Genomic DNA, 225288 nt, shown 5'->3' on the forward strand with positions numbered 1-225288 from the left:
GCGATATGGTGCGCGTACAGGATCAGCGTCGTGATCGTGCCGGGCCCGACCAGAATGGGAAAGGCCAGCGGGTAGAAGGCCACCGTCGCAGGTTCGGGGTAGGCTTGTTTTTCCCCTTTGGTTCCGTGGTGCGAGGTGCTTTCGTTGCCGTTCAGCATGTTCAGGCCGATCATCAGAACGACCAGCCCACCGGCGACGCGCAGATCATCGACACTGATCCCGAACAGGCCGAGCGTCTGGTTGCCAATGGCTGCAAACGCTCCGCCCAGGATCAGGCAGTACGTAGCGGTTTTCGCGGCGACCTTGCGCTGATCGGCGGGGGTCAGGCCGTCAGTAACGCTCAGGAAGACCGGCAGGTTGGTGATTGGGTTCATGATAGCAAAAAGCGCGCCGAAGAACCCAACGGCAAGGGTCATGTCCATTCGAAAAGCCTCGCTCCGACCTGTATCAGTTTGGAAACTGGCCTATTTTTTACCAATTTGAAAGAGGCCGCGTGATTGGGATGTTCAGAAGATGACCGGAAAACTGCTTGCAATCATCCTTCTTGTTTCCGCGGTGTTGGCCGGGGTGGGCATGTATTACCTGCAGGTCTACGGGTTCTACTATAACGTCGAGGCTAAACCGGGGAAGGACGTCGCTTTGCTGGTCGAAGGTGCAGATGAGTCCCAACCGATCCCATATTCGGCGTTTCAGGCGATCGATGCGAATAGCTCTCCGATCCGCTACCGGGCGTGTTTTGAGACTGAGATGACGACCGAAGAACTGGCAGTTTTTCAGCCGGCCGAAAACCCCGAACCTCTGACCGCGCCAGGTTGGTTTGAGTGTTACGACGCGGTTGCCATTGCCGAGGCCCTGAAGTCCGGGCAAGCACAGGCCTACGTAGGCGCCAAGAACATCCACTATGGCGTGGACCGCATCGTGGCCGTGACGTCAGATGGCAAAGGCTATGTCTGGCACGCACTGAACAATTGCGGTGAAAAGGCCTATGACGGCACCGTGGTGGGTGAGGAATGCCCGCCGCGACCCGAAAGCTGAGGGTGCCATGACCGAGGCCGTGCATGAGGTTTCAAATCTACTGACTGCCACGCTGGGCATTGCGGTCTATCTGATCGGGGCCGAGATCAACGCGCGGGTGGCTGTGCTGCGACAGTTCAATATTCCTGAACCGGTGACGGGTGGCCTGCTGGCCTCATTCCTGTTGCTGTTTTTGTATTTGGTTACGGGCCTTGAGTTGAGTTTCGATCTGGCCGCCCGGGATTTCCTGCTGATTGTGTTCTTTGCCGGGATCGGCCTGAATGCCCGCCTGTCGGACTTGATTTCCGGCGGCAAGCCTCTGTTGTTGCTTGTTATTCTGACGATAGTGACAATTGTTGCACAAAACCTCGTCGGTGCGGTTGGGGCCGTGGCCTTTGGCTATCCCGCGCAGGCCGGGGTTCTGTTTGGGTCAGCCTCTCTGATCGGCGGTCATGGTACGGCAATTGCCTGGGCACCCGAAGTTGGTGCGGCGACCGGCCTGACAGGCGCAACTGAATTGGGCGTTGCGGTGGCGACGTTGGGCCTTGTGCTGGCCGCTCTGGTTGGCGGGCCGATTGCACGCCTTTTGATCGAAGGCAAAAACCTGTCCCCAGAGCGTCCAGACGAAGAGCACACGGTCGGCTTGCCGGACCATCCCAACGAGGATGAGGCCAAGATCGACCACCTGACCATCATGCGGGTTTTGCTGCATTTGAATGTGGCGATCATTCTTGGTCTGTCTCTGAATGAAGTGATCCTTGCAACCGGGTTGAAACTACCCCTGTTCGTGCCCTGTCTAATTATGGGGATCGTCGTTGCTAACCTGCGCGCGGCCTTGGCACCAAAAGCACCGCCGGTGTCGCGTACACCCTCGCTCGCGCTGATTTCGGAGTTTTCATTAGGTGCGTTTCTGGCCATGTCGCTGATGAGCCTGCAGCTTTGGACCATCGCCGAGTTGGGTCTGGCCATCGTTGTCATCATGGGGGCACAGACCCTGTTTGCCGTGGCTTTCGTGATCTGGGTGCTGTTCCCGGTCATGGGCGGCAACTATCGCGCCGCCGTGTTGTCTGCCGGATTTGGCGGTTTCGCTTTGGGCGCGACCCCAACTGCTATCGCCAATATGACCGCAGTTACCAAGCGATATGGCCCGTCGCCTATTGCCTTTATCGTGCTGCCCCTTGTATCCGCCTTCTTTGTGGATATCGCCAATGCCATCGTCATTCAGACGATCGTCAATTTCTAAGGACCGAAAATGCCCGACCTGCTGATCGAACTGTTTTCCGAGGAAATCCCCGCCCGCATGCAGACCCGCGCGGGTGAGGACCTAAAAAAGCGGATCACTGACGGTTTGGTCGAGGCCGGTCTGACCTATGCCGGGGCCGCTGCCCTAACCACGCCGCGCCGCCTGACGCTGGCGATCGAAGGTTTGCTGGCCGAAAGTCCAACAATCCGTGAAGAACGCAAGGGCCCCAAGGTCGGCGCACCGGACAAAGCCATCGAAGGGTTCCTACGTGGCGCTGGTCTGACCCGCGACCAACTGGAAGAACGCGAGACACCCAAAGGTGCGGTCTATTTTGCAACCATCGAAAAAGCGGGTCGCCCGGCGTCCGAGATCGTGGCCGAAGTACTTGAGGCCACCATTCGCAACTTTCCCTGGCCCAAGTCGATGCGCTGGGGCAGCGGTTCATTGCGCTGGGTGCGCCCGCTGCATTCGATCCTTTGCATCCTGTCCGATGAGACGGGCGCGCAGGTTGTTCCGCTTGAGGTCGAAGGGGTCAAAGCGGGTGACACCACCGCAGGTCACCGTTTCATGGCGCCAAATAGATTTGCGGTCACGTCGTTCGATGACTACGCCGCCAAACTGAAGCGCGCGTTTGTCGTGCTGAACCCTGCTGACCGGGCTGAACATATCTGGAACGACGCCCAGAACATGGCCTTTGCCGCCGGTCTGGAAATGGTCGACGACAAGGGCCTGCTGGCCGAGGTCGCCGGGCTGGTCGAATGGCCCGTGGTGCTGATGGGGCAGATCGATGAGGAGTTCCTCGACCTGCCGTCCGAGGTGCTGCAGACCTCGATGAAAGAGCATCAGAAGTTCTTTTCGGTCCACAATCCGAAAACGGGCCGGATCGAACGCTTCATCACCGTTGCCAACCGCGAAACCGCAGACAATGGCGTGACTATTCTGGCGGGCAACCAAAAGGTGCTGTCGGCCCGTCTGGCTGATGCGAAATTCTTTTGGGAGAACGACCTGCGCGTTGCGAAATCGGACATCGCCCAATGGACCCGCGCGCTTGAGAATGTGACCTTCCACAATAAGCTGGGCACACAGGCGGAACGGATTAACCGCATCGCTGCACTTGCGCGCGAACTGGCCAAGGTGACCGGTGCGGATGCCGATCTGGCCGAAAAAGCCGCGCGTCTGGCCAAGGCCGATCTGAACTCGGAAATGGTCTATGAATTCCCGGAACTTCAGGGGCTTATGGGGCGCTATTATATCGAAGCTGCCGGCGAAGACGCCGCCGTGGCTGCAGTGGCGCAGGAACATTACTCGCCGCTGGGTCCGTCGGATGACGTGCCGACCGCACCGCTGTCGGCGACCGTGGCGCTGGCCGACAAGCTGGACACGCTGACCGGATTCTGGGCGATTGATGAGAAGCCGACCGGGTCGAAAGACCCGTTTGCTTTGCGTCGGGCGGCGTTGGGGGTTGCCCGGCTGGTTCTGGAGAATGATCTGCGCCTGTCTCTGGCCGAGTTCTTTGAAGCAGCATTGAAGGTTCTTTTGAAACTGCCTGATTGGCAAGCGGCCCTGTTGGGGGCCAAGGCTGAGCAAGTACAGGCAAGCGAAGAGGATAAAGACGTCGCAGCCAAACGCGTGCATGAACTGGCGCATCAGGTTGAGGCGGCGAATGCCATCGTATCGGCTGTGCCTACGGATCTGCTCTCCTTCTTCCACGACCGCCTCAAAACCTTCCTCCGCGAGGAAGGCATCCGTCACGACATCATCGACGCCTGTATCACGATGGAGGGGAATGACGACCTCAACCTGTTGGTCAAACGCGCTCGGGCTCTGAACGAAGTCATCGCGACCGAGGATGGCGAAAACCTCGTGCAGGGGTTCAAGCGCGCCAACAACATCTTGACGCAGGCCGAGGAAAAGGACGGGGTCGAATACTCCTATGGCGCAGACGCGAAGTTTGCCGAGACCGACAGCGAAAAGGCGCTGTTTGCCGCGTTGGATCAAGCGCAGGGTGAGATCGAAGCGGCGCTGAAGGCCGAGGACTTCCCCAAAGCGATGACCACGATGTCGGGTTTGCGCAGTCCGGTCGATGCGTTCTTTGACGAGGTTCAGGTGAACACGGACAACGATATCGTTCGCCGCAACCGCTTGAACCTGCTGAGCCAAATCCGTCAGGTCTGCTCGGCCGTAGCTGACCTCAGCAAGATCGAAGGTTAATCCAGATCGCCCTTGCGCCATTGGTGCAAGGGCTTATGCTGCAGTGAAACCAAAAGGTGCTGCAGTGCAGAATAACCCGCATACTACTCTGATCACGACCGAAGCCCCCGTCGCTGCCAACACCCACGGTGGGCGGGCCAAATGTCTGCAACGTCTGGTCCGTCTTGACCTGCCTGTGCCACGAACGGTGGCGTTGTCCTTTGACGCGGTGCATCAGATCGCGGAAGGGCAGGTGCCTGATATTGACGCCATATTGGAACAGTTCGATCAGTCGGCCTTGCTGTGCGTGCGGCCCAGTTCCGAAGACCCCGATTGGGGTGGTCCAGGTGCGATACTGAATATCGGTATGAACGATGCGCGCTATGTCGACTTGTCGGATTCGATGGGGGCCGAGGCCGCTGCCGCGCTGTACCTGCGCTTTGTCCAAAGCTACGCAATCCATGTGGCCCGTCTAGACGCGGATGTCTTCGATGACATCAGCGCGGATGGCAGCGAAGGGTTGAGCCAGTCCCTACGTGCCTATGAGGATGAGACGGACGAGGTATTCCCACAAAAACGGGGCGAGCAGCTGATTGCTGTCCTGCGGTCAATGGCACGGGCGTGGGATGGAACCTCGGCCCGGTTGCTGCGTCAGGCCAAGGGGGCGCCTGCGGATGCGGGTTTGGGGTTGGTCATTCAGGAAATGATCCCCGGTGTGGGGCAGGGCGAATGCGGCTCGGGCGTGTTACAACTGATTGATCCTACGACGGGAATGCCGCAAATCACCGGCCGTTACCTGAGCCAGAGCCAGGGTCGTGATGCGTTGGGAGAGGGCGTCGCGGCACTGTATCTGGAAAAGGATCCACGCGGGAAATCACTGGAAGAGGTGGCGCCAAAGGCTTTTGCTGACCTTAAGGCTCATGCGGCGTTGATGCGCGCCAAGCTGCGCGAGGAAATGCAGGTCGAGTTTGTGATTGAGAATGGCCATGTGCATATTCTGGATGGGGTGCGCGTGCAACGCAGCGCACGGGCCGCAATGCGGATCGCGGTCCGTCTGGCCGAAGATGGCATCATACCGCCACAAGAGGCGGTGATGCGGGTCGATCCGCATTCCCTGAACGAGATGCTGCACCGGCAGGTCCACCCTGAAGCGGAGAGGGACATGCTGACCACCGGCATTGCCGCCAGCCCGGGTGCAGCGACCGGCAAGATCGTGTTCACCGCTGCCGAAGCACAAGCCAGCGCCGCACGGGGCGAGCCCTGTATTCTGATACGACGCGAAACCTCGCCCGAGGATGTGCGCGGGATGCACGCGGCGGTTGCCGTTTTGACCGAAAAGGGCGGTATGACCAGCCACGCAGCTGTGATCGGGCGCGGTCTGGGCCTGCCCTGCATCGTTGGCGCCTCCGAGATGCGGTTTCAGACCAAGAAAAGGCTGCTGACCGCGCCGGATGGGCGGACCTTTAAGACAGGTGATGTTCTGACGATCGACGGATCTTCGGGGCAGGTCCTGGCCGGACAGCCTGCGATGCTCGAGGCTGCGTTGGATGATTGTTTTCAAACGCTTATGAGCTGGGCTGATGACGAGCGCGACATTGCCATTCGTGCCAATGCCGACACGCCAGCTGATGCACAGACAGCGCGGAACTTTCTGGCGCAGGGGATTGGCCTGTGTCGGACCGAGCACATGTTCTTTGATCCCGGCCGCCTGATCGTGATGCGCGAGATGATCTTTGCGCAGACCCCATCAGGGCGCGCAGCGGTTCTTGAGCGTCTGCTGCCCATGCAGCGCGACGATTTTGTGCAGCTGTTCCGGATCATGGAAGGCCAGCCCGTCTGTATCCGCCTGTTCGATCCACCATTGCACGAATTCCTGCCGACCACACGCAGCGGACAACGCGAATTGGCCGAGGCGTTGGACTTGCCGGTGTCGGATGTCGAGCGCCGTGTCGCAGCGATGAGTGAATATAATCCCATGCTGGGACTGCGCGGTGTGCGTCTGGGTGTGACCGTGCCCGAGATTTACGACATGCAGGCCCGCGCCATCTTCGAGGCGACGCTTGAGGCCAGCAAGGACGGCGCGCCTGTTGTACCCGAGGTGATGATCCCGCTGGTTTCGGCTAAACGCGAGGTTGAACTGGTTAAATCCCGCATTGACACGGTCGCGGCGTCGGTTGCAAGCGAACGCGGTGAGGAATTTGAATACCGTCTGGGCGTGATGGTCGAAACACCTCGGGCCTGTTTGAGGGCGGATGATATCGCGCCTCAGACGGCCTTCCTGAGTTTCGGAACCAACGATCTGACGCAGATGACTTATGGCCTGTCGCGCGACGACGCAGGTCGGTTCATGTCGGATTATGTACGTCAGGGCGTTTTCGTCGAGGACCCGTTCCATGTGCTCGATCCTGAGGGCGTCGGAGAGTTGCTGAAACTTGGCGCGGAACGTGGACGTCAGGCCCAGCCGGATGTTACCCTTTCGGTATGCGGTGAGCATGGTGGTAACCCCGAATCAATCGCCATCTGCCGCGATCTGGGGTTTGACTATGTGTCATGCTCTCCGTTCCGGGTGCCTGTCGCTCGGCTGGCTTCCGCTCAGCTGGCTATTTCGTCCAGACTTGGGGGTTGACACAGGGTGTTTGCCCTAGGATTAGTGGTTTTTAGGCAACCTTGTGGCAGAATTAATTTTCGCCACGGGCGATTTTCCACTTGCGTTTTCTTCTGATCTGGACGTCTGCGTCGGACTGCGCTAAATGCCTCGTCGCGCCCGCCGGGGGAGGGTACGGCGCGATATGTGCCTGTGCGAGGTTATCTGATGCTACGATACATACTGGCTGCTGCCACGTTGGCGGCAACCATGCTGCCTAGTGTGTCTTTCGCTGATAAGAAAGCCACCGATACTGCCGAACGCGAACTTGTCACCCGGACCGAAGTGCCCGGACAGAATTTTCGCGACTATCTGACTCTGTTCAAGCCCCGAAAAGAGCTTGAGCCCCAAAAAATGTCGTACTCGAAGGATTGGCTGGATCAACAGCCCAAGGCCACCGGGGACGAAAATTTCAATTGTCTGGCCGAGGCGCTGTACTTTGAAGCACGTGGTGAAAGCGTGCGCGGGCAGTTTGCCGTGGCCGAGGTTATCCTAAATCGCGTGGACAGTGGCCGGTTCCCGGACTCGCTGTGCGGCGTAATCAAGCAGGGAACCGGTAAGAAATACCAGTGCCAGTTCACTTACACCTGTGATGGCCAAAAGGAAGTGATCCGCGAAAAGAAGGCGTATGAGCGCGTATCGAAAGTTGCGCGTGCGGCCATCGACGGTGTCACCAAAGAACTGACCGAAGGTGCTACGCACTACCACACCACGGCGGTCCGTCCGTCCTGGTCGCGTGTGTATAAGGAAACCGCACGGATCGGCGTGCATATTTTCTACCGGCACAACTATCGAACAGCGAGCAACTGATTGACGCACCCGCGCTGGAACCTTGCTGGCGCGGGGCGTTAAATAACATATGTTGCGGGCCAGGAGGCCCGCAATGACGTTTACACGCAGACAGTTTCTGCAATCAGCAGCCGCACTGACGGTATTGCCGCACCAGGTCCGCGCGTCCGGTTCTGATCTGATCGCGCAAACTGCGATGCAGCAGATCGCCCCGGACGGCTTCCCTCAAACTCCTGTTTGGTCCTATGGCGGCGGTGTGCCCGGCGGCGAAATCCGATTGCATCAGGGTGCGCGGGTTCAGCGCACGTTGGTGAACGAGTTGCCTCAGCCAACAACAGTGCATTGGCATGGCATCCGGATCGACAATGCGATGGACGGTGTGCCGGGTCTGACTCAGGAGGTGGTCGCGCCGGGCGAGAGGTTCGATTATGATTTTGTTGTCCCGGACGCGGGAACCTATTGGTATCACGCGCATAATCGCTCGGTCGAGCAGGTGGCACGCGGCTTATACGGCCCACTGATCGTTGAAGAGGCCTCAGGGCCAGATGTCGATCAGGACCTGACACTGATGTTGGACGATTGGCGGCTGGACCCGGACACCGGACATATCGTTGAGGATTTCGACAACAGTCATGATCAAAGCCATGCCGGACGGTTGGGGAATCTGATCTCGGTCAACGGCCAGTTTGATCCTGTTTTTCCCGTGCGTCGCCACGACCGTTTACGCCTGCGGCTGATCAATGCCTCCAATGCGCGAATCTACGATCTGGCCTTGGACGGGGTGGCAGGATGGATCGTTGCTCTGGACGGAATGCCGCTTGAAATCCCGCTAGAGGTTGAGGACGGCTTTCCGTTGGCCCCGGCTCAACGCGCGGACTTGATTGTGGACGTAACAGCAGAACCTGACACCGTCGCCGGGGTGATCAGTCGCGAGCGGGACGGGGGTTTTGGTCTGGTGCGGTTCCCGGTTTCCGGTACTTCGGCAACGACTGCCCGCTCAGGCGTTGCGCTTTTGCCACCGAATCCATTGCCTCAAGTGGTGCTGAATGACGCGCCGCTGCATCGGATGACATTACAAGGCGGCGCGATGCGGTGGCTGGAATCCGCACAGCTTGGCGGCGCGCAGCTTTCTGGCCGCGAATTGGCGCAACTGGGCCGGTTCTGGGCCTTGAACGGCTATGCTGAACGCCCGCAGGACCCATTTCTGGACGCGCAGCGGGGTACTGTTCACCGGATCGAGTTCGTCAACGAGACCTCTTTTCCGCATGCTATGCACCTGCATGGGCACCATTTTCGGCTGATCCTGCCCGACGGCAACCTTGGCCCATGGCGCGATACAGTGTTGGTAGAGCGCGGCCAAACCCGCGAAATCGCCCTTGTGGCCGACAACCCGGGCGACTGGTTGCTACACTGTCATATGTTGGGGCACGCTGCATCCGGGATGATGAGCTGGTTTCGCGTAACCTGACGCCGCAATCAACGACTAGAATGGCGTTTGTTGCGATGCTATATGCGCGCGCATCCTATAAATTTGGTAGATTAGTCCACCAAGCCCGAAAAGGTCCGCCGTATGAGCTCTGAAATCCGCCTTGCCTTTGCGCACCCGTCCGAACGGTCCGAAGCGACCGCGACGCGCGGCCCGCTGGATCGCATTTCGCTCAGGGACCATATCGTCGAAGTAGAGATCGGTGCCTTTCAGGCTGAGCGCGGAACCACGCAACGCATCTGCTTCAACATCGTGGTCGAGGTGCGCCCGCTGACCGATCCAATTGACGATGACGTTGATCGCATCCTGTCTTACGACCGCGTGACCGAGGCGATTGCCCACGAACTGGCCGCTGAGCGATTGAACTTGCTTGAGACGTTGGCTGACCGCGTGGCGGAACGTATTTTGCTTGAGCCTCAAGCTGTAAGAGCTTTTGTTCGCATCGAGAAACTTGATCGTGGGCCGGGCGCTTTGGGGGTTGAGATTGTGCGCGGTAGAGACACGCTCCACCACGATATGGTCGAGGAAGAACGCCCCCATCCGCGGCTGGTTTTCCTATCGAACGAGGCCATCGCGTCCCCCAACCTGACAGGCTGGATTGACCAGTTGGAGAACCGCCAGCGCCCGCTGATCCTGTGCGTTGGCGCGTCGGATCTGACGGTGCCGCAGACGGGTCACGCGATGACGCAGCGCCGGATTGACCTGCTGGCGATCGAACAAAACGCCTGGGTTCTGGCAGCGCGGGATCACCGGTGTGTGGTCGTTTCGACGCGGACAGAATTGGATTGGGCGATGAAGAACAGGCAGATTTGTGTCTGGGCCCCGTCCAAGATTTTGTTGGATGCGGTGGATGGCCCGTCAGCGGCACCTTCGGACTCAGTCGCCCTGGCGGCCTGGTTCGCGGCAACTTTTGAGGCCAGCGAGATGATGGTGATCGGCGGTGCCTTGCCGAACGCACCAAAGACGCCACTGCGCGCCATTCCAGTGGATCAGGCGCAACTGTGACCGCGTATTTCCGACCGTTGGTGCAGCACAGTTCTGCACGTCCGGACGGGGCAGTGCCCCTTGCCGGGCAGAAATTGTGGTTTACTCACGCAGAGCAACTGTCTCGCACGGATGCACCATCGATAGTCACTGTGAAGGATATTCCAGCCAAAGTGCTGAAGCGGTTGACTTGCCCACGCCCAGAGATTGCCGGTGTTGCGATGGATCGTCCGCAGATCATGGGCATCCTCAACGCCACGCCCGATAGTTTCTCGGACGGCGGGGTGCACAACTCGGTTGAGGCTGCGGTATCTGCCGCACAGCAGATGGTGGCCCACGGTGCCAGTATTCTGGATATCGGTGGTGAATCGACCCGACCCGGTGCGACCTATGTGCCCGAGGACGAGGAAATCGCCCGAACACAACCGCTGATCGAGGCCATTCGTGCCCAGACCAATGCCCTGATCTCCATCGACACCCGCAAGGCCAGCGTTGCACGGGCTGCGTGGAAAACAGGGGCAGGGCTGATCAATGACGTTTCCGGCTTTACTTTTGACCCGCAACTCGCTCCGTTCTGCGCTGAGGTCGACGCACCTGTCTGCGTGATGCATATGCAAGGCGATCCAGCTGAGATGCAGAACGACCCGCAATATGATGACGTCCTGCTGGACGTCTATGATTTTCTTGAGGGTCAGGTTGAAAAGCTGGAACAGATGGGGCTGAGCCGTGACCATATCGTGGTCGATCCCGGCATCGGTTTCGGCAAGACTCAGGCGCACAATCTGACCTTGCTGCAGAATCTCAGCCTTTTCCATGGCTTGGGATGTCCGGTTCTGTTGGGAGTCTCTCGCAAAGGTTTCATCGGGGAGATCGGGCAGGAGCCGCGCAAAGATGCCCGCGCGCCGGGATCAATCGCCGCCGCCCTGGCCGGATTGTCGCAAGGCGTGCAGATCGTGCGGGTTCATGACGTGACCGAAACCGCTCAGGCCTTGCGTCTGTGGGCTGCCGTCCGGTAATCCGGACACAGACAGGACATTAACGGAGTACCATCATGCGCAAGCTGTTCGGAACAGATGGGGTGCGAGGCACCGCCAATACTCATCCGATTACGGCCGAAATGGCCCTGCGCATTGGGGCTGCCGTTGGGCGCTATTTCCGGCGTGATCAATCGGGTGCGCACCGGGTGGTGATCGGCAAGGATACGCGCCTGTCCGGGTATATGCTGGAAAATGCGCTGACCGCCGGGCTGACCTCGACGGGTATGAACGTGCTGTTGTTGGGCCCGGTGCCGACACCGGCAGTTGGGTTGATGACCCGGTCCATGCGGGCAGATTTGGGCGTAATGATCTCGGCCAGCCACAATCCGGCTGACGATAACGGCATCAAGTTCTTCGGCCCAGACGGATATAAGTTGTCTGATCAGGCTGAGCTGGAGATTGAGCGTCTGATCGAAGAGGGCGTCAAACCGGCGCAAGCACAGAATATTGGTCGCGCACGCCGGGTGGACGATGCGCGGTTCCGATATGGTGAACGGGTTAAATCCTCACTGTCTCGCGATCTGCGTCTGGACGGGCTGAAAGTGGTGGTCGATTGCGCCAATGGCGCGGCCCACCGCACCGCACCCGAAGTCCTGTGGGAATTGGGCGCGGACGTCATTCCAGTAGGAATTGCGCCGAACGGCAAGAATATTAACCTGCATTGTGGCTCGACCAAACCTCAGCTCGCGGCTGAAACGGTTGTCGCGCACGGCGCGGATGTGGGTATTTGTCTGGACGGCGACGCCGACCGCGTGGTGATGGTGGATGAAAACGGTCAGGTGGCTGACGGGGATCAGCTGATGGCGCTGCTGGCGACCAGCTGGGCCAAGGCGGATCGTCTTGAAGGCGGCGCGCTGGTTGCAACGGTCATGTCGAACCTCGGGCTGGAACGGCACCTGGCCGCGCAAGGGTTGCGGCTGGAACGGACCGCCGTTGGTGACCGATATGTCGCCGAACGGATGCGCGAAGGTGGGTTCAACTTGGGTGGCGAACAGTCGGGGCACATTGTCATGAGCGATTTTGCCACCACCGGAGACGGCCTGATGGCCGGTCTGCATTTCCTGGCCGAGATGGTGCATTCGGGCCGCAAGGCCTCTGAGCTTTCGGTGCAATTCGAAACCGTTCCGCAATTACTTAAAAATGTGCGGTATGGCGAAGGACAAACACCCTTGGAGTCCAGCAACGTTAAAGCGGCCATCGCCGATGCCGAGGCGCGTCTGAACGGGCAGGGCCGTCTACTGATCCGCAAGTCGGGGACGGAACCCCTGATCCGGGTCATGGCGGAATGTGAGGATGATATCCTGCTGACGCAGGTCGTCGACGGTATCGTAGCCGAGGTCGAGGCGGTTGCCGGTTAACGCCCGATCAGCATCTTGCGCAGGCTGAACCACTGACTGATGGCCAGCCCTGTCAGAATCATGGCCAGCGCGATGTAAAAGCGTAGCGGCAAGGCCTCGGACAAAATCCATGCGCCGAATATCATCGACCAGATCGGCACCTGATAGTTGACCAGCGTCAGAAAGACGGACCCGGCGCTGCGAATGATCGATACGCGCAAAAGTGTGGCAAAGGCGGTCGGCAAAAGACCCAGCGCGACAATGGCCAGGCCGGGGCGTGTGCCTTCCCAGCGTGGCAGGCCCTCGGTCACCAGCATGATCGGCAACAAAAGGACGGCGCCAACCACCAGAGATAAGGCGGCCAGCACCACTGGATCAATCGGCGGACAGCGACGTGTGAAGATCGACGCGCAGGAATAACACAAAGCCGCGCCGATGCAGGCCAATTGTGCCAGAGGCTCGTTACCTTGTCCGATCTGCGCCAACCCCGGTCCGATCAACACCAAAGCGCCGCAAAACCCCAGTGAAACACCGAAGAACCTGCGGGCATTTAACGGTTCGTCTGAAAAGAAATGCGCCAGCGGCAGAACCATCAGCGGGATCGCTGCCATCGACAGTCCTGCAAATGCCGAAGCCACATACTGCTGTCCCCAACTGAGCAGCATGAAGGGCAGAGCGGTGGACAGAAGGCCGATGATGACAATGAACCCCCACAGGTTCAGATCGCTCGTCGGCAGCTTGCGCCCGGTCAGTGCCATCATCCCCAACAAAGTCAGGGCGCCCAAAGTCGTGCGTGCGGTGGCAACGGTAACCGGCCCATATCCCTCAAGCGCCATGGCAACGACCATGAACGTGCCGCCCCAGATGAGGCCCAGAGCGATCACACCGCTCCAATCGCGAGATGTGGGTTGATCAACCATGTTACGCCTCGGGTTCGGAAGAGGTTGTGACAAAAAAGGGCGGCCGCTTGGCCGCCCCTTCGCTAAGAGCAGTCAGGATCAGTTCTTTTCCTGATCGACCAGCTTGCCTGCGGAAATCCACGGCATCATGTCGCGCAGTTTCTTACCGACCTGCTCGATCTGATGCTCATCGTTGTGACGGCGGGCCGCTTTGATGGTCGGTTGGCCAACGGCGTTTTCCAGCATGAAGTCACGCACGAATTTGCCAGTTTGGATGTCCGACAAGGTCTCTTTCATCGCCTTCTTGGTCTGCTCATAGGGCAGGATCCGCGGGCCGGTGACGTACTGGCCGTATTCGGCCGTGTTCGAGATCGAGTAATCCATGTTGGCGATGCCGCCTTCATAGATCAGGTCAACGATCAGCTTGGTCTCGTGCAGACACTCAAAATAGGCCATTTCAGGCGCATAGCCTGCTTCGACCAGGGTCTCAAAACCGCAGCGGATCAGCTCAACGATACCGCCGCACAGAACGGCCTGTTCGCCGAACAGGTCGGTTTCACATTCTTCGCGGAAGTTGGTCTCGATGATGCCCGAACGGCCGCCACCAATGGCTGAGCAATAGGACAGGCCGATTTCCAGCGCTTTGCCGGTTGCGTCGTTGTCAACGGCGACTAGGCAGGGCACGCCGCCGCCTTTGACATATTCACCGCGCACGGTGTGACCGGGGCCTTTGGGTGCCATCATGATGACATCGACGCCTTCTTTCGGCTCGATCAGGCCAAAGTGGACGTTCAGGCCATGCGCAAATGCAATGGCCGAGCCCGGCTTGATGTTTTCATGCACGTATTTCTTGTAGGTCTCTGCCTGCAGTTCATCGGGCATGGTGAACATGATGACGTCGCACCAGGCTGCGGCTTCGGCGATGCCCATGACGGTCAGACCTTCGGCTTCGGCTTTCTTGGCGGATGCCGAGCCTTCGCGCAGAGCGACAACCAGGTTCTTGGCGCCCGAATCCCGCAGGTTCAGTGCATGGGCGTGGCCTTGCGAGCCATAGCCCAGGATCGCCACTTTTTTGTCTTTGATCAGGTTGATGTCGCAATCGCGATCGTAATAGACGCGCATGTTTTCGGTCCTTTCAGTTACGGTTGCCGTGGTTTTAGTGGGGTGCAAAGCTATTGGCGAGCGCTTTACAATCGATTATTGAAGAAATGCGCGAAAAGTTATTCGCATTTTATGACATTACCGGAATAATCATGCTTGATGATATGGATCGGCGCATTCTGCGCCACTTGCAGGCCGAACCGACACTGTCCATGGCCGAACTGGCCGAGCGGTGCGGGATCAGTCAGGGCGTGTGCTGGCGTCGGGTTGAAAAGATGCAGGCCTCAGGAGTAATTCTGGGGCAAGAGGTTGTCATCGACTGGGCGGCGATGGGATATGCGGTCGAGGTCTCTCTACGCGTGACGCTGGACAAGACGCAGCCGCGCGCATTTGACGAATTCACCGCAACCGCGCGAAGTGTTTCGGAGGTTATTGAAATTCAGACATTTCTTGGTCGTGTGGACGTGAGGCTGTCGGTGATTGCACGTGACATGACACACTATCAACAGCTCTACCGCGATCGCATCCTGACCTTGCCGCATATCGCCGATATCGAGGCGCTAATGCATATCGCGCGGGTCAAGCGGAACGAAGTATTGCCGGTATGATTGAACTTGATGACACCGACCGAACTATTCTGCGTGCGCTGGTACAAGATGCCACGCAAAGTGCTGGGGCATTGGGGCGCAAGCTGGGGCTGTCCCAGCCAGCAACCTGGCGGCGCATTCGCAGGCTGGAAACCGCAGGGGTCATCAAGGGCCGCCGCCTGCGTCTGAATGCCGAGGCGCTGGGCTTTGGCGTAACCGTGTTTCTGGGTGTAAAGCTGGCGCGTAAAGGACAAGTCAGCCTTGAAGATTTTGAACGCGCCGTCAGCGCTATCCCGGAGGTGCAGACGGTCGAGCATGTTTTGGGTCTATACGATTATCGCCTACGGGTTGTTGCACGCGATTTGTCCGATTTCGAACGGGTTTTACGACGCCGGATCATGACCTTACCCGGCGCAGGTGAGGTCGAGGCAAACGTTTTGCTGAGCGAAGAACGTTTGCCCGGCCCTATCGGCTGATCCGGATTAGTATCTGGTGCGGATGCAATAGCCGGGGTGATGCGTCATCCGGGCAAAAGCCATTGGAACCCCATCTTTCCAAGTGGTGCGTTCCAACTGAATCATCGACGTACCAGCGGTTGTACCCATAAATTCCGCCAGCCGTCCGTCAGCGGAAATCGCGCAGAATGCAACCTCGGCCTCGGTAAAGGGGGCGACGTTCAGCAGCCACTCATGCGGCCCCTTGGTGTTCAGGTCGGCATGTTCGACATCGGGCACCGAGTCAATATTGATCCAGCGTTCTTCTAGCTGAAAGGGGCGGTTGTCGGCATAGTGCATGCAGATCACATGCAGTACCCGTGCATCTGATGAAACGCTGAGTTGCGACGCAAGCCATCCGGGGCTGGACACAACATTGCGTTCGACAAGCGCATAACGATAGGTTGAATTTTGATTCTCAACTGATTGTCGGGCCAGAGAAAACTCTAGCTTGGCATGCTTGCTGGGTTCCTTTTTGACCCGCGTGCCACTTTTGCGTTTACGTTCGACGAACCCTTGCTCGGCGAGTTCTCGCAAGGCGCGATTGACTGTTGCCCGCGCGCAATTAAATTCTTCGGCCAGCTGCGTTTCCGTCGGCAACAATGATCCCTGAGGCCAAATCCGGCTTTCAATGCGCCGTTTAACTTCGTCACGTACAACCTGAAAACTGATCCGCTTTTGAGCAGTCACGAGAAGCAATACCTTTCTTCTACAAAGTGAATGTATCTGTTCAGAAACACCTCTGGGTGTAAAGGGGTGGTGACACTATTTGGCGTCAACTAGTTGTTCAATTAGAGGTTTTCATGGTTAATTTTTTGTTAGGATTTTGACTTCCGTTGCGTCAATTATCGGCAAGGGACTGGGGCTTTACCATTCTCGAAAAAGGATTCAGTAATCCTGAAGAACAGTTTGAAAGGACAAATCATGGCCGCGCTCTTGGAAAATATCGACCCGAACGGGCTCGAAGAATTCTCGGTTGTTTTTACCGATCGGTCGTTGAACCACATGTCAGCCCGGTTTCAGACCGTTATGCGTGATATTTCGGCCATGTTGCGCGATGTTTATAACGCCGATGGGGTGGCTGTTATCCCAGGTGGCGGCACCTATGGGATGGAAGCTGTGGCGCGTCAATTCGCGCGCAATGCCAATGTTCTGGTCGTTCGCAACGGGTGGTTTTCCTATCGCTGGAGCCAGATTATCGAGTCCGCATCCCTGACCGCGTCAGCAACCGTGCTCAAGGCGCGGCAGACCGGAAACTCTAGCCCATCCCCGTTTGAACCAGCCCCGATTGAAGAGGTGGTGTCAACAATTCGTGAGCAACGCCCGGATGTGGTGTTTGCTCCGCATGTGGAAACGGCTGCAGGCCTTATTCTGCCAGATGATTATGTGACCGCGATGGCTGAGGCCGCGCACGAGGTTGGCGCGCTGATGGTGCTGGATTGCATTGCTTCGGGCTGCGCCTGGATTGATATGAAGGCAACTGGTGTGGACGTCCTGATTTCGGCCCCGCAAAAAGGGTGGAGTGCAACACCCAGTGCCGGTCTGGTCATGTTATCCGAGCGCGCCGAAGCCCGACTGGAAGAGACGACATCCGACAGTTTCGCGGTGGACCTGAAGAAATGGCGGCAAATCATGCAGGCTTATGAGAACGGTGGGCACGCCTATCACGCAACTATGCCGACCGATGCGCTGCTGGCGTTCCGCGACACTATGATCGAAACGCGTGATTATGGTTTTGAAAAACTGCGTGACGCTCAATGGGCCCTGGGTGACGGAGTGCGGGCGATGCTGAAAGAAAAAGGTCTGGTCTCGGTTGCCGCGGACGGTTTCGGCGCGCCGGGGGTTGTTGTCACCTATACCTCGGACCCTGAGGTTCAGAACGGCAAAAAATTCGCCGCTCTGGGTATGCAGATCGCGGCGGGAGTTCCGCTGCAATGCGATGAGCCCGAAGGATTCAGCACCTTCCGGTTGGGCCTGTTCGGGCTGGACAAGCTGTATGACGTAGACGGCACGATCGGGCGACTCAAGCGCGTGCTGGATCAGGTTCTTTGATCTGAGTGTGACCAGAGGGCCTCAGTGCACGCCGAGGCCCATTTGCATCAACGTTTTACGCACGGACGGCAGGGAATAGAGCGCATTCAGCCCCATCGCCCGGGCGTCCCGCAACGGGCGCGCTTCGATCATCGAGGCGCGGTTTAGCAGGTCGATCCCTTTGACCCTCATCTCAATCTCGGTGTGGCGGGCCTTGTGATAGGCGTCCAGCATCTGCGCATCGCCTAGACCTTCGGGTCGGGCTTGCGCCAGATCCAACAGGGTGCGCAGGTCGCCCAGCGACATGTTCAATCCCTGCGCACCGATGGGTGGCACCACATGCGCAGCCTCGGCCATCAGTGCAACCCTCTCACCCGACAGCCGTTCCGCGGACTGGCTGATGATCGGCCAGATTGTCCGGCGTGAGGCCAGTTTCAACGGCCCGAACAACCCGCAAGAGCGTTCGGTCATCAGCGTTTCGAACGCCTCGGGCTCGGTATTTAGCAGTTCAACCGCACGTGGCCCGCGCTCCATCCACACAATTGCTGATGACGGCTGACCCTGCCAGTCGGGCAGGGGGACCAGTGTGAACGGCCCGCCGGACCGGTGAAGCTCGGTCGAGACATTGTCGTGTGGGATCGGATGCGTGACGGCAAAGGCCAGCGCCTTTTGACCGTACCGCGTGGTGTGGACGTTGATCCCGGCGGCCTCGCGCATCGGGGAGTTGCGCCCGTCGGCGGCGACCACCAGTTTGCTGCGAATGCGGCTGCCATCACTCAACCCTACGCGGGCCTCGGCGGTGCGAGTGAACAGGCTGACAGTGCCGGTGCCGGGACGAAAATCGACATTGGGCAACTCGGCCAGACGCGCGACCATTTCACGCCGCAACAGCCAATTGGGCAAGTTCCACCCAAAGGGTTGATCCGAGATATCGGCGGCGTTGAAATCGCGTACCACGCGCGGTTCGGGAACATCGCCGCCTGCATCCACGATTCGCATGATCTGTAAGGGCGCTGCGTATTCGTCCAGCCGCTGCCACAACCCGCATTGCGCCAACAGCCCATGTGCCGGTTGCAGAAAGGCCGTGGTCCGCAGATCGGACCCGTCCACATCCCGTTCGGTTATCGGCGGGGTGGGATCGACGCAGACCACGTCGAACCCGGCAGTTCCAAAGACCGCTGCCGCGGTCAGCCCGGCGATTCCTCCGCCGGAAATCAGAATGTCACAGCTGTCAGTCATGGCCTTGGTCCCTTAGTCCTGGGCAGAACCTAGTTCGGTTCCAAGGCCAGTGCCAAGTGACATCCTGTCCCGTGTGTCAGCCGCGCGAGATCAGGATCAGAAGGATGAACATCATCGGCACCATCATGACGGCCGGGATGTAAAGTCCTGGCAGGCCAAACAGCAAAGCCGAACAGCCCCACATGCTGAAAATGGCGCCGGCCGTGTAATACCAATCCTCGGCCGTTCCGTTGGCGGCATCGCGGGCCAGCCAACCGAAAACAGGGATTGCAAACAACAGGCGCTGCCAGATGGGCAGGCGCCGAGGCATCTCGATCGCGCTCATGAGGGTCTCCGATTCTGTTCGTCGCTGAAGCGCATATAGGGTCGATTATGCACCTGCAGAATGTGCAGATCGTCGCAGTGTGACAGCCTAACGCAGGCGGGCCAGAAAGGCGGTCAAATCGTCTGTGTGATGGTGGATATGGTCAGCCTCGTGCGGCTCGTGTGCGACGTGGACAGTGCGCATTCCCATTGCATGCGGGGCGGCCAAATTACGCGGGTCATCTTCGAACATTGCGGCCTGTGCGGCGTCGATTCCGTCTTGCGCAAAGATCGCCTCAAACGCGGCTTGTTCGGGTTTGGGGCGATAACCGGCGTGCTCGACGCCGTAGATCGCATCGAACAAACCGTTGAGGCCACGCGCCTCAAGCACCCGTTCCGCATAGGGTGCGCTGCCGTTAGTATAGACGATCCGGCGGCCGGGCAGAGATCGGATGTGATCGGCCAGTTCGGCATCGGGGTCCATGTGGCTCATGTCGACTTGGTGGACGGCGTGCAGATAGGGATCAGGGTCCAGATCATGCTCGGCCATCAGCCCTGCCAGCGTTGTGCCGTATTGTCGCCAGTAATGAGAGCGCAGATGATCTGCCTCGGCCCGGGTGACGCCGATGACGCGCTCCACGTAATCCGTCATCAGCACCTCGATCTGATCGAACAGGCGCATATGCGGCGGGTAGAGAGTGTTGTCGAGGTCGAACACCCATTGGGTGACGTGAGCAAAAGCAGGTTTGACCATGAGTTTTGTTTAGGCTGCAGGGGCACGGTTTTCAATGCTACACTTGATCCGCAGGGCAAGTGACGGATAGACATGTCCGAACGAGGAGACAAACCACCCAATGCCCCAATCCAGACAGCCGTCCAAAGACGCCTACAGCCTTATTCTCGAAGCGATCGACGTAGGCGTTTACAAGCCCGGCGACCGTCTGGTCGAAAGTGAGCTTGCCGAACGGTTCGGCGTGTCGCGCACACCTATTCGCGAAGCACTGCAGCGGCTTGAGACGCAATCGCTGCTGGAACGGGACGGCCGGTCGCTGATCGTGGCTTCGCTGAACCATAACCAGATGGCCGAGCTGTATGTCGTGCGGCGCGAGTTGGAGGGGCTGGCCGCCAAGCTGGCCGCCAAGCACGCCACCGAGGAAGAGATCAAGGTACTGCAGGAAATGGTGGCTGATGACGATGCGTTGGTCCACGACCCTCAGGCCTTGTCGCGGGCGAACCGCCGCTTTCATGAACAAATACATCTGGCCTCGCACAATCGATATCTGGTGCAGCAGCTGGATCTTGTGCATCGCACGATGGCGCTGATGGCAACCACATCTCTGGCCGTGCAGGGGCGTGGTGAGATTGCGCAGAGTGAGCATAAAGGGATTGTCGAGGCAATCGCCGCACGCGATGAAGAGGGCGCAGCACGCGCGCTTAAGGACCACATTTCGGTGGCCTTCATGACGCGGCTGAAACAGGATGCGGTGCAACGCGAGAACTGACTACGCTGGGGGCAATCCCTCTTCGCTGGCTTGCCCGTGTTGTGTCTTGTCCCAGAAGAACGGGTTCAGAACCAATTCCCACAGGGCCTTATACGCTGCCAGAATGCCCATAGGGAAATACAGCGGCATTGTCAGAACCCAGGGCAGTAAAAAGCGTCTTTCCCGCGCGGAAACAGCAAGGGCACTGATTGCAGCATTAGTGATCTCGGCACATAGAAAAAGGCCGATCAGCACCAGCAACACGGTATCAGAGAGAATAGGGTCCAACGGGCTGGTCAGGCCGAAACTAGTCAACCAGAACATCCACAAAACCGGTGCCAGCAAGAATTGCCCGATGGTCCCCAGAAAAAACGCCTGAAAACCAAGAAACCTAAAGGCGCCCAAATCCCGTAACAGCCGTAGTGGGGCTCGCATGTGGACAAGGTATGTGACCATGAACCCCTTAAGCCAGCGCGACCTTTGCCGCACCCAGGGCCAAGCGCGAAAGTTGGCCTCTTCAAAGGTGGTGGTGTCCACCATCTCGGTGCGATAGCCCGCTCGCGAAAGACGCACACCAAGATCGGCATCTTCGGTAACGTTGTGAGCGTCCCATCCACCCAACTCCAACAGTTTGTCGCGGCGGAAAAAGAACGTGGTGCCTCCCAAGGGCACGACAAGCCCAAGCCGGGCAATACCCTGTAGGATGACTCGAAACCAGCTATTATATTCGATGGTAAAACACCGCGACCGCCAGTTGGTGCGGGGATTGTAGTAATCCAGCACACCCTGCAGGCACACAACATCCTCGTCCGCCTGTGCGAAATGCCGGACGACGCGTTCAATCTGATCCGGTTGAGGCGCGTCTTCGGCATCCCAGACGCCCAGAATATCGCCGCGGCAGAAATCCAATGCATAGTTCATCGCGCGCGGTTTGGTGGTCAGGCCGTTCAATTCGGGGACCTCAACGGTTCTGATCCAACTGGGCAGATCGACTTGCGCAAGGGTGGCGCGTGTGACCTCGTCAGTTTCTTCAAGCACCAGAATGACGTCCAGCAATGCCTTGGGATAGGTCAATCGCCGCAACCGACAGATCAGCGCGTCGGCAATCTCGCGTTCCCTATAAAGCGGCACCATGATCGACACGAAAGGCGACGCGTGTGGCGGATCAGGAGGTCTAAAATCAGGGCGGTGCTTTAAGGATTGCCAGACGAAGGCCAGCAAGCCAGCCAAACGCAGACACATGAACAGGATCAGGCTGATTACGGCGGCGGCGACCAGAACGGCCAATCCGATTGTGGGAAAAGCAGCAAACAGACCTGCGAGACCTATCAAAGCGAGGGCAGGTCCGGTACGAGAGCGCGGGATCCACGATCGGCAACTTTGCTCCAGATCCACACGCGCTTCGGCCGCCTTGGCGAGGGGTGAAGCGAAAATGCGTGCGATGGTGGCGTCGATTTGATCCGCGGCAGCGAGCACGGGCATGACTGTGTAGCCGGTCCCCTCCAGGCTTTTGCGCACGGCAGGGAACAGATCGGGTCGCGCGGTTGCAACCAACAGGATGGGCCCCAGGCGCTGCCAGGGGATGACATTATGGGCTAGCCAGAAATCGACCGGTTGGATCTGGCAAATTTTCGGGGACAGGGGTGATGTGTTGAGATCGGCAATTTGAAGACCAGTCTGTTCGGATAGCGCACCAAGAATATCCTGGCGATTGACCCAGCCCTCAGCCACCAAAATTTCACCCAGCGGTGCCCGCTGCCAAGATTGCAGAAACAGCGCCTCGTCCAGTTGCGATCGGGTGATCAAGCCTTGGTCAACAAGGCACGCCCCCAATGGCTTTCGTGCCTGCGCAGGGATCGGCGCGGCGCGCGCGAAGTGCTGCAGGTTTAACTGGACCATAAAAAACCCTGACGCGGTTACCAAGCGTCAGGGTTGGGGTATTTAGGTTAACAACGGGTTAACCATGATCGAACAGGTGATTATGCCTGTGCTTTCTGGGCTGCCATTGCTTCGGCAAAGCGTTCAAACAGGTAGAAACTGTCCTGCGGGCCGGGTGACGCTTCGGGGTGGTGTTGCACCGAATAGACCGGGCGGTCAGCCATACGGATGCCGCAGTTCGACCCGTCAAACAGTGAACGGTGGGTTTCCACCACGCCGTCAGGCAGCGTTTGCGCATCTACCGCAAAGCCGTGGTTCATCGACGTGATCTCGACCTTTCCTGTCTCCATGTCCTTGACCGGATGATTAGCGCCATGGTGGCCGTGGTTCATCTTGACAGTCTGACCGCCAAGCGCCAGTGCCAGCATCTGGTGGCCAAGGCAGATGCCAAAGACGGGCAGTTCGGTAGTGTCCAGAACCTCTTTGATCATAGGTACGGCGTATTCGCCGGTCGCCGCCGGGTCGCCGGGGCCGTTGGACAGGAACACCCCGTCGGGATTGTGGGCCAGTACCTCGGCCGCAGTCGCTGTGGCGGGCAGCACGGTTACATCGCAGCCGGCCGAGGCCAGGCAGCGCAGAATGTTGCGCTTGGCACCATAGTCTATGGCGACAACCTTGTGCGCAGGTGCTTCCTGACGGGGATAACCATCAGGCCAGGCCCAACGCATCTCATCCCAGCGATAGCTTTGGGCGCAGGTGACCTCTTTTGCCAGATCCATGCCTTCAAGCCCAGCAAAGCCTCGCGCGGCGGCAATCAGCGCCTCAATGTCGAAATTGCCCTCGGGGTCGTGGGCCAGGGCGACATGCGGCGCGCCTTGCTGGCGAATGGCGCGAGTCAGGCGGCGGGTGTCGACGCCACCGATAGCGATGCGCCCACGGCGCGCCAACCAGGTCTTCAACTCGTCGGTCGAGCGCCAGTTGGACGCGTCGGTCGGGTCCCATTTGACCACCATCCCTGCTGCAACCGGATAACCGGTTTCGTCATCCTCGGGGTTCACGCCAACATTGCCGATATGGGGGAAGGTGAAGGTCACGATCTGCCCTGCATAAGAGGGGTCGGTCATGATCTCCTGATATCCGGTCATGGCAGTGTTAAAGCACAGTTCAGCCACGGTTTGGCCGGTGGCACCGAAGCCCATCCCGTAGAACAATGTTCCGTCGGCCAAAGCCAGACATGCGGTGGGCTTGGACGGGACGTTCTGGGCCATTGGGCGACTCTCTTGCTGGGTAAATCGGCGCATACCTAAGGGGGTTGTGGCGCTGGGTCAAGTCTGTTCAAAATTTACGCTATTGTGGAAAATCAAGTAGTTAGCAATATTCACCCCCTGTTGTATCACGCTTTTTGTTTCGATATGGTCGGGGTTCCTTTTCCATGGGGATGGACAGAACATATGGATATGCGATCACGGGTGAACTCAGCCCTGAAGCAAGCAATGAAAGACAAAGACGCCGAGCGTCTGTCGACACTGCGGTTAATCAATGCCGCAATCAAGGACCGTGATATTGCTTCGCGGGCGTCTGACAACGAAGAGGTCAAGGGCTGCGGCGACGCCGAGGTGCTTGAGATTCTTGGCAAAATGACCAAACAGCGCAAGGAAAGCGCGCGCGCCTATGAAGAGGGTGGGCGGCTGGACTTGGCCGAGCGCGAGCTGCGCGAGGTCGAAGTAATCGAGGAATTCCTGCCCAAACAATTGGACGATGACGAAGTTTCCAAGGCCATCCAAACGGCAATCACCTCGACAGGTGCGGGGTCGATCCGCGACATGGGCAAGGTGATGGGGGAACTCAAGACACGGTACACTGGCCAGATGGATTTTGGGAAAGTCGGCCCGATGGTCAAGGATCAGCTTTGCGCGTCGACAGGCGGCGGTTGCTGATACCTCTTACTTTCTGAAACAGCATCTACTGCGCGACCGGTTCGCGCAGTTTTTGTATCAGGTCATCATACAGCGCTATGCGCTCGTCCTCGGACAGAAATGCGCCAATTTCTACTTCGCGCCCGTCACCCGTCAGTGTCACGTAATTGGGGACAGGCCCACCGCGTTTGTGCATCTCGGGGCGGGCCCAATAGCGGTTGCAGGTCCATTCCTGCTGGCCATTGCGCGGGTCATGGTGGACCAGATGCGCCCGAGTGCCGGTCAGAGTCAGAATCTCGAACACGCTGCGCGCGCGATAATTGGTCTGGATCGCCAGCCACAGGCCCAGAACGGTCAGCAGCAAGAAAGGCAATAGCCCCCAGAGGATGACCGAGCCAAGAACCGCCAACAGTGGGATCAGTCCAAACAGGAACACGGACAGGATCATGATCATCGCGCCACGTGGCGGCAATGAATTATGCGGCCAAAGGCGCAATTCCTGCTCGGTTTCAGATGTCTTTTTCCATCGGTAGGGCATGGCTTAAATTTAGCGCAATGCAGGGGTGAGTCGAAGGGAAATGATCACGCCACGTGGCCGACGCGCACCCAGGACAGTGCATCGTCCAACCGATCATCTCCCCAGAATACCTCGCCACGGACGACCAGGCTGGGGGCACCGAAAACACCTAGTTTCGCGGCCTGTTCGGTTTCCGCCTCAAGCGCGGCGACGGTATCGGGGCTACGGGCACGGGCCAACACCATACGTGGATCCTGCTGGCATCTGTGCAATGCTTCTGAGATCGCGGTTTCGCTGCCGGCTTCGATATTGTCTTCGAACCAGATGCGATACAGAGCCAGGGTGAAATTCTTGCCCCAACCGTCGCCCATGCCCAGCAAGGCAACCTGATTGGCAAGTGCCAAGTCCGTGATCGGGTAGGGCGCGGGCAGCTTGGCATGGATGTGATACTTAGCGGCCCGACGTTCGATATCGCGCCACATATAGGCAGACTTCACCGGTTTGCCGGCAAATGGAATATTCTTCTGATTTGCCATGACCGTGCGCACGTTGAATGGCCGCCAAGTTACAGCCACATCATGTTCGTCACACCAATCATCCAGCCGCATAATCGTCAGGAAGCTGTAGGTGCTGCCAATGGAATACCAAAAATCAATTTCGGGCATGTAATCACTCCGATCTCAGAGTTTCTTCGCCTATCATACCCTAAAATGGTCGGATTTTCGAATTTTGCCTGAAACGCCCGGTTCGCCAGCGTAACTGCATGCAGTTCAAAACAGAGCTTTTTCGACCGGTTGCGCAGGCTGGGGCGCGACACCGCAGCCCGTCATTTGACGTATATCTATCTCAATTGTTCGACACAGCGCGGAAATTGGCACGTCGGTGACATCCCCTTCGAAGGGATCTTCCATCGAGGCGCTGACGCGCTCGGTCACAAAGAAGATCCAGCAGACTAATGCGCCGACAGGAGCAAAGGTCATCCAGCCGAACAGGACCGTTCTCATCATCGACGCATCGGTGCCGACCATGATGGAACGTTCGTCGTTGAAGGCCAGAGGCAACAGGAAAATGAATATCCAACTGAATAGGCGGCCCACTTCGGCGACCTGACGCGGGAACGGAGTGTTCTTGATCCGCTCACACTGGCCCTGCGCCGTCGTAAACCGGGATAGGCGATCCATCAGCGCCACGTGCCAGAAGGGGTCAATTTTTCCCTGTTGCGCCATGTCGGACAGCCGCCGTGCCTGCAGGTTGAGAAGACAGGCTGCTCGATTGGCCTTACCGTCCAGCAGCGGTAAATCCGTCTTCAATTGGCTATTCTGCCAGCTTTCGGGTTTTTGGTGCAGGTCTTCACGGCCAGATATGGGCTTGTGACTAAACATCCAGGGCCTGCGCTTGCGGCCGGTAGTGGCGGGCTGACGCAGCTGAAACGCGAGCGTATTCAGCCAGGCGACGTGCCGATCGATCAATTCATCGCGCAGGTCTGCATCTATAACAGAGCCATTTGGCTGAACGAGGGTGCTGATTGTATTGCCCCAGTCCCGGCTAGTATTGGCGATATCACCCCAAACCATACGCGCTTCGGTCCAGCGACCATAGGTCGAGGTGTTCTTGAACCCCAGGAAAAACGCCACGGCCAAACCCAGCATCGCCACCGGTGGGCTGGGGTTTGAGATCAGATCAATCGGCGTCAGTTCATCCACGACCTGAACAAGAAAAATCCAAGCCAGAACTATACCGATAAAGCCGACCGATCCCTTAAGCAATTTTCTGATCGAAATGCCGTCGTGAAGTATCATGGTTCGCGTGTCTTCCGTCGGGGTGCCCTGAATTCCTGTTTTTGAATACTATTCGCATGATACAGGACGTGTCTACGCATGCGCGGGCGGGGCAGTGCCTTGGAATAAAAAAGCCCCGCACTAGGCGGGGCTTTCCTGGATTAATCCGGAGACGGGATCAGTGCGCGTGGCCTTTGTCCCAATCTTCCTGCTTCGGCAGCTGCTCGAACGTGTGCTCAGGCGGCGGAGTGGGCAGGGTCCATTCCAGCGTATCCGCGTATTCGTTCCACGGGTTCGGACGCGTCTCTTTCGCACCACGCAGCAGAGCGTAGATCACGATGCCAAAGAACAGCAGGAACGAGGCGAACGAGACGAACGCACCAATCGACGACACGAGGTTCCATTGGGCGAATGCCTCTGGATAGTCGATATAGCGGCGCGGCATGCCCTGACGGCCCAGGAAGTGCTGCGGGAAGAAGGTCAGGTTGGCGCCAATGAAGAACAGCCAGAAGTGAACCTTGCCCCAGAACTCTGAATACTGACGGCCAGTCATCTTGGAGAAGTAGAAGTAGATACCGGCAAAGATCGCAAAGACTGCACCCAGCGACATCACGTAGTGGAAGTGCGCAACCACATAGTAAGTGTCGTGATAAGCGCGGTCGATACCAGCCTGCGACAGCACAACGCCGGTCACACCACCAACGGTGAACAGGAACAGGAAGCCGAAGGCAAACAGCATCGGTGTCTTGAACTCGATCGAACCGCCCCACATGGTCGCGATCCACGAGAAGACTTTAACGCCCGTCGGAACCGCGATGACCATCGTGGCCAGCATGAAGTAGGCCTGCTGACGCAGCGACATGCCAACGGTGTACATGTGGTGGGCCCAGACGACAAAGCCAAGAACACCAATCGCAATGATCGCCCAGACCATTGGCAGGTAACCGAAGATCGGCTTGCGCGAGAAGGTCGCGATCACGTGACTGATGATGCCGAAACCAGGCAGGATCACGATGTACACTTCGGGGTGGCCGAAGAACCACAAGATGTGCTGATACAGGATCGGATCGCCGCCACCGGCCGGATCAAAGAAGGTGAAGCCAAAGTTGCGATCCATCAGCAGCATGGTGATTGCACCCGCCAGAACCGGCAGCGCCAGAAGAATCAGCCATGCAGTGACAAAGATCGACCAGCTGAACAGCGGTACCTTGAACAGGGTCATGCCTGGGGCACGCATGTTCAGGAAGGTGGTAATCATGTTGATCGCACCGAGGATCGAGGAGGCGCCCGATACATGCACGGCGAAGATCGCAAGGTCCATGGACATGCCGCCCTCGGTCGTCGATAGCGGCGGATACAGAACCCAACCAACGCCCGAGCCAAGCTGATCGTTACCACCCGGGGACAGCAGCGACGCCACACCCAGCGCGGTACCAGCAACGTAGAGCCAGAACGACAGGTTGTTCATCCGCGGGAACGCCATATCCGGTGCGCCGATCTGCAACGGCATGAAATAGTTGCCAAATCCGCCGAAAAGGGCCGGGATGACAACGAAGAACATCATCAGAACACCGTGATAGGTGATCATCACGTTCCACAGGTGTCCGTTCGGGGTGCACGGGTCGGCCATGAAGCCTTCCAGGCACATGAACTGAACACCGGGGTGCATCAGCTCGAGCCGCATGTAGACGGTCATCAGAACCGAGATCAGACCGGCAAGTGCCGAGACGATCAGGTAAAGAATCCCGATGTCCTTGTGGTTGGTCGACATGAACCAGCGGGTAAAGAAGCCGCGATTGTCTTCATGCTCGTGACCATGAATGGCTGCGTCTGCCATTTAGGTGCCTCCTGTTGCAACTGCACCGCGCAGCCAGACCTCTCCGGCGCACGGGATTCCCGCTGGTTTTAGAGGGCGAAGGGGGCACCTTCAATGGCCGAGTTTGATCTGGATCAAGAATAATTGTCGCGGGCAGGAGGGAAACCCGCGAATTCCCGGTCTCGGACGGCCACTATCTGGGGATCGCTTTCAGGATTTCAAGGTGCCATCCTGGCCCATCCGCGCAGAATGGCAGAGTTCCGCCTTGACCCCAGGTTTTGAGGGCCGCAGAACTACGATCATCACCCGAAACCGGAGACATGATATGGCCGCCTACGATCCCGACAACATCTTTGCCAAGATCCTGCGCGGAGAAATTCCCGCGACCCGCGTGTACGAGGACGATGAAACGCTGGCCTTCATGGATATTATGCCGCGATCGGACGGGCATTTGTTGGTGATCCCCAAAACGCCATGCCGAAACCTGCTGGACGCATCACCTGCGCAATTGGCCGCCGTGACCGCAACCGTGCAGAAGTTGGCGATCGCTGTGGCCAAGGCGTTTGACGCGGACGGAGTTACCGTTCAGCAATTCAACGAGGCTGCGGGCGGGCAAGAGGTGTTCCACCTGCATTTCCATATCCTGCCGCGGCAGGAAGATGTTGCCATGCGACCACCGGGCAAGATGGGTGACTTTGATCTGATCGCTCAGCACGCGGAAAAGATCAAAGCTGCGCTGGCCTGATCTGACGTTACCACCATTCGGCCACAGACATGCGCCGTGGTCGCCAAACGCGTAGAGCACAGCGCTTCATGAAATTGACGCTATGTATTGGACGTGTGGGGGAACCAGAAAACTGGCCGTGAAAAACACACCGCGACGCGGTTCGGAATTGGGCATGTCACGTTGGAACCGAAATCTGCAGGAACAGCACGTACAGCTTTGCACCATGTGGGGTAAGACAGTTTACTGAAGACCTGAAAACGAATTGCCGTTCCGATTTGGGGTCGGAACGGCAGACTCGTAACCAAACACTTTTCCGACACCCGGGGTTTCCGGGATTACCGGTTTAACACACCACTCACTCTAGAACGGTAAAGATAGATTACCCGTTAACGGGCATTTTGTATCGACCTGACCTTAGTTTTCGCCAATTTAACCCAAAATTAACGGGCTACATGGTGGATTGCATCCGGCTTCGGAAACAAAGTGATTTTCAGGCGGGAATTGTTAATCAATTTTCCCGTGTATGGCGATTCGATTCAGGTCTGTGCGTCGGTCATCCGGAAACAACCGGCGAAGGTTTTTTGCAAGGCGGCGTCCACATCTGCCATTGTCACAGGCAAACCAAGATCAACCAGAGACGTCACGCCATAGTCACTGATCCCGCAGGGAACAATGCCGGAAAAATGCTCAAGATCAGGTTCTACATTGATTGAGATGCCGTGAAAGCTGATCCATTTGCGCAGGCGTAGTCCGATGGCCGCGATTTTGTCTTCGGTGGGCTGACCGGTCACCGTTAGTGGTTTGTCATCCCGTTGTACCCAAACGCCGACACGGCCCTGACGGATTTCGCCCTTTACGTTGAACTCGGCCAGAGCGGCGATCACCCAGTTCTCGAGCTTCTTGACAAATTCCCGCACATCCTTGCCGCGTTTGTTCAAGTCAAGCATGACATAGGCCACACGCTGGCCGGGCCCGTGATAGGTGTACTCGCCGCCACGTTTGGCCTCGTATACAGGGAACCTGTCAGGATCTGTCAGATCCTCGGACCGGGCCGAGGTTCCGGCCGTATAAAGCGGCGGGTGTTCCAAAAGCCAGACGCATTCGTCCGCTTCGCCTGCGGCAATTGCTGCGACGCGCGCCTCCATAAAGGCGACGGCTTCGGTGTAATCGGTCAACCCGTCGGTGATCTTCCATTCCATGGGGGTTCCATATCGCGCAGGCGTGGCAAGGGGAAGGGGTCAGGCGGCCTCGGCTAGGCACCGTTGCAGAATTTGGGCGTAGGTAACTGTGCCTTGCGCCCCGGTCACCAGGTATTTGCCGCTGAACACCATCGAGGGAACGCCGGAAATGCCCCGGCTTGTCCAGAATTTCTGTTTCTTGCGCACTGCCGCAACGTGTTCGCTGGATTCGAGTGCAGACTGTGCGGCATCTACAGGCAGACTAGCCTCAGCAACAGCTTCAAGAAGGACATCAGCCTGTGATACGTCCTTTTGATCGGTAAAATACGCCTTGAACAACGCCAGTTTCAACGGATGCTGACGGCCCTGCGTTTCCGCCCAATCCAGTAATTGGTGTGCCGCAAAAGTGTTAACCATTCTACTGTCATCGTCGAAGTTGAACGTGAAGCCCAGTTCAGCCCCCAATTTCGTCAGACGATCTCGTGATTGCTGATTTTGTTCAAGGGTCGAGCCATATTTCTCGATGATATGCTCGCGCAGGTTCTGACCTTCGGGCGGCATGGTGGGGTTCAGTTCAAATGGATGCCATCTGAGACGCGCCAGAACGTTTTCCTGTTTCAAAGCCTGATCAAGCTGCTGAAATCCAACAATGCACCAGGGGCAGACGATGTCAGAAACAATGTCTATTTGAAGGGTGGGGCCGGAATCCGTGGGCGTCATGTTCAGGCTCCTGAACGGGGATGAGGGATACTGGGACGATATAGATATGGATGCAGCCGGGGAAATCAAACCAGCGTGTTTTTGCCTCTTCACATCTCGATCATCTGGGTCTATACGCCGCTCTACCAAGTCACAAACAGTGCGGTCGTGGCGGAATTGGTAGACGCGCAGCGTTGAGGTCGCTGTGGGGTAACTCCCGTGGAAGTTCGAGTCTTCTCGACCGCACCATTCTAATCTAAGCATTCGTGTTTCGGCCTGATCAGCGGGGTGGGGCTGCACCAGTTTGTGTCGGATTGGGAATATCTCCGATTCCTGTCTCGCCCACGCCCGCTGGGTTGTGTATGACGAAGGTCAACGCAAGTCGGGAAGTGTTTATGTCTCAGGCCATTACCGTATTCACCACGATGAAGAACGAAGGCCCCTATATGCTGGAATGGGTCGCGTTCCACAAAACGCTGGGGGTCGATCACTTTGTGATCTTTACCAACGATTGCGACGATGGCACCGATGATATCGCCCGCAGACTGCAGGAAATGGGATTGGCCACCCATGCCCCGAACGAGGTGAAAGAGGGCGGCAACCCCCAGCACCAGATGCTGCGTCGGGCGCGGCGTCAGCCCAAGGTCAAGGAAGCGGACTGGCTGTTATGTCTGGATGTCGATGAGTTCTGGAATATTCGCCATGGCGACAACAGTTTTGACGCTTTGATCGCTGAGGTTGAAGGCCGGGCAGGGCAGCCGGTGGACGCGATCTCATTCGCGTGGAAGCTGTTTGGAAGTTCGGGAAATGTCAGCTTTGAAGACAGACCGGTTACAGAAGTTTTTGCCATGGGGGATCAGGAGTTTCCTTATCATTCGGGCCGCGCTTATGGCCTTAAGACATTGTTTCGCAATAACGGGAAATTCACCCGGTTCGGCCCGCATCGTCCCAAGGGGATCGAAGAAGGCAAAGAGAGCGAGATCGCCTGGTCCGATGCGGGGGGCAAGTTGTTTCCGGCCGAAAAGGTGGGATGGCGGGCCTGGCGCGGGTTCGATCATTCGCTTGGACGGCTGCATCATTACTCGGTTCGATCGCTGGACGGTTTTCTGATTAAACGCGACCGGGGACGGACCAACCATATCAAAGTGGATCAGGGGCAATCCTACTGGCAGGACATGAACGCCAATAAAGAGGCCGATCAATCCATTCAGCCCATTGCCCGGCGCGCGGCGCCGTTGTTGGCGGAACTCAAGGCGGACGAAACGTTGGGTGCGTTACACGCGCAGGCCTGTGATTGGCACAAAGCCAAGATTGCCGAGATAAAAATGCGGCCTGACTGGGTGGATTTTCGGGTTTGGCTGACAGATAATCTTATCTGAAGATCATGGCAGACGACCTTTCAAAAGAGCAGTTGAAACCCGATCACCCCGACCGCAAGACGGGGTATGAACGTATTCTGACCGATCCGGCACCGCCGTGGTTCGTTGAACTTTATCCGGGCGGTGACGGGACCGGGTATTTGCAAAAGCTGGAACGCCATTCGGTTCTGTTTCATCAGCGCTCCGCCTCACAACTCGTTGTCAGCTTTGACAATATCGCCAACGCGAATGACCTGTCATTTGCGCGCGAGCCCTGGGGATGGAAATTTTTCCGGGATGAGGGCTTGTCGCATATGGGGATATTCGCGCGCACCAAGGCCTGGTATCGCGATCCAGAGATCATCACGTATTTCCAGAACCGTGCGGCCGAAGGGTTTTTCGCCCAATTCGATCAGGTCGTCTTTGCCGGGGCCTCGATGGGTGGCTTCGGGGCGCTGACATTTTCCGAGCTGGTCCCCGGTGCCAATGTGATTGCGTTCAATCCGCAAACCACACTGGATGAACGTCTGGTGCCCTGGGAAACGCGATATCGGTTCGGACGGGTGCAGGATTGGGACCTGCCATTGGGCGACGCCGCGCAAACAGTTAAGAAGGCAGGCAGGGCTTATGTCTTCTATGATCCCTTCTTCGACCTTGACCGGCAGCAGGTTTCGCGGTTGCAGGGTGAAAACGTTGTGTTGCTCAAAACATGGTTTTCAAATCACTTCGCAGCCCCAATGCTACGCAAACTGAATATCCTTAAGCCAGTCATGCAAGGCGCGATGAATGGATCGCTTGAACCGGTCGATTTCTATCAGATGATGCGTGAACGTCGGCGCTTGCCTATGGTCATGCGCGCAATTGAAGCTCAGGCAGGCGAGCGTCACCCTGAACTGGTGCGTCAGGCGCGCCAAAAGTTCCGCAAATTGCGCCGGGCTGCGTTGACCGAAGCTGAGAAGCCCCAATGACATCCGCGAAAGGAGTGTTCATCGGGCAACGCAAGGACCGTATGGGTGCGCGCCTGTTGATGATGCTGACCTGCATTCGACTGGCCGAGGATTTTGACACGACCTTTAAGGTCAACTGGTTTCCGCAAGGGGCAGATGCGCCGGAACTGGATCAGCCGGGGGAATTGTTCACTCGGGACTGGATGGATGCACATTTCCTCAGGGCCAAGGCGTTTGAAAAACTGACCGAAAAGGCCCTGCCGATCTGGACCTTTCAAGGAGACAAATCACCGGACCGACTGATTGCACATCTTGATTCCGGCAAGTCCATACTGGTTGAGGAAGGTTTCGAGGTGCTGGCCTTTCCCTGGGAAGATATTGAAACCATCAGCCCGCGGTATCGGGATTTCATCCATAGGATAGGATTTACGGACGAAATCCGCGCCATCATGGACCGGGCGGATGAAAAGCTGTCGGGGCAGGGCGTATCGGCCTATCACATCCGGCGGGGCGATATTTTGAACGGGTTACCATGGAAACACACGACCTGGCCCGCCAAGATCGAACCCGAAGAGCTGTATGAGGCCCATCTTGAGAAAACCGCCGGTCAAACGGCTATCATGTTTTCCGATCAGCCCGAACTGATCACCCGGTTTCAAAAACGGTTTCCAAAATTGCTTCAGATGTCTGACATCGCGGATGTGTCGGGCATGACCCGCGCGCAGCGTGATTTTTTGGAGCTATACACGATGTCGCGCGCTGAACAGGTGATTGCGCCTGTAATCTCGGCCTTTTCGATGGCGGCCGCCCGGGTTTCCGGTCAAGAGCGATTGCTTTTTCGCCACATGCTGGACGATGAAGAGCGCGCACGCGCGAATGAGCTGACGATCAGCAGGTTGCGAAACGGTTCAGCCGAGTTCCTGAGTGTTTCTGAGGCTGCACATATTTACTCCAAAGTGTTGTTTCACCTTTACGCTTTGAACTCGGGAGATCGCGCACAAGAGGCCTTTGAGCTGGGCGCGGGCCTGTTGGACGCCGGGGCTGACAACGCGTTTATGCCGCGCCTACAAGCACTGAATCTGCTCTATCTCGGCCGTTGGGCCGAAGCTTTGGAATTGGTCGAATTGGCTTTGGAAGATCCCAATGTGTGGCCTGAGGATTATGCGGCACTGTGTGCATTACGCTGCGCGTTGCTAGGACAATCCAACAAACGTTGGCGTGCGGCGCAGTCATTTTCTCAAGCAATTTGGGCTAAGCCGCTTCGGCCCGACGTAGTTGTTTTGTGTTCGCGTGCACTGTACCGGGATCAACTGGCCTTGCGTGCTCTGCCCCCTACGGATTGGGCGTTGCAAAAATCCATTCGCCGTCCCTGGTATAGTTTTAATTCCTACATAGCTCAGCGAAGAGTTATCACGCGCATTCCCTGCAACTTTGACATGTTGTTGTTGGACTGGTGGGACCTGGCCCTGGATCAAAAGGCGCGTCGCTTGATCAACAATCCCGCACGTCTGGAAACGCTGATCTGGGGGTTGAACAGACAGACAAATATTGACGAAAACGATCCTAGCGTGGTGGGTTTTTCAGCGTTACTTCAATTGCATATGGGGCAGATACCCCGTTCCAAAGCCATCGAGATAACCCGCACGGTTTCAAGGCAGAGACCGGAAAATCCACTATATCACAAGAGATTAGCTGATCTGTACGAAGCCGAGGGGGATCAGTCGCAGGCACGTCTGACCATGGCCGAGGCGCTGGCTTGTGATCCGGACAATGCGTTTTTGGTGTTCGCGATGGGGCGTTTTCTGGAAAGAATAGGTGCGCAAGAGCAAGGTGAAACTCAAATCCTACGCGCAGCCGACTTGGATAGCACCACCGCTTCCATCCAAGGGATGGCTGGTCAAATTTATCTGCGGCGCGGAGACAAAGGCAAGGCGCGAAATTACCTCCAAAAGGCTCATGAGCTTTATCCGGCGTACAAACGGTTCGGAAACCAATTGAAACGCGCAGGTGGATAAATGACCCGATTTCACTTGGTTACGCGTGTAATAGAACGTAATTTGCAAACACCATCCGCGATAATATCGGGGCAACAATAAACGAATAGGCAGTTTTTTTATGGCGGAACAAGATCCCCAGTTTTTAAGCGTAACCCCCATGAAGAACGAGGGCCCCTTCGTACTGGAATGGGTGGCCCATAATCGGGCAATCGGGATTGACCAGATGGTGGTGATGACCAATGACTGCTCAGATGGCACGGATGAATTGTTAAAGCGGTTGGACGAAAGGGGCATTCTGATCCATGTCAACAACAACTCGCGCCAACAGACCAGCCCGCAAAAACGCGCCTATAAGAAATTCCTGAAGATGGAGGTGGCGCGGCCCCAGGACTGGGTGATCGTGATTGACGCCGATGAACACGTCAACGTCAAAGCCGGGGACAACACGCTGCGCGCGTTAACGGATGCTGTTCCGGACGCCAAGATGATCTCGATGACCTGGAGACTGTTCGGAAATGCAGGTGTCGTCCGATATGAGGATCGTTTCCTCTCGGATCAGTTTCGTCGGGCAGCGCAGAAGCAAAAACATCGCCCGCCGCAGGCCTGGGGGTTCAAGACGATGTTCCAGCGTGGGCTTTGGGACAGGTTGGGCGTACACCGACCGCATCGCCCTACGGTCGAAGCCATGGAAGACTGCCACTGGTATAACGGTTCAGGGCAGTTGATGCCGGAGCGTTACTTTACCGGTAGTTGGCGATCAGCACGGGATTCTGTCGGCTATGATCTGGTGCAGATCAACCATTATGCGCTGAAATCCTGCGAAAGCTATCTGGTCAAAAAAATGCGCGGACGGGCCCACCATTTGGGTGAAAGCCTTGGCATGGACTATTGGAACATGATGAACCAAAACGCCGAGGAAGACGGTTCGATCGACGTCGTTTTAGAACGTAAACGCGAACATTACTACGAGATGCTGTCAGACCCGGAAACAGCGCGGTTGCATCACATGTCCTGTGATCTGCATAGACAGAAGATCTCGGAGCTTCGGGCGGTGCCTGAGATGCAGGACCTTATGCAACAGATGACGGCGGAATTCGCGGCTAGCCACGGGGAATGAGCGGATTTATTTCTGAAACAGGAGGTCTCTGATGCTTTGGCTGCATATGGGTATGCCCAAGACTGGCACGACTGCGTTGCAGGGATATGTGCGTCAGAATAAAGCCCCTTTGGCTGACGCCGGTTTGCATTACATCGAGGCTGGCCGCCGTCGGTTGGAAGGTGGAGGTCGTCCGGCGATCAGCCACAACATCATTGCATTTCATATTAATCAGACAAACAAATCGATGGATCCATTCCGCGCATTGATGGCAGCCGAGTATGACGTGCATAGCGATAAGACCTGTCTGGTATCCTCGGAAATGTTTTATTCCTGCGATTTGGACAGGTTAGCGCAGGTATTTGCGGAAATTCCATCTCGCGCGTTGCGGATTACTTATTATTGCCGCCGGTATTCGGACTTCTTCGAGGCAGATTACAAACAGCGCGCCAAGAATGGGCGCTTGGATGCCAGCGCGTCTGAATATGTCCGGGACCGTCTGGCAAAGATCAAAGCCGACCCCGGAGTTCTTACCTTTTCGGCGAAGCTTGCTCAAATCCGGCAGGCGTTTCCTGGCGTTCTCGTTATGCCGATGTTGTATGACCGCGCGCAGATGGTTCAGGGGCATATCGTAGATGATTTCATGTCGCGTATCGGTTTACCTCTGCCAGAAGTCGAGGCGGGTGACCGACCCTCGAACCAGTCTCAGTCGCGCGCAGCCAGCGAAGCGTTTGGCATCGTGTCCCGGTCCATGGGGCGCAAGGAAAGCCGTCAGCTACGCAGACGGGTGGTCGACGACCCGGTCATGGTTCGGCGATATGACGTGCTGGAACCGGATGAGCGCGCTTGGTTGGATGAATACCTGACAAAGGAAGACATCGCTTTCAAGCAAGAGTTCTTTCCAGACCGACCGAATCTATTCGAACCGGTTGCACTCAGCGAAGAAGACCAGAGATTCCGGCGTGACACACCCAAAGAATACGACGCTCTGCGCCGCGCGTCCGAAATCGTCTTTCGCATGGCGCTAGAGGATTAAGCTTTATGGCTCGACGATGATTTCCTGGCGCTGACGACCTGTTGTCTTGTCAAAGATCAGAATGCGGTTGTCATCAGTCACGACCGCATACCAGTTGCTGCCGATGGTTACGGCTTGCGCTTTTGCACCATCAGGCAGTTGGACCTGATCAGGCAGGGTGGGGGTTCTGTCCGATAGCCGGATGACAATCAGCGCGAATGTCACTAGAACCCCGCCAATCATCACCGCGGTCAGCAGCATGACCATTCTCCGCAGCAGACGAAGCTGTGGCGTTTCCTGCGGTTCTTGGGGTTCGGAAGGGACAGTCATGGGCACCCGCCAGATAGAATTTCAGATCGCGGCCGATCCGCCGCCACGCCTTGATAAGGCGCTTTCGCGGGATGTGCCAGCCGAGGAAAACCTGTCGCGAACGCGGCTGGCCCGGTTGATCGACGCGGGTGCGGTTCTGATCAACGGTTCTGCGGCGCGTGACCCCAAGGCCAAGGTGGCCGAAGGGGCACTGGTGGCCATCACAGTGGCCGAAGCCGAAGACAGCCATATCGGCCCCGAAGATATCCCGTTAGATATTGTCTACGAAGACGCTGACTTGATCGTCATCAATAAACCGGCGGGTATGGTGGTGCACCCAGCGCCGGGGTCTCCGAACGGGACACTGGTTAATGCTCTGCTGCATCATTGCGGCGATGATCTGTCGGGGGTCGGCGGGGTTAAGCGCCCCGGCATCGTGCACCGTATCGACAAGGAAACCAGCGGCCTGCTGGTGGTGGCGAAATCGGATGCAGCGCATCACGGTCTGGCCGCGCAGTTCGAGGCGCACACGGTCGAGCGTTACTACCGTGCGATTTGCTACGGCGTGCCGGATGCGAATGATCCCCGATTGCGCGGCGTAAAAGGTGTGAGTTTTGAGCCTGGAAACATCATGCGCTTGACCACGCAACTGGCGCGGCACAAGACCGACCGGCAAAGGCAGGCGGTGCTGTTTCACGGGGGGCGTCATGCGGTGACACGGGCTCGTTTGGTTGAGGTTTTTGGGTCACCGGCAGGGCTGGCGCTGATCGAATGCTGGCTGGAAACCGGGCGCACGCACCAAATTCGCGTGCATATGGCCCATGCGGGGCACGGATTGGTAGGCGATCCGGTCTATGGCGGCAAGCGTAAACTGGCCGCCAAGGCGTTCAGTACGGCCGCGGCAGAGGCTGTCCATGCCTTTCCGCGGCAGGCGCTTCACGCCGCTGTTTTGGGTTTTGAACACCCCGTAACTGGAGAAAACTTGCGTTTTGAGGCCGAACTGCCGGAAGATATGCACAAACTCATTGATCAGCTGCACGCGCCGTTGTCATAATGCGCAAAGTTACGTGATTAAGACTTTCTTTGGTTTCCTTTATCTATCGTTAATCCCAAACTGTTAACGGTACCTCTTGAACGGATTGGGATGGCCTCCCATATCCATGTTAACGAATTAAACATTTGTCGGAGGGACATGAATCATGGCAAATTACGCAAATCTCCCCGCGCCGACTCCGGAAGGTGGCTTGAACCGCTATATGCAGGAAATTCGCAAGTTTCCGCTGCTGGAACCAGAAGAAGAGTACATGCTGGCCAAGCGCTGGGTCGAAGAGCAAGATACTGAAGCCGCACATAAAATGGTCACATCGCATCTGCGATTGGCGGCCAAGATCGCCATGGGTTATCGCGGCTATGGTTTGCCGCAGGCCGAGGTGATCTCCGAGGCCAATGTCGGGCTGATGCAGGCGGTCAAAAAGTTCGACCCGGAAAAAGGTTTCCGGTTGGCGACCTATGCAATGTGGTGGATCCGTGCGTCGATCCAGGAGTACGTCCTGCGGTCGTGGTCCATGGTCAAATTGGGCACGACGTCAGCGCAGAAAAAGCTGTTTTTCAACCTGCGTAAAGCCAAGGCCCGTATCGGCGCGCTGGAAGAGGGTGACCTGCGCCCGGAAAACGTCAAACAGATTGCCAATGATCTGGGCGTGACCGAAGAGGAAGTCATCAGCATGAACCGCCGTATGTCCGGTGGCGATGCCTCGTTGAACGCGACCGTCGGGTCCGAAGGCGAAGGCACCATGCAGTGGCAGGATTGGCTTGAGGATGAGGATGCCGACCAGGCCGGCGATTACGAAGCCCGCGACGAGCTGGACGCAAGGCGTGAACTTCTGGCGTCTGCTCTGGAAGTCCTGAATGACCGGGAAAAGGACATCCTGACACAACGCCGATTGATGGATCAGCCTGTCACGCTGGAAGAGCTGAGTACGCAGTACAATGTCAGCCGTGAGCGCATTCGCCAGATCGAGGTCCGCGCGTTTGAGAAGCTGCAGAAGAAAATGCGCGAATTGGCACGTGAAAAAGGAATGCTGGGCACCGTCTGAGGTGGATCCAGGTAAACGTAAAAGCCCGTCATTCTTGGCGGGCTTTTTATTTGGGCGACGTCCTGAAAAGGTGTTTCTACAGGTGCGTCCCCCGTGTTCAATATGGGTATCGGACCAGAAAATTGTTGACCCGATGATATGCTAGCAGAAGGGTCGGCTTCAATTTGAATTGCTTCAACGTGTCATTCTTGCGACTGTTGCTGATCACGTTCGGGACAGGCGATGGCAGATCGGTCACGCTTTTCCACTACAGCGACAGGAAGCGTGACTTTAGGAAAGTGGTTGAGCGTATCGCAGCAGCTATTGAGCTTAGTGCGTCGCACGAGTTTCTAGATGACGTTGTCAAAGCCGCGTCGATTTCGTCGATGCGTTCCAAAGTCAACCAATTTGCGCCTTGGCAAATGTGAAGCATTTTATCTCAGTCGAAAATTTCTACGGCCTAGGAGAAGAGCAGGGTCATCGTCAGCTCAGATAAGTGCCTGACTTAATGCCGGAGGGTTGCTAGAAGGTCGGGAAATGGAGGCGTTAGCGGTAACGTTGAGATTCGCCCCTGATCAACTAAGTCGGAGGAAAAGATGCACAAACCAGTTCAATGGGGCGTTCTGGGCGCTGCCAAATTCGCGCGGCATTTCATGGCTCCGGCGATCCATGCCGCAAACGGAGCGCAGCTGGCCGGGTTGGCTACATCAGACACTGCCAAGGCCGACCCGTTCCGGGCCTTTTGCCCCGATCTGACGGTTTACGAAAGCTATGACGCGTTGCTGGCAGACCCTCAGATCGAAGCCGTCTATATCCCGTTGCCCAATCACCTGCACGTGGAATGGAGCCTTAAGGCGATGGATGCGGGCAAGCATGTGCTGTGCGAAAAGCCGATGGCCATGACCGCTGCCGAATTCGACTCTTTGATCCGAAAACGGGATGAGACGGGGTTGCTTGCGGCCGAAGCTTACATGATCGTCCACCATCCGCAGTGGCAATTGGTGCGAAAACTGATTGCCGATGGGGCGATCGGCAAACTGGTGCATGTGACTGGCGCATTCAGTTTCGACAATCGCGCCGATACCGAAAACATCCGCAACCGTGCCGAGACAGGCGGCGGTGGGTTGCGCGACATCGGTGTCTATGTGATCGGCGGCGCACGGTATGCGACGGGACAGGAACCGGTTCGGGTAGAGTCGACCATTAAGTGGCAGGGCGGGATCGACACCTTCACGGAAATTCGCGCGCAATTCCCGGATTTCACCTATTCCAGCTATGTCTCGATCCGCATGCATCCGCATCAAGAGATGGTGTTTCACGGCGAGGGTGGCGTCATCCGTATGACGGCTCCGTTCAATGCACGTGTTTTTGGTGAAGCGCGCGTGGAATTGCATCGTCCAGGGCTTGAAGTTCAGGTCACCCGCTTTCCCGGGGATGACCATTACAAGCTGCAGGTCGAGTCATTCTGCCGATCCGTGCGCGAAGGAGCAGAATATTCATGCCCGCTGGAATTCTCGCGCGGCACGCAGGAGATGATTGACCGCGTGTTGGAGAGGGCAGTTTCCCTCTGACTTGCCATGTCGCGCCCGGCTCGGCTAATCTGGCGTGCACGTGATCAGGAGGACGCCATGGCAGGCGGTTGGGCGCGTGACGGCGCGGTGAGTGAACAAATTGAAGCATCCATTTCGGATGAGCTTGCTCGGATGCAGGCGCAAAAGCAACCGGTGGGCGAAAGCCTGACCCACTGCGCCGAATGTGAGGAGCCGATCCCCGAAAAACGGCGTCTGGCTCGGCCCGGCGTCAAACTCTGTCTTGATTGCCAGCAGGAACGGGATGGAGCCTTTAAGGCGCGTGGGGGGGTTAACCGACGCGGGTCCAAAGACAGTCAGCTGAAATAAGAGGGATCTCAGGGATGCCCGACACCAAGCTATTCCAAAACGGTTTGGTGCTTGGGTTTTTGGCGGCGTTCCTGTGGGGCACACACAGCGTCATCGTCCGTTATCTGACCAGCGATCTAGGTGGGCTGCAGATTGCGGTAACGCGGTTGTTCATCGCCGCATTGGCTATCTATTGCATGCTGCGCGTGATGCGGGTTTCCGTGTCGATCAGGCTGAGCGATTGGAATTTTCGGCTGGCGGTTCTGTCGACAGTCGTCAACTACATCCTGTTCCACATCGGGCTGGAACATACCGGTGCGGCCAATGCGATGGTGCTGGAAAATACAGCGCCGTTCTTTGTTTTGATGTTCTTGTATTTCTTTGCCGACACACCCGTCACACGAACCGACGTTCTTGCCACGGCATTGGCAATTCTGGGCGTTTTCCTAACGGTTTATCAGGATTTCCAAGGCGGAGGAGAGCCCTTGTTCGGTGATCTTCTGGAAATTGGCGCGGGTCTCAGTTGGGCGGTGTTCCTGATCTCAAGTAGCCGTGCGATGCGCAATTCAGAATCGACTGCTGAGCGTCTGAATTTCCTGTTCGGGATATTCATGTGTGCAGGCATCATGTTGTTACCGCTTGCCGCATTTTCGCTGCAGGTGCCAACGGCCAACGACGTGGTCTTTCTGATCCTGCTGGGGGTACTTCCGACTGCACTGGCCTATTACCTGTGGTACGAGGCCGCCGCGCGAGTATCGACGCTGACGGCGACCTTAATGTTCGCCGCCTCGGTCGTGTTCACGTTCATCAACTCGGCCCTGTTTCTGGGGGCCGCAATAACGCCGATTGCAGCCCTTGGCGGTGTGTTGATCGTGGCCGCCGTGTTCCTGACGACCAAAAGCCAGAAGTGATCAGCCTTCCATCGCTTCCAGTTCGTCGATGAAGCCCGAGATCATCGACAGGCCTTTATCCCAGAATTTCGGATCGCTGGCGTCCAGCCCGAACGGGGCCAGCAGTTCCTTGTGGTGTTTGGATCCACCGGCGCGCAGCATTTCGAAATACTTGTCCTCGAACCCTTCCGAGCCGCTTTCGTAAACCGAATAGAGCGCGTTCACCAAACCATCCCCGAACGCATAGGCGTAGACGTAGAAAGGAGAGTGGACGAAGTGCGGGATATAGGCCCAGAAGGTCTCATAGCCCTCCATGAATTCAAATGCGGAGCCAAGACTTTCGGCCTGAACACTCATCCACAGGGCGTTGATGTCATCCGGGGTCAGTTCACCTTCACGCCGCGCCGCGTGCAATTTGCATTCGAAGTCGTAGAACGCGATCTGGCGTACGACCGTGTTGATCATGTCCTCGACTTTGCCGGCCAACAGCACCTTGCGTTGCTCCGGGGTTTCGGCCTGATCTAACATCTTGCGGAAGGTCAGCATCTCGCCGAAAACGCTGGCGGTTTCGGCCAAGGTCAACGGGGTGGATGACAGCATCTCGCCTTGATCGGCGGCCAGAACCTGATGGACGCCGTGGCCCAGTTCATGTGCAAGGGTCATCACGTCGCGCGGTTTGCCCAGATAGTTGAGCATCACGTAGGGGTGCACTTCGGTGACGGTCGGGTGGGCAAACGCACCTGGCGCTTTGCCCGGTTTCACCGCAGCGTCAATCCAGCCTTTCGAAAAGAAGGGCGCGGCGATCTCGCCCATGCGCGGATCAAACGCGTTATAGGCATCCATCACTGTTTTCTCGGCCTCGTCCCAGCCGACGATGCGGGTGTCTTCCATCGGAAGGGGCGCGTTGCGGTCCCAGACCTGCATTACATCCAGACCCAGCCATTTTCGCTTCAGTTCATAGTAACGATGGCTGAGCTTGGGGTAGGCGGCCACGACGGCTTCGCGCAGTGCCTCAACCACTTCGGGTTCCACGTCGTTCGATAGGTGGCGGCCGGTCTGAGCCGTTGGCATATTTCGCCAGCGGTCGACAATTTCTTTTTCTTTGGCCTGCGTGTTGTGCACGCGAGCGAAGGTTTTGACGTTGTCCTGAAACACAGCCGCCAGTTCGCGTGCCGCAGCTTTACGTTTGGTGCGGTCTTGCTCGGTCAGCAGGTTCAGGGTGCCTTCGATGTTCAGTTTTTCGCCATCTACGGTGAAGGTCAGCCCGGCAATGGTTTCGTCGAACAGTCGTTCCCACGCGTCACCGACAACACCCAGATCATGCAGGAATTTTTCTAGTTCATCGGACAGCTGATAGGGCTTCATCGCGCGAATGCGGCGGAATACGGGCTCGTACCGGGCCAGATCGGCATTTGCGTCGAAATGCGCTTTCATTACGTCATCGTCGATGCGGTTGATTTCCAGCGTGAAGAACACCAGCGGAGTGGTGTAGATGGTGATCTTCTCCTGCATATCCGACAGGAATTTGGCGCGCTCGGCATCCGTGGTCAGCTGGTAATAGCGCAGACCGGCAAACGACATGATGCGGCCCGCGATAGAGTTGATCTTTTCATTGCGCTGCACGCAGTTCAGCAGGCTATCGGCATCCAGATCAGCCAGCTTGCCTTCGTAGTCGGCGGCAAAGGCCGCGCATTCGCCCTCAAGCCATTCAAGATCGCGATCCAGTTCCGGCGCTTCTTCCGAACTATACAAGTCGGTCAGATCCCATTCCGGCAGGTTGCCAAGATTGCCGGCACCACCGGCTGCGTTTGCGTCAAGGACGGGAAAGGGAAGGTCGCGCATGGATCACCTCGGAATATCTGCTTTGGCAAACATCTAGGCGCGGGCGGCCTGGATCACAAGCCGCCTTTGCGTGAGGTTTTCTTTAGCTTGAAAGAGCAGCCGAGGCTGATGCGTCCGATCGGGCGGCCAGAAAATGTACCGCCAACTGATCGAACACAGGGCCGCGTACATTCGGTGCCTCCATCAGTACCTCATGTTCGCCGTCGGGGATTTCGACCAATGTGCCGCTGGGCCAGTCTGCCATTCGCTCCCGGATCGCCTTGCGGTCAACGATTTGCTCGTGACTGCCCAGGAAGGTCAATGCTGGCAAGGTTGGCGCGGTCTGTTCCATCAACCAGGCGCATTCGTCCAGCGCCTCGCGCAGCCAAATGGTTGAAGGCGCGCCAAGGGCCAGTTCGGGATGCACTGCCAGTTGGTCCTTCATCATCTGGTACATCGCCGGATCACGGGTAAGCACGTTGCCGTCAAAGGGTTGTGAGGTGACATAACTTTCCAACGAAGTGGTCGGAGGCGTCTTTTCCCCCAGCCCGATCCTTGGCCCCCAATAGGCCGTCAACCGGCTAAGCGGTTTCATGATTGGCGTGAAAAAAATTCCCCACATCGGGCCGGTAAAGGCACAAGCCGCGAAATCGTCACGCTCCAACACTGCACGCAGACCGATTGCTCCGCCCATCGAGTGACCGATCACGTACCAGGGTTTGGGCAGATCAAGCTTGGCAGCAAGCGCAAGCGTGGCATGCACGTCCTGTTGATAGTCACTGAACTGGTCAACATGACCGACGCGCGGGTCGTCCAGCAGACGATCCGCCAGTCCCTGACCGCGCCAGTCGGCAGCCAGAAATGCAAAGCCACGGCTGGCGAATTCAGCCGCCGTATCGCCGTATTTTTCGATGTATTCGGTTCGGCCGGGGAACATCATCACCGTGCCGTTTGTTTCGCCTTCGGTGCGCCAGTGACCCACACGGATTCGCGTGTTGTCTGTGGTCCTTACCCAATGGGCCGCACCTCCGGCCGGGCCGCCGGCCACGTCTTCAAAGAAAGGGGCCGGCGAGAACTCCATCAGGCCAGCACCGAAGCGAGTTTCATGGCAATACCCATGTCTCCGTCCACGCTCAGCTTGCCCGACATGAACGCACCGGTAGGGTTCAGGTCGCCGCTGAGGATTTGCTCGAACGTATCGGCATCTGCTGACAGGGTGACATCTGCGTCGTCATCGCTGACGCGAGCACCGTCCGCATCCAGCACGATAGCACCCAGATCAGCGATGGCGAACTTGGCCGATGCATCGAAATCGCCGCCGGATAGTTTTTCGTTCAGCGCGGCCGCGGCTTTTTCAAGAATGTCGCTCATGGTGTTCCTCTTATTGTTTCTGCGCCGTGAATGGACATCCCCGGTCGCAACGCTACACTGAACATTGTTATGGGCATTGCAATCATCAATCTCAAACGTACCGTTGCGGCAATTTTTGTCACGGTCATGTTTTCCGCCAGTTCAATGGCGCAAGAAGCGGATTCGCGGGACGAAGTCGTCTTGTTGGCTCAATTGGCGCAATCCACGCCGGAACAAGCGATTGGCATCGACCGGCAGCTCAAGGCGCTGTGGTCGCAATCGGGGTCGGCTTCGGCGGATTTGCTGCTGGAACGCGGGCGTGAGGCGCTAGATGACGGTGACACGCTGACGGCGATTGAGCACCTGACAGCTCTGACCGATCACGCACCCGATTTTGCAGAAGGCTGGAACATGCGCGCCTCAGCGTTTTTTGGCATGGATCGCTTTGGCATGGCCGCAGCCGATCTGGAACACGCGCTGACGCTGAACCCGAATAATTATGAGGCTATTTTCGGGCTGGGCCTGATTTTCGAGATCATCGAACAGCCCGGCAAGGCACTCGATGCCTATGAGCGCGCGCTGGCTATACATCCTCATCATGAAGAAGTAACCAATGCGGTGAATCGACTGAAGCCTCAGGTCGAGGGCTCGACCCTCTAAAGAGCCGGGGCAGGGGGCAAAGGTGAGCGGGTCATCCCGAATCGTGGCTGTACTTGGCCCGACCAACACAGGTAAAACCCATTACGCGATCGAGCGGATGCTGGGGTATCGGACTGGTGTGATCGGTCTGCCACTGCGTCTGCTAGCGCGTGAGGTTTATGACAAGATCGTCGCCATTCGCGGCCCTTCAGTCGTGGCTTTGGTCACGGGCGAGGAACGGATCGTGCCGCCCCGCGCCCAATATTGGGTATGCACGGTCGAGGCGATGCCCGAGGGTATGGGCGCGGATTTCGTGGCGATCGACGAAATCCAGCTATGTGCCGATCCCGAGCGCGGCCATGTCTTCACCGACCGCCTGCTGCGCGCACGTGGTACGAATGAGACGCTGTTTCTGGGCTCGGACACCATGCGCGGTTCCATCGCGGCTTTGGTCCCCGAGGCGCAGTTTGTCCGGCGTGAGCGGATGTCTCAGCTGGTTTATGCAGGTTCGAAAAAGATCAGCCGCATGCCGTCACGCAGCGCGATTGTCGGGTTCTCGGTTGATAACGTCTATGCGATTGCCGAGCTTTTGCGCCGTCAAAAAGGCGGGGCGGCTGTGGTCATGGGTGCGCTTAGCCCGCGCACGCGCAATGCGCAGGTCGATCTGTATCAGAATGGCGAGGTCGACTATCTGGTCGCCACGGATGCCATCGGGATGGGGCTGAACCTGGATGTGAACCACGTTGCGTTCTCTTCTTTAAGCAAATTTGACGGTCGCCGGATGCGGCCCTTGGCCCCGAACGAGCTGGCCCAGATTGCAGGCCGGGCCGGGCGGGGGATGTCGGATGGCACCTTTGGCGTGACGGGCGAGGCCCCGCCACTGGACGAAGGTGTGGCGCAGGCCATCATGGACAGCCGCTTTACGCCGATGAAAAAGCTGAACTGGCGGAATGCCACCCTCAGGTTCGGCTCAATCGACGCACTGATCGACTCGCTTGAGGTCAGCCCAAACGACGAATATCTGATCAAGGCACGGCCCGCAGATGACCTGAATGTGCTGAAATCGCTCTCGCAAGTGACCGAGGTCGCAGCCCGCGCCAGTGACGGCCAATCGATCCGCCTGTTGTGGGATGTCTGCCGAATCCCCGATTTTCGCGGTATCAGCCACGCTGAACACGCCAGCCTGCTCGAAGTGATCTATGGCCACTTGCATGAGCGTGGTTCGATCCCAGATGATTTCATGGCGCGGCAAATCCGCCGGATCGACAGAACCGACGGAGATATCGATGCTTTGTCTAAAAGGTTGGCATATATTCGCACCTGGACATATGTTGCGCAGCGAAACGGATGGGTGCGTGACGAATCACGTTGGCGTGACGAAACGCGCACTGTAGAAGACAGGCTGTCAGACGCATTGCATGATCGTTTGACTCAGAGATTTGTGGACCGGCGCACATCTGTGTTGCTGCGCCGGCTCAAACAGAAGGAGGCCCTTTTGGCCGAAGTAAATGACAAGGGTGAAGTGACCGTCGAAGGCGAATTCGTCGGTCGTCTGGAAGGGTTCCGGTTCACGCCGGACAAAAGCGCGCAAGGAACCGAGGCGAAAGCTTTGAAAACGGCCTCCCTGCAAGCACTCGCGCCGCAATTCCATCTGCGCGCCGATCGCTTCTACAATGCGCCCGATACCGAAATTGATTTCACCGATCAGGGTGGCCTGATGTGGGGCGAATATGCTGTCGGCAAACTGGTTGCCGGGGCTGAACCGCTCAAGCCGACGGTCGAAGTGTTTGTGGATGAGGCCGCAGGGCCAGAGGTTGAGCAGAAAGTGCAGCGCCGTCTGCAGCATTTCATCGACCGCAAGGTTGCAGCGCTGTTTGAACCGCTTCTGAACCTGTCGCGGGACGAGGAGCTGTCGGGTCTGGCCAAAGGCTTCGCCTTCCGCATGGTCGAAGCACTGGGCGTGCTGCCGCGTGCCGGTGTCGCCCAAGAGGTCAAGGATCTGGATCAGGATGCCCGAGGCGCGCTGCGCAAGCACGGCATCCGGTTCGGCCAGTTCACCATCTTCATGCCGCTGTTGTTGAAGCCTGCACCGACTCGTCTGCGTCTGGTTCTGTGGGCTCTGGCTAATGGGCTGCAGGATTTCCCCGAAGCGCCGCCTCCGGGTCTGGTCACCGTGCCGGTCGCCAAGGATGCGCCCGAAGGATACGACACCATGTGCGGCTACCGCGATGCGGGCGAACGCTCCATCCGGATCGACATGCTGGAGCGTCTGGCCGATATGCTACGCGCCGAAGACAGCTGTGGCGGGTTTGAAGCTAAGCCCGATATGCTGTCGATCACCGGTATGACGCTGGAACAGTTCGCGGACCTGATGCAAGGGTTGGGTTATAAGGCCGAGCGCGGCGAACGTGAAAAGGTGAAAGCGGCACCTGCCGAAGCACCTGAAACCAACGCGGTGGAGCAACCGCTTGCCGAAGAAACCTCGGCATCGGAAGCTGCAACCGAAGAGGTCGTCACACCCGCCGAGGCGGTAGCCGAGGCCACTGAAAGCACCGAGGCGCCGGCAGCGGATGAGCCCGAGGTTGAAGTGTTCTACATCTTTACCTGGGGACGTCAGCGTCAGACCAACCGTGCTCCGCGCCGTGAACAGCGGCAAGGACAAGCCAAAGGCAAGCCGCGCGGCAAACCGCAAGATGGTCGTGGCAAGCCTCAGGGCAAAAAGGGTGGCAAACCGCAAGGGGCCAAATCTTTCTCCTCACGACCGCCCAAGAAAGAAAAGGCGATCGACCCCGATAACCCGTTTGCAGCCGCGCTGATGGGTTTGAAAGACGGTAACTAAACGCCGATGGCCGAGGCCAAGCTGCGGATCGACAAATGGTTGTGGCAGGCGCGGTTCTTCAAGACCCGCAGCCTGGCCGCCAAACAGGTCAGCAGCGGCCATGTTCGGCTGAACGGAAACCGGGTTCTGAAGCCAGCGCAGGCCGTTGGGCTCGGTGATGTTCTGACCTTTCCGCAGGGGCGGGTTGTCCGGGTTGTCCGGGTTGAAAAACTAGGTGAACGCCGCGGTCCGGCACCCGAAGCGCAAACGTTGTACCTCGATATGACGGAAAAGAAGGACGCGCCACCCAGAAACCCCGGATTCGAGGGAAAAGGTCGTCCGACCAAGAAAGATCGGCGCGCGCTTGATCTTTCTCGTACTAAAGAGGGCTGATCCGCCCTTGAAGACGGTATAATAGTGGATTAGCTAAACGCCCAAACCGCAAATGGGATTCCCACAATGACCTATGTTGTCACCGAAAACTGCATCGCCTGCAAATACACCGATTGCGTCGAAGTATGCCCGGTGGACTGTTTCTATGAAGGCGAGAATACATTGGTCATTCACCCCGACGAATGCATCGATTGCGGTGTGTGTGAACCTGAATGCCCAGCTGACGCCATCCGCCCCGATACTGAGCCAGGGATGGATCAGTGGGTCGAATTCAACCGTAAATTCTCGGAACAATGGCCGGTGATCGTGACCAAGAAAGATCCGCTGCCCGAGGCCGAAGAACGCGACGGTGAAGAGGGCAAGATGGAGAAGTATTTCTCGGAAGCGCCCGGCGAAGGTGGCTAAGCGATTCGCTCTCTGAACTTGTCGGTTCAGGTGTAAAAGCAGGTTGCAACGCATTGGAACTTATACGGATTCACGGCCGTTTTGGGGCGTGACCTTTCAGGCGTCGTAATTTTGTGATATAATCGGAAGCTGAATGATGAATGAGATGGGGATGTACTCCGTAAGTATGATTGCTTTGGAGTTCTAATTTTTTGCCAAACAAGTCGCCTGACGGGGCCAGGAAAGGCTCCGGCAAGGTTGTTTTGTTGTCCGTATCTCGCTCTGTAACCAAGGATGAACCTGTATGTCTAAGTCGAAAAAGCTTGAGTTCCGCCCGAATGACTATGTCGTCTACCCTGCGCATGGCGTGGGTCAGATCATCTCGATCGAAGAACAAGAAGTCGCGGGATATTCGCTTGAGCTGTTCGTCATCTCCTTTGAAAAAGACAAGATGACCTTGCGGGTGCCGACCAACAAAGTCACTGAGTCCGGATTGCGTTCGCTCAGCTCGCCCGATGTCATCAGTCAGGCAATGAAAACGCTGAAGGGCAAGGCCAAGGTGAAACGTGCCATGTGGTCCCGCCGGGCGCAGGAATATGAGCAAAAGATCAATTCAGGCGATCTGATTTCGATTGCCGAGGTGGTTCGCGATCTGCACCGCACCGACGATCAGCGTGAGCAGAGCTATTCCGAACGTCAGCTGTATGAAGCCGCGCTCGAGCGTCTGACCCGTGAAGTGGCTGCCGTGTCCGGTGCGGGCGAGGTTTCAGCCGCAAAGCAGGTCGATGAGGTTCTGACTTCGCGCGCTGCTGCTGCTGCCTGATCGCGGGCATTCCTGAATTTGGGGCCGCTCCTGAAAGGGGGCGGCCTTTTTCGTGTCTGGTCTTGGTGAATTCGGCATTTGCCGCTAATTTTCCAATAGTCAGAGGCGGATACATGACCAGGATAAAGCAAACCGTTAAGTTTTTGTACATTGCACATGACCCGGTGTCGGTCTGGTTCCGCTATTGTTTGATCCTGTTTGACGCCGTGTCGATCGTGTTTTTCGTGTCTACGGCGAATGTGCCTCATGGGCCGGGGATCACACTAGCCAGCCTGTGTGTCGGGTTTCTGATTCTGCTGGATTTCCTTGCCCGTCTGTGGATTGCGAAAGACCGCTGGAAGCTGCTGCGCAAGATTTACACCTTGGCCGATATCGTAGTGATCGCCTCGCTACTGCTGGAGCCGTTCTTGCCGGGAAACCTGGCCTTCGTGCGAATTCTACGCGCCCTGCGCCTGATCCATTCCTACCACCTGCTGCGGGATTTGCGGCGTGACAGTCAGTTTTTCCGAACGCATGAGGACGCGGTCATCGCGGCGATCAATCTGCTGGTGTTTGTGTTCGCGACCTCGACGGCGGTTCTGGTGTTCTTTATCCCCGACAGCAGCCCGCACGCCTATATCGACGCGCTTTATTTCACCATGGCGACGCTGACTACGACCGGGTTTGGCGACATCACCCTGGCGACGCCGGCGGGCAAGTTGTTCTCAGTATTCATAATGATTGTGGGCGTAGCGCTGTTCGTGCGTCTGGCACAGGCGATCTTCATGCCGCAGAAAGTGCGCCACAAATGCCCCAGCTGCGGTCTTTACCGGCATGATCCGGATGCCGTGCATTGTAAGCACTGCGGTGAAACCCTGAGGATCGAAACCGGCGGCACGGCTTAGAGGGCGGCGGCCGCAGCGGTTAGGAATGCCAGCTCAGCCAGTTGCTGAGAAGCCCCCAGAATATCGCCGGACTGACCGCCGATTTTGGCTTTTGCGATTCCGGCAAGCACAATGACGGCCAGCGCGGCCACGAGAAGGGGCAGGGCGACCGCGGTTCCCATCAAAAGCACCGCGCACAGCACAGCCAATCCAAAACCCGCCAAAACCGTTGCAACCCGCGGCGCTCCGACCGAGTGGCTCAGCCCGTTTTTGCGCGCATGGGGCAGGGCGTTCATCAGAACCGGCATGACCGCGCGGGACAGGATGCAGGCGACGAGGATTACACCATAGGCCCCGGCCATCAGTAAGGTTGCGATCAAAGCGACGCGCATCAACTGCGCGAAGATCAGCGCCAGCACACCATAGGTGCCGATATGGCTATCCTTCATGATTTCCAAGCGGCGTTCCTGGGTGAAACCACCCCAAAGCCCGTCCACGGTATCGGCCAGACCGTCTTCGTGCATCGCGCCGGTAGTCACGATCAGAACCGCAACCAGAATGACGGCGCTGACCGCTGCGGGCAGGTTCACGGCCATTGCAGCCCAGCCCGCCACACAGGCCAGCAGCCCGATGATTAGACCAGCGACGGGAAATGCCCAAGCGGCATCGGCCTGCCGGGCAAAAGTTTTTTCCGGCAGGCGCGGCAGCGGCAGGCGGGTCAGCAGGACCAACGCCAGTGGTATATCCCACACGGAAAACAGCTTGGTGTCGTTTTTGTGCACTCCCGCGCCTTTCGGGGTCTTGTTGGATTGGACGCTTCGGTTAAACACACAGGACCACTCTGATGCAACGAGGCTTTGGATGCTGCCCGAACTTAATGACCTGAAAACTCTCCGCGATGCCCTGAGCCGGGCACCGGGTCCGGACAATGCCGCACTGCAGGGCGCGGCTGATCGCAACGGACAGCTGACCAAACCGCCCGGAGCACTGGGGCGGCTTGAAGATCTTGTAATCTGGTATGCCGCGTGGCGTGGGGATTCTCGCCCGCAAATCTCGGCACCGCAGGTTATTGTGTTTGCTGGCAATCATGGGGTTACTGCGCAGGGTGTGTCTGCCTTTCCGCCCGATGTGACCGTGCAGATGGTCATGAACTTTGAACATGGTGGTGCGGCGATCAACCAATTGGCCAAGGCCGCCGGGGCCACGATGGATGTGCATGCTCTGGAACTGGACCGGCCAACGGCGGATTTCACTGCAGGCCCGGCGATGACCGAGGATGAACTGTTGCAGGCCTTGCGTACCGGCTGGGAGGCCGTCGACCCCAAGGCCGACCTGTTGGTGGTTGGAGAAATGGGCATTGGAAACACCACCCCGGCGGCTGCAATCGCTTGCGCCTTGTTCGGTGGGAAAGCCGCGGATTGGACCGGGCGCGGCACCGGTGTAGATGACGCAGGGCTTGCGAATAAAACCCGTGTGGTGGCCGAAGGTGTGGCTTTGCATGGCGACTCGGGCGACGGGCTGGAAATCCTAGGCCGTTTGGGCGGGCGTGAAATCGCAGCTATGGCGGGCGCCATCGCAGCGGCCCGTGTTCTGCGCATCCCTGTCATTCTGGATGGCTTCATCTGCGCGGCTGCGGCGGCCTGCTTGGCCGATGTGTCCGCTGGGGCCCTTGATCACACCGTAGCAGGTCATCAAAGTGCTGAAAGTGCGCACGGGGCCGTATTGGACAAACTGGGCAAACAACCACTACTGAACCTTGGGCTGCGCCTGGGCGAGGGATCGGGCGGTGCGCTGGCGATCAATATCCTCAAAAGCGCGGTTGCTTGTCATTCAGGCATGGCAACCTTTGCCGAGGCCGGAGTGTCCGGCGGCTGACTCTGACGGCCTGATCCGACTGCCTGGATCAGGCCGATTTCTGAGCGTGTTTTTCAGCCAGTTCCAGCAGTTCAGTTTCCAGGTCTTTCTCGAATTGCTGCGCACGCTCGATGTATTTCTTGTTTTCCGCCGTTGGCATACCGGGAATCCAAAGCTCGGCCAGATCCCGGATCGAGGCGCGGTCGTGGTGGTAAAAGGTCTGTTCGGCCTGCGCAGCCTCATATTCGCTGAGCCCGATATTCTCGAGCACATAGCGTCCAGCACGCAGTGAACTGTCAAACATCTCGCGCACGATGTCATTCGCGCCTGCCTGATACAGCTCGTATACGTGGGTGCGATCATGGGCTCGGGCAATGATGTGCAAATCCGGGCGCTGACGCCGTGCAAAACTGACCAGACGGGTCACAGTCTTGCGGTCATCCATTGCCGCAACAAGAACAGCGGCTTTCTCAAGCCCTGCGGCGCGCAGCAACTCGGGGCGTGTCGGATCACCCAAGAACCCTTTGACCCCAAAGCGGCGCATCAACTGGATGGTCTCGATATCATGATCCAGAACGATGGTCTTGAACCCGCTGGCTCGCACCAGCCGGTTCACGATCTGCCCAAAACGTCCAATACCGGCGATGATCACTGGGCCTTTCTCGTCGATCTCGTCGGGTTCGACCTGCGGGGCGTTATCCCTGATCCGACGGGACATAAGGTCGTAGATGATGAACAACAGCGGGGTGATCAGCATGGTCAGGGCGATGATCATTAACAGTTTCTGCGACAAGTCAGGTGGGATGACGTTCTGCTGCGTGGAAAAGGCCAGCAGGACAAATCCGAACTCACCCGCCTGCGCCAGACCCAGCGTGAACAGCCAGTGATCACGCCCGCGCAGCTTGAAGGCGCGCCCGACCAAATACAGGATAGCCCCCTTTGTCAGAATGACCAGCAGCGCCAGTCCGATCAGTTCAAGCGGGTCGTTGAAGAAATAGGCGACGTCAATTCCGGCACCAACGGTGATGAAGAAGAGACCCAGGAACAGACCCTTGAAGGGCTCAAGGTCGCTTTCCATCTCATGCCGGAATTCCGAACTGGCCAGAACAACACCCGCTAGAAACGCACCCAAGGCGGGGGACAGGCCAACAAGAGTCATCAGGAAGGAGATTCCCACGACGATCATCAACGCCAGCGCGGTATACATCTCGCGCAGGCGGGTAGCGTGTATGAACCGGAATAGGGGACGCGTCAGGTACACGCCCGCAAGGATCACAAAGGCGATGGCGCCAAGGGTGACCAATGTGACCGCCCAACCGGGCAGGCCCTCGACCAAAGACAGGCTGTGATGGGCGCTATCGTGAAGTTCCGTTACTCCGCGGTCAATTGACCCGTCGCTTTCAAGATGGGGCATGGCAGGCAACGCCAGCAGCGGCAATAAGGCCAGAATGGGGATCACCGCGATGTCCTGCGTCAGCAGCACGGAAAACGTGGCACGGCCTCCGTTTGTCTGCATCAGCCCTTTTTCCGATAGCGTTTGCAGCACAATCGCGGTCGAGGACAGAGACAAAGTCAGACCAACTGCCAGCGCTACCGACCACGGGTGGTTTGCATACATGGCCACAACGGCGATGGCGGCAGTCGACAAACCAACCTGCAGGCCACCCAACCCCAAAAGCCTGTCCCGCATATCCCACAATGCGCGGGGTTCAAGCTCAAGCCCGATCAGGAACAGCATCATGACCACGCCGAACTCGGCTACATGCTGCAGGCTTTCAGCTTCAGCGCCGACCAGTCCGAATACAGGTCCAATGACGATGCCGGCTGCCAGATATCCCAGCACGGACCCCAGTCCCAGACGGGCCGATAACGGCACGGCGATCACGGCGGCTGCCAGATAGATCGAAGCCTGGTAGAGGAAGTCGTCCATGTTTGTCCTTTCGGTCTGGTCAGGTGGGTAAAGGGGCGTCGCGTTTAAGCTGGTCCATCACGATCTGGCTTTGGACCCGCGCCACGGCAGGATGCGGCAGTATGACCTGGTGAAGCAAGCGGTTGAGCGCGGCCAGATCGTCGCAATAGACATGCAACAGGTAATCTGCCTCGCCGGTCATCGTCCAGGCGCTGGTGATCTCAGGTCGTGTGTCTACCATGCGGGCAAAGCTTTGGGATTGTTCGGGGCCGTGGGTACCCAGATGCACCTGAACGAAACCCTGAACATGCAGGCCAAGTTTTAACGGATCCAACCGCGCGGCATACCCAGTGATATACCCTTCGGCTTCCAGACGTTGCCGCCGCCGCCCGGCTTGACTGGGCGACAGGTTCAGCATTTCGCCCAGTTGATGTGCGGTCAGATGGGCATCCACCTGCAAGGCGGATAACAGGCGCATGTCGGTGGAATCCAGCATATGCGGATTTTCTCCATAAATTGATGCAACCATGCGGGTTTTGCGCGTTCTAACCCAGTTTACACGAAAACTATGCGCAGAAACAGCGCCAGTTAAGGAGTATTTTGGAATCAGCAAAGAAATTCCTGTTTTAAGGAGACGCGCCATGGGTCCTTTCCCCCACAACGCCCCGAAATCTGAAATCAGTAAAGAAAACCCGGTCGGTACGGACGGGTTTGAATTTGTAGAGTTTGCCCATCCGAACCCGCAGGAATTGCGCGAACTGTTCGCCAGGATGGGTTACGAAATGGTCGGTTGCCACAAGGACAAGCCCACGGTCGAGCTGTGGCAGCAGGGCGACGTGACTTACATCCTCAATGCTGATCCTGAAAGTTTCGCCGCCCGGTTTGCTGACGAACATGGCCCCTGTGCCTCGGCAATGGGCTGGCGTGTTGCAGATGCGCAGAAAGCCTATGAGCACGCAGTGGCCAAAGGGGCAGAGCCTTATGACGCAGCGGACAAGGTGATGGATGTTCCTGCGATTAAGGGGATCGGTGGTTCGTTGATCTATTTCATCGATCAGTACCACGACACCTCGCCCTATAATCAAGAATTCACCTGGACCACCCAGTCCAAGCCGCGCGGTGACGGGTTCTATTACCTCGATCATCTGACCCACAATGTCTATCGCGGGAATATGGATAAGTGGTTCAGATTTTATGAAAGCCTGTTCAACTTTCGCGAAATCCGGTTTTTCGACATTCAGGGCAAGCACACCGGTCTTTTCAGTCGCGCTCTGACTTCGCCTTGCGGACGAATCCGCATTCCGATCAACGAAGATCGTGGCGAAACCGGGCAGATCGTATCCTACCTAAACAAATATAAAGGTGAGGGGATACAGCATATCGCGGTGGGCAGCGAAGATATCTATGCCTCAACCGATGCGATTGCCAAGAAGGGTTTGAAATTCATGCCCGGCCCGAACAAGGCCTATTATGAGATGTCCAGGGACCGGGTTGTCGACCATGACGAGCCGCTGGATCGCATGATGAAGCACGGTATCCTGATCGACGGAGAAGGCGTTCTGGATGGTGGCGAGACCCGAATCCTGCTGCAAATTTTCTCGAAAACCGTGATTGGCCCGATCTTTTTTGAGTTTATTCAGCGTAAGGGCGACGATGGGTTCGGCGAGGGGAACTTTCAGGCTTTGTTCGAATCCATCGAGCGCGAGCAGATCGAAAGTGGTGAAATTTCAGCTGTTTGAACCTATAGGTTAAAGCATATTGCGGGCGTTCGCGCCCGCATTAGCTGCGCGGCATCTTCAGGGTCAGGTTCCGACCTTTTTTCTGATAGCGCAGTTCACTGTCGCCAATTGCAACGACCTTTCCACCGTCCACCCTGTCGCCAACTTTCAGTTTTTTGTAGCGACCGCTGGGCAAACGCACCAGTGCACGACGATTGGCGGGTGTACCGTAAACCCCGATCAGATTCAGTTTGCGCAAGTTCAGCGCGTTGTCGATCGTCGCCTGCCGCGCGACAGAAGCCGCAGACGGAATTTTGGGCGCAACGGTTCTGGGCTGGAAAGACCCGGCCTCGGCTTGACTAATTGCAGCGGTCGAACCCAGATTGGCGGTTTGCGTCCCGGTAGACGGTGCAAGACCCGCCGGGCGGGTTTTCGGGCGCGGCACGCGCACCACCGCCAGCGCGGTGGGGGTATAGTCAATCTGCGGCTGTTGTTGCAGTGAGGCAGGACGCAGTTTGGGACGCCGTCCGGCCAGTTCCTCTAGCGTACGACCCCCCAATTGTTGACGTTCGAACTGCTCGATCAAATTGTCAGGGCGGGGCTTGGGGCGCAGCCCGGCCAGCCTGTCGGGGGTTTCCTCTAAGGTCGGTTCCTCTTCGAACCGGACGGGAGGTTCGGGCGGCGTTTTCGATGGCCGTCCGAGATAGACGACTACTCCGTCGGGGTTCAATGTTCCTTCGACGCTGGGTGTAACCAGGCCGCGATCATCCAGTTCGAACTGGGTGTCGACAACGCTTGGCAGAGCGATCGGTTCGATGGGCGTGTCGGTGGCAAAGCTCTGCACTTGGGGGAGGGCAACCGCGTCGGTGGAAAGCTTGGAATTGTCCACAGATGCCAGGTACAGTTCTTCCAGCGGGGGCAAAGCCTGCGGTACCAGCGGATCGGGTGCGACGACCTCTATGCCGGGTTGGATGGAGAGGCCTTCAGGTTCCGGGTCGCGGGCAACTTCGCCCACGACCGTTGGCACCACATTCAACGCTTCGAGAATTGCGGTGTCTGTGGGCGAAAGCTCAGATTCGATATCGTCGGTTTGGGTTGCCGGTTCCTGTTCGGGAACGGTGATGTCCGGATCAAGCTCTACCGTTTCAGGCTCAGTCGGTGATTCCGGTGTGTCGCTGGCCTGAAGCGTGGGCGTAGGCGTGGTGTTCGCGATCTGGGCCGTGTCTGGATCAGGTTTCTGCGCGTCGTCCGATCCGGTCAGCGCCCATACACCCAAAACTGTCACTATCCCCAGTGCGGCCACCGCCGGAATAGCGTATCGTTTTTCAATTAGGTCACTAGGTATTCTACTGGGTGCTGAGGCCGTCGGTGCGGATCGGAACACGTCCGGGGCCGCGTCCTCAGCGATAGGGTGAACATTTGGTATTGCCGTGTCTGATTGATTCTGGCCTTTGGCCCTAGACGCAGGAGACACAGCTTCTGACGGCTCAAACAATGGCTCGGTGGGGAAAGTGCTTGGATCGGTATCCGTGGTGAACTGAACCGGTATGAACCCGTGTTCGGTTGCAAAGTTGCGCGCTTCATCCAGTGTCTGCCGCGTCACAGCGGCTACATAAGTGGTGGAACCGACCGTTGCGGTGTCAAAGACCAAATCTTCGACGGCATAGGGTGTATCCTCGGCCAGCCTTTGCTTGGCGTTGTCTTCACGAGTTTGGTCATCCGATTTTACAGACAGAAACCGTATCTGCTCGGTCGGGATTACAACCTTGCAATTCAGGTTGTTTTCCAGCGCAAATGCTTTTTCCTGAAGGTCGCGAAGCTGTGCATTCAGATCCGACGCGTCGAGCGCAACCTCACCAATGCAGAACCAATCGTCATCGGATCGGTGGTGCACAGATATTCCGGTTGCAGAAAAAGACAGCGCAAAGGCGGGTTTCATATTCCCGAGGAACCATAATTGTCAGCATCAATGCAAACGGGTTTCCGTCCGCAGGCTGACATTAAAGCAGGATCTCGCCGAGGGAAAGAAAAAGCCAGTACTTCCCCTTGTCTGACAAACCCCGTCGACCCCATCTTGGTAGAGAAGAAATTGGAGGGAAGACCTTGAAGAAAATCGCTTTTCTGGCCGCGATGCTGGCCGTAGCGGCCGCAGGAATGGCCCATGCGGAAGAACGTCGCATCACCGTGGATGCAACCGGCACCGTGCAGGCTGCCCCGGATATGGCAACCATCGCTTTGGGTGTCACTAACGAAGACCCGCAGGCGTCAAATGCGATGCAGGCTACGTCTGATGCGGTGGCACAGATTCTGAAACGGCTTGAAGACATGGGAGTCGAATCCCGTGACGTTCAGACCCGTGATCTGTCGCTGTCGCCGGTCTGGTCCGGACGGAACAATCAAAGTGGTGAGCGGCCCGAAATTTCCGGCTTTGTCGCTTCGAACAATGTTCAGGTCCGTGTCCGCGATCTGACCCAGTTGGGCACGATCATGGATGCGGTCATTCAGGACGGTGCCAACAATTTTGGTGGGCTGAGCTTTGGTGTGCAGGAACCAACTCCGTTGCAGGCACAGGCGCGGGCTGAGGCTGTTGCGGAAGCGACTGCAAAGGCGGAACAGTTGGCACAGGCGGCCAATGTGACGCTGGGCCCGGTTCAGCACATTAGCGAGCAGGTCCGAGGCCTCAGTCCTGCGCCACAATTGCGCGCGATGGCTATGGCCGAAGGGGGCGGCGTGCCGGTTGCTGGGGGTGAGATTTCAGTCTCGGTCAGCGTGTCGATGGAATTCGGGATGACCGAGTGAGCCTTTGTTCTGACTGCTGGCCTTCAGCGATTGCCGTTGTTGGCCCGTCTGGTCGAAATTGTCCGGCGACAGCCACTCTTCAAACGCGGTTTTAATCCGTGGCCATTCACTGTCCAGGATCGAATACCAGGCGGTATCCCGGTTCCGACCCTTATAGTGGGTGGCCTGCCGAAAGATGCCCTCGAAGGTAAAGCCCAGACGCTCGGCCGCGCGGCAGGATGCGGCGTTCAGGGCGTCGCATTTCCATTCATAGCGGCGATAGCCCAACTCGTCGAAGACACGGCGCATCATCAGGTAAATGGTCTCGGTCGATTGCGGACTGCGCTGCAAGAGGGGTGAAAAGTGGATATGGCCGATCTCGATCACACCCGCCGCCGGTGCGATCCGTAGGAATGAGGCCATGCCGACCGGCGTTTCATCTTCGTCCAGCACCGTGTGAAACATCGGATCGGCGTCCATGCACGTGGCGCGGGTCCAATCCTCGAATTCCTGTTCACTACCGAACGGCCCGTAGGGCAGGTAGGTCCAGTTGCTACCATCGGTATCGTGGGCAAACGCCCGGTAAAGCCCGGGCGAATGTCGGTTCACATCAAGCGGCACGACAGAACAATACCGGCCCTCCATCGGTGTATAGGGCGGCGTCGGACGCGGAAAATGGTCTGATACTGGCAGACCGATGGGTTGGCCCAGATCATTGGTATCGTGCTCGCTCATGACTTAGGCCGTGGCTTTGGACAGCGCCTGATCCAGATCGGCGATCAGGTCGTCTGCGTCTTCGATGCCGATGGACACGCGAACAACGCCGGGGCCTGCGCCTGCGGCCTCTTGCTGTTCGGGCGTCAGTTGGCGGTGTGTGGTCGAGGCCGAGTGAATGATCAGCGACCGCGCATCGCCCAGATTGGCAACGTGGCTGAAAATCTCAAGCGAGTTCACCAGTTTGACGCAGGCGTCATAGCCACCTTTGATCGCAAAGGTGAACAGCGCACCGGCACCCTTCTTGTAGTGGGCTTTCACCCGGTCATAGTAGGGCGAAGAGGGCAGGCCTGCATAGGTCACATAATCCACACGGTCGTCGGATTCGAGCCAGGCGGCGATCTTCTGAGCGTTCTCCACGTGGCGCTCCATCCGCAGAGACAGGGTTTCGACCCCCATCAGCGTGTAATGCGCAGCTTGCGGATTCATGGTCATGCCCAGATCTCGCAGACCGATGGCAATGCCGTGGAAGGTGAAGGCTAGCGGGCCAAAGGTCTCGTGAAACTTAAGACCATGATAGGCTTGTTCCGGCTGGCTGAGCGAAGGGAACTTGTCATTTGCAGACCAGTCGAACTTGCCCGAATCCACGATGCAGCCACCGGTGACCGTGCCGTTGCCTGTCAGGTATTTGGTGGTCGAATGCACCACCAGCGTCGCGCCCTGTTCAATAGGGCGGCACAAATACGGCGTGGCCGAAGTGTTGTCGACGATCAGCGGGATACCTGCTGCATCTGCAATATCAGCCATCGCACGGATATCGGTGACATAACCGCCCGGGTTGGCGACTGATTCACAGAATATCGCGCGGGTGTTCTCGTCGATGGCACCTTTCACGGCGTCCAGATCGTCGGTGTCGACGAATTTTGCTGACCAGCCAAACCGTTTGATTGTCTGGCTGAACTGCGTGACCGTGCCGCCATACAGGCGCGTCGAGGACACCACGTTGCAACCCGGACCCATCAACGGGAACAGCGCCATGATTTGCGCCGCGTGGCCCGACGAACAGCAAACCGCACCGACGCCGCCCTCAAGCGTGGCGATACGTTCTTGCAGAACAGCCACAGTGGGGTTGGTTAGGCGGGAATAGATGAAGCCAACCTCTTGCAGGTTGAACAGGGCGGCCGCGTGGTCCGCATCACGGAACACATAAGCCGTTGTTTGATAAATCGGAGTCTGACGCGCACCTGTTGCCGGATCAGGCCGTGCGCCCGCGTGAATCTGAAGTGTGTCAAAACCGTAAGTAGGGCCGTCAGACATCGTCAAAATCTCCTGTTGGAATGTTTGTTGCAGAATCTCTAGGCGATTGAGAGCGCGCGCACAACAATCCTGTCAGCGCATCCACAGGCCCTTGTTCTTGATCGTATTGCGAATGGCCTGCTCGCGCTGGGGCAGGTTTTCGCGGTCGAACAGGTCCCGGATCTTGTGGCCCTTGCGTTGCAGAACCAGCTTTTTGATCGGGTCATAGCCCTTGAGCACTTTCTTGACCCGGTTGGGGGCCGCGACGGTTTCCAGCACCTCGATCGCATGGTCGCTTTCGCGGGCATAGAGCAGGGGAAACAGTCGATAGTGGCAACTGACCGACCCGTCCAACAAGCCCGAGGGCAGGGCATCCCGCCCGCCACCGAATGAATGGACAACCAATGGTAGTGCGGCCTGATCCAGCCAGGGGTCAAGGTTCTGTCCGGCCAGTTCGGGAATTTTTCCATCCCGGATCGTGCGGGCATAGTCCAGAAAGCGTTCGCCGAACTGGCGCGGGCAGGAATAATAAAAATAGCCCGCGTTGAAATATAAATACCGTCGCCAGTAGTCCACGGGCTTGCTGGTATCCAATGAGCTTTCAAAGTCTAGCTCGAACCGGCGATAGAGTGCGCTCCAGATACCATCGAATCCTGGGCCGTAGAGAGTAGGCTTCGGCCAGGTTCCTTCGACCTTTTGCGACGCACTGGGCCGATCAAAATCAAAAGGCACCGAGGTCAGATCACCGGTGATCAGTGTATCACTGTCAAAAAATACAAAAGGCTCAGCTTCGGGCAGGGCCAGCAGCGCTTCGATCTTGTTGCCGTAGGGATAGCTGTTGCCGAAGACATGGTTGTCGAAGGGCAAAATTTCAGCATCCAGTTGCCGCAGTGCCTTCAACACGTCCTCGTTCCGGATGCTCGGGTCCTGCGACCAGCGCGGGCCGGGCTGCGGGACAGCCACAAACAGCCGACCCGCAAAATTAGGTGAGCTATGGCGCAACGACGCGGCAAACAGCAGCGCCTCATATTGCAGACGATTGTTTTGCCCAATGATGACGATGTTGAACTTCGGGGGGCTGGCCTGCATCGGGTGACTTTCGGGTAATTGGCCGTTAACCGGCACTGCTCGGGTTGAGTTTGACCTACATTACGCAGCCGAGTCCGTCAAAACCAGATGCGGAAAAAGTCAGAAATCAAGGCTGCGGCTTGTCCCGCGCACCCTTTGTTCGGGCACTTCAGGGCCGTCGATTGCCAGAAAAACAGGTGGATTAATCAGGGGAATCAATAAATTTTTCCTGTTTTTCATAGTATTGATGATTTTCTAAATTTTACCAATTGATAAAAAATCAGATTGTGGCAAGCTGAGATCATAACGAACATATCTACAGGGAGTAGAGCGATGGCACAGGGCCAGATTGCCTCCGGCATTGTTTCCGGGCGGCTTTCCAGCGATGAGCTGACATCGAATTTCACGGATTTACACCCACCTTTGGCCGCGCACGAGGCTGCCGTGGCCGCAGATCGGTGCTATTTCTGTTATGACGCGCCATGTGTGACGGCCTGTCCGACAGATATAGATATTCCGTTGTTCATGCGCCAGATTCAGGCCGGACAACCCGAAGCGGCGGGCGAGACCATTTTGGCGCAGAACATTCTGGGCGGTATGTGCGCTCGCGTCTGTCCGACCGAGACACTGTGCGAAGAGGCCTGCGTACGAGAAACGGCCGAGGGTGCCCCTGTCGAGATTGGCCGCCTGCAGCGTTATGCGACAGACAGTGTGATGGTTGCCGGAGATCACCCGTTCGAACGGGCTGCTTCGACGGGTCAGACTGTTGCTGTGATCGGGGCAGGGCCTGCTGGTCTGGCCTGTGCCCACCGTCTAGCGATGTTGGGGCATGACGTGGTGATCCACGAAGGCAAACCCAAGCCGGGCGGCCTGAACGAGTACGGAATCGCCGCCTATAAATCGACCAATGACTTCGCGCAGGCCGAGGTGGACTGGCTGTTGCAGATTGGCGGTATCACGATCGAGACCGGCTCGGTTCTGGGTGAGGGTATCTCGCTGGACGGTCTGGTCGAGAATTACGATGCCGTCTTTCTGTCCATCGGTCTGGCTGGTGTGAACGCGCTGCGCGCGCAAGGGGCTGATCTGGACGGCGTGCGATTTGCTGTCGATTTCATCTCGGATGTGCGTCAGGCTTCTGACTTGGCTCATCTGCCTGTGGGGCGCAATGTGGTGGTGATTGGCGGCGGCATGACCGCCGTGGATGCTGCGGTGAAGTCGAAACTGCTGGGTGCTGAACATGTCACCATTGCCTACCGTCGCGGTCGCGACGCGATGGGCGCCAGCCGGTATGAGCAGGATCTGGCCTCGTCGCATGGCGTCAAGATCATGACCAACGTGCAGCCTGTTGCCGTGCATGGAAACGGGGCAGCGGCTGAGATCGAATTGGAGTATACTTCCAGCCACGATGGTCAGCTCTCGGGCACTGGCGAGGTGATCCGCCTACCTGCGGATCAGGTTCTCAAGGCGATTGGTCAGACGCTGGACGGCGCGCCCGAAGGCATGACGCTGGACGGCAACAAAATCGCCGTGACAGGGGCCGGGCGCACCTCGATGGCCGGGGTATGGGCCGGAGGTGATTGCGCGGCTGGTGGCGAAGACCTGACCGTGACCGCCGTGGCCGAGGGCCGCGATGCCGCGATGGACATCCACGCAAGCCTGACCGCGTGAAACTTATAAGACAAAGATGCTGATCTGCATCAGGGAGGCCGGATAAATGGCTGATTTGAAGACGAACTTCCTGGGAATAGAAAGCCCCAACCCATACTGGCTGGCCTCGGCGCCGCCAACTGACAAGGAATACAACGTCCGCCGTGCATTCGAGGCCGGATGGGGCGGTGTCGTGTGGAAAACGTTGGGGTCCGAGGGACCCCCGGTCGTAAACGTGAACGGTCCACGATATGGTGCGATCTATGGTGCGGATCGGCGTTTGCTGGGTCTGAACAACATCGAATTGATCACCGATCGGCCTCTGGAGGTCAACCTTGAGGAAATGGCGCGGGTCAAAGCGGATTACCCGGATCGCGCGCTGATCGCCTCAATCATGGTGCCGTGCGAGGAGGCGGCCTGGAAAGCCATCTTGCCGCGCGTGGCTGAGACCGGCGCGGACGGGATCGAGCTGAACTTTGGCTGTCCACACGGGATGAGCGAGCGCGGAATGGGCTCGGCCGTGGGGCAAGTGCCGGAATATATCGAAATGGTAACGCGCTGGTGTAAGCAGTACTACGACCGTCCGGTTATTGTGAAGCTGACGCCGAACATCACGGATGTTCGCAAGCCAGCCGAGGCTGCAAAAAACGGTGGCGCGGATGCGGTGTCGCTGATCAACACGATCAACTCGATCACCAGCGTCAATCTGGATACCTTCAGCCCCGAGCCGTCAATTGACGGCAAGGGCAGCCATGGTGGCTATTGCGGTCCGGCGGTGAAGCCGATTGCTTTGTCGATGGTGTCCGAGATTGCCCGCGCGCAAGCCACGCATGGTCTGCCGATTTCCGGCATCGGCGGCGTGACCACATGGCGTGACGCGGCTGAGTTTATGGCGCTGGGATGTGGTACAGTGCAGGTCTGCACTGCCGCAATGACCTATGGGTTCAAGATTATTGATGAACTGACCGCCGGGCTGTCCAAGTGGATGGATGAAAAAGGCTATACGGACGTGTCGCAAGTCGTTGGTCTTGCGGTGCCGAATGTGACGGATTGGCAGTATCTGAACCTGAACTACATTGCCAAAGCCAAGATTGATCAGGACCAGTGCATCAAGTGCGGGCGTTGCTATGCCGCGTGCGAAGACACGAGCCATCAGGCGATTTCAATGTCCGAAGATCGAGTGTTCGAGGTCATGGATGACGAATGCGTTGCCTGTAACCTTTGCGTGGATGTCTGCCCGGTCGATGGATGTATCTCGATGGTGCAGATGGCCGCTGGTGAGGTTGATCCTCGTACGGGGCAAGAGGTGCAGCCTGAATATGCCAACTGGACGACGCACCCGAACAATCCAATGGCTAAAGCTGCCGAGTAATTCGGTTGTTTGAAACAAGAAAAGGGGCCGGTGGGTGGCCCCTTTTTCTATGGCGTCAGCAGTTTGCGATAAAGCGTATCGATGAACGGCTCAGCCCCATCAAACGGGTCCTCATCACCTAGAATGGCACGGACCTGAACATCGAAATCGGCGTAATGCTGCGTCAGAGCCCAGATCGAAAAGACCAAGTGATAGGGGTGCAGGCGCGCAATTTTGCCCTCATCCATCCATTGGGTCAGGATCGCAGTTTTCTCATCCACCAGCGCCTTGAGGTCATTCGACAAAGCCTCGTGAATGCGTGGGGCGCCCTGAACAAGTTCGTTCGCGAACAGGCGGCTTTCGCGGGGCAACTCGCGGCTCATCTGCAGCTTGCGGCGGATGTAGGACAGGATTTCCTCCATCGGGTCACCATCGGCATCCAACTCGTGCAAGGGCGCCAACCATGTGTCCAGCAGGCCCGAAAGCAGGGCAGTATGGATGGCCTCTTTCGACGGGAAATAATACAGTAGATTCGGCTTGCTTAGCCCAGCTTCGGCAGCAATTTGATCCACGGTTGCGCCGCGAAAACCGTGGGCGGAAAACACGTTCAACGCAGCCTCGAGAATCGCGGCGCGGTTCTTTTTCTGTATTCGGGTTGGGGCGCGATCCTTGGGCATGTTTTCAGTGTGTCTCTTTTTTTGCCATGCGGGGGCCAAATATGCCGAAATTTCCGGCGGCACCATGCAATTTCTTGACTGATCTCGAACCCGTGATAGCGTGAGTTTGACCAGATGGTCAAATCAAGACACCAAAAGCGAGCCAAATCGCAAGCAACAGGGAAGACACCAATGGCAGCTCCGGCGCAGAACCTTAGGATCAATGGCGACAGGTTGTGGGACAGCCTGATGGAGATGGCCAAGATAGGCCCCGGTGTTGCAGGCGGCAACAACCGCCAGACCCTGACCGACGAAGACGCAGAAGGGCGCGCGCTGTTCCAGAAATGGTGCGAGGATGCGGGCTGCACTATGGGTTTGGATCAGATGGGCAACATGTTTGCCCGCCGCGAGGGGACAGACCCCGAAGCACTGCCGGTTTATGTGGGTTCGCATCTGGATACGCAGCCGACAGGCGGGAAATATGACGGCGTGTTGGGCGTTTTAGGCGGGTTGGAAATCATACGGACCCTCAACGATCTGGACATTAAGACGAAACATCCCATCGTGGCGACTAATTGGACTAACGAAGAGGGTACGCGCTATGCGCCGGCGATGCTGGCCTCGGGCGTGTTTGCGGGGATGCACACGCAGGATTGGGCTTATGACCGTGAAGATGCCGAGGGTAAAAAGTTTGGCGATGAACTGAACCGCATTGGTTGGCGCGGTGATGAAGAGGTCGGCGCGCGTAAGATGCATGCCTTCTTTGAACTGCATATCGAACAGGGGCCGATTCTTGAGGCCGAAGGTAAGGATATCGGTGTTGTCACCCACGGACAGGGCCTGAATTGGACGCAGATCACCGTAACCGGCAAGGACGCGCATACCGGCTCGACCCCGATGCCGATGCGCAAAAATGCTGGCCTGGCGATGGCGCGTATTCTTGAGAAAGTGGACGAGATTGCCTGGTCGCACTCGCCCCATGCGGTTGGCGCGGCAGGGCATATCGATGTCTATCCGAACTCTCGCAACGTGATCCCCGGCAAGGTTGTGTTCACGGTCGATTTCCGCTCGCCTGATTTGGATGTGATCACCGACATGGTGAACCGCCTGCGTGTCGCCGCCGAGGATATCGTGGAAGAGATGGGCCTGCAGATCGAATTTGAGAAGGTTGGCGGCTTTGATCCGGTGACGTTTGACGAGGGGTGCGTAAAGGCGGTTCGAGATGCGGCCGAAAGGCTGGGGTATTCGCACACCGACATCATCTCGGGCGCCGGCCATGATGCGTGCTGGATCAACCGAGTGGCGCCGACCGCGATGGTGATGTGCCCCTGCGTTGATGGACTGAGCCATAATGAGGCGGAAGAGATCAGTAAAGACTGGGCTGCTGCCGGGGCGGATGTACTGTTTCATGCGGTCGTCGAGACCGCGGAAATCGTGGAATAGGGGGCGCTGCCCCAGTCGCCTGTGGGCGACTCCCCCAAGGTATTTTTAGCCAGATGAAGCAAGCGGCGCAGACCGCGTCAGGGAGATTAAAATGAGCACTGTTATCAAGAACGGAACCGTCGTGACCGCCGATCTTTCCTATAAGGCGGATGTGTTGGTCGAAGATGGTGTGATCACCGAGATCGGAATGGACCTGAAGGGCGACAAGGTACTGGATGCAACGGGGTGTTTCGTGATGCCCGGCGGGATAGACCCGCACACGCATCTTGAGATGCCGTTCATGGGCACATATTCCAGCGATGATTTCGAAAGCGGGACGCGGGCGGCGCTGGCCGGGGGCACCACGATGGTGGTGGATTTCGCACTGCCGAATCCGGGCGAGGGTCTGCTTGACGCCTTGAAGCGCTGGGATAACAAATCGACCCGGGCAAATTGCGACTATTCTTTCCACATGGCCGTGACCTGGTGGGGCGAGCAGGTGTTTGATGACATCAAAACGGTTATCGAGACACGTGGCATCAACACGTTCAAGCACTTCATGGCCTACAAGGGCGCGTTGATGGTGAATGACGATGAGTTGTTCGCCTCGTTCAAGCGCCTGGCCGAGCTCGGTGGCATCGCCATGGTGCATGCCGAGAATGGTGACGTGGTTGCCGAGCTAAGCGCCAAGCTGCTGGCGGAAGGAAATACCGGCCCCGAGGCGCATGCCTATTCCCGTCCACCGCAGGTCGAGGGTGAGGCGACCAACCGGGCCATCATGATTGCCGACATGGCGGGCGTGCCTTTGTACGTCGTGCACACCTCATGCGAAGAGGCACATGAAGCCATCCGTCGCGCCAAGATGAATGGAAAGCGGGTGTGGGGAGAGCCTTTGATTCAGCACCTGACGCTGGATGAAAGCGAATATTTCCACCAGGATTGGGACCACGCGGCGCGGCGCGTCATGAGCCCTCCATTCCGGAACAAGCAGCATCAGGACAGCCTGTGGAACGGGTTGCATTCCGGCACGCTCAGTGTCGTGGCCACCGACCATTGCGCATTTACCACCGATCAAAAGCGCTTTGGCGTGGGTGACTTCACAAAGATACCGAATGGGACCGGTGGGCTGGAGGATCGGATGCCCATGCTGTGGACCCATGGTGTGAATACCGGACGTCTGACGATGAATGAGTTCGTAGCTGTGACTTCAACAAACATTGCCAAGATATTGAATTGCTACCCTAAAAAGGGTGCAATTCTTGTTGGGGCGGACGCCGATATCGTTGTGTGGGATCCCGAGAAAACTAAGACAATCAGCGCTGATACACAGCAATCTTCCATCGACTACAACGTGTTCGAGGGCAAAGAGGTCAAGGGCTTGCCGCGCTTTACTCTGACTCGTGGGCAGGTGGCTGTGCACGACGGTGAAATCCGCACACAGGAAGGACATGGAGAGTTTGTAGCGCGTGAACCCAATGGTCACGTGAACAAGGCGCTCAGTACGTGGAAGGAATTGACCGCGCCGCGACCGGTTGAGCGGACGGGCATTCCGGCAACGGGTGTCTGATTGCGCAAGGATTGTCCCCAAGGCACCCTAAAGCCAAACCTTTTCAAGGCAATGGAATGAAAACTGAAAGCACTACCCAGCCCGTAATCGAGGCAAGGCAGTTGGACCTTACCTTCCAAACAAACGACGGGCCAATCCATGCGCTCAAGGATGTGAACCTGACGGTCGACAAGGGCGATTTCGTCAGCTTCATCGGCCCCTCGGGCTGTGGTAAAACCACCTTCCTGCGTTGCATCGCGGCGCTAGAAACCCCGACCGGAGGAGCGTTGACCGTCAATGGTATGACCGCGGATGAGGCGCGGCGGAACCGAGCTTATGGCTATGTGTTCCAAGCGGCGGGGCTGTATCCTTGGCGGACCATTGCCAAGAACATCAAACTGCCCTTAGAAATTATGGGCTATTCCGCCAGCGAGCAGGAAGAACGTGTTAAAAAGGTTCTGGAACTTGTTGATCTAGAAGGGTTTGGCGGGAAATTCCCTTGGCAGCTATCTGGTGGCATGCAGCAACGCGCCAGCATTGCGCGGGCGCTGGCTTTTGACGCGGATATCCTGCTGATGGACGAGCCGTTTGGCGCGCTAGACGAGATCGTGCGCGATCACCTGAACGAACAGCTTTTGGCGCTTTGGGCGCGCACCGAAAAGACCATTGGTTTCGTGACGCATTCGATCCCCGAGGCGGTGTACCTGAGCACCAAAATTGTGGTGATGAGCCCCCGACCGGGGCGCATCACCGATGTGATCGACAGCCCTCTGCCAAGGGAACGGCCGCTGGACATCCGCGATACGCCGGAATTCATCGAGGTCGCTCATCGTGTGCGCGAAGGCTTGCGTGCGGGGCATACGGATGAGTAGTGCGGGGATCAAAGCTGTCTGGGCTGTCCTGACCGTTGTGGGCGTCATTATCCTGTTCTGGTATGCCGCCAGCGTGCCAATGAACATCAAGGGCGTTCTGACCGAATTCGAACGGGCCGGGGAAGAGGTGGATCCGCCCAAGGCGGTCGACCGGCGCGACATGAGCGAGTTTGAGCTGGTTATCGACAACCCCTACGCCATCGATGAGACTTGGGAACAGGATCGGCCTCGTCTGCCCGCCCCGCATCAGGTGGCCGAGGAGTTGTGGGAAACCACGGTCGAGAAGAAAATCACCTCGAAGCGGTCATTGATCTATCACGCCTGGGTGACGCTCAGCGCGACGATGCTGGGATTTGCCATCGGCACGGGGCTGGGCATCCTTCTGGCTGTGGGCATCGTACACAGCCGGGTGATGGACCTGTCTGTCATGCCCTGGGCCATTGTCAGCCAAACCATCCCGATTATTGCATTGGCGCCGATGATTATCGTGGTGCTGTATTCGATAGGCATTCAGGGGATCATCCCCAAAGCGATTATCTCGGCCTATCTGAGTTTCTTCCCCGTCGTGGTCGGCATGGTGAAGGGCCTGCGCAGCCCGGATGCGATGCAACTGGACCTGTTGCGCACGTATAACGCCAGCCAGTCCCAGGGGTTCTGGAAACTGCGCTTGCCCGCGTCGATGCCGTATCTGTTCACCTCGTTGAAAATTGGCATCGCGGCCTCGTTGGTCGGGGCCATTGTCGGAGAGTTGCCGACGGGGGCGGTGGCCGGTCTGGGCGCGCGGCTGCTGGCAGGCAGCTATTATGGTCAGACGGTGCAAATCTGGTCGGCGCTGTTTGCAGCGGCCATTCTGGCGGCTTGTCTGGTCGGGCTGCTGGGGATGTTGGAGCGGACGGTTCTGAAACGGATGGGGATGGCGCAATGATACCTGTTCTCGGTGCGTTTGGCGTCTGGCTGTTTGGTTGGTGGCTAAACAGCCGCCTTGCCAGTGGACCCTATTCCGACACGCGAATGGTGCGGTTTCTGGCACCGCTGATCTTTGGCCTGACCGTGATTGCCATTTGGGAGCTGGTAGTTCGCGGTCTGGACGTGCCCTTGGTCATACTGCCGGCGCCGTCAGTGATCGCAGTGCGCTTTGCCGACAGCGTGCCAATCTTGTGGGCGGATTTTGTGCAAACCATCATAAAAGGTGCGCTCAGCGGCTATCTCATCGGATGTGGTTCTGCTTTTTTAATGGCGATTGCCGTGGACCGCTGGGATTTCTTGCGCCTTGGCTTGTTGCCGGTCGGGAATTTCGTGGCGGCCCTACCGATTGTTGGGACGGCCCCCATTTTGGTGATGTGGTTCGGCTTTGACTGGCATTCGAAGGCGGCGGTGGTCGTAGTGATGGTGTTCTTTCCGATGCTGGTGAACACCGTGGCGGGTTTGCGCGAAGCGACCGCCATGCAGCGCGACCTGATGGAGACCTATGCGGCGACCTATTGGCAAAGCTTTCTGAAGCTACGTTTGCCCGCTGCGATGCCGTTTGTTTTTAATGGGCTAAAGATTTCTACCACTCTGGCGCTGATCGGCGCTATCGTGGCCGAGTTCTTTGGCTCGCCCACTCTGGGCATGGGTTTTCGGATTTCGACCAGTGTCGGTCAACTTTCGCTGGATATGGTCTGGGCCGAGATCGTCGTGGCCGCTTTGGCTGGGACAGCGTTTTATGGGCTGGTCGCCATGATCGAAAAAGGGGTGACATTCTGGCACCCGTCGCAACGCGGATAAAAGGAAATTAACAGACCCCAAAATCGGGGCACCAACAACAACTAGGAGATATGAAGATGAACAAACTACTCAGCGGGGTGATTGCTGCATTTAGCCTGACTGCCAGTGCAGCGCTGGCGGCGGATGAGGTGACATTGCAGCTCAAGTGGGTCACCCAAGCGCAGTTCGCGGGTTACTATGTGGCCAAAGACAAGGGGTTCTACGAGGAAGAGGGGCTGGATGTCACTATCCTGCCCGGTGGGCCCGATATCGCGCCCACGCAGGTGATCGCTGGTGGTGGCGCTGACGTGACCGTTGAATGGATGCCCGCCGCATTGGCAGCGCGGGAAAAAGGTCTGCCGTTGGTGAATATCGCTCAGCCGTTCAAAAGCTCGGGCATGATGCTGACCTGCTGGAAGGATGCCGGGATTTCCTCGCCTGAGGATCTAAAGAACCGCACGCTGGGTGTTTGGTTCTTTGGTAATGAATTCCCATTCATGAGCTGGATGAGCCAACTGGGAATCGACACAGCTGGCAAAAGCGAAAGTGGTGTCGAAGTTCTGAAACAGGGCTTTAACGTTGATCCTCTGCTGCAGCGTCAGGCCGATTGCATCAGCACCATGACCTACAACGAATACTGGCAGGTCATCGACGCTGGCGTCAGCCCGGATGAACTGGTTACCTTCAAATACGAAGATCAAGGCGTCGCCACACTAGAGGACGGTTTGTATGTGCTTGAGGAAAATCTGAGTGACGCGGCCTTCACTGATAAGATGGAGCGTTTTGTTCGTGCCTCGATGAAGGGTTGGAAATACGCTGAAGAACACCCTGATGAGGCCGCCGACATCGTGCTTGAGAATGACGCGACCGGTGCCCAGACCGAAGAGCATCAAAAGCGCATGATGGGTGAGATCGCCAAGCTGACCGCCGGATCGAACGGAGCATTGGATCCGGCCGACTTTGAACGCACCGTGGGCACTCTGCTGGCCGGTGGGTCGGACCCGGTGATCACTAAGCAGCCTGACGGGGCCTGGACGCATCAGATCACCGATGCGGCGTTGAACTGAACCCGATCCTTTTGACTGAAAATGCGCGGTCCCAATCGGGGCCGCGTTTTCGTTTGTAGATGTCGGAAACGTGTCTGTACTTGGCGTTCAAATGGTCTAGTATCCTTATGAATTCAGGCGCATTTTGTACGAAATGCATGACATGTGGTAAAAAATGCAAGGTTTTGCATCAGAATTCAGCTCAGCAATGGCTCTGATCCTGAACGGGGATGCAGAGCTGTGGGCGATTGTGCTGTTGTCCCTGAAAGTTTCCATCTTCGCTGTACTGATTTCTGCGCTAATCGGTATGCCTGTCGGGGCTGCTTTGGCGGTTGCGCGCTTTCCCGGACGCCGAGTTCTGATCGTGCTGATGAATGCTTTGATGGGGTTCCCACCGGTCGTTGTCGGGCTGTTGGTCTATCTGATGCTGTCGCGCTCGGGTCCGCTAGGTGTGCTTGAGCTGCTTTATACGCCGACCGCGATGATCATTGCGCAGGTGGTTTTGGTTACCCCCATCATCGCCGCATTGACCCGGCAAGTGGTCGAGATGCTGGCTGAGGAGTATTCGGAACAGCTCCGTTCGCTGGGCGTGTCCCGGCTGGCGTCGGTTCCAGTGCTGTTGTGGGATGCGCGGCTGGCGCTGGTGACCGCGCTGCTGGCTGGCTTTGGTCGCGCCATTGCCGAAGTCGGGGCGGTGATCATCGTTGGCGGCAACATCAACCACGTGACACGAGTAATGACGACGACCATCGCGTTAGAGACGTCAAAAGGCAATCTGGCGCTGGCTCTAGCGCTGGGGGCGATCTTGATCGGGATTGCAGTGGCGGTGAATGCCATGGTCAGCACGCTTAGCCTGCAGGCCGAACGGGAAGGATTGCGCCATGCGTGACCTGACCCTTGATATGTCAAGTTGTCTGTCGGTGGACGGTGTACGGATCACCCGTAAAGGCAAATCACTGCTGAATGTGCCCCATCTGGCCCTTGATGGACCGGGACCGACGCTGATCCTTGGGCCGAACGGATCTGGCAAAAGCCTGTTGTTGCGCTGTCTGCATGGGCTGATTGTGTCGGATCGCGGGCAAGTCCGGCAAGATGGTGTCGCCCTGAATGCCGATCACAAGGCGCGGCAGGCGATGGTGTTTCAGCAACCCGTGTTGTTGCGACGGTCTGTCGCGGCCAATTTGGACTTTGTATTGAAGCGACAGGGGATGCCTCGCAGCGCCCGCAAATCCCGGATCGAGGAATTGCTGGCCGAAGGTGGCCTGGACGGCAAAGTCCGCCAATCCGCCCGATCTCTGTCTGGGGGAGAAGCACAGCGGCTCGCCATTTTACGCGCCCTCGCGCTGGATCCAGAGACGTTGTTTCTGGACGAACCCACCAGTGCGCTTGACCCGAATGCCACGCAGATGATCGAGCGGATGATCCTGCGCGCCTCAACCCGGGGTGTTCGCATCGTAATGGTCACTCATGACATCGGGCAGGCCCGGCGGTTAGCCGCCGATATCGTGATGATGCAGGGGGGTCATGTGGTTGAACATGGGGCGGCCAAGCAGGTACTGGATGCCCCCAAAAGTGACGCCGCGCGCCGATACCTAGCTGGCGGGCTGGTCACTTAAACCAAAACGGAGATCTAAATGATCCGGAACGTCATACGGGCAGCATGGATTGCGGTTGGCTTGACTGCGGCGCCAGTTAGCGCCGAGGAACCCTTTATCGTGGTACAATCGACGACATCCACTCAGAACTCGGGTTTGCTAGACTACATCCTGCCGGGGTTTGAGGCTGAAACGGGGATAGACGTGCGCGTCGTTGCTGTGGGCACCGGTCAGGCGATCCGAAATGCGATCAATGGCGATGGGGACGTCTTGCTGGTGCATTCCAAACTGGCAGAGGATCAATTCGTGGCTGACGGTTGGGGGGTCGAACGGTTTGACGTGATGTATAACGACTTTGTTCTGGTCGGGCCGAAATCCGATCCGGCCAAGGTGCGGGGCGGTATGGATATCGTGGCAGCGTTAACAGCCGTGTCCGAGGTCGAGGCCCCTTTTGCTTCGCGCGGGGATGACAGCGGAACGCACAAGGCCGAGATGCGCCTGTGGGACTGGGCGGACGCTGATCCGACCGATGCATCTGGGACTTGGTACCGCGAAACCGGTTCGGGCATGGGGGCGACGCTGAACGTGGCCAGCGGTATGGGGGCCTATGTGCTGACGGATCGCGCCACGTGGCAGTCCTTTGGAAACAGGGGCGATCTTGAAATTCTGGTCGAGGGCGATCCGCGCCTGTTCAATCAATACGGCATCATTCTTGTGAATCCGGATAAGCATCCGCAGGTACGGGTCTCAGCAGGGCAGCGGTTCATTGACTGGCTGATCGGCCCCGATGGGCAGGCGGCGATTGCGTCGTACAAGCTAGAGGGCCAGCAGCTATTCTTTCCCAACGCCAAGTGATCGGTTTCAACCGCTTGCGCCATTGTGGTGGATCGTGCCCAGCCCGGATAGGTCGTATCCGCCGAATTCAACGGCACGGGTCGCAAAACGGTCTGACTGCAAAAAGCTAAGAAGTTTGAGCATCGGGTCATCGAAATAGGCGCGACGCCAGATGGCCAGATCCAGACGCTCGGAGTGAGTAGGTGCGAAGCCCAGATTGTACAGGCTGGCTAGCGCGCCCAATCCAAAACCTGCTTCAGCCTTGCTGTCATGCAAAGCAACGGCCAGTTCCTCTTCGGTGCGGGCACAGGTGGGCAGGGTGTCCAGGTCGTCGCGTGTCAGACCGTGGACCTCTAGCTGTGCGTCGAACAGGCGTTGGCTGGCAGCGCTGTCCTGCCGCAGTATCACTCGGCGTCCTTTAAGATCGGAAAACCCTGAGATGCCCGTGACACCGGGGGCCAACAGTAGCCCGCGTTGCCGTTGCGCGATCTCAAACAGAACCACAGGGGCTTCGCCCAAATTGGCGCGCAAGGAATGCGTGTTGAACCCTTGTTCCTCGTGAATATGGAGCGCCGCAGCCTGTGCGCTGCGCTCTTTCAACCGGGTCATCCCGTCGAAGGAGCCATCATAGTAGGTTGCTAGTCCCGAGCCACTTTCGCGCAGCGCCCAATCCAACAACGGATCGTGGCTGCCGGCAATGATCGCGGGCAGGGCGGGTTCCGCCACTTGCGGGCCGGACCGGGACGCGTTCAGCCAGGCGATGACCTCGGCCTGTGGGAATAGCAGTTTTCCCATGGCACGCACGCAGGGGACCTCGCCGGAAGAAGCCAGATCATAGGCCTTGCGCTCGCCAATGCGCAGCAGGTCGGCCAGCTCTTTGGTGGTTAAGTATTCGGACATTCAATCGAGACGCACCGCCGAACCGGTTCCCGCTTCGGCGGCACTGAACCCGGCCTGTTGCAGCGCATAAGGTGCAGCCACGGTAATGACGACCATTGCGGCCACAGCGGCGAGAAAGGCTTTCATTGGTCTCCTCCGGTCTTATTCTCTGGTGCCGTAGCGCGGCGTAAAAAGGCGATCAGGTCATCACGGTCCTGGGCCTGAGTGATCCGCTGCATCGGCATCTTTGATCCCGGTATGTAGTGGTCTGGCCCCTCGTCGAAAAGGGCATTTATCGTTTCGTCATTCCAAACGATATCAGAGTCTTGCAGCGTATCCGAGTAGAAATATCCCGGCAATGTCCCGGCCTTGCGCCCGAAGACACCATGCAACGTTGGCCCTGCACGCCTTTGCCCGTCAGGCGTCAGGCTGTGACAGATCGAACACTTGCGGGCGAATTGCCGTTCTCCGTTGCTCATTTCTTCGGGGTTCTTCAGGAAACTGGGCTCAACGGCCGCCATCTGTTCCTGATCACCAAGGGCTGAGACCGGCCAGCTATACATCGCCTCGTCAATGCCTCCAGCATGGATATTCTGACCATCCGCTGAAAAGGCCAGCGCCCAGACCGGCCCTCGCAGGGTGGCGCGGAAATCCTGCGCGATGTTCCATTCAACAGTGTCAATCACCATGATGTAGCCTTCGCCATCACCAACGGCCAACAGGCGGCGATCCGGACTAAGCGCCAGTGCCAGAATGGGGCGGCGGTCTAGGGTAAAGTCGCGTTCTTCACCGGTGCTCAGGTCCAGAATGCGGGTCACACCGTCGACCGCGCCATAGGCAATCCAGTTATCGGTGACGTTCAAAACCAGTTCATTAATCCCGAACCCGTGTTCGACCAGCCGCTGCGTTTCCTGTCCGCTGGTCACATCCCACACCCGCAGCGTTCCATCTATGCCAGCCGAGTACAGCGTTGTACCATCCGGTGAAAAAGTGACGGCGTTCACGCCACTGCCCGCCGTAAGCGTTTGCGCTGCTGAGCCATCTTCAGGCCACAGCCCGATGGTGCCATCCCAACTGGCAGTGGCCACATGCGTTTTTGACGCCGCGACCCCTACAATCTTGCCCTTGTGCTGACCAACGATCTCTCCGCCCGGCCAACGGCGAAGGGTGAAATCATCGCCTGCCGAATAGATCGCGCGGCCGTTGAACGCGACCGAGTTCACTGCGGCCTCGTGCCCCTCCAGCCATTCGGGCCTGCGGTCTGACCACAAACCAACCGAGTTGTCGAAACTGGCCGTGGCGATCCGTCCGTCTGGTGCGGTGGCGATCCCCATGATTGGCCCACCGTGACCCTTGAGCGTAAAAAACTCGCCCGTGGCGGGCAGGGGGACCAGCGCCAGAGCCAGGACCAGCCCGCGCATCTATTCCGCGGGTGAGGCCGCTGCCTTACCAGCCTCTTTTTCTTTTACTTCTTCCAACCAAAGCGAGTGATGCTCGCGCGCCCATTGTTCTTCGACCTCTCCGGTACCCATCGCGTCAAAGGCGCCTTCCATGCCGACCGAGCCGAGATAGATATGGGCGATGATGATGGCTATGAACACATAGGCGATCATGACGTGCCAGACCTGCGCGTATTGCATTTCCTCCTGTGGAGACATTTGCACCGGCAGATTCAGGCCCAGCATTTGTGGAATACCGGTGGCATTGGCGACCGAGAAAGTCTTGGCAAACATCGGCAGTTCGAAGGGGAACAAAAGTGACAAGCCCGACAGACTGATTGAGACGCCCAGTATAATACAAGCCCAGAAGATGACCTTTTGACCGGCGTTGAATTTTTTTGCAGGTGGGTGGCTGCCTTTAGTGAACAGCCCCCCTCCGGCAGCCAGCCATTTCAGGTCAGTGCGGTTGGGAATGTTATGGGCAATCCAGTTTATGGTCACGATGATCAACCCCAACATGAAGGACCACGCGAGGTTGTTGTGCAGCCATTTGCAGCCCTGTGCGATGGTGGCAAACCCTTCTTTCCCGAAAAGCGGGATCAGGAAGTCACGTCCATAAAGGGTAAGCAGACCGGTCAGACCGAGCACCAGAAAAGAGCCAGCGAACAGCCAATGGCCGAACCGTTCAAAGCTGGTAAAACGAGTCACAGTGCGGCCGGTTTTTTCCCCGTCGATGCGGATTTTTCCGCGGATCAGGAAGAACAGCACGATAATGGCCAGCATTCCGCCCACGATATACGAGCCGTATTCCCGCAGTGGTCCGGTGCGGAAGTTCAGCCACCACATGCCGCCGTCCTGGATCAGAATTCCAGCGGCAGGCCCTTTGGATGATACTGTAGTATCTGCCGAGCCATACCGGATCGCGCGATAGACATCGCTGTCCGAAGCCACGCCGCGCGTGCCCAGCTGGCCTAGCAGACCTTCGGCATTTCCCTGACCGGTATTACCCGAGCGATGGCTGTTATCCACGTTTTCCCCACGCTGCCGCGCCAGAATGTCTTCCAACGTCGTGGCGCCGCCGGTTTGGGCGCGATCCTCGGTGGTGATGGCTTCGGCGTCATTTGACTGTGCGACGGCGGTGTTGGCCATCCCGATGGCAAACAGAAATGCAATGAGTAGGCGGAGCATCTGAACCTCGGTCAAAATCCATGATCAGACGACCCACGAATGCGGGTCGTCTGTTTGGTTCATATAGACGGAGTATCAGCCGTCTTTCTGGTCGTAGGCCGTGCCCCAACCCCAGGCGCCCGAGCCAAACCCGCGCGCCACGACGCGTTCGCGGTAAATGGCCGAGACCACGTCGCCGTCACCGGCGAGCAGGGCCTTGGTGGAACACATCTCAGCGCAGATGGGCAGTTTGCCCTCGGCGATCCGGTTGCGACCGTATTTGGCGAACTCTGCGGTCGAGTGCGTTTCCTCGGGGCCGCCGGCGCAGAAGGTACATTTGTCCATCTTGCCGCGCGATCCGAAGTTGCCCGCCTGCGGGTATTGCGGCGCGCCAAACGGGCACGCATAGAAGCAATAGCCGCAACCGATGCACAGATCCTTGGAGTGCAGGACGACGCCTTCTTCGTTCTGATAGAAGCAGTCGACCGGGCACACCGCCATGCAAGGCGCATCCGAGCAATGCATACAGGCCACCGAGATCGAGCGTTCGCCAGGGTTGCCGTCATTGATCGTCACCACCCTGCGGCGGTTGATGCCCCAGGGCACCTCGTGCTCGTTCTTGCACGCGGTGACGCAGGCGTTGCATTCGATGCAGCGTTCAGCGTCGCAGAGAAACTTTGCTCTAGCCATTATCGTCCTCCTTACGCTGCCCAGATTTTGCAGAGAGTACACTTGGTCTCCTGCATCTGGGTCACTGAATCATAGCCATAGGTCTGAGCTGTGTTCGAGCTTTCGCCCAACACATATGGATCAGCACCGGCAGGGTATTTATGCCGAAGATCCTCGCCCTGGAAATGGCCGCCAAAGTGGAATGGCATGAAGGCCACGCCGGCACCGACCCTGTTGGTCAGCATCGCCATCACCTTGACCTTGCCGCCCTCGGGACCTTCGAGCCAGACCTGAGCCCCATCACGAATGCCAAGGTTGTTGGCATCGCGTGGATTGATCTCGACGAACATGTCCTGCTGCAGTTCGGCCAGCCACGGGTTCGACCGACTTTCTTCGCCGCCACCTTCATATTCGACCAAACGACCTGACGTGAGGATTAATGGATAATCCTTTGAAAAATCGTTCTTTTGGATCGAAGCATAAAGGGTAGGCAGGCGATAGGCCTGACGGTCCTCGTAGGTTGGATAGTCAGCCACCAGATCGCGCCGGTTTGTATAAAGCGGTTCGCGATGCAGTGGGATCGGATCCGGGAAAGTCCAGACGACCGCGCGGGCTTTGGCGTTCCCGAAGGGCGCACAGCCATGCTCGATCGCGACCCGCTGGATGCCGCCGGACAGGTCGGTTTTCCAGTTGGTCTTGGAACCCGCAACGGCGTCGATTGCCGCGCGTTCGTCATCCGTCAGATCGCCATCCCAGCCAAGGTCCATCAGCATCTGCATCGTGAATTCGGGATATCCATCCTGAATTTCCGACCCAACGCTATAGACCCCTTCGGCCAGCAGGTTGTCGCCATCGCGTTCCACCCCGAAACGGGCGCGGAAAGTCAGGCCACCCTCGGCCACCGGTTTTGACATGTCATAGAGGTTTGGAGTCCCCGTATGACCCATCTCGGCCGTACCCCAACAGGGCCATGGCAGACCGTAGTATTCGCCGTCGTTTGGTCCACCAACAGCCTGCAACGTCGTTCTGTCGAACGTGTGCTGGTTGGCCATATGGCTTTTCAAACGTTCCGGTGACTGACCGGTATAGCCGATGGTCCAGAGGCCCGAGTTGAACTCACGCGTGATGCTTTCAACATTCGGGGTTTCGGCGTCTTCCATCTCGATATTGCGGAAGAACCGATCTGCCCAGCCGAACTTGTTGGCGAATTTGGCCATTATGACCTCATCCGGCAAGCTTTCGAACAGCGGATCAACCACCTTGTCGCGCCATTGCAGCGACCGGTTCGAAGCCGTGACCGAGCCACGGGTTTCGAACTGCGTACAAGCAGGCAACAGGTAAACGCCATCAGTGCGGTCATGCAAAACAGCGGAAACGGTGGGATACGGGTCGATCACGACCAGCATGTCCAGCTTTTCCATTGCCGTCTTCATTTCAGGCCCGCGTGTTTGCGAGTTTGGCGCGTGGCCCCACAGAACCATGGCGCGGACATTGTTGTCCTGATCCATGTTCTCCGGGTCTTCCAAAACACCGTCGATCCAGCGGGAAACAGGGATGCCGCGTTCGTTCTGTAGCGGTTTGTCCTTGCCTTCCTTGTCCTTGATCGTGGCGAATTGGCCAGCCAACCATTCGGGTTCTTCGCCCCAGACGCGTGCCCAGTGGCCCCATGCACCTGCGGACAGGCCGTAGTAGCCGGGCAGGGTGTGGGACAGAACACCAAGGTCTGTAGCGCCCTGTACGTTGTCATGGCCACGGAAGATGTTGGTGCCACCACCCGAGGTGCCCATGTTGCCAAGTGCAAGCTGCAACACGCAGTAGGCGCGGGTGTTGTTGTTGCCATTGGTGTGCTGCGTCCCGCCCATGCACCAGACAACCGTACCGGGACGATTGTTGGCCATCGTACGGGCAACACGCTTCAGCTGCGAACCGGGTGTACCGGTGACACGCTCAACTTCTTCCGGGTTCCATTTGCGAACCTCTTCCTGAATCTGGTCCATACCCCAGACACGGGTGCGGATGAACTCTTTGTCCTCCCAACCGTTGTCAAAGATGTGCCACAGGATGCCCCAGATAAGTGCGACGTCCGTGCCAGGGCGGAAGCGGACATATTCATCCGCGTGCGCAGCGGTGCGCGTAAAGCGCGGATCGCAGACGATCAACGGGGCGTTATTCTGCTCTTTCGCGCGCAGAATATGCAGTAGCGAGACAGGGTGCGCCTCGGCCGGGTTGCCGCCGATGATGAAGATCGCCTTGCTGTTGTGCATGTCGTTATACGAATTGGTCATGGCGCCGTAGCCCCATGTATTCGCAACACCCGCAACGGTAGTTGAGTGGCAGATACGGGCCTGATGGTCCACGTTGTTCGTGCCCCAATAGGCGGCGAATTTGCGGAACAGATAGGCCTGTTCGTTGTTATGCTTGGCCGAGCCCAGCCAGTACACGCTGTCCGGACCGGATTCCTCGCGGATGCTCATCATGCCATCGCCGATCTCGTTGATCGCCTCTTCCCAGCTGATGCGCTTCCACTCGCCGCCTTCCTTCTTCATCGGATACTTCAGGCGGCGTTCGCCATGGGCGTGCTCGCGGACCGAGGCCCCCTTGGCGCAGTGTGCACCCAGGTTGAACGGACTGTCCCAGCCGGGTTCTTGCCCGACCCAGACACCGTTCTGCACTTCGGCGACAACTGTACAGCCGACAGAACAGTGGGTGCATACGGATTTTATATTCTCAACGGCGGTGTTTGCCGCTGTTTGGGCACTGGCTTGCGTCACGGTTCCACCCGTGGCGCTGATCGCGGCGAGGCCGCCGATCGTCAGGCCCGAGCCACGCAGGAATGCGCGGCGATCGACGGTTTTTTCGCCGACCTGGGACAGGATACTTGTCCGCTGGGGGCGTCTCGCTACCCCGTTGGTCTTTTTCCTTAGCATTGTTTTCCTCCCTTGCGCGCCGTGTAAGCCACGGCTGGCTTGGTACTGCTGATGCCGACGTCAGGGCCAATCGCAACCGTCAGTCGGATGGTGACATCGTCCGGTCGGTAAACCGGGCGCAGTCGAGGCGGCTTAGAAGCGCGCGCTGTCCAGGTAAGCGCGGGTATGCGCTGTGTCCTGCATGCGGGTGTCGTCCGTTGGCAGCTCGGCTGCTTCGGCTCTTCCGCTTTGTGTGGCAGCGGCAACGGCAGCGGGTGCTGCGGTTCCGGCCAGTTTGAGGAAGTCGCGGCGCGTTGCGCCTTCTTCCTTGGTCTTGCTCATGGGCTTCTCCTTTCCCATTTGCGATCTAGCGCCAATTCGGGCGCTGGCGAGTTGCGGTTGTTCACACCGCCGTCATTCGGAAGGCCTCGCGTTCGATTTCCATAAACACCCGACCGGCTGTGCCGACCGAGGCATAGAGAACCGACGCTTCGGCTGCTTCCAAATCCGTATAGAAATGCGCGGCCCAGGGGCCGATATGCTTGTTCCAGAACGCCTTTTGATCCTCAGTCGACGCAGGCGTGCCAAAACGTCCTACAATCATGCCCGCCATCATTTCCATCAGCGAGGCGATGTTGTCTTCGGGTTCGAACACGTTCTGCGCCCGGGTGATCCCGCGGACGGCCATGTCGTTGCGCAATTGCGCCAGCGGTTTCTCGTTAAGAAAGCCAGTCAGGTAAAAGCTGCCATAGGGTAGCAATTCACCCCGGCCCAGCCCGATGAACAGCGCATTGAATTCCCGTTCTGCGGCGGCGGGTTTGGTGACCTTGGCCACCCGTGCCATGGCCTGAATGGCCTGACCCAGTTCAGTGTCATCCCCATTCAAACCCGCGACCTGATCCAGTAGCATCTGATCTGGTGGCCCCGCTAGGAGCAGGCCTAGAAAATTGTAGAAATCCGCGCGCAGGCGATCTTCGGCCGAGACTTCCAGATTGTGCGCGTTGCTTGCGGTCATTTAGTCATCCTTCGAATTCAAACTTCATGCGGCGCGGAACAACCTGCGGCGCTGCCTCTTCTGTCGCGGCGATAGTTATAGGGTCAGCGGTCGGGGCAGTTTCAGGTTCCACCTCAGTTACTGGTACTGCATCCTCAGCCACCGGGGTTTCGTCTTCGATTTCGGGATCCATGTCTTCGGCCTGTGCAGCCAAAGCCTCGACGTGGCGCAACATACCTTTGCCGACCTGATAGGCGGTCTGGATATTCTCGATCACGCAAGCCGCGTCGGTATAATCCTCGCCGTAATCGACCAGCCCGTCGACATTGGCCAGAACCGGGTTCAGCCGCCATAGCTGCCGCAAGGCACGGCGGCGCAACCGATCGGGGACAGCTTTAGCCATAAAGCCCGAGACATCATCCCCGGCCTGCAACTGATCGGGGTCGGGTAGGTTGAACTGGGCCAAAATCTCGGCGTCGCTCTTTTCTTCTAGCTCAGCTTGTTGTGTGGCGATGACCTGTTCTTCGGTCGCGATAACCTCGGCCTCGGCTTCCGCCTGAACGGCGGCCTTGCGGCGGGACCAGAAATCGCGGGACTGTGTCATTGCACGAACCTCCGCGGCGCGCGGTAGACGTCCGAAGTCTGACGGATGCGCGCGTCCCCTTTGCCATCCTCGACAAGGTCCGTTCGTTTCTTATCGCGACGGCGTTTGACGAAGACCTCGTCGTGATGGTGTTCCAATGTGAAATCCCGAACCCAGGCAATCAGCCCCTCGGTCATCGGGATTTTTTCAACAATCTCTTCACCGGTATCTGCATAATCTTGCCCTTCGAACGGAGAAGCGGTGACCAGCACCGCATCCATTGGGCGCTTGCCATCAAGCGTATCGCGGAGAACAAGGTAAATCGAAGGTTGCCCGTCGGACAGGTTGACCATGTAGGCCTCAGTCTCATCGGTCCAAAGCCTCAGGGGCAAGGTGGCGGCGTGATATTCCACGGCTTCGCCCTCGCGGCGCAGTTCCTGCCAGTCAGCAGGCCCGGCACCGGGTAATACGGCAACGGCGCGCCAGTTCCATTTCGCCCAGCGAGTTACACCAGGTGTTTTGCGAACAACGACGCCGATTGGCATTTCAATCTGGCTTGCGGCCTTGGCCACTGGCTCCTCCCCGAAAGGCTCTCCCCTGCCTCTCATGACGTCCACTATGGTACACAAAACAACCATGTGCCAAGTCTGAAGTCATCGTAATTGATGTGATCACGCCTTGTTTATGAGATCGAGAGGTCCTGTCATCCCGTTCGCGCAAGAGATTGATGCGCAAGGCATTGCCACTTTTCCAAGACACCCTAAGCTGAAACCAAGATGGGGAGAGGAAACTATGGGCACAAAACTGATACTATGCGATTGCACGGGAACACAGAGTCTTGAGGCCGAGAAAATCGCATCCGCTTGTGGGATCGCCTGTTCCAAGGTGCATACAGCATTGTGTACGTCGGAGTTGGAGGCCGCTGCGTCTCTGCTGCAGGATGGCACCCCGGTGATCGCCTGCGCGCAGGAACAAGAGGTGTTCCGGGACCTCGCTGAAGAAATGAATGTCGACATGCCGGGTTTTGTGGATTTGCGCGACCGTGCAGGTTGGTCGGACCAAGGCGGCGATGCGACACCCAAGATGGCCGCATTGGCTGCTGAAGCGTTGCTGCCACAGCCGATCACGCCCAGCGTGGACGTTGTCAGCGAAGGCACCTGTTTTATTGTCGGTCCGGGTGAGGTGAGTTTTGATCTGGCAGCACGGCTGACGGATACGCTGGCGGTGACGGTGCTGGTAACGGATGACGCACAACCCGTGACGCGGGCTTTCGATGTGGTTCGGGGCCAGCTTCGGGCGCTGAAAGGCGCGTTGGGTGGCTTCACGCTGCAGTTGGACGCTTTGCAACAGTTAGAACCCGGCGGCCGTGGTGCGTTCACTTGGACCGAGGCCCGCGATGGGGCGCACTCGGCCTGCGATATCATTATCGACCTGACCGGGGGCACCCCGTTTGTGCAAGCCCCGGCCAAGCGCGAAGGATATCTGCGTGCCGATCCCAAGGATGCGCTTGCCGTGGAACGTCTGGCGTTTGAGGCTGCGCAGCTGGTCGGTACGTTCGAAAAGCCGCTTTATGTGCGGATCGAGGAGACACTTTGCGCCCATTCCCGTGCCGAACAGGTCGCTTGCACCAATTGTCTGGATATCTGTCCGACGGGGGCGATTGTATCGGCTGGAGAGCATGTCGCCATCGACCCCATGATTTGTGCCGGATGCGGAGAATGCGCGGCAGTGTGCCCATCGACCGCGATCACATACGAGGACCCTCCAGTTTCAGCCCTGTTGTCACGGATGCACATTTTGGCGCGTACTTATCGGCGGGCTGGGGGCACGTCACCGCGATTGATGGTTCACGACGCCCATGGGGCCGAGATGATCCGGCTGGCCGCCCGGTTCGGGCGCGGTCTGCCTGCGGATGTCATCCCGCTTGAATTGAGTGTGATCTCGGGGTTCGGCCATGCCGAGATGCTGGCCGCGTTGGCCCACGGATTCTCTCGTGTCGATATCCTGCTGGCCCCAACCACAGAGCGCGATGCACTGGACCGCGAATTGGCTCTAGCTCATGCGATTGCCGGACCGGACGGGATAGGCTTGATAGATGAGGCCGATCCCGATGCAATGGCGCATTTCTTGTATATGCAGGACGTTCCATCACCGCTGGCCGATCCGGTGCTGCCACTGGGTAATCGCAGACAAATCGCGCGGCTGTCGGCACAGGCATTGAATCCACAGGTCAAAGCGCCCTTGCCATTGCCCGAAAATGCCCCTTACGGGGCGGTGGCGGTGAATACCGATGCTTGTACGTTGTGTCTCAGTTGCGTATCGCTGTGTCCTTCTGGTGCGTTGGTCGATAACCCGGACAAGCCTCAGCTGAACTTTCAGCAGGATGCGTGCCTGCAATGCGGCTTGTGCAAAGGTATCTGTCCCGAAAAAGCGATTACCCTGGTGCCTCAATTGGATTTGAGCGACGCGGCCCTGTCGCAGCAGGTGCTGAACGAAGAAGAACCCTTTGCCTGCGTTGAATGCGGTGCCTTGTTTGGTGTGAAATCCACGGTTGAACGGATCATGGAAAAGCTGTCTGGAACACATCCGATGTTTGCCACCTCGGACAAGGCGCGGATGATCCAGATGTGCGACAATTGCCGGGTAAACGCGCAGTTCCAGCAACCGGACAATCCCTTCCAGTCCAAGCCAAGGCCCAAGGTTGTCACGACCGAGGACTATTTCTCAAAGAGAAAGGATCACTGAAACTGCAGCGGCGCGCCCAAGTCTGCCGCCTTGATGACCGAGACGAAGGCCAGGATGGCTTCCAACTCGTCAAGCGTCATCTCGACCGGGTGAATGGGCGAGGGGCGTTCGGGGTCGAACGGTGGTGTCAGCCCGTCGATCTGCGTAAAGGCGGGATGGGGGTTGAGGGCAAAGAAAGCCTCGAACCGTTCAGACCAGTCCGGCATCGACCGCAGGACCGCGAATGAAGGGGTGGAACCCAGACCGTTCATCCGGTTTTGCGGCCCGATCACATGGCATCGGCCGCAATGGGTCATTGATAGTTCCTCGCCGCGTACGGCGTCACCTTCGATCACGGTTTCTTGCTGCGTTGTCGCCACCTCGAAACTGGCAGAGAAAGGCGTCCCTTGATCGGGCACATAGCTTTCGACCGTGTTCTTGCCGATATCGGACAGCAGCCAGTCACGGAACCGTTCGTGCCGGGCGTTGTCTCCGATCCGCAGATGGTAAACCACACCGTCGCGCACAAAGACCGGATCGCCCGGTGGGGCGGTTTCCAGCACCAAAATGCCCCCGTCATCCGCAATAACGCGAATCCCGGTCTTGAGAGAGAAGCGAGGAAGAATATGTTGCAGCAGACCAGAGTCTGTTACTTCCGCCGGGGCGGCAAGGCCAAGGGTCTCCTGCGACCAAGAGGGGCTGGTACAGAGCGTCAGGCTCAGGCACAAAAGGACAAAGCGCATGGCCCAACCTAACGGTCCGGTCCTGAATGCGTCAAATGAACAGAATGAGACGGAGACACGTGCAATGAAACGCAACCTCATCTTGGGTCGATTTAAAGGGGTACAGGCATGAGTGTCCGTGACGCGGTTCTGGCAAACCTGAAAAAGATCACCGACCCTGTTTCCGGTCAGGATATCGTCAGTGCCGGAGTGGTGCGTGCGCTGAATGTCGAAGGCGACACGGTGCGTTTCGTGCTTGAGATCGACCCCAAGCAAGCCGAGCGTATGGAACCCGTACGCGCGGCCGCCGAGCAGGCCGCGAAGACGGCTGATGGCGTGGCCAATGTGTCAGCCCTGTTGACCGCGCATTCGGAAAAGGCTCCGCCGGATCTGAAACCCAAGCCAAAACCGTCGCAGACCGGTCCGCAGGCCGTACCCGGCGTTGACCGGATCATTGCCATTGCCTCGGGCAAGGGCGGTGTGGGGAAATCCACCGTATCGGCCAACCTCGCCTGTGCTTTGGCTGCTGAAGGTCGCCGTGTTGGCCTTTTGGACGCTGACGTTTATGGCCCGTCGCAGCCCCGGATGCTGGGTGTCTCGGGCCGTCCGGCCAGCCCTGATGGCAAAACGATCCTGCCGCTGCGCAATCACGGCGTCACCATGATGTCGATGGGGTTAATGACCAACGAAGGTCAGGCGGTTGTCTGGCGTGGTCCAATGCTGATGGGCGCGCTGCAACAGATGATGAGCCAGGTTCAGTGGGGCGCTTTGGACGTGCTGATCGTGGACTTGCCGCCAGGCACCGGTGACGTGCAACTGACGTTGAGCCAGAAGTTCAAGGTGGACGGTGCCATTGTTGTATCTACCCCGCAGGACGTGGCCCTGATTGATGCCCGCAAAGGGATCGACATGTTCAACCAGCTCAAGACACCTATCGTTGGCATGATCGAAAACATGTCGACTCATATCTGTTCCAATTGCGGGCACGAAGAACACGTTTTTGGCCATGGCGGCGTGGCGTCCGAGGCCGAGGCGCTGGGCGTTTCATTGCTGGGGGAAATCCCGCTGCATCTGGATATCCGGGTCGCTGCGGACGGGGGGGCGCCCATCGTGGTCAGCAAACCCGACAGCCCGCAGGCCGAGGCATTCCGCAAGCTCGCCCGCGACATGATTGCCAAGGGTCACGCATGACCCAACCGGTCTTTCCGCCTTTGCTGACGGGCCATACGGTGCAGGGTGGCGATGACCCGTTTGATCGCGCCCAAGCTATGGCCGCGTTAGGATGCGATGCAGGAACGGTGGTTTACAACATCCAAGCCGACCGCCTGCGTGTTGCCATCGTCTTTGCGCCCGAGGTGCCTTTGCAGGATGCCATGGCGATGCTGCCCCTGTGTGCCGTTGGGTTCCAGAACGCGCTGGGCGCGCTGGCCCCACCCGAGGTCGCGGTTCACCTGGGTTGGGACGGGCTGATTTGCGTGAACGGGGCGAAATGTGGAATGTTCCGCACTGCTGCCTCAAGCCGCGACCCGGAACCGGAACCCGACTGGCTGGTGGTCAGTTGGGAGCTGGCGCTGCTGCAAACCGTGGATGATCCGGGAAAAACGCCGGATGTTACCGCGCTGTACGACGAAGGCTGCGCCGATGTCTCGGCTGTGCAACTGGTTGAAAGCTGGTCGCGGCACATGCTGACTTGGCTCAATCGCTGGCAAGAGGACGGCAACGCCCCGTTGCATGGCGAATGGTTGGGGCTGCTGCGCGGCGTCGGTGAGCCCTACGGAGAAGCGGGTGTGTTTCTGGGCACGGATGAGCGGTTCGGGATGCTGATCCGTAACGGCTCAGAGACCCAATTGCGCCCGCTAACCGAACTGTTGGAGAACCCTTGATGAAACTGGCCCGTGCGATCCATTTTGATGAAAGCGATATGAACGTGTTTCATTCACCGGCCCGGACTGGTGAGTGGTGTATCTCGGGCGGGTTTGAGTTTTCGAACTGGGGTGAGGCCGATCTGGAAGGCAAGGCGCGGCAGGCGTTTTCAAACGGATGGTTGGGTGTCGAAACCTATGGGCGCGTTACATTTGTCGCCGTGACGCAGGTCGAGCAGGCTGAGTTGGACCAGATCACGCAAGCTCTGGCCGAACATTTTGTGCAATTCTACGGCGCTCCGTCAGTTGAGGCCGCCATGGGCGTTGCGCAGGTCGAAATCGCCCATATGAGTGATCTTTGCGAAGAACATGCGCCGAATACTCTGCTGACGGTCGCGCGCGAATTGTCCGAGACGGGCGTACACGAGGCGTTTCGCATCATCACACCACAGGAAACACAGCTTGAGGCGCTAGCTGTTCACGGTTCACTTGATGAATAAGGGTTACAGCAAGTCTGCAAACCCGCCGAACTGACCGCGTTTGAAGATCAGGCCCTGACCGGTGCGGTACATCACCTGTTCGACCTCGCCAATTAGTATCAGATGATCCCCCGCCTCGTGCTTGGCATGCAGTTGGCAATCAAACCGGGCGAGACAATCGTTCAGTTGCGGGCGGCCTTTGTGATCCGTGCCCCATTCCGCGTGCGAGAAATCCAGCCCGTCACGCGCAAACCGCAGCGCCTGGTCCTGCTGTTCCTGCGCCATCACGTGAATGGAATAGTGTTGGCAGGCGTTGAAGGAATTGAACCGGTACGAATCCTTGGCCAAGCACCACAGCACCAGCGGCGGGTCCAGCGAGACCGATGAGAACGAATTGACCGTAATCGCACGTGGCCCTTTTTCGGTGTTCGTAGTGACAACGGTGACGCCCGTACCGAAACACCCCAGCGCCTCGCGAAAAGCGGTGCTTTGGTCTGGGGTGGGGGCGAAGGATTTCTTAGTCATTGTCCGCTCGTGCAGTGGCCGCGCATCAGGTGACACGCTCTGCCGGAATTGTCCATGAAAAGCTGAATCTTGACCGAATAATTTGACGTTCAGTTCAGATCTTCTAACAGGCGGCCATGCTGGCGGGTCGCCTCTATAACGGCACCAAAGGTTGTCATGCCGCGGGCATGCAGCATCGGCAGCATCTTGACCAACGCCTGCGCAGTGACAACCGCATCGCCAAGGGCAGTGTGGCGCAAGTCCTGAGGGATGGTGATCTCTAACCGGTCGCACAGCGCATCGAGCGTGTGCTTGTCACTGGCTCCGAACAGGACGGCGGACAACAGAACGGTGTCGAGGATGGGATGATCCCAGTCGACGGCCATGCGTTTGGCGTGACGTCGCAGAAAGGCCATGTCGAAGGGCGCGTTATGGGCGACGATCACCGCATCCCTAGCGAATTGGTGAAGCGTGCGCCCCGCCGACGCAATATCCGGCGCGCCCTGAACCATGTGGTCGCTGATCTTGTGCACCTTGGTCGAGGCCGATGGGATCGGTATGCCCGGATCGACCAGAATATCTAGCCGCTCGCCCTGAATGATGCGGCCATTCACGACCCGCACCGCGCCGATCTGAACGATTTCGTCCTTGTGCGGCAGCAGGCCGGTGGTTTCAGTGTCAAATACCACAAAACACAGGTCCCGTAAGGCGAGGGATTCGAACGCGCCCGTGACCGCGCTGTTCATCAGGTCAAAGTCGTAAACCAGCGGGCGCGCAGCCTCAGGCGCGATATTGGCAGCGCTATCGTCAAAGATCAGCAGGTAACCGGGCGCGTCGCCCAGTGGCTTCATCCGGGCAGTATAGGTTTGCGTGCCGTCGATGCTGGTCAGGGTGCAATCAACTTCGAGTCCGGATTTCGACAGTTTTTCATAGGCGGCTTGCAGCGGCATGGATTGCAGGTATTCGAAAAGCGAAGCATTCAGACGGGGATGGGCGATCTGCGCCAGCACTCCGGCGGCCTGCCCGTCATATAGCACGATCTTGTGGGTGGGGCTCGCCAAAACCATCGCCACCGGAATCTCGGTCAGTAGGGCCGTGAGCCTTTGCTTTTCAGCGGCCAGATGGGCGGTCTCTGCTGCCACTGCTTGAGCTACATTCATGGTCTTGCCTGACAGTTGTTCCGCCAACCCAGCAGCCGCCGGGGCCAGATCGCCCAGATAACGCGCGGCCTGCATGTCCATATCCGTGCTGACCCCCGCATGTGCCCGGGCGCGCAGTTGCGCCGACAGGCGTTCAATTGGCTTGGCGACATTGTCGTCAAACAACAGCCAGACAGCGATGATCAGCGCAATGAAACCAAAGCCCATAAGGATTTCAGCCAGAATGAAAGCGCTTGCCAAGGCGGGATCAGCGACCCGCAGATAGCTTACCCATAATGCTACAGAGCTGACGGCCAGTGCGCCCACTGCCATCAGACAGAAGAACAGAAAGATACGTACGCGCAGGCTTAGCCGGGTCAGCATGTTACACTCCGCAAGTGGCCTCGACGATTGGATCATCGACGGTGACAGTTAGCCAGTCAGCGTTCAGCAGCTGACCGTCGTCACCGAACTCGGCGCCGTCGGCAAGGCTGGCGCGGCTGTTGGTGGCACAGTCGACCGCCACCGGCAATTTCGAGATCGGCGCCCAGCGGCCAAAGAAGTAAAGGTCCACTAGGCGCTGTTCGGGAACTTGTTCGTTGGTACGAACCGATGCGGTGTCGATTGCAGCAAAGCGATTGACGAAAGGAACTGCGTAAGTCCACGGGCGATAGAAGGCCCGACTTTCGACCTCTTGCACGATCTTCATCTCATCAGGCAACGTCTCAGTGGTTCGGTCGTACCAGGAATATTCGCTGACGATGGTCATGGTGATCATGCCCAACCCTGCCGCAACCGGAGCCGCCCAGCGGGGCAGTCGGCCACCTGTCAGTTTGTTCACCACCATCACCACACCCGCAAAGGCGATACCTGCAAAGATTGTGCCGATCAGTTCCAGAAACATGTACTTCTCCAGGTTTCAGGCGTTTGCGCCCGGTTTTGGGTTTGCCTAGCTCAGCATACCTTTGCCATGACCCACCGCCGACTGCAGTGTTTTTATAACAACAAAAGCGTCGCGCAGATGACTTCGCTCAAAATCCGACAGAGTTGATGGTGGAAGATAGTTGTCAGGTTTTTTGCCGGATTTGACTAGCCTCACCTGATGCTCCAGCCGCGTTTCCGCGATCAGGTCATAAGCGTCCAAAATATCCCGCGCGCCCGAGGGGCTGAGCACCTCGGCGGCTTCGGCCGCCTTTAGGCGAGCACGTGTGTTGGCCTCGGGCAACTGACCCTGCAGGCTGTAGACGCGGGCCAGATCAACCACTGGCACAACGCCGTTGTGCTTCAGGTCCAGAGTGTTGCGATGCTCGCCCGAGCGGATGGTGGCAATGCCCCGCAAAAGGCCTAGCGGGGGCGTGTGCTTTAACGAGTTGGAAATCATATGTGCCACGAAGATCGAATTTGCCTCTGCCGCAGCCAGCGTGTCGGCCTGCAGGTCCTCGAACAAGTCAAACGCGCCACCGATTGGGCGTAGGTCGAACATGACCGAGGCCAGCATCTGCGCCTCGGGGTTCGGTTTGGCAATCCAGCCGTTGAAATAATCCCGCCACACTCGCACCGGCTGACACCAGCGCGGATTGGTCGCCATCATGTCGCCCGGACAAAAGAAGTATCCGCAGGTATCCAGACCGTCCGAGACATATTTCGCCAGCTCAGTGAAATACGCCATGTCGTCGCCAGACACACTGTCATCCAGCATCAGGCAATTGTCTTGGTCCGACACGCCAGTCTGTTCCTGCCGCCCTTGCGACCCGCAGGCCAGCCACAGATAGGGCACGGGCGGCGGCCCCAGTTTCTTTTCAGCCAGCGTCAACAGACGGCGCGTCGCTGTATCGGCGATGTCGGTTATCAGGCGAGTAACGATTTCATGCCGGTTACCACCGGCTACAAGTTGCACCAGCAGTTGCGGGATTTCCGCCGTGATCAACGCCATTTCTGCCGCAGAGTGGGCATGAGCAATCCGCCGAACCAGCTCGGCAGAGTTTACGGCCTGATAATGGGTCAGGTCGGTTTGAGTGACGATACCGACCAACTTGCCGCCTTCGCAGATCGGGATATGACCGATACCGCGCTCCATCATTACGTGCAGCACGTCCGAGCCGATGTCCGAAGGTGAAAGCGTGATTGGATCAGGCGTCATGATCGCCGAAACTGGCGTGGCCGCAGGCATGTTTTCCGCTACGTATTTTCCAGATATATCGCGCAGTGTCGCAATGCCCAGCAGCCTGTCGCCTTCGGTCACGCAAAGCGATGAGATGTGACGATCACGCATTATCTGCGCAGCCTCGCGAACTGGCAGCGCAGAGGGGCAGGTGGCCGGGATGTGGGCCATCAAAACGTCAATCGCGCTGGTGGCCAGACTTTGCGGACCGGTCCGCTCACCCCGCGTGCGGTTGAAGAAATTGGCGACGACATCATGCCCGTCGATCAACCCGCGCACCACATTCGGGGGCAGAACCATCAGTACGGATGGTGTATGTGCGTGCGCATGGGTCGCGGCTTTGCCATCTTTCAGCAGGCCGCGTTCGCCAAAGGAATTTCGCAGTCCCAGATGCGAAACGACAGCGCCGTTCTCATCTGTGATTTCAACCTGTCCTTCGTAGATCACAAAGATGCCGGGCAGTGTGTTGCCCAGCTCGTACACAGGCAACCCTTCGTCGACCTCCAATACCTCGATTTGTTTGGCCAACTCGTCAAGTGTGTCAAGCGGCAGCGCGTCATAAGGGTGTACGGATTTCAGAAACCGGGTGATCTGGTCATGGGACAGGGGCATCAGTCAGTCCTGAGTTTCTGGTTGAAAAATCCCGCCCGGTGTTATGCCGGGCGGGAACAGTGGGTCGAAAAACGCGGCACATGGAAGTTAACCATATACCGCATCATGCTCATTTATTCTGAGCTGCGCCTGCGCCACGGGGGATACGCACGCTTTCGACCAGTTCCACGATCTCCGGCGGAGTCTCTTTGGTCATGCCAGCAACAACATAGGCCACGCCGAAGTTGATCATCGCACCGATTGCACCGAACGACGTCGATTTAATCGGACCAAGCAACGGATCAGCATCGGTGAACGAGTTGGTGCCCGGAATGAACAGCCAGCCCTTATGCAGGAAGATGTAGACCAGTGTTACGGTCAGACCAGCCAGCATGCCAGCAACCGCGCCGGTGTTGTTGATGCGGGTCGAGAAGATCCCCATCATCAGCGCCGGGAAGATCGAGGCTGCCGCCAGACCAAAGGCCAAGGCCACAGTTTGCGCTGCAAAGCCCGGTGGGTTCAGGCCCAAATAGGTTGCAACAACGATGGCTACAGCCATTGCAATCCGTGCCGCCAACAGTTCACCCTTTTCAGAGATCTGCGGGTTAATCGCACCTTTCACAAGGTCGTGGGACACAGCAGACGAGATCGCCAGCAACAGGCCCGCAGCGGTCGACAGAGCAGCCGCAAGACCACCGGCAGCGACCAGACCGATGACCCAACCCGGCAGGTTGGCGATCTCGGGGTTGGCCAGAACCAGGATGTCACGGTTGAACTTGGTCAACTCGTTACCAACCCAGCCTTTTTCCTCGGCCAGTGCCTGCATGTCAGCGTTTTGATCGTTGTAGTACTGGATCTTGCCGTCGCCGTTCTTGTCTTCCCAATCCAGCAGACCGGTTTTCTGCCACGTTTGCATCCAGTCGTAACGCGGATCATTGTCGATATCTTCGACTGAAACAGCACCGCCATTGATGCCGCCATTGGGCCACATCATGTCCGTGATGTTCAGACGAGCCATTGCGCCAACCGCAGGGGCGGTCAGGTACAGCAGCGCGATGAACACCAGCGCCCAGCCAGCCGACCAACGTGCGTCAGACACTTTCGGCACGGTGAAGAAGCGCATGATCACGTGCGGCAAACCGGCGGTACCGATCATCAGCGACAGCGTGAACAGCACCATGTTCAACGTATCCGAGTGGTGGGCAGTGTAGTCGTTAAAGCCCAGCTCGGTCACGATTGCGTCCAGCTTGGTCAGCAGGGGCTCGCCACTGGCGGTGTCACCAAACAGGCCCAAGGCCGGAACAGGGGTGCCGGTCAGCTGCAGCGAGATAAAGATGGCTGGGATCGTATAGGCGGTGATCAGCACGCAGTACTGAGCGACCTGTGTATAGGTCACGCCCTTCATCCCACCAAACACCGCGTAGGCGAACACAACGCCTGCACCAATCAAAAGCCCGGTGGTGTTTGACACTTCGAGGAAGCGGCCAAAGGCAACGCCGACACCGGTCATCTGACCGATCACGTAGGTCACTGACGCTACGATCAAGCAGATCACCGCGACGATACGTGCCGTTTGGCTGTAAAAGCGATCACCGATGAACTCCGACACAGTGTATTTGCCGAACTTACGAAGATAAGGCGCAAGCAGCAGCGCCAGCAGCACGTAGCCACCGGTCCAACCCATCAGGAAGGTCGAATTGTCATAGCCGGTAAAGGCGATCAGGCCCGCCATCGAGATGAACGAGGCCGCAGACATCCAGTCTGCCGCTGTTGCCATGCCGTTGGTGACAGGGTGAATGCCGCGACCGGCGGCGTAGAATTCCGATGTGGAACCTGCACGGGCCCAGATCGCGATGCCGATGTACAGCGCAAATGACGCGCCGACAAAGAGCAGGTTGATGGTAAACTGGTCCATTCCGCTTACTCCTCATCCACGCCGTATTCGGCGTCCAGCTTGTTCATGCGCCAGGCGTAGTTGAAGATCAGCACCAAAAAGACCAGGATTGATCCCTGCTGAGCGAACCAAAAGCCCAGATCGGTGCCGCCAACGGCGATACCAGACAGCAATGGACGCAGCAGGATGCCAAATCCAAAGGACACCAGCGCCCAGATCACGAGGCTGATGTAGATGAGACGCAGATTGGCCTGCCAATAGCCCTTGTCGGCTTCGGCAACCTGCGCGGAGTTTGTTGATTGATCCGCCATTGCGGGTTCCTCCTTGCTTCCTCCTAGGGCGGCCCGTTGTCCAAATCCTCCAGCGCGCGGGACCGCTTTTCGATATGCCGAATACCCGCATGGCATCAGGCAAGACTTCTCTGGTCCGCCAGGGCGGGTCCTTTGAAGCTTTCTTTTAGGAATTCGGCCCTTGTTGAGGGCGGGTCGTATTCCCTTAGTTCATCGCGTCGCGGACGATCCCTTCGAGATTGCCTGCGATGTCTTCGATATTGCCCATGGCATTCAGGCCTTTCAGAACGCCATGGCCTTGGTAATAGCTGATCAGCGGCGCGGTCTGCGCGTGGTACGCAACCAGTCGCGAGGCGACGGTCTCCGCATTGTCATCCGCGCGGCGCTTGAATTCGGTGTGACCGCATTTGTCGCATTTGCCCTCGACCGCAGGCTGTTTGAACGTGTCGTGGAACCCTTCGCCGCAACCGGCGCAGGTGTAGCGGCCCGAGATACGGATCACCATTTCCGCGTCCTCAACCTCGAGGCTGATCGCGGCGTTGATCTTTTGATCCGCCGAATCCAGCAGGTTGTCTAATGCCTGCGCCTGAACCGTGGTACGAGGGAAGCCATCCAGGATGACGCCCTTGGCGCAGTCCGGCTGGGCCATACGGTCGCGCAGGATGGCGATGACGATCTCGTCGCTGACCAGATCGCCAGCTTCCATCACGGCCTTGGCCGCTTGGCCCGCCTGGGTCCCGGCGGCTACGGCGTCGCGCAACAAGTCACCGGTGCTGAGTTGCACTAGCCCGAACTTGTCTTCGAGCATCCGCGCCTGTGTGCCCTTCCCGGCGCCCGGAGGGCCGAGAAGGATCAGAACAGCGGGAGTTGTGGTCGTGGCAGCGTCCATTACATCCTCACTTGCTTGCGCGGTTTTCGATCAGGTCTTCGACCACCGACGGATCGGCCAGAGTCGAAGTGTCACCCAACGAGCCAAAGTCGTTCTCGGCGATCTTGCGCAGGATACGGCGCATGATCTTGCCTGAACGGGTCTTGGGCAGGCCGGGCGCCCACTGGATCACATCCGGGGATGCAATAGGGCCAATCTCGGTCCGGACCCAGCTGCGCAGTTCTTTCAGCAGATCATCCGAAGGCTCACGATCATTCATCAAAGTGACGTAGCAATAGATACCTTGTCCTTTGATATCATGGGGATACCCGACCACAGCGGCCTCGGCCACAGCGGCGTGGGCAACCAGTGCGCTTTCCACCTCGGCCGTTCCCATCCGGTGGCCTGAGACGTTGATCACATCGTCAACGCGGCCGGTGATCCAGTAATCACCATCTTCGTCGCGGCGGCATCCATCACCGGTGAAGTAGTACCCTTTGTAATCCGAGAAATAGGTCTTTTCGAACCGTTCATGATCGCCCCAAACGGTGCGCATCTGCCCGGGCCAGCTGTCCTTGATGCACAGAACGCCCTCGACGCCGTTGCCTTCGATCTCGACACCCGATTGCGGGTCCAGAACCACCGGTTCGATCCCAAAGAACGGCTTCATCGCCGAGCCGGGTTTCATCGCATGCGCGCCGGGCAGAGGGGTCATCAGGTGACCGCCGGTCTCGGTCTGCCACCAGGTGTCAACGATGGGGCAGCGGCCACCGCCGACAACCTCGTTGTACCAGTTCCAGGCTTCGGGGTTGATCGGCTCGCCCACGGTGCCCAGCACCTTGAGGTCGCTCAGATCGCACTTTTCGACAAACTCTTTGCCCTGACCCATCAGAGCCCGGATCGCTGTCGGAGCGGTGTAGAACTGGTTGACTTTATGCTTTTCGCAGACCTGCCAGAAACGGCTGGCATCCGGATAGGTCGGCACGCCCTCGAACATCAGAGTTGTCGCGCCATTGGCCAGCGGACCATAGACGATATAGCTGTGACCCGTGACCCAACCCACATCCGCGGTGCACCAGTACACGTCACCATCATGATAGTCGAAGCTGATCTGGTGGGTCATTGACGCGTAAACCAGATATCCGCCCGTGGTATGCACCACGCCTTTGGGCTGACCGGTTGAGCCGGAGGTATAGAGAATGAACAGCGGATCTTCGGCATTCATCTCGGCCGGTGCGCAATAGTCATCCGCCTCAAGCGCCATTTCGTTATAGTCATAGTCGCGCCCAACGATCCATGTGGTCTGACCACCGGTACGCTTGACGACAAGGCATTTCACCGTGTCCTTGCAGTGCAGCAACGCCGCATCGGCGTTGGATTTCAGCGGTGTTTTGCGGCCACCGCGGGGCGCTTCGTCTGCGGTGATCACTACCTTGGCGTCACAGCCGTTGACTCGAGCCGCCAGCGCGTCGGGCGAGAAGCCTGCGAACACGATGGAATGGATCGCCCCAATACGGGCACAGGCCAGCATGGCATAGGCGGCCTCGGGGATCATTGGCATATAGATGACAACGCGATCCCCCTTACGCACACCCATGGATTCCAGAATATTGGCCATTCTGCAGGTCCGGCGGTGCAGCTCGGCATAGGATATGTGTTGAGCTTCGTCGTTTGGATCATCCGGTTCCCAGATGATCGCGGTCTGGTCGCCGCGTGTTTTCAGATGGCGATCCAAGCAATTGGCAGACACATTTAATGTACCGTCAGCATACCATTTGATACCGACAGAACCGAAATCATAGCTGACATCTTTCACCTGAGTGTAGGGCTTAATCCAATCGACTCGTTTGCCCTGATCATCCCAGAACGCAATGGGGTCTTCGATCGACGCCTTATACATCTGGGTATATGCGTCGGCATCAATATGGGCGCGGGCAACGGTTTCTGCGGATGGCGGATATACTTTGGCATCTGCCTGGGCAGCGGTTGTCATTCTGAGGCTCCTCCCTCTGGACTTCATTTCACTGGGCCGAATCTTGCCCGCGGAACGGGCGATGTCGACCCGTTTCCTCCCCATGGGGAATAATAAGCGGAACTGAAAACAATGAAATAAATTACCGATTTCTTTGGATTTGTTTGTAAAGAAATTTGATCAACTAAGGGGTAATTGTAAAAGAAAACAACAATGACTAAAAAAATTAATAAAAAACAATCTTGTAGATGTCACAGAATTTACCGCTGTCTAACCAGCCACCGCCTGCATTTTTCTGCAATTCAGAATCACCTTTGGGTTGTTAGCGCTGTCTGTGGCTCTCTGGTGGGCTTGTCCGGGGTTGGCACAATCCGATGTTGGCGCTAGCTTTGACCGCAAGCGCTTGGACAAGAAGCGCAACAAAGGGAGAAATCATGATGAAAAAGATGTTGAGCGGCGCGGCCGTCGCCGCCTTGGGTGTTGCATTCGTTTCAGAGGCTGCGGCAACCGAATGGAGTGCCTCGGTTTGGGGCAAGCGGCGCGCCTTTACTGAACATGTTGAAAAACTGGCTGAACTGGTTAGCGAAAAGACAGGTGGCGAGTTCACTATCAATGTCAGTTATGGTGGCCTGTCGAAGCCAAAGGAAAACCTGGACGGGATTGAGATCGGCGCTTTTGAGATGGCCCAGTTCTGCGCCGGATACCACCGCGACAAGAACCGCGCGATCACCGTGCTTGAGCTGCCGTTCCTGGGTGTGAACAATCTGGACGAAGAAGTGGCCGTAAGCCACGCGGTCTACGATCACCCGGCCGTCAAGGATGAGATGGCACAATGGAACGCGCGAATCATCATGACGTCGCCTATGCCGCAGTACAATCTGGTTGGTACTGGTGACCCACGCGACGAATTGGCTGATTTCGACGGTATGCGCGTGCGCGCGACTGGTGGATTAGGGCAGGCCTTTGAAGCTGTCGGCGGTGTGCCGACCTCGGTCCCGGCTACCGAAGCGTTCAACGCAATGGAATCGGGTGTGGTCGATACGGTCGCCTTTGCCCAGCACGCTCACCTGTCCTTTGGCACCATCAATGAGGCCGACTGGTGGACCGCGAACCTGAACCCGGGCACCGTCAACTGCCCGGTGGTGGTGAATATCGAAGCCTATGAAGCGCTGCCTGCCGAACACAAAGAGGCGCTGAACAGTTCGATTGACGAGGCGATTGACCATTACCTTGCGAACTATGGCGGCCTGCTGGAACAGTGGGATAGCGTTCTGTCCGAGAAGGGCGTCGAAAAGGTCGAGATAGACGATACCGTTCTTGAAGAGTTCCGCGCTAAGGCAGCCGATCCGATCCGCGAACAGTGGATTGCCGACATGTCGGCCCAGGGTCTTCCTGCGCAGGACCTGTATGATCTGGTCCAGGCAACACTTCAACAACAGCGCGGCGGCAACTGATCGCCCGATCCGGGTGCCTGACCGGGCGCCCGGACACTAATCATAATACAGGGGACCACCGGAATGGCAGGACAGGCCACGGTGCTTGAAGACGGCAGCCGTCTCAGTCGGCTGGACCGCCATCTTTTGAGGTTAGAGCAGTTTCTGGCATTGATCAGCGGGCTGGCCGTTTTTGGCTTGATGGTGCTGGCTGTAGTTTCGGTCAGTGGCCGTAACGCGATAAACGCACCGTTGCCCGGCTATGTGGACTGGATTGAACAGGCCATGCCGCTGATTGCCTTCCTTGGTATTTCATATGTTCAGCGCGATGGTGGACATATCCGCATGGATATCATGATCGCGCGCCTACACGGGCGGGCGCTGTGGCTGTTCGAGCTTGTTTCAGTGGTTCTGATCCTAGTGCTGATGCTGGCACTGGTCTGGGGTAGCTGGTCTCATTTCGACCGCTCGTTCGATTTTGGCGCACCGCTATGGAGCCGCGACAGTTCCATTGACATCGGCATCCCGCTTTGGCCTGCCAAGCTGCTGGCACCGGTGGCGTTTTCGGTTCTGTGCGCACGGCTGGTGTTGCAGGTCTGGGGATATGGGCGTGCTTTTGTGCTGGGGCTCGAACACCCTGTGGCCGTGCCGTTAATCCAGGATGCAGCAGCGCAGGCCGCTGCTGAGGCCGAGCAATTCGAAGGGCAGGACTAGCGCATGGACACGATAGATATTGGTCTGTGGGTGACAGGTGGCCTGCTGGTTTTGGTCGTCACGGGCATGCGGGTCGCCTTCGCTGCGGGACTTGCCGGGTTGGTCGGGCTGGTCTGGATTTTCTGGGCCAAGTTCGGATACGACCCCGACCGGTTTGGCAAAGCCCTGACGGTGGCCGTCAAAACGGCCGGGCAGGTGCCGCATTCCAAAGTGGCTGCCCATACGCTCAGCCTGATCCCGACCTTTATCCTGATCGGATATCTCGCCTATTACGCGGGTCTGACCAAGGCCTTGTTCGAGGCAGCTAAACGCTGGGTGGCGTGGGTGCCGGGTGGCTTGGCGGTCTCGACCGTGTTCGCCACGGCCGGGTTCGCCGCCGTTTCGGGCGCGTCGGTGGCCACTTCCGCCGTATTCGCCCGCATCGCCATCCCCGAGATGCTGAAGGTTGGCTATAACAAACAATTCGCCGCCGGCGTCGTCGCTGCCGGGGGCACGCTGGCCTCACTGATCCCGCCGTCGGCCATTCTTGTGATCTATGCCATCATCGTTGAACAGGACGTGGGCAAACTGCTACTGGCCGGGTTCATCCCGGGTGCATTTTCGGCGGTCATCTATGGCCTGCTGATTGTGGGCATCGCGGTGGTTTTCAAAACCGTTGGACCTCCGGTCACCGGCTTTACGTGGAAACAGCGTTTTGCCTCGTTGCCCGGTGCTTTCCCGATTGTGGCCGTGATCCTGATCATCATCTGCTTTGTCTACAATCCGTTCGGGGAAAAAGCCTGGGGTACACCGACCGAAGGTGGTGCAATCGGGGCTTTCATCGTCTTCTGCTTCGCCCTGTTTCACGGCATGCGCTGGACTGAGCTGAAATCCGCGCTGCTTGAAACCGCCAAACTGACCGCGATGATCTTCACGATTATCTGGGGCGTACTGATTTACGTACGGTTCCTTGGTTTTGCTGACTTGCCGGGCGCATTTTCGGACTGGATCACCTCGCTTGAGATGTCACCGATGCTGATCCTGATTTGCATCCTGCTGGCCTATGCGGTCCTGGGCATGTTCATGGACGCCATCGGGATGCTGCTGCTGACGCTTCCAGTTGTGTATCCGGCCGTCATGGCACTGAATGGAGGCGAAACCGTCAGCGCCGCAGAAAGCGCCTTTGGCATGTCGGGTCCGATGTGCGCGATCTGGTTCGGAATTCTCGTCGTGAAAATGGCTGAATTCTGCCTGATCACACCGCCCATCGGTCTGAATTGTTTCGTGGTCGCGGGTGTGCGCCCGGACCTGAGCGTTCAAGACGTGTTCAAAGGTGTGACCCCGTTCTTCATTGCTGACGGCGTTACAATCGCTCTGCTTGTGGCGTTCCCAAGTATAGTGCTCTACCTGCCGTCTTTGGCCGGATAGAAAAAGCCCCCGGTTTTGAGCCGGGGGCGAGGTAATGCCATTTGCGGGTTCTTTAGCTTGCCCGCATCAGCATCCCAAACAGGTCCCGCGGATCGTCAGGATCGGCCAACATGTCCAAGGGTTCAAAGAAATCAGTGCCCTCAATTGCGGATTTGATATAGCGCAGGGCCGAGAAATCCTCGATCGCGAAGCCTACGCTGTCGAACAGGGTGATTTGACGATCATCGCTGCGACCTTTGGCTTGACCGGTCATAACCTGCCAGATCTCGGTCACTGGGTGGGTGTCGTCCAATGCCTGAATCTCACCTTCGATCCGGGTTTGCTCGGGGTATTCCACGAAGATTTCCGAGCGCAGCAGGATATCACGATGCAATTCGGTCTTTCCGGGGCAATCCCCGCCGATTGCATTGATGTGTACACCGGGGCCGACCATGTTGTCGGTCAGAATCGTGGCGTATTTCTTGTCCGCCGTGCAGGTGGTGATGATATGCGCGCCTTCGATAGCCTCTTCGGCGGTTTTGCAGGGCACCACTGTCAAACCTTTGCCTTGAAGGTTCGCGGCACATTTCTTGGTGGCATTCGGATCGGTGTCGTACAAACGAACCGTATCAATCCCGCACATGGCCTTGAAAGCCAGACATTGGAATTCCGACTGAGCACCGTTGCCGATCATGGCCATGACCGATGAAGACTTCGGCGCAAGGTAGCTGCCCACAAGGGCCGAGGTCGCTGCTGTGCGCAGCGCGGTCAGCATCGTCATCTCGGTTAGCAGGGTGGGGTAGCCAGTGTAGACGTCAGCTAATAGGCCGAAAGCGGTCACGGTCTGTAACCCTTCGGAGGTGTTCTTGGGGTGGCCGTTGACGTATTTGAACCCGTAGGCCTCTCCGTCCGATGTGGGCATCAACTCGATCACGCCATGCGGGGAATGGGCCGGGATGCGCGGGGTTTTGTCAAAGCTCTCCCACCGTTTGAAATCAGCTTCAATCTGGGCTGCGATCTGGGTGATCATCTTCTCAAGACCGACGTGATGCACAAGACGCATCATGTTGTCGACGGATACAAAGGGAACAAGCGCCTTTTCAGATGGTTGCATTTGGGGCTCCTATCGACGGGACAGGTGGATGCCTGCAATCATACAGCGCACGGATCCACCGGCAGTTTCAATTGTGGGAACCGAAAGCGGCAGCGGTGTCGCGCTGGCTTCGATTATCGCGATTTGGTCCGCAGTCAGAGCGGCAAGCGCCCGGCTTGACAGCGCCAAAACCAGACCATCTCGACCGCTGAGTTCGATGGCGTTGCCTGCAAATTCTGCGATCTGTTCGTGGGTCAGGTCGATGACCGTGCGACCGGATTCTTCCAACCGGGCTTTTACGGTCGCGCGTCGTTCCGGATCGGTGATCATGTCCAGACAGATCAGCGCGTACTCGCCGCCGATGCCCATCAGAACATTGGTGTGATAGACATCGCGCCCTTCGGCATCATGTGCTTCGAACACGATAGGCTCATAGTTGAAATGAGTGCAGAAACGCTCCAACAAAACGGGATCGGCGCGGTTGGACTTGACCGTGTAAGCGACGCGGCCAACGTGGTCTAGAACCATTGCTCCGGTGCCTTCCAGCGCCAGCTTGTCCTGCTCAAGCCCGGAATAGTCGATCACGTCCTGAACACGGTATTCCTGTTTCAGCATCTCAATGACGTCCGCGCGTCGTTCACGCCTGCGGGATGGAACGAACATCGGATAGATTGCCACATGTCCGCCGGGATGAGTTGAGAACCAGTTGTTCGGGAACACACTGTCGGGCGTATTGAGGTCCCCGTGGTCGTCAAAGACGTGAACTTTTACACCCGCATCGCGCAGCAACGCGACCGCTTGGTCATGTTCGACGCGCGCTTGGGTAGACGTAGCTGCTGCCGAACGGTTGGCCAAAGTCTGGAACGCATTATCGTCGCGTGTTTCAGGGTTCGAGGCAAACGCGTGGGGCCGGATCATCACGACGGCGGGTGGGGCTTGCAGTGAGTGCATCAGAAGCTCCGGGTGGGGCGATCAAAGATGCGGCGGCCCAGCAAAGAAGCTGCCAGATCGACCATCAGTTTCGCGGTACGGCCGCGTTCGTCCAGAAATGGGTTCAGCTCGACCAGATCCAGCGAACAGACAAGGCCGCTTTCGTGCAGCAACTCCATCACCAGATGCGCTTCGCGTTCGGTCGCGCCACCGGGGACGGTGGTGCCGACGGCAGGGGCGATCGAGGGATCAAGAAAGTCGACATCCAGCGAGACATGCAGGATGCCATTCGCCGCCCGTACCCGTTCAAGGAAAGCAATCAGAGGGGCTTTGATCCCGTGTTCGTCAATGCTGCGCATATCGGCAAGCATGGCGTGATCCTTTTCCAGTCGGGCGCGTTCGGCAGGATCGACCGAGCGCAGGCCGATCATGCCCACGCGGTCAGTGGGAACCGGGGCGGCCACGTGTGGAAAGACGTCAAAACCGGTCTGGCCGGTGAAGTAAGCGACCGGGGTGCCATGCAGGTTGCCGCTGCCGGTGCTGTCCGGGGTGTGAAAGTCGCTATGAGCATCCAGCCAGAGGACGAACAGTGGGCGTCCGATCTGCTGTGCATGGGCGGCCATCCCCGCAACCGTTCCCATCGACAGGGCGTGGTCGCCGCCCATGAAGATCGGCAACCCATTGGGCGCGGTGTTCTGCGCCGTGCGGCTTAGCGCTTTGGTCCAGCCGATGACTTGCGGAAGGGCGAATAGGTGTAGGTCTTCGGGCACATCCGTATCGTCCGGTTGGATATCGCCGATATCCGATACCTGATGTCCCAGATTGGCCAAAGCCTGATCCAAGCCGGCCACCCGATAGGCGTCTGGTCCCATGCGGCACCCCTGACGGCGCTTGCCAGCGTCCATTGGGACACCGACCAGTATAACGTGTTTGTTGTCCATATGTTTGTTTAAGTCGGCAGGGTGGCTTGCGAAAAGAGGACAAAATGTTCAAAATGAAACTTCAATAAACGAAATGAGAAATAACTATGGACGATTTGGATAGTCGGCTGCTCAATGCGCTGCACCGGGATGCGCGAGCCTCGCTGTCCGAGCTGGCCGAGACGCTGGGCGTCACCCGCACGACTGTGCGCAGCCGCCTGCAGCGCCTGAAGCAATCCGGTGAGATTGTGGGCTTTACCGTCCTCACCCGGTTGGACGTGGCTGAAAGCCCGGTGCGGGGCCTGATGATGCTTGAGATCGAAGGTCGCGGGACCGAGCGGACGATGGCCAGGATCGCGGCCCTGCGTCAGGTGCGTGCCGTGCATACTACAAACGGCAGTTGGGATCTGATTGCCGAGATCGGCACCGAAACTCTGGCCGAACTGGATGAGGTCCTGTTTCAGATCCGTCGGATGGAGGGGATAACGCGGTCCGAGACCAATCTGCTGCTGTCCACGCGCAAGGGGCGTGTCTGATCCCTTGTAGTGCTTTGACGTTCAAGGAAATTGTGCCAAGGTTGCCCCACGTTGCCGATCCGCGCGCGAGAACGTTGCTGTGCCTCAGAGCAGGGGGGAACCATGACCACGCAGGAGACTGACAAAGAACTTTGGGCCGTACGATTGGCCGAGCGGGTCACCGGGTTCCTTGAAAAGCCCGCAGTCAGAATTGCAGTTCCGATACTGGTCACGCTTATTGCGTTAGTCGTGCTCCACGAATTGTCGCAACACGTGAAATGGGCCGATGTTCAGGTGGATGTGGCGAACACGTCCTGGAAACTGCTGTTCATTGCCCTGTGCTGGACCTGTTTTAGCTTTCTCTCTTTGTCCATGTACGACGTGCTTGCCGTGCAAAGCGTAGCGGATGGCGAGGTCCCTCTGACCGTAGCGGGCATGGCCGGGGCCAGTGGCTATGCCGTGTCGAACTGCCTTGGTTTTTCCTACATCACCGGGACGGCGATCCGGTATCGCATCTATGCCTCGCTTGGGCTAGACCTGAGTCGGGTTGCCGGGGTCATTGCAACCTCGTGGATCGCGTTCTGGTCGGGTCTGGTGCTGTTGCTTGGCATTCTGCTTACCCTGCATCCGGACGGGATTTCAAATGTGCTGCCGATCAGCGACACCACTGAGACCATTATCGGACTGTGCCTGCTTGCCGCCCTGGTGGCCCTGTTCCTCTGGCTTGCGCGGGGCGGGCGCAAACTGGCCTATGGCGGTTTTGGCTTCAATCTACCTGGCGGAAAACTGGCAGGCTTGCTGACATTGGCGGCGATCGGAGATCTGTGTGGCGCTTCGATGGTGTTGTATACTCTGATGCCCGATGACCTTGGGGTTGGTTACCCTTATTTTTTCACGATCTTTATCGGGGCAATTGCCGTTGGTATTGTCAGCCATGCACCGGGTGGCATCGGCGCGTTTGAGGCGACGTTGATTGCAGGTCTGGGTGCCTCTGGCCGATCCGATGTTATCGCTGCCTTGCTTCTGTATCGGCTGGTCTACACATTTCTGCCCTTTGTTATTGCCAGCGTGTCGATTGCGGTGGCCTCGGCACTGACGCATCGCCACCATATCGGTGGTGCGGCCACGTGGGTCTATCGCGCGATCCGACCGATTGTGCCTATGGTGGCCGCAGGCGTGACCGCGGTTGCAGGGATTATACTGTTGGTCTCTGGGGCCTTGCCGTCCAGCAGTCGGAGTTTGGGCGCTCTGAGGGATTTTCTACCTTTGTCATTTGTCGAAGCGTCGCATTTAGCAGGAAGTGCCGTGGGCGTTTTGCTGATCCTGGTCTCACGCGGACTGTTCCGTAAACTCCACCGTGCCTGGATCGTTGCGATGTTACTGATGGTGGCGGGATTCTTTGCCTCGCTGACCAAGGGGCTGGATACGCATGAAGCGATTGGAATGTTGGCGTCTATCGCTGTACTGGCTACGTTCCAGGGTGCGTTCTACCGCGTCAGTGGGGCTTCAATTTTCCGGCTGAACATCCCATGGCTGGTCAGCGTCGTGGCCCTGTTGGCTGTCATTTTCTGGATCGGGCTGTTTGCCTATTCGCATGTCGAATACCAGAATGCCCTGTGGTGGGAATTCGCGTGGAACGGCGATGCCTCACGGTTCTTACGCTCCAGCCTTGTGGTGGCTGTCATTCTTGGTGTGGTGGCCGTGAACTCTCTGTTCGGGCGGGAGATACCCGAACCGGTACGTACGGAAATCCCATCTGCCGTTGAACGTCTGGCGCTGGAAAGCGAAGACACCGAGGCACAGATATCTTTGACCGGTGACAAGCAGTTCCTGATTGCGCCAGATGAAACCGCGTTTCTGGCCTATGCCGACACCGGCAATGCACTTATCACCAAGGGTGAGCCGGTTGGAGATGAAAAAGCTGGCCAGCAACTGATCTGGCAACTACGCGAAATGGCCGACCGCGAGGGCAAGCTTTGCGCGTTCTATAGCGTTTCGACCAAATACCTACCGACCTTTCTGGACTTGGGTCTATCCATCCTAAAAATCGGTGAGGTCGCGCGGGTGCCTCTGAAAGACTTTTCGCTGGATGGCAAATCCCGAAAACGGTTCCGGCAGGCCAAGAACCGGGCTGAGCGTGAAGGGTATGTTTTCGAAATCATTCCGAAGGAAGAACTGACCCCGGTCCTGCCGGAGCTACGCAAAATTTCGGATGATTGGCTCCAACAAAAAGCAGGTGAGGAAAAGGGATTTGCCCTTGGCGGGTTCGACGATGACTACCTGTCCTATTTCGACTTTGCCGTGCTGCGAAATGGGGACACCGGCAAGATCGTGGCCTTTGCCAATCTGTTCCAGGGTGGCCATAAATCAGAGCTGTCGCTGGACTTGATGCGGTACGAGCCCGACGGTTCGAACTTCATTATGGATGCCCTGTTTGCCGAGATGATGTCATGGGGGGCAGAGCAGGGATTTCACTGGTTCTCGCTGGGAGCGGCGCCGTTTTCGGGGATCGAGAACCGGCAGCTGGCCTCGTTCTGGAACCGTGTCGGTGGGTTCGTATATGAGCATGGCGAACAGTTTTATCACTTCGAAGGGCTGCGGTCCTTCAAGCAGAAGTTCGACCCGGAATGGAGCCCGAATTATCTGGCCAGCCCGGGCGGTTTTGCAGCGCCGCGCATCCTTTATGAAGTGAATATCCTGATTTCCGGCGGGCTGCGCGGATTAACCAAATAGCGCCTAGTTCAGGCTTGCGCCTGTAGGGTCTTGTTGCAGCAGGTCGCCCCAGTCGGTGCGATAGGCCATTTCGGCCAACACGGTTTCAGGCAGGAACTCCTGATTTTGGCGAATCTGCCAGCCGCCGCCCAGCCCCTTGTACACGGCAACAAGATTGCTTGAGACCTGCTGTCGCGCCTCGATCAGATTGGCTTGCGACCGCAGCAACGCGGTTTGGGTATTCAGGATGCGAGAATAGTCAGCGATACCGTCACGATACTGGTCCACCGCGATCTGGGCGGCCTTGCGCGATGCGGTGACGCTGTTTTCGTAAAAACCCACCTGCTTGCGCGATTGGGCATAGGCGACCATCGCGCTTTCCACCTCGGAATAGGCGGTCAGAACAGTGTTCTGGTAATTGGCGATCAGCGCCTGATAGGCCGCGTCCTGCGCACGGACGTTGTTCTTGATCCGGCCGTAGTTCAGCACATTCCAGACCACACCCGCATTGGCCAAACTGGTTGTGCTGGCCGCGGAAAACAAATCTCGCCCGCCCGAAGCCTGCAATCCGATGGACCCTGACAGAATGAATTGCGGGTAAAGATCGGCTATCGCGATGCCAACCTGGGCTGATTGCGTTGCCGCCGCCAGTTCGGCTGCGCGCACATCCGGGCGGCGACGCAGCAACTCGGCCGGAACACCCACGGCAACATTCGACCGGGCCGAGGGGATGCGCCCCGAATTACCCAGCAAGCTGGTCATGCGTGACGGCGTCGCCCCCAACAAAACAGCCAGCGCGTTCTTGGCCTGTTGCAGATCGCTTTCAATTTCGGGGACCAGCGCCTTGGTATTGTTCAGCAGGGCAGTGGATTCCTGCACGTCCAGTTCTGTCGTCACACCGTTGTCAAAGCGCAGTTGGGTCAGATCAGCGGAGGCTTGTTGCAGTTGGATGTTCTCGCGTGCGACCGCCAGAGACTCCTGCAACGCGCGGATATTCACGTACAGGGCCGCGACATCGCCGGTCAGTGTCACCAGCGCGTCGTCGTAATTCGCCACCTGCAGCGCCAGATTGGACCGCGCCGCCTGAACTCCGCGCCGTTGCTGACCCCAGACGTCCAGTTCCCATTGCGCGTCGAACCCGACCTGTGATGTCGAGAATTCAGTATCCAAAGGGATGATCCGGTTGACATCCGCGATCGGCCCGAGGTTGTCGCTGATTTGCCGCCGCTCGATCGAGCCTCCGATGGCCTGCGATTGCGGATACAGCTCTCCGAACGCGATACCTAGCTGAGCGCGGGCTTGCAGGACGCGTGCACCGGCCACCTGCAGGTCAAGGTTTTGGGCATAGGCCTCAGCCACCAGTTTATTCAAGGTGGGGTCATTGAACGTCTCCCACCATTTGACCACCGGCGCGCTGCGCGAGGTCAGACCGCTGGGTCCGACGCTGGGGCTGTTCACCTCGATCCACTCCTTTACGACCGGAGAGTTCGGGCGCACGAAATCAGGGCCAACTGGCGTACAGCCAACCAGCAGCGCCGCGCATAGGGCGGTGCCGATCAGTCTGCGGTGAAGTCTGGCCCGGGTCATATCATGCATCCTCAGATATCCAGTGGTCGGATGAAGTTGGCGAAGGAGTACAGACGGATATTGATGCGCCGCAGGAATTCGAAACTTTTGCCCTGACCGGTGTAGATAGCCACCGCCGCGTGACCCCCTGCGGGAAAGGTGTGACCGTCCGGAATGTCGACCGACATCTGCACCGCGATGCGCCCGGGCAGTTTCGGAAACTCGAAACCGGGTAGGCGGCCCGATGGCAGGTACTGACCCTGACGTGTGGCCCACCAGATAGCCTCGACCTTGCCGGTCAGAATCTCGCCGGGATATAGGTCCAGCGCGACCTCTACCTCTTGCCCAACTTCGACAAATTTCAAGTTCTGCTGACGATAGGTGGCCAGAATGTACGGATTGTCCTTGGTCACGAAACTGGCAATTGCACCCAACCGGATATCGCCAACCACTAGACCGGGGCGGGCCTGTTGCGAGACGATCATGCCGTCTTCCGGCGCATAGATTGTCGTGTTATCAAGGAAATACTGGGCCTTATCCAACTGAGCTTGCGCCTGAAGGATACCGGTATTCACCCCGTCGATCTGCGAATCCAACGCCAGCTGCGCCTTTTCCAGATTGGCTTCGGCCTCTTTGACCTGTGCCTGATCTTCGGCGACTTGTTCGTCCCAGCGATCCAATTCATCCTGCCGCGCGCCACCTGCGGGCACGAGGTTTTGATACCGTGCTTGTTGTGTCAGCGCATAGGCCAGTTGCGCATTGGCGCGCTCGATGGCCTCGGACGCTGCGATCACGTCTTGTTCCAGGATTTTGGCATTCTGTTCAGCAGCCACCAGCTGAGCAGTTGCCTCTTCAACCTCCAAGGCGAATACGGTGTCATCAAAGCGATAGAGGGGATCGCCCTTTTTTACCTCGGTATTCGGCTCGACCAGCACTTCGGTCAGGATCGTCGGCTCGGTCAAACGCGGCACGATCTGGATGGTCGAACGAACCACATGACTGTCGAGGGAAAACGGCTGGAAAAAGCGCAGCGCAACAAGGAAAATCAACAGCAGATGCGCGCCAACCCAGAAGGAAACGACCCCCCAGGTGATGTTGAATTTCAGCAACTTCGCTTTGAAGAAAATGAACCAGACGAAAATGATGTAGAACAGCGTAATGCCGAGGGCGACAAACATATTTTGTGACTTCCTTTGGCCTTAGCTCTTCTGCGTCTGGTCAGGGTCCAGCGGGTCGCTGTATTCTTCGTTCACTGTTCCGCCCAACCGTTTGATTTCTTTTCGGATAGCATCCTTTTCATCGTCAGGTGTTCGACGAATGTCGACTGTGACGCCATCGTGAAAGGCCCACATAAATGCATGCACCCAGGGCACGACGGCCAGAAAGCCCATCCATCCCATGATCTTGACGGCTTCGGCATGGGGGTGATTGCGTTTGATTGCAATCCGCCCCGGTAACCCCATGATGAACAGGATTAGCGCCATCACTGCCCCGAGAAGCAGGATCAATGCCACGAAAGTCAGGTAGTCATAGTAGCCCAGCGGCTGCCCCAATAGTCCCATGCTCGCGCCCTTTTGTGGGAAGGTTATCCTATCCTCAGCCGTCGGCGCCCAGTTCGTCAATCAATTTGTAGCTGGTGGGCGGGTCTGCGCAAATTCCCGGCCCACATTCCAGCAGTGTCGAAACCGCATTCAGTGCCGCCAGGCCAAGCATGATGAAAAACGCGCTTTTGGCCAGAGTGCTGCCACCAAAACGCGGTTGCTGGGGGTCCGTGGCATATTGCCGATCAAATAAGAGCATAACGGCTGTGCCCAGCAGGATCAGGAAAAAGCAGATCGCGGACCAGGTGTAATAGTGCAGCCCCAATACAGGCGAGCCATAGTGACCGGTGCCCGGTACGATATGCAACAGAATTTGGCGCACGGCGACGCTGCCGCCGAACAGAGCTGCAAGTAGCATAATGGCATAATGCTGCGGCCGCGCGCCGTAGAGCAGGTTCAGACCCAACCCAACCCCTACGGCCACAAACCCAACCCTCTGCAATAGGCACAAGGGGCAGGGCAGTTCATAGAGTGTCAACTGGTAGACATAGGCCAGTACCAACACCAGGCTGACGGCCAGCATGCCAAACGCGTTAAGAGTGCGTGAAAGTTCCGGTGTCATCGCAGCCTCCTCACAATTGGATCGTAAGTTGGCTGGTGGCGTGGAATTTCAGCCAATACACACTCAACGCCAGCGTGAAAAAGAACAGCACGTTGGCGGCTGTCGTCCGTTGAAAGTAATTCAGTCCCATTGTGACTGTAAGTAACGCAAATAAAGCCGCTATCATGGCCCGGATCTCCCCTCCCGTGCACCGATTGCAATATGTTAGACTGTGTCAGGCGAATACGGTTCTGGCAAGAACTCGTGTCAGAATTTCCCGTTTAATGCGAGCTTCTTGGGATCAGGTGGACAGCTTTAACAGGGTTTGCCAATCAGAACATTTTTTGGCCAGCCCGTTGGGGGGCGTGTTGTCGGTATAGAACACGTCTACCTCGGATAACGAGGCTATTCGTGCGGGAGCCGTGCGTTGGAACTTGGATTGGTCGGCCACAAGGCAGGTGCGGCGGGCCTGGGCAATGATGGTTTGGCTGACCCGGACTTCCTGAAAGTCAAAATCCATCAGGTCACCTTCAGCATCCAGCGCTGAACACCCGATGATTGCACAGTCGAACTTGAACTGTTCGATGGTCGCAATTGTCAGATTGCCGATCAATCCCCCGTCCGAGCGGCGCAACACGCCACCTGCCATGACGATCTGACAGTTGGGATTGTCGACCAGAATATTGGCGACGTTCATGTTGTTCGTCACCACCATCAGGTCTTTGTGGTCCAGCAGTTGCCGGGCAACGGCCTCGGTCGATGTGCCGATGTTCAGGAACACCGATGCGCCATCAGGGATATCTTGCGCACAGAGTTGCGCGATACGCGCCTTGGCGTCCGCGTTCAGCGCGCGGCGGTCCTCATACCCGATGTTCGAAACGCCCGAGCGCAGGACAGCGCCACCATGCACACGGTCCAGCTTTCCCATATCGGCCAGTTCCGAAAGGTCGCGACGGATGGTTTGAACCGTCACGTCAAACCGCAGGGCCAGATCTTCGACCATCACGCGGCCATCCTGTCTGGCGATGTTCAGAATGTCTGACTGACGAAAGGAAAGGGACACGGTTAGCTCCAATTGTGCTGTGTTCGTTTTTGTTCTGTATTCGGAAAATTGCAACAGACTATTGGGCGGCTGGTGGGTTTAACGCAACTTATGTGACAAAACGAACATAAACGAAAACAAACATTGACGAAGCGCGGGCCTGTGCGGTTAATGAGCGCGCGTTTTCCACAAACGGGAATCATCCAGATATGGAACAGTCACACGATCAGATCTCTGATCTTTTCATCATCGGTGGCGGCATCAACGGATGCGGCATTGCGCGCGACGCAGCGGGGCGTGGGCTTTCGGTGACACTGGCCGAAATGAATGATCTGGCTTCGGCAACGTCTTCGGCCTCGACCAAGCTGTTTCACGGCGGGTTGCGGTATCTGGAGTATTTCGAATTCCGCCTTGTCCGCGAGGCACTGATCGAACGCGAAACCCTGCTGCGGGCGATGCCGCATATCAGTTGGCCGATGCGGTTTGTGTTGCCGTACCACGCGGACATGCGGTTCGATTCCGAAACCCCGACCTCGCGCCTGTTAAGCACCGTCATGCCATGGATGAAGGGGCGCCGCCCGGCTTGGCTGATCCGGTTGGGGTTGTTTCTGTATGATAATCTGGGCGGGCGTAAAATCTTGCCGGGTACTGCGTCCCTAGACCTGAAAACCGCACCTGAGGGGCGGCCGCTGCAGGACAAGTTTGAAACGGCCTATGAGTATTCGGATTGCTGGATCGAGGATTCGCGTCTGGTCGTTCTCAACGCCCGCGACGCCGAAGCGCGCGGGGCCAATATCATGGTTCGCACCGAAGTTTTATCTGCGAAACGAGTTCACGATCTGTGGGACGTAACGGTCCGGGACCGCGACATCGACGAGACCCGCGTCATCAAAGCCAGAATGCTGATCAACGCGGGCGGCCCTTGGGTTGGGGATATCATTCAGTCGAAAATCCACGTTAACTCACGCGAGGGTGTCCGTTTGGTGCGGGGCAGTCATATCGTGACCCGCAGGCTGTTCGATCACGACAAGTGCTATTTCTTTCAGGGCGAGGATGGACGGATCATTTTCGCCATCCCGTATGAGCGTGACTTCACCCTGATCGGCACGACGGATCAGGATCATCCGAACCCCTCAGAACCCCCAGTTTGTACCGAGGCGGAGCAGGATTATCTGTGCGCGTTTGCGACTAAATACTTCAAGACGCCGGTGACCCGTGATGAGATTGTGTGGACCTATTCCGGCGTCCGACCCCTGTACGATGACGGCGCCAGCAGCGCCACTGCGGCCACGCGTGATTACACGTTGAAAGTAGACGCGCAGGATGGAGCGCCGGTGCTGAACGTATTCGGCGGCAAGATCACAACTTATCGCCGATTGGCCGAAAGCGCGTTGGAAAAAGTGGCCGAGCATTTCCCCGATCTGCCAGGCCCGTGGACGGCAGGTGTAGCTATGCCCGGCGGAGATTTTCCTGTCGACGGGGTACAAAAACTGGTGGCTGGGTTGGAAGCTGACTTTGTCTTTCTGGACCGCGACTGGGCCGAACGTCTGGTGCGCGCCTATGGCACCGAGGCCAGGATCATTCTAGGGGATGCGAAATCCGCCCAAGACTTGGGTGAGGACTTCGGTGCCACACTGACGGCGCGAGAGTTGGAGTGGCTTATGGACAAGGAATATGCCCGCGCGGCCGAGGATGTCGTCTGGCGTCGAAACAAGCTGGGCTTGCGTCTGAGCGCTGAGCAGATCGCTCGGATACAGGATTGGATGGACCATCGCAGCGAGCAAGCTGCAGCCTAATAATTAAGCCCCGCCAAAATGGCGGGGCTTTTTTCTTTTATGCGGTTTCCTCAGATGGTCCGGGATCGTTCTTGGTGCCCTTGATCCACTCCCTGAGGCTTTGCATCAGGGCATAGAGAACCGGCACCAGAATGACACCAACCAGCGTGGCCGCCAGCATTCCGCCAAAGACCGCGACACCAATGGCCTTTTGGCTGGCTGCGCCCGCACCACTGGCCGCCAGCAGCGGTACAACGCCCAGCAGGAAGGACAGAGCGGTCATCATCACCGCGCGGAAACGCTGATAGGCTGCCTCGGCGGCGGCATCCCGGATCGAAAGACCATTGGCCCGTTGCTCCATCGCGAACTCAACGATCAGAATGCCGTTTTTCGATGCCAGCCCCACAAGCATGATCATCCCGATCTGCGTATAGAGGTTGATATCACTGCCCACGATGGCCACGGCGGCCACCGCCCCGAACAGGGCCACAATCACCGACAGTAGGATCGACACCGGCATTGTCCAACTTTCGTACTGACCGACCAGGAACAGATAGCCAAACAAGATCGCCAGCCCTAGTATCACAATCACCAGACTGCCAGAAGCAAGCTGCTGCTGCGCTGTTCCGGTCCATTCGAACGCATATCCCGGGGGCAGGGCGGTTGCCGATTCTTCAGTCATCACGTTGATCGCGTCGCCAGTGGAAAGACCCGGCGCAGGCACAGCTGTTACAGTCGCCGACCGGAACAGGTTATGCCGTTTAAGCAGTACTGGTCCCAGCACGTTTTCCACGTCAATCAGCGTGCCCAGTGGCACCATCTCACCTTGTTCCGAGCGGACATAGAGGTTCGAGATATCTTCGACATTGTCGCGATAGCTGCCATCGGCCTGGATCATCACGCGATACACCCGTCCAAACAGGTTGAAGTCGTTGACATAGTACGACCCCAACTGCGCCTGCATGGTCTGGAACACTTCGGCCACGGACACTTGCAGCGTCTTGGCTTTTTCGCGGTCCAGATCAACGAATAGCTGCGGCACGTTTGCGCGGAAGGTCGTATAGGACTGCCCGATTTCGGGCCGCTGGTTCGCCGCGTAGACGAACGACCCCACGGCCGAGGCCAGTTCCTGCGGTGTTCCGCCCCCGGTTTGTTGTACCTCCATCTCGACACCGGCCGAATTGCCAAGGCCCTGAATAGGCGGCGGGTTAAAGGCAACGATCGAGGCCGCAGATTCCCCATACGCAATCGCCAGGACCTTTTGCAGGATAGCATCCGCGCTCAGGTCGTCATCCTGACGATCATCCCAGTTTTCGAGGTTCACAAAGATTGCCGCGCCGTTCGTGGTGGTGCCGTTCAGGATCGAGAAGCCGTTGATTAGAACGGTACTTGCCACGCCGGGGATCTCTTGGATTTGATCGTCAACACGGGCCGAGACGACCTCCGTCCGTTCCAGCGTGGCCGCGTCTGGCAGCTGAATGTCGACGAACAGATAACCGTTATCCTCAAGCGGCAGGAAACCACTGGATGTGCTGGACATGATAGTCCCGGTTCCCATGGCCAGTGCAACGATGACGCCCAGACCAACAACCGGCAGGATCAGCAGTTTGCGCACGATGGCGACATAGCCGCTGCGGATGGAGCCGATGAATCGCTCAAACACGGCCAGCAGGCCTTTGGGTGGACCTGAACGGGCTTTCAGAACAAGGCCGCACAAGGCTGGCGATAGGGTCAACGCGTTGATCGACGAAATCACAACGGCGGTCGAAATCGTCACCGCGAACTGTGAATACAGCCGCCCCGAGATGCCGGGCATGAAAGTCACCGGCACGAACACGGCCAGCAGAACCAGCGTTGTCGCAATCACCGGGCCGGTGATCTGACCCATGGCCTTGCGGGTTGCTTCTGCCGGGGGCAGGCCTTCGTCCGCTATGATCCGTTCTACGTTTTCGACCACAACGATGGCGTCATCCACCACGATCCCGATGGCCAAAACCAAAGCAAATAGCGAGATCGTGTTCAGTGACATTCCAAACAGCAGCAGGAACGCAAACGTACCGATCAAAGAGACAGGGATCGCAACCGCCGGGATGATCGTCGCTCGCCAACTACCTAGAAAGACGAATACAACCGAGATCACCAGAGTGAACGTCAGGATCAATGTCGTGACCACGTCATTCAGGGACTGTTCTACAAAGTCGGTGGTGTTAAAGGGAACGTCATATTCCACATCGGTGGGGAAGGTGCGCGATAGCCGCTCCAACTCGGCCTCGACACGTTCTGACACCGCTAGCGCGTTCGCACCAGGAGCCTGATAAATGCCGATGACGGTTGCAGGAACACTTTCGAAGTAGCCCGAGGCCGCATAGTACTCTGCGCCCAGTTCCACTCGTGCGATATCCTTGACCCGCACAATTGAGCCTGCATCGCCAGTTCGAATGACAATCTCTCCGAACTCGTCGGCCGAAGTCAGACGGCCCTTGGTTTTAATCGTGTATTGGAAGGTTTGCCCCTCGGGCACCGGAGGCGCACCGATCGAGCCCGCCGACACTTCGACGTTCTGCTCGCGGATGGCGTTGATCACGTCGCCGGGCGTAATGGACAGGGCGGCCATCTGATCCGGGTCCATCCATATACGCATGGCGTATTCCAGATTGGTCAGCACGTCCGCTTTACCAACCCCCTGAACTCGCGCCAGCGCATCTTTCAAGTTGATCGAGGCATAGTTGGAAAGAAAAACGCTATCATAGGTGCCGTTGGGTGAGGTCAGCGTCACCAGCAGCAGCATATTGGTCGACGCTTTCTGCGTCACCACGCCCGAGGCCGTCACTTCAGCTGGCAGTGACGACATGGCCTGTGCCACGCGGTTCTGTACGTTCACCGAGGCGATATCGGGGTCGGTGCCGACCTCGAAGGTAATATTCAACGAATAAGAGCCGTTATCGGACGAGGTGGACGTCATATAGATCATGTCGTCCACGCCGTTCACCTGCGCCTCAATGGGCGCGGCAACGGTGTTTTCAACGGTCCCGGCGTTGGCACCGGTATAAGTGGTCGTCACGCTGACCACTGGCGGTGTGATGTCCGGGAACTGGGCAACTGGCAGAACCAGATAGCCGATGCCGCCCATGATGGTCAGGACAAGCGAAATAACAAGCGCCAGCTTGGGCCGGCTGATGAACAGGGCTGAGAACATCTGTTATTCTCCCGGCTGCTCAGACGCCACGACAGCGTCAACTGCGACACCGGGGCGGACCCTTTGCAGGCCTTCGACGATAACGCTTTCTCCTTCGCGCAATCCGTCTTTTACAATGACAGCCGTCCCTTCGTTCTCGCCGGTCGTGATATAGCGCTGTTCGACCATTTGCTGATCGTTGACCACCAGAACGAACTCGCCTCGCTGATCTCGTTGCAGCGCGGCTTGCGGGACCAGAACCTCAAGCGAGGGTTCCAAGGCTTCGATGCGGACGTTCAGAAAGGCACCGTCTACGATCAGGCGGTCGGCATTGTCAAACTCCGCCCGCATCGTGATCGCGCCGGTCAGGGGGTCGATCCGGTTGTCGACAAATACAATTTTACCGATCTCATCCAGTTCGGACCCATTCGGCAGGGTCAGGCGCACGTTCGGGCTTTTTTGGCTTTCTGCCAGCGATGAGGGGTTTTCACCAACAGTTTCCAGAACCGAGGTAAACTGCTTTTCGTTCAGCGAAAAATTGACGTAGATCGGCGCTTCGCTGACAATATTGACCAGCGGAGGATTCGTCGGCCCGACGACATCGCCTACACTGATTGCCACGCGACCGATACGACCGTCAAAAGGCGCGTGAATCTCGGTATAGCTTAGGTCCAGTTCAGCCTGCTGGATCGCGGCTTTGGCAGCTTTGACCTCAGCCTCGGCCACCAACTCGTTGGCGCGGGCAATATCACGCTCGGATTCCGGCGTGGCGTCGCGCTTGTACAACTCTTCCTTCCGGGCCAGATCGACCTTGGCCAGTTCCAGATTGGCTTGGGCCCGGTCCAGGTCGGCGTTGCGTGCCTCGAGCGTGGCCTGATAAAGGTCGGGTTCGATGGTAAACAGCACGTCACCCTGTTTTACCAATGCGCCGTCTTCCACATTCTGACTTTCCAGAAACCCGCTGACGCGGGCGACGATATCGGCTTTGTCCAAAGCTTCGGCTCGGCCGATGAATACGGCCTCTTGGGTGATTTCCTCTGTATAGGCCGCCGCGATGGACACTTTGGGTGGTGGGGCGTCGCTTTGGTCTTGTGCCGTGGCTGCGTGTGCCATGCCCAGACAGACCAAGACAGCAAAGGCCTGGACCGGTCCGCTGTGACGGATATTCAAGTTCTTCAATGCAAGGGACATGGCAGGCGCCTCGTTCATTCTAAGGATTTTGCGCCACGGCAGGTTGGCCGCCCCGGCGAGTCGACTGAATTCAGGTCAGGATGACCGTTTTAGGATTATATCTCAAGCTTCTTGAATACGATGAACGGGCGAAGACCTGCAGGAATTTTCTCGGTAACAGGCTGACTTAGGCCGATCTGGCTGCGGACATATGGTTGGCTCCGGTGAGGCAATTGAAAACGGGGACCGTTTGGCCCCCGTTTCCAAATTCAGATGTTGCACCGGATCAGTCGCGCGTGCCCGCGAACCGGTTTTCCCAATCTTCGCGCTGTTCGTCAGTGATTTTGGCGAACAGCACGTCTGGCACCGTAAAGGCATGCCCAGCAGGCAGGGCGTTCAGCGCTGCCGCGACATCGTCGGGCCAACTGGTGTCCAGTGTGTTCATCGCGCTCAGCATTCGGGCCGAAGTTTCGGGGATAAACGGCGCGCTGAGCACGGCATACAGGCGGATCAGGTTCAGGCCCAGACGCACCTGTGCGGCGGCCTGTTCCGGGTCTTCCTTGAAGGTCGACCAAGGCGCTGCGGCCTGTAAGTACTCGTTGCCCGCAACCCAGATCGCCCGCAATTCCTGCGCGGATTTGCGAACCTCCATTGACTCCATATGCCCTTCATAGGCGCGGACACGTTTGGTGAGGTCGTCTATCAGGGTTTGCTCGCGTTCGCCAAAGGTACCGCCCTCGGGTACGGACTCGCCAAATTTTGAGCGACAGAACTTGGTAATCCGGCTGACAAAGTTGCCCAAAACATCTGCCAAGTCCTTGTTCACCGATTGCTGGAAGTTCTCCCACGTGAACTCGCTATCGCTGCTTTCAGGCGCATGGCTCAGCAGCCACCAGCGCCAATAGTCGGCCGGCAGGATGTCCAGCGCCTGATCCATGAATACGCCACGGCCCTGACTGGTCGAGAACTGACCGCCATCATAGTTCAGGTAGTTGAACGATTTCAGGTGGTCGACCATTTTCCACGGCTCGCCCGAACCCAGAATCGTTGCGGGGAAGGACAGGGTATGGAAGGGCACGTTATCCTTGCCCATGAATTGGACATAGCGCACGTCATCGGCACCCTTGTCAGTGCGCCACCAGCGCTGCCAATCGGCGTCGGTTTTACCGTTTGCGTCAGCCCATTCCTTGGCGCAGGCGATGTATTCAATGGGCGCGTCGAACCAGACGTAAAAGACTTTGCCCTCCATTCCGGGCCAGTCCTGATCGCCTTTTTTGACTGGCACGCCCCAGTCCAGATCGCGAGTGATGCCTCGGTCTTGCAGGCCGTCACCGTCATGCAGCCATTTCTTGGCAATGGATGTCGTCAGGATCGGCCAGTCAGTCTTGCCGTCGATCCACGCGTCCAGCTGGTCTTTCATTGCTGATTGACGCAAATACAGGTGTTTGGTTTCGCGCACCTCCAGATCGGTCGAACCGGAAATGGCCGAGCGCGGCTCGATCAGGTCGGTCGGGTCCAGCTGCTTGGTGCAGTTTTCACATTGGTCACCGCGCGCGCGGTCATAGCCGCAGTTGGGGCAGGTGCCCTCGATATACCGGTCGGGCAGAAAGCGGCCGTCAGCATTGGAATAGACCTGCTTTTCCGTCACTTCGCGGATCAACCCGGCGTCATCCAGCTTACCTGCGAAATGCTGGGTCAGCTTCTTGTTCTGATCGCTGGACGAACGCCCAAAGTGATCAAAACTCAGGCCAAAGCGGTTGGCGATGTCGGCCTGAATGCCATACATCTCGGCGCAATACTCGGCCACTGGTTTACCCGCCTTGGCGGCGGCCAGCTCGGCGGGGGTGCCGTGTTCGTCGGTGGCGCACAGGAACATGACCTCATTCCCCCGGCCACGCTGATAACGTGCGTACAGATCGGCTGGCAATTGCGAGCCGATCAGATTGCCGAGGTGCTTGATCCCATTGATGTAAGGGATTGCCGAGGTGATGAGAATCCGAGCCATTTTGCGTTTCCACGTATCTATCTGCGCGCCCATCTATCTTATGTAACCGGTCAGCAAAAGCCCGGTTTCGTCGATAAACGCTCGAAAAGACGTGTAAGTGCACGTCCAACATGGTCTTCGCGTGATGATCCTGAACCATGTATGATGGGCATGCAGTTTTTCATGGGGGATAATATGAAGATATTTTTGGTTCATCGCCTGATGCTGGTGTCCGTAGTTCTCTGTCTAGCCATATTCACGGCGCCCGACGTTCGAGCCGACCAAGGTGAAGCCATGGATGCGATCGAAAGTTTTGACAAGGCGATGCTGACGATTTTTCGCCGTGGCCAGGATGCCCTGACGTCGCAGACGCGGCCGGTCATGGTGATCGCCAAAGATGTTACGGTTCTGTCCGAGAAGGGTCAGGTATCGTTTCCAAGGGGTGCGCCAGACTATCTGATATTTAAATCTACATCCCATGTTCTTCTGGGGATTATCGGCGCGGTTACGCCCTGGCCTGAAGAAAATGCCGGGGACGCACGGTGGAAGGAGGATTTTGCTGCTATATCTCAAGAAATTGATACGCTGCTGGCAGCAATAGATGGGCTCGACCTGTCTAAAGAAGAGATTGCCCGACAAAAACGGATGCTTGCGGATGCGCGTACCTTCACGCAGCAGGCCGTTACACGTGGGACGCTGACTCGGCAGGATGTTGCAGATGCGATCAACAACATGCGTCCGATCTGGGCGGCAAACATGCGCGAAGCGGCGCGGGCCGAGTTGGCAACGTTACATAAGGCGGTGTCAGATGCGCGTAACGCGGTCAGTAAAGAAGACTGGGATGAAATGTATGTCGTCCATCACGGCGGATCCAATGTTACGGGGATCAACGTCGTCGAACTGTATCTGGAACGCGTGATGCCGCAGAAAGTTGCGGCAGGTCAGGTTGTGTTCGCTGAAAATGCACATGGTAACAAGGCGATGGCCGACTTCGTTGGATATGAAAGAATGCAACGTCTCGTAGGTGCTTGGGCTTTCGGGGATCCAGGGCGTATGGAAGTTGACCTGTTGGGGTATGAAGCAGGTTCGATTCTGGATGAAATGATCCCCTCGCCACCGCCTTCGGATTAGAGTTGTTGAGGGCTGTATTTTATCCGCCCATTGGGGCCATCGACACAGCAGTAGTCGAATGGGGGCGCGGGATTTCCCGGCCCTTTACTCTTCTCTCGATCTTTTCAGCAATCGTCCGATGGTGAACGAGGTGCGTGGGGCGTAGACATAGTTGGTCCGCTCGTCCGGTGTTGGACGCGACCGCATCCGGGCCAGACCAAAGCCGATCAGGGCCAGGTGCCCGGTGGCGACAAATGCAAACAGGGCGCTTGGCCCGAATTGCTGGATCAACGTGGATGAGACATAGGGCGCAGCAATTGCCCCCAGCGCGTACCAGAACATCAGCGCGGCTGACAATTCGACTCGTTCTTCCGTTGTGGCAAAGTCATTCGCGTGGGCTGATGACAATGAAAAGATCGGGAATGTCGTCAGGCCAAAGAACCCGGCAGCCAGCATGACACCAACGGTGCCGGTCCCACTAGCGGCCATCGTTACTCCGCAGCTAAACACCGCCGCCGCGGACAGCCAGATCAGCACCCAGCGTCGGTCGTATTTGTCGGCCAGCCAGCCCAGCGGGTATTGCGCCAGCGCCCCGCCCAGAACAAACGACGCTAGGAAGAAGGCGATTTGATCCACACCCAACCCAACCTCTTGCCCGTAAACCGGACCGACCATACGGAACGAGGCCGAGCTGAGCGCCGCGACGATCGCTCCTGCCACCGCCAGAGGGGAGCTGCGCCAGGCCAATTTGGGTCGCAGGCGCGGGGCGTCCGGTGTGATTGGCTGGCTGGCACGGGTCAATGTCAGTGGTAGCAGCGCGGCGCAGCACAGGATCGCCAGCAGGTTATACGAGACGTACGAGGCCGGCGGCAGAACGGCAATGATCAATTGCGCCCCTAGCGATGCCCCCATATCAACAAACCGATATGTCCCCATGGCCCGACCGCGGGTTTCGTTGGTGACCTTGGCGTTCAACCAGGCCTCGATCACGGTGTAGCAACCCGCAACGCAAGTGCCCGAGGCGATCCGCAATGCAGCCCACAGATAGGGATTGTCGGTCAAGGTGTGCCCAATCAACCCCATCGCACCCAGGGCCGTGCAGACAGCAAAGGCGCGTGAATGACCGACATTTCCCATTAGCCGTGGCGCCCACCAGCAGCCAATGAAAAAGCCAATGAAATGCGATGAGCCGAGCAGACCGATCTGCTCGGTTGTGAAATTCAGTGTAAAGCCGGAAATGGCATCCAGCGGCCCAACGCCGCCTGAGGAAAGCTGCAGCAGAATGACTGAAAGAAAGAGGGCGGCAAAAGAAATGATCGTGCGCATGATGGGGGCACCTTGGCGGAAATTGTCAGCGATGCACGCACCTAATCGACTCTGGGGCGTCGTTTTTTGCCTATTCGGCCTTTTTGATCTCTGCCTGGATGTCCAGCCCGACGGTATCTTGCACCAGATCACTATAGCCGGACGCTCCGAAGTCATGGCGATTGAGCGATCCGGTCAAGCGGATCGAAAGCATATCAAGATTATCTGCAGTGCTGCCAGGTGGTCGATGCAGGTCGGCTTGTAAGGTGATCGGATGAGTCACACCGCGCAGGGTTAGATCTCCGGTGATTTCCGCCCCGCGCGAGATACGCCCGCCTTCGCCAAGCCGCACCTCGGTTGACGCAAAATGTATGGTTGGAAATTGCTGGACGTCCAGCACTCCTGCGCTCAGCATTGCGGTTCGGGCGAAGGGCAGTTTAGTGCGGGCTTCAGCGGCGTTCAGGGTCACGCTGACCTGGCTGTTGATCAGATCGCTCAGGTCGATCTGGATATCAGCCGAGTGGATTGGCATTGTGCCGGATTGTGCAAGTCCCGACAGGTCAAAGGTAAAGTCGACGGATGTGCCTTGGGACACCAGCTCGTATTGAGTAAGCGCGGCATGAGCCGGGCGTGATAGGGGCAGGGCGGCCAGCCCGGCCAGCAAGGTACGCCTGGTCATCAGAGTCATGCCGGCACCCCGTGCCCGCGAGGGCGCGATCGGTGCAACAGCAGCACTAGGATGGCAATGTTCAAGCCATTCCACAGGATGCCATTGATGAAGGCCAGTTGGTAATTGCCGGTCGCGTCGTAGATCCATCCCGACATCCAGCCACCCAAAGCCATGCCCATGATGGTCATCATCATCACGAACCCGACCCGTGCGCCGGCCTCTTGCGGGGGCATGTATTCGCGCACGACCAAGGCATAGCTGGGCACGATTCCACCCTGAGCCAGCCCGAACAACAAGCTGATGACGTAAAGCGATACCATCCCGTCATAAGGCAGGAACAGAAACAGGGCGATGCATTGCAGAACCGAGCCGATCAGCAAGGTCATGATCCCACCCAGCTTGTCTGCGACCAGCCCCGAAATGACCCGGCTGACGACACCTCCCAGCAGCATCAGAGACAGCATTTCTGCGCCGACGGCGGGGCCATAGCCAAGCCCGACGCAGTAAGACACGATGTGGACCTGTGGCATCGACATGGCCACGCAACAGCCGATCCCGGCCAGACCCAGGATGTATTGTAGGGCACGCGGTGAAATCCCGACGCTACGCGCGTTGATTTGCGCGCTGACGGCGGCAGTGCTGTGCGCCTCGGCTGGAACCTGACGGCGCAGAAGTAAGGATAGAGGGATAACAACTGTCAGTGTCACGACAGCCAGGGTCAGATAGACCTGTTGCCAGCCGTCGCGGGCCAGAATTCCGGCCAGCAGAGTGGGCCAGATTGCCCCGGACAGATAGTTGCCACTGGCAACCAGCGCGACGGCAATCCCGCGTCGCCGCATGAACCAATGGGAAATGTCCGCGATCAAAGGCCCAAAACCTATGGAGGCACCTAAGCCCATCAACAGATGCGCCGCCGAGAGCATCAGCATGTTCGGGGCCAATGTCGCCAACAGGTAGCTGACTGCGCTTAGCACAGAGGCGCCGATCAGCGCTTTGGTCACGCCCAGTCGATCCATCAATTGCCCCAGCCACATATTCCCCAACGCAAAGCCGATCATGGCAAGCGTGTAGGGCATCGACACCTCGGCCCGACCGGCGTTGAACTGTACCTCGATGGCGGGCATCACCACGACCACCGCCCACATTCCGGCATTCGCCACCATGGCGATGCCAAGCGTGATCAGAAGGCGAAGCCAGGAATATCGGCTGTCATGGATTGGATGGCCCATGCTGGCACGCTAGGGTGGGGGTCTGGCTTTTGCCAGTCACAAGTTTCGTGAACTGCGTGATGTGTCACGCCAAAACATCTTCGGTCTCGATCAGGTTCAGATTCAGCCCGGCGCGCGGTTTGGTCTGGGTGGCCTGCCAACTGACCGGGGGTAGGGCGCGGGCGCGGCGGCGGGTCAGGGTCCAGCGGCGGGCCTCGCCCTGATGGTTTGCGGCCATGTGCCAGCGGGTTTCGACCCCTTGCGCGCCACCGTCGCCGGGCGTCAGCAGCAATCCCAGCGGCGCCCGTCCCATCGCGCCGCCCTGTTCGGCGGCCAGATGCATGCGCCGCACCGGCGTCAACCCCGGCGCACCCGGCAGATCGCCGATGATCAGCGGAATGGCCCCGCTGCGCAACGCCTCTTCCATGCACCATAGCAGGTCCTCGGCGCGGGTAGGGCAGACGAACAGGAAACGGGCGGGATCGGCAAAGGGCATCATCCCGTCGGGGTTCAGTTGGCCGGGCTCCCACGCAGGGGAAATCCACAGCACTGGCCCCTGCGCCTGACCGGCCAGCCACATGGCAAAACTGCGCCGGGCGGGGCCGCAGGCCTCGTGCACGCGGGCCAGTTGCAGGGTGATCTGAGGGTGCAGGGTCAGCCCCGGTGCATCACGCGCGGGTTTATGGCCAAGAAGGTTTGTAGACATGCCAGCAGTCTAGCATGTTCTTGCTTTGTTCTCAATCCGGGAATGCCGCCGCGGACCTTTTACCGAGACAGTATCAAGCGGCCATCGGTGAATTGGATATTCGAAAAGCGATGCAGGTAATCCATGCCCAGCAGTGATTGGCGCAGGTCTCCTTCGTTGACCCAAGCCGCGACGCCGTGGTCAGTGATTGGCCCCAGCTCGAGACTGTCCAACCGGACGGGCGCGGTGCGCACCTCTCCGTTCGCGGTCGAGGCGCGGCCGAGATAGTTCAGCTGGTCGGGATCAATACCAATGCGTCTGGCATCCTGATCGCTGAGCACGATCTGGCTGGCGCCGGTATCGACGAGGAAGGTGATTGGCTCTCCGTTCACCACAACAGGCAGGTAATAGTGACCGTCATAGGCGCGGGGCACTTCGATCGTTTCGCCGGTGACAGTCATCTGCGGGGCAGGGCCGACGGTTGATCGGATGTCTTCCCACAGTCCAACAACGGCAATGGCACCAACGAAAATAAACACCCAGGCCATGGCCTGCTGCATGGTTTTGTTCAAAGACTGACGGTTCTGTGAGACGAACCATGCCACCAACGCCGCACCAAGCAGTCCCAAATACGCCAAACGTGCAATGCTGTCGCCGTCCATACCCTAACCCTTACCACATTCACTTTAAGGTATATGGGGATTTACGACGCAAAACCAAAGGCCTTGAGGCCGTCCAATATGAACTGAACTGATAGCGCGGCCAGCAGCATTCCCAGCAGCCGGGTCAACACATTCAGCCCGGTCTTCCCCAGAATGCGCGCGATCAGACCGCCCGACAGGAAGAAGGTCAGAACCACGGCCATCACTGCCAGCATCACCAGAATAGCTTCGAATATGCCCAGAATGCCCGGATGCTGTCCGGCCAGCAGGATGATCGTTGCAATCGAGCCCGGTCCGGCCACCAGCGGAATTGCCAGAGGGAACACTGACGGGTCGGGGTGTTCTTCTTCCTCTTCAACCCGGTCTTCGCGTCGTTTGGTGCGGCGCTCGAACAGCATGTCGAGCGCGGTCAGAAACAGCAGCGCTCCGCCGGCGACTTTGAAGGCCTCCATCGAGATACCGACAAAGCCCAGCACAGCCTCGCCAAAGGCTGCAAAGGCGATCAGAATCCCCGAAGCCACAGCACAGGTGCGCAGCGCCACCTTGCGGCGTGCGCGGGAATCCATCCCCTGCGTCAGCGCTACGAAGATCGGAGTGGTGCCAAAGGGATCAATCACCACGAACAAGGTGGTGAAAGCGGTAATGAAAAAGGCCAGATCCATCATGCGGCACCTTCAGCGTTTTCAAGACGTTCAGCGGCAGCCACCCAAAGAGATTCTGCCTTTTGCATCGCTTCGACTACCTCGGCGAACTTGCGGTTCCAGGCTTCCAGATCGTTGATTTTATCGTCTTCATACAGCGCCGGGTCAGCAAGTTTGGCCGACAGTTTTTCGTGCATATCCGTCAGCTTTTCGATCCGGTCCTCGCATTTGCGCAGGTCGGCGCGCAGGGCCTGCATTGCATCACGCGAAGGGCGTTTGGGCTTTGCCGCCAGTGGCTTTTCACGTGCCGGTTTGTCACGGGCCTGCAGCATAGTGCGATAGGACTCGAGGTCTCCGTCGAAGAGTTTGACCGTTCCGTCCGAGACCAGCCACAACCTGTCGGCAACCAGCGACAGCAGGTGCATATCGTGGCTGACCAGAACGACGGCACCGGAATAGGCGGTCAGCGCCTCGACCAACGCTTCGCGGCTTTCAATGTCCAGGTGGTTGGTTGGCTCATCGAGGATCAGCATATGCGGCGCGTCGATAGTGGCGATCAGCAATGACAGACGGGCCTTTTGGCCACCCGACAGACGCCCGACCAGTGTTTCTGCCTGATCCGTATTCATGCCGAAGCCTGCCAAGCGCGAACGCCATTTACCCGGAGCCTCACCCGGGCGCAGGCGACGCAGGTGGTCGAGTGGCGTTTCGTCCACATGCAGCTCGTCCACCTGATGCTGTGCGAAATAGCCGATGCGCAGCTTGTTGCTGCGAGTCATTTTGCCTGCCATCAAAGGCAGGCGGTCGGACAGAAGCTTGGACAAGGTTGATTTACCCTGACCGTTTTTACCCAACAGCGCGATCCGGTCGTCCTGATCAATGCGCAGGTTCAGGCGGCGCAATACTTCGGTTTCGCCATAGCCCGTCACACCACCTTCGATCTGGATGATCGGGGGCGACAGTTCCTCTGGCTCAGGGAATGAAAATGCCCGCAGTGCGGCCTCTTGAGGGGTCGAGACCAGCTGGATGCGTTCGATCATCTTCAATCGCGACTGGGCCTGAACGGCTTTGGATGCTTTATAACGAAACCGGTCCACGAAGCTCTGCAGGTGGGCGATACGGGCCTTGGCTTTGGCGTTTTCCGATTCCGCCTGTGCCAGCCGCTCGGCGCGGCGTTCGGCAAATTTGTCATAAGGCACCGCGTAATAGGTCAGCTTGCGGTCTTCCAAGTGCAGGATCGACCCAACCGCGCGGTTCAGCAACCCGCGGTCGTGACTGATGATAATCACCGTATGCGGATACTTGGCCAGATAGCTTTCCAGCCACAGCGCGCCTTCAAGATCCAGATAGTTGGTCGGTTCGTCCAGCAGCAGCAGATCGGGTTGCGAGAACAAAACCGCCGCCAACGCAACGCGCATCCGCCAGCCGCCCGAGAAATCGGAACAGGGGCGCAGCTGATCCTCGTCATCGAACCCCAGACCTTTGAGGATCGAGGCCGCGCGGGACTCGGCAGACCAGGCGTCGATATCGGCCAGGCGAGTCTGAATCTCGGCAATGCGAGCGGGATCTTCGGCGCTGTCGGCCTCGGCCATCAGGGCACTGCGCTCGGTATCGGCAGCCAGAACCGTGTCGATCAACGACACGTCGGACGAGGGCGCCTCTTGCGCCACGCCCCCAATCCGGGCGCGTTTCGGTAGAACGATATTACCCGATTCCAACGCCAACTCGCCCCGGATCAAACGGAACAGAGTGGTTTTGCCGGTGCCGTTGCGCCCAACCAGACCGACCTTGTGGCCATCGGGAATGGTGGCGCTGGCGCCGTCAAACAGAGGGCGGCCTTCGACCGCATAAGTGATGTCTTCGATCCGTAACATGGGCCGCTCATAACAGAGCATTCCGGACGCCGCCAGCGGGTTGGCATGTTCATCGAACGGCCTATGTGCTAGCGCTGGTCAGATTGGCTTTTAACGGTTTAAGTATGCGCGCGGCTTCTTCGCCTCCTTCTCTGGTAACATTGGTGTTCGCCACGGCGATTTCCGTACTGTCGCTGAATATGTTCCTGCCGTCTTTGGCCCGAATGGCCGGAGATTTTCAGGTCGACTACGCGCTGGTGAACCTGTCGGTGGCTGGATACCTGGCGGTGTCTGCGGTGCTGCAACTGATCATGGGGCCGTTGTCCGACCGGTTCGGCCGAAGGCCTGTTCTACTGATCTGCATAGCGGTCTTTGTTGTCGCCTCAGTTGGATGTGTCTTGGCCGAGTCGATCTGGACCTTTCTGGGCTTTCGCTTGCTGCAAGCGGCTGTGGTCGCCGGGCCGGTGCTGTCGAACGCCGCGATCCGGGATATGCACCCGCCGAACGAGGCAGCCAGCAAACTGGGCTATGTTGCGATGGCGATGGCGCTGGCCCCGATGCTAGGGCCGATGTTGGGCGGTGCACTGGACAGCCTATTCGGTTGGCGCGCAGGTTTTGTGCTGTACTCGGCTCTGGGGGCGGGGATGCTGCTGTTGCTGTGGGTCGATATGGGTGAGACTAATACCAACCGCTCATCAACCTTCGCGGCGCAGTTACGCGAGTACCCTCATCTTTTTCAGGCCCGCAGGTTTTGGGGTTATTCCTTGTGCGCAGCCTTCTCGATCGGAGGGTTCTACAGCTTCATCACCGGCGCGCCCCTTGTGGCCGCAGCTTGGTTTGATCTGAGCCCTGCGATGCTGGGTCTGGGGATCGGCATCATCACCGGTGGCTTCATGGTGGGCAATTTCATCACCGGACGGATCGCCGCCAGAACACCGCTGACAACGATGATTTTGATTGGACGCATCGTTGCGTCCACCGGGCCGCTTTTGGGTCTGCTGCTATTCCTTTTAGAGCTAGGCTCAGTCTGGGTGTTCTTCGGGTCGGCCATCTTTGTTGGCTTTGGCAACGGGCTGACAAACGCCAATGCCTCGGCTGGTTTGATGTCCGTCCGCCCCAAACTGGCTGGCAGTGCCGCGGGCCTGTCAGGCGCGATGATTGTGGCGCTGGGGGCGGTTCTGACCACGCTGACGGGGCTGTGGGTCAGCCCTGAAAACGGCCCGTTTCTGGTTCTGGGAATGATGTGGGCTTGCAGCTTTGCCGGATTACTGGCCGTTGTCTATGTACGCTGGGTTGACCGTCAGGACCCATTGCCCGAGGCGATCTGAGCCGCAGCGCATCATAGTGCTTTTCATATCAGACAGACCATGCTACCCGGCGCGCGATGGATTTCGGCGCGAACCCGCGCCTTATGTTAAGGAGAGGCCGACATGGCACTGGAACGCACATTCTCGATCATCAAACCCGATGCAACCCGCCGCAACCTGACTGGCAAGATCAACGCCAAGTTCGAAGAAGCTGGCCTGCGCATCGTCGCGCAAAAACGCATCCACATGACCAAAGCTCAGGCTGGCAAGTTCTATGACGTCCACGCCGAGCGTCCTTTCTATGACGAACTGTGCGAATTCATGTCGTCGGAGCCGGTTGTTGTTCAGGTTCTGGAAGGCGAAGGCGCCATTGCAAAGAACCGCGAAGTAATGGGCGCAACCAACCCCGCAGACGCGGCCCCCGGCACTATCCGCGCCGAATTCGCTGAATCGGTTGGCGAAAACTCGGTCCACGGTTCGGACGCCCCTGAGACAGCAGCGATTGAGATCGCGTACTTCTTCTCGGGTATCGAACTGGTCGGCTAAATCGCCGTCAGATTGGATTCATGGGCCGCTCCTGGTAAAGGGTGCGGCCTTTTTCATACTGGTTTCAAATCGTCCGGTGACACCCGTACGCCGATGGCATCCAGATCCGAAATCATCTGGGTTTCAGGCATCGCAGTGACACTGGCTTTGATCGCATCGAACCGTTGCCGCAAAGCCTTTTTTTCGTCGCCTTTGCAATCATTCCACGGACGGCCCTGCAACCCCATGACCAACACATAGTAGCCAATGAAATGTGGCCGGGTTCCGGCCCGTAATACCCGGGCATAAGCCTCATCCGGCCCCATATCGCGCAACTGCTGGGCAGAGCGGATACCGACACGCGCGCAGGCTTTCTCGAACGCCGGGCCAAGGTTGCGGATTGAGGAGATGGGGTCAGACATGCGTCCCTTTTAGCTGGGTGTTTTGAGGCTGTCGACCTGATGTGCGGTTCCTTTGACATCAAGCTTGCCAGACGGAATAGTATGCGATTTCATGCTGTCATGAGGGTGTCGATGTTCAAGATCAGGGAGGCCGCAGAGAAACACGGCAAGAACACACCCCTGTGGTTGGATGGCAGTGCGTTGCCGAGCCTTGATGCGTTGAACATGGATTGCGTGTGATGGGGCGAAAACCGCGGTTCTTCGCCCTTCCAGGCAATTTCGATCAGGATAAATTCTCAGGCATGCTCAAGGGTTTCACGGTAGCGTTTGAATCGTCAACGGCTGCCCGATCCTTTGATCTGTTGGATTGCCACGATCAGACCCTGCGGGCCAAAGGGCGATTGTTGATCGAATCAGAGCGCACCTTACAGTTGCTGAAAAGCGACGGCAGCGTTCTGGTTCAGGACGGCAGTGGCACAGGTCAGTTCGTACAGGACCTGCCGGATGGGCCCGTCCGCGCAGGGTTGAAAAGTTTCCCCAAGCTGCGCGCGTTGATGCCTGTCGGCTCTGGCACTGTCAAAGCCAAAAACTTTGCCGTTCTGGATGACCTGCAAAAGACGCAGGTGCGGGGTAGTGTCCTGTCTTTGTCCACAGGTCATGGGAAGGTGACGTTTCTGACCGTTCAATCCATGCGTGGATATAAACGTGCCTTTCTGGACGTTTGTTCGGCGCTAGAGTGCATGGCTGGCGGGGCGTCGGAAAAAGAAGAACTATTTCAGCGCCTTCTTCCCGACACTATACCCTATGTCGCCAAGCCCGAAATCAAGTTGGGCAAACAGCAACCCTCAATCGAAGTGGCGGTTGAAATCGTCCGTACATACCTTGAGGTCGCTCGGCAGAACGAGGCGGGGATTGTCGCGGATATCGATACGGAATTTCTGCACGATTATCGCGTGTCTCTTAGGCGTGTGCGGTCTGTCTTGAGCTTGTTCAAAGGCGTGTTTTCCACGGAGCAAACAACCGCGTTGAAACACGAATTCTCGAACTTAATGGCCTTGACGGGACGGATGCGGGATTTGGATGTCTATCTTTTGGAAAAAGATATTTACTTCAATCTGATACCGGCAAATCTTCATCATGGAGTTAATGCCATGTTCGCGCAGTTTGCAAAAGAACGTAACCGGGAACTGACGACGCTGAACCGGCGTTTTCGCAGTGCGGCTTATGACAGGCAGATGACCCAGCTGGTGCGACTGTTTGCTGACACCAAGGGGCTGGAAACCGGATCCAACGCAGATCGCGGTGCCTATGACTATGCCTGTGCGTTGATCTGGAAACGCTACCGCAAAGTGTGCAAACGGGCGCGTGGTATTACTCCGAAAACGCCGGACGAAGCCGTGCACGAGCTGCGGATAGACTGCAAAAAGCTACGCTACTTGATGGAGTTCTTTGCCCCTTTATTCGATAAGGGCGAATTCAAGTCGATCATCAAGCCATTGAAAATTATGCAAGAAAGTCTTGGACTGTTTAACGATTATTCAGTCCAACAAGAGGCACTGCTTGAGTTCGTTGCCACCCAAAGCGATGCTCAAAACCGGACAAACGCGCAGCTTGCCATGGCCGTTGGAGGGCTGATCGCCGTGCTCGATCAGCGTCAAAAGACTGAACGCGACCGTGTGATCGCAAATTTCCAGCATTTTGACAGTTCGAAAATCCAGACCCTGTTCCGCACTCTGTTTCGCCATAAGGAGAATTGACGCGTGAAGATCATTGCCTGCTACAGCAACAAGGGTGGTGTGGGAAAAACCGCGACCTCAGTGAACCTCGCCTATGCCTACGCGCAGGCAGGGTACACCGTGTTGCTGTGCGATCTTGATCAGCAAGGAGCGGCGGGATTCTATTTTCGGGTGAAACCGTCGAAGAAACTGACAGATGCGCGGTTCTTCGAGGACGTCTCGCGGTTTACCAAATCCATCAGAGCCAGCGATTTCGATGGGTTGGACGTGTTACCGGCGAACCTGACCTTCCGGGATTTTGACGTGTTTCTGTCGCGTATGCGGAACAAGCGATCTCGTTTGAAAAAGGCATTGGTTGCTGCCGGAAGCGATTATGACGTGATCATTCTGGATTGCCCGCCAAACTTTTCGACACTGTCCGAGAACGTCTTTAGGGCGGCGGATCAGATCGTCGTGCCTGTCATCCCGACCACCTTGTCTGAACGGTCGCTGGCGCAGCTAGTAGCTTTCTTTGACGAACAAAAGCTGCCCAAGAAAAAGTTGAGGGCGTTCTTCTCGATGGTGCAGCGGCGCAAAACCTTGCATCTGGAAACGATAGAGAAGATGCGAAAACAGTACAAAAAGCGGATCCTGGAAGCCGAGGTTCCTTTCGCCGCTGATATTGAGCGTATGGGCGAGAACCGTGCCCCGGTCAGTATCTTCGCCGGTCGCAGTGACGCCAGCGTCGCGTATCAGGCATTGTTTGATGAACTAGAAAAGCGAGGGGTTCCAAATAAATGAACACGGAAATTGAACGCAAATTTCTGGTCGCCGACCTGCCGGACCTGAGTGGCACAGAGAAAGCCGTCGTGCGACAAGGTTATTTGACGGCACCCGACGATTCCACCGAACTGCGTCTGCGTCAAAAGAACGATCGGTTCTTTCTGACACTCAAAGGCAGCGGCGCGATGGTGCGGGTTGAGCGTGAGGCAGAAATCTCGGCCGAGCAATTCGACACCTTCTGGCCTGAAACGGAAGGACGCCGAGTGGAAAAGGAACGCTACACAGGCCGATTGCCCAACGGGCACGTATTTGAACTGGACGTGTTTCTAGGCGATCTGGCCCCGCTGCGGCTGGTCGAAGTGGAATTTGAGACCGAATCCGGGGCAAAGAGTTATATTCCGCCGGATTGGTTTGGCACGGATGTAACCGCCGATAAACGGTATAAAAACAAGATGATGGCGATTAACGGCGCACCTGACTAGGGTTTGCGGGCCAATTTGATTTTCGCCTCAAGCCCAGGATTACAGTTGCTGGCCTCAAACGCGCCGCCATGCATGTGGGAAATCGCGGCGACTAGGGCCAGGCCCAGACCGGCATTTCGCTCGGTTCGGGCTGGGTCCAGTGTGACAAACGGCATTTGCAAGCGCGACAGGTCTTCTTGTGGTACTCCGGGACCACGGTCGCGGACGCTCAGACTAGAGTAGGGACCATCCTCGGACAGGTTGATCGTGACGGTTGTGTCCTGCGGCGCATAACGCATGGCGTTTTCCAGCAGGTTTGACAGGGCCTGCGACAACAGGGGTCGATGCCCCAGTATCAGAGTTGCCGTGCCCGTGACCTCAAGCTGGATACCCTGATCGACGGCTACGGGATCGTAAAGCTCCACTACATCCGCCACCAGTTGCTGCAGATCGACCGGTTCGAATTGTTCCCGACCAACACCTGCTTCGGCGCGAGAAATTTCGGTCAGTTGCCCTAACACTCGCAGAACATGGTCAATTTCCACACTGGCCCGTGCGATATCGACCTCGCGCTCCTGTTCCGTTTTTGAAGGATCGGACAGAGTTTCGACCCGTTGCTTCAGCCGCGACAGAGGCGAGCGCAGATCATGTGCGATTGAATTCGACGTGGTGCGCAGATTGCTGACCAGTTCCTCGATCCGGTCCAGCATGGTGTTGAGCGTCCCGGACACCTGATCGAACTCATCCCCGGTGCCGCGCATGGGCATGCGCCGGGACAAGTCGCCCGACACGATATTCTCGGCCGTGTTGGCGATATCGGACAGGCGGGAAAAGACCAGACGGGTAAACAGCCAGCCTGTCAGCACGCTCAACGCCAGTGCAATTGCCAGTGCAATGCCGACCGAGCGCAACAGAACCCGGTCGAATTGTTGCCGCGCCAGTGCGTCACGCCCCACCAGTAGACGTTCACCACCGGGCAGACGAACCGAGGCTGCCGAGACAGGCACCAGTTCATCATTTTCAGCCCGACGTAGTTCCAGATCAACCCAGCCGCTGCCCGCGGCGATATTCTCGGGCCATTGTTTGAGGTTGCCGGCCAGATTGACGCCAAAGCGATCGGTCAACAGGTATAACGCATCGCGGTCTGCGGCGGTTGGAAGGCGGCGCTCGATCGCCCGCATCAACCCGATTAGACCCCTGCGTTCGTATTCATCCGCCAGCCCGGTCAGCTCGGCCGATACGACCGAGCGTGTCTCGCTTTCAATGCTGCGGTTCGCTGTGACATAGACCAATGCCAACACGGTGGCCGTCAGCAATGTACTGAGGATCATGCTGGCCAGTACGAGGCGTGTTCTGGAATTGTTGAAGGAAAGTCGCAGGTTATCCATCAGATATCATGTAACCGGCGCCCCGGACGGTTTCAATCAGCGGCGGTTCGCCACCTTCGTCCAGTTGACGCCGCAGTTTTGAGATATGGACGTCGACCACATTGGTGTTCGGGTCGAAGTGGTAATCCCAAACACCCTCGAGCAACATGGTGCGCGACACCACGCGGTTTTTACGCCGCAGGAAGAATTCCAGAATCTGAAACTCACGCGGGGTGAGGGTGATCTCACGCCCGTTGCGGGTGACCTTGCGGGTTAGCAAGTCCATCTCAAGGTCGCGACAATTCAGCGCCGGGCTTTCCTCTGACTCTTGCGGACGGCGCAGTAGGGCCTCAATCCGGGCGTGTAGTTCCTGGAACGAAAACGGCTTGACCAGATAGTCATCCGCCCCGGCCCGCAGGCCTTTGACACGCTCGTCAACGGCGCTCATGGCGGTCAGCATCAGAACCGGAGTTTTGACGCCCGCCGCACGCATCGACTTGATGAGTGACAGCCCGTCCAGTCCCGGCAACATCCGGTCCAATACGACCGCGTCAAATCCACCGTCGGTGGCATGATACAGACCTTCGCGGCCATCCTCAGCCTGCTCAATCGCATAGCCTTCTTCGCCAAAGCCTTTGGCGATGAACTCTCGTGTGTCTTCGTCATCTTCGACGATCAGCAGGCGACGGCTCATTATGCGAGTTCCTTTCTACCGGGACTTAAACATAAATTCTGGGCAAAGCACATGGTTTGGTTAATCAGTCTGCCGGGTGCGGTGTATCGCACCCGGCAGTCCCGGCGGTTTGCGGACAATTCAAACCACCAGGGAGGCGCCCGCCAGATTTCCCCATCACGTGGCGCGCGCTGGTGTCAGATCAGGCGATTTCCACCGCGACAAAGATCTGGTTACCGCCGCGATTGATCAGAACAAGCGCGGGGTCGGTTTTCTCGCTGTCCAGCGCGGCTTTCAACGCGTCCGGACTGGCGGTTTCCTGACCACCCAGTTTCACGATCACATCGCCCCGCTGCAGACCAGCTTTGGCCGCCGGGCTGTCGGGATTCAGGTCTGTGACGATCACACCATCGACATTCTCGGCCACGCCCATCTGGGCCCGATTGCTGTCAGTCAGGGGGGCAACAGTCACACCCAGAGCAGTGCCCGAGACGGTCTCATCCACCGATTTGTCGATCTGGGCCGAAGCGCTTTGATGCTGGCCTATGGTCAGTTCGATCTGCTGTTCCTTGCCATCGCGCAGAACGGTCAGAACGCTGTCGGTACCCACTTTGGTCGTGCCAACAAGGATCGGAAGATCGCTGCTGGAATCGACGATTTCATTGTTGAACGTAAGGATAACGTCACCCTGTTTCAGCACACCCTCGGCCGGGCTGTCAGCAACGACGTCCGAAACCAGTGCGCCAGTCGAGCTGTCGATGCCCAAGGCCGCAGCGATCTCGGGGCTGACATTTTGGATCGACACACCCAACCAGCCACGGCTGACTTGACCGTCATCGCGTAGGTCGGCGGCGATGTGTTCAACGATGTTAGATGTCACCGCAAATCCCAGGCCCACGGACCCACCGGTAGGTGAGTAGATGGCCGAATTAACGCCCACGACTTGGCCTTCCATGTTAAACAGCGGTCCGCCTGAATTGCCTTTGTTGATGGCTGCGTCTGTCTGAATGAACTCGGCATATGGCCCTTGCGAGATGTTGCGGCCCTTAGCCGACACGATCCCCGTTGTCACAGTTGAATGCAGTCCGAACGGATTGCCGATGGCCACCACGTCTTCGCCCACGCGGATCACGTCGCTGTCACCCAACTCTACTGCCTGCAGAGTTTCACCGGCGTCGATCTTTAGAACGGCGATATCGGTCAGCGGGTCGGTGCCAATGACTTCGGCCTCAAAACTTCGGTCATCCGACATGCGCACCGTTACAGCTTCGGCATTTTCGACAACGTGATGGTTGGTGATGATGTACCCCGCTTCATCCAGGACAAATCCCGAGCCCAGTCCTTGGGCTGGTCCACGCTGCGGTGCGTTGAACCCTTCGGGCGCGCCGAAACGTTTGAAAAATTCACCGAACGGGTGCTGATCAAAATCGAACTCCTGGCCCTGGGCCGGAACCGGTGCGGCGCCTTGTTCCGCGATGATGGTGACGACCGACGGCGACACGCTTTCTACAAGATCTGCCAACGCTTCGTCGGCCATCGAGGGCAGGGCGGTGGTCGCCAACAATGCGGCGCTCAGTGCGCCAGCGCCAACCCAACTGGCTGTCCCGGGCAAAAGAAGTGAGGATTTGCGGATGCTCATTTTTGTCTCCTGTTTATTTCACGCGGGTGCGACCGCGCGTTGAGACTGGAAATGCGCCTTCTGTCTGAGTGTTTCCTGAGCGAATTGTTAAGATATCTTAATTTCGCCACAAACAGACGTTTTTATCACGGCATTCAAGGGCGGAGATCGGAGGATTTGCGCGAATCACAGCCTGCGAATCGGTGGATTGTTGCCGGTTTTGGGGCCAAAAAGCGAAAAGGGTTGAATTGAAACGAAATCGTTAACAAGTCAGCTGTCAAAATTCACGTTTTTTCCGTATTCACCCATAGGTTGTGTTTGCATGTAGGTGTGAACGCGTTTGCCGGAAACAATCAATAGCATAAAAACCACATAGCCCATTAGATGCATGCATAACGATGTGAGATGGGTGCTAATATGGAAACAGTGATCACCTTCTGGTTGACTGTCGTTCAGAAGATGTTGCGAAAAAACCATTCTGAGATTGGCAAAATTAACCGTTCCATCCAATTTTACGTTGTTTGAAACCATCGGATCGGTGACGATGAATGTGCCCAAGCGAGGGGGAGCCGAAGGCACTAGGGGGTGCCCAAGGCTTGTCACAGTCACTGGAAACGCTGAGCGGCATGTTAACGAGGGGGTCTTGTTTAGGTTCGGCGGCAGAATAGCCAGAGTGTCGATAGACATTATTGGCCGCGTTTCCGGGATTGATGAAAAGTGGTAGTCCTGTTTTGGGTAGCGGCCCGGTCGGTTTCGACCGGGCCGACTTACTTTCAGACACTGTGAATTCAGGTGCTACGTTTTGCGCGCCAAGCAGTCCAATCCGCAGGCGTGTCCAAGTCCAGCAATGCGTTTTGTCCAGGCAGGGCGTGCAGATGAACCTTGTCCGCATGCGCGCGCACAACGGATTGCGCGCCTTTGTCCCCCGTTAAGTGGCTCAGCTGATTGAAAAGGCTGCGATCGAATGCGACCGGGTGACCTGCCTTGCCGCTGGCAGTCGCCCCGCGCCATATCAACTTATCCGGGTGGGATTGGACCGCAGATAAGACGTCCGAAAGATCGGCGGTGGTGATGTCTGGCAAATCTGCCAGCAATATCATCACGGCCCCGGCATCAGGGGGCACATGCGCCAGCGCGCCGCGCAGGCTGGCATTCATACCTTCGTTGGCGTCTGGGATCTCGACTCTGAGTAGGCTCAACCCCTCAAGGGCTTTGAATCGGGGATGCGGGGCGGGGGGCAGGGCGACGATAACCGGTGCCGCTTGACAGGCAATCAAGGCCGCTCGGCGCAGCAATGGTTGGCCGTCGACGATCTGCAACAGCTTGTCCTGACCGCCCATTCGACTGGATTGCCCGGCAGCCAGCAGGATGATGGGTATTTGCGTCATGCCGCCACCATGACGCTGCAATCGTTCGGTGTCATCCCCGCATGCGCGCGCCATCGGCGTCAAAAAGCGGTTCCGAGATCACCCAGGCCTTGCGCAACTGACCGAGGATTTCGATTTCAACTTGCAACCCATCTTTCACCCGGTCTGCAGGCAGGAAACCCATTGCGACCGACTTCCTCGCATAGTGCGAATACCCGCCCGATGTGCAGAACCCCACTACGCTGCCGTCCAGCCAAATCGGCTCATATGCGTTCACATCGGCATCATCGGCATCCACCTCAAAAGCCACCAATTTGCGTGCTGGCCCCCGAGGCCGGTCCTGTTCAGCAGCGGCTCTACCGATAAAATCGACATTTTTCGAGAACGATATGAACCGGTCCAGACCTGTTTCCGCAGCAGTATAGTCAGGCGAGAATTCCCGCATCCACGATCCAAAGAACTTGTCCAGGCGCAAGCTCATCATCGCGCGCATGCCGAACGGTACCATCTCGTGCGATTGCCCGGCTTGCCACAGAACCCACCACAGTTGCCTTTGCGCCATCGGGTCACAATAGATCTCATACCCCAGATCGCCGGTATAGCTGACCCGTTGCACGATACAGTCGGTCATACCAACGGTCATGCGCCGCACATCCAGAAAGCGAAGATCTGAATTATCGTCCCGGGTGCAAGCGGCCAGTACACGCGTCGCATTCGGGCCTGCGATTTGAAACCCGTTCAACCGGTCGCTGATATTCTCAATTTTCACACCGCCTTGTTGGTGCTGCAGGAACCAGCGCATGTGGAATGCCTGACTGCCGTATGAGGCGGTCAGTTGAAACTTATCCTCTGCCAGACAGGAAACGGTAAAATCTCCGATCAGCTTACCCTTCGGTGATAGCATCGGGGTCAGGGACACTCGGCCAAGTTGTGGAATCCGCCCGGCCATAATCTGGTCCAGCCATGCGCGGGCCGTTGGGCCGGTGATGCAGTACTTGCCAAAATTGTGGACTTCGTTGATGCCGACGTTGTTTCGAACCGCACGCACCTCGCGCCCTGTCGCGTCAAACGCGTCCGAACGGCGGAATGAGGGGGTTTCATAGCCCGGCTCATCCTCTTGGGCGAAATAGTTTGGTACCTCCAGCCCGTATTGCTGGCCCCAGACTGCGCCCAAATCGCTGAAGATGTCGTACATTGGGGTTGTCCGGTTCGGGCGCGCGGCAGGCAATTCCTCATTCGGATAGGCGACGCTGAACCGTTTCTGGTAGTTTTCGATCACCTTCGGGCGGGTATAGCCGGGGCTGATCCAGTCTCCGAACCGGGCCACGTCCATTGCGAACACGTCACGTTCCGGTTCGCCCTCGATCATCCATTGCGCCAGTGTCAGGCCGACGCCGCCGCCTTGGCTGAACCCCGCCATCACGCCGCAGGCCGACCAGTAATTGCGCATGCCCGGCACTGGCCCGACCAGTGGGTTCCCGTCCGGCGCAAAGGTGAACGGCCCGTGGATCACAGATTTCACTCCAGCTTCGGCCAAAACGGGAAAGCGGCGATAGGCGAATTCGATACTGTCGGTGATCTTGTCGTAGTCATCGGGCAGCAGCTCGTGCCCGAACTCCCACGGTGTACCGTCGACGGCCCAGGGCTTGCAGGGTTGCTCATAGAACCCGATGCACAGCCCGCGCCCTTCTTGCCGCAAATAGCTTTCCCCAGCAGGGTCCATTACGTGCGGGTGCTCCCCGCCAGCGTTAATGATCGCTTCGATCTGCGGGATCGAGTCCGTCACCAGATACTGATGTTCCATCGGGTGCAGAGGGAAATAGACACCTGCCATCGCACCGACCTCGCGCGCCCAGAGGCCGCCGGCGTTCACCACATGCTCGGCATGAATGGTGCCCTTGTCGGTGACCACGTCCCAGGTGCCATCGGGGCGCTGGTTGGTCTCGTGCACCATGCAATGCGTTTCGATCGTGGCCCCGCCTATCCGAGCCGCCTTGGCATAGGCGTGGGTGGTGCCCGATGGGTCCAGATGCCCGTCCAGCGGATCATACAGCGCACCGATGATGCCGTCGGTGTTGGTGATGGGTGCGATCTTCTTGATTTCGTCCGGCCCGACGATCTCGGTTTCCAATCCCATGAACCGATGTTTGGCGCGTTCGGCCAGCAACATATCAAAGCGGTCCTGATTGTCGGCCAACGTTACCCCGCCTACGTGGTGCAAACCGCAAGACATGCCGGTGATCTCTTCCAGTTCTTTATACAGGCGGATCGTATACCCCTGCAGCGCGGCCATATTGGTGTCACCGTTCAGGGTGTGAAACCCGCCTGCCGCGTGCCAGGTCGAGCCGCTGGTCAGTTCTGACCGCTCCAGCAACATGACGTCGGACCAGCCCAGTTTGGTCAGGTGGTACAGCACGGAACATCCGACGACGCCGCCGCCAATAACTGCCACACGGGTCTCCAGTTTCATGAACGCCTCCGTCAGTGTTTTTGCCAGTCTGATCAACAGGGGTGCGGATGCAACGCTGAATGCGACAAAACGTGTCGCTGACGCAAATTGCGCTCACCAGCAACTTCCGGCAAATGCGGTCACGGTTCTGTAACAGAATCAAACTACGAGGCGACCGAATTCGGCCCTACGTAAACTACTCTACAAGGATAAGAGATGAGCAAGTTTGATCCCCAACCCCAAGCGCTGAGCCGCCGCGAATTCATGGCGAAAGCCGCGGCACTTGGCTTGACTGCCACAGCCGCGAACCTGATCTGGGTCGAGGCCGGTCTGGCCGAGACGCCCAAAAAAGGCGGCCATTTCGTATTGGGGCTGAAGGGTGGCGAAAGCACCAACTCGCTGGACCCGGCACTTTCAGCGTCGCATGTAACGGCCAAGGCGCTGCGGGCTTATGGCAACACGTTGACCGTGGTTACTACCGATGGTGGAATCGAGCCGAGCCTGGCCGAAAGCTGGGAAGCGTCTGAGAACGGCAAGGTCTGGACTTTCAAGATCCGCAAGGGTGTTGAATTCCACAACGGCAAGACCCTGACACCCGAGGATGTGCAACTGACGTTGGCGCGCCATTCGAACGAAGATTCGCAGTCGGGTGCTTTGGGCATCATGCGCGGGATCGAGGATGTACGTGTTGATGGCGACTATGTGGTGATCACGCTAAACACGCCCAATGCCGACCTGCCGTATCTGATGTCTGACTATCACCTGGTCATGCAGCCGGGCGGTGGTATCGACAATCCGGGCGAGGGCATATCGACCGGTGCCTATAAGGTGACTGCAGATGAGCCCGGTGTACGTTACGCGTTCGAGAAGTTCGCCAACCACTGGGACGAAACCGTTGGCCACTATGACAGCCACGAAATCCTTGTTCTGAACGATGACACCGCCCGTTCGGCGGCTTTGCAGGCCGGTCAGGTTCATGCGATCAACGTGGTGCCACCGCGTACTGCCAAGCTGTTTGGCCGCGCGCCGGGCGTCACCCTCAACGCGACGTCGGGTCGTGGGCATTACATCTTTGTCATGCACACCGACACCGCGCCGTTTGACAACAAAGACCTGCGTCTGGCGTTGAAATACGCCATCAACCGCGAAGAGATGGTCGACAAGGTACTGCGCGGCTTTGGTTCGGTCGGGAACGATATCCCGATCAACGAAGCCTACCCGCTGTTTGACGCATCCATGGAGCAACGCCAGTTCGACCTGGCCAAGGCCTCTGAGCATTACAAAGCATCGGGTCATGACGGCTCGCCCATCGTTCTGCATGTGTCAGACGCGGCCTTTGCCGGTGCGATAGACGCGGCACAGCTGTTCCAGTTGTCGGCGCAGGCGGCGGGCATCCCGCTTGAGATTCAGCGTGAACCGGCAGATGGCTACTGGTCGGAAGTTTGGAACAACAAACCGTTCTGTGCTTCGTATTGGGGTGGACGTCCGGTACAGGATCAGATGTGGTCGGTTGGTTATCTGTCGACCGCAGACTGGAACGACACCAACTTCAAAAACGAAGAGTTCGACGCACTGCTATTGAAAGCCCGTGCCGAGTTGGACACCTCCAAGCGCAAAGACGTCTACGCTCAGATGGCGCGGATCGTCTGGGAAGAGGGTGGTCTGATCAACCCGATGTTCAACCAGTTCATCGACGGTTACTCGGAAAAAGTTACCGGTTGGTCTGCACATGCGAACGGCGACCTGATGGATGGCTACGTCGCCAGCCGGACCTGGTTCGCGTAACCTCAAAATTGAAACCGGCGCCCGATGGTGGGCGCCGGATTTTTTGTTAAAGGTGCCGGATTTTCAGCTCGGTCACCCGGTTGCCTTCCTTTGCGGTGACTTCAAACCGGAACCCATGGAACGCGAATACCTGACCGACGACCGGGATCATCTGCGCCTCGTGAATGACAAGCCCGGCGATGGTGTTCGCCTCTTCATCGGGCAGGGACCAGTCCATCGCGCGGTTCGCGTCACGGATGGTCATTGCGCCTTCGACCAGAAACTGCCCGTCTTCGGTGCGGGTCACCGGAACGTCTTCTTCGATATCGAACTCGTCGGCGATTTCGCCCACGATTTCTTCGAGAATATCCTCCAGCGTTATCAAACCGCGTAATGATCCGTATTCGTCGACAACCAACGCAAAATGGCTGTGCATCCGCAGGAATTCCCGCATCTGGTCGTCCAGAGTGGTGGTTTCCGGCACAAAATAGGGGTCGTTTGCTACTTTGGAGATATCGAACTCTTTCAGCCGGTTGGTGTCGCTTTCGCTGGCGCCTGCATGTGCGTACATGGCGCGGAACAGATCCTTGGCGTGAACGACGCCCACGATGTTCTCCTGCTCATCCCGGAAAACAGGCAGGCGAGTGTGTGGGCTTTTCAGACATTGCTGTAAAATGGCTTCGGGCGCGTCGTTAGCGTCGATCATCTCAATGTTCGAGCGGTGAAGCATTATTTCTTCGACCGTTCGGTCCCCCAGATCAAGTGCGCCAAGGATGCGGTCACGGTCTTCTTTTTCGACCACTCCTTCGGAATGGCCCAGCTGCAGCGCGCCAGCGATTTCTTCGCGCACGGCGAGGATGTTGCTGTCAGGGTCGATCTGGACGCCGAACAGGCGCAGAACGCCACGAACAAGCAGACGTACCGCCGCAACCATGGGCGAGAACACCGTCACCACAATACTGATGATCGGCGCGACCAGTGCGGCGGCTTTTTCTGCGTTGGTGATGGCGTAGGTCTTGGGCAGAACCTCGGCGAAGACCAGCACCAGTAAGGTCATCACCAGCGTTGCCAGTGCCACACCGCTTTCGCCGAACAATCGAGTAAACAAGGCCGTGGCCAGCGAGGCCGCTAGGATGTTCACAAGGTTGTTGCCCAGCAGGACCGAGCCGATCAGCCGTTCATTGTCATCGGTGATGTCCAGTGCCTTTTGCGCCCCGCGCGAGCCTTTGTCGGCTTGCGCACGCAACTTGCCGCGTGACGATGCGGTCAATGCCGTTTCAGAACCCGAGAAAAAACCCGACAATACGAGCAAAAGAAGAATGGCGCCTGTGGTAAACCAGAATGCGCTGTCGATCAGAGAAGAAGAGGGTTCCATTGGTCCTTGGTTGTTGGTGTTTCTGCATCCGTTATGGGGGTGCGTCCCCTGCGGATCAAGGGGTTAGCCCTTGTTGTCGGGGTCTTTCGCCAGCGGGTGATGCTCTAACACCAGCTCAGCCAGACGTTCGTCGAGAACATGCGTGTAAATCTCGGTGGTTGCCACATCTGCGTGCCCTAACAGGGTTTGGATCGACCGCAGATCGGCACCGTTAGCCAGAAGATGCGTCGCAAAGGCGTGGCGCAACGTGTGCGGCGTGACCTTTTCTGGCGACACACCACCTTGAACGGCCAGTTCCTTTACCAGCAGAAAGAACATATGCCGCGTCAAGTGCCCGGATTTGCCGCGTGAGGGAAACAGGAACCTGGATCGCTGGCCACCGTCGGCAACCAGTTGATCCTCGGTCTCATCCCGCACGCCAAGCCAAGCGGCCAGCGCCTCGCGCGCTGGGGGAGACAGCGGTACCATCCGTTCCTTGCCGCCTTTGCCCAACACCAGCAACATGCGGGGATCGCCGCGCGCCGAAGACACAGGCAGCGAGACCAGTTCGGTCACGCGCATGCCTGTGGCATAAAGTACCTCCATCAGGCAGGTGTTGCGCACCCGGTCAGCTTCGGTGCGCCCGGTCTGGCGGGCGGCTTGCAGCAGCCGGTCCACCTCGGGCACGTCCAGCGTCTTGGGCAGGCGTTTCTGCCGCCCGGGCCCCTTGATCTGAATGGCGGGGTTGGAATCGCGCCAGCCTTCCTCGAATGCGAAACGGTAGATCTGTTTGATTGCCGACAATCGTCGCGCCCGGGTGGATTGTGCCAGACCTTGCGCGTCGCAATCGATCAGATACGCCTCGATCTGATCCCGGTCAGCCTCGGCAAAGCCGGTTTTGCGTCGCTGTAACCAGGCAGCGAAATCCTTCAGGTCGCGGCCATAGGCCAATAGCGTATTGTTGGCCGCCCCAAGTTCGGCGGCCTGGGCCTGCAGGAAGGTGGAGATCCAAAGTTCGGATGTTGCCGGGGACGCCATGATCACGTGCCCTGCAGGATCAAAAGGTTCAGAGCAGCCCGTCGCGCGGTATCCTCAAGACCAACCCGGCGCAGCGTGGCAATGGCGGCGCTCAGATCGACAAGGTTGCCGCGCGCGCCATGGGCAAACACCTCCATCGTTTCAAGAATGGCTTCGCCAAGCTGACCGTTGTTCAGCATCCCCTGAATATCAGATGGGATCGGCGCGGCCCAGGCAAAGCCCTGGGCTACGGCATCGGCCATTGGTGACAGGCTATGTGCACGCCCAGGATCGCCTTGTGCCAAAGCAGCTAAAAATTGAGTTTCTTCTGATTGGTCCGGCGGCGTGAGGGCAGCGGTTTCGTAAAGTTCGGACAACAACAAGATGCGCCACCGCAGGTTTTCAGCCGCAGGGTCCGGCATGGTGATTTGCGATAGGCGACCTGCGAACAGATCAGCGAACGGAACCTCCAGCCCGACGCTGTGCATCTGTTCCCAAACGTTTGGCAATGTTTTGGCGATCGCTTCGGGCTGCCCGTTTTCCAGCGCGCTTTCGAATTTCTGAATGGCTGACACCCGGTCCCAAACCGCACCAGAGGCCGCCGGATCACGTTCTGTATACAGGCCCAAAAGCTGGTTAGGGGTCAGCGCGCCAATCCGGGTCAGGCGCTCGGCCGCTTCGATTTGGGCTTTCCAACCGGCCACATCACGCAGGTCGGCGTTGGCAAATGCGCGCGGCAGAGGGGCAGAAGGTAACCGTTCCCCAATTGCCTCGAACAGACGAAAGATCAGCGGGTCGGGATTGTCGGGCTGGGGGAGGTACTCGGCATCCTCGTACAGTTCGGGGCTTAGGAATCGGTCCAGAACATCCAGATCTTCGGGCGGTAGGACTTGCAGTGCGTGGGCGGCCTCAAGCGTCAGCGCGGCAGAATTCCAGTCTCCACGGCGTGCCTTGCAGAAAATTTGCGCCGCGTAGTCCTGCGATAGGTGCGGTTGCGCGATCAGCGCGGTACAGCTGCGATCCTCATCTCCGGTTAGCAGAGTCGCATCGAACCAGCGTTGAAACCGCGCGCGGCTGTCGGTCGGGCCAGCCAGCTGCACCAGAGATTGAACAGGATCGGCGGCGCCTAGCTGCATTAGACGATCGAGACGGGCCAGCAACAGGGTCTCCTGCGCATCAGGTCCGGCAGGAGCCCGCGCCTCGGACAGCAGCAGGGTGAACAACAGGCGCTGCATCGCAGGGTTGGATTTGACAGGCACGCGGGCGATCAGTTGCGCCAGCCGGTCGGGATCGCTGTTCTGCCATAGGTCCACGGGCAGGCCCGTCACAGAAGACGACACTAACCCAAGTGGTGGAGATAACGCCTCGAGAGGTGTGACCTCAACGTCCGGTCGTACGCCGGTCTGCGTCACGGACGGTTCCAGCAGAACGGTCCCAGGCAGGTTCTCTGGCGGGGTGTTCAACCACTCAATGACGGAAAGAGGTTCTTGCTGCGCCTGCGCCGATCCGGCCAGGAACAGCGCAAACACTACGGCCTTATTCGACATTCAGGATTACCGGTTCTCGTATCTCGTCTTGCGGTGCCGAGAAGTCGGCTCCGAAGAACGGCCCGAGATAGGCGTATGCCACCAGGCCTATGAAACACAGGCAAATCAGGTATATCAGGAACTTAACTAGACGGCCCATTGCTCAACGCTGCCCCATTTTTCTCTTTTGTCATAGTTATAGCTAGCATTTTTCCTAAGATCACGTCATTCACAGTGAAATGAGCGAAATTAAGCATAACACCCCCAACTTGGACACAGATGCGGGCTTTGCACTGCACAAAACGGTGGTACTTGTAGGCATGATGGGGGCAGGAAAGACGGCGGTGGGCCGCGCGCTGGCCGCGCGACTGGGTGTTCCTTTCCTGGACAGCGATGCCGAGATCGAATCGGCGGCCAACATGACCATCCCCGAGATCTTCGAACGCGATGGAGAGCCGTTTTTCCGCGCCAAAGAATCTCAGGTCATCGGGCGTCTGCTGGATGAGGAAAAAGGCATTCTGTCGACCGGTGGCGGTGCGTTTCTGGCTGAACACAACCGCGCAACGATCACCGAGCGCGGGGTCTCAGTCTGGCTGCGGGCCGATCTCGAGGTTCTGTGGAATCGCGTCAAACATAAGGACACACGCCCCTTGCTGCGCACGGCTGATCCCTATGCGACGTTGCGCGGCTTGTATGAACAACGCGTGCCGGTTTATGCGCAGGCGGATTTGATCGCCGAGTCCGATGGCGTGACCTCGATCGAGAATATGGTGAACCGGGTGGTGGATGCGTTGCTTACACGCCCCGATGTTTTGGAACGGAAATAATGCACCAAACCGTACATGTAGAGCTGGGCGAACGCTCGTATGATGTGGAAATCGGTCCGGACTTGCTGGCGCAGGCTGGCAACCGGATCGCGCCGTTGCTGCATCGGTTCAAAGTGGCCGTGGTGACGGATGAAAACGTTGGCGCGCTGCATCTGAATGCCCTGCGCGATGGCTTGGCATCGGCCGGGATCGAGATGTCGTCACTGACTTTGCCCGCTGGTGAAGCAACAAAAAGCTGGCCACATTTCGAACGCACCGTCGAATGGTTGCTAGCTGAGAAAGTTGAACGCCGGGATGTGGTCATTGCGTTTGGTGGCGGTGTTATTGGCGACCTGGTGGGTTTTGCCGCATCGGTCCTGCGTCGAGGCGTGCGGTTTGTACAAATTCCAACCTCTCTACTGGCGCAAGTCGACAGCTCGGTGGGGGGTAAGACCGGCATCAACGCACCGCAGGGCAAGAACCTGATTGGGGCATTCCATCAGCCGTCTCTGGTGCTGGCTGACACGTCGGTGTTGGGGTCGATGACCCCGCGCGATTTCCTGTCTGGTTATGGCGAGGTAGTGAAATACGGCCTGCTGGGGGATGCGGCGTTTTTTGAATGGCTCGAAACCTATGGGTCGGCTGTTTCAGGCGGCGACATGGCCGCACGGGTGCGCGCCGTCACGCGTTCGGTGCAGATGAAAGCCGATATCGTAGCGCGGGATGAGACTGAGCAGGGCGACCGCGCGTTGCTAAACCTAGGCCATACTTTCTGCCACGCGCTTGAGGCCGCCACCGGCTATTCCGACCGTCTGCTGCATGGCGAAGGCGTGGCTATCGGCTGCGCGCTGGCGTTCGAATTGTCCTCACGTCTAGGGCTGTGTTCGCAGGAAGACCCTAGCCGCGTTCGGGCGCATTTGCGCGCCATGGGCATGAAGACCGATCTGGCCGATATTCCCGGCGATATACCGGGGGCCGAAGCTCTGGTCGATCTGATGGCGCAGGACAAGAAGGTGATCGACGGCCAACTGCGGTTCATTCTGGCGCGTGGAATCGGTGAAGCCTTCGTGACGTCAGACGTTCCACGTGAGGCGGTGATTTCGGTGCTGGAAGACGCATTGGCGACAGTCTGATCAACGGCCTTGGATCACCATCAGCTCGCCGATGTTTTCGCGAGTGATGTAGCCGACCATTTTGCCTGTTTGCGAGCAGACGGCGATGGCTGGGGCACCTTTGTGGAGCGTTTCCAAAACCATCTCGAGCCCGCTGGTCAGTTGAACCCTCGGGATATTGGTTTCCATAATTGACGTGGCCGGGTCGGAACGTGGCGTGTCCCCGGCCAGCGCTGCGAACAAATGGTCTCGGGTCACAAACCCTAGCAGGGCGCCGTCGCCATCCAGCACGGGAAATTCGTGCTGCGTGGTATGAATGACCGCCTGCGCTGCTGTGGCCAATGTGTCAGATGGGGACAAAGCGTGGAATTCGGTGATCATCGCATCGCGCGCCAAAACCCGCCGCGCGATCGAGCGCATGGCGACATCTTGGCCTTCTGAATTGGCGGCGATAAACACAAAGACGGCGATCAGGACCAAAATGGCGTTGCCGGTGCTCAATCCCCAGAAGCCAAATGCGACAGCCACGATCTGTCCACCGATGACAGCAATCCTGGTTGCTTTGACCCGATCCATTTTCAGGCACAGCAAAGCGCGGAAAACCCGTCCGCCATCCATCGGGAAAGCGGGTATCATATTGAAGGCTGCCAGCAGCAGGTTCACATAGGCCAGACGGTTCAGCAGACCCGGAATAGTGGTGTCGATCTGCGCCATCGTCTCCAATGGCATACCGGCTCCAAGCGCGACCAGGATGATCCAGATGACAATGTTCACCGCTGGTCCGGCAAGGGCCACCCAGACCTCTTGCATCGGTTTTTCCGGCATCCGTTCCAACCGCGCCAACCCGCCAATAGGCAGCAAGGTTATGTCAGGGGTTTTGATCCCGTATCGCCGAGCCATCAGCACATGGCCGAATTCGTGCGCGACGACGCAGGCAAACAACGCCAGTACAAAGAACAGGTTCTCGATGGCGGCTGGCAAACCGCCGCTGGCATAGGCGGCGAAACCGACCCAGGCCAGCAGCAGGAAGAAGGTGACATGGACCCTCAGCTCGGACCCCAGTAGCCGGCCGAGTGAGAAGGACCATGTCATGATATGCCTCCGTTTTGCTTAGAACGGAATCTCGTCGTCGTCGATTCCGCCTGATGCCGGGGCAGGGGCGCTGGATTGGCTACCATAGGGTTCGCCATATCCGCCGCCGGCCTGACCGCCGCCATAACCGCCCGACTGGCCGCCGCCGTAACCACCGCCGCCGCCTTCACCGCGGGCATCCAGCATCACCAAAGTCGAGCCAAAGCCCTGCAGAACCACCTCGGTTGAATACCGATCCTGACCAGATTGATCCTGCCATTTACGGGTCTGCAGCTGGCCTTCAAGGTAGACTTTGGACCCTTTGCGCAGGTATTGCTCGGCCACGCGGACCAAGCCTTCGTTGAAAATCGCGACCGAGTGCCATTCGGTACGCTCGCGACGTTCACCCGTGTTGCGGTCTTTCCAGTTTTCGGATGTGGCGATGCGCAGATTGCAAACCTTGCCGCCGTTCTGGAATGTCCGGACCTCGGGATCGCGGCCAAGATTTCCGACCAGAATGACCTTGTTGACTGAACCCGCCATGTACTTCCCCGTTCTGAATTGACGTATGCGCGCCGAATCTGACGCATTGTTTCTCAGCGACCCTATACGCCCTGCGTCTTGGTTGAAAACAGTTACTGCCTGCAACACTTGGCAAGAAATTACTTAAGGCACGTTTACCATGCTTTCATTATTAACTGAGATACCTATACTCCCCAAGGTTCCTGGCTAGGCGAGATTTGCTTGAATGCGTTTTCTGGTTGGTTGTTTCGTTGGTTTATGCGTTGCTATGGCCTCGGTTCCAGTGGCCGCGCAAACGTTGTCGACCAAAAGCCGGAAGGACATATTCCTTAAACAATCCAAGGTTTTGGACTCACGCGCCGCAACCCAGTACCGGGATTCTGAGCGACTAAAACCGAAGACAGCCCAGCCAAAATTCAACAAACGCTATACCGGGAAGTATCGCGGTGAATATATGACGCTGGCACGACAGGCCGCACGCAAACATAACGTTCCGGAGGAACTGTTTTTACGACTGGTCCAGCAAGAAAGCGGTTGGAACCCGCATGCGGTATCACACAAAGGCGCTTTGGGTCTGGCGCAACTGATGCCGGGTACAGCGCAGCTCTTGGGTGTGAACCCGCATGATCCACAACAGAATTTGGAAGGCGGTGCGCGGTATCTGTCATGGCAATACCGCAAATTCAAATCCTGGCGTCTGGCGCTAGCAGCCTACAATGCCGGACCCAAGGCGGTTGAGAAACATGGCGGCATACCACCATACAAGGAAACCCAGAACTACGTGAAGGTGATTTGGGGCGGCTGAGTTGAACTCTTTGCACGTTATTTCAGCCCCAGCCTTAGTACTTCAAGTGTTCATGGGCAAATCCAATTAGGAAATGACAAAGGGCGCCGGTCGGAAACCGACGCCCCATGCCTGAAGTCTATTCCGCAGCGATTTTGATGACGGGCTCCATACGGGCCAGAATATCTTCGGCCAGATGACATTTTACCTGATGCCCTTCGGCCAGAGTTTTCACTGGTGGTACGTCTTGCTCGCACAACCCACCGGGAACTTCTGATTTCCAGCGGCACCGGGTCTGGAACGGGCAGCCCGGTGGTGGGTTCATGGCCGAAGGAATATCGCCCTCAAGCACGATATGCTGCTTCTCGACCGACGTATCCGCGATGGGCACGGCGCTCAGCAAGGCCTCAGTATATGGGTGATAGGGTGGGGCGAAAACCTGATCAGTGGTGCCCAGTTCGACCACATGCCCCAGGTACATCACCATCACTCGATCGCTGAGATAGCGCACAATGGACAGGTCGTGGCTGATGAACAGCAGCGTGGTTTTGTGTTCGCGCTGGATCTCCATCAGCAGATCAGTCACCGCCGCCTGCACGGAGACGTCCAGGGCCGAGACGGGCTCGTCCGCCACCACAATGCGCGCGTCCCCGGCAAAAGCGCGGGCGATACCCACGCGTTGCTTCTGCCCGCCTGAAAGCTGACGCGGCATTCGATCCGCAAAAGCACGGGGCAGTTTCACCAGATCCAGCAGTTCCAGCATGCGTTGCTTGCGTTCAGCCTCGGATTTTCCAACGCCAAAAATTTCCAACGCGCGGATAATCTGACGGCCCACTGTCATCGAAGGGTTCAGCGTGTCGAACGGGTTCTGGAACACCATCTGAACTTCGCCCACGGTCTTGGCGTCGCGCTCCTCAATGGGGACGGCTTCGATATTGCGGTTGTCCAGCAGGATCTGACCATCGGTGGCAGTTTCCAGACCCATCAACACCTTGGCGAAGGTGGACTTGCCGCAACCGGATTCGCCCACAATGGCCAGCGTCTCGGATTCATGAGCTTCGAAACTCAATGTTTCGTTGGCTTTCACAACCTTGGTCTCGCCACCCCCGAAAAGCGCGTTCGCGGCCACCTCGTAGTATTTCTTGAGGTTGTCCATCTTCAGAACGGTGCGACCGATTTCGCCCTTTTCCTTTTGTTCACCCAAGGTGATCGGTGCATTCCAGTCGATTTCCTGGAATTTCAGACACCGCGTATGGTGACGGTCATTGCCGGGCACCGGCTCCATTAGGATATTTTGCGCGTCACAGCGACCCTCTTCGAAATAGTCGCAGCGCGGACCAAAGTTACATCCTGACGGCCGTTCATGCGGCAGAGGGAAGTTCCCCGGAATGGCGACCAGCGGACGTGCATTCTTGTCGGCACCGGGCAGGGGGATCGAGCGGAACAGCGCCTGAGTATAGGGATGCTGCATCTCGTCGAACACATCGTGGATCGAGCCGCGTTCCACCGCCTCACCTGAATACATCACACACAGCCGGTCGCAGGTCTCAAGCACCAGACCCAGATTGTGCGAGATGAACAACATCGAGGTGCCGTATTTCTTGCCCAGATCCTTGACCAATTCAACCACGGCGGCCTCAACCGTCACGTCTAAGGCGGTGGTCGGTTCATCCAGAATCAGCAGCGCCGGTTTAGACATCAGCGCCATAGCGATCACGATCCGCTGCTGCTGACCACCTGACAATTGGTGCGGGAAGGAATTCAACATCCGCTCGGGGTCGGGCAGGCGCACATCAGTCACCACCTCAAGCGCGCGGGCATAGGCCTCTTCTGCACCGACACCTTCGTGGATCTTGGGCACTTCCATCAGTTGCTTGCCGATCTTCATCGCCGGGTTCAGCGAGGCCATCGGCTCCTGATAAATCATGGCGATTTCATTGCCGCGAATGTCGCGCAGTTCGTCCGAGGTCATCTCGGACAGGTCGCGCCCTTTGAACTTTATCGTGCCGCCAACAACCCGACCGTTTTTACCGAGGTCCTGCATCACGCCCAAAGCAACAGTGGATTTCCCACAGCCGGATTCACCAACAAGTCCAACCGCTTCGCCGGGTTGAACGCTTACTGAAAAATCCATCACAGCAGGGATTTCCCGCAGGCGAGTGAAGAAGGAAATCGACAGCTTGTCGATCTCAAGGATCGGGCCGTCATATTCCGCCAGTTTATTCATCTTATATCTCCTCGCGAGAGTCCGGGGTTCCCCTTCATCTGGCTAAAAATCCTGGGGGTCCGGGGGCAAAGCCCCCGGCCTCGATCACATCAGTCCTTCAAGCTTTCCTCACGCAGACCGTCCGCCAGCAGGTTTAATCCAAGAACCAGCGACAACAGAGCCAACGCAGGGGGCAGGGCAGGATGCAGGTAGATCGAAAGCAGCTTGCGCCCCTCGTTGATCGTCGAACCCCAGTCCGGGCTTTCCGGTGGTAGGCCAAGCCCAAAGAAACCCAAGGTTCCCAGAAGGATGGTGGTATAGCCAATCCGCAGACAAAAATCGACAATCAGCGGACCGCGCGCATTGGGTAGGATCTCCCACAGCATAATGTACCAAGGGCCTTCACCCCGGGTCTGCGCCGCGGCTACGTAGTCACGGGTTTTGATGTCCAAAGCCAGGCCACGCACGATGCGGAACACGGTGGGCGAGTTTACAAAGACCACGGACACGAAAACCACAAGGATGCCGCCGGGAATGTCGAACAGGTCCAGATAGGTCGGCAATCCCCAGATACTGTAACTGTCGGTATTGATGATGTAACCGCCAGTCGAAATCAGCGACAGATAGAACCAGATCGCAATGCCCAGAACTCCGATCAGCAACGGCGTGCGGAAATTCGGTCGCGTGTAATAGCGTGAATTCAGCAGAACGCCGATAAACAGGATCGGGAAGATGAACAGCACGGCGGCCATATAGTTTGGCACACCTGTTGCTACGATTTCCGGTGTAACCAGCAGATAGAACAGCAGGATTACCGGGAAGGCCAGGATCAGGTTGGCCAGGAAGGACAGGAACGTATCCAACCGACCGCCATAGTACCCAGCGGGCAGGCCCAGAGTGATTCCGACCATAAAGGCAAACAACGTCGCCAGCGGCGCAATCTGCACCACGATCCAGGCGCCTTTGACCATGCGGCTGAAGACGTCGCGGGCAAGGTTATCACCTCCCAGCAGATACCATGTGTATTCCCCGTCTTCCGGGCTAGGCAGAGGCGTTCCGGGCACCTTGTTCTTCATTCCCGAAACTTGCGACAGAGGATCATGGGTAACAATCAGGTCCAGCGCCCCGAAGACGCCGGTGAACACCCAGAACATCACCAGGCCAAAGCCGATCATGCCGATGGGGCTGTCGAACAGTTTGCCATACAGACCCAGCCGCCGTTTAAAGGCAATCGACATGGCGTAAAGGATGATCAGCGACAGCCAGACAGGCAGAAACTGCTGCGAGATTGCTCCGATGATGCCCGCGCCAGTGCCCATCACAACGCCCAGCACGATATAAGCCACGGCCAGCGCGACACAGGCGGCAAAGCTGTAACGCAGCGCCTTTTGGGTCATCCCGCGGATGCCCGAGCCCGAGCTGAGCGTTCCATCCATGTTCACGTTCATCGGCGCCTCGGGCAGCACGATGCTGCCAACAATCCAGATCACGACGGACACCAGTAGAGCTGCGATTGCGATCATAAGCAGCGGGTTCAGGAAGGCGATGGAGCCGGTCCAGGTAAGTGGTTCCATGATCTAACCCTCCTTAAGAAATGCGAATGCGCGGGTTGAGGTAAACGTAGCCGATATCCGAGATCAGCTGCGTCACCAGCACCACAAAGACCGACACGACGGAAATCGCCAGCAACAGCTGGATGTCGTTGTTGCCTGCCGCCTGAACCAGCGCCCAGCCGAAACCTTTGTAGTTGAACAGGGTCTCAACGATCACCACGCCGTTCAGCAGCCATGGGAACTGCAGCATGATGACAGTAAAGGGCGCGATCAGTGCATTGCGCAGCGCGTGCTTCACGACGATGTTCGGGAAGGACACGCCTTTCAGCCGCGCGGTGCGGATGTACTGTGCTGTCATCACCTCGGTCATCGAGGCGCGGGTCATTCGGGCGATGTAGCCCATCCCATACAGCGCGATGGTCAGCACCGGCAGGAAGAAGTTCTCGAATGTGGGATTGTCCATCGCCTGCGTCGCGGTGCCCTTGAACCATTTCAGGCCAACGGTGGACGAGGTGAAGATCGCGATGAAGATCACGCCTGACACGTATTCCGGTGTTGCTGTGGTGATGATCGAAAGGGTAGACAAAGACCGATCCAACGCCGAGCCTTCGCGCATTCCGGCCAACACGCCCACAATCAATGCGGACGGAACCATCAGGATCAGAACCCACAGCATCAGGTAACCGGTATTGCCCAGACGCTTGCCGACAATGGTACCAACTTCGTCCTTGAAGACGGTGGAATACCCCCATTCTCCCTGAAGGATACCGCAGAACCGGGGTGTGGTTTCCTCGGTCAGTCCGGGTCGGATACAGGTGCCTACAAAAGTGCCGTCATCCAGAGTTTTGGTAAAGCCCGGGGCCACACCCAGCCATTGACCATATTTGATCAGCGTAGGTTGCAGGTATCCACGATTGCCCAGCCAGGCCTCGACCTGTTCGTCGGACATCCGTTGATTGCCCTGGGTTTTGGCCAGCTTTTCCAAGTTCGGATATAGGTTAGTCAGAAAGAAGACCACGAAAGTCAGGCACAATGCTGTCAACAGCATGACGCCGAACCGTCGGAGGATGAATAGTCCCATGATGGCCCCTGTTTTTCGGGTGTTCCGCAGATCATTGGACCATTATCTGGCCTCGGACATCCGACTCCGCGTCGGCCTGTCTGCGGCTGGAAAGGGGCGCCATTTTGGGCGCCCCTCGGATTTTGCGTGCAGTCTTTAGGCTGCCCAACCCCACTTGTAGTGGTGGTGTTCGAAGGCGACATGCATGTCGGTGCCGACAAGCCCGTCCTTCATGTGGCGGTACAGTGAACGCCAGTAAGGCTGGATCGTCACGCCTTCTTCCTGGATTATCGCAGCACCACGTGCAGCGACCTCACGGCGTTTGTCCGCATCCGCGATGGCCAGTGCTTCGCCCAGAATCGCGTCGAATTCAGCGTTTTCCCAGCCGAATTCATTCCAGGCTTCACCCGATTTGTATGCCAGAGCCCAGATCTGAACGCCCAGTGGACGGTGGTTCCAATTGGTCGAGCTGTACGCATACTTGGTCCAGTCGTTCCAGAACGTGTTGCCAGGCAGAACGGTCCGTTTGACATTAATGCCTGCGTCGCGAAGCTGCGCAGCCACGGCGTCAGTCGTGTTGCGGCGCCAATCGTCGTCGATCGAGATCAGCTCGTGCTCGAAATCGGCCATGCCGGCCTCTTCCAACAGTTTGCGCGCCCCGTCCGGATCGACTTTTTGCGGCGGCAGTTCAGGGTATTCAGGGTGGATCGGACCGACGTGATGATTCTCGGCGGTCGTGCCGCGACCACCATAGCCCAATTCCAGACAGATCGAATTGTCTACGGCCATCTGAAGCGCCTGACGCACACGCTTGTCAGCATAGGGTTGCTTACCGTCGACTTCGGCCAGCTGGTTGGGGCGAACTACGATCGTAGCCATAGTGATAACTTCGGATTTAACGTAGCCGAGGCTGTCCATAACGTCGATGAATTCACCGACTGACTCATACAGCATATCAACTTCGTCAGATTCCAATGCCGCCAGCCACGCAGATGGGTCGGTACCGTAGTCAATGTATTCGATCCGGTCTAGCGCCGGGCGACCGAAAACTTCCTCACCCCACCAGGTGTGATCTTCGTTGCGGACAAGAACACCTTTGACGCCGACTTCCAGCTCGCTCATCAGATATGGGCCGGTGCCGACGTTGTTCAGCAGGTCATTTTCGCTGAAGGACTGGTGAACGATTGCAGCCGGATAGTCCGACATGCCTGCAACAAGAGAGATGTCAGATTGAGGAAGGTTCAGTTTCACAGTCGTTGGGTCTACGACCTCGATGCTACCTTCGATCGCCTGACCTGTGTCATCATCAACAAGCGTTGCAAAACGACCCGCCATCGAATTGGTTTCCGAAGACTTGTCGCACCAACGCGCAATGTTGAACGCTACATCCTCGGCGGTGAAGTCGTCACCATTGTTCCACTTCACCCCTGGACGAACCTTAAGGGTATATTCTGTTGCGTCGTCGTTGATTTCCCAACCTTCCAGCAACATGCCACGGAAGGAACCGTCCGAGTTGTACTCGACTAGGTATTCCAGCGTTCCCCGGCTGTAGTTCCCGATTTGGGACCAGTCATACGTGCGCGGGTCCTTCAGGGCACGAACTTCGGTTTGAACACGAATAGTCCCGCCTTCTTTCTTGACGTCTTCGCCTTCGGCGTGGGCAGGGGCAGCCAACCCGATCATCCCATAGGCTGCGGCGGCTGTTACACCTAAGCCTGTGGCGCGGGCCAGGAATTCGCGCCGACTTAGTTTGCCATCCCGATACTCCTGAGCATGCATTTCTGCCGCCCAGTGAATCGGTGCTCCGGTAAAGGTTTGCTTGTTCATTGATGTTTCTCCCTGTGACATATTCTTTTTTTTGATGAAGGTTGAAACTGCTCAGGCCGGATTGGCCCGGTCAGCAGGTTCCCTGAATTCTCTTTGGATTCTCGTCATCCCCATGAGGCTATTCCGCACCAGTTTTCAAGTGACGTCAACGTTCGAAATCGACATTCATGGCACAAAAACGACATCAGCGATTTGTATACTGTCGCCTGATGGTCGATGCAGGGCATTTCCAGTGATGTATACTATCGTGAACCGGAAATCCGGAGCAGTGGGGATGCAGCTAAAGGAATCGCAAGAAAATATTCCTTAATAAAATTGTGTATCAATCTGAGAAATATATCTTATTCCAATTATTCATCCGTGCTCGGAACCATGTGCGTTGACGTTTGGCGAATTGGCGGGTCGCAATCGTTGCCTTCTCTCTGGCGGCTTCCAACGTCAATCGGCCCTCGAGATACCCGATGATCTCGGGAACACCTATGGCCTTGAAGGCGGGCAAGGTTGGGTCAAAGAGATCCCGCATTGTCTCGACCTCTTGCAGCGCTCCGGATTCCAGCATCAGATCGAACCGTCGGGTGATGCGATCAAGAAGCCAGTGTTTATCTACATCAAATACGATTGGTACTGCGTCCGTCAGGCTCAGCACGGGGGGCGGAGTATCAGCCTGCCAGTCGCGCAGGCTGCGCCCGGTGGCCTGCTGCACCTCCCAAGCACGCTGAACGCGGGCGCGGTTTTTTGTGTCGATTCGGTCTAGTGTCTGATCATCGACGCCAGCGATCAAAGCGGACAGGTCCAACTGGTCAGCCTGGGCGCGGATTTCGGGCGGTGTGGCGGGAATGTCGGCCATCCCTTCGGTCAGGGCTGAGAAATACAGACCGGTGCCACCGACAATGATCGGGCGTTGGTTCCCACTCAGCAGCGGCGTCACCTCGCGCAGCCAATGGCCGGTTGAATATTCCTGATCATAGGCGATATGGCCGTACAGCAGATGCGGGGTACGGGCTTCTTCCTCGGCTGAAGGGCGGGCTGAAATCACACGCCAGCACTCATAGACCTGGCTGGCATCCGCGTTGACGATCATGCCGCCGAAGGTCTCGGCAATCTGCAGGGCCAGCGCCGATTTGCCCGAAGCGGTTGGCCCGGCGATCAATACAGGTTGATCATCGGGGATAGGGGGCAGGCGATCCAATATCTGCGATCTGTCGGTATTTGCCATCTGGGCTGTCTCAATCCTCACCAATCGCATTGAATCTGCGGTGGTTTTGCTTCATTTTGCGCCGGAAAATAAACCCGTGCCAGCCCGGAGCGCAACATGAGCCTTTCCCCGACCATTGAAACTACTGAATCCGCCAAGACAAAGTATAACCGCGTGATGCTGAAAATCTCGGGCGAGGCGCTGATGGGCGATCAGGGGTTTGGCCTGCATCCGCCAACCGTTCAGCGCATCGCGCAAGAGGTCAAGTCGGTGCACGATCTGGGTGTCGAGATTTGCATGGTCATCGGCGGCGGCAATATTTTCCGCGGCCTCAGCGGCTCGGCTCAGGGGATGGAGCGGACAACGGCCGACTATATGGGCATGCTGGCCACGGTGATGAACGCGCTGGGGATGCAGTCGGCGCTTGAGGAGATCGGCGTGTTTACCCGCGTAATCTCGGCCATTCGCATGGATGAGGTGTGTGAGCCGTACATCCGCCGCCGGGCCGTGCGCCACCTTGAGAAAAAGCGGGTTTGCATTTTTGCCGCCGGAACCGGCAACCCGTATTTCACCACCGATACCGCTGCGACTCTGCGCGCCAATGAAATGGCGTGCGAGGCGATCTTTATGGGTAAGAACGGCGTGGATGGCGTTTACGACAAAGACCCCAAAGAGCACGCGGACGCGGTGCGCTATGACACGGTGACCTATGATGACGTGCTGGCCAAGCGGTTGCGCGTCATGGATGCCTCGGCCATTGCGTTGGCACGCGACAACAACCTGCCGCTGATCGTTTTCGGGCTGGATGAACCGGGCGGTTTCCGTGGCATTCTGGCAGGTGAGGGGACCTATACCAAAGTTCAGGGCTAAAAGGCTTTCTACGCTTAATTGCGCGCAGGTCGGGCTGATTGCCCGGTCTGGCCTCTTTTCATCAGCATCGCGCCTATGCGCGTGCCGATCTTCATAGGTCTGGCGAAAGAAAAACGTCGCATGTGAATTGATCACAAGCCCCAAAAGCCTCGGTCAAGCGACGGGGCTTTTTTATTTCATAGCGGGTTGACCGGCGTTGGGGCCGCTGTCTAAGTATCCGCGTCTTTCGGTTACCAGATTTTGCCCCGAAAGACTGCCCATGCTTTCGTCTGTGTGACCGAAGCTGTGGTTGGGCTGGAAGACCTGCCGTGATTTCCGAGTTGTCCGAAATCATGCGCGGGCACGTCGTCGGAACAAGCAGCATGAGCAAGGAGCGACGTGCCATGGGCACTCTTGATATCGATTTCGTTCGGGCCCAGTTTCCGGCCTTTTCCGAGCCCAGCCTGCAAGGTCAGGCCTTTTTTGAAAATGCAGGCGGGTCATATACTTGCAAGCCGGTGCTGGACCGCCTGACACGCTATTACACGCAGCGCAAAGTGCAACCTTACGGTCCCTATGACGCCAGCCGTCTGGCGGGTGAAGAGATGGACGAAGCCCGCGCGCGCATGGCCGCGATTCTGGGTGTGAACACAGATGAGCTGAGCTTTGGTCCCTCGACCACGCAAAACACATATGTTCTGGCGCAGGCATTTCGCCAATGGATGCAGCCGGGTGATGCTGTCGTCGTCACCAATCAGGATCACGAGGCCAACTCGGGGCCTTGGCGGCGTCTGGCCGAGGACGGGGTTGAAATCCGCGAATGGCAGATCGATCCGGAAACCGGGTCACTCAACCCGCAGGATCTTGAAAACCTGCTGGACGAAAAGGTGCGTCTGGTCTGTTTCCCGCATTGCTCGAACGTAATCGGAGAGATTAATCCGGTCACTGAGATCACTGCCATTGCCCATGCGGCGGGGGCCTTTGTTTGTGTGGATGGCGTCTCATACGCACCGCACGGGTTTCCGAATGTCGGCAATCTGGGTTCAGATATCTATCTGTTCTCGGCCTATAAAACCTACGGCCCACATCAGGGCTGCATGGTGATCCGGCGGACGCTTGGTGAATTGCTGCCAAATCAGGCGCACTATTTCAATGGGGACTCGCTGTACAAGCGTTTTACTCCGGCGGGCCCGGATCATGCACAGATTGCAGCCAGTGCGGGTATGGCGGATTACGTTGATCTACTGTGCGACCACCACAATGGCCCTCAGGGTGACACGACCGAGCGCGGATCATTTGTGCATGACCTGATGCGCGAGCAGGAGGTTGCTCTGCTTCAGCCAGTGCTGGATGCGGTCAAGGATCGTAACGCGGTCCGCCTGATCGGTACGTCGGATGCGACACGTCGGGCGCCGACAGTAGCGCTCGCTTTGAAACGGAACGCCGAAGCCGTGGCTGCTGATCTGGTGGAGCACGGGATCATGGCGGGTGGTGGCGACTTCTATGCCGTTCGCCCGCTACAGGCGATGGGCGTGGATTTAGAACAGGGCGTGTTGCGGGTTAGCTTTACGCACTATACCTCTCAACAGGAAATTGATCAGCTATTGGGCGCACTTGACGCCGTTTTGTGATCCAGTTTTTGCCTGGCTTCGTAATGCGAAGAAAACAACTGGGCGGTCATGGAAAACAATCAGTCTCCGATCATCATGTGGTTCCGGCGGGATTTGCGTCTGTCGGACCATTCCGCGCTAAACGCGGCGGCCCAGACGGGCCGTCCGATCCTGCCGGTTTTCATTTTGGACGATTTGGTTCAATCGCTCGGGGCCGCGCCAAAATGGCGGCTTGGGTTGGGGCTTGAGGCTTTCGGGCGGTCTTTGTCGCAGGCCGGTAGCCGGTTGATCTTGCGACGTGGGGACGCTCTGACCGTTTTGCAGAAGCTTATCGCCGATACTGCCGCCACCGCTGTTTACTGGTCGCGTGCCTATGACCCAGAGGCCGTGGCTCGTGACGCGCTCATAAAGTCTGTGTTGGCAAAGCAGGGGGTGAAGGCAAAGTCATTTGCGGGTCACTTGCTGTTTGAACCCTGGACCGTGGCGAACCAAGCGGGCCAACCGTTTCGCGTTTTCACACCAATGTGGCGATCCGTCCAAGACCGAGACGTCGCCGCGCCCGAAGCCGCACCAACGATCATTGCACCCTCGCGTTGGCCTGCCTCCGATAATCTGGCTGATTGGAATCTGAGTAAGGAGATGAACCGGGGTGCGGCTGTGGTCGCGCCTTTCGTCCGCCCCGGCGAGAGCGCGGCATTTGAAACCTTGCACAGGTTTCTGGAGCGAATCCCCAATTATTCGCGCGATCGGGACCGTTTAGATGTGCAGGGAACCTCGGATCTGTCCGAATACCTGTCGCTTGGGGAAATCGGCCTTCGTGTCGTCTGGCATGCAGTGCAACGCGCTGCGATGAACGGCGCGAAAGGGGCAGACGCCTATCTGCGCCAACTGGTTTGGCGCGAGTTTGCTTATCATCTGATGTATCACACGCCGCATTTGCTAAGCGCGAACTGGAAGCCTGACTGGAACATGTTCCCGTGGAACACGGACGCAAACCATCCAGCGGTCCTCGCATGGCGTCAGGCCCGCACCGGCATTCCCGTCGTCGATGCAGGGCTACGTCAAATGTTTGTGACCGGCCGTATGCACAATCGCGCCCGTATGATCGTCGCCAGCTATCTGACTAAGCATCTGATGACGCATTGGAAAATCGGAATGAACTGGTTTGCTGACTGCCTGATCGACTGGGACCCGGCGTCCAATGCGATGGGTTGGCAATGGGTTGCGGGGTCGGGCCCGGATGCGTCACCATTTTTTCGCATATTCAACCCTCTGACACAGCAGCAAAAATTTGATCCTGATCGCGAATATCTAATGCAGTGGATCGCAGAAGGACAGGCTGATCCTGCGGCTACGGCGCTATCCTATTTTCAGGCGGTTCCGCGTTCATGGATGCTTGATCCGCGGGCGGATTATCCCTCGCCAGTGGTTGATTTGGCTGTTGGCCGGGCGCGCGCGTTGGCCGCCTATGAGGGCCGAAAAAACGGGTAAGGAACTGAAAACTTGCCAGAAACACAAACTCGGCCTAGCTTTTAACTACGACCGCACAGGGGAGAGCGGATGATCCTGACGACAACTGAAGGGCAAAAAAACCTGCCTAGATACTTTGCTCAAGTCTTTAAGATGCTGGGCCGGATGGGCTCGGGGCGAATGGATATCGCCCTGCCGGACGGGCGGGTCTTCCGATCCGAAGGCCCCAAGCCGGGCCCGGTGGCACGTGTGGACATTCACGACCCCGACGTCTTTGCCCGCCTGATCCGTGAAGGTGAGTTGGGCTTTTCGGATTCCTACCTGGAGGGCGGTTGGAGCACCCCCGACCTGCGGGCCTTCATGGATTTGGTGCACTTGGGCACCGAGACGGTGTATGATGATTTTACCGGAAAGATCCTGGTCAAGGCCTATGAGCGTCTGCGCTTTTGGTTGCACAGCAATAATCGCCGGCAGGCCAAAAAGAACATTTCGTATCACTACGATCTGGGGAATGATTTCTACAGTCTGTGGCTGGACGACACGATGACCTATTCCAGCGCGCTTTTCGAAACAGGACAGGAAAGTCTGGAGAATGCGCAAACCGCGAAATATGCGAGTTTGGTGGATGAAATGGGCGCGAAGCCCGGAGATCACATCCTTGAGATCGGATGTGGATGGGGCGGTTTCGCAGAATATGCGGCAAAAGAGCGTGGCCTGCGGGTCACAGGTCTGACAATCAGTCAAGAACAGTTAAGGTTCGCGCAGCAAAGGATTGATAATGCAGGGCTTTCTGATCTTGTTGAGTTCAAACTGCAGGATTATCGGGATGAACGCGGCCAATATGATGGTATCGCTTCGATCGAAATGTTCGAAGCCGTTGGTCAGAAATACTGGCCGGTTTATTTTGAGACAGTGCGCGAACGGCTGAAACCTGGTGCCCAAGCTACCCTTCAGATCATTACCGTCGCAGAACACCGCTGGGATATTTACAAGAATGGTGTTGATTTCATTCAGAAATATATTTTTCCCGGTGGAATGCTTCCAGCACCTTCAATCCTGAGACAACAGGTGAAAGAAGCGGGATTGGATGTCGTGAAATCTCGGGAGTTTGGTCAAAGTTATGACCTGACTCTGCGTCGCTGGTATGAGACGTTCAACGACAAATGGGACGAAATCTCGGAAATGGGCTTTGACGAGCGTTTTCGCCGAATGTGGAACTATTATTTAACCGCATGTGGCGCGGCCTTTGACACTGGCAACTGCGATGTGACACAGATCACTATAGCAAAACCCAGTTAACAAAGGGAAATTTGGAATGCCCACTGCGCCGCGTCTAGTTGCTTCTTTTTGCCTATTGGCGGTAGCCTTTATCGTGTCGAGCATGATCATCAGCAACGGCGAAGAGGGCAAGGATTACGGCTGGTTTACCTATGTCAACATGATCATAGCAGTGGCCTGTGGTTGGAAAGTGATGGGTAAACGTGTTGGAAACGGTTGGACTGCGGCGGTCAACAACGGCATTGCCGGGATTGTCTCGCTGGTGTTCTGGGCTCTTTTTGTTCAGGGCTGCTATGAGATGTTCCGGTTGGCCATGCGTCATCGTTACGATGGTCCGTTCGAAGCTCTCTTAGCTATTTTCCAGATCGGGGTCGAATACGGCAAACTGCTGATTACGCCGGAAATCCTGTGGACTTTGGCGATCGGAGCTCTTATCGCGGGTCTTGCAACCGAGGAAGCCAACCGTCGCTGGCGGTAGCCCACCCAAAAAAGACGAGTTTTAAGTCAGTGTCCGATTTGTTCTTTTACGGCACGCTCAGGCATTTGCCGTTGCTGGAATGTGTGCTTGGCCATGCATTGTCAAACGAGAAGATATCTCAGGCCAGTTTGCCGGATCACGCGGTTTATGGCGTGGTGGACGAAGCCTTTCCGATGATTGTTCCCGAAGAAGGCAGTCATGCCGAGGGATTACTGGTTCAAGGGTTCTGCCCCGAAGATCTGAGCCGCTTGGCATTTTACGAAGGTGGGTTCGACTATGATCTCAGCCCGCAGGGCGTGGTCTTAGCTGATGGACCGCGGGTCGAGGCCAGCGTATTTTTTCCTGAACCCGGGCTGTGGACACCCGACAGGCCGTGGTCGTTACAGACCTGGGTCGATAAGTGGTCAGAGGTGACTCTGGTCGCTGCGCAGGAAGAGCTGGCTTACTACGGTAAGGTGAACGCAACCACGATTTCCCGAAACTTCGCTCCGATCCGCACCCGTGCCTGGGCCAAGCTGGCCGCGCGAAAACGTCGAACCGGTGATCCGCGTGATACTGAAAAAGACGTGATCGTGCAAAGCCACAGGCGTGCCTATGTCAACTATTTCGGTGTAGAAGAGTTGGACCTGCAGTACCGCCAGCATGACGGAACGATGGGTCCGCTCCTGCATCGAAGCGGATTGATGCAAGGGGCCGCTGTGGTTGTTCTGCCGTATGACCCGGTGCGCGATACGGTTCTGTTGGTCGAACAGTTCCGTGCACCAGTGTTTTTGATCGACGACCCCGAGCCGTGGATGTGGGAACCCGTGGCAGGCATGATCGACCCGGGTGAGACGCCCGAGCAGGCCGCCTATCGCGAAGTGCAGGAAGAGGCACACGTGGGTTTGGATGTGCTGGAATATGCAGGCGGCGCCTATTCCTCAAGCGGGTCATCAACTGAGTATGTGCACCTTTACGTGGGGCTGGGTGATCTGACCCGAACCATTGATAATGGCGGAGTGGTGTCGGAAGGTGAAGATATTCGGACGCAGATCCTGTCTTATGACACATTCATGAAGAAGGTGGATAATAACGAATTCAAGGACTTGCCCCTGTTGTTGATGGCCAACTGGCTGGCAAGGCATCGCGACCGTTTGCGCGGTTAACTATCGCCGCTTGTGGTTGTCGCACCGCATCTGTAAATCTTCGATGATACGTAATGAAATGAGGGCGCCATGCGCATTGCACGAGACCTTGCCGACGCTGTCGGGAAAACGCCACTGATCCGGCTGAAGCGCATCAGTGAAGAGACCGGGTGCGAGATTCTCGGGAAGGCCGAGTTCATGAACCCGGGGCAATCGGTCAAGGATCGCGCGGCGCTTTACATTATCAAGGACGCCATCGCGCGTGGGGAACTGAAGCCCGGCGGAACCATTGTCGAAGGCACGGCGGGCAATACCGGTATCGGTCTGGCGCTGGTGGGCGCGTCGATGGGTTTCAAAACGGTGATCGTGATCCCGGAAACTCAATCCGAAGAAAAGAAAGACATGCTGCGTCTGGCGGGCGCGCAATTGGTTCAGGTGCCGGCCGCCCCGTACCGCAACCCCAATAACTTTGTGCATTACTCGCGCCGCCTGGCCGAGGAACTGGCGCAGACCGAGCCTAACGGGGCTATCTGGGCCAATCAGTTCGACAATGTTGCCAACCGTCAGGCCCACGTGGAAACCACAGGCCCCGAGATTTGGGAGCAGACAGGCGGCAAGGTCGATGGCTTTGTCAGCGCCGTAGGATCGGGTGGCACGCTGGCCGGTGTGGCCGACGCGTTGCAGCCTAAGGGCGTTAAGATCGCTCTGGTCGACCCGATGGGGGCGGGGCTGTACTCCTATTACACCACCGGCGAAATCGCGATGGAGGGCAGCTCAATCGCGGAAGGCATCGGGCAGGTGCGCATCACCAAAAACCTCGAAGGGTTCACGCCGGACTTTTCGTACCAGATGACCGATAACGAGGCGCTGCCTTACATCTTTGATCTGCTACGCGAAGAAGGTTTGGTCATGGGTGGATCGACCGCGATCAACATGGCGGGTGCGGTGCGTCTGGCCAAGGATCTGGGGCCGGGTCATACCATCGTGACGATCCTGTGCGATTTTGGCACGCGGTATCAATCCAAGCTGTTCAACCCTGAATTCCTGCGTGAAAAGGAACTGCCGGTGCCGGATTGGATGACCGAGGCCCCGCGCAGCATTCCCGGCGTATTCGAGGACGTATGATGCTGCGGCAGGTTCGCCTGTTTCTAGCGTTCCTTCTGGTTTGTTTTGCCATGCTGGGCGGCCCCGTTGCTGCCCAGTTGACTGATCGACAAAGCGAATACTACCAGAACTGGCTTGAGACCGCGGACCGCGCCGAAGCTGACATCGAATCTAATCGCACGTCGAACGCGGCGCTGGAGAACCTTCGGGCGGAAATCCACAACTATCGTGAGGATTTCAACAAGGCACGCGGCGCCAATACGGACCGTATTCAGACGCTGGATGCGCAGATCAAGGCATTGGGGCCGGCACCCGAAGGGGACGCAACCGAACCTGAAGAGATTGCCAGACTTCGCGAGCATCTGGAAAACCAGTTGACCAGCTTGCAGGTGCCGCAAATCATCTCGGAAGAGGCGTTCAGCCGCGCCAACGGGCTGATCAGCGAGATTGACAGCCTGTTGCGCGAACGACAGACAAAAGAGCTGCTTGAACGCGGTGTATCCCCGCTCAACCCCGTCTATTGGGGCCCAGCCTGGGTTGATATTGTCGAGGCCGTGCGCGGTCTGATCAATGAATCTGTGCTGAACCTGAAAACCAACATCGTGCAGGACCATTTGAAAGAGCGCGGATTGGGTATTTTCTTCCTGACCGTCGCGGCTGGGGTTTTGTTGTATTACGGGCGCTACTGGTCCGAAGCGGCAGGCGAGTATCTGCGGCAATTGGGCGGCCGGGGCAGTGGGGTTTGGACGTTTCTGGTTTCGCTGCTGCGGATTCTTCTACCGTGGCTGGGCGTTTGGTTGCTGGTTCAAGCGATTGTCATGACCGGTCTGCCGGGGCTGCGCGGAACACTTTTGATCCAAAATGTTCCTTACTGGGCTGCGCTTATCTTCTATTATGACTGGATCGGACGTCAGGTTCACGTCGCGCAGGCGGCACAGAACTTTAATCGTCTGTCCCGCAAAAGCGTTACGCAGCTGCGGGTCTATCTGGATATTCTGGCGGTCTTCCTGATCGTATACGAGTTCGGGCTGCTGTTCGATCAGATCGAAAATATTTCGGATGCGACCCGGGCTGTGATTAGCTTTCCGGTGGTGGTGGGAACGGCGCTTGTTCTTTTGCGTATCCGCCGCATTCAGGCCGTTAAACCAGACGCCGAAGATGGGCAATCAAGTGAAACGCCGCGCAGTTCGGGCCTGACCCAGATCATGGATTTCCTGCGTAAAGCGGTGTTCCTGTTGGGAATTGCGAGCCCGATCTTGGCTGCCGTCGGGTATACCAATGCGGCTGAAGGGATTGTATTCCCGGCTGTGAAGACGCTGGTTTTGTTTGCGGCTCTGACCATTTTTCATCGCTTTATCACTTCGGTTTACGGCTGGCTCAGCGGACAGGGTGAAGCAGCGCGGGATTCGCTGTTCTCGGTTCTGGCCGGGTTTGTCATCGCCATCCTGACTTTGCCGGTTCTGGCGCTGTATTGGGGTGCGAGGCAGACTGACCTGCTTGAGGTCTGGTCGCGCCTGTTGCTGGGGTTCGATATTGGCGGGGTTACAATCTCGCCCAGCAATTTCTTTACTTTCGTAATTGTGTTTGTCGTCGGCTACGGCCTGACCCGGCTTTTGCAAAGCGGGCTACGGAATTCGCTGCTGCCTAAGACCAGTATTGATCCGGGCGGTCAGAATGCGATTACGGCGGGCACCGGTTACGTTGGGATTTTTCTGGCAGCGCTGGTGGCCATTATGCTGGCCGGGTTCGATCTGTCCTCGCTGGCCATTGTCGCCGGTGCGCTGTCCGTTGGTATCGGGTTTGGTTTGCAGACCATCGTTTCGAACTTCGTCTCGGGCATTATCCTGCTGGTCGAGCGCCCGATCTCAAAGGGTGACTGGATCGATGTGAACGGGATGATGGGCTATGTGCGCGATATTTCGGTGCGGTCCACCCGGATTGAAACATTTGATCGGACCGACGTGATTGTCCCCAATTCGGACCTGATCAGCGGCGTGGTGACGAACTATACGCGCGGCAATACAATTGGACGGGTCATCGTGCCGGTAGGGGTGGCCTATGGCACCGATACCCGCATTGTTGAGAAGATTTTGGGAGAGATCGCCAATTCACATCCCATGGTTCTAGCGCACCCGGCGCCCAGCGTGGTGTTCCAGGGATTTGGTGCGGATTCGCTGGATTTCGAAATTCGCGCCATTCTGCGCGATGTGAACTGGGTGCTGTCGGTGAAATCCGATATGAACCACGAAATCAACCGCCGTTTTGTCGAAGAAGGCATCGAAATTCCGTTTGCTCAGCGTGACGTCTGGCTGCGTAACCCGGAAACATTGCATGGGCAGGGGGCCGCGCAAAACCAAAAGCCAAGGGCTGAGGATGCGCCGCCGGAACCATCGACCTCCAAACCTGTGGACATGACCGAGGCTGACCTGACGGACGGGGATGGGGACGAGTTATAGCAGGGGGTTTGGCGGAACAGCGGAACGTTGATTTTTCGCTTTAATCGCCCCTTGCAAATCCCCCGGCGATAGTCCAAATATCGCCCGCACGGAGAGGTGGCCGAGTGGTCGAAGGCGCACGCCTGGAAAGTGTGTAGGCGGGAAACCGTCTCCAGGGTTCGAATCCCTGTCTCTCCGCCACCTACACCTGGTTTTCAAGTTGTTGCTCGTCATTGTGTGATGAACGCGCGTACTTGATTTGATGTTGCGGTCTGTCACTATGGCACCCGCAATGACTTCTATTCGAAATAACACCAATTTGCTTTCCGACACAGGTGACGCCGATTGTGCAGAGATCGTCGAGTCTCTGTCGGAAAAGAACGCAACATACCTTAGGCGGCGCAGGCTGTTGGATGGGCCGGACGCGCATGCAAAAGACTTGGTGATTGAATGCGCCCAAACAATACGGGAAGAATGTGATCAAGATCTGATAGATCAGTTTGTTGATCAGGTTGCGAAAAACGCGACAGAATATGAAATCCTCACTGTGCTGGTCGTGGCGTGGTTGGAATTGCAGCAGGAACGTTGGCTGGCCACAGAAATTCTTGGGCGCGAAGTCGTCAGCCGCGATCATCATGACCTGATGGCACAGCGCCTTATTGATGCTGCCCGTGAAAAGTCGAAGGATTTTGAAACCGACGCTGACCGTTGGCTTAAGACGCGTATTTGTGATGCTCCGTTTCGTGAAATGGAAACGCGCGTGAATGGTGAAGTCCATTTTTGCTGCTCGGCTTGGCAACCCGCACCAATTGGCCGTCTGGAATCCGAAGGTCGGGACGGGTTCTGGAATTCCGAACGTGCCCGCGAAATCAGACGGTCGGTCCGTGATGGAGATTTTTCGCATTGCAGCCGTTGGCATTGCCCGCAAATCGCTGGCCGCAGGCTTCCGGTCCGTAATTCGGATACGCAAGACAAAGAGCTTCGGTTGGAGAAGGGGCCTGAACGGGTCATCCTGTCCCACGACCGGTCTTGCAATATCTCTTGCCCCAGTTGTCGTACAAAGCTGATCAACCTGCCGCACAAAGAAACAGAGCGTTTGAACACTCTTTTTGAGGATCATCTGCTGCCATTGGTCGGTAATGCAAAAAAGATCAAGGTTACCGGGTCGGGGGATCCTTTTGGCAGTAGGCATTTTCGTCATATCCTTGGGCGACTGACGGATACAGGGACACCCGGCCGTCGCATTCAGCTTCACACCAACGGATTGTTGGCCAATGAACGGGCCTGGGACGATCTGGGCCTTTGGGATCAAATTGCTTCGGTTTGGGTTTCGATAGATGCGGCGCAAGCGGATACTTACAGCGTGCTGCGTCGCGGTGGCGATTTTGCGACCCTGCGAAAAAACCTGCGGTTTCTGGGTGATCTGAATGCGCGAGGTGAGATTGATACGCTGCGTTTTGACTTTGTGGTACAGGCGTCCAACTTCAGAGAGATGCTCGCATTCGTAGATCTTGCCCAAGAAATGAATGCCAATGGCGTATATTTTCTACGGCTGCGTAATTGGGGGCATGTCACGCCACAAGAATTCAAAACGCAGGATGTATGTTCTTCCGATCACCCCGAACATTCAGACCTGTTGGCAATACTGTCGGACGAACGCATGGCTTGGGATGGCGTAGACTTGGGCAGTCTGAACTCGATCTGAGCGTCACAGAGCGCTGCACTTACCTCTCTTTGCGGATTAGGATGTCGGCTAGGCATGAGCATGCATCTTTCGTGCACCGAATTGGATCACGGGGCAGGACCAGGTCCTCGCCCAGATACCCAAGCCTGCCGCCAACGCAGCAAACGCCCCGGTAGACTTCACCATTTCCTCGGATCCGCAGGGACTCGAGGCCAACGTTACACTTATACCCACGCCATCGGTTCAAATCTCTGAGAAGAAATTCATTTGGGCGAAGCGTTTCAGTACGGCCTGACCGCGTGGTGGCGCGCATGAGCGAGCGGGGCTGTTCCCCGATCGGAGCCCTATCGGAGGGCAAGCCGTTAGTAAGAACCTGCATCTGCTCCTTTGTGTAATCGTACAGCTGAGCTCCGAAATCCCTTCGTAAAGGTTTCAGGGAAATCGACGCCGCTGGCAGGGCTGCGCGTAACTTTCGAGCATCTTCAAGCGTCTGGTCAAAGTGATCCGGATGCATCGTGACGTTGATATGCACGGTAATGTGGTCGACCATCATGCCCGCAACGCGGATAAAATGGTCCAGGTCAGCGAATTCGGCGTGGTATGTCAGAATAACACTGTTGAGGCATTTATTGATCTTTTCCCAAAATCGAACTGTTCGCGATGCGTTGCTGATGAGGCTGATCTTAAAACCTTTCGCTGATGCCTGATGCAGCAAATCAACGATCTGCGGATGCATGGTGGGTTCGCCACCTGTCAACTGAAGCCAGACAATCCTGTCCATTTCATCCACATAGTGTCTTCTTAGTTGACGATATAGATGAAGAACGTCGTTGGGTTTCTGCCACTTAAGTGAACCGTCATGCAAATTTTTCGGACAATAGCTGCACGCATAGCTGCAGGAATTCCCTAGCGTCCAATCCACCACGACCATTTTTCCGCATAGCGGATCAGGGTGATCTATCAGAGTAAACCTGTTTGAGGCGTTTTGGATATATGCCATTTAATTACATGCGTTTAACTAGCATTCATCGAAAATTCGATCAGCGTGTTGTGGTGGTTTTTGCCAATATTCGCAGTCTAACTTGAAATTGGTGACGGACCAAAAACTATCAAAAACAGAGGGCCCGGGGTACTTCACCAGCGCAGGCGCAAGAACGCGAAGCCAAAGGCTAAGGGGTTTGCCGGGTCTGATACATGCGAATTGCAGTGTTGGCTGCCTTGTTTTCGCGAGGTCAATTTTTTATAGTTTAAAGATAATTTTTTAGAGATTTCGACGCTCAAGCGTTTTCGAATTGCCGGAATTACAACCGCTTAAGGCCTGTTTCGGCGGCCAGTCGGGGGAATTGATGTCAAAGGCTAACAGCCCAAGAACTCGACCTGAAGTTGCTAAGAAATCCTCCGATCAAACGGCGGATATATATGACTTTGTTCGCGCTCCTGAATGGCAGAAGGTGCTTGAAAAAGCACGTATTGAGCGAGAGAAAAACCTGTCGGCCCGGGCGCAGAAAAGCAAAGCGTCTCAAGACTCCAAGCCGGAACAGCGCAAAGCTAGCCAAACAACCACAAGTGAACGACCGCAAAGCAAGCAAATGACATGGTCTGCGCGGGTTGAAGAAGCACGGAATCAAAGAAATTCAGTGCTGGCCCGTCGCTCTGCCGAGTCGGCAGAAGCGCATTCGGGCAAGCCCAAAGAAGACCGGATCAATGTCTCTGGCGGAAATGCGGAGAAAACCTTTCAAGAGACAACGAAACAGCAAAGCTCGACACCCAGCCCTGAGCAGGCAAATTTTGAAAAGCCGGGGTCAAAGCAGGCAAAGCCGAAGCGCGGCGCTGAGGACCAGGGGGCAGGGGATGCGGTTTCGGTAAATGACGCTCTTGTCCGCAAGGACACGTCCCATGAGCAGCTGACTAAAGCAGAGTTGAGTTTAATTCTCTCGTCTGAGGAAGTAGACCATCGTCTGTCCAAAAAGCTTCTGCAACAGTTGGAAGACCAGCAAAGCAGACGTCGCAGGGTCAGGTGGGGTTTGGTAGCCGTCGGATGCACCATCGGAGCGGTTGCTTCGTCTTCGGTTTTTCTGACGTTAACCGGGTGGGATGCGCTGGGTTTGACTGAACGCTCGGCATCCGGGGAAACCGCAAGCACCGAAACAGAACAATTCGCTCAATCCGGGACATTTCAACCTGACGTGTCGGGTGGTGCCGAAGGTGAGGCTGTTATTTCAGCCGATTTATTCGACGCGTCATCATGGCCAGCGTCCCCTGACACCGGGGGGGCGAATACGGAAGACCCGAGCAACATTGCTTCGCTCACGTCGTCTTTGTCAGAAGGCACCGATACGGCAGCGGCTATCGAACCGAGCGCTCGAGATCCGGCCCCCAACATTTTGTCTTATGTCCCAGCCCTTGAACCACCGCTACTGCCTGTGGGCGGAGCAGGGTATCTGCCGTTGAAAGAGGCGAACCCGAGTTTTCTACCCTATGAAGTCGTACCAGAGTTTTTTGCCGCATCCATCACCTTGGCGGATAGAGCAGGCGCAGATCTACCACCAACCGTGGTGTCCGTCGAACCAATCATTCCCCCACAGCGGGCCCCCAACGTTTTTGTTCAGCTTGCGGCGCTGCAATTTCCTACACCCCCGGCATCTGTAACAGCAAGCGGATCGCGACCAGGACATAGCCAGGATTTTCAGTCAGACCGCCCTTTGGGGGCTGTTCTTAGTCAGGGTGCCTTGTCGGTCGTGGCATCTGATCCTGTGGTTCAGCTTGAAAACGCAGCGCTTAGTTTGCCAACCCCACGGCCACCTGTCGTCAACTTGGCGCCAAACCCTCCTGATTTGACCGAGCTTGCAGCGCTGCCAACCGAAGAAACCCCGGCGTTACCTAAGAATGACGTTAAGCCACTGGAACCGGCCATTGTTGAGGGGGGGACGGAATACAGGTTGTTTGCACCGAACAACATTCCAAATGATGCCGTGAATACTGTTGTGACCGGGTTAACAACAACGGGTCATGAACTGGGCGCAACGGCCCGCGTGCCTTACAAAGTGACGCGAACCAATGTCCGTTACTATCATAGACAGGATGCCGCTAAAGCTGCTGCTCTGGCAAAAGATGCGGGCGCTTTGTTGCGGGATTTCACCGGTGCGAGTTCCAAGACACCTAACGGCGTGATCGAATTGTATCTGGCCGGAGAAGGCTTTGGTCGGGCCTCTGTTCCGCGAACGGCCAAAAAAAGTCGCCGAAATACGGCTCCGAGCAACTCGGTTGACCAGCTTAGAAGTCAGGTTTTGAAAAAACTCAGGACAACAACCAACTGAATATGCTCTTTAGGATGTGAATACAAAGGACCGAAATGATTTGTGAGTTTAAATGTAACAAGTATCGACGGGTTTAATTTATGGCTGACAGCAAACTCATCGGCATAGTAACTGCGCTACTTTTTCTAGCGTCAACACAGCATGCGCGCGCCGAAATTTCGCTTGAGCACTTGCTGACCATTGATCAACTTTTGTCAACCAACGATACACAGGCGTTGCAGTCGTATCTTGAGCGAAACCCGGAACTTTTGACGGGTGACGATGAGTTGTCTGCAGAGCTGCGAAATTTCTATAATGCCGCGACCACCGGCAATCTGAATTTTGGCTATACCGCTGGTCCCGTAGGTGCCGCGGGCACAGAAGCAACCGAAAACGAACTGCTGCATTAACGTCTATGACAGTGTTCAATGCCATCACTTGCGCAGATATGCCAAAGATCGCTTATGTCATTGAACCTCGGTTCTCTGGTGGAACGTCTGCAGCGGTCGCGGCCGAACTTCGGGCGATCGCGGATTTCGGGCAATTGGAGGTACATGCAGTAACGTCGCGGACATTCGGTGAAAACCGGCATATCGCACCGGTTCTACGGCGGGCGTTGGATGACTTGCACATACCGCTGATTTGGGACGCGCCGCGCGTCTGTGCGGATTTTGTGATCCTGCACAATCCGTCCTTTCTAAAATTTAATGACGTGTTGAGTACCAAGATATTTGCCCAGGACCTGATTGTGGTAACACATGAGAATTTTCTGCGTCCGGGTGGTGAAGAGGGATTCGACGTTACCGCCTGTCTGAACCAGATTGAGGCGTCTTCCCTTGCGCTCAGGCGAACTCTGGCACCGATTTCCCCGTATAACCGAAGGACCGTGACGGATTGGCTGTCCAGTACGCGCGTCGCCCGGCAATGGCGGGTTTTTGATCAGGATTGGTTCAACATTTGCCAAACGGAAGTAGAGCCTCCTTGTGAAAGCCCACGGGATCGCCGGGGGCGGCATTCGCGACCGGGGTTCGAGAAGTTTCCGTCGATGTCCGATCTCGACAGATGTTTTCCCAAGAGTTCTGAAAGCAATGTTATTCTGGGGGCGGACGCGCTGCTGAGCGCCGGTGTTCTTCGTGCCCATTGGACCCTGTTGCCCTTTGACGCCATCAACGTGGATGAGTTTTTTGGAATGATTGATTTTTACGTCTATTTCACGGCGCCGACCTGGCAAGAGAGTTTCGGACGCGTGGTGGCCGAGGCGCTTGCCGCTGGCAAAGTGGTTCTCACCAATCCCGCAACCGGGGCGACGTTTGGGGATGCGGTCCTCACCTGTGATCCGGGCGATGTGGATGGGATCATCTCAGATCTGGTCGCTGAACCACAGCGATACCATGAACAGGTTTCCAAATCCCAGGCAGTGCTGGATCGATATTCCGTAAAAAGTTTCAAGGCGATGCTGTCAAAGATTATGACCGTCGACAGCGGGGTTCTACGATGATTTTCATCGAAGCTGGCACGCGCTCGCTGCGGTCTTTTGATGCGCAATTGATCTTTGCCGAGCAACTGGCCGCGCGTGGTTTCAATGTGTGCATAGATGCCGAATACCTGCCGAACGATGCGGGCCGTGGTCGTGTCTATGATGCCGCCAAATTTCTGGTCGATCCGGGTGAGCATGTGGTCGAAATCGTATTTGTCATAGGTGCAGACGAGATTGATGACCATCTTCTTGCGTCACTGAGGCAAAAGCAGTTGGCGGTGGATGTTCCGGTGATCGCGACGGGCCGTTTTGAGGCCCAGCAAAGTTACATCGCGGCAAAATCACGCCTTGCCTATGCACTTGGGCGCGAAGCCACAGTACTGGACCTTACGGACTTTCAACCGCGTTCGATGCTGCCTACGGCGGCCTGTCCGTTGGTGGCGGATATTCGGACGACGTCCCGATCAGCGGGCAAGAAGTCAAATGTTGCAGTGGTTCTGGGTTCCATGGAATTGGAGGATACCGAGACGCTGTCCTGCTTGTCCCGGATGAGTAACCAAAGCGTCTATAATTTACGACTTATCGTGAGTGGGGCACAGAATGAGGCGATCAGGACGTCACCTTTCCACGATTTGCCGACCTGCCTTTATACCGATCTCTCCTCGCTTATTCTGGCGACTTCGACGGATGTTCTGGTGATGTTTGGCCATGGCGTTGCAGGTGTTCGTATGGCGGCTTTTGCGGTTGAATTGATGGCCGCCGGCGGGATTGCAATAGATTGCACGGATGATGAAGCAATCGTTTCATCTGGTGCGCCTGCTTTGATCGGGCCCAAATCTCTGCTTGCCCTGGACGGGTATCTAACCGGGAAAATATTGGGAAACATTGCTCGGGTGGCTGAACAGGCCGCAAAATCCCAATGGTTGAACTCGGTGGATATTTCCCGATTGGAAACGGCAGCGGGCCTAAAGCCAACAAAGCCCGAACCAGTTCGAACGGAACAGCGGACGTTGTTTTACCCAACGAATGGGGTTGGATTGGGGCACGCGCAGCGCTGCGCCATTATTGCCAAAGCACTACCGGATGACATTACGCCGATTTTTGCGGCCTTCCCGAGTTGTGTACCACTTGTGCGTCGAGAAGGCATGGATTGTATCCCACTGGTTCAGCGAACTGAAATTTCCGACAGATTCAATGGCAATGATGTTCTGACCTATCGTAGATTGGGGGCGACGTTGCAGGAAAATGACCGATTGGTATTTGACGGTGGCTATGTTTTTGATTCCGTTTACCGATTGATCCTTGAACGCAATTTGTCGGCGGTTTGGGTGCGGCGGGGATTGTGGCCTGACGGACGATCCAGACCAAGGATGCTTGAACGTGAGGGTGTATTCGACCGGGTCATAGTTCCATCCGAAGCCTTTGAGGAACTGAACGACACCTACAGTTTCGGCGATAACATTCACACTGTCGGTCCGATTTTCCGCAAGGCCGCTTTGACCGAAGATGAACGCGATGGACTCAGGGCTCGGTTGGCGGAACGGTTCGGCCGGGATTTTGATCACTTGGTCGTCAGCATGTTGGGTGGGGGCGTGGCGTCTGACCGTTCGGCGCAACTCCAGGCCATCTGTGGGATGCTGGAGGATCGGGCGGATTGTCTGCATCTTGTCGTAACCTGGCCCGGAAGCACGGTTCAACCAGCCACGTTCGGTTGGAAAAACACCCGCGTCGTTCAGACATTTGAGGCCACAAAGCTGTGTCTGGCGGCGGATGTGGTCATTTCAGCAGCGGGGTACAACTCAGTTCTTGAGATTTTGTACAACAAGATACCCGCTATCCTGATCCCGCAATCGGCACCGTATCTGGACAATCAGGAACGCCGGGCAAGGGCATTGGCCGATCGCGATCTGTGCGCACTTATCACTGAAAAAGAGTTCATGAAGCTCGAGCGAACGGTTTCTGATTGTCTGGATCAAGGGGAGCTGGAAATCTATCGCTCTGCTTTGAATAAAATCGACCTGCCAGAACCAGGGGCGGCTAAAGCGGCTGAAATCATAGCAGAGGCTCAGTACCAAAAATGACAGATGATACCTGGTATGAAATTCTCAGCAGAACGACGTCCAAACGACCGGTTCAATTGGATGCGTTGATCGCCGATGATCAAAAATCCAAACCGCATGGGAAAGTTGTTTTTCCTGAAACAACTCTTATTCCTTCTGCCGCTTTGTGGGAGAGGAACGGAAACGGCCCGACGCATATTGGTGTTCGGATCGTGAAGGCACCGAAATCTGTGCACAACGTTGCAAGGTATCTTGCTGCAGCGGCACTGGAGCGCGAGGTGATCCCGCTTATTCTTAGCCGTATAGATTACAGCGGGTTTGAACAGTTCGGTTTCCGTGTCGAACGCGTCCCGGAAGAACCAGAGGCTGCGCGGACCGCGGAGGAGGAAATCAGAAAATTCTGGGATCTCGCGATTATTATCGACGGGGATGATATCGGGCTTTGGACGGGTCAGCGGAATACGGCCCAGGTCGGGGCAAGTCACGGCGAATGACTTTTTCCCTTTTGACGCGATGCAAATTTAAAACTCAAATCAGAATTGAACGAATAGGAAGGGCTCGGAGTGAGGTGCCCTGAACCTTTTATAACGTGCCAAGATTGACTTATTCGCGCTTGATCTGTTGGTACCAGTTGTACCAATACTACCTCGTTCGGAGTTCGTTATCCTTTTGTTTGGGCTGATACAAAGGTTAATTGTCACGAAAACAAGAACACCTTAAGAAGGACACTGTTTTCAGCACCCAGCGCCCATGTGGCGCATGTTTCTCATGATTGGGACCTGACAGAGATGATTGACCTGAGCGGCCACATTCCGCTGCGCGAAAGCCGCAACTACAAGATTTTCCAACACCCTGAAATTGAAGGCGCGTTGTTGAAGGTCCGGGCAGATGAACCTGTTCGTAATCATGCAATCCCGCGCTATGCCGCCTGGCGCTATGGAAATTTGCGGCAATGGAACCGTGAGGCCAATGAATACCTTGCTGCATTGAACCGGGGGTGCCCCGAGATTGAACGTCTGGCGCGGTTTATGGGCTATGCACCAACCTCGCAGGGGCCAGCTTTGGTGGTGGAAAAACTAACCGGCCCGGATGGCGGGCTAGCGCCGACCTTGCAATCCGAGAAGATTGCGGCCGCCAAAAATCGGGAGGCGCGTCAACGCTTGCATGATGAGTTCATGGAACTGATGGATGACCTCAAGCAGGGGCAGATCATTGTTGGTGACATGGGATTCGAAAATATCGTGCGTGCGCAAGAGCGGGGCGGAAAGCTTGTGATTATTGATGGGCTGGGTGAACGGGTGATGTTCCCGCTGGTTCTGTTCAGCAAGATGGCGTTTGACAAGTCAATCGAACGACGCAGGGCGCGTATGTCCAAAGGGTTCAATCTCGGGACGAACTGACTTGGCCCATTCGGCTCAAAGGCCAAGTGGTTTCAACCTCTTTGCGGATTTCCTGAATTAGCGCCGCTGAAGCCTGATTGCGGCGCTTTAAATGTGTGCGCGCCACAAAGACTATGCGTGGAGGGGCAGGGAACAGATCATCAATCACCTCCATATCCGGAGTGACGTGCAACCCGTTCAGCAGCGCCACGCCGAGACCCGAACGCACTGCCGATTGGATGCCTGCAGCACTTGGGCACTCCAGAATAGTGTCGAACCGATGCGGTCCATTGCCCATACCCCATTGCCTGTAAAAACATTGGCTGTCGAATGACAGAAACGGCACCGGCGACGACAGATCGAGGCGAAATTCCGGTGCTTTGACCCAATGCAACGTGTCTTCAAACAGGATCAGATCATCGGGCAGAACGTCCTGGCGAAAGATCTGCATGACGGCCACGTCCAACTCTCCGACCTTCAGCCAGGCTTGCACGTTCAAACTTTGACTGGTGCGGGTGCGGACATGAATTTCGGGGTATAGTCGCGTGAAACGACCCAGAATACGAGCGATGTCGCTGGTGGCGGTGTCCTCGGTCATGCCCAAACGGATGGTCCCGGTAAGAGGTTTCTTGCCCAATGATGACAGTGCTTCGTCGTGCAACTCGGTGATCCGGCGGGCATAGTTGCACAACCGTTGGCCAGCTTCTGTAAACAAGGGGCCACCCGCGCGACGAGCCAGCAAGCTACAATCCAGCGCTAGTTCCAGTCGACGGATTTTATGACTGACCGCGGATTGCGACAGCGACAGATGCTCAGCCGCACGGGTCACGCCACCATGCGTCGAAATGGCAAGCAAAGCGCGCAGGGCGTCAATTTCCAGGCGTTCGTTCATCTTTCTTTCTATGACAAATTAGAATGGCATGATCATTATCATTCACTTGAGTCACATCCTAGCTTTCGGTTAATGACAGGAAAAGAAGAAACTCAGAGGTCTTGCATGTCAATTCTCATGGCTGAACCCGCCCCGACAACTCGAACGATGCGAAAGGAGTAAGCATGGCGAAACTCGTAATGTCACACCGCGGCTTGACGACGGTGTTTGAAATCACCGGATCCGTACTGGCGATGGCTTATGCCCTACTGATCGCCTCGAACATCGGGGCGGAACTGTTGGGTTTTTCGCTTTTGCTTTTGTCTTCGGGGCTGTTCGCTGCGTGGGCCGTGATTGACCGTCGTTGGACTTTTTTGCTGCTACAGGGGTTCTACGCAACATCCGCTATCATCGGGTTGATCCGCTGGGCGTAAAACTTCGCTTAGAGCAGCGATGGATTTCCTGCTAGGACAGGCCCATGCGTACAGAGAACAGAATCGAGATTGGTTTTCTGCTGTTTGATGGCTTTCCCATGGCTTGCCTGACCTCAGTGATCGAGCCGCTGCGGGCGGCTAATGAAATCGCAGGGCAAGAGGCGTTTCTTTGGTCCCTGATTTCAGAGAATGGTCAAAAGGTTCAATCCAGCGCCGGTGTTCGGTTCGAATCCGAACGGTCGCTGTCAGACTGCAGGGATATGGACATTATTTTCCTGCTCGGCAGCCCGACTTCGGTCTTTGACAACCCAGGTTTTGGCAACGGTGTCTTGCGCAGGCTAAGTCGTCACGGATCTGTATTGGGTGGGATCAGCGCGGGTATTTTTCCGTTGGTCCGGTCAGGTGTCATGCAGGGGCATCCGGTGTCGGTGCATTGGTGCTATGAGGCCGCGTTCGAAGCCGAATTCCCCGACATGGACGCTCGCAGCGAGGTGATCGTCAGGGACGGCAGTCGCACAACAGTCTCGGGCGCGGCAGCGGGGTTTGATCTGGCGTTGCATCTTATTCAGGACAGGCTGGGCGGGGACGTCGCGCATGAAGTCGCCTGTTGGTTCCAGCATCCGATGATGCGCGGCGCAGGGGTACGGCAGCAAGTACCCAGTGCCACGGCGCCCGGTACGGGTGACAGTCTGCCATCGCTGGTATCCCGCAGCATTGCACTGTTCGCATCCCATATGAGCGATCCTATTTCCATCGCAGATGTGGCACGCCAGATGGGGGTGACGCCTCGGCAAATCGAACGCGCCTTTAAGCAGGCAACCGGACAAAGCCCCAGCCATTATTACCGCGCCATGCGCATGAAGGCCGCGCGGCAGATGGTGGTCTATACCAAGGATCCGATACCCCAGATCGCCTCGGCCGTTGGCTACGGTTCAGTTGCGCCATTGGTGATGCATTATCGCGCGGCCTTCGGACTGAGCCCCAGCGAAGACCGGCGCAGAATCAATCGTTTTCGTGTCGAAGATAATGCGCCTCTCCCGTCGGTCTGATCGCCGCGTTACAGCGCTGAACGCATCGCGGTGACTATGGCATGGTGCAGTGAACCCGCAGAAGATCGCGGACCGTAGATACTAAAACTATCAGGTGCGCGGCACAGAACAAAACAACCGATATGATGGATCGAACAGCGTGCGGCGCTGCCCGGATCCATCTTGCGTAGATCAAGCTGGCACAGCAGTTCCAGAACTGCCGGAATACTATCCCCATTCAGATCGAACCGCGTCCATCCGTCCGTTTGTTCGGTGACCGAGGCGGAATTTCCGGTTGCGGTCTGAACCTGATCGGCAAGTTCTTCGTGGGTGTCAAAGGGTGCCTCAACCATCCATTGATCGGGGCCGGCCCAGTACGCGCTGATTGTCGTACCGGCCCAGCGGCCAATTTCGGGGGCGGGGGCATCGATCAACTTGGCCAGCGAGGCGGCAGTTTTGTCTTTTTGCCCCATCCGCGCGGCGACTGACGCCAATGCAACGCCGGGCACTTCGGAACATGTGACACCTCCGACAGTGTCCACACGTGGGTCAGTCCCGCCCAGGGCGGTTATCGCAACAAGATCATGCACGTAGACGCTCTCCTTCAGGGTCGACGAAATGGGCCGAGACAAGTTCAACCTCGACGGTCAGGTCGGTCAGTGGCGAAACAAGACGCATTTTTTCGCCCAGCCGCTCGGCCCCGTTTTTCACGAGGCCCAGACCGATATTGCTGTTCAGGATCGGCGAGTAGACAGCCGAGGTGACATAGCCCTGATCATGGGCCGCATCGATCGGGCCATCGGGGTTCATCAGATGCCCGCCCGCGGTAACCTTATCCTCGGGTTGCAGCGGCTTGATCCCGACCAACCGTAATACATCGGGTTCGACCAGCGCCTCACGTTCCGACAGGACCGAGCCGATGCTGTCTTTTTTCTTCGACACCATTTTACCCAGGCCAAGGTTCAGTGCCGTGGTGGTGCCGTTCAGTTCACTCCCCGCGGCGTGGCCCTTTTCAACCCGCATCACGCCCAGTGCTTCGGTACCATAGGGGGTGACGTCGAACTCTTCACCTTCGGCCATCAGCCGTTGCATCAGCGCATCGCCATAGCGCGAGGGCACCGCGATTTCATAGGCTAGCTCGCCTGAGAAAGAGATCCGGAACAACCGTGCCCGCAGCCCGCCACAGACAGTGACGTTGCCACAAGCCATGAACGGGAAGGCGTCGTTCGACAAATCGAACTCCGGGTCCACGATCTTTTGCAACAACTTGCGCGAATTGGGCCCGGCCACCGCGTATTGAGCCCATGCTTCGGTGGTCGAGATTAATTGAACGTCCATGTCCGGATACAGGCATTGTCGCGCAAATTCCATGTGACGATAGACACTTACGGCGTTTGCCGTAGTTGTAGTGACGACGAAGTGATCCTCGGCCAACCGTGCGGCAGTGCCATCATCCATCACCATTCCGTCTTCGCGCAGCATCAGACCGTACCGGGTTTTTCCCACAGCCAGCTTGGCAAATCCATTGGCATAGATACGGTTCAGAAACTCGGCCGCATCGGTGCCCTGTACGTCGATCTTGCCCAGCGTTGTACAATCGCACACCCCGACCGAAGCGCGCGTCTGGCGCACCTCACGGTCCACGGATTGCCGCCAATGGGTTTCACCGGGCAGGGGGAACCACTGGGCGCGCAGCCAGTTGCCGACCTCGACAAACACGGCGCCGCGTTCCTTAGCCCAATAGTGCGAGGGCGTCAGGCGGGTCGGGTGGAATTCCTGCCCTTTCATTCGTCCCGCGAAGGTGCCAATCGGAACAGGCGTATAAGGTGGTCGGAAGATGGTGGTTCCAACCTCGGGGATAGACTTGCCAGTCACTTCGGCCATGATCGCAAGGCCGGTGATATTCGAGGTCTTGCCCTGATCTGTCGCCATGCCCAGCGTGGTATAGCGCTTCAGATGCTCGACTGATCGGAACCCTTCCTGATAGCTGAGCTTGACGTCCTTGACAGTCACGTCGTTCTGTTGATCCACCCAGGCGCGCTTGCATCCCTCTACGTACCAGAATGGCGTTTGCGAGACCGGAGCATCCTCGGCTTCGGGCAAGTCGGGCAGGACGCCAGTTAGTTCAAGCGCGTTGGCTGCGCTTTCTGCGCCGGATTGTAGGGCGCCATGGGTCGACATCACTCCATTCGCCGCACCCGCTACCGACAGGCCGACGGGCAGGTTTTCACCGGGGACAAAAGCGGCCAGAGCGTCGTTCCAGACCGGGCGTCCGCGTTGGTGGCACGTCATATGCACGTTCGGGTTCCAGCCGCCGGAAACGCCCAGCGCACCACACTCCAGCGTCCGGGTTGAGCCGTCAGTCAAGGCGACCTCGACAAAGGTCAGGCCGTGGCGACCTTTAGTATCAATAACTTGCGCGCCTTTCAGGACTTCATAATCATAGCAGGTTGGCGCGTCCTCGCGGACATCCACGACTGCAGTGATTGTGACGCCTTTCGCATGCAGATCGGCAGCGGTGCGGTGTCCGTCATCATTGTTGGTGAAAATCGCCACGCGCTGTGATGCGGTGGCTGCGAACCGGTTGGCATAGGTCCGCAGGGCGCTGGCCATCATGATACCGGGTCGGTCGTTGTTTTCGAACGCGATAGGACGTTCCGTAGCTCCGGCGCAAAGCAGCGCCTTATCTGTGTAAATGCGCCACAGGATTTGCCGGGGTTTTCCTGCGGGCAGGGTGGCCAGGTGATCCCCGGTGCGTTCCACTGCGCCATAAACGCCATGGTCGAATGCACCGATCACCGTGGTGCGCGGCATCAGCCGGACGTTGGGCAAAGACGACAGCTCTGCAACCGCCTGTGCCACCCAGTCTTGGGCGCTTTGATCGCCCAGCGCAAAAGCTTCGCTGTTCAGACGGCCACCTAGCGTGAAATCCTCATCCGCCAGTATGACGTCAGCCCCGGCACGTCCTGCGGTCAACGCCGCCATCAAGCCCGCGGGCCCAGCACCGATGATCAGCAGATCGCAGTGACGGAACCCTTTGTCATATTCGTCCGGGTCAGCCTCTTGCGACAACGATCCCAAACCGGCGGCGCGGCGGATCATTGGTTCGTACAGCTTTTCCCAGAACGCGGCAGGCCACATGAAGGTCTTGTAGTAGAACCCGGCCGACAGGAAGTTTGAAAACATATCGTTCACGGCCAGCGCATCGAATTTCAGGCTGGGCCAACGGTTCTGTGACTTCGCCTCGAGCCCGTCGAACATCTCAATCGTCGTGGCGCGGGTGTTGGGTTCCTTAAGGGCTCCGGTGCGGAGTTCGACCATGCCGTTGGGTTCTTCGGACCCGGCGGTCAGCAACCCGCGGGGGCGGTGGTACTTGAACGACCGCCCGATCAGCCGCACGTCATTGGCCAGCAGGGCTGAGGCCAGAGTATCACCTGGATGCGCCGAATAGCTGCGCCCGTCGAACTTGAAGGAGAAAGAGGTGTTACGGTCGATCTGGCCGCCATTCAGCCGGTTTGTCTGCGTCATTTGGATCGCCCCCGTGCGCGGGCCACGTCGCGGGCCAGTTCTACCTTTGAAATCTCATGCGTCAGCGTGTTGCGCGTGACGACCAGCCAGGATCGGTCTCCGGCCTCGTGATACCACAGTTCCTGATGTTCACCGGCCGGGTTGTCGCGCACATACCCGTATTCGTAGAATGCCTCAGCTGCATTTTCGGCCTGCCAATCAGGTCGGTCGATCAGCGAAGCATCACCCAGATATGTGAACTCCGATGCATCGCGCGGGCCCAGAAGGGGATGGTTGATAATCATTGTACGGTCCCCCTCAGTGCAGGTTGGGCTGGTTGCCCACGCCTTTTTCGTCGATCATCCGGCCGGTCTGGAACCGGTCGAGGCGGTAGGCGGTGGCGACCGGGTGCGGCTCGTCCTTCGCCAGCAGATGGGCAAAGCAATGGCCCGAAGCCGGGGTCGCCTTGAACCCGCCGTAACACCAACCGCCGTTGAAATAGAGCCCCTCGACCGGCGTGCGGTCGATGATGGGCGAGCCGTCCATCGACATATCCATAACACCTCCCCACATCCGCAACAGACGGGCGCGGCCGATCATTGGCATCAGGGCCACGCCGCCCTCACAAACATCCTCGACCACTGGCAGGTTGCCGCGTTGGGCATAGGTGTTATAGCCGTCGAGATCGCCGCCAAAGACCAGCCCGCCCTTGTCGGACTGACTGACATAGAAATGGCCAGCGCCAAAGGTTATGACGCTGGGCAGAACCGGTTTTAGACCCTCGGACACAAAGGCCTGCAACACATGGCTTTCGATGGGCAGCCGCATTCCGGCCATTCCCATCACGCGCCCGGAGCTGCCCGCAACCGCGCAGCCCACTTTGTTCGCGCCGATGAAACCTTTAGTCGTTTCAACTCCCAGGCATTTGCCATTCTCGATCCGTAGGCCCGTGACTTCGCAATTCTGGATTATGTCGACGCCTTGCAAATCAGCCGAACGCGCAAAACCCCATGCCACCGCGTCATGACGAGCAGTGCCGGCGCGGCGTTGAACCAAGCCTCCTTTTATCGGAAAGCGGGCATCGTCGAAATTCAGATAGGGATGTTCTTTGCGGACTTGATCGGCATCCAGCAACTCGGCATCCGCGCCATTCAGGATCATCGCGTTGCCGCGTCGGGTATAAGCGTCGCGCTGACCGTCGGTGTGAAACAGATTGATGATCCCGCGCTGGCTCATCATGGCGTTGTAGTTCAGGTCCTGCTCAAGCCCTTCCCATAGCTTCATCGAGAACTCGTAGAACGGCTCATTCCCGTCCAGCATATAGTTCGAGCGCACAATCGTCGTGTTCCGCCCCACATTGCCGCCGCCGATCCAACCTTTTTCGACAACGGCCACGTTGCGTTGACCATAGACCTTGGACAGGTAGTGCGCCGTTGCCAGCCCATGGCCACCACCGCCAATGACGATGATGTCGTAATGGGCCTTGGGTTCGGGCTCGCGCCAGACCGGTTTCCACCCTTTGTGGCCGGTGAGCGCCTCTTTGATGACTCGGAAGCCGGAATATCGCATGAATCGGACCTTTTTCACCAGAATTCACTAAAATAGGGCCTATGGATATCCTCAGATGCGACATCGACTTGTCTAAATCAGACGTTAAACGCGACTTACCTCAGGCAGTGCGCCGGAAAACCATTCCAGAAATGCGTCAACCTCGGGCGAGCGGCGTTGGACTGCCAGAAAATACCCTTCGGTTGCCGGGGCCGAGGCTTCGGTGGCACGTATGGCCTGACCGGTGCGCAATGCGTGTTCCGCGACCAAAGCATTGACCAGAGCCACCCCGTTTCCGGTTGTAGCGAGTTGTAGGGCCAGGCCGTAAGAATCCACGTAGAAGGTGGGCGTTGGGATCGTGTATCCAGTAGCCTCGGACCAGGAGGACCAGTTGCCGGATGTGCCGACCGCCTCGATCAAAGGCAGGTCCGGCAGGTTTCCGTCCAACTGGGGCGATTTCACCGCGATCAGGTCATTGGGCAGCAGTTCGGTTGCGTCCCGGCCCACCTGCTTTGCAGATCCGAACCGGATTTCGATATCCGCGCGCGAGGCTGAATATTCGTCTGGCCAGATCGTGCTGACAAAGCGCACGGATGTGTCCGGGTTTTGCGACCGGAACTGTGGCAGTGCGGGGGATATCACCCACTCCAGCACACTGACCGACGCTGCAACGGTAAGGTGACGCGCCTTTTCCTCGGCCAGATATGGCGATGCAGCCGAGTGCAGCATCTCCAGCGCGGTCTCTACCTGCGGCAACAGCTTACGACCTTCATCCGTCAACGACAGGCCGCGTGCGTGGCGGTGAAACAGCACCACACCCAATCGCGTTTCCAGCGATCTAATCTGTTGACTGACAGCAGATTGCGTCAGGCCGATCTCGTCGGCGGCAGCGGTGGAACTCAGCCGTCGGGCGGCGGCCTCGAATGATCTGAACCACGTGAGCGGGGGCAAGGTTTTGGCCATTTGTAACCTACATATTAGAGTCACTAATACCTAAGACCAAAGTTCTTTCGTTTGTCAAAGCGGCCCTTGGCCAGAGATAGTTTGCCAACCAATCGCAAGGGGGCGCTTGTGCAGCCAAATATTCGAAAAATCGTCACCTATGACGAAGAAGTTCTGGTCGAAGGATTTCGCAAGGCAGATCGCCCATGGCGGATGTTCGCAGTGACGGCCGTGGTCACGAACCCATGGGCCGGACGTTATGTCGAAGATCTGAGGCCTGAGATTTTAAGCTTTGCCCCCGTTCTGGGTGAGGAACTGACCGCGCGAATGATTGCGCTGGCTGGTAGCGGCGATGCAATCGAAGCCTATGGAAAAGCCGCCGTGGTGGGGCTGGACGGAGAGGTCGAGCATGCCTCGGGCCTGATCCACACGCTGCATTTCGGTAATCATTTCCGGCAGGCGGTTGGGGCGAAATCCTACCTCTCCTTCACCAATACCCGAGGTGCGGCCAACGCACCGATCATGGTGCCGCTGATGGACAAGAACGACGCCGGTCGCCGGTCGCATTATCTGACGCTGCAATTCGCCATTCCCGACGCACCGCGCGCTGATGAGGTTGTGATTGTGCTGGGTGGGGCAACGTCGGGGCGACCGCATCATCGGATTGGCGATCGATATCAGGACTTGAAGGATTTGGGTCATGACGTGGACAACCCGGCCTCGGTCTAAGTTCGGTGACCTCGCCGCGATTGACGCAGGCGAAGGGCCTTTGGTCGTGCTGCTGCACGGCGTCGGTCTGCGGGCCGAAGCGTGGGGCGGGCAGATTGAGGCGCTGGTAGCAGCCGGGTATCGGGTCGTTTGCCCGGATATGTTGGGGCACGGGGAATCGGCTTTTGCCGAACCGAACAGGGTGGAAAGCTATGTCGCGCCGATTACATCGTTGTTGCAAGAACCAGCAGTGCTGATCGGGCATTCAATGGGTGCGCTGATCGCGGCGCATATTGCGGCCTCGGGCAATCGATATGTCAAAGGTGTTGCGGCCCTGAACGCCATATACAAGCGGTCTGACGCGGCCCGGCAATCAGTTCTGTCGCGGGCTCAGGCTCTGGATGCGCAGCGGTCGAATGACGCCTCGGTCACTCTGCATCGTTGGTTTGCAGATGATATATCAGCGGAACGCGACGCCTGTGCGCAGTGGCTGGAAGCGGTCAATCCTCGGGCCTATAAAGCCGCTTACACGGTCTTTGCCGAGAGCGACGGCCCGACCGAGAAGCAACTGGCCAAGATCACATGCCCGGCAATGTTTTTGACCGGTGCGGATGAGCCGAACTCGACCCCCGCGATGTCACAACAGATGGCCAGCCTTGCACCAAAGGGGCGCGCAGAGTTCATCCCTGATGCGGCTCATATGATGCCGATGACCCATGCTGCAGAGGTCAACGCCACCCTGTTGCCCTTTGTTCAGGAGTGCCTGACATGACCACACTGGATCCACGTGCCCTGCGTGATGCCTTTGGCAGCTTCATGACCGGCGTGACAGTAGTGACCGCCCGCGACGCGACGGGCGCGCCGGTTGGGTTTACTGCCAATTCGTTTTCCTCAGTATCACTGGACCCGCCTTTGTTGCTGGTGTGCCCGGGCAAGTTTCTGTCCAGCTATGAGGTGTTCGCTGGCTGTCGACATTTTGCCGTCAATATACTGGCAGAGGGTCAACAAGAGGTCTCGAACACTTTCGCGGGATATAAAGGCGACCGGTTCGCGAAAATCTCTCATCAGAATGGCCTGCATGACTTGCCGTTGGTAGACGGAGCCCTAGCGCAGTTCTGTTGCGAAACCCATCAAGCCATTCCAGCAGGCGATCACACTATCCTGATAGGCCGAGTTTTGGATTTCTCGCACGTTGCGGGTGACGGTTTGGGCTATGTCGGCGGGTCGTATTTCAGCCTGGGTCTTGAGGCCGAGATGGACGCCAAAGTTCCGACGGTTTGTGGTGCAATAATTACAGCTGGGAACCAAGTCCTTCTTGAGCGCCATGGCGATTCGTTCCGTCCGATTCAGGTCACAGGTGCCGAGGCCGGTGGTCAAAGGCACAGGCTGGCGCAGGTGTTGTCGGAGCGCGGTATCCACGCGCGGATCGAGCAGGTCTATTCCTCGTTCAACGACGCCGAGACCAAGCTGCAATATACGTTCTTCCTTTCATCTGCAGATCAGCATTGCGCATCTGCGAATGCCCAGTGGGTTCCGGTCGCGGACCTGCCCAATCTGACCTACGCCTCTCAAGGCATTCACCACATGATGACCCGCTTTGCGCGTGAGGCTCAGACCGGGGATTTCGCCCTGTATTTGGGCGATGCTGAACGTGGCGACATTCACAGTTTTCGCTAAAGGAGCCGATTGATGGAGTTTTCTCTGTTTGCCCATATGGAACGCCTGACGCCGGATCAGCCTCATGACGTTCTGTATGACGAATTCGTTGGTCTGGTGAAAATGGCCGATGAGGGTGGTATGCGCGCGGTTTGGACGGGCGAGCATCACGGCATGGAATTCACCATTGCGCCGAATCCATTTCTATCCTTGGTCGATCTGGCACATCACACGAAGAATGTACGCCTCGGCACCGGTACCGTAGTCGCACCGTTCTGGCATCCGATTAAGCTAGCCGGTGAGGCCGCAGCAGCGGATCAGATCACCAAGGGACGGATCGAGCTGGGCATTGCACGCGGGGCTTATTCCTTTGAATACGAGCGTTTGATGCCCGGTATGGACGCGTGGGAAGCCGGTCAGAGGATGCGGGAATCCACGCCGCTTTTGCCGCAAATCTGGCAGGGGGATTGCGCGCATGAGGGCGAGTTCTATTCGTTCCCGGCCACGACCTCGGCCCCGAAACCACTGCAGGATGGCGGCCCGCCAATCTGGATCGCGGCGCGTGACCCCAACAGCCACGAATTCGGCGTCCACAACGGGTTCAACATTCAGGTCACGCCGCTGTGGCAAGGGATGGAGGAAATTGAAACGCTTATGGGCCGATTCAACGATGCTTGCGATAGCTATGCGGGGCCGCGACCTAAGATTATGTTGTTGCACCACACCTATGTCGGAAAAGACGATGCGGATGTGGCGCAAGGTGTCGAGGATTTGCGGCGGTACTACAACTATTTCGGTGCGTGGTTCCTGAACAAACGCCCGGTCCAGCAGGGCTTGATCGAGCCGATCACGCAGGCGGAAATGGACGCCAACCCGATGTATACCACCGAAAAGCTGGGCCGCGATCTGACCATCGGCACGACACAGCAGGTGATTGACCAGATCAAACGATATGAGGATCTGGGATATGATGAGTTTTCGTTCTGGGTCGACAGTGGCATGACCAACGAACGTAAGCGCGCCTCGTTGGCGCGGTTCATCGACGACGTCATGCCAGCCTTTCAGTGAGGACTACCATGCGAAATCTTCCACATTTTCAACTTTTCATTGATGGCGAATGGTCCGAAGGATCAGGCGCGCAGGTCATGACTTCGGAAAACCCGGCGACCGGGCAGGGGTGGGCCACCTTTGCTTGCGCCTCGGCCGGGGATGTGGACCGCGCGGTTGCGGCTGCTAAGCGTGTTCTGGATGATCCGGCGTGGCGGGATGTGACGCAAACCGCACGTGGTAAATTGTTGTACAGGCTGGCCGATCTGGTGGCCGAATATGCATCTAAGTTAGGAGAGCTTGAGACAACGGACAGCGGTAAGCTGTTGGCCGAAACTTCGGCGCAAACGGGATACGTGGCGGACTACTACCGCTATTTCGCTGGATTGGCCGACAAAGTCGAGGGCACTGTTCTGCCCATCGACAAGCCCGACATGCATGTCTTTACAACCCGCGAGCCCATCGGAGTTGTCGCTGCCATCGTGCCATGGAACGCGCAGATGTTTCTGACCGCGACCAAACTGGGCCCGGCTTTGGCAGCGGGATGCTCGGTTGTTCTGAAAGCCTCAGAAATTGCGCCTGCGCCGATGTTGGAATTTGCGCGGTTGATCGAACAGGCCGGGTTTCCGCCCGGTGTCGTCTCGGTCATCACTGGCGATGCCGAAAACTGCGCCATTCCACTGACCCGTCACCCGGATGTTGACCGGATCGCCTTTACCGGCGGGCCAGAAACCGCGCGACATGTGGTGCGCAATTCGGCTGAAAACTTTGCCGTCACCTCGTTGGAACTGGGCGGAAAATCCCCGATTTTGGTGTTTGAAGATGCTGATCTGGACGGCGCAGCCAATGGCTTGATCGCCGGAAACTTTGGCGCGTCGGGGCAGAGCTGCGTGGCGGGAACACGGGGTTTGGTGCATCGGTCCATTCTGGAACCGTTGATCGAACGGATTGAACAAAAGGCCAGCGGCATCCAATTGGGTGACCCGCTGCAGGCGGAAACGCATGTGGGTCCGCTATGTACCGCAGCACAGGTGAGGCGGATCGAGGAAACGCTGGCCAAAGCGCGCGGGCAGGGCGCGACGATCCGATTTGGCGGCGAGACTTCGGATAGACCGGGGAACTACATGAAGCCAACGCTGGTGCAGTGCGCCTCGGCCGATACGGAGACGTTGAAGGTCGAAATGTTCGGGCCGGTGATGTCTCTGCTGCCTTTCGACACCGAAGATGAGGCGATCGCGCTGGCCAACAGCACGCCTTACGGGCTGGGCTCGGGCGTGTTCACGCAGAATCTGGCGCGAGCGCATCGGGTGTCGAAGCGGATCAGGGCTGGGATTTGCTGGGTGAATACATACCGAGCGATCTCTCCGATTGCGCCCTTTGGCGGGTTTAACCAATCGGGCTATGGGCGCGAGGCGGGGGTCGAGGCAATTCTGGACTATACCCGAACCAAAACAACTTGGATCAACACCGCGCAAGAGCCGATGGCGAACCCGTTCATTATGCGTTAAGCCTGTGCAAAAGCATGGGGAGAGCGTTGATGAAACTGGAAAACCCGAACTTTGCGGCACCAACAGATGCAGATGACCGCAAGGCTATTCCTCCGGTCATTTGCTACCCGCCCGAGACGTTGACGCAACCCGATCTGAGTGCATTAGCCAAAATACGGCAGGGGGTCAGCAAAACCGCCGAAGCCATCGCAGCGCCACGGGATGCGGCTTGTATCGACGTGCCCGCCGGGGCCTTTGTTCGGGTTCTATCGGTCGATGGTCCGCAGGTCGGCGACCTGAATATGTGGAACAAGCACGACTTGTCCGAGCGGTTCTATTCCGGCAAAACCCGCGCTCTGCACGGCACCCATCTGTCGACCGGGGATCGCATGTGGTCGAGCTTTCCCAACATGCGCCCGATGGCGACTGTCATCGATGATACGTTGGATTGGTACGGGTTCGACGCGTTCGGCGGCTCGGTTCATGACGTGATCGGCACGCGCTGCGATCCTTATACGGGACGGTTGTTGACCGGCGATGATTACCACTATTGCTGCCATTCCAACCTGACCCGTGCGCTGGCCAGCCATTGCAACCTGCCGCTGCACGAGGCCGAGATGCTGGTGCATGACGTTTTGAACGTGTTCATGTGCACCGGGTTCACCCGCGACACCGGGCAGTACTTCATGAAGGCCAGCCCGGTGCGCCCCGGCGACTATCTTGAGTTCTACGCTGAGATCGACCTGATCGTCGGTCTTTCAGCCTGTCCCGGAGGGGATTGTTCGTCTGAGCATTCCTCGGACGCTGCCGCCTGCTATCCTCTGGTGATGGAGGTCTATGATCCGGGCGAAGATGCGCGCGCCGCGCATGTGCTACCCGCACGCTCGGCCTATGACCGGTCGCACGGGACTGGTTGAGCGATCAGGCGGCGGCCCAAACGGTTCAGCATTCGGCAGCACAGATCAAGTTGTTCGATTTCGACATACTCATCCGCTTTGTGCGCTTGGGTGATCGAGCCCGGTCCGCAGACAATGGCGTGTACGCCCAGTTGCTGAAACAGGCCGGCCTCAGTGGCGAAAGCAACGACGCCGGTGCCGTTCGCGCCGGTCAGTTCGGCTACAAGCTCGCGCGCGGCGTTTTCGTCCATGGGTTCAAGCCCTTCGACCTCGGCCACCGCTTCCTGCGTGATGCTCGCGTCGGGGTGGACGGCCTGCATTTCGGGCAACAGGCTGTGTCGGACGTAATCTGACAGGGTGTTTCTAACCAGTTCGGCGTCGCTGGATTGAACGGGGCGCATTTCCCACGCGACCTCGGCCTTGCTGGCGATGACGTTGTGCGCGACGCCACCTGAGATACGACCGACATTGACCGTGGTCCAGGGTGGCTCAAACGGACTGCCCTGTGGTGCGCGCGATTTCAGGGTATGCCTCAGCTCCAGTAGCTTGCCGATATAGCGGGCCGCGTACTCCGCAGCATTGACGCCGTCATCTGGGGCCGAACTGTGCCCTTCAAGCCCGACAAAACTAGTGGTGTACTCAAAACAGCCCTTGTGTCCCTCGATTACGCGCATTTCGGTCGGTTCGCCGATGATGGCAATGTCTGGCACGATGCCGCGCTCGGACAGATCGTTGACCAGGTTCTGCGCACCCAGACAGCCAGTTTCTTCGTCATAGGTGAAGGCGAAATGCAGCGGCTGGGTTAGTTTGCTGGTGTCCAGCGTCTCGGCAAAAGCCAATGCGGCGGCAATAAATCCCTTCATGTCACAGGTGCCGCGACCGTACAGCCGACCGTCGCGTTCGGTCATTTCAAACGGGTTCGTGGTCCAGTCCTGATCGGCCACCGGAACCACATCCGTATGCCCTGAAAGCAAAATGCCGCCGGGCATGTCCGGCCCGAGCGTGGCAAAGACATTGGCCTTTTTCCCCGTCGCATCCCGCGTTTCGATACAGCGCGCGCCTAACGCCTCAAGGCGGTCGGTCAGATAGCGGATGATCTCAAGGTTGCTGTCGGCGGACACCGTTTCAAAGGCGATCAGGTCGGCTAGGATTTCCGTGGTTCTTGGCAGAGTCATGGCTTTACGAACAGTTTTCGGGGCCGGTTGCAAAAGCATTCGGCGGGTCCGATTTCGGTGATCAGGATCGACTCGGTGATTTCAAGCCCCCAGTCGTCCATCCAGAGGCCGGGCATAAAGTGGAAGGTCATGCCTGGTTCCAAAACGGTCTCATCCTCAGGGCGCAATGAGATGGTGCGTTCACCCCAATCTGGCGGATAGCTGAGGCCGATCGGATAGCCGCAGCGCGCACCGCGTTCGATCCCGGCACGTTCCAGCGGCGCGGCCAGAGCCAGCGCAATGTCGCGGGCCTGATTGCCTGCGCGGGCGGCGTCCAGACCAGCCTCAAGACCTTCGACCAGTGCCGCTTCGGCCCGCAACAGGTGGTCGGGTGGCTGTCCCAGAAAGACCGACCTGCAGAAAGGCGTGTGATAGCGGCGATAGCAGCCGGACAGTTCGAAAAAAGTACATTCGCCGGATTTGAAAGGCGCGCCATCCCATGTCAGATGCGGGGCTGCTGCATCCGAACCCGAAGGCAGCAACGGCACGATAGCGGCATAATCCCCCCAATCTTCGCCTACGCCCGAGATCGCATCGTGATAAATTTGCGCGACCAGTACGTTCTTACGCAGGCCAGGTTCGATCCGGTCAATCACGCCGTCGGTGACATATTCCGAGATACGCGCAGCCTTGCGCATCAGGGCGATTTCCTCATCTGATTTCACCGCGCGTTGCCAGTTCACCAGCCCATTCGCGTCGACCAAATCGGCCTGCGGCAGTTCGGCCACCAAGGTCAGATGCGCCTTGGCCGAGTAATAGTAATTATCCAGTTCCACGCCGATCCGACCTGCAGTCAGTCCACAATCCCGGATCAATGCTGCGAGGTCCTGCATCGGATGGCGAACGGTGGATTGCACAAAGTGGTCCGCATAGCCGCGAATCCGATCATTTTCCATCCAGACCGTACGTAGCGCGCCGTTGGCATCTTGATTGCGGCCCCACCAAATGGGGTCCTGATCATGCAGAACCAGAACGCCTTGGTGGACGTAAAATGACCAACCCTCATACCCTGTCAGCCACGCCATGTTGGACGGATCCTCGACAAACAAAGCGTCCAATCCGGCTGCTGACATGGCAGCGCGAGTCTTTGCTAGCCGTCGATCATATTCAGCTGGGCTGAAGGCCGGGTTGGAATGAGCCATAGACTGTTCCCTTTGGTGATCGAGTTTTGTTGACAGAACTGGACGAATCCGATCACGTCAATGGGCAACTCAGGAAAGACGCTCAATTGAAAATCACATCCAACCCTCATCGCGGTGGCCAAAAGCTGATCGAGGCCGCACCGTACCCCTCGACCAATGTCGCGCGTGCGTCAGAATTGATCGCCCGCTGCCTGTCGGACAAAGAAACGCCTCTGACCGAAGTAAAGGGGTTGGCTGACGTCGCTCATCTGTGGGTGAAGGATGAACGCGGCCGGATGGGCCTGGGATCGTTCAAAGCACTGGGTGCGGCCTATGTTATTGCGCGCCATGCGGCGGATATTGCCGAAAACCCGAACACCTCGACTCTGGCCGGGCGCACCTATGTCACTGCCAGCGCAGGAAATCACGGATTGAGTGTCGCGTCGGGCGCAAGCCGTTTCGGGGCCGATTCCGTAGTCTACATTGCAGACACCGTGCCCGAGAGCTTTGCCGAACGCCTGCGCGCGCAAGGAGCGGACGTTGTGCGTGAGGGTGCTGATTACGCCGCCAGCATGGAGGCTGCCAGCAAAGCAGCGCAGGACAATGGATGGATACTGCTCTCTGACAGTTCGTGGGAGGGGTATTACGAACTGCCGCATACTCTGATGGAGGGGTATTTGCAGATGGCCGCCGAAGCGGTACGCCAGTGCCCGCAGGTGCCGACCCATATCATGCTGCAGGCCGGTGTCGGTGGTTTGGCCGGAGCGGCCGCTGCTTATGCAAGGACAGCATGGGGGCAAGAACCACAGATCATCGTCATCGAACCCGATGCGGCCCCAGCCTTGCAGGCCAGTATCGAGGCGGGGGCCTGCGTGTTTGCCGATGGTCCCAACAGCGTCATGGGGCGTCTCGATTGCAAGGAACCTTCTTTGATTGCCCTGAATGGGCTGGCGCGGGATGCCGACAGCTTCTTGACCCTGACAGATGAACAGGTGACTGAGCATCTTCCGGCCATGGCCGACGCGGATATCGCCACGACGGCGTCTGGCGGGGCAGGGGTAGCCGCTGTCATGAACGAGGATGCACGCAAGGGTTTGGGCATCGGTCCCGACGCCCGCGTGCTGTGTATTATCTCTGAGATCGCCGAATGAGGGGGTTTGACGCGTCCGAATTCCAGTCGCGAACTGAACGCGCACAACAACGAATGGCGCAGGCGGGCCTGTCGGCACTATTACTGACCACAGAACCCGAGATTCGCTATTTCACCGGGTATCTGACCCGATTTTGGGAAAGCCCGACGCGCCCGTGGTATCTGATCGTGCCTGCAACCGGTAAACCGATTGCTGTCATCCCCTCAATCGGCGCGGCCCTGATGGCGACAACCTGGATCGAAGACATCCGCACCTGGAGCGCTCCGGACTTGACCGATGACGGTGTCAGCCTGCTGGCCGATGCTCTGTGCGAGGCCTGCCCAATGGATGCGGTGATAGGTCTGCCGGATGGGCACGAAACCCATGTTCGCATGCCATTGGCCAATCTTCACAGGTTGCAGGACCGGTTGGGCGCGCGTCGTCTGGGTGGCGATGACGGAATTCTCCGCGCGCTGCGAATGGTGAAATCGACGGATGAGATCACCAAGATCGAAACCGCGTGCGCAATCGGCGGAAGGGCCTTTCACCGTGTGCCCGAGATCGCAGGTGAGGGCGTCGCGCTCGATGAAGTGTTCCGTCGGTTTCAGATGCTGTGCCTTGAGGAAGGCGCGGACTGGGTGCCATACCTTGCTGGCGGGGCCGAGCAGGGCGGGTATGCCGATGTGATTTCTCCGGCCAGTCCAAGCGCATTGGTTCCGGGTGATGTTCTGATGCTGGACACGGGCTTAGTGTGGGATGGGTATTTCTGTGACTACGACCGTAATTGGTCGGTTGGTCAGGCTGCGCCGCAGGTACGCGATGCCCATGCCACACTGGTAGAAGCGTCGGATGCTGCGTTCGAAATCGCACGTCCTGGGGCAACGGCGGCTGATTTGTTTAACGTCATGAACGCGATTCTGTCCCGAAACAGCGAGGACACCGGTGCAGGGCGATTGGGACATGGTCTTGGCATGTCGCTGACGGAATGGCCGTCTTTGATTCCCACGGATCACACTGTGCTGGAGCCCGGCATGGTCCTGACGTTAGAGCCAGGTATAGCTGTGGGAGATAAGATATTGGTTCACGAAGAAAATATTGTCATCACCGAAGGGGCTCCACGCTTTATCAGCGCCAGGACCGGACCGGAGCTACCCCAGATATGAGTTATCTTCCCTATACGCTGGACTCGGATGATCCTAAGGCCCCTCCAATGGGACTGATCGTTCTGCAAACGGATGAGACGATTGAGCCTGAATTCAGCGCTTATTTCGCAGATCGAACCTGTCCAATCTATGTCTCGCGCATTCCAAGCGGGGCCGAGGTGACGACGGATACTCTGGCAGAAATGGAGACGGCCTTGCCTGCTGCGGCGGATCTGTTACCGAAAATCCGCCCCTATAAAGTTGTGGGATACGGATGCACCTCCGCCAGTTCGGTCATAGGTTCTGATCGGGTCGAACGAATGGTGCAAAAGACCTGCAATACTGCTGTGGTCACCAACCCGTTACGCGCGGCATCGGCTTATGCGGCGCATTTGGGGGTGTCTAAGATTGCGCTACTGTCGCCTTATATCGAAGAAGTGAACGAACCGCTGCGCCGCGCCTTCGGTGAAAACGGGATTTCGATGGATGTTTTTGGTTCATTCGGTGAGGCAGAAGAATCGAAAGTAGTCCGAATTTCACGGCGCTCTGTAGTGGACGCGGCCCTGAAACTGGGGGCCGATCAATTGGTTGAAGGTGTTTTTATAAGCTGCACAAATATAAGAACTTTTGATGCAATTCCTGAGATTCAAAAGCGCTTGGATAAGCCGGTTTTGTCCAGCAATCAAAGTCTTGCCTGGCATATGCGGGAACTGAACTGGGCGGGATGACGGACGAGACGCAACCAAAATAGTCGTGCGGTTGGAAAATTTTTTGTTGCGCGGCGCGTCCTGCATGTCCTTAAATGTCGCTAATGGTCTTTGAGATCCGGATAAACCGGGCAACCAACAGACCGCACAGGGAGCCAAGTCGGTATATGTCCAATGACGCAGCGTTCGTCGAGTTTCAGCGTGTCCAAAAGTCCTATGATGGCGAAGTACTCGTTGTAAAAGATCTAAACCTCTCATTGCCTAAAGGTGAGTTTCTTACAATGTTGGGCCCGTCAGGGTCAGGCAAGACGACGTGCCTGATGATGCTGGCCGGGTTTGAAACCGCCACCCACGGCGAAATCATGTTAGACGGGCGACCGATCAACAACATTCCGCCGCACAAGCGCGGGATCGGGATGGTCTTTCAGAACTATGCCCTGTTTCCACACATGACCGTGGCCGAGAACCTGTCATTTCCGCTTGAAGTGAGAAAGATGGGCAAGGACCAGCGCGAAGAAAAGGTAAAGCGCGCCTTGGACATGGTGCAGATGGGGGCCTTTGGCAGCCGTCGCCCGGCGCAACTTTCGGGTGGTCAACAACAACGTATCGCATTGGCGCGTGCGCTGGTGTTCGAGCCTGAACTGGTGTTGATGGACGAACCGCTGGGTGCGCTGGACAAACAGCTGCGCGAGCATATGCAGTTTGAAATCACCAGACTGGCGCATGAGCTTGGGATCACCACGGTCTATGTGACACATGACCAAACCGAAGCGCTGACGATGTCGGACCGTGTCGCTGTTTTCGATGATGGTCGTATTCAGCAATTGGCTCCGCCGGACCTTTTGTACGAAGAGCCCGAGAATAGTTTCGTTGCGCAATTCATTGGGGAAAACAATACGTTGGAAGGTGTGGTTAAATCTATCGACGGCGATTCCTGCGTTGTGGCGCTGGATGACGGGTCCGAGATTGATGCCAAACCAGTGAATGTCCACAAAGCGGGTGATCGAACCAAGGTCTCGATCCGCCCCGAACGTGTCGAGTTCAACAAAGAGCGTTTGCACGCTGATGCACATACGCTGAAAGCCACAGTGAAGGAATTCATCTATATGGGTGACGTGTTCCGTTTCCGCCTGTCTGTTGCGGGGAACGACGAATTCATCATCAAGACCCGGAACGCACCTGACGCGGTCAAGCTGCAGCCGGGCCAAGAAGTTGAAATCGGCTGGCTGGCTCATGACTGCCGGGCGCTGGACGCCTGAGCAAGGTAATACCCGTGCGCTCCGCCCGGACGCGTGGGATATCAGGGTATCGGGCGTCCCGGGTCCGACCTGAAAGGCTAAAACCAACGGGAAAACAGGGAGTTAACAATGAAAGTTACCAAAACCACTCTACTGGCAAGCGCAGTTGCTGCAGTTGCCGGCGGTGCTATGGCCGAAGAGATGACGATCGTCTCGTGGGGCGGCGCATACTCCAAATCGCAGCTGAAAGCGTATCACGAGCCCTATTCGGAGAAGACGGGCGTCACCATCCTGAACGATGACAGCTCGGCCGAAGCGGTGGCCAAATTGCGTGCTATGAATGAAGCGGGCAACATTACCTGGGATGTCGTAGACGTTGTGGCCGCGGACGCGATCCGGTTGTGCGACGAAGGTCTGGCGATGGAGATTGATCCTGAGGTGCATCTTGCCGCAGCGCCTGATGGCACATCAGCCGCGGACGACTTTGGCGACATGCTGGTCAGCGAATGTTACATACCGACAATCGTGTATTCGACTACCTTTGGCTATCGTACTGATCTGGTAGGCGACACACCCCCAACCAGTGTTTGCGCAGTTTTTGACACCGACGCCTACCCAGGTAAGCGCGCACTGGAAAAACGGCCCATCAACAATATGGAATGGGCGTTGATTTGCGATGGCGTCCCCAAGGATCAGGTCTATGATGTTCTGGAAACTTCAGAAGGTCAGGATCAGGCTCTTGCCAAGTTGGCAACCATCAAGGATGACGTGATCTGGTGGTCAAGCGGTTCGGACACGCCGCAGCTGCTAGCCGACGGTGAAATCGTAATGGGGTCCACCTATAATGGCCGCCTGTTCAGCCTGATTGAAGAGCAAAACCAGCCAGTTGGGATGCTGTGGGACGCACAGGTGTTCGATCTGGACGGATTCATCATCCCCGCCGGTTTGAGCGAAGAGCGGCAGCAACGTGCGCTGGATTATATCTTCTTTGCTTCTGACACTCAGCGCTTGGCGGATCAGGCCAAGTGGATTTCGTATGGTCCGGCACGTTCCTCCTCGGCTCCGCTGGTTAGCCAGCATGCTGAACTGGGTATCGACATGGCACCGCACATGCCGACCGATCCGGAAAACGCCAAGAACACGTTCCTGTACAATTTCGAGTTCTGGGCCGACTACCGTGACGACATCGACGCGAAATTCCAGGCATGGCTGGCGCAATAAGCGTTTGATTTCTTGATACAGTCGGGGGCGGGGTACCGCCCCCGAAGCAAAGATAACCCAAGGGGCACCGATGACTGACGTAAGCCAAAACGCTGGACCAATGTTGGCAGCGGACGGAACGCCGCTAAAGCAATCGCTGGCACGTTCCTTACGGCGACAAAAGCTGAGGGCACTGATGCTGGTGGCCCCTTTGCTGTTGTTTGTGCTGTTCTCGTTTATCGTACCGATCGCTTCGATGCTGTTTCGCTCGGTGGAAAACGGAATCGTGCAGGACACGCTACCTCTGACGGTTGAGGCTTTGCAGAATTGGGATGAGACCACCGGAGAACTGCCGGACGAGGCCGTCTATGACGCTTTTGTCCGGGACATGATCGTGGCCATCGACAACAAGACACATACACGCCTGGGCTCGCGTTTGAACTACGAAGAAACCGGTATGTCTTCGATGTTCCGCCGCTCGGGTCGGAAACTTGGCAAAATGGACCCCGAAACCGACGGGCCGTTTAAAGACCAGGTGATCGAGATTCACGATGGCTGGGGCGATCCCAACACGTGGGCGGTGATCAAAACCCACTCACCCGCCGTTACCAATGGCTATTTTCTGAACGCGGTCGATATGCGCCGTACTCCTGAAGGGGCGCAATCGCAACCGGAAGACAAACAGATCCTGATCAAGCTTTTTGGCCGCACGCTATTCATGTCGCTGGTCATTACCGGATCCTGTATTCTGCTGGCTTATCCAGTCTCGTATCTGCTGGCGAACTTACCGATGCGCGTTTCGAACCTGCTGATGATCTTGGTATTGTTGCCCTTCTGGACATCGCTTCTGGTGCGGACTTCGGCGTGGAAAGTGATGTTGCAACAGCAGGGTGTGATCAACGAAACGCTGGTTTGGCTTGGGTTGGTTGCGGATGACGCGCGGCTTGTGATTATCAACAATCAGATCGGTACAATCGTTGCGATGACACATATCTTGCTGCCGTTCATGATCTTGCCGATGTATTCGGTTATGCAGACGATCCCGCCAACCTATACCCGCGCCGCCAAGTCGATGGGGGCCACCAACTGGACCACCTTCTGGAGGATTTACTTCCCGCAATCCATCCCGGGTATCGGTGCGGGATCGATCCTCGTGTTCATTTTGGCCATCGGTTACTACATCACGCCTGAGATCGTAGGCGGCACCAAAGGTGTCTTCATTTCGAACCGGATTGCATACCACATCTCGTCCTCGCTGAACTGGGGACTGGCTGCGGCGCTGGGGACGATCCTGCTGGCGGTCGTTATGCTTCTGTACTGGTGTTACGACAAGATCGTGGGCATCGATAACGTGAAACTGGGATAAAGATCATGGCAGCACTTACACCAATATCCCGCAAACCGTTGTCGATGGTTCTGCCCACCGTGGCCGCCGCCGGAGGTTTCCTGGGAATGTTCGTCGGGGCCGGGCAGGGCAGTGCCTTTCTGGGTATCCTAATCGGTGCCGCGCTGATGGCAGGACTGGCTTGGGTCTATATCACGATCCTTGATAACGAACGCGTAGCACGCTGGATTACCATTCTGGGTCTGGGCGTGATCGGGTTATTCTTTGCCGGTTTCACAGGGATGATCGTGGGCTTGCTGGCCGGTTGGTTCTTTGCCTTCTTCATCTTCTGGCTGTACGAAGGCCGTTATCGGCAAAGGCTGCTTCCTTATTTGACGGGTCAGCAGGTGTTTGGACACTACTTTTTTCGGGTGATTTGCGGTGCGATCTTTGTATTCCTGATCACGCCCATCCTTGTGGTGCTGCCGCTGTCGTTCAACGCGCAGGATTTCTTTACCTTCACACCGGAAATGCTGCGCCTGGACCCTGAGGGGTATTCGCTGAAGCATTACCGCGATTTCTTCACCAACAATGAATGGCAGCGCAGCTTCAAGAACTCGCTGATCATTGCGCCAATTGCGACGGTCATTTCAGTGACACTGGGGACGCTGGCCGCGATCGGGCTCAGTCAGTCGCACGTGCCAGGTCGTCGGGCAATAATGGGTATCCTGATTTCGCCCATGATCGTGCCGCTGATCATCTCGGCCACCGGTATGTTCTTTTTCTACAGCGACATCGGTCGTTTCCTTGAGGGGACATTGGGCATGGACAAGAACTTTGTCGGGTATATCAAAGTTGTTCTCGCCCATGCCGTCTTGGGTATCCCATTCGTTATCATCACGGTGACGGCAACGTTGGTCGGATTTGACCAGTCGCTGACGCGGGCTGCTGCCAATATGGGAGCGGGCCCGGTGCGGACATTCTTTAAGATCCAGATGCCGCTGATCCTGCCGGGCGTGATCTCTGGCGGACTGTTCGCTTTCATCACGTCGTTTGACGAGGTTGTGGTGGTTCTGTTTGTCGGTTCGGCTAGCCAAAAGACGCTGCCCTGGCAGATGTTCACTGGTCTGCGTGAACAGATCAGCCCAACCATTCTGGCGGTTGCGACCATCCTCGTTGTGATCTCGATTGCATTGCTGGCCACGGTCGAACTGCTGCGACGTCGTTCTGAACGTCTGCGCGGTCTCAGCCCGGCTTGACGCGACTCAAAACCTGATTTAGCGATTTGACCATGCATCCCGGTCACGATGGCGTCGTGACGAAACGCGGGGTGCATGGCTCTCGGTTCCCGAGGCCGCTTGTCCTGAACGCCGGGGCTTGTGGCCGGGCTTTGCCTGTCCGGCATCGAGGAGAGACCAAATGACTGACCTGACCAATCGCCCCGAGTTTTTTACTAGCCACAATGGCGACAAGGCGCCGTTGCCCTTTAGTAAGGCCGAGTATGCGCGGCGTCTGGGCAATCTGCGTGCGACGATGGCGGCGCGCGATATCCCGGCTGTGCTGCTGACGTCGATGCACAACATCGCCTATTACTCGGGCTTTTTGTATTGCGCCTTTGGCCGCCCGTATGGCTGCGTCGTGACGCAGGACAATTGCACCACGGTTTCGGCAAATATTGATGCGGGCCAGCCGTGGCGACGCTCGGTCGAAGAGAACGTGATCTACACAGATTGGCAGCGGAACAATTATTGGCGCGCTGTGGCCAGCCTGATCGGTTCGGCAGGACGGATTGGTATCGAGGGCGATCACATGACTCTGGCCATGCGCGATACGGCGTTGAACATGCTGGGCGGGGCGGAACTGGTGGATATCGCACCGGATACGATGGCCGCACGCATGGTGAAATCGACTGAGGAAATCGAGCTTATCAAAGGTGGCGCGCGTACGGCTGATGTCGGTGGTGCGGCCATCCACGCCGCGATCCGCGAAGGTGCGACAGAGATCGAGATTGCAATGGCAGGGCGCGACGCGATGGAGGCCGAAATTGCGCGCGCCTATCCGGATGCCGAATATCGCGATACGTGGGTCTGGTTCCAGTCTGGTCTGAACACAGATGGTGCGCATAACCCTGTCACCAAACGTGCACTGCAAAAAGGTGATATTCTTTCGCTGAACACGTTCCCGATGATCTCAGGCTATTACACCGCGCTGGAACGGACATTGTTCCTGGGCGAACCCGATGCCGACAGCCTGCGCATCTGGAAGGCCAATGTTGCCGCGCATGAGTTGGGCCTGAGCCTGATCAAGCCCGGCGCGACCTGTTCCGGCATTTGCGAGGAAATCAATCGGTTCTTCGCAGATGAAGGTCTGCTGCAATACCGCTCGTTCGGGTATGGCCATTCCTTCGGCATTCTCAGCCACTATTATGGTCGTGAGGCCGGGCTGGAACTGCGCGAAGACATCGACACAGTGCTGGAGCCGGGTATGGTTGTGTCCATTGAACCGATGTTGTGGGTTCCCGAAGGCCAGAAAGGCGCGGGCGGGTATCGCGAACATGACATTCTGGTTGTCGAGGATTCTGGCGCGGAAAACATCACCGGATTCCCCTACGGGCCCGAGCACAACACGATCAGTGCCTGATCGGATCGGCAGGGTAGGCGATTGGCCTATCCTGCCACGTATTTGAAGCAGTGAGCCATGCGCCTTTGCTTGGTCAAGCTCTGGTGGGGTTGATTGTCCGGTTTAGCGATGTGTATCTGACGGCAGTGTTTGAAAGGATGCACCGTGGGACAATATGAACTGCCACCGGGAACAGGTGTCTATTTTATCAACCTAGACCGTGTGCCAGAGCGGGCCGAGTTTATGGATGATCAGTTCACGCGCGCGGGATTGGTGGGTGCTCAGCGATTCAGCGCAGTGGATGGTCAGCAACCCGGGGCGCTGGATGACAATTCTTACGTTGCGGGAACCGGCACCCGATGGGGGCTAACGCAAAGCGAAATAGCCTGTTTTGAAAGCCACCGTGCAGTTTGGCAGACCGTTGTGGATCAGGGGTTGAAAACGGTAGCGATTTTCGAAGATGACGTTGAAATGTCAGCTCAGGCAGGTGCAGTTATTGCATCTTTGCTGGCGGTTGAGGCCGGATTTGACCTGATCAAGCTCGACTATTCACCACGCTCGATGCGGTTTGGACCGCTTGAAACCATCGCGGATATCCCGATGCGCCCGATGTTGGAGATGGCACCCAGCTCTGCCGCCTATATTCTGACGCAAGCGGCCTGTCGCAAACTGCTGTCCTGGTCGGGTAGCTATTCGGACCACCTGGATGATTTCATCTCGTTCCCCCGCACCGACTGGCGCATGTATCAGTGTTTCCCAGCCATGGGGGTGCAAGTGATGTGGTCCAAGCAGCAGGAACAGACGGCTGAACCCGTCAAAGTCAGCGAGCGATCACAGGATCAGAAAACCAACAGCGGGCTCGACAAGGGCCCGTTATGGTTTCGCATCCGGCGCGAACTGCGTGCTGCTCGGCGCAAGTTGTATTGGCGTACGGGCGGGCAGGGCAGATTGTTGGCGCAAGGCGGGTTTGCGGGTTACATTCCGTCTGCGGATGACCTGAACGTCTAGTTTGTTTCTTGGGCCGCCCAATGGGCACTGGCAATCTCTGATTGGGTAAACCACGCATAAGCGTTAACAAAACTGTCAGTTTGATATAAGCTTGCAGTGTTGTTTTTGATTAACGCTTGGGTGTTTAGTGTGGGGCAGACAATATATGAAAGATATGGCGGGTTCAAAACGATCAGCCGGATCGTAATGACATTCTATGAAATGGCCTTGGATTCCGACCAGATCGGCGGCCATTTTGAAGACATCGACATGCCGCGTCTGATCGACCACCAGACGAAATTCGTGTCTTCGCTGGTTGGTGGACCGGCATCCTTTAGCGATGAGAGGATCGAGGCTGTCCATCGGAACCTGAATATCTCACACGCGGATTTTGATGAGATGGCCGAGCTTTTTGCCGAGGCGCTGTCCATGCACGGAATGGAGGATGGGCACATCAAGATTGCTCTGAATGCGATTGAATCGAAACGCTCTATCATCGTCGCACGTGACGCCGCATGAGCATTCTGGCGATCAATGAACAATTGCTGCGGGCGATTGGTGTTGGCGTGGCAGTTGTGCGTGCCTCTGACCTGAGCTTTGTGTTCTACAACGGTCCCTTTGACGAATGGTTCGGAACTCCGGCCGATGGACAGACCTTGCTGGATTTGATCCCATCGTTGGACCCTCGCGAATTGGATGACGTCAAGCAATCGGGGCTTCGCTATACTGTTGAACTGCAGATCAAGCCGAAACGCCGAACGCTAATTTTCGCGACGGCTGTATCCTTGGCAAATGGTCTGTCCGAACAGGTTTTGGTCGTGGAATTCCAGAACATCACCCGCATCCGCGAGTTGGAGAGCATGATCGACAGCTACTCGACTATGGTCGAGCGCAACACGCGAGAGTTGGAGCGTGAGAAAGAGCGCGTCGAACGCCTGTTGCTGAACCTTATGCCGCGGGCAGTGTACGAAGAGTTCAAGACATTTGGTGTCGTCACACCGCAGCTATACGACCAGGTATCGGTGGTGATGCTGGATTTTGTGGGGTTCACGGATTTTGCTGCCAAGACCGACCCGACGGTCACGTTGAGTGAATTGAATGACATCTTCACCGCCTTTGACCGTATCGTCGAACAATTCGGGTGCGAGCGGATCAAGACCATCGGTGACGCTTATTTGGCGGTATCTGGCATGCCTGATGCCACGCCAGATCATGCAACTGCTGTGGCTCATTGTGCGGTTCGTTTCCTGCGGTATCTGGAGCGGCGCAATGAAAGCCACCCCCATAAATGGCAGGCCAGAATAGGCTTGGGTATGGGGGCTGCGGTTGGTTCGGTCGTCGGGATTCAGAAATACGTCTATGACGTGTTCGGTCCGGCGGTGAACATTGCTTCTCGCCTGCAAGTCTTTGCAAACCCAATGCATATCGTTGCGCCCGAAGAGATGAAATACGCCCTGATTGATGAGTTTCAGGTCTCGGACATCGGGCGGGTGGATATCAAAGGCATGGGTGAGATGGATTTGATCAACGTCACTTCTGGCCTCAGCGTGCCGCAGCCTGTCAGACGATTCTGATCGTCAGTCGTCCTGGGGCACCAGCCCCAGACCGCGCAAATAGATGCCAATGCCGGATTCCAACAGATCTTCGGGTGGAAAAGGGGAACTGGCACCAGTGTTACGGGCGTAAAGTTCAACGACCCCATGGCTCATGGCCCAGATATGCGCACTGAACATAGATGCCGGCGGGCGTTTTTCAGGTGGAATATGTTGTGAAAGATCAGCGGCGGCTTTTTCCAGAACCGATTTGGCGCGGTTCGCGGCCAGGGATAGTTCGGGCGTTCGATTGACTGAGATGCCGCTTTCGAACATCGCGATGTAGTGTCCAGGATGTTTGCGCGCGAACGCCAGATAGGCGCGGCCTGTCGCCTCGAACGCGGCCAGCGCCGATGGTTGGCCTTTGTCATAGGCGTATTGCATCAGATCCGCGAACATCTCGAACCCTTGCCGGGCGGCTTCGGCGATCAGGTCTTCGCGGCCATGAAAATGCCGATAGACTGCAGCGGGGGTGACGCCAGCGGTTTTCGCGGCCTCGGACAGCGTAAAGCCGGTCGGACCTTTTTCTTCAATTAGAGATAGGGCAGCCTCGATCAGAGCCTGTTTCAGGTTTCCGTGGTGATACCCGCGTTTTGTCATTCCTGCTTCAGGTGCCCTTTTTTAAGTTATAGAATTCATGACATAATTCGCGCCGAAGTATTCGTCCACTACCTGTCACGCATCCCAGATATCTGGCCCGCCACAAATAAAGGGGTCGATCGGGCCAATAGCGTCTTCGTCCTTTTCGTCATAGTCCAGCGCATGCAGAACCGTACGAATGGCTGCCAGTCGTGCGCGTTTCTTGTCGTCTGATCGCACAATGGTCCAGGGGCAGTGTTCCGTATGGCTGCGCGCTAGGGTTTCTTTGATCGATTGGCTGTATTCGTCCCATTTATGCAGGCCTGCTATGTCGATGGGGCTGAGTTTCCACTGTTTCAACGGGTCAGTTTCACGGGCGAGAAAACGACTAAGCTGTTCGGCCCGGCCGACATTCAGCCAAAACTTGAACAGTTTGATCCCGTCATTGCCCAAACCGGTTTCTAGCGGCAGGACCTGCCGAAAAAAGCGTTCACGTTCATCCGGTGTGCAAAAGCCAAAGACGTTTTCAACGACACCACGGTTATACCAGCTACGGTCAAAAAACACGATTTCTCCAGCGGTGGGCAGATGTGCGATGTATCGCTGGAAGTACCACTGGCTGCGTTCGATGTCCGACGGTTTGCTGAGCGCCACGTTTCGCGCACCGCGAGGGTTCAGGTTTTCCCGGAACCGCTTGATGGTGCCGCCTTTGCCAGCCGCATCCCGACCTTCGAAAATCAGCAATAGGCGAGAGTCGGTTTCTTTGACCCAGGATTGCATTTTGACCAATTCGATCTGCAGCCTTCCCATCTGTTTCTCGTAGTCCTTACGCTCCATCCGTTCGTCGTAAGGGTAGGTCGGGTTTAAGATTTCGCCTTTGCTGGATTTTTCGATGGCCGTACGCACCTCTTTCGGGGCGTCGTTCTTAAAGTACTTTTCGATGGAACCTTTTTCGGAACGGGCCATGTGCTACCTCGTCATAAAATCCATATCCTACTATGGATTAGCGACAGCCCTAACGCAAACCTGCTCGTTGCGCGGCACGGTCGATGGCGGCGGCAACTTCGGGTGCAGCCACGACCTGCGGCATGTGTCCGATACCGGGCAGTTCAATCAGTTCCGCGCCGGGAATTTGTTCAATCAGTCGATAGGAATGCCAGTCCAGACCCACCGTATCGTCAGCCGTGCCATGAACAATCTCGGTCGGCACGTCGATTTCACTGTATCGTGGTTGAAGCGCTCGGACTTCGTCCAACAGGTTGGCTCGCTGCTTGGCATTCGCGTGCATCGAGGCGCGGCGCATGGTCAGACCCGGGCCGAAATGTTGCGCATAACCTTCTGGCGCGGTCTGCGGTGCGAACACACGATCTAGTGCTTTTTCAACATACCATTCGGGTACAAAAGCAGTGATCAAGGGCAGGGCGGTGGCGCTGCCTGTGGGGGTTGCGGCCAGTTTATTGAACCCGTCCAAAGGTGTTTCCCACGGGATAGCCGCGGCTGCGATCAAGACCAGCCCCGAGAAATTGTCAGGTCGCGTGACAGCCCAAGCAAGTGAGACGGATCCGCCATAGCTTTGCCCTGCGACTATTGGCTTTTCCGCGCCAAGTTGCGCCGCTGCTTTTTGCAGGATTTCCGCCTGCTCCTCAATGGTTTCCCCGTCTGGATTGAAGCTGGCGCTATATCCCAGCCCCGGTCGGTCAAAGACGATAACGCGGTAGTTTTCTGCCAGAATTGGGGCCAGCGCAAAGGTCATGTCGCGTGTATTACCGCTAGATCCGTGGATCAGCACGACATCCGGACCTTCGCCCATAACCACTGCATGCACCGGAATTCCATCGACTAGGACGATTTCGCCTTCGGGCGGGAAGGCGGCCTCTGCACGGGTTTCGTTCCGGACCGCGCGCCAGAGTGCAACGGCCCACAGCATAACCAATAAGGTTAGAGCTATGAGGCCGATACGCATCACTGGGTCAGGCCCTCAGATCGGTCTGGTCTACACCGATCCGATTGATGTCGTACGGCGTGGTGCCATAAATTTCACTGATCCAGTTGCCATAGAGCAGGTGGGCATGGCTGCGCCATCTGTTCTGGGGTGTCTCGGTCGGATCGTCGTCCGGATAGTAATTCATCGGCACGTTGATCGGCGTGCCGTTGGCAACGTCGCGGTCATACTCTTGTTTCAACGTATCGCTGTCATATTCGAAATGGTTGAAGATATAGAGCGCACGGTGCGCCGGGTCTTCGATCAGACAAGGGCCGACTTCGTCGCTGCCCAACAGAGTCACCAGGCCGTCAGCGTCATCAATCTCGCCTTGCTTCATTTCAGTCCAGCGGCTGACCGGGATCACACAATCATCCGAGAACCCGCGCAGGAATGGCGAAGCCGGATCAAGGTTCGAATGGCGGAAACAGCCAAACGCCTTGGCGTCCAGCATATGTTTCTTAACGCCGTGGAAATGATTGATCATCGCCATCCCGCCCCAGCACACACCAAAGGTAGAATGCACATTGGTCTGCGTCCATTCGAACACTTCGCGCATTTCTTCCCAATAGGTGACGTTGTCGAATTCCAAATGTTCGATCGGAGCGCCGGTGATGATCAGGCCGTCAAATTTCTCGTCCTTCACCTCCTTAAAGGGGCGATAGAATTCTGCCATATGCTCGGCCGCAGTGTTTTTGGTGCGATGTTCCGTCATGCGGATCAGAGACAGATCAATCTGCAACGGGGTCGCCCCGATCAGACGAGCAAATTGGTTTTCAGTCTGAATCTTCTTGGGCATCAGATTCAGCAACCCAATCCGCAAGGGGCGGATGTCCTGACGCATCGCCTGATCCTCGGCCATGACCATGACGCCCTCTTTCGAGAGAACGTCAAATGCGGGCAGGTCGGAGGGGATCTTGATCGGCATCAGGTGCAAGCCTTTGGAGTTACAGTGTAGAGGCGGTAATTAAGCCCGGTTTGCGCGGGTCTCAAGGGTGTGTTCGATCAACTCATCGAAATCAGCGGCATCGCGGACTTTGTGCATGTCGTCAGCGGTGACAGTCACCCCCCAATTGTCCGCCATTGCCTGATAGCGCGGCTGGCGGTGCGCCAGTGCCTGCGCATAGGTCCAGCGGATGAAAGCATTGGGGTCGACGTCCTCGGATCGGCAACCATTTTGGCTCAGGTAATCGTTCCAGACCCGGGTCAGGAATTCGGGTTGATAGGACATCGGCTTAGGCGCCTTGTCGAAGCGGCGGATTAGTTCCGCAGTGTGATCCTCATCTCCTTGAATCCAGATCATCAGAGTCTGACGGGACAGTTCAGACAAGACGTGATCCGTCGGGTTTTCCGGGTCCACCCATTCGCAGATCGACCCGCCGGTATCGCAAATAAAATGCGGATAGTGGTACAGGCGCTGTGCCCGGTCGAGGAAATATTCGGTGTCCAACAGCGCGTGAATCTCGGCCTGCCGGAATTGTTCCTGCCTGCGTTTATATTCGGGCAGATCCAGACCACCCAGGGCCGGATTTCCGGGCTTGCCCAGATATGCGGCAACCGGGGTCAGATTTTCGAACGAGATGTTCGAGCCGATAAAAATCGAATCCGACAACAGAAGCTCACGAAGAAAGGGAATCTTCATCGCTTCGGCCTTGGCGTTATCAGCGATGTATTCGCCCATATAGCGGGTGCCAATGCGGTAATCGATCGAGTAGTGGAACCAGTTGCCCGAATCGCGCAGAACATTCGACACATAGGTCTTGCCCAGGCCCGACATGCCAAAGAACAGCACCTTTTTTCGCGCCGCATCGCGCCAGTCTTTTGCCGAGCCGTAGATCATCGTCCGCCATCCCTTTTACCGACCTAGCTAAAACGGGCAGCGGACGGCGTCAATCGCGTGTGCCTGAACGATTGAGGATCAACAGGCCCAACGCGAGGATTGCAAAGCCAAGATAGGCTTGCGAGGGCAGGGCCTCGTCCCGCAAAACCGCGCCTAAGACGATAGCGACTGGCGGGATGACTAACGTAACTAGCATCAGGTTGCCCGCTCCGGCCATGGCAAGCACCCGATAATACAGTAGGTAAGCGCCAGCCGTTGCGATCACCGCATAGTACCCGATTGCGGTCCACGTGATCAGTGGCAGGTTCAGACTGGGCACACCATCGATCATCAGGGTAAGTGGCAAGATCATAACGGTCGACCCGGTTAGCATTCCTGCAGCGGCGACGACAGGCGGCAGGTCTGACAAGGTCGCTCGCGCCCAAGCTCCGGCCATTGCGTAGGAAATCGTTCCTGCGATGATGGCAAGTTGAGCGATGCTCTGCAGGTTGAATGTCGCGAAATTTTGAAGTCCGATTGCAGTTGCGACGCCCAGAAACCCAAGCGCCACTCCAATGATCCGTGGTCGAGTCAGGCGTTCATCCTTGAAAAACAGCGCTGCTGTGATGACGCCGAATATGGCTGTCATAGCGTTCAGGATCGATGTCAGACCGGTCTCGATATAAAGCTGACCCCATGCCATCAAGGAAAACGGAATAGCGTTGTTCAGTAGCCCCATAACCAAAAACGCAAACCATATGCGTGGACTGCGCGGCACGGCTAATCGTTGGACGCAAACAACCACCCAAAGCACCAGCATTGCCCAGAAAACGCGATGCAGGACCGATGTCATCACCGGAATCGTGTCCAGCGCGACCCGAATCGCAAGGAATGAGGCCCCCCAGATCACGCCGAGCAGAAAAAGTTCGGACCAAGCGCCCGAGGTAAGATGTTTTTGTGCAGCCATGCTCTGTTTTTGCACCAGATCCAAATTCTATCGACCCGAAACTTGCGCAAAGAAAAACCCCGCCATAGGACGAGGTTTCCCAAATGCTTGCAGGTTGTTCTGCACCTTAGAAGGTTGTGTCTTCCAGGGTGGTCAGAGCATTGTGACGCGGTGCCATTGCTGCACGTGCTACGCTGTTGAGCGGTGTTGATGCAGTGCGGCCGCCAAGGGGGAAGGTCAGACCAAAGCGAAGTGTGTCGATATCGCCGCTGGCACCGCCAACATCAATGTCCGTTCTGGCCAGTTCCAGAGACACCTGTGCGGGGATTTCGCTGATCTCAAGCAGGTTATAGTCCACGCCGATGCCCAGTGTTGTGTAGTCTAGATCGAGGTCACTAAACGACTGGTATACGAGACCTGCATAGGTCCCCCAACCGCTGCCGAATCCGTAGTAACCGCCTAGGCCGACGCTGTAGAGATCGAGATCAACGCCGCTGCCTGAAATTTCGCTGCGTACATAGTGGCCACCGAATACAGCATTATCTGCTACCTGATAGCGGAACCGCACACCGAAATCGGTCCAATCCGTACCATTGGGCAGGCTGGGGGACGTTTCAGATTCGCCGATCCATGCCTCGAACCCGGCGTCTTCGGCGACATACCCGCCCGAGATACCGTACGAGGTCACATCGTTGGACAGGCCAAGTGCCAGTCCCGAATCGAAATCAGCATAGTCGAGATAACCACCCACAACGCCGCCAGCTTCAAACTGGTAATTCAGCGTGGTGCCTAGATCCCACAGGGAAACATCGCCGGAAACATTGTCGGGATCGGCATTGTAGTATTTGGCATCAAAGCCCCAATGCAGACCGTTGTCAAAGCTCAATGAACCGGTGAAATCCCCGGTAAATGTGCCGAAATCACCACCACCGTTGGAAATGGAAGATTGTCCATAACCCAAGGTTGCTGCACCGTGGAATTCCTGTGCACCTGCAATGGCCGGGGTCAGTGAAATCATTGTTAAAAATGAGATTTTGCCTGGATTCAACAATTTGATGTCCTCTTTTTTTGTTGTGCCGGTCCCCTAATTGATCCAGTCGGGAACCGACAGGGAGAATGTCATAATGAGATTGCGAATTTCGCCAACCCCCGGAAATTGTGGCTTTAGAGCAATGGGGTATTCAAAATCTTTCTTTTAACCCCGGTACACAAAGAAAAACCCCGCCGAAATGGCGGGGTTAGACACTTCATTGTGGTTTGGATCAACCCAGAGAATAGGTGATCTGGAAGCCGACGCTCCACGCGCTGTTGCCGGTAAAATCGGCGGTTTGGCCAAATGCGCCATCTGCGGTAGCGTCACCGATATCAGTGTACCGGACACCGGCCGAGATCTTTGCCTTTTCCAACGAATACGTGCCGCCCAAACCAACGCTCCAGAATCCATCAGTCGGGCTCAGGTTCGAAACCGGAATTCCTTCGTCGGTTTCATAGCCAAGGGTAACGGCACCTGCGAATTCGTCTGTGAATTGGTAGCCAAGGCCGAGCGAGTAAGTATATGTCGCGTTGTCATAGTCCACGAGGGACGAACCAACGGCGGCGGTATAGACCGGGGGTGCCACATCCAGCTGTGGCCAGTCGACCCAGCGGATTGAACCAAACAACAGGGTTTTGGGGGCCACGCCTGTCTGGAAATCCAAGTTCACCGATTGCGGTGTGTCAACTTCCGTCGACGTTTCAAATGAAGCGCCTCCAATGACTTCGGTCTGCGACAGGTTGTGAGTGATTTTGGAGTTGTACGTTAACGCGACCCGGGCCGCGATTTCCGGCTTCTCCCATGCCACACCGATCACATAGCCAAAGTCGACTTCGCTGCCCGCATCGAACGAGTAATCACCGACAATTGGAACGCCAATTCTGGCTTCGGATACGCGCTGAACACGAACGCCGCCCAATGCGCTGAAACCGTTGTCGAACTTATACCGCAACAAGGCAGTAATCGCGTCAATATCAGCCTGAGCCCTGAGCGAATTGGCCTGAGTAGGATTGAACGGGTTGATCGACAGCGGGTAAGCGGACGAATAGGCGATATCAGCGCCGAACGGCTCATCATAGATAATCGCCAGATCAAGTTGGTCCGTAAGCGCAGTTTTGAAACCCAGGTGTGGTGTGAAGAAATCATTGGCGATGTTGCCCGAGTCAACAGGCTCTCCAGCTCCAAATATATTGGGCATGGTGCCGCTTACGTCCGGATCCGTATAGCTCAGGCCAAATTGAACAACCGTTCCTTCTTCGAAGATTAAGTTGATGCCTTGACCGCTTCGGTCGATGCCCCCCGCATAGGCCCCGGTTGTCCCAACGCACACCGCGCACGCCTGTAGAAGCGCTTTTTTCATTGTGTCCTCCCTAAAGGTGTCCTGTTTTTCAGACCGAGTTGCTGAGTGGTGCCGACCGATCTGTCTTGTGGTGCCCGATACTTTCTTGAGGGTTACTTTACCGTCAACTAGTGACGGTGCGTTATTCCTGACGAGTCTGACGTGCAACTGTTGCTAAACTGTTACGATTTTCGGCATGCATGTTCAGAAAAATGCCCGAAAAGATTACGACAGCACCTAACAGGGTCCAGTGATCCAGGGGCTCTTGGTAGAGAATCATCCCGACCACCGCGATTGCGGGCAAACGCACAAAATCAAACGGTACAACGATGATCGCCGGTGCAATGGCCAGAGCGTTGGTGATGCAATAGTGCGCCAGTAAACCTGCCAGCCCAATCAATACCAGGAAGGGGATCGTGCTTGTAGTTGGTAAAGCAATCCGGCCGTCGATCCCAGCCGCCAACAATCCAAAGATCGCCTGCATGACGGTCAGCCAGAACATGATACAGCCAATACTGGCAAAACGGGTCAGCTTTTTAGTGGAAATAGTTGTAAACGCGAAGAATACTGCAGACATCGCGGCGGCCAGAATACCAGCACTCAGCGGCACGGCGCCGGGGCGGGTGATTATCAGGACACCTGCGAACCCAATCAGGGCTGACAATACACGCACGGGCGTCAGCCGTTCTGCAAGCAGCAGCGGAGAAAGTAGAACCACCCAGATGGGTTGCGTGAATTCAAGGGCAAAAACCTGCGCCAGAGGGATGACTGTAACCGCATAGAACCACAAATTCTGGCCGATGAAATGCGTCAGATTTCGGATGCCGTGCAGCCCAAACCTGTAAGTCGAGACCTGATGCCATTTATGCGTCACTGTCAGAATCAGCGACACAACGCAGATGCCAACGAGGCTGCGGTAGAACATGATCTCGAACGTATCATGGGCCACGCTCAGCTCGCGGCCAGCAATGGCCATAGATGAAAAAGAGGCAATTGCCCCCGTCATCCAAAGCGCGGCCTTACCTATCTGCGGTTTGCTGCTGTCCATCCACCTGCCTGCGGGAATCGCGGAATTCTAATTTGAAACCTATGGGTTTCTGCCAAGACTTAAACAAAAAAGCCGGGTCAGAGCCCGGCTTTTTGTTATTCCCACTCGATCGTTCCCGGAGGTTTCGAGGTGATGTCATAGGTGCATCGGTTGATGCCTTTGACCTCGTTGATGATCCGAGTGGCGGTTTCACCAAGAAACTCGTGGCTGAACGGATAATAGTCGGCGGTCATACCATCGACTGACGTTACGGCCCGCAGAGCACAGGCATAGTCATATGTGCGTCCGTCACCCATCACGCCGACTGTGCGAACTGGAAGAATCGCCACAAACGCCTGCCAGATATCATCATACAGACCGTGTTTGCGAATCTGGTCGATATAGACGGCATCGGCCTCACGCAGGATTTCCAGTTTTTCGCGGGTAATCTCACCGGGGCAACGGATCGCCAAGCCGGGTCCGGGGAAGGGGTGGCGGCCGATGAAGCTGGTCGGCAGACCGAGTTCGCGGCCCAGCGCGCGGACTTCATCCTTGAACAACTCACGCAGGGGCTCGACTAGCTTCAGGCCCATCTTTTCCGGCAGGCCACCGACATTGTGGTGCGATTTGATGGTGACCGAGGGGCCGCCCGAGAAGGAAACCGATTCGATCACATCTGGGTATAGTGTGCCCTGGGCCAGGAATTCCGCCCCGTCGATGGTGTCGGCGTGTTTCTGGAATACGTCGATGAACAGCTTGCCGATGATCTTGCGCTTGGTTTCCGGGTCGGACTGGCCGTCCAGCTCGCCCAGAAACAGGTCGCTTTCGTCCGCATGGATCAACTGAATGTTGTAGTTGTCGCGGAACATGCCGACGACTTCTTCGGCCTCGTTCTTGCGCAGCAGGCCATGATCGACAAATACGCAGGTCAGCTGATCACCGATTGCCTCATGAATCAGGATCGCAGCGACCGAGCTGTCGACGCCGCCGGACAAGCCGCAGATGACCTTTTTATCACCGACCTGTTCGCGGATCGTCTCAATCATCTGTTCGCGATAGGCACCCATGGTCCAGTCGCCGCCGAATCCGGCCAGTTTCACGAAGTTCTCGTACAGCTTCGCGCCTTTGGGCGTGTGGTGCACCTCGGGGTGGAACTGAACTGCATAGAAATGGCGGTTGGTATCAGCCGTAATCGCATACGGCGCGTTGGGCGAGGTGCCGAATACCTCGAACCCAGGGGCGATTTCGCTGACGTGGTCCCCGTGACTCATCCAGACTTGTTCGTCACCGTCCGCGAACCAGCCGTTCAGAATATCCAGTTGGTTCTTAGGGGTGACAAAGGCCCGACCGAACTCGGCCGTACCGTGTCCGCTTTCGACCTCGCCACCAAGCTGGTGCATCATGACTTGCTGTCCATAGCAGATGCCAAGGATCGGCACGCCATAATCGAAAATTTCTTGCGGGGCACGGGGCGAGCCCTCGCGCGTCACACTGTCTGGCCCGCCGGAAAAGATCACGGCCTTGGGCGCCAATTCGCGCACAAAGTCCATTGTGACTTTCTGATAGGGGTGGATTTCGCAATAGACATTCAACTCGCGCAGGCGGCGTGCGATCAGCTGCGTCACCTGGCTGCCGAAGTCGATGATCAGAAGGCGGTCATGGGATGTCTGGCTCATGACTGGCTCTTAGGTCGCGCGGCGGTTATGTGCAAGCGTTATGAGGGTGTTTTCAGCCAGATGCAGAGGGAGATTGGATCAATGACCGTTATTCGTTTCACGAAAGCAACGCAGGATGACGTCGCAATGGTCACTGACTGCATTACGGCGGCCTATGCCAAGGCGCGCGAAACCATTGATGACCTGCCCGATGTAACCAGTAATCTTGCAGAAGAGATTGCGGAGCATTGCGTTGTTTTGGCCCACAATGATGACGGGCTGAAGGGGGTAATAATTTACGCGCAACAAGGCACTGCGATGAAGGTCCTTAATCTGGCTGTCTCACCGCTGGCGCAGGGGCAGGGGATTGCAGGAATATTGCTGTCGCGTGCCGAGGCCGATGCATGCAAGGCCGGTTGCACACATATGGAGCTGCGTACTCATCGACTGATGCAGGATACGCGGGCTATATATGCGCATCTCGGGTGGGTTGAAATCGAAGTGTCTGGAAACACGGTCGCGATGCGCAAAGACCTTTGAGGGTTGTCAGCCCGTCAATTTAGATTTCTCACGTTTACTCAGATAGGTCCGACGCCACCCGTTTCTGTCGTGGCATGCGTTTTCGCTCAGCTAGCGATTAGATGATTTTGCGATTCCGAGCCCATGCCTCTAACATGAACAACAGGAATTAGGGGTTAAAACGGGATCGAATAGGCGATCATGTCGCTTTTACCCCTATTTCGCCGTAATCCACGTCTGGTGTGATCTGCGGTTCCGGTAACACGATTTGCAACGTGAACATGACTAACGGGATTATCTCATGGCAGAGGCAAACACCCGACGCAGAGCCAGAGGCGGTGGTGGAGCCGCCCGCAGGGCCGAGCGCACCGCAGTCCGTATTGAAACTGCGAAATACATCGAACGGAATATTCCGAATTTCGAGGTTCTCAACGAAGAAGCGTTGGAAATCATTGAAACCAATGCAGAAACCATTCTGGCCGAGGTTGGCGTTAATTTCGTCGACAATCCAGGCGCGTTGCAGCGCTGGAAAGACGCCGGAGCCGATGTGGATGGGGAACGTGTCCGCATTCCGCGCGGCCTTGCGCGAGAGCTGATTAAATCAGCCCCCAGTGAGTTTACACAACACGCGCGCAACCCTGAAAAATCGGTTGTCATTGGTGGACGTAATCTGGTGTTGGCACCAGTTTATGGCCCTCCGTTCGTGCGTGACGCACATGGTGGCCGTCGTTATGCGACCATGGACGATTTCAACAAGTTCGTGAAACTGGCCTATATGTCCAAGTGGCTGCACCACTCGGGCGGGACTGTTTGCGAGCCGACTGATGTGCCAGTGAACAAGCGTCACCTGGACATGCTGATGGCGCATATGACCCTGTCGGACAAGCCGTTTATGGGCTCGGTCACTGATCCCAGCCGGGCGCAGGATTCGGTTGAAATGTGCGAGATCCTGTTCGGCAAAGAGTTCGTGCAGGAAAACACAGTGATGACTTCGCTGACCAACATCAACTCGCCGATGACCTTCGACGACGTGATGATGGGCGCGCTGGAGGTTTATGCGAAGAACAATCAGGCCTGCATCATTTCGCCCTTTATCGTGGGCGGCGCGATGGCCCCTGTTTCAGTAGCAGGGACGCTGACGCAGGTGCTGGCCGAAGTTCTGGCCGGTGTCGCGTATAGCCAGATCATCCGTCCGGGCGCCCCGGCGATCTTTGGAGCCTTCGTGTCGTCGATTGACATGAACTCGGGCGCGCCGACCTTTGGTACGCCTGAGGCGTCGATGGTCACCTATGGCGCGGGTCAGCTGGCGCGACGTCTGAACCTGCCGTTCCGTTCCGCCGGATCGTTCTGCGGCTCGAAATTGCCCGACGCACAAGCGGCCTATGAAACTGCAAACTCGCTGAACATGGGTCTGATGTCTGGGGTGAACTTCATGTTGCATTCCTGCGGCTGGCTCGAAGGTGGTCTGGTTGCTGACTTCGAAAAATTCGTCATGGATGCCGACCAACTGGGCGTTCTGCATGGTCTTGCCAAAGGCGTAGCCTATGACGAGAACGCGCAGGCGATGGATGCGATCCGCGAGGTCGGTCCGGGCGGTCACTATCTGGGTTGTGCCCATACGCAGGCAAATTTCAAAGAGGCTTTTTGGAAGTCAGAAATGCTGGACTACAAACCGTTCGAAACCTGGGAAGACGAAGGCGGGCGTGACACGCGCCAACTGGCCACTGCCCGGGTCGAGCATCTGCTTGCCAACTACCAGCAGCCGCAACTCGACCCTGCCATTCTTGCTGCATTGAACGAATACGTGGCGGAAAAGAAAGCATCCATGCCGGATGCCTTCACCTGATCACTGATACTGCGCGGCGCGGCTGGCCTGAAACAGCTGCGCCTCGCCCAACAGCGCGATCAGCAGGTCCAGGTGACGGACCAGCGAATAGGCTGCGTCTTCTTCCGTACGCTGTGCGTTAACTTCCCTTTCCAATTCCATTAGCCGCATCAGCGCGGCCCCTGTGCTGGGCATTGACCCGTAGCCTAGGATGCGCTGTAGGTGCCGATCCCGGTCATAGTCCTGTGCTCCGTGTCTTGCAGCCCGTGCCAACAGGCGTGGACGGCGGAGGGCAATAATCATGGTCATCAGGTCCTGCATTTTCGGGGGTTCCTTGTTTGAGTGAACGTCCCTGAATGTGTTGCACAACCTAAGCGGGTGTTGCTTTGATTGGGTTCGTGCCGAACTATGACTTCATGAGTGTTTATGTTTTTGAATCAAATCTAGTCCTTGTCACCGCCGGTTAACGAACGAGTAACGAAAGCGACTCTAGTTAGAATTGGTTAACAAATTCATCGGGGGCGATTGAGAACAGATTGTTGTGTCGACGAGGACAAGTAACTATGGAAAACAGCATAGCATTCACCATTCCGGCCTGGGTACCAGAGGGGGCACAGCGATACCTTGCCCACACAGAGACCGGTCAGTCGATCCGCGATATCGCGCGATCTGCGGGGTGCCATGCGTCGACCATACTCAGGCAGATCAGGCGTATCGAAATGCGCCGGGACGATCCCTTGGTGGATGCTGCGCTGCAATCTCTGGCCGAGACGCATTTTTCGGAAACAGGGGATAATCCAGCCCCGGTGCAATTTGGCACCCCGGCTGCCACAGAAGAGGAAGCCGCCGCGGCCAGGGACGAAGAATTCAACCGCGAGGCTCTGCGAATTTTGCGCAGGCTGTGTGAAACGGGATCAGTTCTTGCGGTGGCCGAGGAAATGGACAAGGCCGTAGTGGTCCGCGACACCGGTGACAGCGGGGCTACGCGAACAGCAGTTGTGGATTGCAAGATCGCCCAGGCTCTGGCCCTGAAGGATTGGATTTCCTGCGATAATCCCGGGCGGATATCGCGGTATCGGATTTCTTCGGCGGGCCGGACAGCGTTGAGCCGCCTTGTTGCTGAAGCCGAGAATATGGCGCGCGAGCGCAGTGAATATGGTATGGCTGATGCGCAATCGCCGTTTCAGGGGCAAACGGCACAGGCGGCGGCAAAACCTGACCGCCCTCGGCGCATTCGCTATAGCGCGACAGAGAGCCCTTTGATTGCACTTGCCCGCAGACGTGATCGGGATGGTAAACCTTTCCTTGATGAAACGCTTGTGGCGGCTGGCGAACGACTGCGCGAAGATTTTGAACTTGCCCAGATCGGACCTCAGGTCGCACAGAACTGGGATCATTTTCTAACAGCAGGTGGACGTGGCAGTTTCAAAAGTGAAACCTATGCCGGACAGGGGTCGTCCGATGCGCGGGTTCGTGTCGAAGACGCCTTATCGGATCTGGGTCCGGGTCTCAGCGATGTGGCGCTGCGCTGCTGTTGTTATCTCGAGGGGCTTGAACTTGCGGAAAAACGCATGGGCTGGTCGGCGCGTTCGGGTAAAATCGTGCTGCGGATCGCGTTGCAGCGGCTGAAGAGACATTATGACGGGCAGTCTGAGCGCAATCGCATGATCGGTTAACGGTGCGATATGTTTTAGTTGCACTTAGGTGGGTGGGTGATAATCACGAGTTATGAATTTTACCCTCAGACAACTGAAATACTTTAGTGCTGTCGCCGATCAGCGCAATTTCGGTCGGGCCGCGCAGGTATGCCACGTGTCTCAGCCCGCCTTGTCCGTTCAGATCAAAGCGCTGGAGGACAGTTTGGGAGGACCGCTGTTCGAGCGTCAAGCGCGAGACATTCTATTGACCCCATTGGGGCGGGATGTGCTGGATCACGCACGTCAGGTCCTTGGGGCAGCGGATAGGCTGGATCAATTCGCCAGAGATCGATCAGGCGGACACAGGTCACTGGCGATTGGGATCATCCCGACGATTGCGCCATATTTGCTGCCTGGTGTTCTGGCGGGTTTGCGGACATCTGATGTGTCATTGCGCGTGCAGGTCCGTGAGGCCAGGACCGAGCGGTTGTTAACGATGCTGCGTGCCGGGGAGATCGACGCCGGTGTCGTGGCTTTGCCTGCGGGTGGGAGCGAGCTGTTCGAATTGCCGTTATTTCAGGATCGTTTCCTGCTGGCTGGCAGTTCTGCACGACTGCAAAGCATGGTCACAAACCCCGAGGCCTTGCGACCGCTGGACCTGCAAACCGCACAGCTAATGTTGCTGGATGATGGTCATTGTCTGACTGACCAGGCGCTTGAAGTTTGCGGTCAGGATCGAAGCAGTGGCTTGATCAATATGGGCGCGTCCTCGCTTGCTACTCTATCACGGTTGGTGGCCGAAGGGTTCGGACTGACTCTCATGCCCGAGTTGGCCGCACGCGCGGAAACTGAGGCTGTTCCCGGACTAAAGCTACTGCGATTTGGCACGCCGCAACCGGCGCGGACGGTTGGCTTGGTGCGGCGTGCGTCGACTGCAGGTGAAGATTGGTTTGACGGGCTGGCTCAGGTCATCCGGCAGGTTGGAGAAAACATCGTCACCGCAACCCGCGCCTGAAAATGAAAAGACCCGCCAGTGGCGGGGCTTTTTTTTTTTTTTGCTGTGGATATTTAGCCCAAACCCGCCCCTTTTCTTTCCTCAGGTGGTTTTTTTTGTTGTCTGGTGGAGAAACACCACAGGGGGCTTCTGGGGCGGGATTCCTCAGGCCGGGGTCTTCGGACCACTCCTCCACCACCCCGCCGTCGAAGATTGGGGC

Annotated in this window: 206 protein-coding genes, 2 tRNA genes and 1 pseudogene (1 of these 209 only partly in view); 105 read left to right on the forward strand and 104 right to left on the reverse strand. The window is 57.3% G+C overall.

What is annotated here, in order from left to right:
* Window positions 1-422: the 5' portion of a MarC family protein gene (locus tag RUE5091_RS05620; protein ID WP_058280911.1), read on the reverse strand. Its footprint begins 211 nt before the window's first position; the window shows 422 of its 633 coding nt (coding positions 1-422); the start codon lies at window positions 420-422; its stop codon lies beyond the left edge, outside the window.
* Window positions 423-513: 91 nt separating this feature from the next.
* On the opposite strand from RUE5091_RS05620, the gene RUE5091_RS23520 reads away from it, so the two are divergent.
* The 9 genes from RUE5091_RS23520 to glmM all read left to right on the forward strand — a co-directional run bounded on the left by RUE5091_RS23520 (window position 514) and on the right by glmM (window position 12745).
* Window positions 514-1035 carry a DUF6446 family protein gene (locus tag RUE5091_RS23520; protein WP_058280912.1) on the forward strand — a complete coding sequence of 174 codons (522 nt, stop codon included), beginning with the start codon at window positions 514-516 and terminating at the stop codon, window positions 1033-1035.
* 7 nt (window positions 1036-1042) lie between these two features.
* Entirely contained in the window at window positions 1043-2257 is a 1215-nt protein-coding gene (gltS, locus tag RUE5091_RS05630; protein WP_058280913.1) for a sodium/glutamate symporter, read from the forward strand.
* Between the two features lie 9 nt (window positions 2258-2266).
* The gene (gene glyS, locus RUE5091_RS05635; protein ID WP_058280914.1) at window positions 2267-4468 is read left to right on the forward strand and encodes a glycine--tRNA ligase subunit beta; all 2202 of its coding nucleotides are present in this window, start codon (window positions 2267-2269) and stop codon (window positions 4466-4468) included.
* Window positions 4469-4511: 43 nt separating this feature from the next.
* Window positions 4512-7073: a putative PEP-binding protein gene (locus RUE5091_RS05640; protein ID WP_082643566.1), complete on the forward strand. Its 2562-nt coding sequence runs from the start codon at window positions 4512-4514 to the stop codon at window positions 7071-7073.
* Between the two features lie 186 nt (window positions 7074-7259).
* The gene (locus RUE5091_RS05645; protein WP_058280915.1) at window positions 7260-7901 is read left to right on the forward strand and encodes a cell wall hydrolase; all 642 of its coding nucleotides are present in this window, start codon (window positions 7260-7262) and stop codon (window positions 7899-7901) included.
* A gap of 73 nt (window positions 7902-7974) precedes the next feature.
* On the forward strand, window positions 7975-9348 hold the full coding sequence (locus RUE5091_RS05650) for a multicopper oxidase family protein (protein WP_058280916.1): 1374 nt from the start codon (window positions 7975-7977) through the stop codon (window positions 9346-9348).
* 102 nt (window positions 9349-9450) lie between these two features.
* On the forward strand, window positions 9451-10371 hold the full coding sequence (locus RUE5091_RS05655; protein WP_058280917.1) for a dihydroneopterin aldolase: 921 nt from the start codon (window positions 9451-9453) through the stop codon (window positions 10369-10371).
* A complete protein-coding gene (folP, locus tag RUE5091_RS05660; protein WP_058280918.1) occupies window positions 10368-11366 on the forward strand; it encodes a dihydropteroate synthase in 999 nt (332 codons plus the stop codon). The genes RUE5091_RS05655 and folP overlap by 4 nt, the downstream gene beginning before the upstream one ends.
* Before the next feature lie 35 nt (window positions 11367-11401).
* Window positions 11402-12745: a phosphoglucosamine mutase gene (gene glmM / locus RUE5091_RS05665; protein ID WP_058280919.1), complete on the forward strand. Its 1344-nt coding sequence runs from the start codon at window positions 11402-11404 to the stop codon at window positions 12743-12745.
* Here glmM and RUE5091_RS05670 read toward each other — a convergent pair.
* Entirely contained in the window at window positions 12742-13644 is a 903-nt protein-coding gene (locus RUE5091_RS05670; RefSeq protein WP_058280920.1) for a DMT family transporter, read from the reverse strand. The genes glmM and RUE5091_RS05670 overlap by 4 nt on opposite strands.
* 78 nt (window positions 13645-13722) lie before the next feature.
* On the reverse strand, window positions 13723-14793 hold the full coding sequence (gene ilvC, locus RUE5091_RS05675) for a ketol-acid reductoisomerase (protein ID WP_279385372.1): 1071 nt from the start codon (window positions 14791-14793) through the stop codon (window positions 13723-13725).
* 83 nt (window positions 14794-14876) lie between these two features.
* Here ilvC and RUE5091_RS05680 point away from each other — a divergent pair, with 83 nt between their 5' ends.
* Complete coding sequence (locus tag RUE5091_RS05680) at window positions 14877-15332, forward strand: Lrp/AsnC family transcriptional regulator (RefSeq protein WP_058281108.1); 456 nt, start codon at window positions 14877-14879, stop codon at window positions 15330-15332.
* The gene (locus RUE5091_RS05685; RefSeq protein WP_058280922.1) at window positions 15329-15787 is read left to right on the forward strand and encodes an Lrp/AsnC family transcriptional regulator; all 459 of its coding nucleotides are present in this window, start codon (window positions 15329-15331) and stop codon (window positions 15785-15787) included. Before RUE5091_RS05680 ends, RUE5091_RS05685 begins: the two co-directional genes overlap by 4 nt.
* Before the next feature lie 6 nt (window positions 15788-15793).
* Here RUE5091_RS05685 and hutC read toward each other — a convergent pair whose 3' ends face one another.
* Window positions 15794-16495, reverse strand: a complete 702-nt coding sequence (gene hutC / locus RUE5091_RS05690) for a histidine utilization transcriptional repressor HutC (protein ID WP_058280923.1) — start codon at window positions 16493-16495, stop codon at window positions 15794-15796.
* Between the two features lie 234 nt (window positions 16496-16729).
* Between hutC and RUE5091_RS05695 the strand changes: the two genes are divergently transcribed.
* Complete coding sequence (locus RUE5091_RS05695; RefSeq protein ID WP_058280924.1) at window positions 16730-17857, forward strand: aminotransferase class V-fold PLP-dependent enzyme; 1128 nt, start codon at window positions 16730-16732, stop codon at window positions 17855-17857.
* Window positions 17858-17878: 21 nt separating this feature from the next.
* Here the strand turns inward: RUE5091_RS05695 and RUE5091_RS05700 are convergent, their stop codons facing one another.
* From RUE5091_RS05700 to RUE5091_RS05710, 3 genes are all read right to left on the reverse strand, one after another.
* A complete protein-coding gene (locus RUE5091_RS05700; protein ID WP_058280925.1) occupies window positions 17879-19075 on the reverse strand; it encodes a UbiH/UbiF family hydroxylase in 1197 nt (398 codons plus the stop codon).
* 76 nt (window positions 19076-19151) lie between these two features.
* Entirely contained in the window at window positions 19152-19400 is a 249-nt protein-coding gene (locus tag RUE5091_RS05705; protein ID WP_058280926.1) for a hypothetical protein, read from the reverse strand.
* A gap of 87 nt (window positions 19401-19487) precedes the next feature.
* Entirely contained in the window at window positions 19488-20132 is a 645-nt protein-coding gene (locus RUE5091_RS05710; RefSeq protein ID WP_058280927.1) for a pyrimidine 5'-nucleotidase, read from the reverse strand.
* A 100-nt stretch (window positions 20133-20232) separates the two neighbouring features.
* On the opposite strand from RUE5091_RS05710, the gene RUE5091_RS05715 reads away from it, so the two are divergent.
* The gene (locus RUE5091_RS05715; RefSeq protein ID WP_058280928.1) at window positions 20233-20880 is read left to right on the forward strand and encodes a GntR family transcriptional regulator; all 648 of its coding nucleotides are present in this window, start codon (window positions 20233-20235) and stop codon (window positions 20878-20880) included.
* Here the strand turns inward: RUE5091_RS05715 and RUE5091_RS05720 are convergent, their stop codons facing one another.
* Both RUE5091_RS05720 and carA read right to left on the reverse strand, forming a co-directional pair.
* Window positions 20881-22758 (reverse strand): glycosyltransferase, encoded by a 1878-nt coding sequence (locus RUE5091_RS05720; protein WP_082643567.1) that lies wholly within the window; start codon window positions 22756-22758, stop codon window positions 20881-20883.
* Window positions 22759-22838: 80 nt separating this feature from the next.
* A complete protein-coding gene (gene carA, locus RUE5091_RS05725) occupies window positions 22839-24005 on the reverse strand; it encodes a glutamine-hydrolyzing carbamoyl-phosphate synthase small subunit (RefSeq protein ID WP_058280929.1) in 1167 nt (388 codons plus the stop codon).
* 183 nt (window positions 24006-24188) lie between these two features.
* Here carA and RUE5091_RS05730 point away from each other — a divergent pair, with 183 nt between their 5' ends.
* Complete coding sequence (locus RUE5091_RS05730) at window positions 24189-24674, forward strand: GatB/YqeY domain-containing protein (protein ID WP_058280930.1); 486 nt, start codon at window positions 24189-24191, stop codon at window positions 24672-24674.
* A gap of 25 nt (window positions 24675-24699) precedes the next feature.
* On the opposite strand, the gene RUE5091_RS05735 is transcribed toward RUE5091_RS05730, so the two are convergent.
* The 4 genes from RUE5091_RS05735 to ctaD all read right to left on the reverse strand — a co-directional run bounded on the left by RUE5091_RS05735 (window position 24700) and on the right by ctaD (window position 28785).
* Window positions 24700-25191: a DUF2244 domain-containing protein gene (locus tag RUE5091_RS05735; protein WP_058280931.1), complete on the reverse strand. Its 492-nt coding sequence runs from the start codon at window positions 25189-25191 to the stop codon at window positions 24700-24702.
* A gap of 44 nt (window positions 25192-25235) precedes the next feature.
* Window positions 25236-25835, reverse strand: a complete 600-nt coding sequence (locus tag RUE5091_RS05740) for a 2-hydroxychromene-2-carboxylate isomerase (protein ID WP_058280932.1) — start codon at window positions 25833-25835, stop codon at window positions 25236-25238.
* A gap of 105 nt (window positions 25836-25940) precedes the next feature.
* Window positions 25941-26969 (reverse strand): bestrophin family protein, encoded by a 1029-nt coding sequence (locus RUE5091_RS05745; protein WP_058280933.1) that lies wholly within the window; start codon window positions 26967-26969, stop codon window positions 25941-25943.
* Window positions 26970-27126: 157 nt separating this feature from the next.
* A complete protein-coding gene (ctaD, locus tag RUE5091_RS05750; protein ID WP_058280934.1) occupies window positions 27127-28785 on the reverse strand; it encodes a cytochrome c oxidase subunit I in 1659 nt (552 codons plus the stop codon).
* A gap of 304 nt (window positions 28786-29089) precedes the next feature.
* Here ctaD and RUE5091_RS05755 point away from each other — a divergent pair, with 304 nt between their 5' ends.
* Complete coding sequence (locus tag RUE5091_RS05755) at window positions 29090-29509, forward strand: HIT family protein (protein WP_058280935.1); 420 nt, start codon at window positions 29090-29092, stop codon at window positions 29507-29509.
* A gap of 518 nt (window positions 29510-30027) precedes the next feature.
* Here RUE5091_RS05755 and lipB read toward each other — a convergent pair.
* Together lipB and RUE5091_RS05765 are read right to left on the reverse strand one after the other, a co-directional pair.
* Window positions 30028-30690 carry a lipoyl(octanoyl) transferase LipB gene (gene lipB / locus RUE5091_RS05760; RefSeq protein ID WP_058280936.1) on the reverse strand — a complete coding sequence of 221 codons (663 nt, stop codon included), beginning with the start codon at window positions 30688-30690 and terminating at the stop codon, window positions 30028-30030.
* 39 nt (window positions 30691-30729) lie between these two features.
* The gene (locus tag RUE5091_RS05765) at window positions 30730-31389 is read right to left on the reverse strand and encodes a DsbA family oxidoreductase (protein ID WP_058280937.1); all 660 of its coding nucleotides are present in this window, start codon (window positions 31387-31389) and stop codon (window positions 30730-30732) included.
* A gap of 141 nt (window positions 31390-31530) precedes the next feature.
* On the opposite strand from RUE5091_RS05765, the gene RUE5091_RS05770 reads away from it, so the two are divergent.
* The 6 genes from RUE5091_RS05770 (at window position 31531) to RUE5091_RS05795 (ending at window position 37802) form a co-directional block, all read left to right on the forward strand.
* Window positions 31531-31617 (forward strand) — tRNA-Leu (locus RUE5091_RS05770).
* Between the two features lie 146 nt (window positions 31618-31763).
* Window positions 31764-32747, forward strand: coding sequence for a glycosyltransferase family 2 protein (locus RUE5091_RS05775; protein WP_058281110.1), 984 nt, complete (start codon window positions 31764-31766; stop codon window positions 32745-32747).
* A 5-nt stretch (window positions 32748-32752) separates the two neighbouring features.
* The gene (locus tag RUE5091_RS05780) at window positions 32753-33694 is read left to right on the forward strand and encodes a hypothetical protein (RefSeq protein WP_058280938.1); all 942 of its coding nucleotides are present in this window, start codon (window positions 32753-32755) and stop codon (window positions 33692-33694) included.
* Window positions 33691-35688, forward strand: a complete 1998-nt coding sequence (locus RUE5091_RS05785; protein ID WP_058280939.1) for a hypothetical protein — start codon at window positions 33691-33693, stop codon at window positions 35686-35688. The genes RUE5091_RS05780 and RUE5091_RS05785 overlap by 4 nt, the downstream gene beginning before the upstream one ends.
* 139 nt (window positions 35689-35827) lie before the next feature.
* Entirely contained in the window at window positions 35828-36787 is a 960-nt protein-coding gene (locus RUE5091_RS05790; protein WP_243470719.1) for a glycosyltransferase family 2 protein, read from the forward strand.
* Between the two features lie 31 nt (window positions 36788-36818).
* Window positions 36819-37802 (forward strand): hypothetical protein, encoded by a 984-nt coding sequence (locus RUE5091_RS05795; protein ID WP_058280941.1) that lies wholly within the window; start codon window positions 36819-36821, stop codon window positions 37800-37802.
* Between the two features lie 3 nt (window positions 37803-37805).
* On the opposite strand, the gene RUE5091_RS05800 is transcribed toward RUE5091_RS05795, so the two are convergent.
* The gene (locus tag RUE5091_RS05800) at window positions 37806-38111 is read right to left on the reverse strand and encodes a DUF6476 family protein (RefSeq protein WP_058280942.1); all 306 of its coding nucleotides are present in this window, start codon (window positions 38109-38111) and stop codon (window positions 37806-37808) included.
* Between RUE5091_RS05800 and RUE5091_RS05805 the strand changes: the two genes are divergently transcribed.
* The 5 genes from RUE5091_RS05805 to RUE5091_RS05830 all read left to right on the forward strand — a co-directional run bounded on the left by RUE5091_RS05805 (window position 38110) and on the right by RUE5091_RS05830 (window position 42953).
* Window positions 38110-39144 carry an RluA family pseudouridine synthase gene (locus RUE5091_RS05805; RefSeq protein ID WP_058280943.1) on the forward strand — a complete coding sequence of 345 codons (1035 nt, stop codon included), beginning with the start codon at window positions 38110-38112 and terminating at the stop codon, window positions 39142-39144. The genes RUE5091_RS05800 and RUE5091_RS05805 overlap by 2 nt on opposite strands.
* 145 nt (window positions 39145-39289) lie before the next feature.
* Window positions 39290-40186, forward strand: coding sequence for an RNA polymerase sigma factor RpoH (rpoH, locus tag RUE5091_RS05810; RefSeq protein ID WP_058280944.1), 897 nt, complete (start codon window positions 39290-39292; stop codon window positions 40184-40186).
* Window positions 40187-40761: 575 nt separating this feature from the next.
* Window positions 40762-41736 carry a Gfo/Idh/MocA family protein gene (locus RUE5091_RS05820; protein ID WP_058280946.1) on the forward strand — a complete coding sequence of 325 codons (975 nt, stop codon included), beginning with the start codon at window positions 40762-40764 and terminating at the stop codon, window positions 41734-41736.
* Between the two features lie 57 nt (window positions 41737-41793).
* Window positions 41794-42063, forward strand: coding sequence for a DksA/TraR family C4-type zinc finger protein (locus RUE5091_RS05825; protein WP_058281111.1), 270 nt, complete (start codon window positions 41794-41796; stop codon window positions 42061-42063).
* Between the two features lie 14 nt (window positions 42064-42077).
* Entirely contained in the window at window positions 42078-42953 is an 876-nt protein-coding gene (locus RUE5091_RS05830) for a DMT family transporter (protein WP_058280947.1), read from the forward strand.
* Here the strand turns inward: RUE5091_RS05830 and RUE5091_RS05835 are convergent, their stop codons facing one another.
* The 3 genes from RUE5091_RS05835 to RUE5091_RS05845 form a co-directional block, all read right to left on the reverse strand.
* Window positions 42954-44774, reverse strand: coding sequence for a M3 family oligoendopeptidase (locus tag RUE5091_RS05835; protein WP_058280948.1), 1821 nt, complete (start codon window positions 44772-44774; stop codon window positions 42954-42956). It abuts the gene before it with no gap.
* Window positions 44775-44856: 82 nt separating this feature from the next.
* Entirely contained in the window at window positions 44857-45834 is a 978-nt protein-coding gene (locus RUE5091_RS05840) for an alpha/beta fold hydrolase (protein ID WP_058280949.1), read from the reverse strand.
* A complete protein-coding gene (locus tag RUE5091_RS05845) occupies window positions 45834-46124 on the reverse strand; it encodes an SCP2 sterol-binding domain-containing protein (protein ID WP_058280950.1) in 291 nt (96 codons plus the stop codon). The genes RUE5091_RS05840 and RUE5091_RS05845 overlap by 1 nt, the downstream gene beginning before the upstream one ends.
* Before the next feature lie 30 nt (window positions 46125-46154).
* Here RUE5091_RS05845 and RUE5091_RS05850 point away from each other — a divergent pair, with 30 nt between their 5' ends.
* The 6 genes from RUE5091_RS05850 (at window position 46155) to RUE5091_RS05875 (ending at window position 52044) form a co-directional block, all read left to right on the forward strand.
* Window positions 46155-46763: a tetratricopeptide repeat protein gene (locus tag RUE5091_RS05850; RefSeq protein ID WP_058280951.1), complete on the forward strand. Its 609-nt coding sequence runs from the start codon at window positions 46155-46157 to the stop codon at window positions 46761-46763.
* Between the two features lie 22 nt (window positions 46764-46785).
* Window positions 46786-49581 (forward strand): helicase-related protein, encoded by a 2796-nt coding sequence (locus RUE5091_RS05855; RefSeq protein ID WP_058280952.1) that lies wholly within the window; start codon window positions 46786-46788, stop codon window positions 49579-49581.
* 6 nt (window positions 49582-49587) lie between these two features.
* Window positions 49588-49953, forward strand: a complete 366-nt coding sequence (locus RUE5091_RS05860; RefSeq protein WP_058280953.1) for an RNA-binding S4 domain-containing protein — start codon at window positions 49588-49590, stop codon at window positions 49951-49953.
* 66 nt (window positions 49954-50019) lie between these two features.
* The gene (gene fdxA / locus RUE5091_RS05865) at window positions 50020-50358 is read left to right on the forward strand and encodes a ferredoxin FdxA (protein ID WP_037307404.1); all 339 of its coding nucleotides are present in this window, start codon (window positions 50020-50022) and stop codon (window positions 50356-50358) included.
* 283 nt (window positions 50359-50641) lie between these two features.
* On the forward strand, window positions 50642-51160 hold the full coding sequence (locus tag RUE5091_RS05870; protein WP_058280954.1) for a CarD family transcriptional regulator: 519 nt from the start codon (window positions 50642-50644) through the stop codon (window positions 51158-51160).
* Between the two features lie 113 nt (window positions 51161-51273).
* On the forward strand, window positions 51274-52044 hold the full coding sequence (locus tag RUE5091_RS05875) for a potassium channel family protein (protein WP_058280955.1): 771 nt from the start codon (window positions 51274-51276) through the stop codon (window positions 52042-52044).
* On the opposite strand, the gene cobS is transcribed toward RUE5091_RS05875, so the two are convergent.
* A complete protein-coding gene (gene cobS, locus RUE5091_RS05880) occupies window positions 52041-52805 on the reverse strand; it encodes an adenosylcobinamide-GDP ribazoletransferase (RefSeq protein WP_058281112.1) in 765 nt (254 codons plus the stop codon). The two genes, RUE5091_RS05875 and cobS, sit on opposite strands and share 4 nt — an antisense overlap.
* 79 nt (window positions 52806-52884) lie before the next feature.
* Between cobS and cobT the strand changes: the two genes are divergently transcribed.
* Window positions 52885-53898, forward strand: coding sequence for a nicotinate-nucleotide--dimethylbenzimidazole phosphoribosyltransferase (gene cobT / locus RUE5091_RS05885; RefSeq protein ID WP_058280956.1), 1014 nt, complete (start codon window positions 52885-52887; stop codon window positions 53896-53898).
* A gap of 28 nt (window positions 53899-53926) precedes the next feature.
* On the opposite strand, the gene RUE5091_RS05890 is transcribed toward cobT, so the two are convergent.
* Together RUE5091_RS05890 and RUE5091_RS05895 are read right to left on the reverse strand one after the other, a co-directional pair.
* Entirely contained in the window at window positions 53927-55807 is a 1881-nt protein-coding gene (locus RUE5091_RS05890; protein WP_058280957.1) for a monovalent cation:proton antiporter-2 (CPA2) family protein, read from the reverse strand.
* A 19-nt stretch (window positions 55808-55826) separates the two neighbouring features.
* Window positions 55827-56282, reverse strand: coding sequence for an Lrp/AsnC family transcriptional regulator (locus RUE5091_RS05895; RefSeq protein ID WP_058281113.1), 456 nt, complete (start codon window positions 56280-56282; stop codon window positions 55827-55829).
* A 145-nt stretch (window positions 56283-56427) separates the two neighbouring features.
* On the opposite strand from RUE5091_RS05895, the gene hppD reads away from it, so the two are divergent.
* On the forward strand, window positions 56428-57525 hold the full coding sequence (gene hppD, locus RUE5091_RS05900) for a 4-hydroxyphenylpyruvate dioxygenase (protein ID WP_058280958.1): 1098 nt from the start codon (window positions 56428-56430) through the stop codon (window positions 57523-57525).
* A gap of 40 nt (window positions 57526-57565) precedes the next feature.
* Here the strand turns inward: hppD and RUE5091_RS05905 are convergent, their stop codons facing one another.
* Entirely contained in the window at window positions 57566-59398 is a 1833-nt protein-coding gene (locus tag RUE5091_RS05905; RefSeq protein ID WP_243470720.1) for a hypothetical protein, read from the reverse strand.
* Between the two features lie 209 nt (window positions 59399-59607).
* On the opposite strand from RUE5091_RS05905, the gene RUE5091_RS05910 reads away from it, so the two are divergent.
* Window positions 59608-60303 (forward strand): SIMPL domain-containing protein, encoded by a 696-nt coding sequence (locus RUE5091_RS05910; RefSeq protein WP_058280960.1) that lies wholly within the window; start codon window positions 59608-59610, stop codon window positions 60301-60303.
* Here RUE5091_RS05910 and RUE5091_RS05915 read toward each other — a convergent pair.
* The 3 genes from RUE5091_RS05915 to RUE5091_RS05925 all read right to left on the reverse strand — a co-directional run bounded on the left by RUE5091_RS05915 (window position 60259) and on the right by RUE5091_RS05925 (window position 63381).
* Complete coding sequence (locus RUE5091_RS05915) at window positions 60259-61017, reverse strand: GNAT family N-acetyltransferase (RefSeq protein WP_058280961.1); 759 nt, start codon at window positions 61015-61017, stop codon at window positions 60259-60261. The two genes, RUE5091_RS05910 and RUE5091_RS05915, sit on opposite strands and share 45 nt — an antisense overlap.
* Before the next feature lie 3 nt (window positions 61018-61020).
* Window positions 61021-62313 carry an O-acetylhomoserine aminocarboxypropyltransferase/cysteine synthase family protein gene (locus RUE5091_RS05920; RefSeq protein WP_058280962.1) on the reverse strand — a complete coding sequence of 431 codons (1293 nt, stop codon included), beginning with the start codon at window positions 62311-62313 and terminating at the stop codon, window positions 61021-61023.
* A 72-nt stretch (window positions 62314-62385) separates the two neighbouring features.
* The gene (locus RUE5091_RS05925; protein ID WP_058280963.1) at window positions 62386-63381 is read right to left on the reverse strand and encodes a GT-B fold glycosyltransferase domain-containing protein; all 996 of its coding nucleotides are present in this window, start codon (window positions 63379-63381) and stop codon (window positions 62386-62388) included.
* A 312-nt stretch (window positions 63382-63693) separates the two neighbouring features.
* On the opposite strand from RUE5091_RS05925, the gene RUE5091_RS05930 reads away from it, so the two are divergent.
* Both RUE5091_RS05930 and preA read left to right on the forward strand, forming a co-directional pair.
* A complete protein-coding gene (locus RUE5091_RS05930; RefSeq protein ID WP_058280964.1) occupies window positions 63694-65028 on the forward strand; it encodes an NAD(P)-dependent oxidoreductase in 1335 nt (444 codons plus the stop codon).
* A 46-nt stretch (window positions 65029-65074) separates the two neighbouring features.
* Complete coding sequence (gene preA, locus RUE5091_RS05935; RefSeq protein ID WP_058280965.1) at window positions 65075-66379, forward strand: NAD-dependent dihydropyrimidine dehydrogenase subunit PreA; 1305 nt, start codon at window positions 65075-65077, stop codon at window positions 66377-66379.
* A 47-nt stretch (window positions 66380-66426) separates the two neighbouring features.
* Here preA and RUE5091_RS05940 read toward each other — a convergent pair whose 3' ends face one another.
* Complete coding sequence (locus tag RUE5091_RS05940) at window positions 66427-67035, reverse strand: TetR family transcriptional regulator C-terminal domain-containing protein (protein ID WP_058281114.1); 609 nt, start codon at window positions 67033-67035, stop codon at window positions 66427-66429.
* A 171-nt stretch (window positions 67036-67206) separates the two neighbouring features.
* On the opposite strand from RUE5091_RS05940, the gene RUE5091_RS05945 reads away from it, so the two are divergent.
* The 9 genes from RUE5091_RS05945 (at window position 67207) to RUE5091_RS05985 (ending at window position 76096) form a co-directional block, all read left to right on the forward strand.
* Window positions 67207-68457, forward strand: a complete 1251-nt coding sequence (locus RUE5091_RS05945; protein ID WP_058281115.1) for a Zn-dependent hydrolase — start codon at window positions 67207-67209, stop codon at window positions 68455-68457.
* A 91-nt stretch (window positions 68458-68548) separates the two neighbouring features.
* The gene (gene hydA / locus RUE5091_RS05950; RefSeq protein ID WP_058280966.1) at window positions 68549-70003 is read left to right on the forward strand and encodes a dihydropyrimidinase; all 1455 of its coding nucleotides are present in this window, start codon (window positions 68549-68551) and stop codon (window positions 70001-70003) included.
* Window positions 70004-70059: 56 nt separating this feature from the next.
* The gene (locus RUE5091_RS05955) at window positions 70060-70854 is read left to right on the forward strand and encodes an ABC transporter ATP-binding protein (RefSeq protein ID WP_058280967.1); all 795 of its coding nucleotides are present in this window, start codon (window positions 70060-70062) and stop codon (window positions 70852-70854) included.
* Window positions 70855-70861: 7 nt separating this feature from the next.
* Window positions 70862-71779: an ABC transporter permease gene (locus RUE5091_RS05960; RefSeq protein WP_058281116.1), complete on the forward strand. Its 918-nt coding sequence runs from the start codon at window positions 70862-70864 to the stop codon at window positions 71777-71779.
* On the forward strand, window positions 71776-72621 hold the full coding sequence (locus RUE5091_RS05965; protein WP_058280968.1) for an ABC transporter permease: 846 nt from the start codon (window positions 71776-71778) through the stop codon (window positions 72619-72621). Before RUE5091_RS05960 ends, RUE5091_RS05965 begins: the two co-directional genes overlap by 4 nt.
* Before the next feature lie 56 nt (window positions 72622-72677).
* Complete coding sequence (locus RUE5091_RS05970) at window positions 72678-73667, forward strand: ABC transporter substrate-binding protein (protein WP_058281117.1); 990 nt, start codon at window positions 72678-72680, stop codon at window positions 73665-73667.
* Between the two features lie 154 nt (window positions 73668-73821).
* Window positions 73822-74535, forward strand: coding sequence for an ABC transporter permease (locus RUE5091_RS05975; RefSeq protein ID WP_058280969.1), 714 nt, complete (start codon window positions 73822-73824; stop codon window positions 74533-74535).
* Window positions 74528-75262 carry an ATP-binding cassette domain-containing protein gene (locus tag RUE5091_RS05980; protein ID WP_058280970.1) on the forward strand — a complete coding sequence of 245 codons (735 nt, stop codon included), beginning with the start codon at window positions 74528-74530 and terminating at the stop codon, window positions 75260-75262. The genes RUE5091_RS05975 and RUE5091_RS05980 overlap by 8 nt, the downstream gene beginning before the upstream one ends.
* Before the next feature lie 18 nt (window positions 75263-75280).
* Window positions 75281-76096: an ABC transporter substrate-binding protein gene (locus RUE5091_RS05985; protein ID WP_058280971.1), complete on the forward strand. Its 816-nt coding sequence runs from the start codon at window positions 75281-75283 to the stop codon at window positions 76094-76096.
* A gap of 6 nt (window positions 76097-76102) precedes the next feature.
* Here the strand turns inward: RUE5091_RS05985 and RUE5091_RS05990 are convergent, their stop codons facing one another.
* The 10 genes from RUE5091_RS05990 to RUE5091_RS06030 all read right to left on the reverse strand — a co-directional run bounded on the left by RUE5091_RS05990 (window position 76103) and on the right by RUE5091_RS06030 (window position 85284).
* Window positions 76103-76975 (reverse strand): substrate-binding domain-containing protein, encoded by an 873-nt coding sequence (locus RUE5091_RS05990; protein WP_058280972.1) that lies wholly within the window; start codon window positions 76973-76975, stop codon window positions 76103-76105.
* Window positions 76976-77101, reverse strand: a complete 126-nt coding sequence (locus RUE5091_RS23740; protein WP_279385373.1) for a hypothetical protein — start codon at window positions 77099-77101, stop codon at window positions 76976-76978.
* Window positions 77098-78375 carry a c-type cytochrome gene (locus RUE5091_RS05995; protein WP_058280973.1) on the reverse strand — a complete coding sequence of 426 codons (1278 nt, stop codon included), beginning with the start codon at window positions 78373-78375 and terminating at the stop codon, window positions 77098-77100. Before RUE5091_RS05995 ends, RUE5091_RS23740 begins: the two co-directional genes overlap by 4 nt.
* Window positions 78376-79581: a formate dehydrogenase subunit gamma gene (locus tag RUE5091_RS06000; RefSeq protein WP_058280974.1), complete on the reverse strand. Its 1206-nt coding sequence runs from the start codon at window positions 79579-79581 to the stop codon at window positions 78376-78378.
* A 75-nt stretch (window positions 79582-79656) separates the two neighbouring features.
* Complete coding sequence (fdh3B, locus tag RUE5091_RS06005; RefSeq protein WP_037307340.1) at window positions 79657-80250, reverse strand: formate dehydrogenase FDH3 subunit beta; 594 nt, start codon at window positions 80248-80250, stop codon at window positions 79657-79659.
* A gap of 11 nt (window positions 80251-80261) precedes the next feature.
* Window positions 80262-83156 carry a formate dehydrogenase subunit alpha gene (locus RUE5091_RS06010; RefSeq protein ID WP_058280975.1) on the reverse strand — a complete coding sequence of 965 codons (2895 nt, stop codon included), beginning with the start codon at window positions 83154-83156 and terminating at the stop codon, window positions 80262-80264.
* 132 nt (window positions 83157-83288) lie between these two features.
* Window positions 83289-83477 (reverse strand): ubiquinol-cytochrome c reductase iron-sulfur subunit N-terminal domain-containing protein, encoded by a 189-nt coding sequence (locus RUE5091_RS06015; protein WP_058280976.1) that lies wholly within the window; start codon window positions 83475-83477, stop codon window positions 83289-83291.
* Between the two features lie 61 nt (window positions 83478-83538).
* Window positions 83539-84150 carry a TorD/DmsD family molecular chaperone gene (locus RUE5091_RS06020; RefSeq protein ID WP_058280977.1) on the reverse strand — a complete coding sequence of 204 codons (612 nt, stop codon included), beginning with the start codon at window positions 84148-84150 and terminating at the stop codon, window positions 83539-83541.
* A gap of 4 nt (window positions 84151-84154) precedes the next feature.
* The gene (locus tag RUE5091_RS06025; RefSeq protein WP_058280978.1) at window positions 84155-84733 is read right to left on the reverse strand and encodes a DUF3306 domain-containing protein; all 579 of its coding nucleotides are present in this window, start codon (window positions 84731-84733) and stop codon (window positions 84155-84157) included.
* On the reverse strand, window positions 84730-85284 hold the full coding sequence (locus RUE5091_RS06030) for a DUF3305 domain-containing protein (protein WP_082643568.1): 555 nt from the start codon (window positions 85282-85284) through the stop codon (window positions 84730-84732). Before RUE5091_RS06030 ends, RUE5091_RS06025 begins: the two co-directional genes overlap by 4 nt.
* Before the next feature lie 220 nt (window positions 85285-85504).
* Here RUE5091_RS06030 and RUE5091_RS06035 point away from each other — a divergent pair, with 220 nt between their 5' ends.
* Window positions 85505-87457 carry a 4Fe-4S binding protein gene (locus tag RUE5091_RS06035; RefSeq protein ID WP_058280979.1) on the forward strand — a complete coding sequence of 651 codons (1953 nt, stop codon included), beginning with the start codon at window positions 85505-85507 and terminating at the stop codon, window positions 87455-87457.
* Here RUE5091_RS06035 and RUE5091_RS06040 read toward each other — a convergent pair.
* The gene (locus RUE5091_RS06040) at window positions 87451-88179 is read right to left on the reverse strand and encodes a c-type cytochrome (protein WP_058280980.1); all 729 of its coding nucleotides are present in this window, start codon (window positions 88177-88179) and stop codon (window positions 87451-87453) included. The genes RUE5091_RS06035 and RUE5091_RS06040 overlap by 7 nt on opposite strands.
* Before the next feature lie 108 nt (window positions 88180-88287).
* Here RUE5091_RS06040 and RUE5091_RS06045 point away from each other — a divergent pair, with 108 nt between their 5' ends.
* The 3 genes from RUE5091_RS06045 to RUE5091_RS06055 are packed head-to-tail and all read left to right on the forward strand — an operon-like array spanning window position 88288 to window position 90520.
* Entirely contained in the window at window positions 88288-89349 is a 1062-nt protein-coding gene (locus RUE5091_RS06045; RefSeq protein WP_058280981.1) for an Mrp/NBP35 family ATP-binding protein, read from the forward strand.
* Window positions 89346-90041: a biotin/lipoate--protein ligase family protein gene (locus RUE5091_RS06050; RefSeq protein WP_058280982.1), complete on the forward strand. Its 696-nt coding sequence runs from the start codon at window positions 89346-89348 to the stop codon at window positions 90039-90041. The genes RUE5091_RS06045 and RUE5091_RS06050 overlap by 4 nt, the downstream gene beginning before the upstream one ends.
* The gene (locus RUE5091_RS06055) at window positions 90041-90520 is read left to right on the forward strand and encodes a DUF6505 family protein (protein WP_058280983.1); all 480 of its coding nucleotides are present in this window, start codon (window positions 90041-90043) and stop codon (window positions 90518-90520) included. The genes RUE5091_RS06050 and RUE5091_RS06055 overlap by 1 nt, the downstream gene beginning before the upstream one ends.
* 3 nt (window positions 90521-90523) lie before the next feature.
* On the opposite strand, the gene RUE5091_RS06060 is transcribed toward RUE5091_RS06055, so the two are convergent.
* The 8 genes from RUE5091_RS06060 to acs all read right to left on the reverse strand — a co-directional run bounded on the left by RUE5091_RS06060 (window position 90524) and on the right by acs (window position 99939).
* Window positions 90524-91024, reverse strand: coding sequence for a flavin reductase family protein (locus tag RUE5091_RS06060; RefSeq protein WP_058281119.1), 501 nt, complete (start codon window positions 91022-91024; stop codon window positions 90524-90526).
* 89 nt (window positions 91025-91113) lie between these two features.
* Complete coding sequence (locus RUE5091_RS06065; RefSeq protein WP_058280984.1) at window positions 91114-92526, reverse strand: 3'-5' exonuclease; 1413 nt, start codon at window positions 92524-92526, stop codon at window positions 91114-91116.
* Between the two features lies 1 nt (window position 92527).
* Window positions 92528-93046 carry a hypothetical protein gene (locus RUE5091_RS06070; protein WP_058280985.1) on the reverse strand — a complete coding sequence of 173 codons (519 nt, stop codon included), beginning with the start codon at window positions 93044-93046 and terminating at the stop codon, window positions 92528-92530.
* Between the two features lie 45 nt (window positions 93047-93091).
* A complete protein-coding gene (locus tag RUE5091_RS06075) occupies window positions 93092-94915 on the reverse strand; it encodes a DUF294 nucleotidyltransferase-like domain-containing protein (RefSeq protein WP_058280986.1) in 1824 nt (607 codons plus the stop codon).
* A 109-nt stretch (window positions 94916-95024) separates the two neighbouring features.
* Window positions 95025-96809, reverse strand: a complete 1785-nt coding sequence (locus tag RUE5091_RS06080; RefSeq protein WP_058280987.1) for a sodium:solute symporter family protein — start codon at window positions 96807-96809, stop codon at window positions 95025-95027.
* Between the two features lie 5 nt (window positions 96810-96814).
* Window positions 96815-97099 carry a DUF4212 domain-containing protein gene (locus RUE5091_RS06085; protein WP_058281120.1) on the reverse strand — a complete coding sequence of 95 codons (285 nt, stop codon included), beginning with the start codon at window positions 97097-97099 and terminating at the stop codon, window positions 96815-96817.
* A gap of 184 nt (window positions 97100-97283) precedes the next feature.
* Window positions 97284-97967 carry an adenylate kinase gene (locus tag RUE5091_RS06090; RefSeq protein ID WP_058280988.1) on the reverse strand — a complete coding sequence of 228 codons (684 nt, stop codon included), beginning with the start codon at window positions 97965-97967 and terminating at the stop codon, window positions 97284-97286.
* A gap of 7 nt (window positions 97968-97974) precedes the next feature.
* Complete coding sequence (gene acs / locus RUE5091_RS06095) at window positions 97975-99939, reverse strand: acetate--CoA ligase (protein WP_058280989.1); 1965 nt, start codon at window positions 99937-99939, stop codon at window positions 97975-97977.
* A gap of 416 nt (window positions 99940-100355) precedes the next feature.
* On the opposite strand from acs, the gene dctP reads away from it, so the two are divergent.
* The 3 genes from dctP to RUE5091_RS06110 all read left to right on the forward strand — a co-directional run bounded on the left by dctP (window position 100356) and on the right by RUE5091_RS06110 (window position 103472).
* A complete protein-coding gene (gene dctP, locus RUE5091_RS06100; RefSeq protein ID WP_058281121.1) occupies window positions 100356-101372 on the forward strand; it encodes a TRAP transporter substrate-binding protein DctP in 1017 nt (338 codons plus the stop codon).
* Between the two features lie 63 nt (window positions 101373-101435).
* Entirely contained in the window at window positions 101436-102065 is a 630-nt protein-coding gene (locus RUE5091_RS06105; protein ID WP_058280990.1) for a TRAP transporter small permease, read from the forward strand.
* A 3-nt stretch (window positions 102066-102068) separates the two neighbouring features.
* On the forward strand, window positions 102069-103472 hold the full coding sequence (locus tag RUE5091_RS06110) for a TRAP transporter large permease (RefSeq protein WP_058280991.1): 1404 nt from the start codon (window positions 102069-102071) through the stop codon (window positions 103470-103472).
* A gap of 52 nt (window positions 103473-103524) precedes the next feature.
* Here the strand turns inward: RUE5091_RS06110 and ocd are convergent, their stop codons facing one another.
* From ocd to rocF, 3 genes are read right to left on the reverse strand one after another with little or no spacing between them, the layout of a single operon-like run.
* A complete protein-coding gene (gene ocd / locus RUE5091_RS06115) occupies window positions 103525-104565 on the reverse strand; it encodes an ornithine cyclodeaminase (RefSeq protein ID WP_058280992.1) in 1041 nt (346 codons plus the stop codon).
* 9 nt (window positions 104566-104574) lie between these two features.
* Window positions 104575-105495 carry a citrulline utilization hydrolase CtlX gene (gene ctlX / locus RUE5091_RS06120; protein ID WP_058280993.1) on the reverse strand — a complete coding sequence of 307 codons (921 nt, stop codon included), beginning with the start codon at window positions 105493-105495 and terminating at the stop codon, window positions 104575-104577.
* On the reverse strand, window positions 105495-106415 hold the full coding sequence (gene rocF / locus RUE5091_RS06125; RefSeq protein ID WP_058280994.1) for an arginase: 921 nt from the start codon (window positions 106413-106415) through the stop codon (window positions 105495-105497). The genes ctlX and rocF overlap by 1 nt, the downstream gene beginning before the upstream one ends.
* An 86-nt stretch (window positions 106416-106501) precedes the next feature.
* On the opposite strand from rocF, the gene RUE5091_RS06130 reads away from it, so the two are divergent.
* Together RUE5091_RS06130 and mprF are read left to right on the forward strand one after the other, a co-directional pair.
* Window positions 106502-106930, forward strand: a complete 429-nt coding sequence (locus tag RUE5091_RS06130; protein WP_058280995.1) for an Lrp/AsnC family transcriptional regulator — start codon at window positions 106502-106504, stop codon at window positions 106928-106930.
* 102 nt (window positions 106931-107032) lie between these two features.
* A complete protein-coding gene (mprF, locus tag RUE5091_RS06135; protein WP_058280996.1) occupies window positions 107033-109642 on the forward strand; it encodes a bifunctional lysylphosphatidylglycerol flippase/synthetase MprF in 2610 nt (869 codons plus the stop codon).
* 3 nt (window positions 109643-109645) lie between these two features.
* Here the strand turns inward: mprF and RUE5091_RS06140 are convergent, their stop codons facing one another.
* The 6 genes from RUE5091_RS06140 to RUE5091_RS06160 all read right to left on the reverse strand — a co-directional run bounded on the left by RUE5091_RS06140 (window position 109646) and on the right by RUE5091_RS06160 (window position 114392).
* The gene (locus tag RUE5091_RS06140) at window positions 109646-111208 is read right to left on the reverse strand and encodes an efflux transporter outer membrane subunit (RefSeq protein WP_058281122.1); all 1563 of its coding nucleotides are present in this window, start codon (window positions 111206-111208) and stop codon (window positions 109646-109648) included.
* An 11-nt stretch (window positions 111209-111219) separates the two neighbouring features.
* The gene (locus RUE5091_RS06145) at window positions 111220-112365 is read right to left on the reverse strand and encodes an HlyD family secretion protein (protein ID WP_058280997.1); all 1146 of its coding nucleotides are present in this window, start codon (window positions 112363-112365) and stop codon (window positions 111220-111222) included.
* Between the two features lie 21 nt (window positions 112366-112386).
* A complete protein-coding gene (locus RUE5091_RS06150) occupies window positions 112387-112749 on the reverse strand; it encodes a DUF3302 domain-containing protein (protein WP_058280998.1) in 363 nt (120 codons plus the stop codon).
* A 34-nt stretch (window positions 112750-112783) separates the two neighbouring features.
* A complete protein-coding gene (locus RUE5091_RS06155) occupies window positions 112784-113350 on the reverse strand; it encodes a disulfide bond formation protein B (RefSeq protein WP_058280999.1) in 567 nt (188 codons plus the stop codon).
* Between the two features lie 10 nt (window positions 113351-113360).
* Window positions 113361-113516, reverse strand: coding sequence for a DUF5993 family protein (locus RUE5091_RS23525; RefSeq protein ID WP_279385374.1), 156 nt, complete (start codon window positions 113514-113516; stop codon window positions 113361-113363).
* 114 nt (window positions 113517-113630) lie between these two features.
* The gene (locus RUE5091_RS06160; protein ID WP_058281123.1) at window positions 113631-114392 is read right to left on the reverse strand and encodes a DeoR/GlpR family DNA-binding transcription regulator; all 762 of its coding nucleotides are present in this window, start codon (window positions 114390-114392) and stop codon (window positions 113631-113633) included.
* A 188-nt stretch (window positions 114393-114580) separates the two neighbouring features.
* Here RUE5091_RS06160 and glpD point away from each other — a divergent pair, with 188 nt between their 5' ends.
* A complete protein-coding gene (gene glpD / locus RUE5091_RS06165) occupies window positions 114581-116167 on the forward strand; it encodes a glycerol-3-phosphate dehydrogenase (RefSeq protein ID WP_058281000.1) in 1587 nt (528 codons plus the stop codon).
* 37 nt (window positions 116168-116204) lie between these two features.
* On the opposite strand, the gene RUE5091_RS06170 is transcribed toward glpD, so the two are convergent.
* From RUE5091_RS06170 to metG, 3 genes are all read right to left on the reverse strand, one after another.
* The gene (locus RUE5091_RS06170; RefSeq protein WP_058281001.1) at window positions 116205-119342 is read right to left on the reverse strand and encodes an efflux RND transporter permease subunit; all 3138 of its coding nucleotides are present in this window, start codon (window positions 119340-119342) and stop codon (window positions 116205-116207) included.
* Between the two features lie 3 nt (window positions 119343-119345).
* Window positions 119346-120512 (reverse strand): efflux RND transporter periplasmic adaptor subunit, encoded by a 1167-nt coding sequence (locus RUE5091_RS06175; RefSeq protein ID WP_058281124.1) that lies wholly within the window; start codon window positions 120510-120512, stop codon window positions 119346-119348.
* Window positions 120513-120777: 265 nt separating this feature from the next.
* The gene (gene metG / locus RUE5091_RS06180; RefSeq protein WP_058281125.1) at window positions 120778-122496 is read right to left on the reverse strand and encodes a methionine--tRNA ligase; all 1719 of its coding nucleotides are present in this window, start codon (window positions 122494-122496) and stop codon (window positions 120778-120780) included.
* A 174-nt stretch (window positions 122497-122670) separates the two neighbouring features.
* Between metG and RUE5091_RS06185 the strand changes: the two genes are divergently transcribed.
* Complete coding sequence (locus RUE5091_RS06185) at window positions 122671-123606, forward strand: hypothetical protein (protein ID WP_131726279.1); 936 nt, start codon at window positions 122671-122673, stop codon at window positions 123604-123606.
* A gap of 84 nt (window positions 123607-123690) precedes the next feature.
* Here RUE5091_RS06185 and RUE5091_RS06190 read toward each other — a convergent pair whose 3' ends face one another.
* From RUE5091_RS06190 to RUE5091_RS06220, 7 genes are all read right to left on the reverse strand, one after another.
* Window positions 123691-124911 (reverse strand): MFS transporter, encoded by a 1221-nt coding sequence (locus RUE5091_RS06190; RefSeq protein ID WP_058281003.1) that lies wholly within the window; start codon window positions 124909-124911, stop codon window positions 123691-123693.
* Window positions 124912-124981: 70 nt separating this feature from the next.
* Window positions 124982-125578, reverse strand: coding sequence for a YceI family protein (locus tag RUE5091_RS06195; protein WP_058281004.1), 597 nt, complete (start codon window positions 125576-125578; stop codon window positions 124982-124984).
* Window positions 125575-126789 (reverse strand): MFS transporter, encoded by a 1215-nt coding sequence (locus RUE5091_RS06200; RefSeq protein WP_058281005.1) that lies wholly within the window; start codon window positions 126787-126789, stop codon window positions 125575-125577. The genes RUE5091_RS06195 and RUE5091_RS06200 overlap by 4 nt, the downstream gene beginning before the upstream one ends.
* Before the next feature lie 64 nt (window positions 126790-126853).
* Window positions 126854-127474 carry an ImuA family protein gene (locus tag RUE5091_RS06205; protein ID WP_058281006.1) on the reverse strand — a complete coding sequence of 207 codons (621 nt, stop codon included), beginning with the start codon at window positions 127472-127474 and terminating at the stop codon, window positions 126854-126856.
* Window positions 127475-127533: 59 nt separating this feature from the next.
* Window positions 127534-128115, reverse strand: a complete 582-nt coding sequence (locus RUE5091_RS06210; protein WP_058281007.1) for a retropepsin-like aspartic protease family protein — start codon at window positions 128113-128115, stop codon at window positions 127534-127536.
* A 41-nt stretch (window positions 128116-128156) separates the two neighbouring features.
* Complete coding sequence (locus tag RUE5091_RS06215) at window positions 128157-128780, reverse strand: MarC family protein (RefSeq protein WP_058281008.1); 624 nt, start codon at window positions 128778-128780, stop codon at window positions 128157-128159.
* Window positions 128777-130630: an ABC-F family ATP-binding cassette domain-containing protein gene (locus tag RUE5091_RS06220; protein ID WP_058281009.1), complete on the reverse strand. Its 1854-nt coding sequence runs from the start codon at window positions 130628-130630 to the stop codon at window positions 128777-128779. Before RUE5091_RS06220 ends, RUE5091_RS06215 begins: the two co-directional genes overlap by 4 nt.
* Window positions 130631-130734: 104 nt before the next feature.
* Here RUE5091_RS06220 and RUE5091_RS06225 point away from each other — a divergent pair, with 104 nt between their 5' ends.
* Both RUE5091_RS06225 and ndk read left to right on the forward strand, forming a co-directional pair.
* Window positions 130735-131937, forward strand: a complete 1203-nt coding sequence (locus tag RUE5091_RS06225) for a multidrug effflux MFS transporter (RefSeq protein WP_058281010.1) — start codon at window positions 130735-130737, stop codon at window positions 131935-131937.
* Window positions 131938-132039: 102 nt separating this feature from the next.
* Window positions 132040-132462 (forward strand): nucleoside-diphosphate kinase, encoded by a 423-nt coding sequence (gene ndk / locus RUE5091_RS06230; RefSeq protein ID WP_058281011.1) that lies wholly within the window; start codon window positions 132040-132042, stop codon window positions 132460-132462.
* A 53-nt stretch (window positions 132463-132515) separates the two neighbouring features.
* On the opposite strand, the gene RUE5091_RS06235 is transcribed toward ndk, so the two are convergent.
* A complete protein-coding gene (locus tag RUE5091_RS06235; protein WP_058281012.1) occupies window positions 132516-132863 on the reverse strand; it encodes a TfoX/Sxy family protein in 348 nt (115 codons plus the stop codon).
* Window positions 132864-133081: 218 nt separating this feature from the next.
* Here RUE5091_RS06235 and RUE5091_RS06245 point away from each other — a divergent pair, with 218 nt between their 5' ends.
* From RUE5091_RS06245 to RUE5091_RS06255, 3 genes are read left to right on the forward strand one after another with little or no spacing between them, the layout of a single operon-like run.
* Window positions 133082-134599 carry a CHAD domain-containing protein gene (locus RUE5091_RS06245; RefSeq protein ID WP_058281014.1) on the forward strand — a complete coding sequence of 506 codons (1518 nt, stop codon included), beginning with the start codon at window positions 133082-133084 and terminating at the stop codon, window positions 134597-134599.
* Window positions 134600-134602: 3 nt separating this feature from the next.
* Window positions 134603-135358 (forward strand): ParA family protein, encoded by a 756-nt coding sequence (locus tag RUE5091_RS06250; protein ID WP_058281015.1) that lies wholly within the window; start codon window positions 134603-134605, stop codon window positions 135356-135358.
* A complete protein-coding gene (locus RUE5091_RS06255) occupies window positions 135355-135822 on the forward strand; it encodes a CYTH domain-containing protein (RefSeq protein WP_058281016.1) in 468 nt (155 codons plus the stop codon). The genes RUE5091_RS06250 and RUE5091_RS06255 overlap by 4 nt, the downstream gene beginning before the upstream one ends.
* Here RUE5091_RS06255 and RUE5091_RS06260 read toward each other — a convergent pair.
* The 6 genes from RUE5091_RS06260 to RUE5091_RS06280 form a co-directional block, all read right to left on the reverse strand.
* Window positions 135819-137189, reverse strand: coding sequence for a sensor histidine kinase (locus RUE5091_RS06260; protein WP_058281017.1), 1371 nt, complete (start codon window positions 137187-137189; stop codon window positions 135819-135821). The genes RUE5091_RS06255 and RUE5091_RS06260 overlap by 4 nt on opposite strands.
* Entirely contained in the window at window positions 137182-137862 is a 681-nt protein-coding gene (locus tag RUE5091_RS06265; RefSeq protein ID WP_058281018.1) for a response regulator transcription factor, read from the reverse strand. The genes RUE5091_RS06260 and RUE5091_RS06265 overlap by 8 nt, the downstream gene beginning before the upstream one ends.
* Before the next feature lie 181 nt (window positions 137863-138043).
* Entirely contained in the window at window positions 138044-139480 is a 1437-nt protein-coding gene (locus RUE5091_RS06270) for a Do family serine endopeptidase (RefSeq protein ID WP_058281019.1), read from the reverse strand.
* Window positions 139481-139729: 249 nt separating this feature from the next.
* Window positions 139730-140146 carry a hypothetical protein gene (locus tag RUE5091_RS23060; RefSeq protein WP_131726280.1) on the reverse strand — a complete coding sequence of 139 codons (417 nt, stop codon included), beginning with the start codon at window positions 140144-140146 and terminating at the stop codon, window positions 139730-139732.
* A gap of 101 nt (window positions 140147-140247) precedes the next feature.
* Window positions 140248-140847 (reverse strand): nucleotidyltransferase family protein, encoded by a 600-nt coding sequence (locus RUE5091_RS06275; RefSeq protein ID WP_058281126.1) that lies wholly within the window; start codon window positions 140845-140847, stop codon window positions 140248-140250.
* A 31-nt stretch (window positions 140848-140878) separates the two neighbouring features.
* Window positions 140879-143296, reverse strand: coding sequence for a GcvT family protein (locus tag RUE5091_RS06280; RefSeq protein WP_058281020.1), 2418 nt, complete (start codon window positions 143294-143296; stop codon window positions 140879-140881).
* A gap of 195 nt (window positions 143297-143491) precedes the next feature.
* On the opposite strand from RUE5091_RS06280, the gene RUE5091_RS06285 reads away from it, so the two are divergent.
* A complete protein-coding gene (locus tag RUE5091_RS06285; protein ID WP_058281021.1) occupies window positions 143492-145060 on the forward strand; it encodes an ABC transporter substrate-binding protein in 1569 nt (522 codons plus the stop codon).
* 46 nt (window positions 145061-145106) lie between these two features.
* On the opposite strand, the gene RUE5091_RS06290 is transcribed toward RUE5091_RS06285, so the two are convergent.
* From RUE5091_RS06290 to RUE5091_RS23230, 4 genes are all read right to left on the reverse strand, one after another.
* Complete coding sequence (locus tag RUE5091_RS06290; RefSeq protein ID WP_058281022.1) at window positions 145107-146414, reverse strand: HlyC/CorC family transporter; 1308 nt, start codon at window positions 146412-146414, stop codon at window positions 145107-145109.
* A 63-nt stretch (window positions 146415-146477) separates the two neighbouring features.
* A complete protein-coding gene (locus tag RUE5091_RS06295) occupies window positions 146478-147431 on the reverse strand; it encodes a site-specific tyrosine recombinase XerD (RefSeq protein ID WP_058281023.1) in 954 nt (317 codons plus the stop codon).
* A gap of 2 nt (window positions 147432-147433) precedes the next feature.
* Window positions 147434-148957 (reverse strand): hypothetical protein, encoded by a 1524-nt coding sequence (locus RUE5091_RS06300; protein WP_058281024.1) that lies wholly within the window; start codon window positions 148955-148957, stop codon window positions 147434-147436.
* Window positions 148947-149096 (reverse strand): hypothetical protein, encoded by a 150-nt coding sequence (locus RUE5091_RS23230; RefSeq protein ID WP_165590755.1) that lies wholly within the window; start codon window positions 149094-149096, stop codon window positions 148947-148949. The genes RUE5091_RS06300 and RUE5091_RS23230 overlap by 11 nt, the downstream gene beginning before the upstream one ends.
* Before the next feature lie 79 nt (window positions 149097-149175).
* Between RUE5091_RS23230 and RUE5091_RS06305 the strand changes: the two genes are divergently transcribed.
* Together RUE5091_RS06305 and aroB are read left to right on the forward strand one after the other, a co-directional pair.
* On the forward strand, window positions 149176-149763 hold the full coding sequence (locus tag RUE5091_RS06305; RefSeq protein ID WP_058281025.1) for a shikimate kinase: 588 nt from the start codon (window positions 149176-149178) through the stop codon (window positions 149761-149763).
* Window positions 149763-150875 carry a 3-dehydroquinate synthase gene (aroB, locus tag RUE5091_RS06310; protein ID WP_058281026.1) on the forward strand — a complete coding sequence of 371 codons (1113 nt, stop codon included), beginning with the start codon at window positions 149763-149765 and terminating at the stop codon, window positions 150873-150875. Before RUE5091_RS06305 ends, aroB begins: the two co-directional genes overlap by 1 nt.
* Here the strand turns inward: aroB and RUE5091_RS06315 are convergent, their stop codons facing one another.
* Together RUE5091_RS06315 and ssb are read right to left on the reverse strand one after the other, a co-directional pair.
* Window positions 150876-151946, reverse strand: a complete 1071-nt coding sequence (locus RUE5091_RS06315) for a site-2 protease family protein (RefSeq protein WP_058281027.1) — start codon at window positions 151944-151946, stop codon at window positions 150876-150878.
* A gap of 18 nt (window positions 151947-151964) precedes the next feature.
* On the reverse strand, window positions 151965-152468 hold the full coding sequence (ssb, locus tag RUE5091_RS06320; RefSeq protein ID WP_058281028.1) for a single-stranded DNA-binding protein: 504 nt from the start codon (window positions 152466-152468) through the stop codon (window positions 151965-151967).
* Between the two features lie 205 nt (window positions 152469-152673).
* Between ssb and RUE5091_RS06325 the strand changes: the two genes are divergently transcribed.
* Window positions 152674-153252: a lytic transglycosylase domain-containing protein gene (locus RUE5091_RS06325; RefSeq protein WP_058281029.1), complete on the forward strand. Its 579-nt coding sequence runs from the start codon at window positions 152674-152676 to the stop codon at window positions 153250-153252.
* Window positions 153253-153370: 118 nt separating this feature from the next.
* On the opposite strand, the gene RUE5091_RS06330 is transcribed toward RUE5091_RS06325, so the two are convergent.
* The 5 genes from RUE5091_RS06330 to miaA form a co-directional block, all read right to left on the reverse strand.
* A complete protein-coding gene (locus tag RUE5091_RS06330) occupies window positions 153371-155458 on the reverse strand; it encodes a dipeptide ABC transporter ATP-binding protein (protein ID WP_058281030.1) in 2088 nt (695 codons plus the stop codon).
* An 89-nt stretch (window positions 155459-155547) separates the two neighbouring features.
* Window positions 155548-157011, reverse strand: coding sequence for an ABC transporter permease (locus RUE5091_RS06335; RefSeq protein WP_058281031.1), 1464 nt, complete (start codon window positions 157009-157011; stop codon window positions 155548-155550).
* A 13-nt stretch (window positions 157012-157024) separates the two neighbouring features.
* Window positions 157025-158071 (reverse strand): ABC transporter permease, encoded by a 1047-nt coding sequence (locus RUE5091_RS06340; protein WP_058281032.1) that lies wholly within the window; start codon window positions 158069-158071, stop codon window positions 157025-157027.
* Window positions 158072-158206: 135 nt separating this feature from the next.
* Entirely contained in the window at window positions 158207-159877 is a 1671-nt protein-coding gene (locus RUE5091_RS06345) for an ABC transporter substrate-binding protein (RefSeq protein ID WP_058281127.1), read from the reverse strand.
* Window positions 159878-160199: 322 nt separating this feature from the next.
* Entirely contained in the window at window positions 160200-161093 is an 894-nt protein-coding gene (gene miaA, locus RUE5091_RS06350; RefSeq protein ID WP_058281033.1) for a tRNA (adenosine(37)-N6)-dimethylallyltransferase MiaA, read from the reverse strand.
* A gap of 96 nt (window positions 161094-161189) precedes the next feature.
* Between miaA and pyrH the strand changes: the two genes are divergently transcribed.
* The 10 genes from pyrH to RUE5091_RS06400 all read left to right on the forward strand — a co-directional run bounded on the left by pyrH (window position 161190) and on the right by RUE5091_RS06400 (window position 173125).
* Complete coding sequence (pyrH, locus tag RUE5091_RS06355) at window positions 161190-161942, forward strand: UMP kinase (protein WP_058281034.1); 753 nt, start codon at window positions 161190-161192, stop codon at window positions 161940-161942.
* A gap of 383 nt (window positions 161943-162325) precedes the next feature.
* Complete coding sequence (locus tag RUE5091_RS06360) at window positions 162326-163552, forward strand: aminotransferase class V-fold PLP-dependent enzyme (RefSeq protein ID WP_058281128.1); 1227 nt, start codon at window positions 162326-162328, stop codon at window positions 163550-163552.
* A gap of 48 nt (window positions 163553-163600) precedes the next feature.
* Window positions 163601-165022 (forward strand): cryptochrome/photolyase family protein, encoded by a 1422-nt coding sequence (locus tag RUE5091_RS06365; protein ID WP_058281035.1) that lies wholly within the window; start codon window positions 163601-163603, stop codon window positions 165020-165022.
* Between the two features lie 69 nt (window positions 165023-165091).
* Complete coding sequence (locus tag RUE5091_RS06370; protein ID WP_058281036.1) at window positions 165092-166300, forward strand: SAM-dependent methyltransferase; 1209 nt, start codon at window positions 165092-165094, stop codon at window positions 166298-166300.
* A 16-nt stretch (window positions 166301-166316) separates the two neighbouring features.
* The gene (locus tag RUE5091_RS06375; RefSeq protein WP_058281037.1) at window positions 166317-166757 is read left to right on the forward strand and encodes a TrgA family protein; all 441 of its coding nucleotides are present in this window, start codon (window positions 166317-166319) and stop codon (window positions 166755-166757) included.
* Window positions 166758-166786: 29 nt separating this feature from the next.
* On the forward strand, window positions 166787-167902 hold the full coding sequence (locus RUE5091_RS06380; RefSeq protein ID WP_058281038.1) for an NUDIX domain-containing protein: 1116 nt from the start codon (window positions 166787-166789) through the stop codon (window positions 167900-167902).
* Between the two features lie 69 nt (window positions 167903-167971).
* Complete coding sequence (locus RUE5091_RS06385; protein WP_058281039.1) at window positions 167972-169006, forward strand: cysteine synthase A; 1035 nt, start codon at window positions 167972-167974, stop codon at window positions 169004-169006.
* A complete protein-coding gene (locus RUE5091_RS06390) occupies window positions 169006-171441 on the forward strand; it encodes a DUF3772 domain-containing protein (protein WP_058281129.1) in 2436 nt (811 codons plus the stop codon). The genes RUE5091_RS06385 and RUE5091_RS06390 overlap by 1 nt, the downstream gene beginning before the upstream one ends.
* Window positions 171442-171531: 90 nt before the next feature.
* Window positions 171532-171621 (forward strand) — tRNA-Ser (locus RUE5091_RS06395).
* Window positions 171622-171712: 91 nt separating this feature from the next.
* On the forward strand, window positions 171713-173125 hold the full coding sequence (locus tag RUE5091_RS06400; RefSeq protein ID WP_165590756.1) for a radical SAM/SPASM domain-containing protein: 1413 nt from the start codon (window positions 171713-171715) through the stop codon (window positions 173123-173125).
* 19 nt (window positions 173126-173144) lie between these two features.
* Here RUE5091_RS06400 and RUE5091_RS06405 read toward each other — a convergent pair whose 3' ends face one another.
* A complete protein-coding gene (locus RUE5091_RS06405; protein ID WP_058281041.1) occupies window positions 173145-174104 on the reverse strand; it encodes a radical SAM protein in 960 nt (319 codons plus the stop codon).
* A 637-nt stretch (window positions 174105-174741) separates the two neighbouring features.
* Between RUE5091_RS06405 and RUE5091_RS06410 the strand changes: the two genes are divergently transcribed.
* The 6 genes from RUE5091_RS06410 to RUE5091_RS06435 all read left to right on the forward strand — a co-directional run bounded on the left by RUE5091_RS06410 (window position 174742) and on the right by RUE5091_RS06435 (window position 181337).
* A complete protein-coding gene (locus RUE5091_RS06410; RefSeq protein ID WP_131726281.1) occupies window positions 174742-176421 on the forward strand; it encodes a hypothetical protein in 1680 nt (559 codons plus the stop codon).
* Window positions 176422-176501: 80 nt separating this feature from the next.
* Window positions 176502-176810 carry a hypothetical protein gene (locus RUE5091_RS06415; protein ID WP_058281043.1) on the forward strand — a complete coding sequence of 103 codons (309 nt, stop codon included), beginning with the start codon at window positions 176502-176504 and terminating at the stop codon, window positions 176808-176810.
* Between the two features lie 5 nt (window positions 176811-176815).
* Entirely contained in the window at window positions 176816-177898 is a 1083-nt protein-coding gene (locus RUE5091_RS06420; protein WP_058281044.1) for a glycosyltransferase family protein, read from the forward strand.
* Entirely contained in the window at window positions 177895-179958 is a 2064-nt protein-coding gene (locus RUE5091_RS06425; RefSeq protein ID WP_058281045.1) for a glycosyltransferase, read from the forward strand. Before RUE5091_RS06420 ends, RUE5091_RS06425 begins: the two co-directional genes overlap by 4 nt.
* 56 nt (window positions 179959-180014) lie before the next feature.
* Complete coding sequence (locus RUE5091_RS06430) at window positions 180015-180431, forward strand: hypothetical protein (RefSeq protein ID WP_131726282.1); 417 nt, start codon at window positions 180015-180017, stop codon at window positions 180429-180431.
* Between the two features lie 294 nt (window positions 180432-180725).
* Window positions 180726-181337, forward strand: a complete 612-nt coding sequence (locus RUE5091_RS06435) for a YrbL family protein (RefSeq protein WP_131726283.1) — start codon at window positions 180726-180728, stop codon at window positions 181335-181337.
* On the opposite strand, the gene RUE5091_RS06440 is transcribed toward RUE5091_RS06435, so the two are convergent.
* A complete protein-coding gene (locus RUE5091_RS06440) occupies window positions 181318-182208 on the reverse strand; it encodes a LysR family transcriptional regulator (RefSeq protein ID WP_058281048.1) in 891 nt (296 codons plus the stop codon). The two genes, RUE5091_RS06435 and RUE5091_RS06440, sit on opposite strands and share 20 nt — an antisense overlap.
* Before the next feature lie 164 nt (window positions 182209-182372).
* On the opposite strand from RUE5091_RS06440, the gene RUE5091_RS06445 reads away from it, so the two are divergent.
* Both RUE5091_RS06445 and RUE5091_RS06450 read left to right on the forward strand, forming a co-directional pair.
* Window positions 182373-182621 carry a hypothetical protein gene (locus RUE5091_RS06445; protein WP_243470721.1) on the forward strand — a complete coding sequence of 83 codons (249 nt, stop codon included), beginning with the start codon at window positions 182373-182375 and terminating at the stop codon, window positions 182619-182621.
* Between the two features lie 44 nt (window positions 182622-182665).
* The gene (locus RUE5091_RS06450) at window positions 182666-183670 is read left to right on the forward strand and encodes a GlxA family transcriptional regulator (protein ID WP_058281050.1); all 1005 of its coding nucleotides are present in this window, start codon (window positions 182666-182668) and stop codon (window positions 183668-183670) included.
* 8 nt (window positions 183671-183678) lie between these two features.
* Here the strand turns inward: RUE5091_RS06450 and RUE5091_RS06455 are convergent, their stop codons facing one another.
* From RUE5091_RS06455 to RUE5091_RS06475, 5 genes are all read right to left on the reverse strand, one after another.
* On the reverse strand, window positions 183679-184239 hold the full coding sequence (locus tag RUE5091_RS06455; RefSeq protein ID WP_058281051.1) for a sarcosine oxidase subunit gamma: 561 nt from the start codon (window positions 184237-184239) through the stop codon (window positions 183679-183681).
* On the reverse strand, window positions 184232-187177 hold the full coding sequence (locus tag RUE5091_RS06460) for a sarcosine oxidase subunit alpha family protein (protein WP_058281052.1): 2946 nt from the start codon (window positions 187175-187177) through the stop codon (window positions 184232-184234). Before RUE5091_RS06460 ends, RUE5091_RS06455 begins: the two co-directional genes overlap by 8 nt.
* Window positions 187174-187461 carry a sarcosine oxidase subunit delta gene (locus RUE5091_RS06465; protein WP_058281053.1) on the reverse strand — a complete coding sequence of 96 codons (288 nt, stop codon included), beginning with the start codon at window positions 187459-187461 and terminating at the stop codon, window positions 187174-187176. The genes RUE5091_RS06460 and RUE5091_RS06465 overlap by 4 nt, the downstream gene beginning before the upstream one ends.
* Window positions 187462-187474: 13 nt before the next feature.
* Window positions 187475-188725 (reverse strand): sarcosine oxidase subunit beta family protein, encoded by a 1251-nt coding sequence (locus RUE5091_RS06470; RefSeq protein ID WP_058281054.1) that lies wholly within the window; start codon window positions 188723-188725, stop codon window positions 187475-187477.
* Between the two features lie 84 nt (window positions 188726-188809).
* The gene (locus tag RUE5091_RS06475; RefSeq protein ID WP_058281055.1) at window positions 188810-189667 is read right to left on the reverse strand and encodes a LysR family transcriptional regulator; all 858 of its coding nucleotides are present in this window, start codon (window positions 189665-189667) and stop codon (window positions 188810-188812) included.
* Window positions 189668-189775: 108 nt separating this feature from the next.
* Between RUE5091_RS06475 and RUE5091_RS06480 the strand changes: the two genes are divergently transcribed.
* From RUE5091_RS06480 to RUE5091_RS06505, 6 genes are read left to right on the forward strand one after another with little or no spacing between them, the layout of a single operon-like run.
* Window positions 189776-190375 carry an amino acid synthesis family protein gene (locus RUE5091_RS06480; RefSeq protein WP_058281130.1) on the forward strand — a complete coding sequence of 200 codons (600 nt, stop codon included), beginning with the start codon at window positions 189776-189778 and terminating at the stop codon, window positions 190373-190375.
* Window positions 190347-191126 (forward strand): alpha/beta fold hydrolase, encoded by a 780-nt coding sequence (locus tag RUE5091_RS06485; RefSeq protein ID WP_058281056.1) that lies wholly within the window; start codon window positions 190347-190349, stop codon window positions 191124-191126. The genes RUE5091_RS06480 and RUE5091_RS06485 overlap by 29 nt, the downstream gene beginning before the upstream one ends.
* Complete coding sequence (locus RUE5091_RS06490; protein ID WP_058281057.1) at window positions 191123-192031, forward strand: flavin reductase family protein; 909 nt, start codon at window positions 191123-191125, stop codon at window positions 192029-192031. Before RUE5091_RS06485 ends, RUE5091_RS06490 begins: the two co-directional genes overlap by 4 nt.
* 12 nt (window positions 192032-192043) lie before the next feature.
* Entirely contained in the window at window positions 192044-193078 is a 1035-nt protein-coding gene (locus RUE5091_RS06495; protein ID WP_058281058.1) for an LLM class flavin-dependent oxidoreductase, read from the forward strand.
* Window positions 193079-193086: 8 nt separating this feature from the next.
* The gene (locus RUE5091_RS06500) at window positions 193087-194565 is read left to right on the forward strand and encodes an aldehyde dehydrogenase (RefSeq protein WP_058281059.1); all 1479 of its coding nucleotides are present in this window, start codon (window positions 193087-193089) and stop codon (window positions 194563-194565) included.
* 29 nt (window positions 194566-194594) lie between these two features.
* The gene (locus RUE5091_RS06505; RefSeq protein ID WP_058281060.1) at window positions 194595-195461 is read left to right on the forward strand and encodes an urea carboxylase-associated family protein; all 867 of its coding nucleotides are present in this window, start codon (window positions 194595-194597) and stop codon (window positions 195459-195461) included.
* Here the strand turns inward: RUE5091_RS06505 and argE are convergent.
* Both argE and RUE5091_RS06515 read right to left on the reverse strand, forming a co-directional pair.
* Window positions 195434-196654, reverse strand: a complete 1221-nt coding sequence (gene argE / locus RUE5091_RS06510) for an acetylornithine deacetylase (RefSeq protein ID WP_370731968.1) — start codon at window positions 196652-196654, stop codon at window positions 195434-195436. The two genes, RUE5091_RS06505 and argE, sit on opposite strands and share 28 nt — an antisense overlap.
* Window positions 196612-197796, reverse strand: coding sequence for a M24 family metallopeptidase (locus tag RUE5091_RS06515; RefSeq protein ID WP_058281062.1), 1185 nt, complete (start codon window positions 197794-197796; stop codon window positions 196612-196614). Before RUE5091_RS06515 ends, argE begins: the two co-directional genes overlap by 43 nt.
* Window positions 197797-197882: 86 nt before the next feature.
* Between RUE5091_RS06515 and RUE5091_RS06520 the strand changes: the two genes are divergently transcribed.
* From RUE5091_RS06520 to RUE5091_RS06570, 11 genes are all read left to right on the forward strand, one after another.
* The gene (locus RUE5091_RS06520; protein WP_058281131.1) at window positions 197883-198926 is read left to right on the forward strand and encodes a pyridoxal-phosphate dependent enzyme; all 1044 of its coding nucleotides are present in this window, start codon (window positions 197883-197885) and stop codon (window positions 198924-198926) included.
* Window positions 198923-200068: a M24 family metallopeptidase gene (locus RUE5091_RS06525; RefSeq protein WP_058281063.1), complete on the forward strand. Its 1146-nt coding sequence runs from the start codon at window positions 198923-198925 to the stop codon at window positions 200066-200068. The genes RUE5091_RS06520 and RUE5091_RS06525 overlap by 4 nt, the downstream gene beginning before the upstream one ends.
* The gene (locus tag RUE5091_RS06530) at window positions 200065-200775 is read left to right on the forward strand and encodes a maleate cis-trans isomerase family protein (RefSeq protein ID WP_058281064.1); all 711 of its coding nucleotides are present in this window, start codon (window positions 200065-200067) and stop codon (window positions 200773-200775) included. Before RUE5091_RS06525 ends, RUE5091_RS06530 begins: the two co-directional genes overlap by 4 nt.
* A gap of 146 nt (window positions 200776-200921) precedes the next feature.
* Window positions 200922-202013 (forward strand): ABC transporter ATP-binding protein, encoded by a 1092-nt coding sequence (locus RUE5091_RS06535; protein WP_058281132.1) that lies wholly within the window; start codon window positions 200922-200924, stop codon window positions 202011-202013.
* A 108-nt stretch (window positions 202014-202121) separates the two neighbouring features.
* On the forward strand, window positions 202122-203213 hold the full coding sequence (locus RUE5091_RS06540; RefSeq protein ID WP_058281065.1) for an extracellular solute-binding protein: 1092 nt from the start codon (window positions 202122-202124) through the stop codon (window positions 203211-203213).
* A gap of 70 nt (window positions 203214-203283) precedes the next feature.
* A complete protein-coding gene (locus RUE5091_RS06545; RefSeq protein ID WP_058281066.1) occupies window positions 203284-204558 on the forward strand; it encodes an ABC transporter permease in 1275 nt (424 codons plus the stop codon).
* Between the two features lie 5 nt (window positions 204559-204563).
* The gene (locus RUE5091_RS06550; protein ID WP_058281067.1) at window positions 204564-205775 is read left to right on the forward strand and encodes an ABC transporter permease; all 1212 of its coding nucleotides are present in this window, start codon (window positions 204564-204566) and stop codon (window positions 205773-205775) included.
* 160 nt (window positions 205776-205935) lie between these two features.
* The gene (locus RUE5091_RS06555; RefSeq protein ID WP_058281068.1) at window positions 205936-207156 is read left to right on the forward strand and encodes an aminopeptidase P family protein; all 1221 of its coding nucleotides are present in this window, start codon (window positions 205936-205938) and stop codon (window positions 207154-207156) included.
* Window positions 207157-207300: 144 nt separating this feature from the next.
* Window positions 207301-208143 carry a glycosyltransferase family 25 protein gene (locus RUE5091_RS06560; RefSeq protein WP_058281069.1) on the forward strand — a complete coding sequence of 281 codons (843 nt, stop codon included), beginning with the start codon at window positions 207301-207303 and terminating at the stop codon, window positions 208141-208143.
* Between the two features lie 129 nt (window positions 208144-208272).
* A complete protein-coding gene (locus RUE5091_RS06565; protein ID WP_058281133.1) occupies window positions 208273-208641 on the forward strand; it encodes a group I truncated hemoglobin in 369 nt (122 codons plus the stop codon).
* Window positions 208638-209696 (forward strand): adenylate/guanylate cyclase domain-containing protein, encoded by a 1059-nt coding sequence (locus RUE5091_RS06570; RefSeq protein WP_058281070.1) that lies wholly within the window; start codon window positions 208638-208640, stop codon window positions 209694-209696. Before RUE5091_RS06565 ends, RUE5091_RS06570 begins: the two co-directional genes overlap by 4 nt.
* A gap of 3 nt (window positions 209697-209699) precedes the next feature.
* On the opposite strand, the gene RUE5091_RS06575 is transcribed toward RUE5091_RS06570, so the two are convergent.
* The 10 genes from RUE5091_RS06575 to guaA form a co-directional block, all read right to left on the reverse strand.
* Window positions 209700-210314 (reverse strand): TetR/AcrR family transcriptional regulator, encoded by a 615-nt coding sequence (locus RUE5091_RS06575; RefSeq protein WP_058281071.1) that lies wholly within the window; start codon window positions 210312-210314, stop codon window positions 209700-209702.
* A gap of 75 nt (window positions 210315-210389) precedes the next feature.
* Window positions 210390-211259 (reverse strand): polyphosphate kinase 2, encoded by an 870-nt coding sequence (gene ppk2 / locus RUE5091_RS06580; protein ID WP_058281072.1) that lies wholly within the window; start codon window positions 211257-211259, stop codon window positions 210390-210392.
* A 49-nt stretch (window positions 211260-211308) separates the two neighbouring features.
* Window positions 211309-212256 carry an alpha/beta fold hydrolase gene (locus RUE5091_RS06585; protein ID WP_058281073.1) on the reverse strand — a complete coding sequence of 316 codons (948 nt, stop codon included), beginning with the start codon at window positions 212254-212256 and terminating at the stop codon, window positions 211309-211311.
* 7 nt (window positions 212257-212263) lie between these two features.
* Window positions 212264-213202 (reverse strand): homoserine O-acetyltransferase MetA, encoded by a 939-nt coding sequence (metA, locus tag RUE5091_RS06590; protein ID WP_058281074.1) that lies wholly within the window; start codon window positions 213200-213202, stop codon window positions 212264-212266.
* Between the two features lie 39 nt (window positions 213203-213241).
* Complete coding sequence (locus RUE5091_RS06595) at window positions 213242-214114, reverse strand: hypothetical protein (protein WP_058281075.1); 873 nt, start codon at window positions 214112-214114, stop codon at window positions 213242-213244.
* Window positions 214115-214163: 49 nt separating this feature from the next.
* Window positions 214164-215060: a DMT family transporter gene (locus tag RUE5091_RS06600; protein ID WP_058281076.1), complete on the reverse strand. Its 897-nt coding sequence runs from the start codon at window positions 215058-215060 to the stop codon at window positions 214164-214166.
* 106 nt (window positions 215061-215166) lie between these two features.
* Entirely contained in the window at window positions 215167-216057 is an 891-nt protein-coding gene (locus RUE5091_RS06605; RefSeq protein WP_058281077.1) for a hypothetical protein, read from the reverse strand.
* A 244-nt stretch (window positions 216058-216301) separates the two neighbouring features.
* Window positions 216302-217432 carry an OmpP1/FadL family transporter gene (locus tag RUE5091_RS06610; RefSeq protein WP_058281078.1) on the reverse strand — a complete coding sequence of 377 codons (1131 nt, stop codon included), beginning with the start codon at window positions 217430-217432 and terminating at the stop codon, window positions 216302-216304.
* Window positions 217433-217553: 121 nt separating this feature from the next.
* Window positions 217554-218459 carry a DMT family transporter gene (locus RUE5091_RS06615; protein ID WP_058281079.1) on the reverse strand — a complete coding sequence of 302 codons (906 nt, stop codon included), beginning with the start codon at window positions 218457-218459 and terminating at the stop codon, window positions 217554-217556.
* Between the two features lie 95 nt (window positions 218460-218554).
* Window positions 218555-220114 (reverse strand): glutamine-hydrolyzing GMP synthase, encoded by a 1560-nt coding sequence (guaA, locus tag RUE5091_RS06620; protein WP_058281080.1) that lies wholly within the window; start codon window positions 220112-220114, stop codon window positions 218555-218557.
* A gap of 81 nt (window positions 220115-220195) precedes the next feature.
* Here guaA and RUE5091_RS06625 point away from each other — a divergent pair, with 81 nt between their 5' ends.
* Both RUE5091_RS06625 and RUE5091_RS06630 read left to right on the forward strand, forming a co-directional pair.
* The gene (locus RUE5091_RS06625; RefSeq protein ID WP_058281081.1) at window positions 220196-220633 is read left to right on the forward strand and encodes a GNAT family N-acetyltransferase; all 438 of its coding nucleotides are present in this window, start codon (window positions 220196-220198) and stop codon (window positions 220631-220633) included.
* A 280-nt stretch (window positions 220634-220913) separates the two neighbouring features.
* Entirely contained in the window at window positions 220914-222458 is a 1545-nt protein-coding gene (locus RUE5091_RS06630; protein WP_058281082.1) for a trimethylamine methyltransferase family protein, read from the forward strand.
* On the opposite strand, the gene RUE5091_RS06635 is transcribed toward RUE5091_RS06630, so the two are convergent.
* Entirely contained in the window at window positions 222459-222758 is a 300-nt protein-coding gene (locus tag RUE5091_RS06635; protein WP_058281083.1) for a DUF6477 family protein, read from the reverse strand.
* A gap of 242 nt (window positions 222759-223000) precedes the next feature.
* On the opposite strand from RUE5091_RS06635, the gene RUE5091_RS06640 reads away from it, so the two are divergent.
* On the forward strand, window positions 223001-224113 hold the full coding sequence (locus RUE5091_RS06640; protein WP_058281084.1) for a DUF6456 domain-containing protein: 1113 nt from the start codon (window positions 223001-223003) through the stop codon (window positions 224111-224113).
* A 52-nt stretch (window positions 224114-224165) separates the two neighbouring features.
* Window positions 224166-225089, forward strand: a complete 924-nt coding sequence (locus tag RUE5091_RS06645; RefSeq protein ID WP_058281085.1) for a hydrogen peroxide-inducible genes activator — start codon at window positions 224166-224168, stop codon at window positions 225087-225089.
* Here RUE5091_RS06645 and RUE5091_RS23405 read toward each other — a convergent pair.
* Window positions 225070-225288 (reverse strand): annotated as a pseudogene (locus tag RUE5091_RS23405) (hypothetical protein); the annotation flags it as partial. The gene RUE5091_RS06645 and the pseudogene RUE5091_RS23405 overlap by 20 nt on opposite strands.

Origin of the sequence: Ruegeria denitrificans (assembly GCF_001458295.1) — a bacterium.
GTDB lineage: Bacteria > Pseudomonadota > Alphaproteobacteria > Rhodobacterales > Rhodobacteraceae > Ruegeria > Ruegeria denitrificans.

Coding starts and splice junctions, on each gene's coding strand:
- RUE5091_RS23520 (WP_058280912.1), top strand. CDS start 514: ATGACCGGAAAACTGCTTGCAATCATCCTTCTTGTTTCCGCGGTGTTG.
- gltS (WP_058280913.1), top strand. CDS start 1,043: ATGACCGAGGCCGTGCATGAGGTTTCAAATCTACTGACTGCCACGCTG.
- glyS (WP_058280914.1), top strand. CDS start 2,267: ATGCCCGACCTGCTGATCGAACTGTTTTCCGAGGAAATCCCCGCCCGC.
- RUE5091_RS05645 (WP_058280915.1), top strand. CDS start 7,260: ATGCTACGATACATACTGGCTGCTGCCACGTTGGCGGCAACCATGCTG.
- RUE5091_RS05650 (WP_058280916.1), top strand. CDS start 7,975: ATGACGTTTACACGCAGACAGTTTCTGCAATCAGCAGCCGCACTGACG.
- RUE5091_RS05655 (WP_058280917.1), top strand. CDS start 9,451: ATGAGCTCTGAAATCCGCCTTGCCTTTGCGCACCCGTCCGAACGGTCC.
- glmM (WP_058280919.1), top strand. CDS start 11,402: ATGCGCAAGCTGTTCGGAACAGATGGGGTGCGAGGCACCGCCAATACT.
- RUE5091_RS05670 (WP_058280920.1), bottom strand. CDS start 13,644: ATGGTTGATCAACCCACATCTCGCGATTGGAGCGGTGTGATCGCTCTG.
- RUE5091_RS05680 (WP_058281108.1), top strand. CDS start 14,877: ATGCTTGATGATATGGATCGGCGCATTCTGCGCCACTTGCAGGCCGAA.
- RUE5091_RS05685 (WP_058280922.1), top strand. CDS start 15,329: ATGATTGAACTTGATGACACCGACCGAACTATTCTGCGTGCGCTGGTA.
- RUE5091_RS05695 (WP_058280924.1), top strand. CDS start 16,730: ATGGCCGCGCTCTTGGAAAATATCGACCCGAACGGGCTCGAAGAATTC.
- RUE5091_RS05700 (WP_058280925.1), bottom strand. CDS start 19,075: ATGACTGACAGCTGTGACATTCTGATTTCCGGCGGAGGAATCGCCGGG.
- RUE5091_RS05705 (WP_058280926.1), bottom strand. CDS start 19,400: ATGAGCGCGATCGAGATGCCTCGGCGCCTGCCCATCTGGCAGCGCCTG.
- RUE5091_RS05710 (WP_058280927.1), bottom strand. CDS start 20,132: ATGGTCAAACCTGCTTTTGCTCACGTCACCCAATGGGTGTTCGACCTC.
- RUE5091_RS05715 (WP_058280928.1), top strand. CDS start 20,233: ATGCCCCAATCCAGACAGCCGTCCAAAGACGCCTACAGCCTTATTCTC.
- RUE5091_RS05720 (WP_082643567.1), bottom strand. CDS start 22,758: ATGGTCCAGTTAAACCTGCAGCACTTCGCGCGCGCCGCGCCGATCCCT.
- carA (WP_058280929.1), bottom strand. CDS start 24,005: ATGGCCCAGAACGTCCCGTCCAAGCCCACCGCATGTCTGGCTTTGGCC.
- RUE5091_RS05730 (WP_058280930.1), top strand. CDS start 24,189: ATGGATATGCGATCACGGGTGAACTCAGCCCTGAAGCAAGCAATGAAA.
- RUE5091_RS05735 (WP_058280931.1), bottom strand. CDS start 25,191: ATGCCCTACCGATGGAAAAAGACATCTGAAACCGAGCAGGAATTGCGC.
- RUE5091_RS05740 (WP_058280932.1), bottom strand. CDS start 25,835: ATGCCCGAAATTGATTTTTGGTATTCCATTGGCAGCACCTACAGCTTC.
- RUE5091_RS05745 (WP_058280933.1), bottom strand. CDS start 26,969: ATGATACTTCACGACGGCATTTCGATCAGAAAATTGCTTAAGGGATCG.
- ctaD (WP_058280934.1), bottom strand. CDS start 28,785: ATGGCAGACGCAGCCATTCATGGTCACGAGCATGAAGACAATCGCGGC.
- RUE5091_RS05755 (WP_058280935.1), top strand. CDS start 29,090: ATGGCCGCCTACGATCCCGACAACATCTTTGCCAAGATCCTGCGCGGA.
- lipB (WP_058280936.1), bottom strand. CDS start 30,690: ATGGAATGGAAGATCACCGACGGGTTGACCGATTACACCGAAGCCGTC.
- RUE5091_RS05765 (WP_058280937.1), bottom strand. CDS start 31,389: ATGACGCCCACGGATTCCGGCCCCACCCTTCAAATAGACATTGTTTCT.
- RUE5091_RS05775 (WP_058281110.1), top strand. CDS start 31,764: ATGTCTCAGGCCATTACCGTATTCACCACGATGAAGAACGAAGGCCCC.
- RUE5091_RS05780 (WP_058280938.1), top strand. CDS start 32,753: ATGGCAGACGACCTTTCAAAAGAGCAGTTGAAACCCGATCACCCCGAC.
- RUE5091_RS05785 (WP_058280939.1), top strand. CDS start 33,691: ATGACATCCGCGAAAGGAGTGTTCATCGGGCAACGCAAGGACCGTATG.
- RUE5091_RS05790 (WP_243470719.1), top strand. CDS start 35,828: ATGAAGAACGAGGGCCCCTTCGTACTGGAATGGGTGGCCCATAATCGG.
- RUE5091_RS05795 (WP_058280941.1), top strand. CDS start 36,819: ATGCTTTGGCTGCATATGGGTATGCCCAAGACTGGCACGACTGCGTTG.
- RUE5091_RS05805 (WP_058280943.1), top strand. CDS start 38,110: ATGGGCACCCGCCAGATAGAATTTCAGATCGCGGCCGATCCGCCGCCA.
- RUE5091_RS05800 (WP_058280942.1), bottom strand. CDS start 38,111: ATGACTGTCCCTTCCGAACCCCAAGAACCGCAGGAAACGCCACAGCTT.
- rpoH (WP_058280944.1), top strand. CDS start 39,290: ATGGCAAATTACGCAAATCTCCCCGCGCCGACTCCGGAAGGTGGCTTG.
- RUE5091_RS05820 (WP_058280946.1), top strand. CDS start 40,762: ATGCACAAACCAGTTCAATGGGGCGTTCTGGGCGCTGCCAAATTCGCG.
- RUE5091_RS05825 (WP_058281111.1), top strand. CDS start 41,794: ATGGCAGGCGGTTGGGCGCGTGACGGCGCGGTGAGTGAACAAATTGAA.
- RUE5091_RS05830 (WP_058280947.1), top strand. CDS start 42,078: ATGCCCGACACCAAGCTATTCCAAAACGGTTTGGTGCTTGGGTTTTTG.
- RUE5091_RS05835 (WP_058280948.1), bottom strand. CDS start 44,774: ATGCGCGACCTTCCCTTTCCCGTCCTTGACGCAAACGCAGCCGGTGGT.
- RUE5091_RS05840 (WP_058280949.1), bottom strand. CDS start 45,834: ATGGAGTTCTCGCCGGCCCCTTTCTTTGAAGACGTGGCCGGCGGCCCG.
- RUE5091_RS05845 (WP_058280950.1), bottom strand. CDS start 46,124: ATGAGCGACATTCTTGAAAAAGCCGCGGCCGCGCTGAACGAAAAACTA.
- RUE5091_RS05850 (WP_058280951.1), top strand. CDS start 46,155: ATGGACATCCCCGGTCGCAACGCTACACTGAACATTGTTATGGGCATT.
- RUE5091_RS05860 (WP_058280953.1), top strand. CDS start 49,588: ATGGCCGAGGCCAAGCTGCGGATCGACAAATGGTTGTGGCAGGCGCGG.
- fdxA (WP_037307404.1), top strand. CDS start 50,020: ATGACCTATGTTGTCACCGAAAACTGCATCGCCTGCAAATACACCGAT.
- RUE5091_RS05870 (WP_058280954.1), top strand. CDS start 50,642: ATGTCTAAGTCGAAAAAGCTTGAGTTCCGCCCGAATGACTATGTCGTC.
- RUE5091_RS05875 (WP_058280955.1), top strand. CDS start 51,274: ATGACCAGGATAAAGCAAACCGTTAAGTTTTTGTACATTGCACATGAC.
- cobT (WP_058280956.1), top strand. CDS start 52,885: ATGCTGCCCGAACTTAATGACCTGAAAACTCTCCGCGATGCCCTGAGC.
- RUE5091_RS05890 (WP_058280957.1), bottom strand. CDS start 55,807: ATGGACGACTTCCTCTACCAGGCTTCGATCTATCTGGCAGCCGCCGTG.
- RUE5091_RS05895 (WP_058281113.1), bottom strand. CDS start 56,282: ATGCTGGATTCCACCGACATGCGCCTGTTATCCGCCTTGCAGGTGGAT.
- hppD (WP_058280958.1), top strand. CDS start 56,428: ATGGGTCCTTTCCCCCACAACGCCCCGAAATCTGAAATCAGTAAAGAA.
- RUE5091_RS05915 (WP_058280961.1), bottom strand. CDS start 61,017: ATGAGCGAGCACGATACCAATGATCTGGGCCAACCCATCGGTCTGCCA.
- RUE5091_RS05920 (WP_058280962.1), bottom strand. CDS start 62,313: ATGTCTGACGGCCCTACTTACGGTTTTGACACACTTCAGATTCACGCG.
- RUE5091_RS05925 (WP_058280963.1), bottom strand. CDS start 63,381: ATGCAGGCCAGCCCCCCGAAGTTCAACATCGTCATCATTGGGCAAAAC.
- RUE5091_RS05930 (WP_058280964.1), top strand. CDS start 63,694: ATGGCACAGGGCCAGATTGCCTCCGGCATTGTTTCCGGGCGGCTTTCC.
- preA (WP_058280965.1), top strand. CDS start 65,075: ATGGCTGATTTGAAGACGAACTTCCTGGGAATAGAAAGCCCCAACCCA.
- RUE5091_RS05940 (WP_058281114.1), bottom strand. CDS start 67,035: ATGCCCAAGGATCGCGCCCCAACCCGAATACAGAAAAAGAACCGCGCC.
- RUE5091_RS05945 (WP_058281115.1), top strand. CDS start 67,207: ATGGCAGCTCCGGCGCAGAACCTTAGGATCAATGGCGACAGGTTGTGG.
- hydA (WP_058280966.1), top strand. CDS start 68,549: ATGAGCACTGTTATCAAGAACGGAACCGTCGTGACCGCCGATCTTTCC.
- RUE5091_RS05955 (WP_058280967.1), top strand. CDS start 70,060: ATGAAAACTGAAAGCACTACCCAGCCCGTAATCGAGGCAAGGCAGTTG.
- RUE5091_RS05965 (WP_058280968.1), top strand. CDS start 71,776: ATGATACCTGTTCTCGGTGCGTTTGGCGTCTGGCTGTTTGGTTGGTGG.
- RUE5091_RS05970 (WP_058281117.1), top strand. CDS start 72,678: ATGAACAAACTACTCAGCGGGGTGATTGCTGCATTTAGCCTGACTGCC.
- RUE5091_RS05975 (WP_058280969.1), top strand. CDS start 73,822: ATGCAAGGTTTTGCATCAGAATTCAGCTCAGCAATGGCTCTGATCCTG.
- RUE5091_RS05980 (WP_058280970.1), top strand. CDS start 74,528: ATGCGTGACCTGACCCTTGATATGTCAAGTTGTCTGTCGGTGGACGGT.
- RUE5091_RS05985 (WP_058280971.1), top strand. CDS start 75,281: ATGATCCGGAACGTCATACGGGCAGCATGGATTGCGGTTGGCTTGACT.
- RUE5091_RS05990 (WP_058280972.1), bottom strand. CDS start 76,975: ATGTCCGAATACTTAACCACCAAAGAGCTGGCCGACCTGCTGCGCATT.
- RUE5091_RS23740 (WP_279385373.1), bottom strand. CDS start 77,101: ATGAAAGCCTTTCTCGCCGCTGTGGCCGCAATGGTCGTCATTACCGTG.
- RUE5091_RS05995 (WP_058280973.1), bottom strand. CDS start 78,375: ATGCGCGGGCTGGTCCTGGCTCTGGCGCTGGTCCCCCTGCCCGCCACG.
- RUE5091_RS06000 (WP_058280974.1), bottom strand. CDS start 79,581: ATGCTCCGCCTACTCATTGCATTTCTGTTTGCCATCGGGATGGCCAAC.
- fdh3B (WP_037307340.1), bottom strand. CDS start 80,250: ATGGCTAGAGCAAAGTTTCTCTGCGACGCTGAACGCTGCATCGAATGC.
- RUE5091_RS06010 (WP_058280975.1), bottom strand. CDS start 83,156: ATGCTAAGGAAAAAGACCAACGGGGTAGCGAGACGCCCCCAGCGGACA.
- RUE5091_RS06015 (WP_058280976.1), bottom strand. CDS start 83,477: ATGAGCAAGACCAAGGAAGAAGGCGCAACGCGCCGCGACTTCCTCAAA.
- RUE5091_RS06020 (WP_058280977.1), bottom strand. CDS start 84,150: ATGACCGCAAGCAACGCGCACAATCTGGAAGTCTCGGCCGAAGATCGC.
- RUE5091_RS06025 (WP_058280978.1), bottom strand. CDS start 84,733: ATGACACAGTCCCGCGATTTCTGGTCCCGCCGCAAGGCCGCCGTTCAG.
- RUE5091_RS06035 (WP_058280979.1), top strand. CDS start 85,505: ATGGGCACAAAACTGATACTATGCGATTGCACGGGAACACAGAGTCTT.
- RUE5091_RS06040 (WP_058280980.1), bottom strand. CDS start 88,179: ATGCGCTTTGTCCTTTTGTGCCTGAGCCTGACGCTCTGTACCAGCCCC.
- RUE5091_RS06045 (WP_058280981.1), top strand. CDS start 88,288: ATGAGTGTCCGTGACGCGGTTCTGGCAAACCTGAAAAAGATCACCGAC.
- RUE5091_RS06050 (WP_058280982.1), top strand. CDS start 89,346: ATGACCCAACCGGTCTTTCCGCCTTTGCTGACGGGCCATACGGTGCAG.
- RUE5091_RS06055 (WP_058280983.1), top strand. CDS start 90,041: ATGAAACTGGCCCGTGCGATCCATTTTGATGAAAGCGATATGAACGTG.
- RUE5091_RS06060 (WP_058281119.1), bottom strand. CDS start 91,024: ATGACTAAGAAATCCTTCGCCCCCACCCCAGACCAAAGCACCGCTTTT.
- RUE5091_RS06065 (WP_058280984.1), bottom strand. CDS start 92,526: ATGCTGACCCGGCTAAGCCTGCGCGTACGTATCTTTCTGTTCTTCTGT.
- RUE5091_RS06070 (WP_058280985.1), bottom strand. CDS start 93,046: ATGTTTCTGGAACTGATCGGCACAATCTTTGCAGGTATCGCCTTTGCG.
- RUE5091_RS06075 (WP_058280986.1), bottom strand. CDS start 94,915: ATGCCCCTGTCCCATGACCAGATCACCCGGTTTCTGAAATCCGTACAC.
- RUE5091_RS06080 (WP_058280987.1), bottom strand. CDS start 96,809: ATGGACCAGTTTACCATCAACCTGCTCTTTGTCGGCGCGTCATTTGCG.
- RUE5091_RS06085 (WP_058281120.1), bottom strand. CDS start 97,099: ATGGCGGATCAATCAACAAACTCCGCGCAGGTTGCCGAAGCCGACAAG.
- RUE5091_RS06090 (WP_058280988.1), bottom strand. CDS start 97,967: ATGGACGCTGCCACGACCACAACTCCCGCTGTTCTGATCCTTCTCGGC.
- acs (WP_058280989.1), bottom strand. CDS start 99,939: ATGACAACCGCTGCCCAGGCAGATGCCAAAGTATATCCGCCATCCGCA.
- dctP (WP_058281121.1), top strand. CDS start 100,356: ATGAAAAAGATGTTGAGCGGCGCGGCCGTCGCCGCCTTGGGTGTTGCA.
- RUE5091_RS06105 (WP_058280990.1), top strand. CDS start 101,436: ATGGCAGGACAGGCCACGGTGCTTGAAGACGGCAGCCGTCTCAGTCGG.
- RUE5091_RS06110 (WP_058280991.1), top strand. CDS start 102,069: ATGGACACGATAGATATTGGTCTGTGGGTGACAGGTGGCCTGCTGGTT.
- ocd (WP_058280992.1), bottom strand. CDS start 104,565: ATGCAACCATCTGAAAAGGCGCTTGTTCCCTTTGTATCCGTCGACAAC.
- ctlX (WP_058280993.1), bottom strand. CDS start 105,495: ATGCACTCACTGCAAGCCCCACCCGCCGTCGTGATGATCCGGCCCCAC.
- rocF (WP_058280994.1), bottom strand. CDS start 106,415: ATGGACAACAAACACGTTATACTGGTCGGTGTCCCAATGGACGCTGGC.
- RUE5091_RS06130 (WP_058280995.1), top strand. CDS start 106,502: ATGGACGATTTGGATAGTCGGCTGCTCAATGCGCTGCACCGGGATGCG.
- mprF (WP_058280996.1), top strand. CDS start 107,033: ATGACCACGCAGGAGACTGACAAAGAACTTTGGGCCGTACGATTGGCC.
- RUE5091_RS06140 (WP_058281122.1), bottom strand. CDS start 111,208: ATGACCCGGGCCAGACTTCACCGCAGACTGATCGGCACCGCCCTATGC.
- RUE5091_RS06145 (WP_058280997.1), bottom strand. CDS start 112,365: ATGTTTGTCGCCCTCGGCATTACGCTGTTCTACATCATTTTCGTCTGG.
- RUE5091_RS06150 (WP_058280998.1), bottom strand. CDS start 112,749: ATGGGACTATTGGGGCAGCCGCTGGGCTACTATGACTACCTGACTTTC.
- RUE5091_RS06155 (WP_058280999.1), bottom strand. CDS start 113,350: ATGACACCGGAACTTTCACGCACTCTTAACGCGTTTGGCATGCTGGCC.
- RUE5091_RS23525 (WP_279385374.1), bottom strand. CDS start 113,516: ATGATAGCGGCTTTATTTGCGTTACTTACAGTCACAATGGGACTGAAT.
- glpD (WP_058281000.1), top strand. CDS start 114,581: ATGGAACAGTCACACGATCAGATCTCTGATCTTTTCATCATCGGTGGC.
- RUE5091_RS06170 (WP_058281001.1), bottom strand. CDS start 119,342: ATGTTCTCAGCCCTGTTCATCAGCCGGCCCAAGCTGGCGCTTGTTATT.
- RUE5091_RS06175 (WP_058281124.1), bottom strand. CDS start 120,512: ATGTCCCTTGCATTGAAGAACTTGAATATCCGTCACAGCGGACCGGTC.
- metG (WP_058281125.1), bottom strand. CDS start 122,496: ATGGCTCGGATTCTCATCACCTCGGCAATCCCTTACATCAATGGGATC.
- RUE5091_RS06185 (WP_131726279.1), top strand. CDS start 122,671: ATGAAGATATTTTTGGTTCATCGCCTGATGCTGGTGTCCGTAGTTCTC.
- RUE5091_RS06190 (WP_058281003.1), bottom strand. CDS start 124,911: ATGCGCACGATCATTTCTTTTGCCGCCCTCTTTCTTTCAGTCATTCTG.
- RUE5091_RS06195 (WP_058281004.1), bottom strand. CDS start 125,578: ATGACTCTGATGACCAGGCGTACCTTGCTGGCCGGGCTGGCCGCCCTG.
- RUE5091_RS06200 (WP_058281005.1), bottom strand. CDS start 126,789: ATGGGCCATCCAATCCATGACAGCCGATATTCCTGGCTTCGCCTTCTG.
- RUE5091_RS06205 (WP_058281006.1), bottom strand. CDS start 127,474: ATGTCTACAAACCTTCTTGGCCATAAACCCGCGCGTGATGCACCGGGG.
- RUE5091_RS06210 (WP_058281007.1), bottom strand. CDS start 128,115: ATGGACGGCGACAGCATTGCACGTTTGGCGTATTTGGGACTGCTTGGT.
- RUE5091_RS06215 (WP_058281008.1), bottom strand. CDS start 128,780: ATGATGGATCTGGCCTTTTTCATTACCGCTTTCACCACCTTGTTCGTG.
- RUE5091_RS06220 (WP_058281009.1), bottom strand. CDS start 130,630: ATGTTACGGATCGAAGACATCACTTATGCGGTCGAAGGCCGCCCTCTG.
- RUE5091_RS06225 (WP_058281010.1), top strand. CDS start 130,735: ATGCGCGCGGCTTCTTCGCCTCCTTCTCTGGTAACATTGGTGTTCGCC.
- ndk (WP_058281011.1), top strand. CDS start 132,040: ATGGCACTGGAACGCACATTCTCGATCATCAAACCCGATGCAACCCGC.
- RUE5091_RS06235 (WP_058281012.1), bottom strand. CDS start 132,863: ATGTCTGACCCCATCTCCTCAATCCGCAACCTTGGCCCGGCGTTCGAG.
- RUE5091_RS06245 (WP_058281014.1), top strand. CDS start 133,082: ATGGGGCGAAAACCGCGGTTCTTCGCCCTTCCAGGCAATTTCGATCAG.
- RUE5091_RS06255 (WP_058281016.1), top strand. CDS start 135,355: ATGAACACGGAAATTGAACGCAAATTTCTGGTCGCCGACCTGCCGGAC.
- RUE5091_RS06260 (WP_058281017.1), bottom strand. CDS start 137,189: ATGGATAACCTGCGACTTTCCTTCAACAATTCCAGAACACGCCTCGTA.
- RUE5091_RS06265 (WP_058281018.1), bottom strand. CDS start 137,862: ATGAGCCGTCGCCTGCTGATCGTCGAAGATGACGAAGACACACGAGAG.
- RUE5091_RS06270 (WP_058281019.1), bottom strand. CDS start 139,480: ATGAGCATCCGCAAATCCTCACTTCTTTTGCCCGGGACAGCCAGTTGG.
- RUE5091_RS23060 (WP_131726280.1), bottom strand. CDS start 140,146: ATGTCTATCGACACTCTGGCTATTCTGCCGCCGAACCTAAACAAGACC.
- RUE5091_RS06275 (WP_058281126.1), bottom strand. CDS start 140,847: ATGACGCAAATACCCATCATCCTGCTGGCTGCCGGGCAATCCAGTCGA.
- RUE5091_RS06280 (WP_058281020.1), bottom strand. CDS start 143,296: ATGAAACTGGAGACCCGTGTGGCAGTTATTGGCGGCGGCGTCGTCGGA.
- RUE5091_RS06285 (WP_058281021.1), top strand. CDS start 143,492: ATGAGCAAGTTTGATCCCCAACCCCAAGCGCTGAGCCGCCGCGAATTC.
- RUE5091_RS06290 (WP_058281022.1), bottom strand. CDS start 146,414: ATGGAACCCTCTTCTTCTCTGATCGACAGCGCATTCTGGTTTACCACA.
- RUE5091_RS06295 (WP_058281023.1), bottom strand. CDS start 147,431: ATGGCGTCCCCGGCAACATCCGAACTTTGGATCTCCACCTTCCTGCAG.
- RUE5091_RS06300 (WP_058281024.1), bottom strand. CDS start 148,957: ATGTCGAATAAGGCCGTAGTGTTTGCGCTGTTCCTGGCCGGATCGGCG.
- RUE5091_RS23230 (WP_165590755.1), bottom strand. CDS start 149,096: ATGGGCCGTCTAGTTAAGTTCCTGATATACCTGATTTGCCTGTGTTTC.
- RUE5091_RS06305 (WP_058281025.1), top strand. CDS start 149,176: ATGAGCGAAATTAAGCATAACACCCCCAACTTGGACACAGATGCGGGC.
- aroB (WP_058281026.1), top strand. CDS start 149,763: ATGCACCAAACCGTACATGTAGAGCTGGGCGAACGCTCGTATGATGTG.
- RUE5091_RS06315 (WP_058281027.1), bottom strand. CDS start 151,946: ATGACATGGTCCTTCTCACTCGGCCGGCTACTGGGGTCCGAGCTGAGG.
- ssb (WP_058281028.1), bottom strand. CDS start 152,468: ATGGCGGGTTCAGTCAACAAGGTCATTCTGGTCGGAAATCTTGGCCGC.
- RUE5091_RS06325 (WP_058281029.1), top strand. CDS start 152,674: ATGCGTTTTCTGGTTGGTTGTTTCGTTGGTTTATGCGTTGCTATGGCC.
- RUE5091_RS06330 (WP_058281030.1), bottom strand. CDS start 155,458: ATGAATAAACTGGCGGAATATGACGGCCCGATCCTTGAGATCGACAAG.
- RUE5091_RS06335 (WP_058281031.1), bottom strand. CDS start 157,011: ATGGAACCACTTACCTGGACCGGCTCCATCGCCTTCCTGAACCCGCTG.
- RUE5091_RS06340 (WP_058281032.1), bottom strand. CDS start 158,071: ATGGGACTATTCATCCTCCGACGGTTCGGCGTCATGCTGTTGACAGCA.
- RUE5091_RS06345 (WP_058281127.1), bottom strand. CDS start 159,877: ATGAACAAGCAAACCTTTACCGGAGCACCGATTCACTGGGCGGCAGAA.
- miaA (WP_058281033.1), bottom strand. CDS start 161,093: ATGGCAAATACCGACAGATCGCAGATATTGGATCGCCTGCCCCCTATC.
- pyrH (WP_058281034.1), top strand. CDS start 161,190: ATGAGCCTTTCCCCGACCATTGAAACTACTGAATCCGCCAAGACAAAG.
- RUE5091_RS06360 (WP_058281128.1), top strand. CDS start 162,326: ATGGGCACTCTTGATATCGATTTCGTTCGGGCCCAGTTTCCGGCCTTT.
- RUE5091_RS06365 (WP_058281035.1), top strand. CDS start 163,601: ATGGAAAACAATCAGTCTCCGATCATCATGTGGTTCCGGCGGGATTTG.
- RUE5091_RS06370 (WP_058281036.1), top strand. CDS start 165,092: ATGATCCTGACGACAACTGAAGGGCAAAAAAACCTGCCTAGATACTTT.
- RUE5091_RS06375 (WP_058281037.1), top strand. CDS start 166,317: ATGCCCACTGCGCCGCGTCTAGTTGCTTCTTTTTGCCTATTGGCGGTA.
- RUE5091_RS06385 (WP_058281039.1), top strand. CDS start 167,972: ATGCGCATTGCACGAGACCTTGCCGACGCTGTCGGGAAAACGCCACTG.
- RUE5091_RS06390 (WP_058281129.1), top strand. CDS start 169,006: ATGCTGCGGCAGGTTCGCCTGTTTCTAGCGTTCCTTCTGGTTTGTTTT.
- RUE5091_RS06400 (WP_165590756.1), top strand. CDS start 171,713: ATGACTTCTATTCGAAATAACACCAATTTGCTTTCCGACACAGGTGAC.
- RUE5091_RS06405 (WP_058281041.1), bottom strand. CDS start 174,104: ATGGCATATATCCAAAACGCCTCAAACAGGTTTACTCTGATAGATCAC.
- RUE5091_RS06415 (WP_058281043.1), top strand. CDS start 176,502: ATGGCTGACAGCAAACTCATCGGCATAGTAACTGCGCTACTTTTTCTA.
- RUE5091_RS06420 (WP_058281044.1), top strand. CDS start 176,816: ATGACAGTGTTCAATGCCATCACTTGCGCAGATATGCCAAAGATCGCT.
- RUE5091_RS06425 (WP_058281045.1), top strand. CDS start 177,895: ATGATTTTCATCGAAGCTGGCACGCGCTCGCTGCGGTCTTTTGATGCG.
- RUE5091_RS06435 (WP_131726283.1), top strand. CDS start 180,726: ATGATTGACCTGAGCGGCCACATTCCGCTGCGCGAAAGCCGCAACTAC.
- RUE5091_RS06440 (WP_058281048.1), bottom strand. CDS start 182,208: ATGAACGAACGCCTGGAAATTGACGCCCTGCGCGCTTTGCTTGCCATT.
- RUE5091_RS06445 (WP_243470721.1), top strand. CDS start 182,373: ATGGCGAAACTCGTAATGTCACACCGCGGCTTGACGACGGTGTTTGAA.
- RUE5091_RS06450 (WP_058281050.1), top strand. CDS start 182,666: ATGCGTACAGAGAACAGAATCGAGATTGGTTTTCTGCTGTTTGATGGC.
- RUE5091_RS06460 (WP_058281052.1), bottom strand. CDS start 187,177: ATGACGCAGACAAACCGGCTGAATGGCGGCCAGATCGACCGTAACACC.
- RUE5091_RS06465 (WP_058281053.1), bottom strand. CDS start 187,461: ATGATTATCAACCATCCCCTTCTGGGCCCGCGCGATGCATCGGAGTTC.
- RUE5091_RS06470 (WP_058281054.1), bottom strand. CDS start 188,725: ATGCGATATTCCGGCTTCCGAGTCATCAAAGAGGCGCTCACCGGCCAC.
- RUE5091_RS06475 (WP_058281055.1), bottom strand. CDS start 189,667: ATGGCCAAAACCTTGCCCCCGCTCACGTGGTTCAGATCATTCGAGGCC.
- RUE5091_RS06485 (WP_058281056.1), top strand. CDS start 190,347: ATGACGTGGACAACCCGGCCTCGGTCTAAGTTCGGTGACCTCGCCGCG.
- RUE5091_RS06490 (WP_058281057.1), top strand. CDS start 191,123: ATGACCACACTGGATCCACGTGCCCTGCGTGATGCCTTTGGCAGCTTC.
- RUE5091_RS06495 (WP_058281058.1), top strand. CDS start 192,044: ATGGAGTTTTCTCTGTTTGCCCATATGGAACGCCTGACGCCGGATCAG.
- RUE5091_RS06500 (WP_058281059.1), top strand. CDS start 193,087: ATGCGAAATCTTCCACATTTTCAACTTTTCATTGATGGCGAATGGTCC.
- RUE5091_RS06505 (WP_058281060.1), top strand. CDS start 194,595: ATGAAACTGGAAAACCCGAACTTTGCGGCACCAACAGATGCAGATGAC.
- argE (WP_370731968.1), bottom strand. CDS start 196,654: ATGCTTTTGCAACCGGCCCCGAAAACTGTTCGTAAAGCCATGACTCTG.
- RUE5091_RS06515 (WP_058281062.1), bottom strand. CDS start 197,796: ATGGCTCATTCCAACCCGGCCTTCAGCCCAGCTGAATATGATCGACGG.
- RUE5091_RS06525 (WP_058281063.1), top strand. CDS start 198,923: ATGAGGGGGTTTGACGCGTCCGAATTCCAGTCGCGAACTGAACGCGCA.
- RUE5091_RS06530 (WP_058281064.1), top strand. CDS start 200,065: ATGAGTTATCTTCCCTATACGCTGGACTCGGATGATCCTAAGGCCCCT.
- RUE5091_RS06535 (WP_058281132.1), top strand. CDS start 200,922: ATGTCCAATGACGCAGCGTTCGTCGAGTTTCAGCGTGTCCAAAAGTCC.
- RUE5091_RS06540 (WP_058281065.1), top strand. CDS start 202,122: ATGAAAGTTACCAAAACCACTCTACTGGCAAGCGCAGTTGCTGCAGTT.
- RUE5091_RS06545 (WP_058281066.1), top strand. CDS start 203,284: ATGACTGACGTAAGCCAAAACGCTGGACCAATGTTGGCAGCGGACGGA.
- RUE5091_RS06550 (WP_058281067.1), top strand. CDS start 204,564: ATGGCAGCACTTACACCAATATCCCGCAAACCGTTGTCGATGGTTCTG.
- RUE5091_RS06555 (WP_058281068.1), top strand. CDS start 205,936: ATGACTGACCTGACCAATCGCCCCGAGTTTTTTACTAGCCACAATGGC.
- RUE5091_RS06570 (WP_058281070.1), top strand. CDS start 208,638: ATGAGCATTCTGGCGATCAATGAACAATTGCTGCGGGCGATTGGTGTT.
- RUE5091_RS06575 (WP_058281071.1), bottom strand. CDS start 210,314: ATGACAAAACGCGGGTATCACCACGGAAACCTGAAACAGGCTCTGATC.
- ppk2 (WP_058281072.1), bottom strand. CDS start 211,259: ATGGCCCGTTCCGAAAAAGGTTCCATCGAAAAGTACTTTAAGAACGAC.
- RUE5091_RS06585 (WP_058281073.1), bottom strand. CDS start 212,256: ATGCGTATCGGCCTCATAGCTCTAACCTTATTGGTTATGCTGTGGGCC.
- metA (WP_058281074.1), bottom strand. CDS start 213,202: ATGCCGATCAAGATCCCCTCCGACCTGCCCGCATTTGACGTTCTCTCG.
- RUE5091_RS06595 (WP_058281075.1), bottom strand. CDS start 214,114: ATGATCTACGGCTCGGCAAAAGACTGGCGCGATGCGGCGCGAAAAAAG.
- RUE5091_RS06600 (WP_058281076.1), bottom strand. CDS start 215,060: ATGGCTGCACAAAAACATCTTACCTCGGGCGCTTGGTCCGAACTTTTT.
- RUE5091_RS06605 (WP_058281077.1), bottom strand. CDS start 216,057: ATGATTTCACTGACCCCGGCCATTGCAGGTGCACAGGAATTCCACGGT.
- RUE5091_RS06610 (WP_058281078.1), bottom strand. CDS start 217,432: ATGAAAAAAGCGCTTCTACAGGCGTGCGCGGTGTGCGTTGGGACAACC.
- RUE5091_RS06615 (WP_058281079.1), bottom strand. CDS start 218,459: ATGGACAGCAGCAAACCGCAGATAGGTAAGGCCGCGCTTTGGATGACG.
- guaA (WP_058281080.1), bottom strand. CDS start 220,114: ATGAGCCAGACATCCCATGACCGCCTTCTGATCATCGACTTCGGCAGC.
- RUE5091_RS06625 (WP_058281081.1), top strand. CDS start 220,196: ATGACCGTTATTCGTTTCACGAAAGCAACGCAGGATGACGTCGCAATG.
- RUE5091_RS06630 (WP_058281082.1), top strand. CDS start 220,914: ATGGCAGAGGCAAACACCCGACGCAGAGCCAGAGGCGGTGGTGGAGCC.
- RUE5091_RS06635 (WP_058281083.1), bottom strand. CDS start 222,758: ATGCAGGACCTGATGACCATGATTATTGCCCTCCGCCGTCCACGCCTG.
- RUE5091_RS06640 (WP_058281084.1), top strand. CDS start 223,001: ATGGAAAACAGCATAGCATTCACCATTCCGGCCTGGGTACCAGAGGGG.
- RUE5091_RS06645 (WP_058281085.1), top strand. CDS start 224,166: ATGAATTTTACCCTCAGACAACTGAAATACTTTAGTGCTGTCGCCGAT.